Source organism: Sphingomonas sp. IC081 (genome assembly GCF_006874585.1).
Taxonomy (GTDB): domain Bacteria; phylum Pseudomonadota; class Alphaproteobacteria; order Sphingomonadales; family Sphingomonadaceae; genus Novosphingobium.
Window position 1 is genome coordinate 189818 of the sequence record NZ_CP029761.1, and the last position, 226533, is coordinate 416350.

The following is a 226533-nucleotide window of genomic DNA, read 5'->3' on the forward strand; positions in this document are numbered from 1 at the left end:
TGGCGAGCCTGCGGAATCGGGCGATCAGGCAGGGCTGGGAGCCGCTGCATAAACTTTTCCGGCAACCGGCAAGAGTTGCCTAGTCTCTTATCCTATAATGTTCGTGAGCGAGGCCAGGGGGGCCTCGCCGGGAATAAGAGGCGATCTTGAACGCGTTGCGCAACTTTATCGAGCAGATCGGCATGCGCCGTGCCCTGCTGATGGGCGGTGTCGCTCTCGCGATGCTCGGCGGCCTTGCCTGGGTGGGGCTGCGCAGCCCCGCCGCGGAGATGGGCTACCTCTACTCCGATCTCGATCCGGCCGCGGCCCAGTCGATCACCGAGAAGCTCAAGGCGCAGAACGTGCCGTTCCAGCTTTCGGCCGACGGCAGCGCGGTGATGGCCCCGGTCGACAAGCTGGCCGAGCTGCGCATGTCGCTGGCCGGTGAGCAGCTCGGCGGCAAGATCGGGTACGAAGTGCTCGACGCGGAAGAGCCTTTTGGCGTTTCCTCCTCGCGCGCGCGGCTCAACGAGACCCGTGCGATCGAGGGCGAGCTGTCCCGCTCGATCGAGACGCTGGAGAAAGTCAGCAAGGCGCGTGTCCATATCGTCATGCCCGAGCGGGCGATGTTCGAGACCCAGCCGCGCAAGGCCAGCGCCGCCGTCACCGTGAAGACCGCCGGGCGCCTGCCCGGCGAGACGGTCCAGGCGATCCGCTACCTGGTGTCCTCGGCGGTGCCCGACCTCAATCCGGAAGCGGTGTCGATCGTTGACCAGACCGGCGCGCTGCTGGCGCGGGCAGGGGACGCCGGTGCCGGTGGTTCGGGCGATCTCGAGGAACGCCAGTCGGCGATCGAGGCGCGCCTGCGCGACGAGATCGAGGCGATGATCGAGCCGATCGTCGGCCAGGGCAAGGTGCGCGCCGAAGTGGCCGCCGTGCTCGAACGCGACCAGGTGCGCGAGGAATCGGAAGTCTACGATCCCGACAAGCAGGTCGTGGCCCACCAGACCACGGTGGAATCCAGCGACCAGAACGACGAGAATGCCGCCGGTGCGCGCGGCGTCACGGTCGCCACCCAGCTTCCCGACAACACCACCAACGTCAACGGCAACGGCGGCGATAGCCGGCGTTCGGCCCGCAACGAGACCTCGGAAGATACCACCTACCAGAACAGCCGCACCCAGAAGGTCGCGGTGCGCAATCCCGGCCAGCTTTCGCGCCTGACCGTGGCGGTCATGGTCGACGGCGGTCCGCAGGGGCTGCCCGCCGCCCAGGTCCAGCGCCTCCAGCGCCTGGTCGAGAATGCGGTCGGCTTCGATGCCGGGCGCGGCGACAGCGTGGTGGTCGAGAACATGGCGTTCAACACCCCGGCCGATGTCGACGGCGTTGCGGGCGGATTGCCGTTCGGCCTCACCTGGGACCGCCTGTTCGACGTGCTCAAGATCGTGCTGGTCGGCGGCATTGCCCTCATCGCGCTGCGCATGCTCAAGCCCAAGCTCCTGCCGCCGGCGCAGCCGCCGCTGCTCGAAGGCGTGGTGGAGCAGCGCGATGCGATCGACGGCGAGATGCTCTCGCTGGGCGAGCGCGCCGCCGACGGCGACGAGGAGGCGATGCGCCGGCTGGAAGAACTGCGCGGCGCGCAGGGCGAGCCGCTGCTCGATCAGGAAATCGCGCTGGCCCAGGTCGATGGCCGCATCAAGCTGTCGGCCCTGCGCCGCATCGGTGATGCCATCTCCGCCAGCCCCGCCGAATCCGCTTCGGTGATCCGCCAATGGATGAACAGTTGAAAGGCCCTCTCATGAGCGACGACTTCGAGCCGCGGCAGCTTGCGCCCGCTTTCCTCAATGACGACGAGGCCGCAGACGGGCCGGTCGAGGCGATGGGCGGCTGGAACACCAAGCCCGGCACCCCGCCCACGCCCGACGATCTTCAGGCCGTGTTCGACGTTCCGGTCAAGGTCCAGGCCGTGCTGGGACGCTCGCGCATGGACATCGGCGAACTGCTGCGGCTGAAGCCGGGCATGGTGGTCGAGCTCGACCGCCGCGTCGGCGAGCCGGTCGACATCTTTGTCAACAACCGCCTGATCGCGCGCGGCGAAGTCGTGCTGATCGACAGCACGCTGGGTGTCACGCTCACCGAAATTGTGAGGCAGGAGGGATGAACCCCGGGCGCGCCCTCGAAACCGGCCCGGAGACGGACCTCGACAGCCTGCCGGAAACGCCGGTCGGCGACGGCGTCCGCGGCGAAGCGGACGGCGCCACCACGCGGCTCATGCTGGTCGGCGAACTCGGCCCGACGATGGGGCTGGCGGTGGAAATGGTGCGCGGATCGGCCGCGAGCATCTCGGTCGGCACTCCGGGCATGGCGATCCGCGAGAGCTGGCGCGGCGGCGGCGGCGACGTCACCGTGGTCGAGCTCGCGGTGGACATGGCCGAGGTGGTGGCGCGGCTGCGCGGGGAGCGCGCCGGCAAGCCGCCGTTCCGCCGCGCGGTCAGCGGGCTGGTCGGCCACAGTGTCGACCATGTCGAGCGCGAGCTGATCCTGCAGACGCTCGAACGCTGCTCCGGCAACCGCACCAGCGCGGCCTCGATGCTGGGCATTTCGGTGCGGACGATGCGCAACAAGCTGCGCACGTTCCTCGCCGACGGGCAGGCCTTGCCGCCTGCGCTCGTGCGGCACTGACCGCCGGCGAAATTCGCCGCCTGACAGGCGCCCGGGCCGGACCGCGGCCCGCGTTCCCCTCCTTTTCCCAAGCATGGTGATGCGATGAATGCCGTTGGCCGCTCCGGTCTTCCTGCCAAGCTCGAGCAATTCCTGAACCGCCTGGGGCCGAGCCGCGACCTGGCGCTGGCGATCGGCGTCACCGCGATCATCGCCATGCTCATCCTGCCGATGCCCGGCTGGATGCTCGACATGGGCCTGGCGCTCTCGATCACCGCCTCGGTGCTGATCCTGATGACGGCGCTGTTCATCGAGAAGCCGCTCCAGCTGTCGAGCTTCCCGACGATCCTGCTGATCGTGACGATGATGCGCCTCGGCCTGAACCTGGCCTCGACCCGCCTGATCCTCGGCCACGGGCATGAGGGCCACCATGCGGCGGGCGGGGTGATCGCGGCCTTCGGCGAGTTCCTGATGGGCGGCGAGACGGTGATCGGCCTCACCATCTTCGCGATCCTCATCGTCATCAACTTCGTGGTCATCACCAAGGGTGCGGGCCGCATCGCCGAAGTGGCGGCGCGCTTCAGCCTCGATGCCATGCCCGGCAAGCAGATGGCGATCGACGCCGACCTCAATGCCGGCACCATCACCGAAGCCCAGGCGCGCGACCGCCGCGCCGAGATCGAGGCCGAGAGCGGCTTCTACGGCGCGATGGACGGTGCCTCGAAGTTCGTGAAGGGCGATGCCGTCGCGGGCCTGCTGATCACCGGCATCAACGTGGTCGTCGGCCTCATCATCGGTGTCGCCATTCACGGCGTGCCGTTTGCCGAAGCCTTCAAGACCTACACGATCCTCACCGTCGGCGACGGCCTGGTCAGCCAGATCCCGGCGCTGATCGTCTCGACCGCGGCGGGCCTGCTGGTCTCCAAGGGCGGCGTCACCGGCAAGACCGGCGCGGCGCTGGGCGAGCAGCTGGGCCGTTATCCCAAGGCCTTCGGCATCGTCGCGGTGCTGATGGGGGCGCTGTCCCTGGTTCCCGGCCTGCCGTTCTTCCCCTTCGCTTCGCTCGCCGGCCTGTGCGGCTGGGCGGCCTGGACGATGACCAAGAAGGCCGAGGCCGAGACCATCCGCGAGAACATGGAAGCCGCCCAGGCCAAGCAGCGCGAGGCCGCCGCCGCCGAGGAACCCATCGCCCGCACGCTCGCCATCGACGCGCTGCGCATCGAGCTCGGTTACGGACTGCTGCCGCTGATCAACGATGCCACCGCCGAGCCGCGCCTCGACGACCAGGTCAAGGCGCTGCGCCGCCAGATGGCGACCGACTACGGCTTCGTGCTGCCCTCGGTGCGCATTCTCGACAACATGGCGCTGCAGCCCAACGAATACATCGTTTTCGTCAAGGAGACCGAGATCGCGCGCGGCGAACTGCGTATCGGCAAGCTCCTGCTGATCAACGCCTCGGGCCAGGAAACCGGCCTGCGCGGCGAGCCGACCAAGGAGCCGGTGTTCCAGCTTCCGGCGCTGTGGATCGACCGCGAGATGCGCGACGAGGCCGGGTTCCGGGGGCTCACCGTGGTCGACTGCGGCACCGTCGTCACCACCCACCTGACCGAGATCGTCAAGGACAACATCGCCGACCTGCTCTCCTATACCGAGACGCAGAAGCTGCTCAACGAGGTCCACAAGGATACCGAGAAGCTGATCGCCGACCTGATCCCGGCCAAGATCTCGATCTCGGGCGTGCAGCGCGTCCTGCAGAACCTGCTGTCCGAAGGCGTCTCGATCCGCGACGTGCCGACGACCCTCGAGGGCATTGCCGAGGCGACGGCGATGACCAACAACCTCACGCAAGTGACCGAGCATGTGCGTGCGCGCCTCGCCCGCCAGATTTCCGCCCAGCAGACCCTCGACGGCACGATCCCGATCGTCACGCTGGGCGGTGAATGGGACGAGGCCTTCAGCGAAGCGATCGTCGGCCAGGGCGACGAACGCCACCTCGCGATGGCGCCCTCGCACCTCCAGGCCTTCATCGCCGCCGTGCGCGAGGCCTACGACCGGTTTGCCGCACAGGGCGAGATTCCCTGCCTGCTGACCAGCCCGCCGCTGCGCCCCTTCGTGCGCTCGATCATCGAGCGGGTGCGACCGGCCACGGTGGTGCTCTCGCAGAACGAGATCCATCCCCGCGCGCGCCTGCGCACGCTCGGCACGATCGGCTGAACCGGCAGTTTGCGCAGGCTCCCGGGACCGGGAAGGCTGCAATCCCTCTATGATGAGATCTGGGCCGGACGATACCGGCAAGGGTAGCGACAGATGACGATTTCCATGAATGCGGTGTTTCCGATGACGGCTCCGGCTGCATCGACCGCCCCGGCGGCCGGTGCTCAGGCGATGACGCGCGCGGCGAACGGATCGTCCTCAGGGGCCGGATCGTCCGCAGGAACCGGATCGTCCGCAGGAACCGGATCGTCCGCAGGAACCGGATCGTCCGCAGGAACCGGCAAGGGCGGTGCCACGGGCGCGGCCGCAGCCAGGGGCTCGGGAACGACCGGCACTGCCGCAGGCGCTGCGAATGATGGTGCCCGGACGGCGGACGAAGGCTCCACCCCGGCGTTCGGGGCGCTGCTGGAGGAGGCCGCCGGCAATGCCGGGGCTGTGCCGGTCGATCCCGCAGCCGAGGCGCTGGCGCCGCCCGCCGAAGCCGATGCGACGGTAAGCGACCCGGCGACCTCGATCGCCGAAGCGACGTTTGCGGCCGCTTTCCCGGAGGCGGCCGCAACGGCGCAAGGCGCGCCCGTGGTCAAGCCGGCCGATCTCGCCGCGCACAAGCCGGTGAGCGGGCCGGGCGCCGCGCGTGACCAGACCGCGCTGCCGCAAGCCACGCCTGCGGGCGGACAGGACGGCGCGGGCCAGGCGGTTGCGGAGGCGGCCGGGGATGCCGCCAAGGGTTCGGGTAACGATGCACCCGGGGCCAGGGATAAGGACGGCGCCGACAGCGATGCCCGGCTGGCCGATGCCGCGCTTGCCGATGCGGCGCAGCAGGTGCTTGCGCAGACGCCGCAGACGCCGCCTGCCGGCCCCGCTGCACCGCCGGCAGCCGCGCAGGCCCTGCTGGCCGCCGCGTCGCAGGCCGCCGGTGGCGGCGCTGACGTTTCTGCCGACCTGGCCGCGGATGGGATCAAGGTCGATGCCGCCGCCACGCCCGCAGCCACGCCCGCATTGGCGGCGAGCGGCAAGGGGGCGGGGGTCAGCCACGCGGCCTTCTCGGCCGCCGCGTCCACGCAAGGCAAGGACGCGGGCGAAGCGCCGACGGCGCATGCCGCAGGCGAGACCCCGCGCGAGACAGGCCCCGCGCTGGCCGATGCGGGGTCCGCGCGCGGCGAGACGGTGACGCTCTCCAGCCCCGTGCTCACCCAGACTTTCGCACCGGTCGCCAGCCGCCCGGCGGCGCTGCCTTATCCGGCCAGCACGACGGCGAGCCCGCAGGGCGCTTCGGTCACCGTGCAGGAAGGCCAGTTCGGCACCGACATGGGCGTGCAGATCGCGCGCGCGCTCGATGCCGGCGGCAACGAACTGTTGATCAAGCTCGATCCGCGCCAAATGGGCCGTATCGACGTGCGCCTGTCGTTCGACCACGACGGCGTGCTGCGCGCGGTGATGTCGGCCGACAGTTCCACCGCGGCCGAGATGCTCCGCCGCGAAAGCACCGATCTCAACCGGGCGCTGGCCGATGCCGGCATCCGCGCGGACGGCCAGTCGCTGCGCTTCGATACGCGTGCGGGTGGCGGCCAGGATGGCGGCCAGAACGGCAACTCGCGCTGGCAGGGCGGACAAGGCGCGCAGGGGCAGGCTGCCTCCGGCTTCGCCGACAGTTTTGGCGGGGGCGACGACCCGGTCTACCGGTCGCTCAGGAGCAGCGGCCACGTCGATCTCATGGCATAGGACATCCATAGAACATGACCACAGTCTCCAGCACTTCGTCGTCATCGAGCGACAGCACCTCGGCGGCAACCACCAGCCTGCTTTCGGACTACAACCTGTTCCTGAAGCTGCTGACCACGCAGATGACCAACCAGGATCCGCTCAACCCGACGGACACCTCGGAATATACGCAGCAGCTCGTGCAGTATTCGCAGGTCGAGCAGCAGATCCAGCAGAACGGCACGCTGACCGACATCCTCTCGCAGCTGACCTCCTCGCAGATGGCGCAGTATTCGAGCTTCATCGGCAAGGATGCGCGCTTCGATTCCGCGGTGGCCGGCCTTGGCGACGATCCTGCCCACTGGACCTACTACGTGAACGGCACGCCGGCTTCGGTGACCGCCACGATTTCCGATGCCAATGGCAAGGTGGTCCAGACGGTGACGCTCGATCCCGAAGCGCAGGGCGAGTATCAATGGGACGGAACCCAGGCGGACGGCACCACGGCCGCCAGCGGCGCCTATACGCTGGCCGTCACCGCGACCGACGCGGCCGGCAATACGCTCGATACCACGATCAATTCGGTGGCCCGGGTTTCCGACGTGGTGACCGACGGCTCGACGATCATGCTCGGCGTCAACGGCATCCGCATGTCGGTGGACGGCCTCGTCGCGCTGGCCGCGACCAGCAGCGAGATCTGATTGCGGCGAGGGGCGTGATCGCCCGGGAAATGCCCCTGGAGGGTATGTTCCGGGCCGGTCTCGCCCCATCCGCCTGCCGCCGGTCTCGAAGCGGCCTGTGACCGGGCGCGATGCTCCTGCGCCAGGACGGCCGAGGCGGTGTCGGGGGTACCGGGATTTGCATCAGTCCGGCAAGGTTGGTCCGGTGGTGCCGCCATGCCGGTTCTGGCCAGTCAGGGGCGGGGCGGGCGGGTCCTGCCCCTGAGTGTGCTGATCCATGCGGCGCAGGAGCGCGCGCGGGGAGCGCCGCGAGCGGGCGCCCGTCCCGCCGGCAGTGGTCCTGTCGGCGAACCCTGCCGCGATCAGCGGCAGTCGTCGGCCAGCCGGTCCCGTGAATGGCGCGGGGCCTGCCAGGGCGGCATATCGCTGCACAGGTCCGCGTCGAGGCGGGTGCAGCCGGGCACCTGGTCGGGCAAGGCCAGAACCATCAGGCAATCCGCGATCGAGGGATCGTCGACGGGACCGATCATGTCGCTCACGTCGTCCTCGCAAATGCCGGGCAGGGTCCGGCACCGCGCTGCCGCGGCGCTCCAGAGTTGATGGGGCGAATCCACCCTCAGCTTTAATGAGAACCTATATTCAATTTGCGACATTGCATTGTTTTCAGTGTTTTCCGTGCGCCCCGAAGGAAAATTCTCTGTCATCAATCTCTCAAGAATTGTTCCTGTGACGTTTTTCGGTCGCGCATAGCCCGATCTTCGGCCTGCCCGGTGAGGGGCATCGGGATTTTCGGGAGTTCCTGGCGACTTGGGAGTATGCGACCTTTGACCCTCCAACCCATGGCTTTCGTATACTGTACGACCAACTAAGGGATTTCCCGTATGGGCATCCCTGAGTGCCAAAACCCCCGTAAAACTGCGAAAAATTAGATGGTTAACTTGGGGTATGGGGGTTTTCCCCATGACGGTTTTCAGGCCTGTCCAGGGCAGGGTCGACCCGACCAGAAACGGCCTGCCGGGCGATGCGAACCGAGCATGCGGTTGAGACGGCGCAGGGCGCGCAAGAGCGGGAGCGTTGCCGCTAAGTAGCGCAGCGATCGGGCCAAGGGGGGGCATGGCGGGCGACGGCGGGCGACGACCATGCGGGGGCGCCCACAGGCCGCGGCCATGCCTGTTCACCGCTGCGTGGGAAACACGAAAATTCTGATGAAATCCACCGGAGAGCGCTGCGCTCACGACAGGCTGCAAGGCAGCATCGTTTCGCACAATGCCGGATGGGATGATCCGGCGAGCGAAAATGGACCGAGCCGGAATCCAATTCTCGGTCTAAAATATTGTTTAAATGCAATATTATGGGGCAGCACGAGAGGCAATCCATCAATCGGTCCATCACCATCAAATTCAAAATGGGTTCAATTCCCAAAGCCGGAATCGATAAAGCGGATGCTAGGTCGAATCATCCGTTTTGTGACTACTAATCTGCAGAACCACGCGAACGTGCCTCGAGATAAAGGCAGCGTGACCATCCCCGCGAATAATCCAAATGAGCCGGTACACAGGTACAGCACAAGCCAAGGAAGTGGTTGCATGCAAACCGCGGACATACGCTTCAGGACCAGTAGCCACGCCATGGCAAACGCCATCAGGATATCGAACCAGATCTGGTTGCTCCAAACATTGCGGATATGCTCATGCAAAAAGCCGATCGGGCCCGCCGTTATCACCGCATAACCTGACCATGCGAGAAAGGCCGCAGCGAGCACTGCCGGCAACAAGTAGGCGTGCCGTAGAGGTTCCCTGGCGAAGGTTGAGCCAAATGTGAGTATGAGCATGGCGCCAAATGCAATCCATGGAAGCACCGCGTGAATCGCCATTCCGACTCCTGATGTCCAGTTCACCAATCGTCGACTACCGACCAATATATGTAGCATGTGCTACATGATCAAGTTAGCCATCGACCGCAATGAACAAGGCGAGCTTTTGCGAAGACCGGTTGCGGTGATAACCGGGGCCGACTGATTGATCGTGAACTGGCGAAATCACGCGTTGCGCAAGAGCGGATCGGTCTGCATGCGCAAAGCGATATGATCCGCCAGCGCGCGAACGCGCGCTGCGGTATAGCGCGAAGGCGGCATGACCATGCTGATCGGCATATCCAGCGGCGGGTGTTCGGATAACACCTCAACCAGGCGTCCTTTGACAAGATCCTCTTCGAACAGCCAACGTGCATTCACTGCGATGCCAAGGCCGCAGAGCGCCGCCGTGCGCAGCGCGTCGGAGCTGTCCGTGCGAAAGCTGCCTGCAACGCTCACCGGATCGGCTCCCTGAAACTGCCAGGAGTTGCCTGTGCTGAGCAGGGCAAACGTAAGGCAGCTATGGTCCTTGAGGTCCGCCGGAACCTTAGGGAGACCGGCCTTGGCGAGGTAGTCTGGCGAGGCGACAGCCACGCGCCGCGCGGTGCCGATCCTGCGCGAAAGGTTGCGACTATCGCCCACCTCGCCCACGCGGATGGCGAAATCAAGCCGGTCTGCAACGAGGTTGAGAGCGTGATCGGTCAGTTTCAGTTCGACTTGAAGGCCGGGATGAGCGAGCTGGAACTCTGCGATGTAGGCAATGATCCTAGCACGTGCGAGGGTCAGCGGCGCGGTGAGACGCACGACCCCGGACAGCGCCTCAGGGCTTCGCACTGCCGCCTCGGCCTCGTCGATTGCCGCAAGCGCCCGTTGTGCCGACTCGTAGAATGACAATCCTTCGAGAGTGAGAGCAAAGGAGCGCGTGGTCCGCTTGAGCAAGCTTACACCAAGATGCTTTTCAAGAGCCGTGACCTGCCGCGATACCGTCGATTGTGTCAGCCCGAGGACCGACGCTGCTTTGGAAAAACTCTCAAGGTCCGACACGGTGACGAAGGTTTTCATCCAGCCTGCAATTTCGCTCACCAGTATAGCCCTCCGGACCGGAGAATAGCGCGAAATGACGGGCCGTGAAGACAGACAGTGATCCACGGTGCGAATATCTCATATCCCCCGCTTCCACTTGCTATTCGTCGCTTTGCGCGTAATACTCTGGGCTGGCATATCGATGTGGACAACCTCGCGATGGAAATGCACCAGGTCCGCTATTTCCTGGCGGCCGCCCGCCTGCTCAACTTCACCCGTGCTGCGATAGAGTGCAATGTCTCGCAGCCTTCACTGACCAAGGCCATTCTCAAGCTTGAAGATGAGTTTGGCGGACCGTTGTTCCGGCGCGAACGGGCGCGCACGCACCTGACCGAACTTGGCAAGGCGATGCTGCCGCACCTGCAGCGAACGTTTGACGCGGCGCAGGCTGCCCGCCAGCTCGCCAAGGATATGGGCCGTGCCGAGGTCGCTCCGCTGTCGATCGGCATCAGCCATCTTGTGACCGACGACGGGCTGGTCGTGATCCTGCAGGACCTCAGCGAGCGGCTGAGCGGGATCGAAATCGAAATCGAGTCCGGACGCGAGGCCGATCTGGTCGAAGCAGCCATTGCCGGCAATCTCGACGTGGTGATCGTCTCGAAAAGCGCCTTGCAGCCGGAGCGTTTCGATCACTGGCCACTCTACACTGACGATTTCTGCATCGCCCTGACAGACAATCACCGCCTTGCCCGTGAAGCCTGCATCACCCCGGCGGATTTCGAAGCAGAGGCCTGGATCGACTATGCGGGCGATGGCTGTGCCGCTTTGGCAGACTTCGCCGCCCGCGAGGGCGCGTCCATCTCGGTCAAGCACCATGCCCGCAATCCCGCCATGGTCCGCCAGCTCGTCCTCGCCGGGCTGGGGTGCGGGTGGCTGCCACGCAGCATCCTGCCCGAGCCCCTCGTCGCGTCGGAATTCAGGATACCGGGCTGCGAAATTGAATTCGCCGCAGCCGCAGTCGTCGGCCGTCGTCGTTCCGTCGGCTCCGATGCCTTCCTGCGTTCGTGCCGCGCACGCGAATGGTCTGGCGCGCTCTCCCGCCAATCCTAGGTGGGACAAATAGCACGCGGGAATGGAACTCATTCCCACCGGTCCGATACCGTTCTTGCAACCGACGCGGTAAGCCTCTGACATGACAAACCACGCCCCCGCCCCACAAACCGTCTACGATGTGCTGATCGCAAACCTTGTTGCCGATCTGCGCGCAAGAGACGCCGGTGCCGCAGCACCGCGTGCCGGAGAGCCATTCCCCGACTTCATCCTGCCCAATGCGACGGGGGTGTTTTGCGAGCTGTCGCGTCTGCTCGCCGATGGCCCGGTCGTGCTGAGCTTCCTTCGCGGTCAGTGGTGCCCATTCTGCCAGGCAGAGCTTGTGGCCTGGAAACGCGCGCTGCCTGCACTCGAACGGGTCGGCGGTCGTCTGGTGTTTGTTGCCGCGTCGACCGGCGGGGCGGCCATGGCCATTCGAAACAGTGTTTCTCCACGGATCGAGGTGCTCTGTGATGTCGATCACGGCCTCACGCTGTCGCTGGGACTGGCCGTCTACCTCGGTCGGCAGTTCCTTGCGCAATATGAGCGGGATGGTCTCGAACTGGCCGCAATCTATGGTTCGCAAGCAGGCCTGTTGCCGATCCCGGCGACTTTCGCGCTTGACCGGCAGGGTATCGTCCTTGCCGCCCACATCGAGCCCGACTTCCGCAGCCGTGCGGTGCCAGAGGACATGATTGCGGCTATCGCTTCCGCCACGGCCGCCTGACAAGGATCGACGCAATGAACGAGCCGCAAGTTCGGACACCCTTGAGCGCCTTGCCAATCGATCATCTGACCATAAACGCCCGGTCATTCGATCAGGCCAGCGCGTTCTACGCCCTGCTGTTGCCCGAACTGGGATTCGAGCAGGCGAAACACGGCATCTGGCGCAATGGTGCGGGTCTTTATGTGCAGTTGCGCGAAGCCCGGCCCGATACGCGCGATTACGAGCGCTATGGCCCGGGCCTCAATCACGTGGGCTTTAGAGCGCCGAACCGGGCGTTCGTCGAGGAACTCGCCACGCGGCTCACTGAAGCCGGACTGGTCGTGCGCCTGCAGAGCTTCGCAGACGGAACCGTCGCCGCGTTCATCCCCGATCCTGACGGTTTGCGGGTAGAGGTCTCCTGGTATCCCGAAAGCGTGCCCCCGGTCGATTGACTGATGGCCGTAACCGCCCTCAACCGCTTCGGGCGCGCTGTGATCCCAGCAGCAGAACGCTTGCATCGCCGCGCGCGGCAAGGCTGGCAAGCAGGACATAGATCGACACGCCGATCATGCCGCCGGAAACCACGACCACCGCGCTCAGTACACCAAGCGCCGACAGACCATGACGCCACGCAATCCAGAATGCAGTCAACACAAGGAAGCCGGCAAGGTCGAGACCGAACTGGCCTTCCCACCCCAGACGGGCCACGGCCGCGCCAAAAGGCATGAGGAAATCGACACCATCACGGGCGATCACCGTTCCGGTGTAGGCCAACATCAGTACGAACCAAAAGACCAAAAACAGACGTAATGCTACCACGGCCTTGCTCCTTGCCAGAAATCCGGCGTAGCAGTGCGGTCGAGGTTCGCAGGGCCATTGGAACTTCGGCCGCACCACAAGGTGATTCTGTAGCAACCGCTACAAGGTAGCAGAACGTAGCGTACGCTACAAGAGGTGGGATGAGCGTCAAGGAGCAACAGCGCGAAAAGGTGGTAATGCTGCTCGCCGAGCATCTGCTCGCCACGGGCCTGTCGCAGACAAGCCTGCGCCAGCTTGCCCGCGCCGCCGGGGTCAGCGACCGAATGCTGCTCTACTACTTTCCCGACAAGTCGGCCGTCATCTCCGCAGCGATCGAGCGCGTGGCGGGAAGCCTCGCCAGCGCTCTGGCGGAGCTTGTACCCGAAGGCGAGACGCTGCCTGCGCCCAAGCTGCTGTCGCGGCTGGCCACGATGACGATGCGCGAGGATATGCGCCCGGTTTTTCGGGTCTGGGTTGAGATCGTCGCTGCCGCGCGCCGGGGAGAGCCCTATACGACGATTGCCGCCAGCATCATTGCGGTCTTCCGCGATTGGGTGGCGACACGGCTCGACCAGCCGGAGGGTGCAGAACGCGATGCAATCGCCATGGCTATCCTTGCTTTTGTTGACGGGCTCGCTCTGATCGAGATCTGCTGCGGCACCAGCGCGGCCGAGGGTGCAGCGAACGCGGTCAATCTCCTGCTCAAGGCATAAACGCTCGGACATGTAACGGCAGCACCCCTGCCGCCGACCCCCCGGTTGTGCGCATGGCGCTTCCAACATCAGCCGGAGACCTCGACAATGTCCGCTCGCCCTCATGTTATCATCATCGGCGGTGGCTTTGGCGGAATGGCGGCGGCCAAAGCGCTTGGTAATGCACCGGTGGATGTGACGGTCATCGACCGGCGCAACCATCACCTGTTCCAGCCGCTGCTCTATCAGGTGGCAACAGCTGGTCTGTCACCGGCCGATATTGCCGGATCGATCCGCTCGATCCTGCGCGACCAGCAGAACACGCGCGTGCTTCTGGACGAGGTCTGCCGGATCGACCGCGTGAAGCGCATGGTCCACATGCGCGGCAACTGTCCGCTGCAATATGACTGGCTGATCATCGCAACCGGCGCGCGCCACAGCTATTTCGGCAAGGACGAATGGACACCCTATGCTCCCGGCATCAAAACGATCGAGGATGCCACCTCGGTGCGCCGCCGGGTGCTGATCGCGCTGGAGAAAGCCGAGACCGAGATAGACAAGGCAACCCGCGATGCGCTGCGGACCTTCGTGGTCGTCGGCGGCGGACCGACCGGGGTCGAAATGGCTGGGGCGATTGCAGAACTGGCCCGCCAGTCGGTCAGCAAGGACTTCCGCCACATCACGCCGCACTGCTCGCGGGTCTGGCTGCTCCAGAAAGGCAACAGGCTCTTGCCCTCGTTCCCGGAGGAATTGTCCAGAAGCGCTCACAGCGCGCTTGAGAACCTTGGAGTGCAGGTACGGCTGCTAGGCAACGTCGAGCAGATCACGCCTGCAGGTGTCAGCGTGAGCGGGGCTTTCATCCCGGCGCAGACCGTGGTCTGGGCGGCGGGCGTGATGGCTTCGCCTGCTGCCGAATGGCTCGGCTGCAAACCTGATCGCAGCGGCAGGGTGGAAGTCGACGCCAGGCTGAACCCGCACGGATCGCACGACATCTTTGTGATCGGCGACACAGCGCATTGCATCGACGCTGCGGGCCGCGAGATTCCGGGCGTTGCCCCCGCCGCAAAGCAACAAGGGCATAATGCCGCACAGGCCATTCTTGCGCGCCTCGCGGGTCGTGAAGTCGAGCCGTTCCGCTATCGCGACTTTGGCCAGATGGCGACTATCGGCAGGGCGCGTGCGGTCTGCAGCATTGGCGGGGTCAGGCTTTCGGGCCATCTGGCCTGGCTGGTGTGGTGCGTCGCGCACATCTGGTACCTGAACGGCCTGCGCAACCGCATATCGGTTACGATCAACTGGATCTGGAGTTACCTGACATTCGAGCGCGGAGCGCGCCTGATCACCGGCGACATGGCCGCAAAGGCAGACTGAGTGCGCCGCCGCGCCCCACAAGTCACTGTTTTAATGATCTTTTACTCGGGCATTCCTGATAGGCATCGATATTATGCCTCTCTGGTACGTAGGCGAGAAACACAAGTCACAGCACTCTCCAATCCGGAACGAAGGGGTTGGAACGAGCCATGCATTATCAAGTCAACATCGAAGCTGTCGCCACAAGGACAAGCCTGCGCGATCCGGAAATCGTCCAGCGCAAGAAGCCGCGGTCCAGCGGGTTCGACTGGGACGGTGCCATGTCCCGAGCCCTCGCTGGTGATAAAGCTGCCTATCGCACCCTGCTCCATGAAACCGCGCGCTGGCTGCGCCGCTTCTACGCCTTCAAGTTGCCTGCCGACATGATCGACGATGTTGTGCAGGAAACGCTCATGGCAGTGCACACCAAGCGCGCCACCTTCACGCCGGGACGCCCTTATCTGCCATGGCTTGCCACCATCGCGCGTTATAAATGGGTGGACGTCATCCGCAGCACCAAGCGCCAGCAAGCCGACGAGCTTGGCGAGGTCCCCATGCCTAGCCACGAGACAGATGTGATCAGCGGGATCAGCATCATCGCGCTGCTCGGCCACCTTCGCGCAGGGCAGGCCGAAGTCATCCGCATGGTCAAGCTTGAGGGCCGATCGATCAAGGAGGCCGCCGATCTTTCAGGCCAGTCGGAATCGCTGGTCAAGGTCAATATCCATCGCGGCATTCTCGCCATGCGCGCCATGCTTGGCGGCGATCTCGCGTTCGCCTGAAGAACGTCAGGAAAGATCGGCGAGCAAGCCCTCTGCGATCCAGCGCCCGAGCACCGCACCTGCCTGCTCCACCGCGCCCTGCTCGCCCAGATCCCCGGCCAAAACACCGCAACACGCGGCAAACGTCATCCCCTCGCGGGATAGCTTCGCGATCCGTGCCTCGATAGCATCCGCCCGGCGCATTACAGTCTCGAAACCTTGCCGCCAGACGAAGACGGTGGCCCTCTCCACAAGCAATTCCGGTTGCGGCACATCATCGCCCGAAACCAGCGCCAGCCAGATCGCATCGGCATTGCTGCCGATCTCCAGCGTCAGCAAAGAGGGCACAAGCGTCAGTCGCGCTGCGTTCCAGTCAACCCCAGCCAGCGCCGCAGCATCGACCGGCTGCGCATCGCCGCCGACAAACGCCTGTGCCACGGCCCAGTCGATCTGCGCGAGATCGGCCACTTCGCCATCATGCGGATAGCGCAGCGCCAGAAAGGCTGCGAAGGAATCACCATAGGCATCAAGCGTCCAGCTGTGCGGCGGGTGATCGTCGATGTAGTTCGCGCAGGCAGAAGCGAACGCCTCGTCGCCCAGCCACGAGAATACCCGTTCGAAGCTGGCCTCAAGGCTGCCCATCAACGAGACGCGGTAATTGTTCTGATACACGGCCAGCCCGTCGCTACCGCCCAGCCGCGCGGCGGCGTCCTCGGTGCCATTGACCAGCCATGCCTTAAAGTCCTGCTGCAGGCGCTGCAGCGCGGGTGCCTGTGCGATCATGCCGCGACCTCAAGCGCAAGGCTCTGCGCTGCTATGGCGCGAGCGGTGTCGAGTTCGGCAAGGAGTTCGGCAAGTTCGGGGATGTTGTCGTCACGCTCGATCATCGTCGGCAGGGGGCCCGCACGGCGCATGGCGGTAGCATAGAGCGCCCAGACACATTCCGGCACCGGCTGGTCGTGCGTGTCGATCAGCAGCGTTTCGCCCACGGTGTGCCCCGCGAGATGCACCTGGCCCACCGCATGCCATGGTACGCCGTCGAGATAGGCGATCGGGTCGAAGCCGTGGTTGGCGGCGCTGACATGGATGTTGTTCACATCGAGCAGCAGACCACAACCAGTGCGCGCCACCATCGCGGACAGGAATTCCCACTCGTTCAGCACGCCGGGAAAGGCGATGTAACTCGAAGGGTTCTCGATCAGCATGGTCCGCCCAAGGGCGTCCTGCGCCCGCAGGATGTTCTCGCAGACCACGCCGAGCGCTTCCTCCGTCATCGGCAAGGGCAGAAGGTCATGCGAATTGAAATTGCCGGTGCGGGTCCAGCACAGATGGTCAGAAACGACTGCCGGCTCCATCCGGTCGACCAGCCTGCGCAGGCTGGCGAGGTAATCCGGCCGCACGCCATCAGCCGATCCGATCGACAGCGACACACCGTGCAGCGCCAGCGGATAATTGCGGCGCGCCTTCTCCAGCGTGTCGAGCGGCCGACCGCCGTCGACCATGAAGTTCTCCGAGATCACCTCGATGAAATCCACTTTCGCCGATCCATCGACATAAGAGGCATAGTGCTCCCGCCGCATGCCGAGACCGAAGCCTGAAAGAGGTGCGTTCATCTGGCGATCCATAGTTCCAAGCTGTTGGAAAATCGCGATGTCCGGGCACCGCCGTTTGGCGTTGGCGCCGCTGCAGCGCCCGGGCATCGGTTCGGTCTGGACTTACTTCGGTTCGGTCAGGCTGCCGCCCTTGGCCGCGCACTGCTTCTTGGTCAGCGCCTTGAAGCCCTGGCCCTTGCAGACGTTCTGCCCCTTGCACTGGTTGCTGGCGGTGGCGCAGTCCGACGTGCCCTTGCAGGTGTTGATACCATAGCAATGCACAACTTCGGCCTTGGCCTTGGCGGCAAGGGCAGGCGCGGGAAGAGCTGCAACGGCAGCGGCAACGAGAGCGGCGTTGGCGGCAAGCGCGAGGCTGGTCTTGATCGAGGTCATGGTCATATCTCCAGGTTGGCCGTGGTGGCACAGGCTTGTTCGTGGCCCCGCGTCCCGGCGTTACAGGTGCCAGAGATTTTTCGGGGAAGGGCGCCTCCAGCCAAAGATTGCGTCCATTGTAACTTCCAGCACCGCCCGCACGAAATGGATGCCGAGACCGCGCGGTTCGGCTGGAGAGCCGGTGCCAGGCGGTGTCGATGGAATTTCAGTGAACACCCGCAAACGTGAAAGGAATATGCCATGAAGCTCTCGAACGCAGCACTTGCTGCCACCCTCGCCGCCGGTCTGCTCACCGGCGCTGCCCACGCTGCAGACGGTAAGCCCGCAATGGAAAAGTGCTATGGTATCGCCAAGGCTGGCAAGAACGATTGCGCTGCAGGGCCCGGCACAAGCTGCGCCGGCACCTCGAAAGTGGATTATCAGGGCAACGCCTGGAAGTTGGTCAAAGCCGGCACCTGCGTGACCACCAAGACGCCCAAGGGCACCGGCTCCCTCACGCCGAAGCCCTGACGCGTTCCGGGACGGAGTTGCCCCCGCCTCCGTCCCGTTGACCGGTCAGGTCCTGTCGAACCGGAAGGATTGACGATGACCACGATCTCCGACCTTTATGGCCGACTGACGGCATTTGCCTCGCGCATCCTGCCCGAAAGCCTTCTGCTTCTTACAGCCCGATGGGGCATCGCCTCGGTGTTCTTCCTGTCGGCGCGCACCAAGGTGGAAGGCCTGCTGACCATTACGGACAGCACGTACTACCTGTTCGAAACCGACTACGCCCTGCCGCTCCTGCCGCCGAACCTCTCGGCGCATCTGGCAACTTATGGCGAGCACCTTTTCTCGATCATGCTGTTTCTTGGCCTTGGCTCGCGCTTTGCTGCGCTGGGTTTGCTGGGCATGACCACCGTGATCGAAGTGTTCGTCTATCCCGATGCCTGGTCAACGCATCTCAGTTGGGCCGGGCTTCTCCTCCCGATCATCGCCAAGGGCGCAGGCGCCCTCTCGCTCGACGCGCTGATTGCGCGCGGACGCACCGCAGCCTGATCCGGTAACTGTCAAAGCTTCGCGCGTACCGGCAATCGTCCTGCCGGTACGCGCGTTGTTTTTCACGCGCACGACCGCAGTCGCTTTTCGATCATCAAGCAGGCGGCAATCGTGAGCATCATCGCCGCCAGCGCAAGGACCGCGTAGGGCTGGAACCACGGCAAACCCTGAAGCACCAGCGCATCGTTCCCGCCCGGGATAAGCGAGCCGCCAATCCCCATCAACAGCCCGCCCGAAAAACAGCGGATTGCCCGCCCTCGCTCGAACGGCACGGGTGGCGCCTGTCTGTGACCGCCCAGAACCGAACCTGTGACCACAGCCAGAAACAGGATCAGACTGCCAAGGCTTTCCAGCATCCCGCTGCGCGCCATCGCGCCGAGCGCGTCGCTGTAAGCCCAAGGGCCGCGCACCATTGCTATCAGCAGATAGGCGAGGCCGATCGCGATCGAGGCATGGCGATAGTCCCACAGTGTGCCGATCCCGAGGCCTTCCTTGCGGACCCGCCGGACGGCTAGTGCCGACACCACCAGACTTGCAAACAGCAGTGCGCCCCCGATCATGCCGTGCGGCCATGCAGCCATGGCGAAATGTGGATTGCGCTGGATGTCCCAACCCCAGCGCACCAGCATCAGGTTGCCGGCGAAAAAACCGACTGGAGTCAGCAGGTAGTGCAGATCTCGCTTGCCCAGTCGCGCCACCGTGCCGAACACGCAGGCGTCGTTCAGCCAAGCGCCTAATCCAAGCAGCACACCTCCCAGCAGCACCAGACCATCGATATCGTGCGTGGGCAGCTCTCTTGGCGACCAGCCCGGCCCCATCATCAGCATTCCGAGCGGAAAGGCCCAGACAGCACATTCGGCAAGGGCGGCCAGGCGCGAAAAGCGACGCTCGTTTACCGCCTGCGCGACGCCCGCAACGGTACAGGTCCCACCATGATGATTGGCATAGCCGATAAAGACTGCGACGACGATCGTGAACAGAAACGAGCCGATGGATACCTCCCTCGAGAACGGCTTGTTCGGGGTTCGTCACCTGCAGCGCGAAGTTACAGATCAGGTTCGCAAAGTGCCGGACCCTACCACCGCAGCCAGCGCGCCAAGACCAGCCGCGTCACAAGCGCAACGGCTGCCATCACCAGAGGATACGTCACTCCGGCATAGAGCCAGTGCGTCGAGGGGCAGGAAATGCCGAAGGCAAGAAGCGCGGCGGCCCCGCCTGCAAGCCCTGTCGAGAAGGCCGCGCGTTGTGGCGATGTCACCGCGCCGTGGTTTCGCAGCCACCACATATGCGCCAGTATGCCCGGCAGCGCCAGAACCGAAGCGGACCGCGCACACCGCCAGAAGTCTCTGAATTCGGCCAATGCCTCGGCCGCATTGGCGGGGTCCCGGTCCCACAAAAGCATGGATAGCGCGGCAAGGCCCGGCAGGAGGGCAACCACTCCGATGCCCAGCCCGAGCGGAACCGGAGTCCACAGGCCGGGATAGGCTTCGCGTATTGCGCTCGCATAAAGCAGCATGGCGGCAAGGCAGAGCAAGGCCTCGCGCAGGATCAGTTGCGGCAGCGGATCGGCTGTCGAAACATCTGCACGCACGCCAAGGAACAGGCCGACAATGACGAACATTCCCGTCATGATTGCCAGTTGTACAAGTACAAGCGGCCAGATTCGCAGCCGCCTTACCGGCGCTGCATCCTCGCTTAACAGCGCAATCAGGTCATCATCGGGTGACAGCAGCGCCTCCAAGCATCCGTAAGCGGCAGCACCTTGAGGGCGACCTTCATCGTCTAGTTCGTTGCGAAGCGCCACTTCGTTGCAAACGCAATCACATATCCGCCTATGGCCACAGTGACGCCGTGACTGCAAAGAAAAACCGCACTTACAAAGCCGGAACCCCGGGCCGGACGATGCTGTCGAGTGCCGCAAGTACAGCGGCGGGTTCAAGGCGGTTGCGATAATCGCTATCGACGAAGGCCAACCGGACGACGCGGTCACTGGCGATGACGAAAGTTGCCGGGATCGGCAGGACCCAACCAGCGGTGCCATTGCGCTCGGGCAAGGCGTGACCGAGTTGCGCGTAGATCGGCCGCAGTTCCTCGGCCAGATCGAAGGCGATGCCCCAGTCGCGGGCCACTTGCAATCCGGTATCGCTTAGGACGGGAAAGGCGAGCGCATTGCGTTCTGCCGTCGAAAGACTTTCATCCGGCAGTTCGGGCGATATCGCCACCAGCCCGGCCCCGCGAGCCACAATTTGCGGCAGGATGGCCTGTAAAGCCCGAAGCTCCAGATTGCAGTACGGGCACCAGCCACCGCGATAAAAGCTGACGACGACCGGACCCGTCCGCAGCAGGTCACGCAGACCCACGCTGGCGCCCCGGGCGTCGTTCAGGATGAAATCGGGGGCCACCTGTCCTGCCGACAGGGCACGACCGGCAATGCCCGTCGCGGCCAGTTCCGCATCGGCGCGGGCCATGGCAGCGGCAATCTCGGGCGCAATCTTGCCGGCAAATTCCAGCCGGAACTGATCAAGTGCAGACTTGAGGCTATTCTTCATGGCGTGTCTCTTGCAGGGCAATGCGGGGTGCCGGAAGCGGCACCCCGTTGTCGAGAAAGTCAGGCAGCGAGCGCGGTATCGCGCACCGTACCGCCCAGCGGATCGCTCCAGCGCAGCGAGGAGTCCTGCATGAAATCCTCAAGCGGCGTATGCGTGAGATGGTTGGTGTAGTTCGAGATCACCTTTGTCGCGATGATCGTGACGACTTCGAGAACCTGTGCCCTGGTAAAGCCCGAGGCGATGAAGGCATCTACCGCACCGTCACCGGCAAACCCGCGCGATTGTGCCACCACTTCGGCAAAGCGGCGAAGCGCCTCCAACCGTTCATCGGCAATCGGGGCGCGATTGCGGATCGCCTGGATCACATCCTCGGGCACGCCTGCCTTGCGCGACAGGAAGGTGTGGCCCGCCGTGCAGTATTCGCAGCCGTGGAAGACGTTGATCGCCTGATAGACGATCTGCTGCTCGGCGGCGGTAAGGCTGGCCTTGGCCGCAACGAGGTTGAACAGCGTATCATAGGCCTCCAGAGCCAATGGGCTTTCGGCAAGCGTGCCCTGCAGCTTCGGAATGAAGCCCCAGCCCTGCTTGACAGCAGCCAGCAACGGCTTGGCAGCTTCGGGAGCGGTTTCGATCGTGTGTACACTGTAGTCGGTCATTGTCGTATCTCCTCTGGGTCGCAGTCACGCCTCTGGCGGCGTCGAAGAGAGAATGATAAATTCCCCGAACTTGCAGTAGAGGGCGCAGTTCGATAGCATTTGTTCCCAGAAGGAATGGATAGATGGATCGTCTTGTCGCGATGCGGCAGTTTGCCACGGTTGTCGAAACCGGCAGTTTTTCCGCTGCCGCACGCCGGCTCAACATGGGGCAACCAGCCGTTTCCAAAGCCGTTGCCAATCTTGAGGACTATCTTGGCGTTCGCTTGCTCACCCGCACCACCCGTGCCCAGCACCTGACCGAAGCAGGTCAACGCTATTATGAAAGGGCGCGCATGGTTCTCGACGATGCCGACGAGGCAGAGGCTGCAGCGCGCGAAGCCGCAACATCGATCGGCGGCCGCCTGCGCCTTGCCGCGCCGCCGACTTATGCCGCGCTCCACATCCTGCCGGGCCTCTCGGAATTCCTCGATGTCCACCCCGACCTGACGGTGGATCTTCTGCTCGATGACCGGTGGGTCGACCTGATCGAGGAAGGCGTCGATCTCGCGATTCGCCTCGGCAAGCCGAACGACAGCACTCTTGTGGCAAGGCGGCTGGGAACTTCGCAACGCATTCTCGTCGCCTCCTCCACCTATCTGGCAAAGGTGCAGGCCCCCGACACGCCCGAGGACCTGATGGCGCACAGGATCATCGCCTATAGCCGTTTCGACGGCCCTACAGCGTGGTCCTTCACCCGTGGCACCGCCAGCGTTTCGGTCGCCATCCAGCCAGTGGTGCGGGTAAGCGCTGGCGAAGGGATGCGCAGTTGTATCCTCGCAGGGCTGGGCGTAGGCCTCGGCTCCCGCTTGATGTTCGCTCCGGAACTGGCAAACGGCACCGTGAAGGCCGTGCTCTCCGACTGGGCGCTTTCTGCAGTCGAAGTGTGGGCCATGTTCCCGTCTGGCCGGAAATCGAGCCGCAAGGCCCGCGCGTTCATCGACTGGCTCGAATCGGTCATCGGCCCCGACGGAGAAGCGCGCCGGGCCGCGAGCTGAAGGCAGGCTCTCGGATGCACTATGTCCGTAATCGCGATGCCGGCGAATGGCACCGGGCACATCCGGCTGCAGTCATCTGCTATCGCAAAGCTAATGAACTATAGTCAGCCAGCAAGCGCTTTGGTCGGTCTTCAAGAAACATGCTCCGCGCGTTACTGCCTTCAGAAGTCCATCTGGCTCAAAATCGCTCCCTTAACGCACGGTAACAAAAGGATTCGGCGTTAGATTGACTGGAACATTTGCTGCGCCATTCCATGAAATAAACTCGGCTTTCATACTAATTTCAATAAAGTTAATTCAATTAATACCCAATATATCCAATAAAATGTTTGTCTATCTAGATCTTTAAAATATAAATTGATAATTGCGTCAAATTTTTTCACATTTTTGAAAAAATTTTGGAGAATTTTTATACTGAATTGGATCATTAAACATCCCGATCGTGATTTTTCTTCGGCCGCTTCTGTCACGAGACGATCTCAGCGGTCACCAAATTTAGCGACCCCGTCAAATCGATTCAGGCCGGTTCAATCGCGACCGCCGCTTCGCACCTTGACGATACAAGAGCGCAGATGCTGCTTGAATATGGATCGCTTAGACTGGTCCTACCTCTGCATCTGGGCACAGTGTAGAGCACACCCTACGCAGTGTACTGCTGTGCTCATGGGAAAAAATGCCGTAAAATCAGTTCGCGACATGTTGGGATTGCTTGGCAGTGGGTATGCCGCTGAAGGCCATCTGGTCCCCGCAAATAACCGGAATTCCGGGACTTTCGACCCCAGTTTTGATATGAGTGCAGGCCATATTGTCCCCACGCGGCGAAAGCCCGGGCGCCGGGCACTGCTGGATGGCAACTTTGCGCGGCGCACGCTGCCGCTGCGCGAGACCGAATACTGCATCTGGGATACCGAACTGGCTGGTTTCGGACTGCGCGTCAGGCCGACCGGCAAGTACTACTGGTTCGTTCGGTTACGCCATCGCGGAAAGCATCGCCGGATCACTCTGGGGCGGTCTGATGAACTCGCGGCAGACCTTGCACGGACACAGGCCCGCCGATTGCTGGCCGAAGTGGCGCTTGATGGTTTGCCCAAGCGGGCGGTGGTCAAGGCGACGCCAATCATGTCGGATTTCGTCGACACCTACTGGGACGATCTTTCGCGGGTCTGGAAAGCTTCGACCTCCAAGCGAAACTGGAACGCGTGGAAGACTGTCATCGCACCGACCTTCGGGACGATGCGGGTGGCTGACATTCTGCCCGCCGACATTCATCGCTGGCGCGACGACTGTGCGGGCACGCGGGAAGGGCTGTTCAATCGCGCCCTGCCGGTATTGGCATCGCTACTAAACTATGCCGAGGCGCTCCGCTTGCGGCGCAAAGGATCCAACCCCTGTCGGGGAATGCCACGCTACAAACGTCAACCGAAGGAGCGATACCTGACGCCAGCCGAGTATCGTAGGATTGGTGCGGCACTGCGTGAGCAGGAAGCAGCCTATCCCGCTCAGGTAGCAATCGTGCGGCTACTACTGTTTACCGGCGCGCGCGTCGGGGAGATACAGGATCTCCGCTGGGAATGGGTGCAGCCGCCGCGTCTCCTCTTGCCGGACAGCAAGACGGGAGCAAAGACGATCTGGCTCAACAGCCAGGCGCTCGAAGTGCTAGAAGGGATCAACCGCCGCGAGGACACCACGCTCGTCTTCCCAAACCGTGCCGGGACCGGGCCGCTCAATTTCGGCAATTGGTGGCTCCCATTCCGTGCGCACTGTGCCTTGCCCGATGTCCGGGTCCACGACCTGCGGCATAGCTTTGCATCGACCGCGATCATGGACAATGTTCCGCTCGCGACCATCGGCAGGCTGCTCGGGCATGTCCTGCCCGAAACGACTGCCAAGTACGCCCACCTTTCCGATGACGTGATCGGTGATGCCGCCAACCGCATCGCCGGATCGCTGGCGCGGGCGATAGGGTTGCGATCTTGACCGCCGCTAGTCTCAAGCGGATCGTCGAGGAGGCGCTTGCCGAGGTCGGCGCGAACGTCAACTTCCTGCTTGTGCCGAAGGGCAAGGCGCGGTCCACGACGTGGCTCGGGATTGAGCACGGCTTCGGCATCCGGCACTACCCGAGTGGCCGCAATGTCTACATCGTGCAGACGCGCATGGCGGGCAGGCTGCGGACTGTCACCATTGGCCCGGCCTCGGTTCTTACCCACCACCAGGCGCAAATGGTCGCGCGGCGCATCATCGCCTACGCGCAGGTCGGCCGCGATCCGGCAACCGACCGCAAACGAATCCGCTCCGCGCCCCGGTTCGACGATTTTCTGAATGAGTATTGGTCACGTTGGTCGCCGCAGTGGAAGGCATCGACGCTTGCGACCCATGACGGCTATCGCCGCCAGTATCTCGATGGTGCCTTCAAGGGCGTCTTCATTGACGAGCTGAACGAAGAGCATGTGACCAAGTGGTTCGCGGATCTCAACAACCGCACCAGCCCTGGCGCGGCAAACCGAACACTCGAGATCCTCAAGAACATGCTCAACAAGGCCGAGATCTGGGGATACCGGCTTGAAAACACCAATCCCTGCCGATCAGTAAGGCCGAACAAGCGCCGGCAGTGCGAGCGATTTCTATCTGCCGACGAACTCGCGCGATTCGGGGAAGTGCTCAATGAACTGCGCGCCAGTGACAATCTCACGATCCGATCGGGCTGTGCTGTCATCACGCTGCTGCTGCTGACCGGTTGCCGCTACCGAGAAATCCTATCTCTCAAGTGGCGTGACGTGAAAGGCAACCGCCTGCTGCTGCGCGATAGCAAGACTGGCCCGCGCACGGTTTGGCTCGGCTCGGCGGCGCGCGAGGTCATCGACGGTCTGCCTCGCCATCCGAAGATTCCGTGGCTGTTCTGGAACTACCAATACCGCAGGCCGATCTCCTGCATCCGGCATCTATGGGGGACGATCCTTGAGCGTACCAATCTTGGCAGACTGCGCATCCACGACCTGCGCCACACCTTCGCCAGCCATGCCGCGATGGGCAAGGAAACCTTGCCAATGATCGGGCGGCTGCTCGGCCATGCCAACCACCAGTCGACCGCGCGCTACGCCCATTTCGATGACGAGCACTTGCTGGACGCCGCGCAGCAGGTCGGCGATGCGGTTCAAAGCCTACTGGCTTGATGGCGATCGCAAAGTCCATGTTCGATCAAAAGGCGTTGGTGGGACTTTGCGATCGTTCAGTGGCCATGTCTTGTGATCTATTGGCCGACAACTCCTGCATCGACTTTAAACCGTCAGCTTGCTTAAGGGCAAGTCATTCTACCAAAAGGACCGAAGCCAGCGGGCTTATATCAGATAAATCACGTCGAGCACAGTATAACGGTAAACAGATTGATGGCCGCACTTCAATTGACATCTGGTGGCATCAATCTTGAAGCCGATGGCAGACAAGCAGCGTTGTGAAGGACGTCGCCATGTCGTTGCCCTAACCGCCCAGCGGGATTCGTCGGTTGGCATCGCTCGGAATCACCCGTATTGAATGCGCGGGTCGGTCGGCGGTGCATCCGTTCAATGGGGCCAGGGGAGATTCTGATGGAAATGCAGCAGGTTCGCTATTTCACTGCGGTGGCGCGAACGCTCAATTTTACGCGCGCCGCAGAAGAGTGCAACGTCACTCAACCCGCTCTGACGCGGGCCATCAAGCAGCTTGAGTTTGAATTGGGCGGCGATCTTATCCGGCGCGAAGGGCGCAACACGCATCTCACCGATCTTGGCAACAAGATGCTGCCGATATTGCGCCAATGTCATGAAGCGGCGCTGGCAGCGTCCGCTTTGGCAAAGGCTGTCAGCAAGGGCCAGATTTCCACTTTGACCATGGCGGTGGCGCGATCGCTCGACACCGCTCTGATCATGGGCCCTTTGCAGGAACTCTATCCGGTTTTTCCCGGCATCCAGATCAAATTGAAGCGCAGCAATGCGATGGAAATTGCGGCGATGCTGAAATCGGGCGACGTTGATATTGCCATCGGTGGCCCTCTGAATGAGACTTGGGATCGGCTTGAGGCATGGCCGATGTTCAATGAATCCTTCGAGCTGGTCGTTGGTTCCGGCCACGCTTTGGCCATGCTCAATTCTGTCGATCTTGATGTCGAACTGATCCGAGGAGAACAGTTTCTGCTGCTGAGCGGCGCCGATCTCACGGACTATGAACGGGAACGGCTCGGTACGGTTGGAATCAACCTGATCAATGCCCATGAGGTTGATTCAAGTCACGATATGGAGACCATGGTAGCCGCAGGCTTCGGCATCGCCGTTGCCCCCAACCATGCCTTGCGTTCGGCCCAGTTGCACAGGCTCAACTTGTCCGGCTTGGATGTGGAACGCACCGTCGCGGTCTATACGGTGGCTGGGCGGCCGAAATCGCGCGAAACCTCGGCCTTGCTCAATTTGCTACGGGGAAAGCACTGGGAGTAGCCATTACGGCTTCGGCTGCCATGCGAAGGTCTTCGATTTCAAGCCGGCGGCGGTAATCAGGATCGACATGGCGTGCCGTGATTAAGCCGTTTTGCGCCACCACAAAGACCGATGGGATTGGCATGATCCAGCCATCCTGATTCTGAAACTTGGGAATATCCAAACCCAATCCCGCGATCAGCGAAGCCATGGCGTCATCGACCCAGATCGCGAGATTGAGTGACAGGGCGTAGCCATTGCCAATGTCGGTCAGGAACGGAAAATTCCCGCCCGATTCCGTCTTCATCGCTCTGGTGTGGACTTGCGTTTCGGCCGATATCGCAACGATCTGAACCGGGGCGATTGCCTCTTCGATCCCAGACAAGCCGATTGCGTTGAGGCGGCAATAGGGGCACCAATGCCCGCGCAGAAAAGTGATCACCACCGGCGCCACCTCCAGCATCTGCTGAAGGCTGACCAAACGGCCCTGATCGTCAGGCAAGATGAAATCCGGCATCGGCTCACCAACCTGCGGCGCGCTGACACCTGCCTTGGCCTGCTCCAGGCGGTGAATGAAATCATCGACCTGCTGGCAGTAAGTCGGTGAAAGCTCCTCCATTCTTTCGGCGACGAAGCGAAGCTTCTCGCCAAGTGTGCCGTAGAGGTTGCGCGCTTCTTCAAAGGTGCTTTCGAGAGCGGCTGTCAGCGTTTCCGCCATGTGTGTTTCCCTGCCCGTGCCTGTTGCCATCGTATCTCTGGCTATACTGTTTGGGCAACGGTCTACAGCACCCGGCCAGAATCGAAAATGCCGCAAGGTTATGACTGTCATGTCGGAATGCGATTTCAGTTGCGGGGGCTGAACGGGCAAATGGCGGCGCGGGAACACATCCTCGCCCCAATTTCGCAACCGTAAAGGAGCCCTCCGTGAATAAAATGCTAACTTCGCTGTCCGCCATCATGATGATTGCACCGACCGCTGTTGCCGCGCAGGCCCCTGATCAGCCTGCTGCAACCACGATCGCGCCGACCGCAACCGCGCAAGGCGTTGTGCGGATCCGCAGCCTGTATGGCATCGACGAGACCGTGCGTCGGCTGAAGGCCGATATTGCAGACAAGGGCATCCGGTTTTTCACCGAGATTGACCAGTCACAGCTGGGCGCGGGCGCCGATATCACCATTCGCCCGTCGCGCTTGATCCTGTTTGGTAATCCGCCGCTCGGCGTGCAGTTCTTGTCGTCCAACCCCTACTCGGGTCTCGATTGGCCGGTGCGGATGCTGATCCTTGAAGAAGCCGATGGCAGCGTCAGCGTGGCCTGGACCGAGTTCGGCTACATCGCCAACCGCTTCGACATCAAGGACCGCGATGCGCAGTTTGCGATGGCCAATGCGGTTGCCATGTCGATCGCGTCGAGCGTCACCCGGTGACCATTCCGGTTGCCAGTGCGGCGTTTCTCCTGGCAGCCATATGCGCCGCGCTGATGGGCTTTGCCATCCAGCGCGGCGCAACCTGCATGGTCGCGGCGGTCAATGAAATTGTCCACGACCGAAAGCCGAACCGGTTGTTGGCGATGGCGGAAACCTCGCTGTGGGTCGCCGGCGGGCTGCTCACCGCGCGCGCGCTTGGCGTGCTCCCGCAGTTTCCGGGCGGTTTTGCATTGACCGGCTGGACGCTGCTGGGCGGCGCGTTGCTGGGCGTAGGCGCGCAGATCAACCGCGCCTGCGTGTTCGGTTCGGTCGCCCACATTGGTTCGGGCAATATTGCTTACCTCACCAGTCCATTTGGCTTTTATGTTGGAGCGGTGACATTTGCCCCGCTCTTCGCGGCGATGCGGCCGGAACCGATGGCAACGTTGGCACCTGCGTCGACCTTGCCGATGTGGCTGGCGCCGCTGTTTCTGGCCTATGCAGTGTGGCGACTGGTGACGATTTTTCGCGATCCGCGCCGGGAGGGTTTCCACTGGCGAACCGTCTGGCGGCCGCATGAAGCGACGATTTTCATCGGCATCAATTTCGTGATCCTCTTCGTGGTCGCGGGCGCCTGGGCTTACACCGATCTGTTCATTCAACTTGCGGCGGGCATGGCGCCGGCGGCGGTGGTGCAGAGCCTGCTGCTGCTCGCATTGCTGGTTGGCGCGTCGATCGGCGGCTGGACGGCCGGGGCGTTCAACTGGCGCTGGCCGAGCTGGCGTTTGATGCTGCGGTGCTTCCTCGGCGGCATGTTGATGGGGTGGGGCAGCTTGCTGATCCCTGGCAGCAATGACGGGTTGATCCTGGTCGGCCTGCCCTTGCTGTGGAGCTATGCGTGGGTTGCCGTGCTGGTGATGTGCGTGACGATCTGGGCGGCGATCCTCGCCGAACGCCGATTTTTGCGGCCGTGAAGGATCATTCAAGGCGCAGTTTTGGCCGAGCGCGGGCTGCGGCGACGCTGACGGCGGCGGCCTGGCGTATACCGCCATGGATGATCAGCGCGGCTGCCGACCGTCGCAGCCATGAGCGCGCATTTTTCCGGGCGATCAATCGAGGCTTCGGCCTTTCGGTCGAATGGCACGGCAGCATATCCGCGCAGGCAGGTACCCTGTTTGTGATGAACCACATCAGCTGGGCCGACATCCCGGTCATGCTCTCGCTGCTCGATGCCGATTTTGTCGCTCGCGCTGACCTGCGGAACTGGCCGGTCATCGGCAGGTTGGCTCAGCGCCTTGGCCCGGTGTTCGTCGAGCGGCAGCGCAAGGGCAGCACTCAGGGGCAAGTCGAGGCGATCCGCGAACGGCTGGCGTCGGGGCGATCGGTAATCCTGTGTGCCGAGGGCACAACCTCGGATGGCAGCGGAATTCTGCCGTTCCGTACCAGCCTGTTCGCGGCGGCCGATGCAGCCATCGCGGTCCAACCCGTCATCCTCGCCTATCTCGCCCGTGATGGGACTGCTCTAACGCCGCAGCGCCGACGCGAAGTGGCCTGGATCGGCGATGATGACCTGGTTTCGGGCGCAGCGCGTCTGTCGCGGCAGATGACGCTGGCGCGCGCCGTTTTCTTGCCGCCTGCCCCAATGGAAAACGACCGCAAGACTCTAGCCGCGCGCGTTCGCCAGCAGATGCTGGAAGCCTATGCCGCCGCGACAAACCGATCCCGATAGCGCTGCGCAATGGCGCTGGTGGGCATCACGATGAACACATCGGTGGTGTTGAATTCATGGTCGACGACTGCGCCATCGCCAACCATCGCGCCGACCCTGAGATAGGCCTTGATCAGCGGCGGCAGCTTGCGCATCACTTGGCGCGGATCGTAGGAGCCGTGCGGCAATTGGGCCATTTCGACAAAGCGATCCTCCAACGCCCGAACTCTCAGGGCGGGCGGCGCGAGATGATGGTGGTGCAGATAGGATAGCGTATCGGCGTGCTGTGCAGGGTCGGTGCCGTGAAAGCTGCCGCAACCGAACATCATGCTGATCTGGTTGTCTTCAAGGTATTGGGCGATCCCGCGCCACAGCAGCTGAATGGTTGCGGCGTTGCGATAGCCAGCTGCAACGCAAGACCGGCCCAGTTCCAGCAATTCACCCGCTCCGCCTGCAAGCGGGCTGAGGTCATATTCCCCCGCGCTGTAGAAGCCTGAGTGCCGCTGCGCGACACTTTGGCGCAGCAGGCGATAGGTGCCCACCACCCGGCAGGCCCCGGCGCTGGAGTCTTCCACCAGCAAGTGGTCACAAACCGCATCATAGGGATCAATGTCCAAGGCGCGGCTATGGGAAAGATTGGCACCCAGCTCGCTGCGAAAGACATCCCAGCGCAATTTCTGTGCCGCTTCGATATCGGCACAATCGCTCGCCAGGCGAACAGACAAACCGGATCGTGCCGGGCTCGGATCAAATCCGTGCGGCATTGAGTCTTGCTCAATCATCTGCGTGCGATCCTGCGCGCCCATCAGTCCATCCATTTTCCAAAAGCAGACTGGCACCTTGCATGAAATCTGCAAGGTGCCAGCAAGCCATTTTTATGCAGCGTCAAGACTATTTGTCTTACTGCATCGCGCTGCGGGTTTCCGCTTCATCATTGTGCACATCCGAAGAGTACAGCACCGCCACGGTCGTGCCGGTGTTCTTCCACCAGTGGGTCACACCATTGGTTTCGGTGGAAACCTCACCAGCGTTGTGCACGATCGGCACCTTGCAGGCCGAGCTGTATTCGGTGACCGAGCCGCTGGCGGTGAAGATCAGCGCCGGACGATCCTTGTGGCTGTGCATCGGCACCACGCCGCCCGGTTGAAGCACCAGCATCCGCAGACGCAGGCTGCGGCCCGCAACGCTGATCTCCGGGCCCAGATCGACAGTGCCGAGCACCGAGTCAGTCACGTCCGAAGGCATGGTCGCGGCACCCTTGAGCGGGTTGGCGCCTTCCTGGCCCAACGGGCACGAGCCAGCCAAAGCGGGAGTGGCCATGCCGGCCAAAGCAACCGCAGTCGCTACTGCAAGAATCTTCTTCATGGTTTTTCCTTCTGATAGAACAGGTTCGTCACCCAAATGAAGCAAGGGCAGCGATTATCTGTCCCCGGCGACGAGGCTACCAATTAGGACTGAAAGGGTGGGACAGCCATTCGCTTGTCGGCATGGCTTCGATGATCAAACGGCATTTCAGCCAACCGCCAACCATCGGCATATCCCGGTCATCGAACCACAAGGGAATATGTCCATGCAAGCCTCAGCAACGCCCCAAACCACCGCGCCGCTTCATGGCCGGGTTGCCATTGTCACCGGCTCGACCAGCGGGATCGGCCTCGGGATTGCCCGCGCCCTCGCCTCGGCAGGAGCGGACATTGTTCTCAACGGCCTTGGCAATCCGGAAGATATCGAAAGAACCCGCAGCGAACTTGCGCAATCTGCCAATGTCCAGGTTGCCTACAACGCAGCCAACCTGCTCGACGGGGGCGAGGCGGCACATCTGGTGACCAGCACGATCGCACAGTTCGGCAAGGCTGATATCCTCGTCAACAATGCGGGGATCCAGCATGTGAGCCCGATCGAAGATTTCCCGGTCGATAAGTGGAACGCCATTCAGGCGCTCAACCTGTCGGCCAGCTTCCACACCACCCGCGCCGCGTTTGGGGCAATGAAGGCGGCTGGATGGGGCCGGATCATCAACCTCGCTTCGGTCCACGGCCTGATCGCTTCCCCTTACAAGAGCGCCTACGTGGCCGCCAAGCACGGGGTGCTCGGCCTGACCAAGACCGTCGCCCTGGAAGGCGCGCAATTTGGCATCACCTGCAATGCGGTCTGCCCGGGCTACGTCTGGACGCCGCTGGTGGAAGCGCAGATCGACGATACCGCCAAGGCGCGCGGGATCAGCCGCGAAGATGTGATCAACAACGTCCTGCTCGCCGCCCAGCCGACCAAACAGTTCGTCACGGTTGAAGAATTGGGCGCGGTTGCGGTGTTCCTGTGCGGCGATGCTGCGCGCTCGATCACCGGCGTCGCCTTGCCGGTGGATGGCGGCTGGACTGGGCAATGACCACCGACAAGCGCCCCCATGTCGTGATCGTCGGGGCCGGCTTTGGCGGTCTTGCGGCGGCGCGTGGTCTGCGCAATGCCGATGTCGACATCACTTTGATCGACAAGCGCAACCACCATCTGTTCCAGCCCTTGCTGTATCAGGTTGCAACCGCCGGCCTTTCGCCAGCAGAGATCGCGGCCCCGATCCGCAGCATCGTTAAGGGCAGCAAGAACACCCGGGTGGTGCTGGATCGTGTTTATGGCATCGACGCCGAGCATACGCGGATCATCCTCGGTGATTGCGAGCCGATGTCGTATGACTGGCTGGTGATCGCGACCGGCGCGCGGCACAGCTATTTCGGCAAGGATGCCTGGGCGCCCTTTGCCCCCGGCATCAAGACGGTGGAAGATGCCACGGCAGTGCGGCGCAAGATCCTGCTGGCGATGGAGCGGGCCGAGATCGAGCAGGATCACGACAAGCGCCATGCCCTGCTGACCTTCGTGATTATCGGCGGTGGGCCGACCGGGGTCGAAATGGCGGGCGCGATCGCGGAGCTTGCCCGCCGTTCGGTGTCGAATGATTTCCGCACCATCACGCCGCATTGCTCGAGGGTGATCCTCGTCCAGAGCGGTGACAGGCTATTGCCCGGCTTCCCAGAGAGCCTGTCGGCCAAGGCCCAATTGTCGATCGAGCAACTGGGCGTGGAAGTCCGGCTCGGCCAGAAGGTTGAGGCCGTCGATGAAATGGGCGTGACGGTCGGCCAGGAATTCATCCCGGCCGGGACCGCGATCTGGGCCGCCGGGGTGCAGGCATCGCGCGCGGCGGAATGGCTTGATGTTCCGGGCGACAGGGCGGGCCGGGTGATCGTTGGCCCCGATTAGTTGGTGCCGGACCGGGACAATGTGTTTGTCATCGGTGACACGGCGGCCTGCACCGATGCCACGGGACGAATGCTGCCCGGTGTGGCGCCGGTCGCCAAGCAGCAGGGCGAACATGTCGCCAAGTGCATCAAGGCGCGCTTGAAAGGTCAGCCGCTCCAGCCGTTTACCTACCGCGATTACGGCAATCTGGCGACGATTGGCCGCAATCACGCAGTGGCAGATTTTGGCCGCGTCACAGTGTCAGGCCATGTCGCCTGGTTGTTGTGGTGTGTGGCCCACATCTGGTTCCTGTCGGGCTTTCGCAACCGCTTCGTGGTCGGTGCCAGCTGGTTCTGGAACTACCTGACATTTGCCCGCGGCGCGCGGCTCATCACCGGCGATGTCGCGCCTGATCTGCCCGCCACGCTGGTGCCCCGTCCGGCACTGCGACCGCTTAGCTTTTGAATTCGCGAAGGGATTAATCATGACGAAGAACTTGAAGAAAGAAATCGCCGGCCTCGGGCAGACCGTGCTCGTATTTCAGGGTGGCGGCGCGCTGGGAGCGTATCAGATCGGGGTCTATCAGGCGCTGCATGAAGCCGGGGTTGAACCCGACTGGGTGATCGGCACCTCGATTGGCGCGATCAATGCCGCCCTGATTGCCGGCAGCGCGCCCGCCGACCGACTGGACAAGCTGCGCGAGTTCTGGAGCCGGGTCGAGCATGGGCAGATGTTTGACGGGCCCTTCGCCAATCTGTTCAGCCCGCTGCGCACGATGAGCGCGGTGATGCAGGGCATTCCCGGCTTTTTCGCGCCCAATCCGCTGGCGTTCATGGGTCAGCGGATGCCGCTGGGGCCAGAGGCTGCCGGGTATTACTCGGTGCAGCCCCTGCGCGATACGCTGGCCGATCTGGTCGAATTCGATCTGATCAACTCAGGGCCAACCCGGCTGACCGTTGGCGCGGCGAATGTCCGCACCAGCGACATGCACTATTTTGACTCGCGCGACATGCCCATCGATATCCGCCACATTCTGGCATCAGGGGCATTGCCGCCCGCCTTCCCGGCCGTTCGCATCGACGGCGAGTTGTATTGGGATGGCGGCATCGTCTCGAACACGCCGGTCGAGGTCGTGTTTGATGACAACCCCCGACAAGACGCCCTCGTTTTCGCGGTCCACCTGTGGAACCCGCATGGCAGCGAACCCAAATCGATCTGGGAAGTCACCAACCGGCAGAAAGACATCCAGTATTCCAGCCGCGCCCACGCGCATATCAAGCGCCAGCGTCAGCTGCACAAGCTGCGGCATGTCGTTCAGGAGCTTGCGGGGTTGGTACCAGCCGGAACTATCCCCGCTGACGAGCTCTCCAAGCTGACCTGCTATGGCTGCTCAACCCGGATGCATGTGGTCCGCTTGCTTGCGCCGCAGCTCGACCATGAAGATCACACCAAGGATGTCGACTTTAGCCCGCGCGGCATTCGTGAACGGTGGGACGCCGGCTATGCCCACACCAGCGAGATGCTTGCCAAAGCACCCTGGCGTGACGCGAGCGATCCGCTGGAAGGGTTCATCCTCCACGAGTCCGTCGCTGGCGAAATGATGGACGTCCCGAGCGCCTGACGCGGGCGATCCGCTTCAGCCTCGGCAAAGCGGCCCCGTCGCAGAAACAATCAGCATTTCACCAAGCGGTGAAAGGCGCAGAGCCCCCTCTCTGCGTCATCACGAGAAGCACGTTCAATAACAGGAAAGGATGACCCGATGGCCAACACTACAAAAGCTACTACCCCGGCGGAACCAGCAGCCCAGCCCACGCCGGCCGCAATGCTGACGACATCGGCCCAGCAGGCGATGACCATGGCCCAAACCCGGTTTGAAGACGTCGCCGCCAAATCGCGCGAAGCGATGGAGATGGGCCTCAAGGCGGTCGATGTCGCGGCTGCAACGTCGCGCAGCAATGTCGATGCCCTGCTCGAATCCTCGCGCATGGCCTCTGGCGCGTTGGAAGCCATCGCCCGGGACGTGGCCGATTATGCCAAGCAGCGCGCTGACCGCACCACCGCCGCCGCACGGGCGTTGACCGAGGCCAAGTCGGTGCCCGAGCTGGTGCAAATGCAGGGCGATTTTGCCCGCGCGGAATTCGCTGCCGCGATTGGTGAGACCGCTCGCCTGTCTCAGGCGATGTTCGCCGCGATGGGCGGGATTTTCGCGCCATTGCAGCAGCAGGCGTTGGCCACCGCCAAGAGCATGGAGCCGTCGCAGGACGCGTAACGCGGGTCGGAGGGTCGTCGGGCGCGCCTTCTATGGGCGGCCTGCCCGACGACCCTTCTGCAAAGAATCAAAGTCAAGGGAGAAGAAACAATGGGGCGCGTGGCAATTGTTACGGGCGGAACCCGGGGAATCGGTGAGGCTGTGAGTGTCGCTCTGCGCGATGCAGGCTACCGGGTTGTGGCCAGCTATGTCGGCAATGTTGAACGCGCGAGGTCTTTTGCCGAGCGCACGGGGATCGCGATCTTTCAATGGGATGTTGCCGATCATGAGGCATGCGAGGCTTCTGCGGGTGCGATTGCCGCCTCCCATGGCCCGGTTGATGTTCTGATCAACAACGCCGGGATCACCCGCGATAGTTCGGTGCTGAAGATGTCGCGGCAGGATTTTGACGCGGTCGTCGACACCAACCTTGGCGGCAGCTTCAACATGGTCAAGGCGGTCTTGCCCGGTATGCGCGAACGCGGCTGGGGGCGGATCGTCAATATCGGATCGATCAATGGGCAGGCGGGCCAGTTTGGCCAGGTCAATTATTCAGCCGCGAAATCAGCATTGCATGGCTTCACCAAGGCCTTGGCGCAGGAGACGGCGCGCTATGGCGTCACCGTCAACACGGTCGCGCCAGGCTATATCGCCACCGACATGGTCGCGGCGGTTCCCGAGGAACAGCTCGCCAAGATCATCGCCAAGATCCCGGTTGGCCGCTTGGGCGAAGCGCATGAAATTGCGCGCATGGTGGACTTCCTGTGCGCGGAGGAAAGCGGCTTCATCACCGGATCGACCATCAGCATCAATGGCGGTCAGCACATGTATTGATCGGGGGCTGCACCGCCTTAGGCGAGGAAGCGCCGCAAGGCATCCATCGCCAAGCGGTGCAGCCCATCGGTGTGGAGATTGGAGGCCAGCGGATGCGAGCCGAAGCGCACCATGATCAGCCCGGTGTCCATGTCGATCAGAACCCTTTGGCCAAACACGCCGAGCGCGCTGATGCTCGAATGGGCGTCATGCGACACCCACCATTGGCTGCGATAGGAACCCGCCGAACGCGCGACATAGCTGGACGCGGCGAACAATTGGCGGTCACCGCCACCCACGATGCTGGCGCGGGCGGGGCTTGGGATCTGGTCGCCCTCAGCCACCATCAATGCGAGGCGCGCCATGTCGCGCGCGGTTGCATTGAGCCCGGAGGCGGCGATTTCGTCGCCCGCCAGATCAACGAGGATATGCCCGTCGTCGCAGCAACCGGCGGGATGCCACAGCCGCTGCGCAAACAGATTGGCCAGCCGCTGCCCACTCGCGCGCGCAATCACCCAGCCCAGCGCATCGGCCACCGGGGTGCGATAGGCAAAGCCGCAGCCGGGCGGATGGTCGCAATGCGTGAATTGCAGCAGCGCCGCGCGTGCGCCGAAATTGGCCTGCGCGGGCGACCAGTAACTGGCCGAATAGCGGTGCACCATGGCATCGGGATTGGCGTAATCCTCGTCGAACGCGGCGCCATCGGTCATGTCCAGCAGATCGCGGACGGATGCAGCGGCAAAGGCGGTTTGCGAGAATTCCCGCACATAAAGCGCGGCAGGTGCCGCGCTGTCGAGCGTGCCATCGGCGATCAGCATTTCCGCCAGCAGTCCGACAAAGGATTTGCTGACCGAGAAGCTGTGGTGCGGCGTCGCCGGGGTCATGCCGTTGTGGTAGGCTTCGTGGATGATCGCGCCTTGCTTCAGGATGATCATTGCGTCGCAATAGGTACGGCGTTCAAATTCGGCCCAGGTCATCGGCTGACCAGCCTCATCATCGAAGCATAGCTGGTCGAGCGGGGCGGCTTGAACGGTCAGCGCGCGCGGCGACGGGCTTGGCCGCAAGGCTCGCGACGGAACCAATTCCCGCGTATGCTGGAACCCCCACCGGGAGTAAGGATAGATCCGCCAATTGTCCCGCGTGACACGGCGCTCGGCGGGCAAGTCCTGTCCTTGGCCTATGCCCGCAGCGGGCCAATCGATCGGCGGGGGCAATGTCATCGCGTGATGGGATAGCGCGCAACCAGTGATTTTTCACGCTGCCATTGCTGCAAGAACGCCCGCCAGCTTTCGGGCCGGGCGCCGCGCTTGCGATTGGCTGCGCCGATGGCGAACAGCAGCGAGAACTGTCGGCACAGGGTCCACCACGCTTCGCCCAACCTCATGCGGCTATCCCAGATGTGGGTCATTTCTGCGCCTGCACCATTATATTCGATGATCGCGAAATCCTCACCGCGCTGGAACGCGGCGAAATCAGCAAAGCGCACGTCGAAGCGTCCGAAGTGAAAGCCGGGAATGGCATCGGCAATCCGATCAAACCGAGTCTCCATGGCCGGCGCAATATGGGCCGCGCCATTGCGAAAGATCGCGCCCTTCGAATGGCTTCCCGAAAACACCAGCCTCTGAACAGTGCCGGCAGGCAGCACATCGTCGAGCTGATGCCGGAACCGTGCCAGATAGAGTTGCGGCACCCGGCCTGCGCGCGGATCCCTCTCAATCAGTTCGCGCAAGGTGGAATGACCGTCACCCGTAACCTTGGGAAAATACTTCAGCGTTAGCGAGACGATGCGGCCACGGCTGGCACCGGGCTGGCGAACGTAAAACACACCCGCCTCGCCCTCCACATCGACCATGCGTTGCAGCAGGAATGTCTCGCCGCAGGGAAAGTCTTCGAGATAGCGGGCCAGATCGTTGGCTCCCCGGATCGGCTGCACCCCGGCCCCGCGGCAGCCAATGTCAGGCTTGGCCACCAACGGATATTCGAGTCCGGCGGCGGCCAGTTGTGCCGTGATCTGCGGCAGGGCGGCGTGGGGCTCCTCAGACGTGCGTGTGACTACCACATATCCGGGCAGATGCGCCCGCTCTGGCCCCGTCAGGCGCGCGAACAGCTCGCTTTTGCGTTCTCCGACCAACCCTCCCGCCGGAAACCCGACATTGGCGATGAGCGGCAGACGGATGCTGCGATATCGCACCATCAGCCCCACGATCCACAGCCACACCGGCGCATAAAACAGCCAGGCCGGCCAGAATTCGAAATGCGACAGGGGCGGGCCGCCGCCGAACGCGGGCATCGCCTGCAGGGCAGTGGGTTCGCTATCCTGAGGCATTTTCATGCTCCGACTCAAGGAAGCGCGTGTGTTGCTGTGAGCGGGCAATACTGTCGGCATGGATCGCAGCGAACAATTGGCGTTGGATATTGCTGCCGCCAACGCGATGAACGCGCCCTTCAACCTCGCTAAATGCTGCGACTGCAGCCGGATAATCTCCGCGCGCATGCAGCGCGATGCCTCGAGCCAGTCCGAATGTTTCGGATCGCTCGTGCAACGCCCGTTCGAGCCGTTGCGCTTCGGCAGAGTGGCCACTTTTTAGCAAGGCGATCAGATAGTGCAGATCGAGAAAGCCGTTGATCCGATCATCCACGCGGTCGCCGATGACATGGGCAATGTCTGACCACCGCGCGGCGGGAACGACGCCGCGCAGATCCAACCGCATCAGCAGCGAAATGGCATTGATCTGGTCTTGCGTGTGGCCCTTTCGCACGCCCCAAACGCGCTGATCATAAATGGCCAAAGCGAGGTCTGGATCGCCAAAGTCCAGCTCAATCAGTGCAAGGTGCCACCAGTTATGGGTCAGCATGAATGATGAGCATCGCTCCCAGCTGCCGGAATGATCCTGAAGAAACGACCGGGCTTCGCACGGTTGGCCAAGCGCAGCGAGGGCATGGGCGACAGCATGTTGTGCCCAGGGATCGCGGTCGGGATTGCGTGCGACCGCCTGCCGCGCGTAGCGAAGCGCCGTTTCAGCCTCTCCCGCCTGTTCCAGGGCAAAGGCAAGCAATCCGCCAGCATAGCCACTTGGCTTCGCGATCGCGTTGGTGAATTGCGCTGAGTGCACCATGCCGCGGACGTCGCCGATCGACAATTCGAGGATCTGGCAAAACTTGGCAGCGACGAGATCCTCCGGGGCTAAAATGAGCACCTCGCGCCAAGCAGCGACAGCGCTACGCTCATCGCCCTCCCACCAGTGGGCAATGGCTGCGAGGGTCATGGCTTCGCGCGGGTTGCACCGGCCCTTTAGTCGCTGCGCAGCCGCAAGGTGCGGTGCGGCCTGCGTCTGGCCTTCGCGGGTAAGCTGGGTGAGGAACAGCGCCGCCGCATAGGCGTAAGCCAGCGCGCATTCCGCATCTGCCTCGGTTGCATCGAAGATCACCCTCGCCCCGGCGCCGTGGCTCAGCAACTCTTCGGCAAATTGATGGATCGCAGCGGTTGCGGCTGCCGAAGAGGTGGTGATCGCAAGATTCAGGAATCCGTCATTCATCGCGTAGCGCCGATCATGTCAGTGCCGGGCCTCGGCGTGGGCCTGAAAACCAGCGCGGCGCCAGCAGCGCCGCTGCTGCCAGCACCACTCCGGCAGGCAGTGCTGCCGCCAAGAGATGCTGCGCCTCCGCCGCTCCGGCAAGCCAGGCGATTGCAAACAACCCGCCGGTCCAAAGCGGCGTGGTGAGCACGATAATGGCGGCCACAGGCGCAAAGGGCGCAGCGATCAACCCGCTGGCGGTGTAGATTGGTAATCGCGATCCGGGCAGGAACCGGGCCGCGAACACCAAGGCCAGCACCCGGCCCGCAATCCAGCTTTCTGCCCGCCGCACGTCAGGCCGGGCACGCAACTTTCGGCCAATGCCGGTGCCGGCGCCCCACCGGCCTGCGGCGTACAAGGCCAGGTCGCCCGTGGCTGTGCCCAGGATGACCGCTGCGACCGCAATGACCGGATCGGCCGGGGTCTGCGCAACCAGCACTCCGGCGGCAATCGTCGCCAGATCCTCTGCGATGAATGTCGCTGCGAACAGCCCAAGCCCCAGCAACCACGGCTGGTGCTGGGCCAAGGTCAACAGGTCGGCCAGCATCTTAGCCGCGCCCGCGCAGGCGCAGTGCCGTCTGGGCAATGGTGTCCCGGCTCAGCCACAATAGCAGCGCCGCCGCCACCCACACGCCGCAAGCCAGCGCGAACAATTCGCCGCCATCGTGGGTGCCATCGGTGTTGAGCACCGAAACGCCCAGCGGTGTGAAAAGGTGAAAGACAATCGCCCCCGAAATTACCCCCATTGCCATCAAGGCCCCAACGGGGCGCAAGACGCGCAACCGCAGGGACAGCCCCGCCAGCAGCAACGCCGAGGCAATCAATTCCCCCGTGCCGACCACATATTGCGAAAAAATGCCGGACGGCGCGAACAGGCCAGCGAACCCGAGCGAAGCCCCCCAAGCCTCCAGCGTGCCAAAGATATACTGCGTTTCCGGCGAATTGCTGAATTTGAAGAACAGCGACTGGATGAACACAAACGCGATATACAGCGTCAGGGCGATGGGCAGGTAGCGGCGTATCACAGCAGGTCCTTCGCGTTAGGGGCGATGCGCTGCCTTAGCCAGCGAGCGCGTGGAAGCTGAAATAGGCTTTGGTTATCGTATCAATGCCGGATGCGCTGTCTCGGGCGTCGGCTTTCGGCTAGGCGTGAAACTTCGAGGCCTTGTAATCTCCGATTAGAATCGACCAGATGTCTGCAGAGAAGGCCTTCTGGCGATACGTCGAAGTTGGTGACAAGAATCGCATCCCGGTACGACGGGATCGCTATTCAATGATGGCTATTTGGTCCCCAATCGCGAACAAAGGGGGTGTACTCAAACGAACTGTGCCGAAAACTTTCACCGTGGTCTGATCGCTCGGATGCCGCTCATTTGCGCGAAATCCCACCGGAATCAGAACCATAACTCGACAGTCGATGAGCCTGAAAAGCTGGATAAACAGACGCACTTTGAAACCGGCTTGACCGGCACACCCTACGCGACAAATCGCATCGGTTAAGCAACTGATATAAAATCATAATATGGCATTTATTCAACATGGCAGCTTCTCAGTCAATTCTGACTTGCCAAGCATGAAGCCTTCGACGGCAAATCAGTTGATCGAGAAAAAGGCGGATTTCCGACATTCGCAAGTCTCTTGACGTCCGAATTGAACATAAGTAGAACATTCGTGCCTTTCGCAGTGTGTTCCAGGCTCCACCACCATGGGGTCCAACATGACACGCAATGTTTCCATCCAAACCTACCTGCCCAAGCATGTTGCTGCCTGGGTTCAGGATGAGGCCAACCGTGCCAAGCAGAGCCGTAGCCAGTGGATCGGCGCGATCGTAACGGACCTGTTTCAGGGCCAGGAGTTCCGGGAGGAAGGCCGCAGGAACGTCGAGCATATCAACCGGCAGTTGACCTTCATTACCGTCGCGCTCGATGGCCTGCTTCTCGAACATCCGGACAAATCCCTTCGCGGCCGGGTCCACGAAGCACACCGGCGCAAGGTAACAGAGGCCGACCTGGAGCAGGGGCGATGATCCGGCGAGCAGGATCAATGTTGCGCGAGAGCGAGCAGCTCGCGCAGCCATTTGCCAAGCCCACTGTGACAGAAACCGCGCTCGAGCCAATCTCCGTCCGGATCGCGGATGCCATTCGGTTGACCGGTATCCGGCGATCCAAGCTCTATGAACTGATCGCTTCTGGTGATCTGGAGACGGTCAAAATCGGCCGGTGCACTCTGGTCCCGGTAGCGAGCCTGCGCGCTCTGATCGAGCGCGCGAGGCAAGGGCTGTTATGATGCGCTGTGGCCGAACTTGGGACGCAGGATGGTTGCGCCGTCGCGCAGCTGATCGATGTAGTCGGACCAGTGCTGCATCATGCGCACCCGCTCTTCCCAATACTGGCCACGGGCGTAAGCGCGGCGGATCGAGTTGCCGTCCGCGTGGGCAAGTTGGCGTTCGATGGCATCGGGGTTCCAGATGCCCATCTCGTTGAGCAAGGTGGCGGCCATGGCGCGAAAGCCGTGACCGGTCATCTGATCCTTGCTGAAACCCAACCGGCGTAATGCGGCGTTGATCGTGTTGTCCGACATAGGGCGGTCGAGCGCCCGCAGCGACGGAAACAGGAAAGCGCTGTAGCGGGCGTCGTGTTCGATTTCACCGATGATCGCCAAGGCCTGCCGTGAAAGCGGCACCGCGTGAGGGCGGCGCATTTTCATCTTGTGGTCGGGGATCGTCCAGACCGCCTTGTCGAAATCGAACTCGCTCCATTCCGCCCAGCGCAGCTCGCCAGGGCGGACGAACAGGTGGGGCAGCAGGCGCAGCGCGATCCGGGTCAGATCGTTGCCGTCGTAGTCCTCGACCGCACGAAGCAGTCCGCCTGCTTCCGTTGGGGTCGTGATCGCAGCGCGGTGAGTGGTGCGCGGGGTGACGAGCGCACCGCGCAGGTCCGAGCAGATGTCCCGCTCGGCCCGTGCCGTGGCGATGGCATAGCGGAACACTTGGCTGCACGTGCTGCGGATCCGATTAGCGGTGTCGTACCGCTTCGACGCCTCGACCTTCTTGAGAACAAGCAGCAATTCGTGGGCGGTGATTTCGGAAATCGGACGTTTACCCAAGGCCGGGTAGGTTTGCGCCAGCAACCAGCGGGCTTTCTTGAGGGTAATGGCGGCGAGACCTTCCTTCTCGATCTTCTCAAGCCATTCCTCCGCCACAGCCTGGAACGTGTTGGTGGCAGCGATCGATTTGGCGATCTTGTCCAGCTTGGCTTGTTCAAGCGGATCAAGCCCCTTGGCGAGCTTGCGGCGCGCTTCGAGCAGTAGCTCGCGCGCATCGCCCAGCAGAATCTCCGGCCAGCGCCCGAACGACAAGGTCCGTTGCTGTCCGCCGAAGCGGTAGTTCATTCGCCAGTATCGGATGCCGGTGGTTTTCACGAGAAGGTAAAGGCCATCGCGATCCGACAGCTTGTAATCCTTATCCTTGGGTCTCGCGTGCTTCACCGCGTTTGCGGTCAGGCCCGTCTTGCGTTTCGCACCGTCCGACATTGATGGACCTCCGAATCCATGTTCGGGGTCCGATCCATCATCCGTACCATCATTGTACCCGGATGCAGGTGGAACCGTCCGAACCGCTGCGGGAGATGATATCAGAAAAAATGCCGAAAAACAGCCGTTTGGTGGACGTTACCGGACGTCTTCAAACGGAGAAATGGAGGCCCGAGCCGGAATCGAACCGGCGTGCACGGATTTGCAGTCCGCTGCGTCACCACTCCGCCATCGGGCCATCCGGTGTGGAGGAGTGCGCCCCTAACAACGGAATCCGTCGGGCGCAACCGGGGATTCGCTTGTTCGGTGGATTTCCTTGCCGCTGTCCGCATCAATATCGCCCGCGGGAAGCGCACCAGCGGCTGCAATCGGCACTTCCGCCTGCCCCGAAGTTCGCGCTAGATGGTCATGAGGGGGCTGTTCCCTGCCTTCACGGAGCATCTTTTCATGATTCTCGGAGCGGTTCTTGCAGGTGGCCGGTCGAGCCGGTTCGGCAGCGACAAGGCGCTGGCCGAGCTCGACGGCCACAGCCTTCTGGCCCTGGCGGTGGATGCCCTGTCGGGGTGGTGCGAGCATGTCGTGGTGACCGGGCGGGAAACCGCCCCGGCGCCGACCCTGCCGGATTGGCCGCGCGCGGACATGGGGCCTCTGGGCGGGCTTGCCGCCGCCATGCGTCATGCGCAGGACGAGGGGTATGACCATGTCCTGAGTTGCAGTGTCGATGCCGCATTCCTGCCGGACGACTTGCTCGAACGATTGGGGCCGGCGCCCGCGTGTCTGGCCGCGCAGCCGGTGATCGGCATCTGGCCCACCTCCGCGACGGGGGTGCTCGAGGCCCTGCTGCATAGCGAGGACCGCCATTCGATGCGGCGCTTTGCCGATCTTGCCGGTGCACGTCTGGTCGAGGCGGGGATCGCTATCCCCAACGTCAATACACCGGATGACCTCGCGGCGCTGGCCCGCAAGGGGTGATCGCCCCGGCCCATGCGCCGCGACATGCCGGCGCATGGGGGATCCGCGGTCGGTGTGCTGCCGGTCTTACAGGTTCGCCAGGGCAGCGCTGCGCGGCGCGCTGCGCGTTTCGTTCACGCCTGCATCCGGGCGCGGCAATGTCAGGCGGTAGCCGCCGTTGGGCGAGGTTTCGATGATCCCGGCCAGCCCGACAAAGGCGAGCTTGCGGCGCAGGCGCGACATGTGGACGGCCACGCTGTTGGTTTCGGGCACAAAACCCATCCGCCAGACGTCGTAGATCAGCGTTTCCTTGCTGACCGTCTCGTCCAGCGAATCCGCCAGGCGCCAGATCAGCGCGAATTCGCGTGGGTTGAGGTTCAGCGGTTCGCCGTCGCCAAAGGCCTCGCGGGCCAGCAGGTCGAGGGTGAGGCGGCCGATCCGGCGGCGGCGCGGCAGGCACTGCGCGAACTGGGCCAGGCGATTGGCCCGGGCCTCCAGTTCGTCGATGTCCGTTGTTGCCGCGAGGACATCGCCAAAGCCGACATGCAGCAGCGCGGTGCGCTCCGAAGGGTCGCTGACCCCGGATACCAGCACGGTGCGCCGCACGTCCGGCCGCAGGGTTTCCAGCACGGGCAGCCATTGCCCGGTTTCCATGCCGCAGGCGTCGATCATGCCGATGCAGTCCGGCGATGGTTGGATCTCGGGCTCCAGGATCCAGCCGCATCGACGCAGGTCAAGCTGCGTCGGGATTGCCCTGTTCGCCAGCCAGCGAAAGCGTGGCGCGTGACATTCGCTCTTGCCCAGATAGGTCATTGGCCCCCCAATTCCGCTATGGCAGATGTAACCGATGAGCGCTTTTTGGGGGGAGAGGCGCTCCGGTAACAATACCTATTATTTTACAGTAGTACAAAATTGCAGGGCTGTTCGGGCAAAATCCGGACAATGGCAAGGCGCCTGTAACGGTGACTTGGCTTTTGCCCCCGGCTATCTGTTCCGATGCGAAGGCACCGTGTGTGTGAGGGGGGGGCGGCACGGTTCGCCGGGCGGGCGAACCGTGCCGGGTTCCATCAGGCAGCCGGCGTGTTGACGCCCATCGAGACGAGGTAGCGCTTGATGTTGCGCGCGGCCTGGCGCAGGCGCTGCTCGTTCTCGACCATGGCGATGCGCACGAAGCCTTCGCCGTCCTCGCCGTAGCCCACGCCCGGCGCCACCGCGACTTCGGCATGGGTGAGCAATTGCTTGGAGAATTCCAGGCTGCCCATTTCCTTCAATGCCGGCGGCAGCGGCGCCCAGGCGAACATCGAGGCCTTGGGGCTGGGGATGTCCCAGCCGGCGCGGCCGAACGCCTCGACCATGACGTCGCGGCGCTTCTGGTAGAGGTTGCGGTTCTTCTCGACGATGTCCTGCGGGCCGTTGAGCGCCGCGCAGGCCGCGGCCTGGATCGGCGTGAAGGCGCCGTAGTCGAGGTAGGACTTCACGCGCTTGAGCGCCGCGATCAGCTTGGGGTTGCCCACCGCGAAGCCGACGCGCCAGCCCGCCATCGAGAAAGTCTTCGACATCGAGGTGAATTCCACCGCCACGTCCTTGGCGCCGGGCACTTCGAGGATCGAGCGCGTGGGATTGCCGTCGAAATAGAGTTCCGAATAGGCAAGGTCGGAAAGGATCCAGACCTTGTTCTCCTTCGCCCAGGCGACCAGGCGCTCGTAGAAGGCGAGGTCCACCGTCTCGGCGGTCGGGTTCGAGGGATAGTTGACGATCAGGATCGAGGGGCGCGGCACCGTGAAGGCCATCGCGCGGTTCAGCGATTCCCAGTAGCGCTCGTCCGGCGTGGTCGGCACCGAGCGGATCGTCGCCCCGGCGATGATGAAGCCGAACGTGTGGATCGGGTAGCTGGGGTTGGGCGCGAGCACCACGTCGCCCGGCGCGGTGATCGCGGTGGCGAGGCTGGCGAGGCCTTCCTTCGACCCCATCGTCATCACCACTTCGGTCTCGGGATCGAGATCGACGTTGAAGCGGCGGCCGTAGTAGTTGGCCTGGGCACGGCGGATGCCGGGAATGCCCGAGGAGGCCGAATAGCCGTGCGCGTCTTCCTTCTGGGCGACTTCGCACAGCTTCTCGATCACGTGGGCAGGCGGCGGCAGGTCGGGGTTGCCCATGCCGAGGTCGATGATGTCCCTACCGGCCTGGCGTGCCGCATGACGCATCGCGTTGACTTCGGCGATAACGTAGGGCGGCAGGCGCTTGATGCGGTAGAACTCGTCTTCCATGACCTCTGAGAATCCATAAAACACACGGCGAGAAGTGCCGTGCCGGTCCCTGTAGGGGAATAAACCCTCCGCGCAAATGGTGCTTGCGCAATCGTGTGATGGGAATTCCGGGGATCGCGCAAGTTTTGGCCGGTTGGCGGCGGGCGATGCAGTGGATAGGAATGAGGCAGAGGGGATTCGCAGCGGGTCCCGCCGAGCCGGAGTTCGACCGCACATGGCGACCGACGCCACCGATCTGATGACCCGAATTTTCCAGGATCATGCCAGTCAGGTGACCGACCTTTTCGGCGGCCTCGTTCCCAAGGAGGGCTCTCCCGAGGCGGAGAGCGCGGTCCATTGGGCCGAGATCGCCGGGCGCATGCATTCGATCTGGACCGATTTCCAGGTCGAGCAGCTCGGCAAGGCCAGGGACGGGAAGGGCCATTGGTCCGATCCGGTCAAGTGGGTGGCGAGCGCCGAGGCCGTCGTGCGCCAGTTGCCGCTCGCCGATCCCGAAGTGCAGCAGCGGCTGTGGAACGAGGCGGCGCAACTCATCAACGGGGTGCTGGGCCAGTACGGCCTCGGCCCGGCGGCGACAGCCCCAGGCCAGGGGGCAGGCCAGGACGCTGGGCAGGGCGCGGGGGAAGGTGCCGCCGCCGAGCCGGTGCTGCCGCGTGCCGATCGCCGTTTTGCCGATCCCGAATGGCGCCGCCAGCCGTTCTTCGCGGTGATCCACCAGCTCTACCTCATGCTCAGCGAGCAGCTGGTCGGCCTGGCCGAGAAGGCCGAAGGACTGGAGCCCGCGCGCAAGGCACAGCTGCTCTTCGCCACCCGCGCGATCGTCGATGCGCTGAGCCCGGCGAATTTCCCGATGACCAATCCGGTGGCGCTGGAGGCCGCGCGCCGCTCGCAGGGCGAAAGCCTGATCCGCGGTTTCGAGAACCTGCTCGACGACATGCGCAAGGGCCAGCTCACCCATGTCCGCCCCGGTGCCTTTGTGCTGGGCGAGAACATCGCGGTGACACCGGGCAAGGTCGTGTTCGAGACGCCGCTCTACCAGCTGATCCAGTACACACCGACCACCGACAAGGTGCTCAAGACCCCGCTGCTGATCTTCCCGCCGTGGATCAACCGGTTCTACATCCTCGACCTCAACGCCAAGAAGAGCTTCGTGCGCTGGGCGGTGGAGCAGGGCGTGAGCGTGTTCATGGTCTCGTGGAAGTCCGCCGATGCGGCGATGGCCGATCTGGTCTGGGACGATTACATTGCCGCCCAGATCGAGGCGATCGACGCGGTGCGCGCGCGGCTTGGCGTGCCCTCGGTGCACACCATCGGTTACTGCGTCGCCGGGACCACGCTGGCCGCCACGCTGGCGGTGCTGGCGCGCAAGGGCGAGGCGGACAAGGTCGCCAGCGCCACCTTCTTTACCGCGCAAGTCGATTTCGAGGATGCGGGAGACTTGCGCAACTTTATCGATGACCAGCAGATCGAGGCGATCGGCAAGCTCTCGCCCGAAGGTTATCTCGACGGCCGCTATCTCGCCGCGACCTTCAACATCCTGCGCGGCAACGACCTGATCTGGAGCACGGTGGAGAAGAACTACCTGCTGGGCGAGGACTATCCGGCCTTCGACCTGCTCCACTGGAACGGCGACGTCACCAACCTGCCGGCCCGCTGGCACCGCAGCTACTTGCGCGATCTCTATCGCGACAACCGGCTGGTGGTGGCGGATTCGCTGCAGGCCGGCGGGGTGCCGATCGACCTCCACCGCATCACCACGCCCACCTATATCCAGGCCGGGCGCGAGGATCACATCGCGCCGGCGCGCAGCGTCTGGAAGCTGACGCACTATCTGGCGGGCCCCTCGACCTTTGTGCTGGCGGGGTCGGGGCACATTGCCGGCGTGGTCAATCCGCCGTCGGCGGGCAAGTACCAGTACTGGACCAACGACGCCGGTGCCGACACGCTGGAGGCTTTTGTCGAAGGGGCGCGCGAGCATCCCGGCAGCTGGTGGCCGCACTGGGCGGCGTGGTTGCAGGCGCGCGATCCCGTGCAAGTGGCGGCGCGCGGCAAGCGCCGTCCGGGCGGGCGCGGCGACAAGGTGATCGAGGACGCGCCCGGGCGCTACGTCACCCAGCGCTAAGCCGCCGCTGCGCGGTTCGCGCGCGGCGAATTGCGCGGCACCGGCCCGCTCCCCGACCCGCTCCCCGGCCCGGCCTGAATCCCGGCCAACGATTCGCCCTGCGCCGGGTGCGCCGTGTCGCAGCGGGCATCGGGCATGCGGTTGGCGGCGGGGCCTGTGCGCACGGTCGATGTGGCTGGTCGATGTGGCTGGTCGATGTGTGCTGGTCGATGTGGGCGGTCGCTGCGGTGCGGCGCCATCCTGCCGTGCCGCCGGCCGGCGGCGCTCGCTCCATTTTCGTTGCAGTCGCGGTATAAGAGCGGGATTCAAGGCGTTATGAGCGGCATGACCGGTTGCCTACGGGGAGGCGGTGATGGGCGGTCAAGGCCGGTCAAGGCCGGTCTTGCGATCATCCCGTCGCCTGGATCTCGGTCGGTAACCTTGTCCCGCCTCCAGCCAGATCGCTTATGCTGCACTGCAGCATGGGGTGATTGACTTCATCGTCCGGAAGCCATATTGTGCAATGCAACAAAACAAGATTTCGAATCGCAGGAATTCCAGACTTGCAGTGAACGCGGGCCGGCATGGCGCTTCGATCACGTGGATGTCGCGGCTGGCCCGTCAGGGTGAGCGGAACGATCCCCAAAGTGGTCCCCAGGCGACTGCGGCTCCGTCCAGACCCATTCGGTACGAGTTTTCGGCAAAAACGCAGGAACAGTCAGATGGCCGGGAAGGACGATGCAAAGGATGAGGCACTTGCCGAAAAGGCTTATGCAGCCGCGGCGGAACAAGTGCCTGACGTGAAGAAGGCAGAACCCGTGATGGATGCTTCCTCTACAGATTCCAAGGCCGCCACCGGGACGGCTGTACCGGCAGACAAGCCGGTCGAAGCGGCCAAGCCGGCTGCGGTCGCGGCCACTCCGGTTCCGCCTGCCGCCGCCACTCCCACGCCGGTTGTCGCGGCCGCGCCCAAGGAGGCATCCGCCCCCAAGGCTCCCGCAAAACCGGAAGCCAAGGCAAAGCCGGCGGGCAAGGCTAAGCCGATCGCCAAGGCAAAGCCGGCGGCGAAGGTAAAGGTCGCGGCCAAGCCGATCGTCAAGGGTCCCGCTGCCAAGGTTCCGGCACCGAAGCCCGCACCGAAGCCTGTCGCCGCAAAGGCGATCAAGCCTGCCGCCGCACCGAAGGCAGGCACGACCAGGATCATCGCCAAGCCGGCGGTTGCCGCGCCTCTCGCGGCAACGCCAACGGCCGCTGCTGCGGCCAGGCCGGCTCCGGCGAAGATAGCTCCGGCAAAGGCCGGGGCCACCAAGCCCGCACCGGCAAAGCCGGGCGTTTCAAGTTTCGCAGGACTGATCTCCAACTTCATGCTCGAGGATACGACAATGGACATGAGCGCTAATCTCTCTGCTTTCCAGGACGCGGTTGCCGACGCCCAGACCAAGGCCAAGGCCGCATTCGAAAAGGGCACCGGCGCGCTCGGCGAACTGGGTGACTTCACCAAGGGCAACCTCGAAGCCGTCGTCGAATCGGGCAAGATCCTTGCCGAAGGGCTGCAGGGCCTGGGTTCGGAACTGGTCAGCGAAGGCCGCACCTCGTTCGCCACCATGACCGGCGACATCAAGGAACTCGCCGCCGTCAAGTCGCCGACCGACTTCTTCAAGCTCCAGGGCGACATCGCCCGCAAGAACTTCGACAGCGCCGTCGCCTACAGCTCGAAGAACAGCGAAGCCATGCTCAAGCTGATGAGCGACGTGATGGCCCCGCTTTCGGGCCGCGTCAGCATCGCGATGGAAAAGGTCCGCCACGCGGCGGTCTGATCCGGCGTCCGGCCCGGTTGCCCTCGGGGTTGACCGGGCTGTGTCCGGAGCCGGCCTTCTGCCGAATTGGCCTGCACCTGCTGCCGGCCCGTCTCAAAGAGGGCCCGTTCCGGACCGCTCTCCCCATGTCGGTCCAGCGGCCGGATGGAATTCCGTCCGGTCGCCGCCTGAGGGTGGTCTGCGCTGCTGCAGTACCCGCCCGGATCGGTTTCCGGTAATTTGATTTCCGGTAATTTGATTTCCGGTAATGTCACTCCGGGGTAAGCTGAGGGAACTGTCGGTGCGTTTCAGGGCGGTCTCGGGGCGTTTCAGCGCCGGACTTTGCGACAAACCGCGATGCAGGCCTTGTTTCTCGGGTGGGCGATACGATATTCTCTCCCGATGATTTCCCCGATGTCCGATTCCTGCCTGAGCCATCCTGCGTCTTCGCGCGCCGCCATGACGCTCGCCGAAGCTGCGCATCTTGGGGGGCATATCGTTTCCGGGCCAGACGGCGAGAACGGTGACACCGACGGCAGCGAACATGTCGGCATTGCCACCAAGACCCGGGCAAAGCCGAAAAAACCAAGCCAGTTCAAGGTGTTGATGCTCAATGATGACTACACCCCGATGGAATTCGTGGTGATGGTCCTCAAGCGCTTTTTCCATATGGATCTGGAACAGGCGACGCGGGTGATGCTTCATGTCCACCAGAAGGGTGTGGGCGTCTGCGGCATCTTCCCTTACGAGATCGCCGAAACCAAGGTGAACCAGGTGATGGATTTCGCGCGGCAGAACCAGCACCCGCTGCAATGCACGCTCGAAAAGGCCTGAGCGACCGGCCGTAACGCGCCGGGGCGCCGTTTGCCTTAAATGGCAGGCAATTGCGGTCCGGGGACCGCACTTGGGTCCTTCACGCCGTGGTCAGACCCCGCCACTGCTCCCGGCAGCGCAGGCGACTTCGCCGATCACAGCGTCCAGCCTGCAAGGACCGGCGTCTGGGTCACCATGTCCCGCAGCGTCCGCCGGGTTATCCGGTGTTTCGGTGAAATGGCAGGCCAGCGCGCGGAACAGCACCGCAACCATGGCTGCGGCAGGCGACCATGCCGCCGCCTCGGCCTCAAGGGTGATTTCGTCGTCCCGGATCGTCAGGTGCGCGATTCTGTGTCCGTCCTCGGTGCTTTCGTGGGTGATGTCGGCGCCTTGGGGCATCAGGCGGGCGGCTGCGCCTGCGACGTCGCCGCGGCGGACCTGGGCCGTGACATCCAGCGCCAGAGCCGTCCAGCGCGCGGCGTCGATGTCCCGTCCTGCCTTGCCGAAGATCACCAGCGTCTCGAAGATCATGGCGTCGGCATCGTGCCTGCCTGCGGCTTCCGTGCGCCGGGCAAAACGCTCGAGGTCGCGGGCGAACTTGCGGCGTTGGGCTGCGGACATGCACGGAGCGCTTTCGTGCAGGAAGAAGCGGCGCGTATCGAAATGGGTCGGCAGCAGGTCGGTTCGAGGCGAGGGCATGGCGCGAGCAGTCTTGTCCTATCGGGGGGCTGGCGCTCTTCGCAGTCGGGGGCGGGCAGGCAATCGTGAAAAGGAGGCATGTAACGGTGAAACGGAGCGTATCCCGGGGACCGGACCAGCAGCCCGCCGGCGCTCCACCGGTCGCAATCCCGGGCCTTTTGGGCGCCCTGGAAGGCCTGCGCAGGGGCGTTCTTCGCATGGCCGTGGACAATTCGCTTTGCCCACCTGCGCCAAGCGTTTAAGGGCCTTTGAAGCACGGTATTACGACGAAGTCCCGGTGAACCCCACAGCGTGAAATTCCTAAACGCCATAGACCGCTACATCCTGCGCCTGGTGCTGATGCCGATGTTCGGCATCTTCCTGCTGGCAGCCTCGCTGCTGGTGCTCGACAAGATGTTGCGGCTTTTCGATTTTGTCGCGACGGAAGGCGGGCCGATCGGTGTCGTCTTCAAGATGCTCGCGAATCTCCTGCCGGAATATGCCAGCCTCGCGATCCCGCTGGGGCTGATGCTGGGCATCCTGCTGGCCTTCCGCAAGCTCGCGACGTCGAGCGAACTGGACGTCATGCGTGCGGTCGGCCTCAGCTACACGCGGCTGCTCAGGGTGCCTTATATCCTGACGATCCTGCTGGCGGGCCTGAACTTCGCCATCGTCGGCTATCTCCAGCCGCTTTCGCGCTACTACTACGAAGAGCTGAACTACGAACTGAAGTCGGGCGCTCTGGGCGCCTCGATCAAGGTGGGCGAGTTCACCACGCTCAAGGACCGCGTGGCCCTGCGCATCGACGAGAGCCGCGACGAGGGCCGCCGCCTGATCGGCATCTTCGCGCGCGTGGCCAACGACAAGGGCCAGGTGCTGTCGATCTCCGCGCGCGAAGGCCAGTTCCTCGCGCTCAAGGGCGCGCCTGACACGATCATCCTGCGCCTCGACAACGGGCAGATCATCCAGGACGTGCCGGGCAAGGACCCGCGCGTGCTGACCTTCACCCGCCATGACCTGCCGGTCGAGCTTCCGCAGATCGAGAAGTTCCGCAAGCGTGGCGGCCAGGACCGCGAGTACCTCCTGCCGGAACTGATGCACCTGGGCTGGAACAAGGGCGTGCCCGAGGAAGAGCGCGTCTCCAGCCAGGCCAACTTCAACTACCGCATGGTCGAGGTGATCATGATGCTGCTGCTGCCGCTGCTGGCGGTGGCGCTGGCGATCCCGCCCAAGCGTTCGACATCGGCGCTCGGCCTGTTCGTGTCGATCGTGCTGGTCGTGGCCTATCACAAGGTCAACCAATATGCCGCCGACGTTGCCGCGCTTGGCAAGATGAACCCGATTCTCGGCCTCTGGGGGCCGTTTGCCCTGTTCGCGGCATTGATCGTGTGGATGTACTGGCGGGTCGCCTACGTGCCCGGCGGGCAGCCGCTCGGCTGGCTTGAAAAGGGCTCGGAGATCGTCGTCAAGTGGCTCAAGTCGCTGCTCAAGCGGCGGCGCCATGGACCCGTATTGCCCGAAATCGCGTCCGAAGACGCGGCCTGACCTGGGATCGAGATGGAATTCTTCCCTTCACGCACATTGACCTGGTACCTCGCGCGGCTGTTTGTCGTGCGCATCTTTGCCGTGCTGCTGATGCTGGTACTGGTGCTCCAGGTGCTCGACCTGCTGGGCGAGAGCGGCGATATCCTGGCCTACAAGGGCAACGGCGAATCGCAGCTGCTGTATTACGTGACGCTGCGTATCCCGCAGCTGATCGCGCGGTTCCTGCCCTATTCGGTGCTGCTGGCCACGATCATCACCCTGGCCACGCTCAACCAGAACAGCGAGGTCATCTCGATGAAGGCGGCGGGGCTGTCGGCCCACCAGGTGCTGGCGCCGCTGTTGCTGTCGGCCTTGCTGATTTCCGTCGGCAGCCTGGCGTTCAACGAGCGGATCGTCACCCGCTCGACCGCGATGCTCAGTGCGTGGCAGGGCGCCAAGTATGGGCCGATTCCCAAGAACACCAGCGCCCGCGCCAACCTCTACCTTGCCGATGGCCGGGACCTGATGATGGCCTCCAGCATCGACGGCGACGGCAATGCCATGGTGCTGCACGGCGTGACGTTCTACAACCGTGACGACAACGGCATCATCACCCGCACGCTGCGCGCCGACAAGGCGACGTTTGCCAATCCCGGCTGGCGCTTCGAAAACCCCACCAGCTTCGATGTCGCCAAGACGACGACGAGCCGGGTCGCCACGGTGACCGTGGCCCCGGGGATCACCCCTGCCAAGATCATGCTCTCGAAGGTCGACGCGGATTCGCAGGACATCTTCGAACTCACCCGCTCGATCGAGGCGATGAAGGTTGCCGGACGCCGTACCAGCGAACTCGATGCGGCCTGGTGGCACAAGCTTTCGGGGCCGTTTTCATCGGTGCTGATGCCGCTCTTGGGCGCCGTCACGGCCTTCGGTCTGGCCCGCTCCGGCCAGTTGCTGATCCGCGCGGTGATCGGCATGGCGCTGGGCTTTGCCTACTTCGTGCTCGACAACGCGGCTCTGGCTATGGGCAACTTCGGCGGTTACCCGCCGCTTATCGCGGCCTGGGCGCCGTTCGTGCTGTTTGCCTTCATCGGCGAGACGGTGCTGATCCGCACCGAAGAGTAGGACAACGGGGAAGAGGGCGACGTGCTCCTCTCCTGACAAAAAAAGGCCTCGCATTTCGCGAGGCCTTTTTTTGTAAATCCGCTGATCAATGCGCCCGCATCGTGCTCCGCGCGAGTCGTTCCAGCAGCGGCATCAGCCCGGGGTAGTTCGCTTTGGCATAAGTCGTGCCCGCGCCGAACTGGCGGGCAAGACGGCGATGCGCCTCGGCCAGCGAATGGTAGGGCATCGAGGGCAGCAGGTGGTGCAGCGCGTGATAGCGCAGGCCGACCGGCGCCCAGAGTTCGGAGAACTTCGCCGGTGGCGGCACGTTCACCGAATCGAGGTACTGCGCGGTGACGGTCATCGCCTCGCCATCATTCTCCCACAAGTGCGCGACCAGAGTGCGGACCTGGTTGAGGAAGGCGGTGAGCGACATGACGCAGAGCGCGATCACCAGCGGGCGCCAGCCATAGGCATAGCTCGCGGCGAGCACGGCGATGGCCCAGACCGAGCAGCCCAGTTCCTGCCAGAACACCATCTGCGCGAACTTGCCTTCAGGCGCGCGGCGGTCGAAACGCGGGTTGATGGCGAGCGCCGAGGCACGGCCCCAGACCAGCTTGCGCAAGGGGGGGATCACCACGCCGAGCGGCGTCAGCACCGCCGAGCGGATCAGGAGCGCGGGCGGCAGCAGGATCGCGGTGAGCGCGAAGACCGGCAGGCTCCACGGCTTCATCAGTGCCAGCGGCAGGTATTCCGGGTCCTCGATGGTGCCGTAGCGGGTGCGGGTGTGGTGGATCGTGTGCACGCCCTCGTACATGAACGAGGGGATCAGCATCGGGATGCCGACGATCAGGTTCCACACGAAGCGGAAGCCGGGCAGGGCGTCGCGGTGGATGTGGGTCAGTTCGTGGATGAACAGCAGCGCGCGGTAGAGCGCCAGCGAAGCCAGCAGGCCCAGCGCGAGCGCTGCCCAGGGATTGCTCACCAGGATCGCGCCGGCCAGCGCGCCGTAGCCCACCAGGGCGGATGCCAGCATGTCCGGCCAGTAGATTTCGGGGCGCGCGGCGGCGATATCGCGCGTCAGCTCGACGGCGGCGCGCAGCATCTCCTTGTCGTCCGGGATCTGCGACGAGCGCAGGCGCTCTGGCGCCTCGGTGGGCGCGTTGGGAGACAGGTCGATGGCTTCCTGGGCAGTCATACGTTCAAAATCCAAAGTCATCGGGCAAAAAGCCGGCCCGTTACGGACTTTTGCGGCTGGCGGCGCCTTGCTCATGCTTGACAAGGTGCGGGCACCGGCCGCAGGTCGCGATCCTGATAGTCCCCATAATGCGGAACAAAGGCAGGATCGTGGCCAAAGCCGAACTAGTCATCACACCCGTTTCCAGCAAGGCCGACCGCGCTGCCTTTGTCGATTACGCTTATCGGCACAATGCGTCAGATCAAAATGGGGCGTCAGATCAAAATGGGCCGTCAGATCCAAACTGGGTCCCCAATCTGCGCTCGGAGGAAATTTCCAAGTTCACCCCCGGCAAGAACCCGTTCTGGGATCACGCGCGCGGCCAGCTGTTCCTGGCCAGGCGCGGCGGCGAGGTGGTCGGGCGCATTTCGGCGCATATCGATGAACTGGCGCTGAAACAGCCGGCGGAGCAGGGCATGGGCCCGGGCACCGGCAACTGGGGCGCGATCGAGGCCGAGGACGAGGAGGTGGCCAAGGCGCTCATCGCCCGGGCCGAGGACTGGCTGCGCGCCGAGGGCATGACCCGCGTGCTGGCGCCGATGAACCTCTCGGTCTGGGAAGAGCCGGGCCTGCAGGTCTTCGGGCATGACCATCCGCCGATGGTGATGATGGCGCACCACGATCCAGCCTATCAGCCGTGGATCGAGGGCGCCGGCTACGACCGGGTGAAGACGCTCTACACCTACGATCTCGACGTGACGAAGCCGTTCCCGCCGCTGGTCCAGCGCATCGTTTCCTCGGGCGAGAAGAATGCCAAGATCCGCATCCGCGAAGTCGATCCCAAGCGGTTCGACGAGGAAGCGGCGCTGATCTGCGACATCCTCAACGATGCCTGGTCGGACAACTGGGGCTTCGTGCCCTTCACCGAGAAGGAAATCGCCTATACCGGCAAGGCGCTCAAGCCGCTGGTCCATCCCGAACTGATCCGCGTCGCCGAATACGAGGGCGAGCCGGTGGCGTTCATGATGACCTGGCCCGATCTCAACCAGGCGCAGAAGCGCTTCAACGGCCCCAAGGGCAAGCCGGGCATCTTTGGCCTGATCAAGCTGCTGCTGTGGCTGCGCAAGCCCAACCCGGCCGACATGCGCGTGCCGCTGATGGGCGTGCGCAAGAAGCTGCAATCCTCGCGCCTTGCCAGCCAGCTGGCTTTCATGATGATCGAATACATCCGTCGTTCGGCCACCGCCAAGTTCGGTGCGCGCCGTGCGGAGATCGGCTGGGTGCTCGATGACAACCAGGGCATGGTCGCCATTGCCGGGGCCATCGACAGCAAAGTGAACCGCGAATACGCGATTTACGAAAAGGCGCTGTGATGGCCGCATGAACGGCTGCCTTTTCAGGCATGCCACAAGAAAGGGCCTGCTGCGCGCGCAGCAGGCCCTTTTCTTTTGCCTGGGCGCATGACGCCGCCTTTGCTGCGCATATCCATTTTCTTAATCGCAGCCTCCTAGGCTCAGGACCCATAAATCATGCCTGCGAGGCACTGGAATGGCGAACATATCGGGCCAAAGTGGCTGCCGGGCGGGCTGGTTGCCCGTCCAAAGCGGCTTTGGTTCGATATGGAAGCCATTCCGGTGTCCCGTAGGGATTTGATCAAAATGCCCCAGCGCAGCGTCAGGAAGCCTTGAAATATGGACATATTCCCAAGCCTTCCTTCCTCGCCCTGAGGCATTTTGATTCAAACCTCGCAGGCAGGATTAATGGGTCCTGAGCCTAGGGTTTGGCGATAGGGAAATAGGGGCGCGCAGATGAAGTACAGGTCCTGGCTGATCGTTCCGGGAAACAGCGAGAAGCGTCTGGCGCTGTCGCATGGCGTGGGGGCGGACGTGGTCGTGGTCGACCTTGCGGATACGGTTCCGGGCGAAGGGCGCGAGATCGGGCATCGCTCGGCGGCGCAGTGGCTCATGGCGGGCCGCCATGGCGCGGCAGGCGCACGTCATCAGGCGCGCTGGGTGCGGATCAACAGTTTCGAATCGGGGCTCTGGCGAGAGGATCTTGCCGCGGTGATGCCCGCGGCGCCCGAAGGCATCATCCTGCCGGCTGCAGCCGGGCCCGAGGCGGTGCGCGAGCTGGCCAGCGAAATCTACGGTCATGAGGAGCGCAACGGCATCGCGGCCAGCGCCACCCGCATCATGCCGGTGCTTGGTGCCAGCGCGCGGGCGGTGTTGCATGTGGGGCGTTATCTCGATTCCGCGCACCAGCGGCTGGACGGGCTGGCCTGGAGCGCCAGTGCGCTCGGCGTGGCACTGGGGGTCGCCCAGCGCCGCGACCGACAGGGTGGCTGGGGCGGTGTCGCGGCCCATGTCCGTGCGCAAGTGCTGCTGACTGCCCATGCCGGAGCGATGCGCGCGCTCGAGGCCCCGTTCGAGGACTTCGAGGACGAGGCCGGGTTGGAGCGTGCCGCGCTGCAGGCCCGCGCCGACGGTTTTTCAGGCATGTTTGCGGTGCATCCGGCGCAAGTCGCCGTCATCAACCGGGCATTCGCGCCGCGGCCGCAGGATCTCGGTGCTGCGCGCGAGATCGTTGCGGCCTTTGCCGCCAATCCGCATCTCGGCACGATGGCGGTGGGCGGCCGGATGGTCGACCGCGCGCACCTTGCACTTGCCCGTCACACGCTGGCGCAGGCGGATCTTGTCGTCGATGTCGGCGAGGAACTGCGCCGGGCGGCTATTCTCCGCCCGGCTTGACCGGAGCGGTGCTGTCCACCGCAGCCGCCGCCGCTTCGACATCTGCGGCGGCGGCGGCGGCCGCATCGGCGGTGCTGTCGCCGGTCGAGGCGCTGGCATCGCTTGCCGGCCGACGTGCCGACGAACCGCCTGCCTCCGGCGCCATGTGCGGACTTTGCGAACGCACCGTGTCGTACGCGGGCATGTCGTCGGTGACCGAGCGCTGCTGCAATTGCGCACCGGCAGCGGCCTTGTCGCTGGCCGCTTCCTGCTTGTTGCAGCCGGCCAGCGCGAGCGCTGCCAGAATGGCCGCGGAACGGAACATCAGGCTCATGCGGGCGTCTCCGGAGCGGGGGCGGCGGGCGGGCAGGGGCGGTCGAGCGCGGAGAGGAAGGCGTCGGCATGGGACAGCAATGCGGCGTCCCAGCGGTTGAAGTCGATGTCGTGGCCAAGCCGCTTCATGCTGGTGACGCCGAACTCGTCGATGCCGCAAGGCACGATGCCGGTGAAATGGGCAAGGTCGGGGTGAATGTTCACCGCGAAGCCGTGCATCGTCACCCACTTGCGGATGCGCACGCCGATGGCGCCGATCTTGGCCTCGCGCCCGTCGACGTCGCGGGTCCAGATGCCGATGCGGCCTTCGCTGCGGAAGCTCTCGACGCCGAAGTCCTTGAGTGTCTCGATCACCCAGCCTTCGAGGCCGTGGACAAAGCCGCGCGCATCGCGGGCGCGCTTGCGCAGGTCCAGCAGCACATAGGCAACCCGCTGTCCGGGGCCGTGGTAGGTGTAGCGGCCGCCGCGCCCGGCCTCGACCACTTCGAAGCGCGGGTCGAGCAGTTCGGTGCGGTCGGCGCTGGTGCCGGCGGTGTAGACGGGGGGATGTTCGAGCAGCCAGATCAGTTCACGCGCCTCGCCTGCCGCGATCGCGGCATTGCGGGCTGTCATTTCCTCGAGGGCGGCGCGATAGGGCACTTGTTCGGTGCTGACGCGCAGTTCGATATCACCGGCCAAAGTCGTGGGGAAAGTCATGTTCCGTTGCGTGGCGTCATTCCCTGCGGTTATCAAGCCACTTTGAGATGACCGCCCTATCCTGGCGGCGGCAGGAGCAGCAATGACGTTCGACAGCAACCGGGCCTGGAACGAGGCGAGCCGCGCGGTTTCCGCCAACAAGGAAGTGGTTCTGGCCATCGCGGGGGTCTTTTTCCTGTTGCCGCAGTTGATCTTCTCGATCTTTTTTCCGGCGCCGGAAATGGCGAGCGGCGGCACCGAGCAGCAGGTGCTGGATGCGGCGAGCGCCTATTACGCCTCGATTCTCCCGGTGATGATTCCCGTCGCCCTCTGCCAGGCGCTGGGCACTCTGGCGCTGCTCGGCGTGCTCGATACCGATCGCCGTCCGACCGTGGGCGAGGCGATCGGCAATGGCCTCAAGGCGCTGTTGCCTTACCTGCTGGCACAGCTGGTGATGGGTTTTGCATTGATGAGCATCGGCCTCGCCGTGGCGACGGTCTTCGCGGCGGCGGGCGGCAAGGTGGGCGTGATCATCGGCCTTGCCATCGGTTTTGTGCTGGTGGTGCCGATCGGTGTGCGGCTGTCGCTGGTGGCGCCGGTGATCGCGGTGGACAAGCTGCGCAATCCGATCGCCGCCCTGATCGTTTCCTGGCGGCTGACCAAGGGCAACACGGCGCGGATCTTCGGCTTCTATGCGCTCCTGTTCGTGGCGATGATGGTGCTGATGCTGGTTTCGGGCATCGTCACGCTGCCGATCGGCCTGCTGGCGCCCAAGGACATCGCGGTGCCGGTCGGCGCGGGCGTCCAGTCGCTCGTCGCGGCGCTGATGGCGGCCTATTTCGTGGCGGTGATCGGCCAGATCCACCGCCAGCTTTCCGGGGGATCGCCAGAGGCGCTGACCAACCCGTTCGAGTGACGGGCCGCGCTTCCGGGCATCAGGTGCTTCCACCTGATTGGGAAGCGCTCTTGCCTTCACCTGCATGCAAAAAGGCCGGCGTTCGGGAACGCCGGCCTTTTTTGTCTTGCCGATGGCGGGACTTTTCCAGTCCCAGGTTTCCAGTCCCAGGTTTCCAGTCCCAGGTTTTCAGTCCTCGTCCTTCCAGCCCCACCACATGAAGCAGGGGGGGACGTTGATCGGTTCGATCTTGTCGTCGATGCGCTTGAAGTGGCGGGCCATGAAGCTCTTGGCCTTGGGCGTGAACTGGTAGACCAGGAATGCGCCGCCCTTGCGGATCACGCGGTAGGTGGCCGCGGCGATGGCCGGGCCGACACCTTCGGGCAGGGTCGAGAAGGGCAGGCCCGAAAGCACGTAATCGGCCTTCTCATGGCCGTGCGCGCGCACGATCTCCTCGACGTCGGCCGCCGAGCCGAGCACCGGGATGAAGCGGCTGTCGGTGATCGTGCGGCGCAGGTAGTCGATGAAAAGCGGGTTCGTGTCGATCACGATCAGCTGGGCATCGCGGCTCATGCGGTCCAGCACCGGGCGGCAGAACGTGCCGACGCCGGGGCCATACTCGACAAAGAGCTTGGTGTTCGCCCAATCGACGGGCGCCAGCATGCGATTGATCACGAAGCGCGACGAGGGGACGATCGAGCCGACCATCACCGGGTTGCGCAGAAATCCTTCGATGAACACGCCCCACGGTCCGAGGCTGTGCTTGATCTTTCGCTTGATTCGCTGGGGGAGCGCCTCTCGGGCAAGCTCGGTACTGGTCATGCTGGCGAAAACTCTCGCGTTGTTGTCGTCCTGCGGAGGGCGAAGGCGTGGCAGATCGGGGTGGACATTGCAAGCAAGCCGGGTGGCTATGTTGCAGGGCGATTACAAAATCTCGTGGACCTTTTCCATGGGGCGGCAGAGGCGCACGCCCTTGTCGGTCTCGACCAGAGGGCGTTCGATCAGGTTTGGCTCTGCGGCCATCGCGGCAAGCACCGCGGCATCGTCGGCATCGGGAAGTCCGCGCTCCTGGGCATCGGTGCCGCGCAGGCGCAGGCCCTGCTGCGGGGTGAGGCCCGCGTCCTTGTAGAGCTGCGCCAGCTTTTCGGCGCTCGGCGGGGTCTTGAGGTATTCGATCACCGTCACGTCCACGCCGGGGGTCTCTTCCAGCACGGCGAGCGTCTTGCGCGAGGTGCCGCACTTGGGGTTGTGCCAGATCGTGGCTTTCATGGAAGCTGTCCTTCAGTGTTCGGATGAAGTCGGGTTCAGCGCCGGGACCGCGCGGGCGGCGTCCTCGGGCGCGATGCCGGGGGCAGGCGCGGCGCTGATGGTTTCCTCGCGCCGCATGACGCGGCCCGCGCGCTGCACGGCGGCGAGCAGGCGCGGGTGGACGCCGCAGCGGCAGAGATTGGGAATGGCGGCGCCGATCTCGGCCTCGCTCGGGTTGGCATTGCGTGCCAGCAGCGCGGCAGCGGCGATGACCACGCCCGGCGTGCAGAAGCCGCACTGGATCGCCTGTTCGGCCACCATGGCCTGCTGCACCGGATGCGAACGGTCCTGCGAGAGTCCCTCGATGGTGGTGACGAAGCGCCCCTCGCACTCGCCCAGGGTGACGAGGCAGGAGCGCAGCGCGGCGCCGTCGACCATGACCGTGCAGGCCCCGCAATCGCCGGTGCCGCAGCCGTACTTGGTGCCGGTGAGATTGGCGCCGTCACGCAAGCCCCAGAGCAGCGGTGTCTGCGGATCCATGCGGATCTCGACCGGGTGGTCGTTGAGGGTCAGGCGCGCCATCGGCATTCCTTAACCATCGCGGCGGCGCGTTTCCAGTCCGGGAGCCATCGATATCAGAGCATTACTTTCATGCCTGCCCAGATCGTGCGCGGCACGCCGAGGTCCATCGATCCGTCCTGGTTGCGGGTGACGATGGTCTGGTCGGTGAGGTTCTCGGCCCGCAGCACCAGCGAGACCGGGCCGGCCACCGGCACCTGCAGATAGGCATCGAACGTCGTGGCGGCGGGAAGCACGTATCGCTGCTGATCGTCCTCGAACTGGGCGCCGGTGCGGCGGACCGTGGCGGCGAAGCGCCAGCCTTCGCGCGGCATCCATGCCAGCGTCGCGGTGGCGGAAAGCCTGGGCACTTGCGCCGGGCGCATGCCGTCCAGCGCCAGTCCTTCGGCCTTCACCCTGGAATCGGTCCAGGCCAGCGAACCGTCGAGACTGACCGGGCCGAGATCGAGCGCGGCGCTCGCCTCGATGCCACGCGCGCGGATCGCATCGACGTTCTGACGCTGCTGGGTATTGGTGGCGACAGTGACGTTGGCGATGGCGTTCTTCAGCCGGTTGTCGAAAGCGGTGAGCGAGAGCGTCAGCGGTGTGATCGGCGTGACATCGATTCCGGCCTCATACCCGCGCAGGCGTTCGGGCTTGAGGTTCGGATTGGCGTTGGTCGTCACCGGAAAGACCACGTAGGGCCGGTATAGCTCGTTCAGCGTCGGCAGGCGCATGCCGGTATAGGCGGCGGCGCGCAGGCTGACCGCCTCGCCGGCCTTCCACACGATCCCGCCGCGCGCATTGCCCTCCCAGCCCGAGCGATCGGCATAAGTGCTGTCCTGCGTCACCGCGCCGCTGGTGGGCGAGACCGAGCGGTAGAAGCCATTGCCGATCGTCCAGCGATCGGCGCGGCCCCCGGCGGTGAGCACCAGGTTGCCGATGGTCCAGTCGTCCTGAAGGTAGAAGCCGAGGTCGGACTGGTCGCCGCCCGCGCGGCGCACGGCGGTCGCAAGGCCGGTCGCTGCCGAATAGGGCATTTCGAGGAGGTGCCCGGAGGCCAGCTTCACATCGGTGCCGAGGCGCAGCACGTGGTTGCCGCCCACGGGCGGGCGCAGTTCGGCCTTGCCGCCGATCGCCGTGGTCGGCGTGCGGTGCTGGTCGAGCGTCTTCTTGTAGCTGGTCGAACTGATGACCACGTTCGAGAAGTCCTGCGCTTGCACATAGCCCAGCACGTCGAACTGCCACTGGCCCCGGCCGACCACACGCAGCGAGGCCTGCTGGCCCTCGGACGTCGAATCCGCGCCCTTGAAGCGCAAGCTGCGCGAATCGTCGTAGGCCAGCACGGCGGCCTGCAACTCGACGTCGCCCGAGATCGGCGCCACGGCGCGCAGGCTTCCCGAAAGTGTCTCGTAGGCGGCGCGGGCGGAGGCGGCGACGCGCTGGTCCTTCGGCGTCGTCCAGAAGCCGTCGCCGCGGTCCCACTGGACGCTGGCGACCAGGAAGCCGCTGCCCAGCTTCGGCGCCGCGGTGAGCGAGGCCTGCGTCTCGCCCCGATCGTTCACCAGCGCCTCGCCTTGCAGCAGGCCGATCTGGTCGGGGCCGGCGCTGCTCATCTCGATGGTGCCCGCCACCGCGCCCGATCCGAATGCACCCGATCCGCCGCCGCGCGTCACCCGCACCGAGCCGATGCGTTCGGGGGGAATGGCGCTGTAGGGGATGTAGCCGAAGAACGGGTTGGCGACCGGCACGCCGTCGAGCAGCACCAGAGTGCGGCTGGCCGCATTGCCGCCCAGCGCGCGCAAGTTCGCGCCTTGCGCCGATGGGTTGGCCGAGCGGCTGTCCGAACGGCGGAACTGCGAGAAGCCGGCGACGGAAGACAGCACGTCCTCGATCCGGCCCGAGGCGCTGGAGGTGATCGTGTCGCGGCCGATGATCTCGACATCGTAGGCGGGCGTTGCCGGACCGTCGTCGAGGCCGTGGCCGGTGACGATGATGGGACTTGCCGGCTCGTCGGCCAGCGCGGGTGCGGCGAGGGAGACACTCGCCAGCAGGGCAATCTTCAGAGGCTTGCGCATGGAATCAGGCCGCCGCGATTTCCAGCACCAGCGGTTCGAGGCCGTCCACGCGGCCTTCCAGCCTGTCGCCGGGGGCAACGCGACCGACGCCGGCCGGAGTGCCGGTATAGATCAGGTCGCCGGGGGCGAGGTGATATAGGCGCGAAAGGTCGGCGATCAGTTCGGGGATCGACCAGATCATGTCGCTGAGCGGCGCGTCCTGTTTGGTTTCGCCGTTCTTGGTCAGGGTGATGCGCTGGGCAGCGAGCGCGCCGAACTCTGCGGCGCGGGTGATCGGGGCGATGACGGCGGCGTTCTCGAAGTCCTTGGCGGTGTCCCAGGGATAGCCCTTGGCCTTCGCGGCGTTCTGGAGGTCGCGGCGGGTGAGGTCGATCCCGCAGGCATAGCCATAGACGAGGCCCATCGCTTCATCGATGGAGACTTCGAAGCCTTCGGTGCCAATGGCGACGACCAGTTCCATCTCGTAGTGGCAATCCTGCGTGCCGGGCGGATAGGGTATCGTCGCCGGGGAATTGCAGATCGCGGCCGGCGCCTTGTTGAACCAGATCGGCGCCTCGCGGTCGACTGCGTTGCCCAGTTCGCGGGCATGGGCGGCATAGTTGCGGCCCACGCAGAACACGCGCCGCACCGGATAGCGCGCCGCCTCGCCGATCACGGCGACCGAAGGCGTGGCGGGCAGTTCGAAAAGCAGGCTCACGGGTGAAAATCTCCTGAGGTTTCGCGTTCGCATAGAGTGCCCGGATCGGTGCGAAAAGACGTTAGGAGTTATTTGAAAATCCGCCGCAGGCGGATTTTGGCGGCACCAGCCCACTCCCCCACCCGACCACCCACGAGTGTACCCTGATGGGTGGTCGGCCCCTTCAGCGAAAAGGTCCCCCGGACCTTTTCGTGCTCTTCGGGACGGGAGTGGGCTGGTGCCGCCCCGAAAATGCCCTTTCCGGGCATTTTCCAAAGAGCGCGTAGCGCCTTGCCGTTATGGCCCAAGCGCCTACAATCGCACCGTGACCGAGAAACAATACCTCTCCGGAAGGCTGCTGCTGGCCATGCCGGGCATGTTCGATCCCCGCTTCGACCGCACCGTCAGCGTGATGTGTGTGCATGACGAGAACGGCGCGCTGGGCATCGGCATCGGCCGGCTGCGCGAAGGTGTTCGCTTCCACGATATTCTTGAAGAGCTCGATATCGATCCCGGCGATACCCCCAATTGTCAGGTGCACGATGGCGGGCCGGTGGAGCCGGGGCGCGGCTTCATCCTCCATTCCACCGACTGGGGCGGCGCGGACACCTTGCAGGTCCAGCCGCTCTGCGCGCTGACCGCGTCGATGGACGTGCTGCGTGCCATCGCCGAAGGCCGCGGGCCGAGCCGCTGGCTGATGGCGCTGGGCTATGCCGGCTGGGGGGCGGGCCAGCTCGAGAGCGAGATGCGCCAGCACGGCTGGTATGCGGCCGACCCGCATCCCGAGATCCTGTTCGAAACCCCGGTCGATGCCCGCTGGGGCGCGACATGGCGGGCGGAAGGCATCGATCCCGCCTTGCTGGCGAGCGAGACCGGTCGGGCCTAGCTTCGCAGCGCGTGCAAGTCCTCCGGCCGATCCACGTCCAGCAAGATTGCCGGATCGTCCACCTCATCGAACACCACGTCCCGGCGGGCACGCAGCAGTCGGCCTGCGCCTTCATCGCCCCCCAGCCTGGCGATCTGCGGGAACAGCCGTGCGCGGAGCAGTGCGGGGTGTCCGGGCCTTTCCCGGTAACGGGGCAGGGCGGCGATGTTGTTCCCGATGATCGCCGCCAGCCTTGCCGCTTCCCCATGCGGCACCCGGGGCATGTCGCCGAGGAACACAAACACACCGTCTGCTCCGGCTGCCGCCGCGATCCCGGCTTTCAGGGACTGCGACAATGCCGCACTGTCGATCCGCAAGGCATCGACTGGCGGTTCGCCTGGCCATTCGCCGAGGTCGAGGCCGGGCCTTGCCACCACGATCACCCGGGAAACCGGCGCGGCCCGCGCTGCGCGGATCGCATGAAACAGCAGCGGTTCGCCGTCGAGCAGGGCAGAGAGCTTGTCGCTGCCGAACCGGCTGGAGTGCCCGGCCGCCAGCACCAGCGCGGTGTGGGTCATGCCCGCTCGGCCGCCGGGTTCATCGCCTGCATGATCTGTGCGAGGATGCCGGTGGCCACTTCGAAGGGTGATTTGCCAAGCCCGGTGACGCCGGGCGAGAGGTTGAGGCGGGCCAGCTCCGCCTCGCTTGCGCCGAGGGCGCGGAGGGCTGCCAGCCGCCCATCAGCCCGCGATCTTGCGCCGATCATGCCGACCCAGGCCGCCTGGCCGCGCAGGGCGGCAAGGCAGCCGCCGAGATCGTGTCCGTCCTCGTGGGTGGCGCCGAGATAGGCGGTCCAGCGGTCCATCCCGAGGTCGCTAACGGCCTGTTCCGGCGCGCTGCGCAAGTAGCGTGAGACCGCGAAGGGCGGCGGCGAATGGGGGCCGTCCGGACGCACCAGCACCGTCTCGAACCCGGTCATCGCGGCGATCAGGGCGGCGGCGAGTGCGCCCGGATCGCCGCCGGAGACGATCAGGCGGCGTGGTGGATCGTGGCGGCGGGCGAGCGTGAAAGGCGCTTCGCAGAAGGCGAGAAGGGGGCCGTCGTCGCGCGTCACGCGCCGGGTCAGCCCATCGCTGTGCCAGCGGCAGGGGCGGCGCTCTTCGGCATGGCGCAGCAGGTCGGCGGCGGCCGGGCAGTCGGCCGCCAGTCGCTCCACCATCACGTGGAGCGCGCCGCCGCAGCGCAGGCGCAGGTCGATCCACGGGCTGCCCTGCCCGTAGTGGAGCCAGCGCGGCTGGCCATCGGCGAGGACTTGCGCGGCGTGGTGCGCCACGTCGCCTTCGATGCAATCGCCCGAGAAATAGCCGCTGGCTTCCAATGTGCCATCGGAGCGGGCCGCGAACAGCATCTGGGCGCCGGGGCCGCGCGGGGCGCTGCCGGCCACGCGGTAGAGTGTTGCCAGCACGCCAGCGCGGCCACTGGCCCGCGCGGCGGCGAGGGGCGCGCGAATGTCGTCGATCCAGCCGAACAGCGGCCAGTCGGCATGCGCGATTTCGCCGGGCAAGCCCGCGCCCATCGCGCCAGCCTGCGCGCCAGCCGGCGTGTCAGCCTGCGTGTCAGCCTGCAAGGGCACCTGCCGTGACCGCCGAGCGGTCCCCGATCAGCGGGGCGATGACCAGCCGGTGGAGCAGGGGGGCGACGGCATCGGGTGCCATTTCCGGTGCATGGCCCAGCCACCAGGCCAGGAGGTCGAACGTGGCGCCGGTGCCGTGGACGACGCCGAGGTCGGCGGGAAGCCAGGTCACCGGGGTCTCGACCTGGCCCACCAGCCCGCGCGCCTGGCGGATGAACTCGTTGCGCACGATGGCCGCCGCGCCGCCGGCCAGCAGGGCCGACCACAAGGCGCGGTGCTGCTCGACATAGCGGCACAGCGCCAGCGTGGATTCGAAACTGTCGGCATCGCGCAGCACCGGGATCGTCATCGCCAGAAGATGGGCGATTTCATCCGAGGCGACGTCGCCGAGCAGGGCTTCCTTGGTCGGATAATGGCGGAAAAAGGTGGCATAACCGATCCCGGCATGGCCGGCGATCTCGCGGATGGTGATCTGGTCGAACGGGCGCTGCTCCAGCAGCGCGAGCATCGTCGCGTTCAGCGCCTTGCGCGAACGCACCTGCCGCGCGTCGGTGGGCGCGTCCTTCCTGAACCCGGTGAGTTTTCCGTCCATGCCGGTTTTCGTAACAGGACGCCGCCGCACTGTCTAACGCGCCAGTGATGCATGGGATTCATTGACGTCGTGACAAAAATGAAAGCGGGACGCGTTCTTGGCCCGCATTTCAGCATGTGCCTTGGGCTGGCGGTGAGAGACCGTTTGAAAATTCGCGAAACGCGAATTTTGCGGCACCGGCCCTCTCCCCCACCCTACCACCCACAGGATACTACCGTTGGGTGGTAGGGTGGGGGAGAGGGCCGGTGCCGCCCCAAAAATGCCCCTCGGGCATTTTTCAAACGGTCTCTGAGCCGGCGCTCTCAACCTTCGCCGATACGGTCCGCAAACAGCAGGCGCCCGCCCGAAAGGTGCATGAGGGCGTCGCCGAAGTCGGTCGGCGCCATCGCGAAGCAGCCTTCGCTGCGGCCGATCTTGCCCCATTTGGCGATCATCGAGGCATCGACGTACCAGGCCGGATGCATGACGATGGCCCGTTCGAGCGCGGCCGAATTGTCGGCGTCGAGGCCCTTGAGGCGGATCGAGGTCCCGTACTTGCCCTGATACCACTCGCAGGTGAGATAGGCCCCGCGCGAGGTGGCTTCCGAACCGTACATGTTCGAGAACGACTGCAGCCAGCCGCTGTGCGCCGGGTCCGAACCGCGACCGTGCGCAAGCAGGAACGAGCGTACCGTGCCGTTTTCGAGGTTGGCGAAATGCAGGCGCGGTCGGGACGAGGGCTGTGCGAAGTCGGCAATGCCGACAACGTCGGTGCGCCACAAGTGCGACTGCACGCGCTGCACCTGCCGGGCCGCCGCATCGAGGATGCGCCGTTCATAGGGCGTGCGGCTGTAAGGCGCCGCGCTGATGCCGCCCGACGAAGGCGTGCTAACGGAAGAAATTTCGGCTGCCAGCACCCGGGAGGGAAGCGCGAGGCTTGCCCCCGCCGCCAATCCGCCCATGAGGACAGCACGTCGACCCAACGTGTTTTCCATAGGCTTGAGACTAACCGATTTCGGTTAACAGCGCCAGAAGGCCTTACCCATTGGTTCCCGGAAGGCGGTCGGCTCGCCGCATGATGAAAACGGCTTGCCGCAATGCAGCAAGCCGTTGATCAAGTCTCTGATCCGCAACGCTGGTTACGGGCGGGTTGCGGGCCGGTTTCGGATCGCCATCGTTTCATGTCGTTCCGTGCTGCGCTCCCGTGCGCGGCAGAACCGGGGGGCGTCCCTCTCAGGCCACCGCCTTCAGCGGCTTTTTCTGGTGCTGGCGAATCCACGCCTCGACGACAGGGGCGATACGGCCGCGCCATTTGCTGCCGTTGAAGATGCCATAGTGCCCCACGCCTTCGGCCAGGAGGTACTTCTTGCGGTCCTCGGGCAGGTTGGCGGCGAGGTGCAGCGCCGCCTTGGTCTGGCCGAGGCCCGAGATGTCGTCCCGTTCGCCCTCGACGGCGAGGATGGCGGTGTCGCGGATCGCGCCAAGGTCGATGCGCTCGCCGCGATGGACGAACTCGCCATTGGGCAGCGAATGCTTCTGGAACACATGCTCCACGGTCTGGAGGTAGTATTCGGCGGTCATGTCGCAGACCGCGCGGTATTCGTCATAGAAGGCCTTGGTCGCCGCCGCGCTCTCGTCGTCGCCTTCGACGAGGTGCTTGAACATGCCGTAGTGGCTCATCATGTGGTTGCCGAGGTTCATCGCCATGAAGCCGGCCAGTTGCAGGAAGCCGGGATAGACCTTGCGGCCGCCGCCGGGATAGGTCAGCGGCACGGTGGTGACGACGTTCTGCTCGAACCAGGCGAGCGGCTGGTTCATGGCGACGTCGTTGACGCTGGTGGGCGCCTCGCGCGTGTCGATCGGGCCGCCCATCACGGTGAGCGTGGCCGGGCGGCAGGGGTTTTCCTGCTTGCCCATGATCGCGGTGGCGGCAAAGGCCGGCACCGAGGGCTGGCACACGGCAAGCATGTGGGTGCCGGGGCCGATGTGTTCGAGGAAGGCGATCAGGTAGTCGATATAGTCGTCAAGGTCGAAGCGGCCAGCGCTCTGCGGCACCATCTTGGCGTCGGCCCAGTCGGTGATGTAGACCTCGCAGGTCTCGACCATGCGCGCCACGGTGCCGCGCAGCAGGGTGGCGAAGTGGCCGCTCATCGGCGCGACGACCAGCAGCTTGGGCGCGTTCTTGGGCAGGCCCGGATGGTCGAAGCGCAGCAGGTTGCCGTAAGGGCGGTGCATGACGATGGCTTCGGTGACCGGGTAGGTCTTGCCGCCCAGGGTCACCTCCTCGATGTCGAATGCGGGCTTGCCGCGGGTCATCGTGGCATGGGCAAAGACGTCGAGCGCCGAGGCCATGACCGGGCCGAAGCCGAAGTGGCTGAACGGCATCGAGGGATTCGTCAGCAGCTCGGCGCCGACCGATGCCCAGGCGGCGGCGCCGCTCAGCATGGTGCGCTGCAGTTCGTAAGCGTTGTAAAGCAAGTGAATTTCTCCTGCGCGACATGCCCGCCCGGTCTCTGATTAGCTCTCTTGTGGACCGCATTTGTCGGGGTTTTATGGCATCCATGTGGGCCTGCCGGACCATTTGCGCAATGCGGCAATAGTCCAATGGCATCTTTCACGAGGGTGATCTTGTGCGATCACTGTAAGCGGAACATCCGTCGAGTCGCCTGCCTGCCGGGTCTTTTCCCGGAGCCTGCAAAGGGATAATGCGCAAGGCCATGCAAGCCGATGTGGAACAGAGCGAGGCGCAGGAAATCGGCGCCGCGATGAAGGATGGCCCGAGGCCGGCCAAGGGAGACGGGCGCAGGAGCCTGGGCGCGCTCGGCATGGTCTGGCGCGAACTGTTTCACTACCCCGGCCGCATGGCGATTGCCGGCGCGGCGCTGGTGACGACGGCGACCACGACCCTCGCGATTCCCTATGGTTTCCGCCAGATCGTCGACCAGGGCTTTTCGCAAGGGGCCGATCCTTCGGCGATCCGTTGGTGGTTCGTGATGCTGATGGGGGTGGTGACCGTGCTTTCCATCGCCACCGCGATCCGCTTCTATTCGGTCTCGTGGCTGGGCGAGCGGGTCGTTGCCGACATTCGCCTGCGCGTGCAGCGCCACCTTGTCACCCTCTCGCCCAGTTTCTTCGAGGAAAACAGTCCCAAGGAAATCGCCTCGCGCATGACGGCGGATACCGCGATCATCGAGACGGTGGTGGGGACGACGGTCTCGGTTGCGCTGCGCAACGCGATCATGGCGGTCGGCGGCGTTGCCTACCTGTTCATGCTGGCGCCGCACCTGACGCTGGGCCTTGTCATCGCCATTCCCGTGGTGATCCTGCCGATCGCCGCGTTCGGCCGCCGCCTGCGCGCGGTCGCCCGGTCGAGCCAGGACCGCGTCGCCGACATCGGCGCCATCACCGGCGAGGTCTTCGGCGCCCTCCGCGTGGTCCAGGCCTTCAACCAGGAAGGCCATGAAATGACGCGCTTTGCAGGCGCCGTGGAGCGCACCTTCGAGACCGGGCGCAACCGCATCGTCATCCGCGCGGCGATGACCGCGGTGATCATGTTCCTGATCTTCGGCGCGATCACCGTGATCCTCTGGCGCGGCGCCATCGGCGTGGCCGAGCACACCATTACCGGGGGCACCATTGCCGCTTTCGTGGTGACGGCGGGTATCGTCGCGGGCGCGTTCGGTTCGCTTACCGAAGTCTACGGCGACCTCGTGCGCGGGGCCGGGGCGGCTAGCCGTCTGGCCGAACTGCTGGGCGAGCGTCCGGCGATCACCGCGCCGGCCCGTCCGCTGGTCCTGCCGGAGCCGGCCCGCGGCAAGATCGCCTTCGAGCGCGTGACCTTCCGCTATCCCGCGCGGCCCGACACCGCCGCCCTCCACGATTTCAGCCTGACCGTGGAGCCGGGCGAGACGGTCGCCATCGTCGGGCCCTCCGGCGCGGGCAAGTCCACGCTGTTCCAGCTGGCCGAGCGGTTTTACGACCCGCAGAGCGGCGTGGTGAAGATCGACGGCGTGCCGCTGACTTCGGCCGATCCCTCCGAAGTGCGCCGCCGCATCGCGCTGGTGCCGCAGGAAGGCGTGCTCTTCGCTGCCTCCGCGCGCGACAACTTACGCTACGGCAACCCCGGGGCCGACGACGAGGCAATCTGGGAAGCCGCCCGCGCGGCGAATGCCGAGCAATTCCTGCGTGCGCTGCCCGAGGGGCTCGATACGTTCCTTGGCGAGGACGGTGCGCGCCTTTCGGGCGGCCAGCGCCAGCGCCTTGCCATTGCCCGCGCGCTGCTGCGCGAGGCGCCGATCCTGCTGCTGGACGAGGCGACCAGCGCGCTCGATGCCGAAAGCGAGCGGCTGGTGCAGGACGCGCTCGACCGCTTGATGGCGAGCCGCACCACGCTGGTGATCGCGCACCGCCTCGCCACCGTGCGGCAGGCGGACCGGATCATCGTGATGGACGGCGGCCGCATCGTCGAGCAGGGCAATCACGAGAGCCTGACGCGCTCCGGCGGCCTCTACGCGCGGCTGGCGGCGCTGCAGTTCGATATGGTGACCGGCCTGACGGGATAATTCGGGCCTCAACCGTTTTTCCGCAATCGACGAACGGCTGACCGGCGCCGACGAACTGCAACGAGGGGCTGGCGTTGCTCGCGCGGGCAATTATGTTGCGCTGCATGGCGGATCGTTCTGGTCCGTGCGTATTCCATGCGTGTTACATCTTTCGGAAAGGCTCGCTCATGCCTCGCACTCTCTTGAGGGCGCTCGCCACAACGGCGCTTGTTTCTGCAATCGGCGTCTCTGCAACGGTTCTCTCGGTTCCCGCGCTCGCGCAGCAGGCGGCACCCGCCGCTGCCGCCAGTAACCCGATGGAAGTCGATCCGGCCAAGGTCTCGTGGGGCGGCGCGGGCATCCAGACCCAGTGGCAGGACAAGAGCGTCAAGCCGGGCGACGACTTCGACCGTTTCGTCAGCGGCAAGTGGTCGGATGCGGTAGTGCTGCCCAGCGACCGCACCAACTGGGGCTCGTTCACGGCGCTGCGTGATCTTTCCGAACAGCGTCTGCATGGCATCATGAACGACCTGCTGGCCTCGAACCCGGCCCCGGGCAGCGATGCCGCGCGCGTCGCCGCTGCCTACGGCGCATTCATGGACGTCGACGCCATCAACAAGGCCGGCCTCGCCCCCGCGCAGCCGTTCCTGCAGCGCATCTATGCGGCGCAGTCGGCCAGTGACCTGATGAAGCTGTTCGCCTCGCCCGGCTATGCCTCGCCGCTCGGTGCCTATATCGCGCCCGACGCCAAGGCGAGCGACGTCAATGCCTTCCAGGTCGGCCTCGGCGGCCTGGGCCTGCCGGACCGCGATTATTACCTGAAGAACGACGCCCGTTCGCAGGAAATCCGCGGCAAGTACCTCGATTACCTGACCTTCCTGCTTGGCAAGGCGGGGTACACCGATCCCGCCGCTTCGGCCAAGGCCGTGCTTTCCCTCGAAACCCGTCTGGCGCAGGCCGACTGGGATCGCGGTGCCAGCCGCAACCCCGACCTTACCTACAACAAGCTCTCGCTGGCCGAGTTCGAGGGCCTTGCCGCCCCCGGCCTGATGAAGACCTTCGTCGACACCATGGGCGCCGGCAAGGCGACCTACGTGCTGGTCGACGAGATGCCGCCTTCGGCCGACGAACTCAAGGAAGCCCGCATCGACGCGGCGCAGGCCGCCGCATGGTTCGGCGGCGGTGTGCCCGAGGTCGCCAAGCTGATCGAGACGGTGCCGGTCGCCACCTGGCAGGCCTGGCTTGCCGCGCAGTTCCTGCGCAGCCATGCCGCCGTGCTGCCCACCGACATCGATGACGCCAACTTCGCCTTCTACGGCAAGGTCATGAGCGGCCAGCCCGAGCAGCGCGCCCGCTGGAAGCGCGGCATCGCGGCGGTGGAAGGCATGGCGGGTGAACTGCTCGGCAAGATCTATGCCGAGAAGTATTATCCGCCCGAAGCCAAGGCGGCGATGGAATCGCTTGTCGGCAATCTGCGCAAGGCGATGGCCGCGAACCTTTCGGACCTCTCGTGGATGGGCCCGGAAACCCGCAAGGCCGCCGTCGCCAAGCTGGATGCCTTCACGCCCAAGATCGGCATGCCCGCCACGTTCAAGGAATACGAGGGCCTGACCTTCTCGGCCACCGATCCGCTCGGCAACATGATGGCCGCCGAAACCTGGGCCAATGGCGACCAGATGCGCCGCCTTGGCCAGCCGGTGGACCGCGCCGAATGGTTCATGCTGCCCGAGACGATCAACGCCTACTACAACCCCTCGTTCAACGAGATCGTGTTCCCCGCCGCGATCCTGCAGCCGCCGTTCTTCAACGTCTCGGCGGACCCGGCGGTGAACTACGGCGCGATCGGCGCGGTGATCGGCCATGAAATGGGTCACGGCTTCGACGACCAGGGGGCCAAGTTCGACGGCCAGGGCAACCTGCGAGACTGGTGGACGGCGGCCGACAAGGCCAACTTCCAGAAGCTTCAGGACCGCCTCGAGGCCCAGTACAACAGCTTCTGCCCGTTCGACGAGGGCAAGACCTGCGTGAACGGCAAGCTGACCATGGGCGAGAACATCGGCGACCTCGGCGGCCTCAGCCTTGCCTACCGCGCCTACAAGCTCTCGCTGGGCGGCAAGGAAGCGCCGGTGATCGACGGGCTGACCGGCGACCAGCGTTTCTTCATGGCCTGGGCGCAGGTCTGGCGCAGCAAGTACCGCGAGGAAGCGGTGCGCCAGCAGCTCAAGACCGACCCGCATTCGCCCGCGCACTATCGCATCAACGGCCTCGTCCGTAACTTCGACGAGTGGTACAAGGCCTTCGACGTGAAGCCGGGTGACAAGCTCTATCAGGCGCCTGCCGAGCGCGTGCGTATCTGGTGAGGCAGAACCGACAAGGCGGTTCCGACAAGATCGGCCGTTGAACCGGTTTGAATGAGATGAAGTGGCTCGGCCGGGCGATAATCCGAGCCGGGCCGCTTTGGTTCTTGAGTAAGCGTATAGCGCCAAACCCCGCAAATGAAGGTCTCGCCTTTGGGCTGGCATGGGATTGGGGCGGGGATATCGCTGTATTTGAGGGGGAAATCACGATGTTGTCGATTGTGCTGCCGCTCCTGTTCGAACAAGCTCTAACGGACCTGCAAAAGGTCGTTCTAGAGGCACCAGCCGAGGAAATGGCTCGTTCGCGAGATGGCATCGAAGTCATCAGGCTGGTGATTGCCCCGGATGGTTCCTTGGCGGGATGCTATCCGCAAATCGTGGGCCGGGGACCGATTGAAGATCGCAGGAGTTGTCGAAAACTGTCGAAATTGACGTTTGCTCCATCCCCGGATCAGGCGGCACACAAAGTCTATGGAGAGACTTTTGCCATTGTCACGTGGCAGGCCATACTCCGAGGTCAAGCATCTCCGCGAGTGTATCCCAAGCTGGGGCCAGAGCTGTATCTGCCGCTGGCACGCCTCCCCGACGGTCTGGCGAACCCGGCAGTCAGACTAGGACTGTTGGTCGAGGCCGACGGCAAGGTCGAGCATTGCGAAGTCAAAAAGAGCAGTGGCAGTGCGTCGCTGGACAAGGCTGCTTGCGGTGCCGTTATCCAAGACGGCGTGGAGCCCCTGAAGATCGCGAGTGGAGAAACGGTGCGGGGTGTCCGGATCGTTGATGTCGGTTTCAAAGTGCTTTCCAATCAGGACAAAGCCGCTGAAGGCCCGGAAAACGCAGCAAGCCAGAAGCACTAGGCCGTAAACTCATAAACGGCACCATCGAGGCGTCCAAATGGCGAACATATCGGGCCGAAGCGGGTGCCGGACGGGCTGGTTGCCCGTCCAAGGCCGGTTCGGTTCGAGATGGAAGCCATTTGGACGTCCCTGCGGGATTTACCTTGCGGTGAGCTCCGCTTGATCAAAATGGCCCAGCGCTGCGTCAGGAAGCCTAGAAATATCGACATATTCCGTCGCCTTCCTTCCTCACGCTGAACCATTTTGCTTCAAACCTCGATGGTGCCGTTTATGAGTTTACGGCCTAGAGCAGTGGCCTTCGACGGTGCAGGATCGAAAATCGTTTCCGGCCGCAAAATCAGGGTAGGGCGCTTCTTTCCTACAGGGCAGCGGCGGGTCTAGCTTGCCGGGATGAGCGCGTCCGAACGGTCTTTGTCGATACCCTTGATTGGCCAACTTTTACGGCGGCAAGGTGACACCTTCGCCAGTTGGCGGCAGTTCCTGCCCAGGACCGTGTCAACTGTGTCAACCTGTCAGTCTCCGGCCACATTTCGCCAAAATACGCCGAGCCGCGTTTTTCCAGCGATTATAGAGGCTCGCTTGCACCGCTTCGGGTTGACTTGTTTCGCAGGTGCGGCATGACCTTGCGCCGATGGACCTGACTCTTACCGCAATCCTCCTCGGCATCGTCGAGGGCCTCACCGAGTTTCTGCCGGTCTCCTCGACCGGCCATCTCATCCTTGCCACCGAGCTGTTCGGCTACGACGCCTCGCAATGGGCGACGTTCAACATCGTCATCCAACTGGGCGCGATCCTGGCGGTGATCGTGCAGTTCTGGCGCACTTTCTGGGCCGTGGGCGCGGGGCTGCTGAAGCTGGACCCGGTCTCGATCCGCTTCGTGCGCAACGTGCTGCTGGCCTTCCTGCCCTCGGCCGTGCTGGGGCTCCTGCTCAAGCACTACATCGAGGGGCTGCTCGGCCAGCCGAGCGTGGTGGCCTGGGCGCTGATCATTGGCGGCATCGCCATCCTCGGCATCGAGAAGGTGGCAAAGCAGGGACCGCTGACCGGCGTGGCCCAGTTGCCGGTGGCGAAGTGCCTCGGCGTCGGCGTGGCGCAGTGCCTGGCCATGGTCCCGGGCGTGAGCCGCTCGGGCGCGACGATCATGGGCGCGCTGGCGATGGGCGTCGAGCGCCGCACCGCGGCCGAGTTCAGCTTTTTCCTCGCGGTGCCGACGATGATCGGCGCCACCACGCTGGAACTGCTGGGCGCGCGTCACGAACTGATGGCGGGTACCGGCCCGGTCGGCTGGGGCGAGATCGGCGTCGGCTTCGTGGTCTCGTTCGTGGTGGCGCTGGTCGTCATCAAGGCCTTCATGGCCTATGTCAGCCGTTCCGGCTTTGCGCCATTTGCCTGGTATCGTATCGTTGCCGGCGCATTGGCGCTGTTCCTTCTTTCGCAGGTCTGACAAAAGGCTGACCGAATATGGCCGAGGACAAGAACGACAGGAAACTCGGCCGCAAGGACTACGAAAAGCTGCTCGAACCGATGCTCGAGGAACTGGTCGGCATGGCCCGCTGGGCTGCGTCGACCGGGCAGCGGATCGTCGTCCTGTTCGAAGGGCGTGACACCGCAGGCAAGGGCGGGGCGATCAAGGCCGTCGGCGGCCAGCTCAATCCGCGTCAGTGCCGCACCGTGGCCCTCTCCGCACCGAGCGAGCGCGAGCAGGGCCAGTGGTATTTCCAGCGCTACATCGAGCACTTGCCCACGCGCGGCGAGATCGTGCTGTTCGACCGCAGCTGGTACAACCGCGCCGGGGTGGAAAAGGTCATGGGCTTTGCCACCGCGTCCGAAGTGAAGCGCTTTCTCCAGCAGGTGCCGGTGTTCGAGCGCATGCTCGTCGACGACGGCATCCTGCTCTACAAGTACTGGCTGTCCTGTGATCAGGAGCGCCAGGAGGAACGCCTGCGCGAGCGGCTCGACGATCCCCTCAAGCGCTGGAAGCTCTCGCCGATCGATGTCGCCGCGCGCGAGAAGTACGAGGACTATACCAAGGCGCGGGAAGTCATGCTCAAGGCGACGCACAAGAAGCATGCGCCGTGGACGGTCGTGGATTTCAACGATCAGCGAATCGGGCGCCTCACGCTCGTACGCGATCTGCTGGACCGGTTGCCCGACACCAAGGTGGATCCGCAGCCGATTCGCATGGCAAGGCTCGATCATGCCCCTTATGGCGAGAAATTCGGCGTTCTGAAGCCGATCAAGCCCTTCGATACGGAGTGATCGGGGCTCTCGCGCTTGACTTTCGGCCCTCGCTATCGCATGGGCCGCAACCTTGAAGGGCGGCGCTCGATTGCCGCCCTGAAATTTTTCAACGGAACATGCCGGCCTGCCAGGGCGGCTGAAACGAGAGATACAGGAAACCGCCATGGCGAAGCCCGCAACCGTCAAGATCCGTCTTGTCTCGACCGCCGACACCGGCTTCTTCTACGTCACCAAGAAGAACCCGCGCAACACGACCGAGAAGATGACCTTCCGCAAGTACGACCCGGTCGTGCGCAAGCACGTTGATTTCAAGGAAGCCAAGATCAAGTAATCGCTTGGGTTCCGGTGCGAATCGGAACCAAGTGCTTCAGGTGCGGTTCAAGGCTGTGAACCCAATGGGAGGCTTATGACCCGCACCTTCAAGATCTTTCGCTCTTGCGTAGGCGCGGCTGCCCCGATTTTGCTCGGGACTGCCGCGTTTTCCGTTCCTGCCCTCCTTCCGGCAACGCCTGCCCTTGCGGCATCGCCTGCCGAGCAGCAGCAATTGGCGGCCGCCGTGGCCGCCTTGCGCGGGATCTCCACGCTCAAGGCCGACTTCCTGCAGACCGACCGCAATGGCGGTTCCGTCTCCGGCCAGCTGACGCTCGCCCGCCCCGGGCGCATTCGCTTCCAGTACGAGAAGAGCGCGCGCATGCTCATTGTCGGTGACGGCAAGGCGCTGACGATGGTCGACTATGCAGTCAACCAGGTGCAGCGCTGGCCGATCGGCAATAGCCCGCTGGGGGCCTTGCTCGATCCCAAGCGCGACGTCGCGCAGTTCGGCAAGATCCGTCCTACCGGCAATCCCAATGTCATCTCGGTGGAAGTGCGCGTTCCCTCGCATCCCGAGTACGGCGTGATCACGCTGATCTTCACCCGCAAGGCGTCGGCGCCGGGCGGCCTGGAGCTGACTTATTGGGTGGCGCTCGATTCGCAGAATCAGCGCACCACCATCACGCTGTCGAATCACCGCTACGGCGTTCCGGTCAGCGACAACGACTTCCGGTTCAACGATCCGAGGCCGCGTAACCGTCGCTGAGGGGAAACGCTTGGTCGCGATTTACCCCAGGTCTGCGACAAAATGCGACCGAATCCTTCAGTCCGTTCACTTGGCAGCAAGCCAGGAGCACCTAGATAGGAATGGTCAGAACGGTTCGAGGCGGGTTTCCCCCCTGTTGCCCACGCCTCTCACAAGAGCCCTTCTGATTTAGCGTGACGAACGCTTACAGGAACCCTCGGTCCTCTGCCCCCGGACCGAGGGTTTTTGTTTTTTCGGGTCGCCTTTTCCGCTCTGCGGGGCTGCGCCCAGAAGAATTGGGCGCTACCGCTCTGCGCTTCCGGTACTCACGGCCATATAGGCCGCTCCGCTCCGGTTCTCGATCGGCAGCATTCTCGCTCCCGCCGGACGAAAAATTCGACCCGAAAAACGCGGACGTTGCTCGGGGAGTTCGCGTTCAAAAACCACCGTCACCCCCGCGAAGGCGGTGGCCCCGCTTCCTTTTTCTTCGCCCAACCGCACCAGCGCCCACGTGCACCTCTGGCAATTCGCGGGTGGTATCCCTAATGCCGGAGCCATGAAGATTGCCACCTGGAACATCAATTCGGTCCGCCTGCGTCTCGATCAGGTCGAGCGTTTCCTCACTGAACAGTCCCCCGACATCCTGTGCCTTCAGGAGATCAAGGTTGCCGAGCATCTCTTCCCGCACGAGATGTTCGAACGCCTCGGCTTTACGCACCGCGCGATTCATGGCCAGAAGGGCTATCACGGCGTCGCCACCGTCTCGAAAGTGCCCTTTACCGAATTCAGCCGCCATGACTGGCAGGACAATGGCGAGGCCCGCCATGTCGGCGTGGAGCTGCAGGGGGCCGGGCAGGGGCTGATCCTCGAGAACGTCTACATCCCTGCGGGCGGCGACATTGCCGACCGAGAGGTCAATCCCAAGTTTGGCCAGAAGCTCGACTTTCTTGAACGCATGACGCGCTGGGCGGACAAGATCGACCGCCCCACGCTGATCGTCGGCGATTTCAACATCGCCCCGCTTCCCTCCGACGTCTACGATCACAAGGCACTGCTCAAGGTCGTCAGCCATACGCCGATCGAGGTCGAGACGCTGGGGCGTTTCCAGGACGCGCATGGCTGGGTCGATCTCGGCCGCCAGTTCATTCCCGCGCCGGAGCGCAATTACTCCTGGTGGTCCTATCGCAGCTATTGGCGCCAGAAGGACCAGGGCCGCCGCCTCGACCACATGTGGGCCTCGCCCGACCTTGCGAAGCAGGCGCGGGCGCATTGCTTTGTCGAGGAAACCCGCCGCTGGGACCAGCCGAGCGACCACGTGCCGCTGATCAGCGAGTTCGAACTCTGAGCGGGCAGGGCTCCTCCCGCCGCGTGGCGCTGGCGCTCGATGCGCTGCGCCATGGCTGGCCGATCCGGATTGGCGAGCATTCGGCACTGTTGCCCGCCGAGACCGGCTTTGCGCCGGGTGTCACGGCACCGCGGATGCTGATCTCCGCCGCGCGGGCGGTGACGCTCAAGCTGGCCAACCAGCGCGAGGCGGCCGTGCCGGAAGCGCCGGTGCTGATTCGCGCGGCCGAGCCTTTCGATCTTGCCGCCGCACGCGCGATTGCCGATCCCGCGCTCGATCTGGTCCATCCGATGAAGGGCCCTTTCGCGGCCGAACACATCGATGACGCAGAGGCTGCGCGCACGGCCATGGAGCTGGCGCGGCTGGCCGGTATCCTGCCTGCCTTCCTTGTCGCGCCGGATGCGGCGGGCGAGGCACAGGCGGTCACGCCGGAGGATCTGGCCGCATGGAAGGACGTCTCCAATCTCGTCATTGCCTCGCGTGCGCGGCTGCCGGTTGCGGCGGCGGAGGATGCGGAGATCGTCGCCTTTCGCGCGCTCGACGATCTGCGCGAACATGTCGCGCTGGTCATCGGCACGCAGGATGGCGACCGCGCGCCGCTGGTGCGGCTCCATTCGGAATGCCTGACCGGGGATATCCTGGGCAGCCTCAAGTGCGATTGCGGTCCGCAGCTCGACGCGGCGCTGAGGGCGATGGCCGGGGAGGCGGCGGCCGGCGGTTGGGGGGTTCTGCTCTATCTGCGGCAGGAAGGGCGCGGCATCGGCCTCGTCAACAAGCTGCGCGCCTATCAATTGCAGGATCAGGGCTTCGACACGGTCGATGCCAACAACCGTCTCGGCCTGCCGACCGAGGCGCGCGATTTTCCCGTGGCCGCGCGCATGCTGGACCTGTTGGGCGTTCACGCGATCCGGCTGATGACCAACAATCCGGCCAAGGTCGCCGCGCTCGAGGGCGTGGGGGTGACCGTGGCCGAACGCGTGCCGCACAAGCTGCCGGCCAACCCACACAATGCCCGCTATCTCGATACCAAGCGGGACCGCACGGGGCATATCCTCTAGGGCATGGCTTTGGGCCCGTCGCGCAAGCGGGCCGCGCAAGAGGGGGCGGGGCGCGGAGGGTATCCCGGCCGCGCCCCGGGTCTTGTCACTGTGCGGTCACGAACAGGATGGCGCCGACCACGGCTGCCACCGCGCCCACGAACAGCGCCACGTTGACCAGGTCTTTCGCCTTGAAGCGATCATGGTGTTCTTCGCGGTAGCTGCGGAACTGGGCGGCGATGTCGGCGTCGCCGGCGAGCAGGCCAAGGTCGAGCGCGGTGGCCTTGCACGTGAACAGCTGGTGGAGCTCGGTCAGTTCGGCCTCGTCGAGTGCGGGATAGGTCTTCAGCAGCGCCGCGATGCGATCGCGGGCGGCAACATTGGTATCGGACATGGAAATCGTTTCCTGAATCGGCGTTTCTTGCAGGCGCACGCGTGCGCGCCCGGCGAGAGGCGGATCAGGCGAAAGGCGGTGCGGTGCTGTCCGGCAGCCGCGCGGGATGGACGCGCGGGGGCGGTCCTCGGGCTTCCGGGCGGAGGCGCGGGGCTCTGGCCGGGGCCAGCGATGCGAGCCGGGGCATGGCCGGTGCGATCGCGGGGGAGGGCGGCGGTGAGGGGAGCGGCAGGGCCTGTGCGGTCGCAGCGTCCGTGCGGCGCTGCGCGGCAAGGGCAAGGTCGATGGTCGCGGCGCTGAAGGCCGAACCTTGCTGGCGTTCAAGCGGCGCGCGAATCGGCTCTCCCGCCTGCAGCGCGATGGCCGCCAGCAGGAGCATCGCCCAGAGGCGGAAGCGCAGGAAAGTGGAAAGCACCGTTCCCATGGGGTGCAGCTAGGCGCTCGGGGACGCGCGTGCAAGCGGTGGGGGGCGGTTGGGGGCGATACGGGCGGGGTTCAGGAAAGTCGAAGGGCGCAAGGGACCGGCCTCTGCGCCCTTCGACTTTCAGCAGGCTGACCTCAGAGGGTAAGGGCGACGCGGCCGTCGATGCGGCCATGACGCAGGTCGTCGAGCACTTCGTTGACCTCTTCGAGCGGCCGTGCGGCGACCTTGGCCTTGACCTTGCCTTGTGCGGCAAAGGCGATGGCCTCGTCGAGATCGTAGCGGGTACCGACGATCGAGCCGCGAATGGTGATACGCTTGAGCACGACGTCGAAGATCGGGGTCGGGAAGTCGCCCGGGGGCAGGCCGATCAGGCTGACGGTCGCGCGGCGGCGGGCGCAGGCGATGGCTTGCGAGAAGGCAGCGCGCGAGACGGCGGTGACGATCACGCCATGCGCGCCGCCGCCGGTTTCCTTCTGGACCTTGGCGACCAGATCGGGATCGGTGGCGTCGAAGGCGAGTTCGGCGCCGAGTTCACGGGCGAGCTTGAGCTTCGATTCGCCGATGTCGATGCCGATCACGTTGAGGCCCATGGCCTTGGCATATTGCACCGCGACGTGGCCGAGGCCGCCCACGCCCGAGCAGACCACCCACTGTCCGGGGCGCGCCTCGGTCTCCTTGAGGCCCTTGTAGACGGTGACGCCGGCGCAGAGGATCGGTGCCATCGACACGAAGTCAACGTCGGCAGGCAGGCGGCCGACGAAGGGGGCGGCGGCGATCACGTATTCGGCATAACCGCCGTTGACCGAGTAGCCGGTGTTGGCCTGCTTTTCGCAGAGCGTTTCCCAGCCGGTCTCGCAATATTCGCATTCGCGGCAGGCATGGTGCAGCCAGGGCACGCCCACGGCATCGCCTTCCTTGAGATCGGTAACGCCAGCACCGAGCGCGACGACGTGGCCCACGCCTTCATGGCCCGGGATCAGCGGCAGCGGTGCCTTGACCGGCCAGTCGCCGTCGATGGCGTGAAGGTCAGTATGGCAGACACCGCTGGCGACAACCTTCACCAGCACTTCGCCAGGACCGGGGGTCGGGATCGGCACTTGCTCGATGGTGAGGGGGGCGCCGTATTCACGGGCAACGGCTGCGCGCATGGTCTGCATCGGATCTCTCCTTGCTGCGTTCCGCGAGTGGGGGACTCGCGGACTTCTTATGGATAGGCCGGACACGCCGCGTCTTGTTGAAAACGCAGCAAAAGATCGCGTCCGCACGGGGGTGACACCGCGCCGGGAAGTCTAGGTCAGGCGCGAAAATCAAGGCAACCGTACGGTCGCTCCAGATGCGCACTATGGGGCCCGGGGTGTTTCAACCTTGCGACAGTTTCTGCCATGGCTGCAGTGCGGGCAGCCGCGGCGTCATCGCTTTTCGTAACGGACCAGCCCGGGGCCGAGGGCATTGGCGCCCAGTTTCACCGGATCGCCGGACCAGTCGGCGACGAAGGCGCTCTTGCGGTCGATTCCGGGGGCAAAGCGTGCGTCGTTCGCCTCCACCAGCAGGCCCTGCGAGGTGTGGTTGCGGTGTTCGGCAGCGACGGCGATGAAGGCGGAGTAGTTCTCCTTGTCGCGCCCTTGCACGAACCAGTTGCCGACGATCCGCCCGGTCGCGCCGTCGGCCAGGTCGATCATGTAGTTGGTGCCGCGCCCGGCCGAATCGTCGAAGCTGCAATCGGCAACCGCGATCCCGGAGGCGCGGCTCTTGAGGTAGTGTCCGCCGGTGCCCGCCTCGAAACGGGTGCGGGTGACGGTGAGCGTGCCGTAATTGCCGACGTAGATCGAATGCGCGCAGCCTGAACCCTCGCAGGTGCCGAGGCGGCTGAACGTGGACTTGTCGATGATGATCGTGCCCAGCGAATCGTCGCCGGTCAGCAGGCCCTGCTCGCTGTCGCGGAACCAGGACTGCGTGACGGTGAGATTGCCGTGTTCGAGGCGGATGCCCGCGCCGTTCTTGTCGCCGACGTGGATGTTGGCAAAGACCATGCCGTCCACGTGGGCACTGCGCCCGCGCAGCACCAGCGCGGCCTTGTCCTCGCAGGTGACACCGTCGAGGATCGACTGTCCCGGCACTACCGCCTGGTAGGTCACGTCTCCCTTGCTTTGCACCGCGCAGTCGGCAAATCGCATCGAGGCGAAGCGGATGGTGCCATGCGCGTCACCGATGGCGTCCACCGCGTCCTGCAGGCGGCTGTAGCTGCGCCCGGTCTCGACCACGGTGTAGGGCGCTGTGGCCGAGGGACCGGACGAGGCGGGCGGCACGGCCTCTGCCTGCAGCAGTGCGGCCGGAAGGGCCGCAGAGGCGATGACGACGACGGCGATTCGGGCGAGGCGGTTCATGGCGCCGAGACTAGCGGCCCTGGCAGACGATCACGCAAGCCACTTTCGTAACATTCCTGGCCACCGTCTCTTTGCGGGACAGGACAGTTTACGGCCTGGGCGGCGTGGACAAATTCCTCGGGGGCACATGGGGGCTACCCCGAAGGGGCCGGACCAAAACCCGCCACTTCGGCGTCGGTTCGGCTTGAACTATCGACATAGTCCTGCGCCTCATCTCCTTGAATTGACGGGTTTTGCCTCCGGTCGTGACCTCGAGGAATTTGTCCACGCCGCCTAGAACGAGCGCCGCAGCGAAATTCCGGCCGAAGTCGTATTGCCGGCGATCGCGCCGATGCTGCGCGTGGCGTAGAGGTCGATGCCCAGGCTATCGGTTATCCGCATGTTGGCGGTGACGCCGACTTCCCACCAGCCGTCGGCGGTGTGGCGCGCCGGCAGGAGGCCGGTGCGTGCCGCATAGGCGACGTCGTGATAGTCGCGCACGACGACTTCGGACAGGGCATTGCTGGTCCAGGCACGTGCGACCGAAAGGCCGACGTACTGATTGGCGTTCTGGCCGAAGGCGTGATCGACGCGCAAGGTCGCCGCCGAACTCCAGGTCGGCTCGTCGGTCTCCAGATCGACCAGGCCGGTGCCGTCCGGCGCAGGGTGCAGCAACCGGCCGTGGGCGTAGGATACCGTTGCTGTCGGGGTTGCGAACCAGCGTGTGGCGAGTGGGATCACCTTTCCGAAATCGCCGCCGACAGAATAGTAGCGGCTGCCCGAGGCGCCGGTGCTGTCGCGGGGGACGCTGCCATTGTCGCTGGTGATGCGCCCGTAATCCTGATGGCCATAGCTGATCCAGCCGTCGACGACCCAGTTGTCGAAATTGCCGCCGGCGCCGATCGTGCCGACAAGATAGTCCGAGGGCAACGCGGTGTTCGCCTGAAGGAGCGTGCCGTGATAGCGCATCAGTGCACCGCGCAGGTAGCCACGGCCGATCTGGCGCGTCAGCGCCAGCGATTGCCAGGATCCGTCGGAGCCCTGGTCGCGGTTGCTGGCTCCGGCGGCGAGCGCGAAACTCCACGGCTTGGAATTGCCAGGAGGGACGGTGTCTCCGTCTTGGGCACCCGTGCCGGCAGCGCTGGCCGGGGCGTTTGCCTCGGTCGCTGATGCTGAGGTGACGTCGGCCGCGGGTTCGGATGGCAGCGCGGCTGGAACGCTCGTTTCCTGGGCAGAGACCGCGCCGGGCGCACACACCGTAATAATTCCCGCCAGCAGCGGGCGGCACACCAGTCTGGCGAACATCAGGCTACGGCTTTCAGGCTCGGATCGTAGGCGGCAGGCACCGCGACACGCACGATGAACCCGTCGCCGGAATGGGCGAAGCTAACGTCGCCGCCGTGCGCGCGGGCGATCGAACGGCACACGGCCAGGCCGAGGCCGGAGCCCTTCTGGCCCGATTTACGCGCCGAATCGGTCCGATAGAACGGTTCGAAGGCGCGGTCGTATTCCTCTTCGGGGATACCGGGGCCGGTATCGACGATCTCGGCTACGGCCTCGCCGTCATTCAGGCTCACGCGCACGCGGGCGCGCTCACCGTACTTGATCGCGTTCTCGAGCAGGTTGTCGAGCAGGCGGCGGATGCCGACCGGATCGACGTCGACCGGGATATGGGTATTGTGTTCGATGGTGACGTCCCCGCCGACCAGCTGTGCATCGGCGACGCTGCTTGAGATCAGCTCGGCAAAGTCGGTGCGTTCGCGCGCGCCCGGTGTCGAGGCATCGCGGATGAAGCCGATGACCTGGCTAATCATCGCTTCCATCTCGGTCACTTCCTTGAGCAGCCCGTCGCGCTGCTCATCCGGCACGTCCTCGATGCGGAAGCGCAGCCGCGTGAGCGGGGTGCGCAAGTCGTGGCTGATCGCACCGACCATGGCGGTACGGTCGTCCACGAAGGCGCGCAGGCGATTGCGCATCTGGTTGAAGGCATTGGCGGCGCGGCCGATTTCGGCAGGGCCCGACAGCGGCAGGATTGTTGCCGAAGGGTCACGTCCGAGCAGTTCCGCAGCGCGCGCGAAATCGCGCAGCGGCAGGACGATGCGACGGGCGAACAGCCATGCGAGCGGGCTGACGATGGCGAGGCTGAGTGCGAACCACAGCATCACGCGCTTCTGCCAGGCATTGGGGAACGGCTCGGCACGGGGGGCGACCGCGACCCATTGGCCATTGGGGCGACGCAGCGCGGCCACGAAGTCGCCCTCGATGAAGGGGGGCGAGGTGAGGTCGAACAGGGTGCCGGCGGCATGGCGGAACGGGATCGGCTGCGGCGTCCCGGGCACCGCGGGGACTGGCTGCCCGGTGCCGGGCGTTGTCGGCGCCTGTAGGGTTTCGCTGGCAGATGGCGAGGGGGCCGCCAGCGGGATCACCGGGACGGTCATGCGCGGCGGGTCGCTGAGTGCGCGAGCTGTGGCTGTTGCCGTCGCTGCCGGCGCGGAGCTCGCCTGTGTGGTCCGGGGCAGATCGCCGATGCCGGGAAGCACTGGCACCTGGCCGCCGATGCGGCCAATGCCGCCGGTACCGGTACCGCCAATGCCGTGATTGCCGAGGCCGCCAAAACCGCCGGGGCGGACGCCCTCCTGACCGATGCCCTGGCCTTGCCCATTTCCGGGGAAGTTGCCGACAGGAGTGCCGCCACTGCCGGAACTACCGCCATTGGTTCCGCCAGGCACGCCCGGGCTCCCACCGGGAGAGCCGGCCTGTGTTCCGCCAGCCTGTGACCCGCCAGCCTGGCTGGGCGCGGGTAGGCCGGACGGCCTTTCGCCGCCGATCTGCCCGCCCCCGATCTGTCCGCCCCCGATCTGTCCGCCGGGGACATGGTTGCCCGGGAGCCTGCCGCTCGGCAGGCGCCCGCCGGGCAACTGGGCGCCGGGCATTTGACCGCCGGGGCGACCGCCGGGGAACTGGCCTCCGGGGAAATGCCCCCCGGGCATGCCGGCCGGGCCGGGCATGCCGCCGGCCGGCGGGCCGCCCGGGATCGATTGGGCGTCGGCCTTGCCCACCAGCATCGTCGACAGGGCCGAAGGTGCGGCCGGATTGTCACGGATGGCCAGCGGCGAGCGGGACTTGGCAGGGACGGCGACTCCGCCCACCGGAAGCTGTGTGTAGAAGGCGAGAACCACGTCTTCACTGCGCCGGTCGAGCCGGTTCGCCAGTGCCTCGCGCGAGGATTCGGATACCAGCCAGCCCTGTCCGCTGACGTCCGGCGGGCCGATCATCGTCTTGCGCTCGAGGCGATCGAGCACCTCGCCATCGGCGTCGCTGCCGCGCAAGGCGCGGGCAACATCGTCGATGTTCCAGCGCGCGGTCGGGCTGGGCGGAAGGATCACCGTCAGCCCGAGCGTCACCAGTTGCGCGCCGATCAGCGCACAGACGAGAATGGCGATCATCTGGATCGCCAGTGGAAGGCCGATTCGGTTGGTGAGGCGTGGCAGCGTCATGATCGCGGCCTTGCCACGGATTGGCTGCGAATTCGAGCCGAAGCCATGTCATCGCGGGCTGGCGATGCAAGTTGCGGAGCGGGCTCGAAAGAGAGGGACACGTCCCTTTCGAACCCGCTCCGCGTCTCCGCCCAGCGGCATGAAGCCGCGTGGCGGAGACGGTCACCCCGGGTCCATTCCAGCAATCGTGTCCCCTGATCCGAGGCTGGAAGGCAATACTGTTCGCTCCGGTCCGATCGGCAGGCGTGCGGACCAAGGCTGGTTTGCGGAGGCGCGTAGCACTGTGATGTTACATTTCGCGGACCGTCCACCGTGCTTCCCCCATGCAGCAATGAAGATGAACCGAGCGTGTGCGATGTGGCTCGGAAAAATCCGGGACCACCGACGGGCAGGGCGGGTGCGACTACGTGACCTGCGGCGTCGGTGGCCCCGGCACCGTCCGGCGCCTTGGCGGTAGCGTGACGGACGGCGTTGCCGGTTGCCCAAAAGGCAGGCTGGTGGCGTTCGGGCGCGGCGGGGGATGCCGGTAACCCGAGGCCGCCTGCCCCGTGGGTCGAGACCTGGCGAACTGGATAGTTCATGGGAGGCTAGGTCGCCGCTGGAGTTTGCTCGGCGATTTCGCTGTGGTTGCAGTCATGTTGCAGGATGTTGCAATTTGCCGATCCGGCTGAAATGCGACTGGAACACGGGGTTTCTATTGGGGTGCAATGATCCTAGAACAACCCTCGATGGACCTGCAGACCCGCATTCTCATCGTTGATGACGATGAAGGCATTCGTTCGCTGATCGGCGAGTTTCTCGGCAAGCATGGATATGCAACCGAAACGGCGGCCGATCCCGAAGCCATGCGCGCCTTGCTGGCGCAGGAGCGCTTTGACCTGATCGTGCTCGACGTGATGATGCCGCGCGAGGATGGCCTGACCGCCTTGCGCCAGCTCGGGCCTGATGCGCCGCCTGTTATCATGCTTTCGGCGGTGGGCAGCGATGTGGATCGTATTGTCGGGCTCGAGATGGGCGCGGACGACTACCTTGCCAAGCCCTGCAACCCCAGGGAGCTTCTGGCGCGCATTCGCACCGTGCTGCGCCGCCGTGCCCCGGTTCAGGGGGCGTCGGCGCCCGTGCTCACGATCGTGTCCGACCGCAGCGAATTTGTCCCGGTCGCCGAAGACGTGAATTCCGGAGAAGTCCTGCGGTTCGCCGGCTGGCGCATGGATCTGGGCCTGCGCCTGCTGTTTGATCCGACCGGCAAGCTCATTTCCCTTTCCGATGGCGAATTCCGCCTGCTTCGCGCGTTTGCCGAGCATCCGCGCCGGGTTCTGACCCGTGATCAATTGCTCGACTGGTCGCGCGGCGAGGACAGCGAGCTTTACGACCGGGCGATCGATGTCCAGCTCTCGCGCCTGCGCCGCAAGCTCGCCGATGGCGACGGCGGCGGCGACATCATTCGTACCGTGCGCAACGAAGGGTATCTGTTCGTCCCTTCCGTGATTCCTGCTGTCGTGCCCGGAGGGAATGCGCAGTAGACCGAAATATTTGGTTATACTGTTGAAATTCTTGTGAAATCTTGCCGCAAAGGCCGGCTTCCAGTCCTGCTCCCGAGTGTCCCGTGGCCCGACCCAATCCGGTCGGGGCGGTGCGAACGCGAGGGAGATTGTCTTGGTGCATCACGGAGAGGGGCCGGAAGGCCGGGAGCAGGGCGTTGACGATCATGACCGCGGGCTGGTTCACGATCTCGGCGTAATTCGCGAAAGGCTGATGGGGCGGCGGCGCGCGCTGGCGTTCCTGGCCAGTGCCGGTACGGCAGTGACGGTGGCGGCCTGCGGCGGCGACGATTCATCGGGTTCGAGCTCCGGTTCTTCGAGTTCCACTTCGTCGACCACGTCGACATCCTCGTCCTCAGGCTCCACCACCGGCAGTTCGACGACCAGCACTTCGTCGACCTCTGGCGATACCTCGTCCTCCTGTGTCGCCGACGCTTCCGAAACCAATGGACCCTATCCGGCCGACGGCACCAACTCTTCGAGCGGCTCGACCTCGAACGTCCTGACGGTCAGCGGTGTCGAGCGCTCTGACATCCGCTCCAGCTTCATCAATTCGACCACGACGGCCACCGGCGTCCAGCTCGACATCACGCTGCAGCTGGTCGACGTCAACAACGGCTGTTCGGCCATCGCAGGGGCGGCCATCTACATCTGGCACTGCGATGCCTATGGCCGCTATTCGCTCTATTCAAGCGGCATAACCACCGAAAGCTACCTTCGCGGGGTGCAGGTCACCGACAGCGAGGGCAAGGTCACGTTCACGACGATCTACCCCGGGTGCTATTCGGGCCGCTGGCCGCACATTCACTTCGAGATCTTCACAGATGGTCTTGCCAGCACCAGCACCGGCCGGACTGCGAGCCTGATCTCGCAGCTGGCGATGCCGGCTGCGGTCAACACCGCGATCTATTCGGGCGACACGCGCTACACCTCGAGCATCGCCAACTACAACGCGATCTCGCTCTCGTCCGATAACGTGTTCGGCGACAACACCTCGGCGCAGTTGGCCCAGATGACCCCGAGCCTCACCGGTAGCGTATCGGCCGGATACACCGGCAGTGCGCTGATCGGCATCGCCACCTGACCGGCCCCCGGCATTCGATTTTCTCCAAGAAAGAGTGCGATTAACATTATGAATTCGCTTCATTCATCGACCAGCCTGGGGGCGCTGGTGCTGGCTCTCGTCGCCAGCCCGACCCTTGCCGCCACCACTGTCAAGACCGACACGACCACGGCGCAAGTGACCTCTACCGCAGGCGACGTCACCGTCACCGACGCCGGCACGATCACGCTGTCCAGCGGTAATGCCATCACCGTCGACAGCAACAATGCCGTCGACGTCGAAGGCGGGCTCGCGCTGGGTGGCGCGGACGGTGCGACCGGCATCGCCGTCAATGCCGGCACCACCTCGACCGTGACGGTGGGCGAGGATGCGACCATCGCCGTCAAGGAAGACTTCGTTCCGGACGACGACAACAGCGACGGTTACGCGGACGGCGCCATTGCATCGGCAAGCAACCGTTACGGCATTCATGTGCTTTCGGGGGCGACCACCAGCGGCTCCATCAGCAATGCCGGCGTGATCACGGTCGAAGGGTTGAACTCGGGCGGCATCGTGGTCGATTCGGACTATGTCGGCAACATCACCAATACCGGGACCATCAAGGTGCTCGGTGACAATTCGGTCGGCATCTCGACGCAGGCGGTCGACGGCGACATAACCCTCGACGGTACCGTCACCGTGGTGGGGGCAGGGGCGCAGGACCTGGTCGTCAATGGCGATGTTTCGGGCTCGGTGATCATCGAGGGCGCCGTTTCCCAGGCCACGTCCTTCACCGATGACGACGGCGACACCCTCGTGCTTTCCCGCGCCGCGCTGCGAACGGGCGCGGCAGCGGTGGAGATCAACGGCAACGTGGATGGCGGCATCTACGTGACGGCGCCCGATCCCGACGATGATGACGATGACACCGGCACCGGTTCGATCACGTCCTACGGAACTTCGCCGGCGATCCAGATCGGCGGAACCAGCGATATCACGATCGGCGGGGTTTCCAGCAATTCGGGCACGTATTCGCTGGCGATCGACGGGACCGTAAGCGCCAATTCGTACTATTCCAAGACGAATGCCTACGGGGTGGTGATCGGCGGCCAGGGGGGCAACGTCACTTTCACCGACGGCATCGGCGTGACCGGTACCCTGAGCGCCACCACCTACGATTCGGAAGCCACCGCGCTGCTCATCAACGAGGGCAGTTCGGTCACCAGCCTGTACAACTCGGGCACGATTGCGGCGGTAATCTCCTCCCCGGGCGAAGGTGTCGCGACCGCGATCCGCGACTTGTCCGGCACGCTGACGACGATCAACAACACCGGCTACATTTCGGCCACCGGTTCGAGCACCGACACGCTGACCGCGATCGACCTGTCAGCCAACACCACCGGCGTAACGGTCAACCAGTACCTCAACGACGACGACGCCGAGACCAGTGCGGAGTATCTCGAGGACAACGACACCGATACCGACCCGACGGTCTACGCCAGCATCAAGGGCAACATTCTCCTGGGCTCGGGCAACGATACGCTGAGCGCGTCGACCGGCACCATCATCGGCGACACCTACTTCGGTGCAGGCGACGATACTTTCTCGCTCTCGGGCAACGCGGCCTATACCGGCGACCTCTACTTCGGCACCGGAACAGCGACGGCTTCGCTCGCGGGGACGTCCACGTTCACCGGCAACATGGACTTTGCCGGCGAGACCGGCACGCTGACGCTTTCGGATTCGTCGGTCTATTCGGGCACCTTCTCGGATGCCGACAACCTTGCCGTGACCGTCAACAGCGGCGCCAAGCTGACGGCCAACGATACTGATACCAGCAGCTTCGGTACGCTGACGGTGGCGTCCGGCGGATCGCTCGGCGTCTATGTGGAGGACGGCAAGAGCTCGCTCTTCACCGTGACCAATGCCACGCTGGAAGATGGCGCCAAGGTCACCGCGACGGTGTCCGATCTCGGCACCGCCGAGGGAACCTACACGGTCCTCACCGCCGACAACCTCAACGTGGAAGGCTCGCTCGATTCGACCGACACCGACCTGCCGTTCATCTACAACGGCGATGTCACGAGCGATGCCAACAACATCTACCTGACCATCGAGCGCAAGACGACCGACGAACTCGGCCTGACCAAGAGCGAGGCGTCAGGCTGGAACGCCATCTACCAGACGGCCCAGAACGACGACGAGATCACCGAGAGCCTGTTGCAGGTCGAGGATTCGGCGACTCTGCAGAAGCAGGTTTCGGCGCTGCTGCCCGACCATGCGGGTGGCATCTTCGATGCGGTCACCACTGCCGACCGTCTTGTCGCACGCCACCTTTCCGACGAGACGACGATGTTCGATATCTCAGACGTCGGCGGCTGGCTGGAGCCGCTCTACTGGCGCAACAGCAAGGATGCGGGCAGCACCGCTGGCTACAAGAGCAGCGGCTGGGGCATCTCGGCCGGGTTCGAGCGGCACCTCGATATCGGTTACGTGGGCGTGTCCTATGCCTGGCTTCAGGGCAATGTGAAGGACAACGGCGGCAGCGGAAATCTCGATGTCGGCCAGCACGACTTTGGCGTGTTCTGGCGCACCGCCTCGGGCCCGCTGATGGCCTGGGCCCGTCTGGGGGCCTCGCGCATCTCGATCGATTCGACGCGCACCTATACTGGCACCATCGACGATACCGATTTCACGTATGATGCCGATGGCAAGTGGAACGGCTGGCTGCTCTCCGGCCTCGCCGGGGCTTCGTACAAGTTCCAGATGTCGCGCCGCCTGTTCCTCAAGCCCAAGCTGGAACTGGAGCAGTACTGGCTGAAGGAAAACGGCTACAGCGAAACCGCCGACAGCGATGCCATGGCGCTGACCGTCGCGAGCCGGACCAGCAAGGAGACCACTGTCACGCCGACGCTGACCGCCTCGTACTCGCTGGGTTCGATCTCGCCCGACTGGCACCCGCTGACCTTCCAGTTCGAGGCTGGACGCCGCGAGATCCTGGCCGGCAACCTCGGCAGCACGACCGCCTATTTCAACGGCGGCGACAGCTACGATGCGGGCGAGAGCTTCACGATCACGCCGGAAAGCCTCAAGGGCGCGTGGATCGGTGAAGCCGCGGTGCTGGCGGGCGGCTACGACTTCACGTGGAAGATCGCGGCCCGGACCGAACAGTCGAGCACCAACACGTCCTATTCGCTGCGCGCCTCGCTCAGTGTCGCGTTCTGATGAATTCCAAGCTGCCGTGATGCTGACGGGCTTTGTTGCGCAAATGCCCAAGGGATTCCGTTTGTGAATCCATGAGGTTACGGAGCGACGATGAGCAAACCACTCCGCGCCCGTTACCGCACGACAAACTGGAAGTCCTACAACGCAGCGTTGGCGCAGAGAGGTTCGCTTCAGGTCTGGTTTGATCCTGGGATGCAGTGGCTGTCCGCGCCGACCGGCAAGCGCGGGCGGCAGCCTATGTTCTCGGATGCCGCGATCCAGGCCTGCCTAACGCTGAAGGGCGTGTTCAAGCTTCCCTTGCGCCAGACCACAGGCATGGTCGCCAGCCTTCTCAATATGGCAGGGCTTGATTGGCCAGTGCCGGATTTCAGCACTTTGAGTCGGAGGCAGAAGACCCTGCTTGTCGAGATCCCCTGTCAGCCCAGTTCCGCGCCGTTGCACCTGTTGATCGACAGCACGGGCATCAAGGCGGTGGGTGACGGGGAATGGTGCAGACGCAAGCATGGTCCTTCCAAACGCCGCCAGTGGCGAAAGGTCCACCTGGGCGTGGACGCCGGGTCGTTGGAAATCCGCGCCATCGAAGTGACCGGGAGCCGGGTTGGCGATGCGCCCATGCTTCCCGAACTGCTGGAGCAGATACCACCCGGCCAAGCGATCGCGACCGTCAGCGCCGATGGCGCTTTTGACACAAGGGCCTGTCACGAAGCCATTGCCGCGCGCAATGCCTGTGCGATCATCCCCGCCCGCGGCAATGCAAAAGCCTGGCCCGAAAATACGCCGGGCCTTGCCGCCCGAAATGAAATCGTTCGCTCAAGCCGGCGGTTCGGCAGGGCAATCTGGAAGCGATGGAGCGGCTATCATCAGCGCAGTCTGGTTGAAACGAAGATGCATTGCTTCAAGCTGCTGGGGGAACGCATCATGGCTCGAGACTTCGATCGTCAGGTCGCCGAAATGCAAATCCGCGCCGCCATCCTCAACCACTTCACCGCACTCGGAAGGCCCCAAACTCAGCGTGTCGCGTGATCGATGCCTTCAAAGGATGACTGCTGACCTGCGATAGATTTGTACAACAAAGCCATGCTGACGCATCAGCAGCTTGGTACGGTCAGGCGCCGCGCGGGCTTAACCAGCCTGCGATGAGTCAAGCTCCACGCAGCTTGGTATAGATCCCTCTGGCGGCATGGCGCCGCCGGAGGGTGCGATGCAACGAAAACAAAAGCGCGTGGTCGGACTTGGGTCCGGCCACGCGCTTTTGTTCATTCGCTCAGGCGGGCCGTTTCAGGCCGGCTCTGCGCGAATCTCGCTCAACTTGCGTTCCCAGGCGAGGGCATGCTCGACGATGGTTGGCAGGTCGGCGTAGCGCGGCTGCCAGGGCAGGGTGGCCTTGATCCGGCTGTTGTCCGAGATCAGTGCATCGGGATCGCCGGCGCGGCGCCCTTCGATGCGGCGCTCGATCTGGAGGTTGGTGACGCGGTCCACCGCGTCGAGCACGTCAAGCACGGAGAAGCCGCGGCCGTAGCCGCAATTCATCGTCAGTGACCGGGTGGGCTCGGCGATCAGGGCCTCAAGCGCCAGCACGTGCGCGGCGGCAAGGTCGGAGACATGGATGTAGTCACGCACGCCGGTTCCGTCGGGCGTGTCGAAATCGGTGCCGAACACCGAGACATGGCTGCGCTTGCCCAGCGCGGCCTCGACGGCGACCTTGATGAGATGCGTGGCGCCGGCGGTGGACTGGCCGGTGCGCGCCTGCGGATCGGCGCCGGCCACATTGAAGTAGCGCAGTGCGCAGAAGTTGAGCGGATGGGCGCGGGAGACATCGCCCAGCATGATTTCGGTCATCAGCTTGGACATGCCGTAGGGATTGATCGGAAGCTTGGGACTGTCCTCTTGCACCGGCGAGACTTCGGGTATGCCGTAGGTTGCCGCGGTCGAACTGAAGATGAAATGCGGCACCCCGGCCTTGACTGCCGCTTCGATCAGGCTGCGGCTCTTGGCCGTATTGTTGTAATAATATTTCAGCGGGTTATCGACCGATTCCGGGACAACGACCGAGCCCGCGAAATGCATGATCGCCTGGATTCCCTGTTCCGCGAATATGCGTGCAAGCAACGCGCTGTCCTCGATATCGCCTTCATAGAGCGCGACACCTTCGGGCACGGCGAAGCGGAAGCCGGTGACCAGATTGTCGATGACGGTGACCGGCCAGCCGGCGTCCTTGAGTGCGAGCACCGCGTGGCTGCCGATATAGCCGGCGCCACCGGTGACGAGGACGGGAAGCTTGCTGCTCATATTTCTCCGTTCGTTCCTGTCGGCATCTTGCGGCCGATGTCCGCGCGCCGGTTTCCACGAGTACCGATCATTGCCGTATGGCAACGTGCTGCGCCGCGTCAAATACTTCAAGCCTGCGCCAATAGCCATGAATTCGTAATGTTTATTCACGACTGGCGGCTTCTATTTCTGCCGTCGCATGCCGCAATCGCGTATCGAAGTCGCATGGCCTTGCTGCCCCGAGGCGCTTGGCGCAAAAGCGATCGGCCTGCGACTGAACCTGACCGGAGTATTCGAGTTTGTCCCACTATCCGACGATCGTGACCGGCGCTGCGGGTTTTATCGGGGCGGCGGTCGCCGATGCCCTGATGGTGCGGGGAATCCCGGTGATCGGCATCGATTCGATGAACGATTACTATGCGGTCTCGCTCAAGGAAGCGCGGCGCGACCGGTTGCACGCCCGTCACGGTAACCTGTTTACGTTCCTCCGGCTCGATTTTGCCGACATGGACCCGCTGGCGAGGGCGCTTGAGCCGCATCGCTTCGACCGGATCGTCCATCTCGGCGCGCAGGCGGGCGTGCGCTACTCGCTGGAAAACCCGCAGGCCTACGTGGCCTCCAACCTGGCCGGCCACGTCAACATGCTGGAGATCGCCCGCGCCCGAAAGGTCGAGCACATGGTCTATGCCAGTTCGAGTTCGGTCTACGGTGGCAACGAAAGGCTGCCCTTTGCGGTCGAGGACCGGGTCGATCATCCGGTTTCGCTCTATGCGGCCACCAAGAAGGCCGATGAACTGATGAGCGAGACATATGCTCACCTGTTCCGTATCCCCTTGACGGGGCTTCGCTTCTTTACGGTCTACGGCCCCTGGGGGCGTCCCGACATGGCGCTTTGGAAGTTTACCGAGCGCATGCTGTCCGCACGTCCGATCGAGGTCTTCAACAACGGCGAGATGTATCGGGACTTCACCTATATCGATGACATCGTGGCCGGGGTTTTGGCGTGTCTCGACCGGCCTCCCGTCGATGACGGAGCGCCCAAGGCTGGCGGCAGCGTCAAGCCGCATGCGCTTTACAACATCGGCAACAACCGCAGCGAGCATCTGATGCGGCTGATCGAAGTGCTGGAGGAGGCCTGCGGCGTGAAGGCCGTGCTTGATCTGCTGCCGATGCAGCCGGGCGACGTTCATGCCACGTTTGCGGACATTGCCGCGCTCACGCACGACACTGGCTATGCGCCGTCCACGCCCATCGAAATCGGAGTGCCGCGGTTCGTGGAATGGTATCGCGATTACGCGGGCATCTGAAGGACAAGCGCCTGCTGGCACAATGGGGCGCCGCCCGGGTAGGGGAGGCGGAACCGTTGATCCGAATGCATCGGATCAACGGTCTCACGTCTTCGGATCAATGGCCTCAGGACTGTGGCCTTTCGCGCTGTCCGAAGCAGAAGGTGATCGCACCTGGATTTAGTTGCGGCTGATGACCGCAAAGGCGTTGAACACTGGCGCGGCCTTCAGGAAGTCCTGCCACAGGCCCTTGATGACGGAGTTGCCGATCATCACGACGTCGCCATCCAGAATGACGGGATCGGGCGCGACGCCGGTGCGGATGTCCTTGAGGTTGAAGCGTGCGGCCATGCGCTGGCCGTTGATCGTGCGGAAAATCACCACTTCGTCGAGCTTGGCCGTGACCAGCGGACTTTCTGCTCGCGCGATCGCCGAAAGCAATGTGGCATTCTTCGACAGTTCATAGACGCCGGGCTTGTTGACCTCGCCTTCCACCGAGACGTAGCGCAGTGCCAGTTCATCGACCGAAACGGCGACTTGCGGATCGCGCATGTACTTGCGGCGCAGTCGCTCGGTGATGTCGTTGGCGACTTCGGGCGCGCTTCGCCCGGCTGCCTTGATTTCCCCGGCCACGGGCACGTGGATGAAGCCGGCATCATCGACCAGGGCCTTTTCGACCGAAAGATCGGGTTCGCCGACAACTCGCACTTGCAGGGTATCGGCCGGCACGATGCTGTAAGTGCTCGGTTGGCTGACCGTTGGGGGAATGACCTCGTAGGCTGCCGCGCCCCGGGGGAGGTTCGGATTGTGCGTTGTTGACGTGCAGCCTGACATGAATGTGCCGGCGAGCAGCACGGCGAGGCCGAGGGACTTAGGTGAACTGTGCACTTTCGGGTGTCTCCATGACCGTAAGCGGATTTTCGGAACCGGGCAGCCACGGTGTGCCCGGTTGATAAAGCTGTGAGGGAGCGTCCAATTCGGCTTCCGAACTTGTCGGATACCCTGACTAGACATCTTGCCGAGGGCTGCCAAGCTGTCAGCGCCCGTTACCGGCGACCTGTCCGACAAGTCCGACGGTCGGAGGACAGGGGCCGTTCAGGGCATACTCGCGCATCAATTTTACTCGTGATTTCGGCGATCGATGACTGGGGGATCGGAACAGGCGCAGCCAGTCCTGGGCATTGTAGCGCAACCAGAATTCGACCCCGCGGGCGGGGTCGTAGCCCGCGCAGCGGGCCAGTCCGGCGCCGAGCAGGTCGGCACGATCTTCCATGCGGCGGCGGTCGTTCAGTCCCCTTGCGTCACCATCCTGATTGACGACGTGTCCCAATTCATGCCCGGCAACGAGGGCCAATTCGTCGTCGTTTTGCGAAAATTCGATCAGGCTACTGGAAATGGCAACATTTTTGCTGTCGCTGAAGGCATCTATGCCCTTGTTTGTCTTTATCAGGAAGCGGGCGCTGCAGATCGGGATGGGGTGCACGGTCGCTTCGCGTTCCTGACCGCCGCGGCGCAGGCGCAGATGAATTGCGCGACCGGGCGGTGTCGCCCCGAGACGTTCTTCCAGGGCGTCGGAAAACAAAGATGGATTCTGCGTATCCGCGAAAAGCGAATCTGTGGACACGCCGTCGATGGCTAGCAGATCGTCACCGACGCGCAGGCCGGCCAGATCAGCCGGACTGCCGCTCGCGATGGCGGCAATCTGCGGTGAATCGCTCATTCCGAGCAACTGCGCGACGGCGACTTGATCGCTTTTTTGATAAGCGCCGATATGGTCGAGAGTGAGGCCGATTCCCGACATTGTTGAGTGACATAGCGGGGCTGCCGCAAGGTCGAGGCGAAAGCCGATATCGGCGATTCGAGCCATCTGCTCGCGCAACGTGGCGGGCCACGGATGGACCTCGGCGGCTTCGGTGACCGGTGCGACGAAGAGCGCCAAGAATGCGACCAAACTCGCAGGGATCTTGAATAATGTCGGTATTATATTGCGTTGCATTGTGCGCTGCGGTATAGGAATAAGTGCTATTAGTCTATAGTACGTAACGTCATGGAGGTTTCATGAAGCTCAAGAATGTCATGCCGGTGGTGGCTGCTGCCGGTCTCCTTTTCGCTCCGATCGCCGCGCAGGCCGGCACTGCTGCTTCGGCTGCGCTGCCCAAGGCTGCAAGCCTTTCGGGGGCTGGCGTGCGTAGCTCGGCTCCGGTTCAGGCCAAGCAGAAGGCTGCTCCGGGCGTGTTCATTCTCGGTGCGGTTGCTCTGGGTCTCGCGGGCTGGGGTATCGTGGAAGCGGCCAAGAGCGACAACAAGTCGAACGGCGCTTGATCGCTTCGGCTTTCTGAAAGGTCCTGCCCCCGTTTATTCGAGGGCAGGGCTTTTTACATGACGCCTTGGAATTTGCTCTTGAGCAAACTAGGTGTTTTGTTGCTCTGTGCATGGGGTGGTCTGGCCTGGATCTTCCTTCGCTAGGGCCCTGTTTCCTTCTTTCGCGTGCTGATGAGATATCAGGTCGGAACCGTCATGGTTGCGATTCCGACCTGATCTCCCTGATCTGCCGATTTTTCTAACTTTCGAGGTGAAGCTCTGTCTGGGTCACCAATTGTTAGTGGGAGGCAAAACCGTCCTGCTGTCGGGCACGTTCCGGGCTTGGCGGGGGCGTTGTCGCAAGCGCAGGGGCGCCGCGTGACGCAGGCCATGGCGCTTGTCCTGGTAGGCGTCATCTTTGGCGGCGGCGGCGGCGGTGCGGGCCTTTACAATCTCCTCGTCCAGCTTGCGGCCATCGCATTGATCGCGGTGAATGCATCGGCTTTTGTCGATTTTCTGCGCCGTTCGCCGCGGTATTTTGTGGTGCTGGTGGTCGCGACCTTGCTTCTGCCGTTGTTGCAGATCGTACCGCTGCCGCCGTCGATCTGGCGGGCGCTGCCTGGGCGCGAGATGGTGGAGCAGTCGCTGACGCTGATCGGACGCCAGGATGAATGGTTCCCGTTCTCGCTCGATATGCGCCGGACGGCCGTGGCGTTCCTGGCGATGCTGCCGCCGCTGGCGGTTCTCATACTCGCGCGTGAGTCCTCGGCGCAGCACCGCCGCCAGTTTCTAGTATTGATCGCTATGGCTGGTGCGCTCAGTGTGCTGATCGGATTGCCACAACTGGCTACGGGGAACCGGATGTTCGTTTTCTTTGCGGAGGCTTACGGTTCGCAGGACTTGCAGGGCACGTTTGCAAACCATAATACCGCCGCCTTGTTCCTTGACATCGCTCTGGTGGCTCTGATTTGCGCGATGCCGGAGGTCAGGATGCGGCCGAGCCTTGTGCTTTCGGCTGGGGGTTGCGGCTTGTTGCTTCTGATCGGTCTGTTTCTCACTCGTTCGCGATCGGGTATGCTGATCGGGGTGGTGCCATTCGTTTGCCTGTTGGTGCGGATTTATTTTGTCATGGCGCATGGCGTCGGCCGAAAGCGCTTCGGGATGGCCATGCTGTTGAGTTGTCTAGGTTTAGGCTGTGTAGTGTGGGGGGGCGCGCAAGTCGATCGTGTCCAGCAGAGCTTTGCGCGTTTCGAGAACCTCAACGACGAGCGTCCAGCGATTTGGAGCGATACGCGGTCGGCAATCCGTCGCTATTGGCCCGTTGGTAGTGGGGTGGGGACCTTTGATGAGGTTTTTCAGGTTGACGAATCGCTGGAAAATCTTGCGCCTCATCGTGCTGGGCGTGCCCATAATGATTATCTGGAACTGACGTTGGAATCGGGGGTCTTCGGTATCGCGCTGCTGATTGGATGGTTGGCGGTAATCGTTTTGGCGATGTTGCGGGCCGTTAGCAGTCGTGGCATCATCGATTTGGCACCAGGGGCTGTTTTCGTGATGCTCTTTATGCAGTCGGTTCTGGATTATCCGCTTCGCAGTCAGGCGATCCTGTGCGTGGCTGGATTGATGTTGGCCATGATCATCCGCCCTGTCAATTCTGGGCCGACGACGGTTCGTTCGGGGCGGCGCACAGAAGCTGTTGGGTCCTTGTGAGAAGAATGTAGTTAAGGTCGGCTGGCTGGCCTTAAATTTTGACGTGTCGGATTGGCGATAGCGGAGCCAAGATAGTGGTCGCTTGTCGATGCAGCAGGTCATTGAGCTTGAAAGAATGGCGGGGTTGAATTTGAAAGACTTACAATCTGCTGAGGGCTCGCAAGAAGGTGATTTCGCCGGTTGGGGTGCTGATACCAGCCTCGAAGTGATTCTCAAGAAAGTCATCGCGATAGTTCGGCGAAATGTACTCCTGATCGCCGCAACGGTGGCGAGCGTTGTCGTATTCGGCGCTATCGTGACGATGCTGATTACTCCGAAGTATGATTCTCAGGCCCAGGTCCTCGTCGAAGATCAGGCCGATCAGATCATCGAGGGTAGTGATCTGCAGAGGGCCGGTGCCGCCTGGGATACCGATCGTTTCCTGCAGACTCAGTTGGGAATCTTGCAAAGCCGTTCGCTCGCCCGCAGCGTGGTGGAAGCCGGGCGCTTCCATGAGGATGCGGCTTTCTATTCCGCGATGGGCGTTGATATGCCCTCGGACGACGATCTGGCCCGCGAAGGTTTCGCGAAGAAAGCTTACGGCAATGCGCGCAAGGACGTGGCGATTGACGCGCTGACGGAAGCGCTTTCGGTCAAGCTACCGATGAACAGCCGTATCATCGCAATCACCATCAAGAGCCGCAGCCCCGAATATGCGGCGAATCTCGCCAACATGTTTGCCGAACGCTACATAGACGGCAACTTGCGTCAGAAGTATGAGAGCAGCGCTTATGCGCGCAAGTTCCTGGCCGATCAGCTTGAGCAAGCGCGCACCAAAGTGACGCAATCCGAGCATGATCTCAATCGTTACGCCCGTGCCGCTGGCCTGATCCGCGTATCGAACCAGGGGGACAGCTCGAAACCGGAAGCCGAGCTTTCGGTGACCGGAAGCACGCTCGTCCAACTCAACGACGCGGCTTCGCGCGCGACGGCGGATCGGATTGCGGCTCAGGATCGCTGGCAGGCGATCTCGAAGGCTGCGCCGCTCTCGATCAGCGAAGTGAACAGCAACCAGGCGGTTCAGGCGCTGGTGGGCGAGAAGGCGCGCGTTGAGGCTGAACTGGCCGACGCTCGTTCGCGTTATGTCGATGACGCTCCGCAGGTGAAAGCGAAGAAGGCGCAGCTTGCCGAGTTCGACCGACGCATCGGGGTGATTGCGGAATCGATCAAGCGTTCGTCTTATCTCGATTACCAGTCCGCCAGCGAGCGCGAACAATCGCTTATGGCCAAGGTCGATTCGCTGCGTAACGAAGCGTTGAACGAGCAGGACCGCGGGGTCCAGTACTCGGTGCTCAAGCGCATCGCCGATACCAATCGGGCGCTCTATGATACGCTTCTATCGCGCTACAATCAGATCAATGCCATCGCAGGTGCGGCGGTCAACAACATTACGCTTGTTGATCGCGCCGAGGTGCCGACCGAGCCCTCGTCCCCCAAGCTGATCCTTAACATCGCTCTTTCGTTTATCGTGGGGTTGCTGGTAGCTGCCGCTGCTGTGCTGTTGCGCGAGGTCTTCGATGGATCAATCCGCTCGCCGGAAGACGTTGAGGTGAAGGTCGGGCTGCCGTTACTCGGCCTCATCCCGCTGGAACCCAAGCGCGACGTGAACGATGCGCTGGAGGATCGTAGGTCGGGCGTAGGCGAGGCTTACAGCACGCTGGTCACCAATCTGCGCTATTCCACTGCCAACGGTTTGCCAGAATTGCTGATGGTGACCAGTTCGCGCGAAGGTGAAGGTAAATCGACCGCTTCGCGTACTATCGCACGCGATTTGGCCCGCCTCGGCAAGCGCGTCCTGCTGGTAGACGCCGACCTTCGTCGTCCTACCCTGCACGGCTATCTGGCTGAGCGAAACAAGCGTGGATTGGCCGACTATCTCACCAACCAGAAGACTTTCGACGAAATCGTCGCTCCCACGGACGTGGAGAATCTCAATTACGTGACTGCACTGCCGATGCCGCCAGATCCAGCGCTGCTGCTTGGCGGCGAGGGCGTGAATCGCTTCGTTGCGGACGCGCGTGCGCGCTACGACCTAGTGATCATCGACAGCCCGCCGTTGCTGGGCTTGTCGGATGCGGCGCTGCTTGCTAACCATGCAGACGGCGTGCTCTTCGTGATCGACGCCTCGGTGTTCCACCGCGGCGCGCTCAAGTCGGCGTTGCGCCGCCTCAAGCTTGTCAATGCGAAGATCCTGGGTGTCGTGCTCAACCGTTTCGATCCCAAGAACTCGGGCGATAACTACAGTTATTACGATAGCTACTACACTTATGGCCAGGCTGAGGACTAAGAGGCACGTCGCGTGCGTATGACAGTTATTGGCAAGTTGGTTTGGTTCTCGCTGTGGGTGACCGTTGCAATTGCAGCGGTGGGGGGCGAAATGGATCGCGAGGCTAGGTACAATGAGCCGCTAGCGGTGTACGTCCCTCCTCTGTTTCGCGGGTTTGCGCTCGAAGTCCTGGCGCGTAGAGACTTTGCGCGAGGAGACAATGCTGCTGGCCTGCAACTGGCGCGCGAGATGGTGGCTCGCCGTCCGATACCGGCCGAAGGGATGGCGATGATCGCGCAGGGTGAACTGGCGGCCGGTCGTGAGCGGTCCGCGCTTGCTGCTGTAATGGTGGCGGCTGAGCGCGGCTGGCGTGACAGTTTCACTCAGGCACTCCTCGTCCAGTTGGCCGTCCAAGGCGGCGACTGGGACATCGCGGCGCAGCGCCTCCTAGCGCTCTGGCGGAAGGGCGGGCACAACGACGAGCTTCGTGCTTTGAGTGGCGCGGTGTTGTCGCGCAAGGAAGGACTAAGGGCCTTCAATGCGCAATTGCGCGCCGAGGCAAGCTGGAGCAATGGGTTGCTGCTTTGGTCGGCGCGCACCCTTGATGCTTCGTCGGTAAGGAGTCTGGCACATACGCTGCGGCGCCAGCGTGCTCGGCTCGACTGTTCATTGCTGTCTGATGGTGCAAATAGCGCGATCCGCAGTGGCCGTGGAGAGGCTGTTGACGCGTTGTGGCAAGCAGCGTGCGGTGGTAGTACTTCGAATGGTGTAGCAACTCAGGGGGTTGGAAAACTCTGGTTTACGCCTACTGACGAACTTGTAGGTCCCTTTGGTTGGAGTTACCCCGTTGGGCTAGGTGTCGTCCAAGAAGTTTCTCGTGCAGGCGGCGAGACCGCCTTGCATTTCTCTAATTCTGAAATAATCCGTCAGCCGATTGCAAGGCGGATGTTGCTGTTACCATCCGGGGAGCACTTCGTTAGGGCGGAGGGTGACGCGGTGAAATCATCGATAGGTCTCGGCCTCACTGTTATGATAATGTGTTTTGATCTTGAAGGAAATTACAAGAAAATAGGAAAATTTACTCTCACAAAAGAGGGGCGGATGTTTAGTATATCGGCTGCGTGTGTTAGTCAAATGCTTGAAATTGAGGCGGGGTCCGGTAGTGGCGAGCTGGATTTTATAGTAATTAATTAATTTTTTGGGAGGGCGTGGGAAGATTTTATTCAGAGTTTGAGCTCGATTTTGTACGATTATGCGGCGAAGCCTAGGCTCAGGATCTGTAATTGCGGAGCTAGGCGGTGTGATCCCTCGAGGGTTTCATGGATCTGTCCGCACTGGCCGAGCCGTAGCTTGGTCGTGCTGTATCGGGTCTCACAGAGGCGAACGTTGCATTGACTCGAAGCGGGCTTGGTGGCCCATCCGGTAACCTTCGCAGATCGTTCGTCCCTGCGTTCCCTCTCGGGACACCGCCCCCGGATCAGCTTTGACGCTTCACCCCTGGCAAACAGATTCTATCCTACTTCACGCTTGGAACAAAGTGCCGTCGCGCAGCATGGCATGCATGATGACCGCAAGGCGACGGGCAAGTGCGACACGGGCCTTCTTAGTGTCTGACTCAGAAGTTCATCAACCGTAGCAATATCTTGCAGTTCTGCGAGTGAGCATGCGGATGGAGGCAATTGTTGCCCATGCGGTGGACGATGCGATGGTGGTTTCCCAGTCCTTGGCGAGGCGGCGGCATCGGCCAAGCCATGCAAAGGTGCGTTCGACGACCCATCGCCGCGGGAGAAGCTCGAAGCCCTTTGCCTTGTCCGATCGCTTGATGATCTCGATCGTCCAGTTTCCCGATCCGACGAGGGCTGCACGGAGCTTGTCGCCTGCATAGCCTCCATCGGCAAAGACATGGCGTAACCACGGGAAGCGTTTGCGCACGGCCTTGAGCACATCGACGGCACCGTCGCGGTCCTGGATGTCGGCGGTGTGGACGAGGATGAAGATGAGAAAGTCGCAGGTGTCCGTCAGGATGTGGCGCTTGCGGCCCTTGATCTTCTTGCCCGCGTCATAGCCGCAAGGACCGCCACTCTCGGTGGTTTTCACAGATTGGCTGTCGATCATACCGGCGCTCGGCGAGGCTTCGCGCCCTTCAATCTCGCGCAGGTTCATCACCAGCACCGTGTTCATCGCCTCGAGCAGACCGGTGTTGCGCCAAGCGTAGAAATAGCGCTGCACCGTCGAGACTGGCGGAAAGCATTTGGGCAGAAGCCTCCAGGCACAGCCACTTGCCGCGATGTAAAGCAAGGCATTCACCACCTCGCGCATGTCCGTCGTGCGACGTCGACCTCCGCGCTTGGCTGGCGGGATAAACGGCGCTGCCAATTCCCACTCCCGGTCCGTCATATCACTGGAATAGCGCAATCCCTTCCGGCTATGCTCCTGCCGGGCAATACCAGTCCATGCCATTGATCACTCCATCTCTCGCAGGACGGCGTGAATCACAACATGCTGGTATTGCTCAACAACTTTCGGGGCGGGCTCTTAGATCGGGAGATCGTCCGGTTATATAGAACCGACCCTGCTCGATCAGTCGCGCAGACTTGGAAGCTGCGCTTCGCCAGGTCGATCGACAGCATGTGTGCATTCGCCATATGCTCCTCCTTCGGGCGCCGCCATGGCGCCATTGAGCATCATACAATGCCCGGTGAAGGGAGGCATCCACCGCATCACTTCACTACTTCCAATATCTGATCGAGAACGGTACGATCTCCACCGACATGGCCGATTTCCTAGCGCAGCGGAGGGTTGTAAATGAATGACAACGAACCGACGAGCAACGCGGAAGCGGCGCTGATGCGCTTTCGTCTGGAGCACTTCCCAGACCGTGCTGCGGCGCAGTGGACGATCGTGCGACAGCATGTTCATTTGCAGGCAAGGCGGGCGTTTCGAAGGATCCTGATCGCGGGGTATGTTTCGCATGTGCGGTGGTTCAAGCCGCTGACGCTGGCGGTGGTGACGGTTGCTGCATGGGCATGGGTGTCCGGAGCATTGCCGGAAAACATGACGCTTGAACTGGCAGCCGTAGTCGTGGGGCTGCCCACGCTGCTGCTGGGTAGCGTTACAGTCGCAGAGGCAAAATTTGGGCGACTAGTTTATCATGGAGACTCCCCGCAGATTACCGCAAGTTGGCGCTTTGCACTCAGCCCTGCCTTTAAACGGAAATATCGCGAGAGCTATCGCCGCATCCAGGATCAGCGTCGGACCGGACTGGGTTAAGGATCACAACGACAATGCCCGCCCGCGATTACAAAATAAGGATAAACGGCCGGAATAGAAGCTTAAAATTATCCATAACGCAAAAAATCGAATAGCTCCATAATAAATTTTTAATGTATTAATAATTTCTGTGAGTATTGAAGATGAAGATCGCCGTTTTCGGTCTCGGCTATGTCGGGCTATCCAATGCAGTCCTGCTAGCCCAAAACAATGAAGTTGTTGCTGTCGACATTTCGGCAGACCGTGTTAACGCACTCAATGCACGCAAATCGCCGATTGTCGATGCTGAACTTGAGGTGTTCCTCGCGAACAAGCCACTTAACCTCACGGCGACAATGGATGCAAATACAGCATTGAAAGGGGCTGATTACGTAATAATCGCCACCCCAACAAACTACGATGTCGCGACTGACAAATTTGATACTTCTTCGGTCGAGGCGGTAATCAAACTATCTGTATCCATTAATCCAAATGCGACAATCATCGTAAAGTCGACGATCCCAGTAGGCTTCGTGAGAGACGCCCAGCAGCGCCTAGAAGCCCCTCAGGTCGTATTTAGCCCTGAGTTTCTCCGCGAGGGCCGGGCGCTTTACGACAATCTGCATCCGTCGAGGATTATTGTCGGGGAACGATCTGAGCGAGCACGGATTTTCGCTGATCTTCTGCTTCAGGGCGCGGAAAAGAAGGATGTCGAAATTCTTTTCACCGATCCCGGTGAAGCTGAAGCTATCAAACTTTTTGCGAATACGTACCTCGCAATGCGCGTGGCGTTCTTCAATGAGTTGGACAGCTATGCGATTGCCGGCGGAATGGACACACGCCAGATCATCGACGGCATCGGCTTGGATCCCCGCATCGGGAACCATTACAATAATCCCAGCTTTGGATACGGCGGCTATTGCCTTCCTAAAGACACGAAGCAGCTCTTGGCGAATTACTCAAATGTTCCCCAAAATTTGATTCGAGCCATCGTAGATGCAAACCGAACTCGAAAAGATTTTTTGGCCGATCTTATCGTTTCCAAGCAGCCCAAAAGGGTGGGCGTATTTCGCCTTGTTATGAAAGCAGGGTCAGACAACTTTCGGCAATCTTCGATACAAGGCATCATGAAGCGCTTAAAAGCCAAAGGAATTGAAGTTCTTGTTTACGAACCCACCATGACCGAAAGCGAGTTCTTCGGCTCTAAGGTGACCCACAATTTGGAAGCTTTCAAAGCAGACTGCGATGTAATAATCGCTAACAGAATGACGCCATCCCTGAAAGATGCTCAAAATAGAGTATTTACACGAGATTTATTTGGGTCCGATTAGCTCGATTTTGTACGATTATGCGGCGAAGCATAGCGCCTGGGCCATACGGGTTATGAGACTTGTGCGCGGGTGAGTGTCTGACTCAGAAGTTCATCAACCGTAGCAATATCTTGCAGTTCTGCGAGTGAGCATGCGGATGGAGGCAATTGTTGCCCATGCGGTGGACGATGCGATGGTGGTTTCCCAGTCCTTGGCGAGGCGGCGGCATCGGCCAAGCCATGCAAAGGTGCGTTCGACGACCCATCGCCGCGGGAGAAGCTCGAAGCCCTTTGCCTTGTCCGATCGCTTGATGATCTCGATCGTCCAGTTTCCCGATCCGACGAGGGCTGCACGGAGCTTGTCGCCTGCATAGCCTCCATCGGCAAAGACATGGCGTAACCACGGGAAGCGTTTGCGCACGGCCTTGAGCACATCGACGGCACCGTCGCGGTCCTGGATGTCGGCGGTGTGGACGAGGATGAAGATGAGAAAGCCGCAGGTGTCCGTCAGGATGTGGCGCTTGCGGCCCTTGATCTTCTTGCCCGCGTCATAGCCGCAAGGACCGCCACTCTCGGTGGTTTTCACAGATTGGCTGTCGATCATACCGGCGCTCGGCGAGGCTTCGCGCCCTTCAATCTCGCGCAGGTTCATCACCAGCACCGTGTTCATCGCCTCGAGCAGACCGGTGTTGCGCCAAGCGTAGAAATAGCGCTGCACCGTCGAGACTGGCGGAAAGCATTTGGGCAGAAGCCTCCAGGCACAGCCACTTGCCGCGATGTAAAGCAAGGCATTCACCACCTCGCGCATGTCCGTCGTGCGACGTCGACCTCCGCGCTTGGCTGGCGGGATAAACGGCGCTGCCAATTCCCACTCCCGGTCCGTCATATCACTGGAATAGCGCAATCCCTTCCGTTAGCGATGCGAGAACCCCACGTTGACGCTGCTGGTTATCGGATTTCGATGTTTCGGGCGCCGCCGATGCTGACGTGAAGCATCTCGACCAGCTCTGGAACGACCTTCCAGGATTGAGCCATGATCTCGCCGGCCTGGCCGCGTAGTGCATTCTGGCGTTGATCCTCAGGCATCATGGTCGTGCAATGGCCGAGGATGGCGGTCAGTGGGTGGCCGATTTCCGGACTGGATATGTGCGGCTTCCAGTCGTCGATGCTGAGCCGCATGCCGAGGTAGAAGCCATTGGCGAAGTCCTCCAGGAGAACTTCGCCGGCGTCCGTGCGCATGTAGATGGGAGCATAGCGCTTCGGGCCACCGGACAGGGTCGCACCAATCTGGCTATACCGCTGGAAGATCGTGTTGCGCACGGCCTCCTCGATACTGCCATCCGGCGCCCAGGCGATGCCGTCTCCGACTATAGGACGTAGCCAGTCTTCGGGAGGAATGAACTGGGGCGAGACGACAAGCGCGGCGAGATAGCCGTCGATCATTGATACTCCCGGCATCGGATGCTCGCGAGTGGCCAGCCATTCCTCAAGCTTGTCATGGGTGAGGACGCGCGCTTTTCTGGGCTTCTTTGGGCGCTTGAAGCGACTGGTGCTGCTCATGCGGCCAGTCGCATAGCGGTCGGTTCAGCGGCGCGCCAGTTCCATGCCAGGAGTTGGTCGAGACCATTGTTGAGGACTTCGCCCGAGACCATCCGGGCCAGCACATCGCTCAGCCAGGTGTAGGGATCGAGCCCGTTCAGTTTTGCTGTCTGAAGCAGGGAAGCGAGCACCGCCCAGGTATGGGCACCACCTTCGTTGCCGGCGAACAGGCTATTGCGGCGTCCGATTGCAATCGGGCGCATCTGCCTCTCGATCATGTTGTTATCGACCTCGACGCGGCCATCTTCGAGGAACAGGTTGAGGCCGCGCCAATGGCCTTGAGCATAGCGGATGTGCCCTGCCAGATCCGAGACCTGCGAGACGCGCGGCAGGGTATCGTCGAGCAGCGCCTTGAGCTCCTCCATGATCGGCCTGGACTTCTCCTGCCGAGTGAGCAGCCGGTGCTCGGCACTGGTGCCGCGGATTTCCGCCTCGATCCGATAGATACGACTGAGCAGAGTGATGACCTGCGCGGTGATCGGCGACCGGGTGCTTTTATGCAGATCCACGAAGCGTCGCCGCAGATGCGCGAGGCAGAACGCGAGGCGGATCTCTCCGGACAACCCGTCCGGGCTCTCGAAGGCCTTATAGGCACGATAGCCATCGACCTGGAGCACGCCCTGATAGCGGCCAAGCTGCTCGGATATCGTGCGATGGCTTCGGGAACGGGCATGGACATAGCACACCGCCGGTGGTGCCGGGCCATTCCAGGGGCGATCATCGGTTCCATGGGCCCAGAACTGGTCGATGCGGACTTTGCCGTTGCCGCCTCCAATCACGGGCATCCGGGTTTCGTCGACGTGGATGCGGGGGTGACTGTGGATTGCCCGCAGTTGCAGATCGTAAAGGCCTTCGAGCCACCAGGCCGCGCATTTCAGCCAGCGCGTCAGCGTCGATCGATCAATCTGCAGGCCATGCCCTGCCAGCATCTGGGCCTGGCGATAAACTGGAAGATACCATGCGAAGCGCTGTGTCACGATCCAGGCGATCAGCGAGGTTGTCGCCATCCCGCCTTCGATCATCCTGCGTGGCGCCGGCGCCTGGACGATGCTGCTCTCGCAGGTCCGGCAAGCGTACTTGGGGCGGACGGTGGCGATCACGCGCAAGATGGCTGGCACGATGTCGAGCGCCTCGCTCACGTCCTCGCCGATCTTGTGCATGCTGCCCTGACAGCAGGCGCACTGCGTGCTTTCAGGTTCGATGACGTGCATGATCCGGGGCAGATGTTTGGGCAGAGCGCCGATGTTGCGCCTGGCACGAGGCCTTGCCCCCTTGGCCATCGGATCGTCGTTGGCTGCTGGCGCCATGTGAACGGCGCTCAGGTCCCCCAGATCGAGGCTGCCTTGCCCGTCGAGAACGATACGCGCCTTTTCGGAGCGCGAGCCGAACAGCATGGTCTTGTAGGTCTTCAACAACCTGGAGGCCGCCTCGAGTTCGGCCTCCAGTTCCGCCACCCGGCGGGTCATCGCATCAAGTGCGTCAGCCTGATTTTCCGTGGGGCGGGTCACCCGATTTTGTTAGCACACAATTGCGCCAAAACCGAGAAAAACCGCCACTTCTCACCCCGCCACCTCGGGCTTTCTTATCGGGTTTTCCTCAAGGCGACGCCAGTCCATTCCCCCCAGCAGCAGCGTCATCTGCGCCGCGGTCAGCTTGATCACCCCGCCTGTCACGGGGGGCCAGAAGAACTTCCCAGCCTCCAGCCACTTTGTCACCATAATGGTGCCGGAACCGTCAAAGTGCAGGAGCTTCAAACGGTCCATCCGCTTCGATCGGAACACGAAGACATCATTGGAATAGGGATCTCGGCCCAACTCATTGGCCACCAGCGAGGCGAGCCTGTTGATACCGGCCCTGAAGTCGATCGGACCCGACACCAGCACGACCTTCAGATCGCTGCGCCCGCCGATCATCGCTGACGCAGCGCCTCGCACACAACCCTCAGGACGCCCGCGTCCACCGCGCCGCGCACCACGACGTGAGCGCCGTCGAACCCAATCTCGAGGCTGCCATCTGGAGCCCGCGTGCCATCGTCGACTTCCAGCGGCACAAACGAGATCGGCTCCATCGCCGCCCGGTCGCGCACCGTTCGCCGCCAGTAATGGAGCAAGCCCGGGCTCATGCCATGGCGCCGCGCCACCGCGCTGATGTTGGCGCCCGGCTCAAAGCTTTCTGCGGTGATCCGCGCCTTCTCGTGTGCATCCCACCGTCGGTTGCGCTTCTGCGGGCCGAGGATTGTCGCTTCGCCTACATCCGACTTCGCACTATGCGGCACACCGTTCCAATCCGTATTCGCACACTGTGCCGCACTGTTTAAATCGCCGTTCAAACCGCTGATGTCATCGTCGAGCATCTTGCCATCTCCGCTGCCATTTCAAAGGCAGGGTCATTGGCTCAGCAATCAGCGCCGTCTACGTGGGGCGCTCGCATCGCTAACTCCCTTCCGGCTATGCTCCTGCCGGGCAATACCAGTCCATGCCTGCGGATTCCGATGATCCCGGCCGCCTGTTCCAATCTGATCCCGGCCATCATTCCGATTTGATCCCGGCCGGGCAGAAGCCAGATCGTTTCGCCTGATGGCATTAGGGGTTGGCGGTGGTCAAGCGGCGGTTTGGGTCGCGGGCCGGCGCATGGATTCACCCTCGAGTTCGAGCCGGTGTGCGTTGTGCACGAGGCGGTCCAGGATGGCGTCGGCGTAGGTCGGATCGTTTATGGTCTGATGCCAGCGGGCCACTGGGAGCTGGCTGGTGACGAGCGTGGAGCGTTGACCGTAGCGGTCCTCGAGGATTTCGAGGAGATGGTGCCGGGCGTTGCCGTCGAGCGGCTGAAGCCCCCAGTCGTCCAGGATCAGCAGGTCGACCCGGGCAAGGCTCTTCATGCGGGCGGCGATACGGCCGTCTCCCTTGGCCAGCGTCAGTTCGTCGATCAGCCGCGGCAGCCGGGTGTAGAGAACCGAACGGTTATCGCGGCAGGCCTTGTGGCCGATCGCACAGGCCAACCAACTTTTCCCGATGCCAGTCGGGCCGATGATGGCCAAGTTCTCGTGCCTGGATATCCATTCGCCGGCGAGCAGCGTTTCGAAGAGCCGCCGATCAAGGCTGCGGCGCGTTCGATAATCAACATCCTCGGGCACGGCGCGGTGCCGTAGCTTGGCATGTCGCAGGCGCAGAGCGAGGCGTCTGTCATTTCGGTATGTGGCCTCATGGTCGAGCAGCAGCGCCAGCCATTCGGCATGGCTGAGGCTCGCCGCGTCATCGTTGCCTTCCATCTCGGCAAAGGCCTTGGCCATGCCGGTGAGGCCGAGTTGGCCCAGAAGGTCCAGAGTGGGATGCTTCAGCATTCTTGCTCCTTCAGTTGTAATAGCTCGAGCCGCGGATGTTGGAGTGGATGATCGGCTCTTGCTCGGGGGATTGGGGAACGGGCACCTGGTCGAGGCCCTTCTCGAGGATCGATTTGACCGACGGATAATTGCGCGCCTGGATCTCCAGCGCGCGTAGCGCCGCGGCCTCAAGCCGCTGGGCACCGAAGCGCCTCTCAAGCCCGATGATGCCCAGACAGGAGCGGTAGCCCTGCTCGGGATGAGGCTTTGCCTCGATGACCTTTTCGACCAGCAGGGACAGCATCGGCCCAATCCGGCTTGCCTCTTCGCGGATCTTCGCCGGCGTCCATTCGCCGTAGCGCCGATGGCTGGAGGGCATGTGCTCGGGGACTGTGGTGTGCCGGCCATTCCCACTGCCGCGCATGTGCACGGCGATGCGTTCGCCTCCCAAGAAGATTTCAACCGTGCTGGCTGTGAAGCGGGCTTCGACCTCGCGGCGCGCGAAGCGGTGCGGGACGGAGTAATGATGTCGCTCGATCGCGATATGATAATCGAGCCCGACGCGACAGCGGCGCCATTCGGCATGAACCCACGGCTCTGCCGGCAGCGGTTTGAGAGCCCGATCCAAAAGTTGTTGAGCAATACCAGCATGTTATGATTCACGCCGTCCTTGCGAGAGATGGAGTGATCAATGGCATGGACTGGCATTGCTCGAGAGGAGCATAGCCGCAAGGGACTGCGTTATCCAAGCGACATGACGGATAAGGAGTGGGCGCTGGTGGCCCCGTTCATTCCCCCGGCAAAGCAAGGCGGTCGGCGGCGCAGCACGAATATGCGCGAAGTGGCCAACGCGCTGCTCTATCTGGCTTCGGCCGGGTGTGCCTGGCGCCTGCTGCCCAAGTGCTTTCCACCGGTCTCGACGGTTCGGCGCTATTTCTACGCCTGGCGTAACGCGGGATTGTTCGAGGTGATGAACACGCTGCTGGTCATGAACCTGCGAGAGATCGAGGGGCGCGAAGCCTCTCCCAGTGCGGGCATCATCGATAGCCAGAGCGTGAAAACGACCGAAAGCGGCGGCCCGAGTGGATATGACGCGGGCAAAAAAGTCAAAGGCCGCAAGCGTCATATCCTGACCGACACCTCCGGTTTTCTGATCTCCATCCTCGTGCACACCGCCGATATTCAGGATCGTGATGGCGCCGTCGACGTGCTCAAAGGCATATGGACACCTCGAAGAACCGCCTGATTTCGGCATGATGGCGGCGTGAAGGCTCACGAGGGAAGTATGAGCCTCGGTTTCGGGGTCTGATCTGCTGATTTTCGTCGGGGAGGCGCCTTCACAGGCCATCTTTGGCGTCACGCGGGCGCAATTCGCCCCTCGAGCCAGGCCAGGCGCTGGAAGTTATAGGCAAGGTTGGTCATGCCGATCTTGATGCGGGCACGAGCAATACCGATGGTGCGCACCACCAGACCCATGCGGTGCTTTTGCCCGGCAAAGACATGCTCGACGGCGGAGCGGACCGCCGACCGCTTGGCATTGGCGCGTGCAATACGCTCAGGCATCGCTCGGCGGTGCGGCTTGCGCTGGTGGATGTGGCTGGTGAACATGCCCTTGGCGAGAAAGGCTTCGTTCTTCTTGGAGCGGTAGGCCGTATCGGCCCATACCCCCGAGGCCGTGTTGTCCGGACTGATCAGCGCCGGCAGCCTTGCGCCATCGTGGGCATTGGCGGCGCTGGCATCCCAGGTGCGGATCAGGCCATGCGCCCGGTCGATGCCGATATGGTTCTTGTAGCCGAACATCGGGATGGCCAGATCGACCGGCTTGAAGGCCTTGGGGTCCGCGCCTTCTTTGACCTTGGCCTTGGTGTACTTGACGCTCCAGCGGGCATCGCGATCCTTCTGCCGGATCTTCGCAGGGTTATCCTGCCAGCGCTCGGGGATCCGGCCCTCCTTGATGGCCGCCTTTTCCTCCTCGGTGTTCCGCTGCTTCGGGGCTGGCACCACGGTGGCGTCGATGATCTGCCCGCCCATGGCGAGGTAGCCTCGGTCGGTCAGCGCGGCATCGAAGCGGGCAAATAGCCTGTCGATCGCCTTGGCCTTCACCAGACGCTCCCGGAACAGCCACACCGTCGTCGCATCGGGCACCGTGCCGTCGAGCCCGAGCCCCAGAAAGCGCTGGAATGAGAGGCGGTCCTTGATCTGGAACTCGGTCGCTTCGTCCGATAGCGAGTACAGCGCCTGCAGCACCAGGATCTTGAACATGAGCACCGGGTCGAAGGCTGGGCGGCCACCCTTGCCGCGAGGACTACGACGCAGCGCAGCGACCAGCGGGCCGCGGAAAACCTCGAAATCCACAACCGCCGCCAGACGCTCCAGCGGATCGCCCGCCGCGCTCAACGCCTCATATCGGTTCGAAAGATCGAAGAAACCCGGCTGACCTGCCATCATCGCCTCCGCTATCGCGTAAAGGCAGTGAATCACTTCAGGCCGTCAGGCGCCACGAGTTTTTCGAGGTGTCCATATGCCAGCGCTTCCCCTGGCTGCGCCATATCTTCGCCGATGGTGGCTACGCCGGAGACAAGCTCAGGAGAGCACTCGCCAAAGTCGGGAATTGGGTAATCGAGATCATCAAGCGTTCCGACAAGGCCGAGGGCTTCGAAGTCCTCCCGCGCCGCTGGGTCGTCGAGCGCACGTTCGCCTGGCTGGGGCGGTGCCGCCGCCTCGCAAAGGACTGGGAGGCGACCATCGCCTCGTCTACCGCCTGGGCCACGATCGCTTCTATCCGCATGCTCATCCGCAGAACCGCAAGGTATTGCTACGCTTGAGACACTTTTGAATCGGGCTCTTAGGCTGAACAGCATTTGGCCACGGATAAGTGGATCGTCTGCGGGTTGTCGTTTTCATATGCCGGCGGTGGGCCTCATTCCAGTCGGGCTACGCCCTTCGCAGAACAGAATCATCTTGCACTACGGGCGGCAACCACAGAAGTGTCCAACAGTCTGCATCCTTGGCGCGGCGAGCAAAGGCCCGAACCTGCGCTGCACTGAAATCATCGCGAAGACTGACTGGCGCGGCCATCGCAAAACTCCAACCGTTTGCGATGGTGAATCACGTCAGCGCCAATCCCGACACCCTCCTGGAGTGAACCCCACAAGCTGGACCACGAGAACCTGAAAAACTGATACGCTGAATGGGCCTTGTTTGGAGAAGGCTCATGTCATCACGAGGACCCTACAGGCGGCATTCGACGCCGTTCAAGCTTCAGCTCTGCCAGGATATCCGAGCGGGAGTGATCGGCCGAAGGGATGCGCAGCGGAAATACGCTATCTCCGCCAACCTCATCCAGCTGTGGCTGACGCAATTCGATCGGGGCGAACTCACCAACGAGGAAGCTGAGGCGAGCGTGATCGCCGAATATGAGACCAAGATCGCCGCGCTCGAGCGCAAGGTCGGGCAACTGACAATGGAACTGGACCTTGTCAAAAAAAAACGCCACGCCCGCCGACCGGGACCGACAGCGGGAGATCCTTCATCGTCACCGGCCCCGAGGCTGCTCAATCAGACGGGGGTGCAATGCCATGAACCTGCCGCGCAGCACCTTCTACTATCACTCGGTATCGTCGGAGATTAGAGGCTGTTATGAACCAGCGGCGATGACGGCGGCCTGCTTCATCATGATGCATGCGAATGCAACGACATGTAGCCCGGCGAGTGCTTGGGCGTATCGCTCATAGTCTTTGACGAGGCGGCGGAAGCGGGTTGCCCATGCGAATGATCGCTCGACGACCCAGCGGCGCGGCAGGAGGACGAAGCCGCGCTTTACCTCTGGCAGTTTGATGACTTCGAGCGTGATGCCATGGGCCGCTGCGGCATTGGCTGCCCGCGCGCCGGTATAGCCTTGATCGACATAGGCGATGTCGACTGTGTCGCCAGTGACGGCCTGCATGGTGCGTGCAAGCCGCTCGACTTTACCGCGATCCTCGGCACTGGCCGGTGTCACATGCAGCGCGAGCAGATGGCCCAGCGTATCGACCGCCATGTGGAGCTTGGATCCCTTCTTGCGCTTGCCGCCGTCATAGCCGGCGCGCTCGCCGCTCTCGGGCGTGGAACGCAGCGTCCGGCTGTCGATGATGGCGGCGCTGGGGTCGGCGGTGCGACCTGCCGCCAGACGCAGAACGGCACGCAGATCATCCACCAATGCCTCAAAGCATCCCGCCGCCAGCCAACGCTGCGTCTGCTGATACACCGCAGCCCAAGGCGGCAGATCGTTCGGCATCCAGCGCCATGGCGCACCCGTCTTCACAATATAGCGCAGGCCGTTGAATACCTCGCGCAGGCTGTGCTCCCGTTGCCCCGCATCCTCGCGCTGGAGCGTCAGATACGGCACGATCAGCGACCATTCTTCATCAGATACATCAGACGGATAAGGCTTGCGGGAAGTCTCCATACAAGCCTTTGAATCCATTCAGACTCTCAAGTCCATAACAGCCTCTAGCCCAGTTTATTCATGAGGCTTCGGGATCTGGTTGGATCGGCGGCGTTTCACCGCGTCAGGATCGATGGGCTTTTCGAGGTTGATGGACGGGGGCTCTGGGTTGGGCGGCGTGGCCGCGCCGACTATGTTGGCGCGGGCCTGAAGGCGGCTGCAATGGTTTGGAACGTGCTGGCATCCGGGCATCCTGATGCGAAGGCGACGCGGATACGCGTGGCGGTCTCGATGACACGGGCGGCGACCTTGATGATCCGCAGTCGCAGGGTCGTGAACTCGGCGGTGGCCAGCGACGCGGCTTTCGGGATGGCCTGTCGGATGTGCCACATGAGCCAGTAGGCAGCGGTGTGAAGGATCAGGCGCATCTGATTGGCGTTGGCCGAGCGGCATGAGATGCGATCGCTGGAGAGCTGGGACTTGTGCATCTTGATGAGGTTTTCGGCCTGACCGCGAGCGCAGTAGAGCGTATCGTAGATGTGCTCGGCCGAGCCACCTGTCAGCGAGGTGACGACGTAGCGGATGTCCATGCCCAGCGTGCTGGCCTCGATCCGGGCGACAACGCGGCGCTGGCATTTCCAGCTCTTCGCGCTGTAACGCGTTTCGGCATAGTGGCGCAGGACCACCCGGTCTTGCTCGGCGCGCTTGACCGCGCAGGCATCGGCGGCCGTGACGATATTCGGATCAGCGCGTAGGGCGGCATTGGTGGGAAGCCCGAAGACATAGTCTAGACCGTGCGCCTCGCAGAAGGCCATGACCTCGGACCTGCCATAGTGCCCATCGCCGCGGATGGTGATGTGGGTGTCGGGCCAGTGCCGGCGGATATGGCGGACCAAGCGACGGATGTGTCCGGCTGCCTCCGCGCCCGACGGCGTCTTGCCGGTGCGCAACAGCATGGCGACCGGCCGACTCGTGGCAGTATCGTAGACGTGGATCGGCAGGAAGCAGCGTTTACCGTGATGACCATTCCAGAACGACAGCTGCTGATAGCCATGAACGACATCGCAGGTATCATCGACATCCAGCATCACCGCTTGGGGCGGCTTGGGATAGCTGGCGCAGTAGATGCCGATCATGGCCTGCATCATGCGCGCCAGCTCGCGTGTGGACGGCGCATTCTCCCACCGGCTCATCGTCGGTTGGCTGGCAAGACCTGGGCCCGATCCTGGCAGCTTGCCGAGCGCCAGGCGAAAACCGGGATCATCGCGCAGAGCATCAAGGTCGTCGGCATCCTCGTAGCCGCAGCAGATCGCGAGGATGCGCGCCCGCAGGATGTCATCGATTTGGTGGATCACCCGCGAGCGATCGCGCGGATCAGCAATGCAGGCGGCGAGCCGCGCACAAAGTCCCATCTCGCGTTCGGCCTGCGCCAGTAGCAGAACGCCTCCATCCGACGTGATCCGACCACCGTCGAAGGCCGCTGTGACTTTCTTGCGGACGAGCGCTGGAAACGAAATCAGCGGCGCGCTATCGTCACCCTCGGCGGGTGTGGCTTGTGGCATTTTTTGCCTCGTTGCAGGTTTGGTCTAAGCACCCAATTTCCTGCAGCAAAGCAATGGCTTACGCTACTCCCGCCAACCTGGTCTCCCGACCTCATGAATAAGAGTGGCTAGACCGACCGATGCTGAAGTCATCGCCTTGATCGAAGACATTCAGGATGAATTTCCTCGCTACGGCTACCGGCGTGTCATGCACGAGCTTCGGCGTCGCGGGCTGCTCGTGAACCACAAGAAAGTGGCGCGGATTATGCGCTTGGGCGGATTGGGGATTAGGCCGCGGCGACGCTTCGTACGCACGACCGACAGCCGGCATGATCAGCCGATCCATCCGAACCTCTACCAGAACTGCATCCCGGATCAGCCCGACCAGGTCTGGGTCGCCGATTTTACGTATATCCGTGTCGCCCAAGGCTTCTGCTATCTGGCCATCATCCTGGACGCCTGTAGTCGCAAGGTCGTCGGATATGCACTGTCGCGGCGCCTCGACACGCCGCTTGCACTGGCCGCTCTGCACTCCGCCGTAACCAGCAGAAAACCACCGCCGGGATGCATTCATCATACGGACAGAGGCTGCCAATACGCATCCTAGCTCTACCGCGATGCTCTGGGCGCTGCCGGTTTGCGCGGATCCATGAGTAGCGTGGGCAATCCTTACCATAATGCTCAAGCCGAAAGCTTTATGAAGACGCTGAAAGTTGAGGAGGTTTACATCGCCGGCTACGAGACCTTTGCCGATGTCGCTGAGCGGTTGCCGGTCTTCATCGAACGGGTCTACAATACCAAGCGACTGCACTCGGCGCTCGGATACCGGCCGCCCGAGGAATTCGAAGCGCTAATCGCCCAGAAAGCGGCTTAGTTCGATGGATGTCTCGTGGTCCAGCTTGTGGGGTTCACTCCATTCGTGAGTCAGATTCCACAGGTTTTGGTATTACGAGACCTGTGCGCGGGTGGGCGTAGACATGGGCGTTAATAGCTCATTCTATGGGTTTTCCAAAGGAGGGAAGCAGCGGATGGCGCGTCGTTCGATTGGTCAGGAACGGTTCTGCTTTGCAGGGCGTGAGCGCGCGGCATCATCGCTCGACGCGCTTATCTCGCTGATTGATTGGAGCTCGGTAGCAGTACTCCTTGATCCGCTCTACCCGGCCACCAAGGGCGAACCCGCCTGGCCGCCGCTGGCGATGTTCAAGGCGCTGCTGCTGTCGATCTGGTACGACCTGTCCGATGTGAAGCTGGCCGAAGCGCTCGACGATCGAGCCTCCTTTCGTCGGTTCTGCGGATTTTCCGCGAATGAAGCGACGCCCGAGCGTACCGCCTTCGTCAGATTTCGCAGGCTGCTGGTTGCGCACCAGCTTGACCGGACGCTGTTTGAAGCCGTGACCATGCAGCTCAAATCAAAGGCGGTAACGGTCAAGACCGGGACACTGGTCGATGCCACCATCATTGCCTCCGCCAGTGAGGACGATGATGACGCGCGCTGGGTAAAGCACAAGGGAAAGCGGGCCATTCATGGCTTCAAGGCTCACGTTGGAGCCGATGCCGATACAGCGTTGGTCGAGGAAGTCGCGGTCACATCCGCCAATATCAATGACGGCAAGGCAGGCCCTGGGGCATTACCCGACAATCCCGGCGAGGTGTTTGCCGACAGCGCCTATCGCGGCAATCACTTTCGCGATGCCGTGCGCGCTAAGGGCGGCATACCCCGGATCGTCGCCACCGGCATGTGGGGCCGCGACGAAGCCGAAACGCTGCGCAAGCTCCATGAATGGAACCAACCGATCCATCGTGTTCGCGGTCGGATCGAGAAGATCTTCGGAACATGGAAGCGCTGCTACGGCCTGCGCCGAATGCGATGGCGAGGTCTCGCCAAAGCCGCCGTCCAGGTCCACCTCACCGCCATCGCCTACAACCTCAAGCGCACAATGAATATTCTCGCGGTCCCGGCGTGAAAATTGCCCCGTCCCGGCCAGGACGGAGGCCAGACAGGCCAATCGCCAGAGAACCGATGCATTTCAGATGCGCTACGTCCACCCGCGCACAGGTCTCATTACGCGTCAGGTTGCGGCTTCGTCCTGCGGAATTGAAGCGGTCTGTGCGGGAATGGGGAGGGGAAGAGCAGATGATTCCCCGCTGTCCACACGGCCGAACAGGGCCTCGACGAACTCTTCTCTCCAGCGGCGGACATCCTGTTCGCGCACCGAGGCGAACAGCCTGGCATGGCGTTCCTTGCGCTCTGCCAGTGGCATCTCCAGCGCCTGCTTGATAGTTTCGCTGACATGTTCGATAGAGTGCGGATTGACGAGCAAGGCGTCCTTGAGCTGGTGCGCGGCCCCGGCGAACTGTGAGAGGATCAACACGCCCGGATCTTCGGGATCCTGCGCGGCGATATACTCCTTGGCCACAAGATTCATGCCGTCGCGCAAGGGGGTAACGAGGCCGATGGCGGCAGCGCGATAAAACCCGGCGAGTTCATCGCGGGGGAACCCCTGGTTGACGTAGCGGATCGGCACAAAAGCCACGTCGGCATGGGCGCCGTTGATGTGGCCAGTTTTTCGCTCCAGGTCCTCGCGGATCATCTGGTAGCTGGTGACGTCCTCGCGGGAGGGCGGGGCGATCTGGAGTAGTACGGCCCTTGCCGCCTGATCGGGATTGTCAGCTAGGAAGCGGGCAAAGGCTTCGAAACGCTCGCCCAGTCCCTTGGAATAGTCGAGCCGGTCGACCCCGATCAGGATCTTGCGGCCGCGCACACTTTCCTTGAGGCGGTCGTGGGCCTGCCGGGCCTCGTCGCTGGCGGCAGCCGTGACAAATTCCTCGAAGTCGATGCCGATCGGGAAGGCGCGGGCGATCACCTTGCGGCCCTCGTAGTCGATCGAATTGTCGGGATTGACGGTGAGGCCCATTTCCTTCTGCACGTAGTGAAGGAAGCTCTCCAGCCATTCGGGGGTCTGGAAGCCGATCACGTCGAATTCGAGCATCGAGGCGACCAGCCGTTCGTGGAACGGCAGCGAAACCAGCAGGCGGGTCGGCGGCCAGGGGGTGTGCAGGAACAGCCCCATGCGGTTCTTCACGCCCTTCTGCCGTAATAGCGAGCCGAGCGGCAGCAGATGGTAGTCGTGAACCCAGACGAGGTCTTCGTTCTCGATCAGCGGCAGCACCGAATCGGCAAAGCGCTCGTTGACCCGCTCGTAGCCTTCACCGAAATTGCGGTCATATTCGGTCAGGTCGATGCGGTAGTGGAACAGCGGCCAGAGCGTGCGGTTGGCATAGCCGTTGTAGTATTCCTCGATATCCTGCGGCTCGAGGTCGATGGTTGCGGTAGTCACCCCGTTGTTGCGCTGCATGTCGAGGTGTCCGGTGAACTCCTCGGTTTCCTGGCCGGACCAGCCGAACCAGATGCCGCCATGTTCGCGCAGCGCCGAATTGAGCGCCACGGCGAGCCCTCCTTGTGCACCGGCGGCACCTGCCGCCTTGGGCACCGAGACCCGGTTCGAGATGACGATCAATCTAGCCATTCAAATTCCCCTGTCGCGCGCCTCCCGGCGCGCATTTGCAGGACCGGTTGTCCTTCGGGAACGCCTGGATGCTTTCCCGAAGGGCCCTTCATCTCCAGTCCCGCCACGACCGGGACAGTTGCCCGGCACAGTTGATGATACCCACCAGCGAATAGGTCTGCGGAAAGTTCCCCCACAGTTCGCCGGTCTCGAAATCCATGTCCTCCGACAGCAGGCCCGATCGGGTGCGATGGGCCAGCATGGCCTGGAACAATCGGCGCGCTTCCTCGTCCTGCCCGGAACGGTGCAGGGCTTCGATCAGCCAGAAGGTGCAGATGTTGAAGGCCGTCTCGGGCAGGCCGAAATCGTCCTCGCTATCGTAGCGCAGCATGTGTTCGCCGCGTCTCAGTGCCTTCTGTACGGCGGCCAGGGTCGCCTTGAAGCGTGGATCGTCGGCGGCGACATAGCGCAATTCGACCATCTGCAGCAGGCTCGCGTCGAGTTGCTCGCCGCCGAAGGTGGCGGCGTAGTGGCCGCCGGCGCCGTGATCCTCGAATTCCGGCGCTTCGACCTCGTGCCAGGCCTCGGTGTCGATGTGCTTGCGCACCGTGTCCGCACGTTCGCGCCAGAGTTCGGCGCGCTCGTGCAGGCCCAAGTGGTCGGCGGCATTGGCAAGCCGGTCGCAGGCCGCCCAACTCATGACGCTGGAATAAGTATGGACTGCCGTGCGCGTACGCAGTTCCCACAGGCCGGCATCGGGCTGGTCGTGCATCTGCCAGGCCAGTTCGCCGACCTGCTCGAGCCCGGCAAAATCCTCGGCCGAGGCCATGCGCAGCAGGCGCTGGTCGGAAAAGGCCTGGATCGCGGGCAGGGCGATCTGGCCGTAGCAATCGTTCTGCACCTGGTAGTAGGCGGCATTGCCCACGCGAACCGGGCCCATGCCGCGGTAGCCCGGCAGGTCGGGTGCTTCCCACTCGATGATCTCGCGGGCGCCGCTGACGGCATAGAGCGGCTGGATCGCGCCGCCTTCCGCATCGTCGACGATGTTGCGCAAATAGGCGAGGTACTTCTCCAGTACGTCCAGCGCGCCGAGGTGATTGAGTGCCTGAACGGTGTAGTAGGCGTCGCGGATCCAGCAGTAGCGATAGTCCCAGTTGCGCTGGCTGCCCGGCGCCTCGGGAATTGAGGTGGTGAGCGCGGCGACGATGGCGCCGGTTTCCTCGTGCTGGCACAGCTTCAGGGTGATCGCGGCGCGGATTACCGCGTCCTGCCAGTCGAGCGGCGTGGCAAGGCCGCGCACCCACAATCGCCAGTAATTGCCGGTGTGGTTGAGCATCGTCTCGAGCTGGCGCTCGACCTCGCCGTCGAAGGGCTCGTCCGGGCCGAGGAAGAAATGCAGGGCGGATTCGAGCCGGAAGAAACGCTCGTCGAGGATGTAGCCGACCGGGGCATTGGTCGTCAGGCGCAGGGTATTGCGCTCGACTAGGTAGCGGATGTGATTGGAGCCGCGCGTGATCGGTGCCAGCTGCGAGCCGTAACCGCTCATCGGCGTCAGCACGCAGCGGATGCGCGGCGTTCCCGATACCGGTCGCACGATCCGGGCGAAGGCAACGGGGCGATAGGTTCGGCCAAGCCTTTCGTAGCGCGGGCAGAAATCGTAGACGTCGACCGCCCCGCCGGTCGCGTCCTCCAGCCGGGTGACGAGGATCGGGGTGTTGCGCAGGTAGCCCTGGTGCACGGCCACCTGGTTTTCGAGTTCGAACCGCCAGGTGCCGCCGTCCTGCCCCTCGGGACCGCGCATCAGCGCGCAGAACGTGGGGTCGCCGTCGACGCGGGGGACGCAGCCCCAGACAAGCGCGCCGGCTTCGTCGATGAGGCCGGAGACCTGACAGTTGCCGATGGGCCAGAGTTCGAGCGTGCTCATGCCGGAGGTGTCTCCTTGGTCAGGACGGATGCGAGCCAGTGGTGGACGGAGGCGACGCCATCAAGGCGCCAGTGTGCGGCGGTCGGCCGCATCGGGCCAACCAGCACGCCGCTGCCACCGCACCGGGTGATCGCGCTGAAGGCGTCCTCGTCGGTCACGTCGTCGCCGAAAAACAGGGCTTGCGATCCCGCGAAGGGGGCGGCCTGCATGAAGCGGGTGACGGCGCTGCCCTTGTCGGAGCCCGGCATGGCAAGCTCGATGACGCGCTTGCCGTGCTTCAGCCTGAGGTTCAGGTCCGCGCTGATCTCGCCGGCCAGGGCAAGAAGGCGGTCGCGAGCCTCGGGGTGATGGCGGTAATGAACGGCGATCGAGTAGGGCTTGGGCTCAACCAGCAGCCCGCCGTTGTCTTGCGCGAAGGCCTCCAGGCGCTGGACTGCGGAAGCGGGCAGCGGGTCGGCAAGTGCCAGAGTGGCTTCGCCCGCAGGCCTGAATTCGCCGCCATGGGAGCCGGCCACCGAGACACTCAACGGGCCGAGCAGGGCTTCGAGGGCGGCGATCGAGCGCCCGGTGACGATGGCCAGCCTGCCGCCGAGCCGCGCGGCGATGGTGGCCAGCACGGCAGGCAGGTCGGGCTGGACGATGACGGCATCGGGGTGGTCGGCGATGTCGACGAGGGTTCCGTCGAAATCGAGAAACAGGGCAGGTGGAGGCGTCGTGCTTGCGCCTTGCTCGCCGGGCGCAAGGCGCAAGGGGGGCGGGGGCGGGAGATCGCGCAGGTTTGCGCCATGTTCCGCCGGAGGGATGGGGTCTCTCGGGCCGGTCATTGCGTTTACTCTGTCACGTTGCAGCGGCGAAGGCCACCCTTTGCCGGGAGGATGTGAGGCGGAGCATGGGAAAGGCAGTGCATTCGCAAGCAACGCGTTGAACAGGAATATGTTCCGTTCACATCTGCGTGCGGCGAGTGGAGGCCGTGATGCCAATTCGCGATTGCAACATGAAGTCGAACGGCTATCAACGGTGCTGCTTCACAGTATCCATTTAATCGAGTTTCTGACATTTCATGCCTCAGATAGTCCCGGTCATTCTCTGTGGCGGCAGTGGCACGCGGCTCTGGCCGCGCAGCCGTGCGGCCATGCCCAAGCCGTTCCTGCCGCTGGTTGGTGATACCACGCTGTTCGAGGCGAGCCTTGCGCGCTGCCCGGCGGACCTTGGTTTTTCGGCGCCGGTGGTGGTGACGGGGACCAGGCATCTCGATCACGTCGAGGCGCAGCTTTCGGGTGCCCCCGGCGCCACGGTGATCGTCGAGCCGGCCGCGCGCAACACGGCCGCCGCCATTGCGCTGGCTGCCTGCCGCCTGCCGGACGATGCGGTGATGCTGGTCTGCCCGAGCGACCACCACATCGGCCGCCCCGACGTTTTTGCCGAGGCCGCCGGCGCTGCCGCGGCGCTGGCGAGCGAGGGCTGGCTGGTGTCCTTCGGCATCGAGGCGACTGCGCCGGAAACCGGCTTCGGCTATCTCAAGCGCGGCGAGGCCATCGCCGGCACGCCCGGCTATCGCACCGCCCAGTTCGTCGAGAAGCCGGACCTTGAGCGGGCGAAGGGCTTCCTGGCCGATGGCGGTTATGCCTGGAACGGCGGCATCTTTGCCTTCCGTGTGGGCGACTTCATGGCCGAGCTTTCTGCCCATCGCCCCGAAATTGCCGCCAAGGTGCGCGAGGCGGTCGAGAAGGGGGTGGCCGACGGCCATCGCTTCCACCCCGATGCGGCGACTTTTGCCGCAGTGCCGAGCGATTCGGTGGACTATGCGGTGATGGAAAACACCAGCCGCGCGGCGATGGTGCCGGCCGACATGGACTGGTCCGACATCGGCAACTGGCAGGCGCTGCACGATGCGCTCGAACGCGACGAGAGCGGCAATTCGGTGCGCGGCAGCGGCGAGGCGGAACTGGTCGATTGCCGTAACGTGCTGGTCGACAGCGACGGGCCGCGCGTCTCGGTGATCGGGCTCGACAACGTCATTGTCGTGGTGGACGGCAACGAGGTGCTGGTCACCACGGCCGAAGGCGTGCAGAAGGTCGGAAAGCTGAACGGGGCCGTAAATCAGTAAGGCGCTGTCTTGTCCCCGGATTGCCATGTTTCCAGTCCAGTTTCGGATCGGAATCGGCCTTGGGGGATTTCCAATTCGCGCGGTCGATGGCAGGGGCGCGCACCAAGTTGCACCTACTCGCAGGGAATTGCCGGAATGAAGAAACTCGTTGCCTTCGATCTCGACGGTACGCTGGCCAAGAGCAAGCAGCCGCTTACCGATGAGATGGCCGAGGCGATGGCCCGGCTGCTCACGGTGGCCGATGTCGCGGTGATCTCGGGAGGGGACTGGCCACAGTTCGACAAGCAGGTGGCCAGCCGCCTGCCCGCCCATGCCGATCTCTCGCGCCTGTGGCTGATGCCGACCAGCGGTGCCAAGCTCTACCTGCACGGTGAAGGCGGCTGGAACGCGGTCTATGCCGAACTGTTCAGCGATGCGCAGAAGCGCGAGATTCTGGACGCCTTTGACGCCGCGCTCGCGGCGACCGGTTTCACGCCCGAGGAGACCTGGGGCGAGCGGATCGAGGATCGCGGCAGCCAGATCACGTTTTCGGCACTGGGCCAGGAAGCCCCGCTCGAGGCCAAGGAAGTCTGGGATCCGGACTTTGCCAAGCGCAAGGTGATCCAGGCCGACCTGATGAAGCGGTTGCCCGGCGTTTCGGTCAATCTCGGCGGCGCGACCTCGGTCGATGTCACCCAGCCGGGGGTCGACAAGGCCTGGGGCCTGCAGCGCCTGTCCGAGCGCGGCAATTTCGCGCACGCAGAGATGCTGTTCATCGGTGACGCCATCTTCCCGGGCGGCAACGACTATCCGGCCAAGGCCATGGGGCTCGACACGATCTGCGTGCGCGATCCCGCTGATACGCTCAACGTGATCGACGCTATCGTCGTGTGCCAGAAGTGATCGAGGGAAAGGGGCCGGGAAACCGGCCCCTTTCGTTTCAGGCGACCTTGGCCGCGTAGATCAGGCGGCCCGAGCCGAGATGATCGAAGGCGCGGTTAAGCAGGCTGTCGCCCACCGCGAGGCAGCCCTGGCTGCGGCCGAGCTTGCCGTGCACCGCGATCATCGAGGGCTCGGCGTACCAGGCGCCGTGAATGACGATGGCGCGGTCGAGCGCGTTGTTGTTGGTCGCGTCCAGTCCGATCAGGCGCTGCGATCGGCCGTGGCGCCCGAAGTAGTAGTCCGAGGTCAGGTAGGCACCTTCGCTGGTGGCGTTGGAACCAGGACTGTTCGAGAAGCGTTGAAGCCATCCGGTGTGATTCGGATCCGAGCCGCTGCCGTGGGCGACATGCAGCGTCGAAGTCGTCCCGCCGACAAGGTCGACAAGATGGAGGCGCGGGTCCGATGACGAGGCCGAGAAGTCGACAATGCCGATTCGGTCCCGCATGACCCGGCCGCCGTGCTTGTCGAGCGCGGCCATGGCCGCGTCGAACAGCGCAGGGGCAACGCCCGCGCGGACGGCGGGCATGGCCGGCAGCACGGCGGATCCGCCGGCAATCGCGCCGGGCAGCGGAGCTCGCGGCAGATCGGGCAGCACGCCGCCCACGCCGAAGGCGGAGGAGGAAATCGCGCTGGCCGCAGTGGTGGAACTCGCCGCGAACGCCGTCGCGGCAACGATGAAGTTACGTCGGCTGAAATTCATATCCTCGCCCCATTAGGACAAATCAGTCGACAAGGTCTTGGGGAGAATCGCATGAATCGTCACAACGTGCTGAATTCGCGTTCATCGCCACGAAAGCTTTGCGCATGACAGCTAACCGAACCGGCGCTCCGACCAGTGAAGAATACCGCAAGGCGGTCTCCGCGATCCTTCGGCAGCTGCAAAAGAGCCTGAGTTTCAATGACCGGCAACTGGCCGAGCAGCTGGGTTGCTCCGCCGGCACGATCCGTAACGCCAAGACCGAGGCCACCAGCCTCGACCCGTTGCTGCTGCTGACGATCGAGCGCCAGTTCGGCCCCGGTGCGATCGATCGCTGTCTCCATTTGGCACAGTCGCGCGCGGTCGGCCTGCCCGAGCGCATGACCGGGGTGGATCCGATTTTGGCGCTTGTCGAAGCGCTGCACCGGCTGGTCGAGGCTCAGGCGGTGGACAGCGAGGGCGGCAAGCGGATCACCCGGCACGAACTGAGCAAGATCCTGCCGGAACTGAGGCAGGGCCGGGCGGCGCTCGATGCCTTGATCTCCCGCGCCGACAGCAAGTGAGCATGAGGGGCGACAGCATCGCGCGGTTCGCCTAAAGTGCTGCCCTCTCATGGGATTTTGGCGCGGGGTCGATGTCTGCCTTTTACCTGACGTGGATTGCGGTTCTGCTCGCGGGTTTCGGTTCCCGCGATCAGGCGACCGTGGCGGGGCTGGTCCGGCGGCAGGGGCCGAGGCCCGGCGTCCTGCTGGTCGCGCTGGCCTGCGCGGTGGTGACCGCCGGGCTGGCAGGCTGGGCGGCAAGCCTGCTGCTGGCTACGCTGCCGCCGCCGCCGCGGGCGATCTTTGCCGGCCTGGCGTTGGCGCTGGCCGGCGGGGAACTCCTGCTGCTGGTGCCCCGGCGCAGCCCGAGGGAGCCGACCAATTCGCTCGGCGCACTGATGCTTGTGCTTTTTGCGCAGGAACTGACCGACGCCGCGCGGTTTCTGATCCTGGGGCTCGGCGTCGGGCTGGCCGGCCCCGCTGCCGCTGCGGCGGGCGGCGTGCTGGGCGGCGGGGTACTTGCCGGGCTGGCCTGGGGCGCGCCGCAAGTGCTGGAATGGCGCATGGTGCGCTGGGCCCGCCGCGTGTTCGGCGGAGGGCTGTTGCTTGCCGCGATCCTACTGTTACTTCGGGAATTCTCACTTGTGTGATCGAAAATTCGCACGTGAACCGGACTTCAATTCAAGCGTTCACCTATCTAGAAACTTCCACGACGGACCAATCGAGGGAAACAAGGCATGACTTCCAAGGACAATTCGAAAGCCGCGTTGATCGACAGCCTCAATGGGCTGCTGGCCGATACTTTTGCGCTCTACGTGAAGACCAAGAATTTCCATTGGCACGTCCGGGGGCCGCAGTTCCACGATCTGCACTTGCTGTTCGATGCGCAGGCCACCGAGATCTTCGGTCTGACCGACCTGATCGCCGAGCGCGTGCGCAAGCTGGGCGGCAAGACGCTGACCTCTATCGGTTCGATCGGCGCCAAGACCACGATCAAGGATGAGGATGACACCTCGCTGGACGCGGCGGCCATGGTCAAGGCCCTGTTCGAGGACAACACCGCCTATGTCGCCACGCTGAAGGCGACCAAGGAACTGGCGGGCGAAGCGGGCGACAATGCCACTGACGGCATCATCGACGACTGGACCGACCAGGCCGAACAGCGCGCCTGGTTCCTGCGCGAAATCATCGCCTGATCCATTGCTTGAGACTGGCAACGGGCATGGGGGGAGTGCTATTGCTCCCTCCATGCCCAAGCTAGAAATCATCGAAAACGCCGACAATGCGGCGATCGCCCAGTGGTTCGCCGAGCGTCTGAAGGCCGCACTCGCCACCAGCGCGGACGATATCGCGATCACCGTTCCCGGTGGTTCGACCCCGTTTCCGATCTTCGATATCCTCGCGCAGGAGGAGCTGCCCTGGCACCGCATCGCGGTATGGCCGGGCGACGATCGCATCGTCGAGGAAGATCACCCCGCCAGCAACGTCGGCAAGATGCGGGCCCGGCTCGAACCGGTGGGCGCGCGTATCGTCCCGCTCACCGAGGATGCCCGTCCTCCTCATTTCGCGATCGCCTGGCTGGGCATGGGCGGTGATGGCCATATCGCCTCGCTGTTTCCGAACACCAACCCGCAGCCCGGCGATCCCCATCCGGTGCGGCGTCTCACTCCCGATCCGCTGCCGCCCGAGGCGCCGTTCGACCGTCTCAGCCTGACCATTCCGGCGCTGACCGACAGCGACGAGATCGTTTTCGTGATCCGCGGCGATGACAAGCGCGCGATCTTCGAGGCGGCGGTGAAGGGTGAGCATGATCTTCCCGTCGCCCGCCTGCTGGCCGCGGCGCGGCACAAGGTCACCTGCTTCTGCTGAGCCTGTTGCCGGCACGGTGGCATCGCGCACTGTACCGCCTTGCCCACCGGGTCAGGGTCACGGTCTGGCGGTTCCGGCGCTCGCGGCTCGAAGGCGTCCAAGTGCTGGCACTCGATGGGCAGGACCGGGTGCTGCTGCTGCGCCATTCCTACGGGTCGGGCAAGTGGATGGCGCCGGGCGGCGGCCTCAACCGGGGTGAGGACCCGCTTGCGGCGGGCCTGCGCGAATTTGCCGAAGAGACCGGCTGCGAACTGACGCAGGCGCGCCTGCTGCAATTCGTCGAGGAAGATCTCCACGGTGCCTGCAACCGCGTGAACATCGTTGCCGGGCGATTTTCGGGGCAGCCCAGGGCCGACGGGCGGGAGATCGTCGAGGTCGGAGTGTTTCCGCTGGACGGCTTGCCCGAATGGATGCCGCAGGGGCGCGCCGGGAAGATTGCCGAGTGGGCGGGATGGTTCCTCGCGCTTTGACCTTGCGGCTGGAGGATCGCCTATAGCAGCGAAAGCTGGCCGTCCTTCGGCTGGCTTTGCTCATCCTCGCCGCGTTCGAGAGCGGAGAGTGTCAGGCCCATCAGCCGGATCGGCTGCGGCAGGGGCTGGAGATCGTTGAGCAGGGCATGCCCGATCGCCGAGAATTCGGCCTTGCCGGTCACGAAATGGTGCAGCGAGCGGGCGCGGGTGATCGTCGTGAAATCCGCATAGCGCAGTTTCAGGGTAACGGTGCGACCGCGCGCGCCGGAGCGGTCGATGCGTCCCCAGACGATCTCGACGATCTCGTCCATCGTCGTGCGCAGGGCATCGGTCCCGGCAATGTCGTCGAAGAAGGTGCGCTCGCCGCCGACCGACTTGCGCGGACGGTCGGCGCGTACTTGCCTGAGGTCGACGCCGCGTGCCGCGCGGAACAGATACTCGGCGAAGCTGCCGAAGTGGGAGCGCAGGAAAGCAAGGTCTTTCGCTGCAAGGTCGGCGCCGGTCTCGATGCCGAGGCGCGCCATCTTTTCCGCGCCGCGCGGGCCGACGCCGTGGAAGCGGCGCACCGGCAGTCCGGCCACGAACCGGGTGCCCTCTCCGGGGCGGATCACGCAGAGGCCATCGGGCTTGTTCTGGTCGCTGGCGAGCTTGGCGAGAAACTTGTTGTAGGACACCCCGGCACTGGCGGTGAGGGCGGTTTCGGCCTTGATCCGGTTGCGGATCTGCTCGGCGATGCGGGTGGCGGAGCCAATGCCCTTGAGGTCGGCGGTAACGTCGAGATACGCCTCGTCCAGCGAGAGCGGTTCGACGTGAGGGGTGTAATCGAGAAAGATGGCGCGGATCTGGTCGCTGACTTGCCGGTAGACGTCGAACCGGGGTTTACGGAAGATCAGGTCTGGGCAGAGCCGGGCCGCCGTTACCGAGGGCATGGCAGACCGCACCCCGAAGCGCCGTGCCTCGTAGCTGGCCGCCGCGACGACACCGCGCTTGGAGGAACCTCCGACCGCGACCGGCTTTCCGCGCAGCGAGGGATCGTCGCGCTGCTCGACGCTGGCGAAGAAGGCGTCCATGTCGATGTGGATCACCTTGCGCAGGCCGTCGGCTTCGTCCTCGCGGTTATGATCGGCCGATGACATGGGCGGGCTTATAGCGAGGCGCGCGGCAGGCTCCACATGCGAAAACGCCCGCCGGGAGACCGGCGGGCGTTTCGTCGAGCGCAGATGGCCGCGATCAGCGCAGGCGCACAGGCACGAAAGCCGGCGACTGGCCGCGCGGCTGGACGCGCAGCAGGATCGCAGGCCGATTGTCGGCCTTGGCCGCCTTGATCACGTTTTCAAGATCCGCCTTGGTCGTAACCGGCTGGTTATTGGCCGAGAGGATGATGAAGCCGCGGGCAAAGCCCTTCTGGCCGGCATCCGAGCTGGGATCGACCGAGACGATGACCAGGCCCTTGGTGCCTTCCGCAGCGCCCAGCTGCCGGGCGATCTGCGGGGTGAGGGTGGTCACGGAGAGGCCGGTGGCCTTCTCGATCACGCCCTGGGTCTGCTGGGCCGGCGGGTTGTTGTAGGCGTCGGTATCGGAATCGCCGTCGCCGCTGCTGTCGAAGCTCTGGGCGAGATCGTCCTCGGTCGGGCGCTGGTCGACCGTCGCGGTCACCGTCATGCGGCGGCCATTGCGGATCAGTTCGACCGGGATCTTCGTGCCCGGCGCGGTATTGGCGACGAGGTAGGAGAGGCTCTGGTCGCGCGTCACTTCCTTGCCGCCGACCTTCACCACCACGTCGCCGGCCTGGATGCCGGCCTTGGCGGCGGCGCCTTCCGGTACCACGCTCTGGATGAACTCGCCCTTGTTGTGTTCAAGGCCCATTGAATCGGCGAGATCCTCGTTGAGCGCCTGGATCTGCACACCGAGGTAGCCGCGCTGGATCTTCTCGCCCTTGATGAGCTTGTCGACGATGGGCGAGGCGATCTCGGCGGGAATCGCGAAGCCGATGCCGACGCTGCCGCCGGTCGGCGAGAAGATCGCGTTGTTGATACCGATCACCTGCCCGTTCATGTCGAACATCGGGCCGCCGGAGTTGCCGCGGTTGATCGAGGCATCGGTCTGGAGATAGCGGTCGTAGGCGCCGCCGGCGCCGGTGTTGCGGTAGACCGCCGAGACGATGCCCGCGGTGACCGTGCCGCCAAGGCCGAAGGGGTTGCCGATGGCGACCACCCAGTCACCCACGCGCGCCTTCGAACTGTCGCCGAACTTGACGAAGGGGAGCGGTTTGGGGGCGGTGATCTTGAGCACCGCGAGGTCCGAGGCGGCGTCCTTGCCCACCAGCTTGGCGGGCATCTCGGTGCCGTCGGGCATGATGACGGTGATCGATTCGACCTCGGCCTTGCCCTCTGCGGTGATCACGTGGTTGTTGGTGACGATGTAGCCGTCGGCCGAGACGATGAAGCCCGAGCCGAGCGACTGGGCCTCGCGGGTCTGCGGAGCGGAACTGCCGCCGCCGCCGAACAGGCCTTCGAACGGCGTTCCGGCAAAGGGATTGGTGCCGCCGCTGCCTTGTACCTGGACGCGCTGGCGGGTCGAGATGTTGACCACCGCGGGGGCCAGTTGCGCCGTCAGGTCGGCAAAGCTGGCCGGAGCGCCCGCGCGGGGCACCACGTGGGCCATCTGGCTGGCTTCGTTCTGGGCAACTTGCGCCCCGGCGGGATAGCCGGTGAGCAGAGTGGCGGTCGCGCCTCCGAGCAGGAGCGCTGTGGTCAGTCCATAAGCGTATCGCACGGGCTTCACGTCCTTTGATTCCTCCGTCCTGACAGTGCAGGGTCACAACCTGTCGTCGCCTGCCCGATTGACGCTGGATCAGCTTAACCGGGTTTGAATGGTGGTACTTGTGCCGGGCCGGGGCCTTGCGGCGATGCCCCGATCATGGCTTGGCAATGGATCGATCGGGAGCGCTTATGGTTCCCGGAAATGCTGAAGATAGGCGTTGTCAGGCGAAAGCAGAAGCGTCTTGCCCGTGTCGCCCTTGGCAAAGGACACGGAATAGCTCTGCATCGCGCGGTAGAAGTCGTAGAACTTGGGGTCCTTGCCGAAAGCATCGGCGTAGATGCGGGCGGCCTGGGCCTGGGCATCGGCGCTGATGATCTGCGCGTCCTTCTGGCCCTGCGCCTTGATCGTCTTGGCTTCTTCCTCGCGCGCGGCCTGCATGCGGGTGAAGGCGCTTTCCAGCGCGCTTTCGGGAAGATCGGCGCGCTTGATCCGCACGTCCACGACTTGCGCACCGTACTGCCGGGCCTCGCGGTCGAGGCCGTCGCGGATATGGGCCATGGCCTCGCCGCGCTCCGCCGTCAGCAGCGACTGGAACGTGCGCTTGCCGAGTTCCTGGCGCAGCACCGAGGAGAGGATCGACTGGAGCTGGTCGGTCACGCCCTGCGCGGTTCGCGCGGTCTGCACCACCTTGATCGGATCGACGATGCGGAAACGGGCGAAGGCATCGACATTGAGGCGCAGCTTGTCGGTCGAGAGGACTTGCTCCTGCTCCATGTCCACAGAAAGCAGTCGCTTGTCGATGTGGATCGCGCGCTCGTAGAGCGGGATCCGCCAGTGGATGCCGGCATCGGTGGAACCATAGGGCGCGCCGGGAACATAGGCGTTGTAGACCCGCTCGGGGCTGCCCGAACGCAGGATCACCACCTGCTCGGTTTCCGGCACGACGATCACGCTGGAAAGGCCCACGACGGCCGCGGTGCCCAGGGCTACCCAGGCAGGCATGTACTTGCGCAAGATATCGCTCATCACTGGCCTCCCTGGGTGCTGGCCTGAGTAGCCGCCTGAGTGCTGGACGAGGGCGAGGCGGTCACCGTGATGTCTCCGGAGGACTGCTCGGCCCGGCGCTTGAGGTCGGGCAAGGGGAGGTACGTGTTCATGTTCTTCGGTTCGGCGACGACGGTGTCGTTCTGCGAGATCACGCGTTCCATCGTCTCGTAATACATGCGCCGCTTGGTGACTTCGGGCGCGAGCTTGTATTCCTCGTAGACCTTGTCGAACTGGGCGGCATCGCCTTGCGCGCGGGCGAGCACCTGCTGGGCGCCCGCGCGTGCATTCGAACGGTCACGATCGGCGTCCTGCCGGGCGACGTTGACATTGTCGAAGGCGGCGCGGGTCTTTGATGGCGGATCGGCCTTCTTGATTTCGACGCCCTGGATGGCGACACCGACGCGGTAGGCATCGAGAATGCGCTGGGTGCGTTCGCGCACGTCCTGTTCCACCCGCGCGCGCCCGGCGCCGGAAAGCGCATCGTTGAGCGAGATCTGCCCGATCGAGGCACGCATCGCGGCTTCGGCGACTTCGCGCACCGTGCCCTTGGGGTCGGTGAGGCGGTAGGAATAGTCTGTCAGGTTCTTGATGTTCCAGCGCACCTGATAGCTGAGGTCGACCAGGTTCTGGTCGCCGGTCAGCATCAGCTTCTCGCCGTCGCCATCGGGAATGGTGTCGACCGAGAAGGTGCCGACATCGGTCACTTCGACCTGCTCGATCGGCCAGGGCAAGGTGAGCGAGAAACCGTCATCGATCACGCGCGAGAAATGGCCGAGGCGGGTGACGATGCCCTTTTCCGACGGGCCGAGCACGTGCACGCAGGATGCCCCGAGCATCGCCACGACCGCCACCGCGATGCCGATGGGCAGCCACGAGCGACCGTCGGCGCGGCGCGGCAGGTTGGGGAAGCCGCCGGGGCCGTTGCCCGGGCCGCCGCCCCGGCGCGGGTCGCGGGCACGGAAGATGTCCTCGATGCCGGCCGCGCGGCGCGGCGGTGTGCCGCTGCTGGGCAGCCAGGGATTGCGGGGACCACGCGGTTCGCCGGGCGTTTCCTTGCCAGAAGACGGCTCGCGGTCCGGGGCGGGACGATCGGGCTTGTCGGTGCCGTCGCCGGATGCTTCTTCGGGCCGGGACCCGTTCTCTTCGCCGTCATCATTGCCGTCGCCGTTGCCGCCGTCCGAACCCCAGGGGCTCTTGCGGCCGGTCATCGCCAGAATGTCCATCGTCCGTGCTTCACCTGAAGGGGCGTCGTGTGCTGGGCCGGAGCCGGCGCGAGAGATTGCGTCACCGAATGCTGTCATGCGGCTATCTATAGGAACCCTTTTTCGTCAAAAACAGTGCCTCTCTTGCCCTTTTTCCTCGACTGCGCCACCTGAGCGGACATTACGCCAGCCAAGGGCCGCCTGTTTGCGGCCGGATCAATCCTGCAAGGACCTCATGAACAGCCTCGATGCCGACCGCCTCAAGTCCCTCTTGCCCGCGGCGTTGGCGGATCGGGTGCGGTCCCTGCGCCTGTCCGAAGGACGGGTCACGCTGGTGGTCGATGCAACCGGCCTCGAGGTGCAGGAGCGTCCGGCGCTGGAGGCACAGCTGCGCGCCGCGCTGACGGGAGCGGACGGCGTTGCGCAAGTCCACGTGGCGATCATGGCGGACAAGGTGCAGCCGGTTATCCTCGCGGTGGGATCGGGCAAGGGCGGGGTCGGCAAGTCCACGCTGTCTGCGAACCTCGCGGTTGCGCTGGCACGGCTTGGGCGCAAGGTCGGACTGGTCGATGCCGATATTTCCGGGCCGTCGCAGGCGCGCCTGCTGGGTACCGAGGGGCAGCGCCCGGTCGCCCACGAAAACCGGCTGGTGCCGGTGGCAAGCCGCTGGGGGGTGCCGATGCTGTCGATGGCGCAACTGACCGAGCCTGGGGCCGCGATCGCCTGGCGTGGATCGATGGTGGCGGGTGCGGTCACGCAGTTCCTCGAGGCGCACTGGGACAATGCCGAGATCATCGTTGTCGACCTGCCGCCCGGCACCGGCGACGTGCAACTGACGATGCTGCAGAAGTTCAAGCCGACCGGAGCGGTGATCGTTTCGACCCCGCAAGACCTTGCGCTGATGGACGCGGCGCGCGCGGTGAGCCTGTTCGAGAAGGGCGGCGTGCCGGTGGTCGGCGTGATCGAGAACATGGCCGGCTATGCTTGCCCGCACTGCGGCGAAGTCAGCGATCCCTTCGGGGTCGGCGGCGCCGAGGCGGCGGCCGGCACGATGGGCCTCGATTTCCTTGGGCGCATCCCGCTCGACATCGCGATCCGGCGCGAAAGCGATGCCGGGAACCCGATTGCCGCCGGGGATGGTCCGCAGACGCAGGCCTTCCTGGCGCTGGCTACCCGCGTCAACGACTGGCTGGTCCAGCGTCCGTTGCAGCCCGGCTTGCAGGCGGCGCTTTGATGAAGCTGTCCCGTCGCGGCGTGCTGATCGGCGGGCTCGCGGGCGGCGGGCTGGCAGTCGGTTTCTTGCTGCGACCACGGCGTTTCCCTTTGCCGCTCGAGCCTGACCGCGACGAATATGCCTTTGGGGCCTGGATCAAGATCGCGGCCGACGGGGTGGTGAGCGTGGCGGTGCCGCAAGTCGAGATGGGGCAGGGCGTGACCACGCTGTTGCCGCAGATCGTGGCCTGGGAGCTCGGCGCGGACTGGCGGCAGGTCGCGGTCGAGCCGGCGCCGGTCAGCGCGCATTATGCGAACACCGTGCTGGCGGCAAAGTGGGCGCCGTTCTGGGCGCCGCAGTGGCTGCCGGGCGTGCCGAGGCTAGCGGAACAGCCGGATGGCTATCTGGCGCGGCGCTGGGCGCAGGACCACCGCTTCAACGTGACCGCCGATGGCACCGCGCAGGCTGCCTACGAGGCGCCGCTGCGCGCGGCGGCGGCATCGGCGCGGGCCTTGCTGGCGCAGGCTGCAGCGGCGCGCTGGGGCGTCGCGGCGGAAGCTTGCGAGGTGTCGCAAGGGCTGGTCCATCATGCGGGCAAGGTGCTGTCGTTCGGCGCATTGGCGGCCGAGGCGGCGGCGTTTTCACCGCCCGACCCGCCGCCGCTGCGGCCCGACTTCCCGGCCGAGAAGCCCGGCGAATTTCCGCCGGGTGCACCGCTGCGCTATCCTCGCCTCGATCTGCCTTCGAAAGTGGACGGTTCCTGGGTCTTTGCCGGAGACGTGCGCCTGCCCGACATGCTGCGCGCCTCGATCCGCCACGCTCCGCTGGTTGGCGGCACGGGGGCGATGGCGGAAGTCTCGGATGTGGGCGAGGCTGCAGCGAGGTCGCTTCGCGGCTTCCGGCGGTTCGTCAAGGGCAAGGGCTGGATCGCCGCGCTTGCCGATGACTGGTGGAGCGCGGAAACCGCTCTGGTGCGCGCGCAGCCGCGTTACCGGGTGATCGGCGCGCTCGACAGCGATGCGATCGACAATGCCCTCGACGGCGCGATGCGCAGCGGCGAGGCCGAGCGCATCCATCTGGCCGGTGACAGCGAGGCGGTAGACGGCTTGCTGCCGGTGCAGATCCGCTATGAAGTGGCACCCGCCACCCACGCCATGATCGAGACCGCCAGCGCCACCGCGCGCTACGCCGATGGCCGGCTGGAACTGTGGATCGGCACCCAGGCGCCTGAGGCGGCACGGGCGGCGGCGGCACAGGCCGTCGGCATCGGCAGCGGCGATGTCGTGCTCTACCCGATGGCGCTGGGCGGCAGTTTCGACCGGCGGCTGGAATGTCTCCATGCGGCCCAAGTGGCTGTGCTGGCGAAGGAGGCGGAGAGACCCGTTCAGCTCACCTGGCCGCGCGGCGAGGAATTTCGTGCCGCTTTCCCGCGCACGCCTGCGGTTGCCGTCATGGCCGCGCGTCCCGATGCCGAAGGCGGAATCGCGGCCTGGCGCGCGCGGGTCGCGGTCCCGGCCAGCGCGTGCGAATTCGGCCGCCGCATGTTCGCGGGGGACAGGCCGGGGGAGGCGATCGCCGCGGTTGCCGGCATGGCTGATCCCCAGGCGCTTGAAGGGGCGGTGCCGCCTTACGCGATCCCGGCCGTCGCGGTCGACCACGCGCCCGCTGCCATCGACCTGCCTACCACCCGCATGCGTGGCAATGCCCATGGCTATACGGCATTTTTCAACGAGAGTTTTGTCGACGAACTGGCCCACCGCGCGGGCCGCGAACCGCTGTCCTATCGTATGGCGATGCTGGGGCAGGACACCCGCCTGGCGGAGTGCCTTCAGCGCGTGGCCACACTGTCCGAATGGGGCGGCGGCAGCGACAACAGCGGGCAGGGCATTGCCTGCCATGGCATCGGCGAGGGGCGCATAGCGCTTGTCGCCAGCGCCCGGCGGGACGAGAACGGCGTGCGGGTCGACCGGCTCAGCGCGGTTGTCGACATCGGCCGGATCGTCAATCTCGACATCGCCCGCCAACAGATCGAGGGCGGTCTGGTTTTCGGGATCGGTCTCGCGCTCGGTTGTGCGCCGCGCTACGTGGGCGGGCGGCCCGACAGCGATCGGCTCGGCGAGATGGCGCTGCCGGTGCTTGCCGATTGCCCGCGGATCGAGGTGGATTTCATCGAAAGCGATGCGGATCCCGCCGATCCAGGCGAACTGGGCGTGGCGGTTGTCGCACCGGCCATCGCCAATGCCCTCTATTCGGCGACGGGCCTGCGTTTCCGCCGCCTCCCCCTGTTTGCCGAGGAACTGTGATGCGTCCTGCCGACCACCCTGATGCCCGCACCGGACGGATCGGCGTAATGCTGGTCAATCTGGGTACGCCCGATGCGCCGACCGCGCCCGCAGTGCGCCGTTACCTGGCCGAATTCCTGTCCGACCCGCGCGTGGTGGAGATCCCGGCGCTGGTGTGGAAGCCGATCCTCCACGGTGTGATCCTGCGCACGCGTCCGGCCAAGTCCGCCCATGCCTATGGCCAGGTCTGGACCGAAGCGGGCTCGCCGCTCGCCGCGATCACCGCCGCGCAGGCGCGGGGCCTGCAGGAGCGTCTGGATGGACGCGCCATGGTCGACTGGGCGATGCGCTACGGCAATCCCTCGATCCCGGAGCGCCTTCAGGCGATGAAGGACGCCGGGTGTGACCGCATCCTCGTTGCGCCGCTCTATCCGCAGTATTCGGGGGCGACGACCGCCTCGGTGTCGGACAAGGTGGGCGAGGCGATGGCGCGGATGCGTTGGCAACCCGCGTTGCGCAGCCTGCCGCCCTATTACGATGATCCCGCACACATCGACGCGCTAGAAGCCGATCTGGCGCGGCAGGTCGAGTCGCTGGCCTTTGTGCCTGAAGTGCTGCTGCTTTCGTTCCACGGCATGCCGCAGCGCACGCTCGATCTTGGTGATCCCTACCATTGCCACTGCCGCAAGACCGCTCGCCTGCTGGCCGGGCGCCTCGCGTCGCGCTTTGCAGACTTGCGTGTCGAAACTGCGTTCCAGTCGCGGTTCGGGCGTGCCAGGTGGCTGGAACCGGCCACCGAGAGCGTGCTGGAATCCGAGGCGAAAGCCGGCACCCGGAGCCTTGCGATTGCTGCGCCGGGCTTTTCGGCAGACTGCGTGGAGACCCTGGAGGAACTGGCGATCCGCGGACGAGAAGTGTTCGAGGCGGCCGGCGGCAAGGACTTCGCGGTACTGTCCTGCCTCAACGATACGGTTGTCGGCATCGACATGCTGGAAACCCTGGTGCGGCGGGAACTGTCGGGCTGGTGACGCGGCCGGGAAGACGTGACTCCGGTAAAGCGCCCCGGATGACAAGGTTTTAACCCGGCAATTCTTGACTCGAAGGCGTCCTGTTCTAGTCCTGTTCCCTTACGTGGTAACACGGAAGGCACGCGCATGGATGATACGGATTTCACCCTCGGCGGTCCTGTCACGGACGATTTTGCCTATGGCGGCGGCAGCGCTTCCGGCCAAGGTTCCGGTCTTTCGGTTTCGATCTTTGCCGACCGCGCCCATGTGCGCGCCGGGATGCGGGAGGATGCCGGGGCAGCGGGCTTGCGGGTCACGGCCACGTCGCTGGCGGAACTGCTGGAACAGGGCGAGCGTCCGCTCGGCGATGTTGTCCTGCTGGATTGCCCGCAGGTCGATGGCGCGGCGCTGGCAGCCCTGTCGCGGCTGGACATGCGGGCACCGCAACTGGGAGCGCGGCTGATCGTCTCGACCAGTGTCGAGGCGCTGGATGACGTGTTTGCCTGCATGGACCATTCCAACCCGTTGCTGCTGGTCGATCCCAGCCGGGCCGAGCGGGTGGTTGCCTTGGGGCGGGTGCTGGCAACGATGTCGCAGGGACGCGTGCGCGAGCTTTCCGACGACGACCGGCTGATGATCCTGCGGCTGACCGAGCAGGTCGGCGAGATTGCCGGGCGGATCGATCGGCTGGCGCCCTCTGGCGGCGGGGGGGACGGTGCTTTGGAGCCGGCAATTCCGCTGGCGCGCGAAGCACCCCCACGCTGTGCGGCGGCGCAGTTGCCCGATGCCCGGCTTGTTCGCAAGATCCTGCGCCAGCGTCAACTGCGCGCGCGTTTCATCGAGGGCGACCTGTTTGCCGATCCGGCCTGGGACATGCTGCTCGATCTTGCTGCCGCGCAAGGGGAAGGCAAGCAGGTCTCGGTGACCTCACTGTGCATCGCGGCTGCGGTGCCGCCGACGACGGCGCTGCGCTGGATCGGGCAGATGGTCGACGGTGGCCTGTTCCGCCGTGTGCTGGATGACAACGACAGACGCCGGGCCTTTATCGAACTGACCGACAAGGCCGTCGAGGGGCTTGGTCGCTATTTCGGGGAAATCGGTCTGGCGGCCCCGGCGCCGGTCTGAACAACCGCGAAGTACCGGGCTGCAAATTGGCAGGCCCGGCATTCGCGGTCAGTTGCGGGTCTTCTGGCGGATCAAGCGCAGATACGTATCGGCCACTGCCTGGTTGATGCGGTCCCAGCTGAATTCCAGTGCGCGGCTCTCGCCGGCAAGGCCGTGGGCCTCGCGCATGTCCTGGTTCTCGACATAGCCCTTGATCGCTTCGGCGAACTGGTGGATCGCGCCGGGAGGCACGAGGCGGCCGGACTCGCGGTCGTTGACGAGGCTCTGGCTGCCGGTGGCGGCCGCGGCGATTACCGGCAGGCGGCAGGCCATGGCTTCCAGTGTCACGTTGCCGAACGTCTCGGTGACCGAGGGGTTGAACAGCATGTCCATGCTGGCCACGGCGCGGGCCAGGTCGGCGCCTTGCTGGAAGCCGACAAAGACCGCCTGCGGCAGGCGTGCCTCGAACCATTCGCGGGCGGGGCCTTCACCGACCACCAGCACGCGGTGGGCGATGCCGCGCTGGGTTAGTTCGTCGAGCGTGTCGGAAAAGACGTCGAGGCCCTTTTCCATGACCAGGCGGCCCAGGAAGCCGATGGTCACTTCATGGTCGTCGATGCCATGCGCGCGGCGCCAGGCGAGGTCACGGCGGCCGGGGTGGAAGATTTCGCGATCCACTCCGCGCGACCAGATCGACACGTCGTAGTTCATGCGCTGTTCGCGCAGCAACTGGGCCATCGATTCCGAGGGAGCTACCAGCGCATCGCAGCGGCGGTAGAAGCGGCGCAGGATCGCCTCGATCAGCGGTTCGCCCCAGGCCATGTTGTAGTAACGAAGGTATGTCTCGAAGCGCGTGTGCACCGAAGCGAGCACCGGCAGGTTGCGCTTGCGCGCCCAGGTGACCGCCTGATGGCCGACCGGATCGGGCGAGGAGACATGCACCACATGCGGCGCAAATGCCTTGAGATCGCGGCGCGCCTTGCCCGAGATCGAGAGCGGGATGCGGTATTCCGAACGGGTCGGGATCGGCACCGCGCGAATGCCGACAAGATCGCCGGTCGGCTCGAAGGCGGGCTTGTCGACGACCGGGGCATAGACGCGCACTTGCGCCCCCTGGCGGAGCAGGTAGCCCACGAGACGGTTCAGGGCCTGGTTGGCGCCGTCGCGCACATAATTGTAGTTGCCCGAAAAGAGGGCGATCCGAAGGTCGGCGATATCCATGATGGGCAGCCCCATAGCCTCCCGGGCGGGGATTGGCGAGTGCGGATCATGGAAGGCCATGTGCGGGAAGCAGTGCGCGGCGGCATTTTCCATGAAATGCCGCCGCGCATCCTTTCACTCGAAATTCTTGACGCGGTTATGACGTCCGGGGGCGATCAGCGGCGCCAGTCGTGATGGCGGTCCCGATCATGCCGGTCCCGGTCGCGGCGGTCCCAGTCGCGGCGGTCCCGGTCGTGACGACCCCAGTCGCGCCGATCATCACGGCCCCAGCCGCGGCGGTCGTCGCGCCAGTCGCGGTTGCCCCAGGCATGGCCGCGGCTCCAGCGGTCGCGGTAATACGGCGCGTAATAGCGGTCGTAGTAGCGATCCTGGTAGTAGCGGTTGGGGTAGCCTTCGTAGTAATAATAGTAACCCGGGCGGCCGCGCACGGTCACGTAACGGCGGGAATCGTAATAGCCGCGGTCGTAATAGTGGCGATCGCCGTGATCGGCGAGAGCAGCGCCGAGCGCGAGGCCGATGACGCCGGCACCGATGGCGATGGCCGCATCGTCGCCCCGGTCGTGGTAACCGTCACGGGCCATGGCGGGGGCCGAGGCCGTCAAGGCGCTGGCCGCAAGGGCTGCGGCGAGGCCGAATTTCCTGATCCTGATATGCATCGAATTGAACTCCCTTTCCGGGGCTTTGTTGTACAAATCTATCGCAGGTCAGCAGTCATCCTTTGAAGGCATCGATCACGCGACACGCTGAGTTTGGGGCCTTCCGAGTGCGGTGAAGTGGTTGAGGATGGCGGCGCGGATTTGCATTTCGGCGACCTGACGATCGAAGTCTCGAGCCATGATGCGTTCCCCCAGCAGCTTGAAGCAATGCATCTTCGTTTCAACCAGACTGCGCTGATGATAGCCGCTCCATCGCTTCCAGATTGCCCTGCCGAACCGCCGGCTTGAGCGAACGATTTCATTTCGGGCGGCAAGGCCCGGCGTATTTTCGGGCCAGGCTTTTGCATTGCCGCGGGCGGGGATGATCGCACAGGCATTGCGCGCGGCAATGGCTTCGTGACAGGCCCTTGTGTCAAAAGCGCCATCGGCGCTGACGGTCGCGATCGCTTGGCCGGGTGGTATCTGCTCCAGCAGTTCGGGAAGCATGGGCGCATCGCCAACCCGGCTCCCGGTCACTTCGATGGCGCGGATTTCCAACGACCCGGCGTCCACGCCCAGGTGGACCTTTCGCCACTGGCGGCGTTTGGAAGGACCATGCTTGCGTCTGCACCATTCCCCGTCACCCACCGCCTTGATGCCCGTGCTGTCGATCAACAGGTGCAACGGCGCGGAACTGGGCTGACAGGGGATCTCGACAAGCAGGGTCTTCTGCCTCCGACTCAAAGTGCTGAAATCCGGCACTGGCCAATCAAGCCCTGCCATATTGAGAAGGCTGGCGACCATGCCTGTGGTCTGGCGCAAGGGAAGCTTGAACACGCCCTTCAGCGTTAGGCAGGCCTGGATCGCGGCATCCGAGAACATAGGCTGCCGCCCGCGCTTGCCGGTCGGCGCGGACAGCCACTGCATCCCAGGATCAAACCAGACCTGAAGCGAACCTCTCTGCGCCAACGCTGCGTTGTAGGACTTCCAGTTTGTCGTGCGGTAACGGGCGCGGAGTGGTTTGCTCATCGTCGCTCCGTAACCTCATGGATTCACAAACGGAATCCCTTGGGCATTTGCGCAACAAAGCCCCTTTCCGGGCCAACCAGGTAACGGCGGTTCCAGCGGGCACGTGCCACATTTCTGCAATGTTGCCACTGAACAGGCCGTGAACTTCCGGTTGGTCTTGCGAAAGCTGGGCGCTTGGCGGGCCGTGCCGGGGACAGCCGCTGCGCACAAAAAAAGACGCCCGGCCAGGAGGAGGGGCCGGGCGTCTCGTCGCAGCCGGGGAGGGGGACCCGGCTGCTCGGTGGTCTTTATCGATCAGTAGCCGCGGCGAAAGTCGTCCCGGTCGCGGTCGTAGCCGCGGCGGTAGTCGCCGTGGTCGCCGCCGCGTCCGTCGTGGCCGCCCCAATTCTGGCCTCGGCCGTCATTGCGGTGGTAGCGAGCATATTCGTCGCGGCTGTGGCGGCGGCCATCGCGGTCCCAGTACCAGCCGTCGCGGAATTCCCATCCGCTGGTCCAGGCTCGGCCATATCCGGTGTCATAGCCGTAATCGGCATAGTCGCGGTGGTGGTCGTTGCTCGAGGCGAGGATCGCGCCGAGCGCGAGGCCGACGACGCCGGCACCGATGGCAACCGCTGCGGTGTTGTCGCCGCCGCGGCGATAGTCCTGAGCCATGGCCGGGGTCGCAGCGGCAAGTGCCGTCGCCGCGAGCGCACCGGAAAGGCCGATCTTGCGCATGATGGACATGGTTCGAAACTCCTTGTCAGGAGAACCGAGGCCCGCGTCCTGCGGTGCCTTACGTCTCCTGCGTTGAGCTCCTTCTAGGTGAGCCTGGCTGAACGGAATTGGAGCAGCTTTGGCAGAATTCGTTCAGGTTGGTATTTGATTGTATGAACTGAATTCAGGCGAGCACGCCGCGTCCGCGCAGGCGGACCGTATAGAAGAACAGCAGGAGCGCGGCGATCCAGATCGCCAGCCGCAGCGCCAGTTCGGCGGCATTCGCCGTCATGGGCATCGGCGACAGCAAGAGGTAGGCCTGGTTCGCGGCCAGCCCCAGCAGCGACAGGGCAAAGGCATGGGCGGTCCAGCGCAAGCGCATGACCAGCAGCAAGGCGCCCAGCAGGCCGGCGCCGGCTCCGAGCGCCCAACTGGCGAGGGTCCAGGCCGGGGCGGCGTCGAGCCAGTCGATTACGGCAGGCGGGACCTTGGCCATCCAGGCGGGATCGCGCGTGACGGTCATCGCATAGTCGAGGCAGCCAAAGCCGTTCCACAGGATCGCCAGCAGGCCGACCGGCCAGAGATGGAAGGGCGTGCGTGCCGCTGCAGTTCCGTGTCATGGTGCCGTCTTCCTTCCCTGTGCGAGCCGGGAGGCAGCCTAGGGGTATCGCGCAGGCGGTGCAATTGCGCGGGATAGTCGCTAGATAGCCCCCATGGCCGACCTTTTTGCCGATGATCTTCCGCCCTCCAGCCGCCCCGACATGCCGGGAGAGGATGCCCCGCTGGCCGACCGCTTGCGCCCGCGCACCTTGGCCGACGTGGTGGGGCAGGAGCACCTGACCGGTCCCGAAGGGCCGATCGGGCGCATGGTGGCGGCGGGCCGGCTGTCCTCGATGATCCTCTGGGGGCCGCCGGGAACCGGCAAGACCAGCACGGCGCGGCTCCTGGCCGACGCGGTGGGCATGCGCTTTGCGGCGGTGTCGGCGGTGTTTTCGGGCGTCGCCGATCTCAAGAAGGCCTTTGCCGAGGCCGACGTGGCCGCGCGCGCCGGGCAGCGCACGCTGCTGTTCGTGGACGAGATCCACCGTTTCAACCGTGCCCAGCAGGACGGTTTCCTGCCGTTCGTCGAGCGCGGCACGGTGACGCTGATCGGTGCGACGACCGAGAACCCCAGCTTTGCGCTCAACGCGGCCTTGCTGAGCCGGGCACAAGTGCTGATCCTCCACCGGCTCGGGCCGGAGGCGCTGGAAAGCCTGCTGGACAAGGCGGAAGCGCTCGAGGGGCCGCTGCCGCTTGACGGCGACGCGCGGGCGGCGCTGGTCGCCTCGGCCGACGGCGACGGGCGGTTCCTGCTCAATCAGGCGGAAACGCTTTATGCGGCGCGGATCGGCGAGCCGCTCGATCCCCGCGGGCTGGGGGCCTTTCTCCAGCGCCGCGTGGCGGTCTACGACAAGGACCGCGACGGCCACTACAACCTGATTTCCGCGCTGCACAAGTCGGTACGCGGGTCGGATCCCCAGGCCGCCCTCTATTATCTGGCGCGCATGCTGACGGCGGGCGAGGAGCCGCTTTATCTGCTCCGCCGCCTGACCCGCATGGCGAGCGAGGATATCGGACTTGCCGATCCGCAGGCGCTGCTTCAGTGCATCGCCGCCAAGCAGACCTACGAGTTCCTTGGCAGTCCCGAGGGGGAAGGGGCGATCGTGCAGGCCTGCCTCTATCTTGCCACCGCGCCCAAATCGAACGCGGCCTACATGGCGCAGAAGGCGGCGTGGCAGAGCGCGCGGGAAACCGGATCGCTGCCGCCGCCCGCCAACATCCTCAACGCACCGACCAAGCTGATGAAGGACATCGGCTACGGCAAGGACTATGCCTACGACCACGATGCCCCGGACGGCTTCTCGGGCGACAACTACTGGCCGGAAGGCATGGCGCCGCAGACCTTCTACGAACCGGTCGAGCGCGGGTTCGAGCGGGACCTGCGCAAACGTATCGAGTGGTGGGACCGCAAGCGCGCAGAGCGCCGCGCAGAGTGATGGCTCCGCGCTTTCGCCATTTCATGGCGATCGACTGGTCCGGCGCCCTTGGCCTGCGCCAGAAGGGTATCGCGGTTGCGCTCTGCGGGATCGAGGGCGCGCCGCAACTGCTGCGGCCCAAGGGCTTGTGCCACCGGGAGCCGGGCCCCTGGTCGCGCGAGGAGGTGCTTGACCTGCTGCGCGATGACTTGCCGCAAGACACGCTGGTCGGGCTCGACCTCGGCATTTCACTGCCTTTCGCCGATGCCGGGGCGTTTTTTCCCGGCTGGGCGCGGAGCCCGCCCGATGCCCGTGCGCTTTGGGCCCTGATCGATGGGATCTGCGCTGGAGACGAGCATCTTTCCGCCTCCAGCTTTGTCGATCACTGCGAACTCAGCGCCTATTTCCGCCGTCATGGCGGGCGCGAGGGTGCGCGGTTCCATTTGCCCCGAGCCTCGCACCGCAAGGGGCGCATGCGGGTGACCGAAGAGGCGCAGGCGCGTGCGGGCTGCAAGCCCTATTCCAATTTCAACCTTGTCGGTGCGGCGCAAGTGGGCAAGTCGAGTCTCACCGGAATGCGCATGCTGCACCGGTTGGGCGCGGCACTGTCGGTCTGGCCGATAGACCCTTTGCCGGAGAGCGGATCGGTGGTGACCGAGATCTACACGACGCTTGCCGCCGTGGCCGCCGGGCGCTCTGCTGGGCGGGCGAAGATGTCCGATCACGCGGCGCTCAATGCAGGGCTCGCGGTGCTGGGATCGCCGCCTGTCTCGGGCGAGGGACCGATCGACGACCACAGCGCCGATGCCTTGCTCACCTCGGCCTGGCTGCGCACCGCCGCGCCGCGTGCGGACTTGTGGAAACCCGCTGAATTGACGGCCGAACTTGCCCGCACCGAGGGCTGGACCTTCGGCGCAGTCTGACGCACAACCCGTGCCCATGGGGCTTTGCCGTCGGGGGCGACCGATGCGGCCCGCACACCATGGACAGGGATCGCACGAAGACATGAAACACAAGCTGCTGGCCGGGATGGCCTGTCTCGCACTGGCCCTTGGCGCAGGCGCTGCTCCCGCACAGGCACCGGTAACCGCCGCGATGGGGAGCCCGGCAACGCCGTGGAAGGCCTATGTCGGCAAGACGCTGGATGCCTGGATGGCGCAGGACCCGTCCTTCGCGATCTATCAGGGCGCCCACCAGTTCGACGGCCGCCTGCCCGACTGGAGTGCTGCCGGCCTCAAGGCCCGGGCCGATTTCCTGCGCGGCGTGATCGCGGACGCGGGCAAGTTCACCGACCTTTCCGCCGCCGACCGGTTCGAGCGTGACTATCTGGTGCAGGTGGCCAAGGGGCAGCTGTTCTGGCTGGTCGATGCCGACAAGCCGCATACCAATCCGGGCTACTACATCGAGAATGGCCTCGATCCCAACGTCTATGTCAGCCGTGACTATGCCGACAAGCCGACGCGGATGAAGGCGATGATCGCCTTTTTCAAGGCGGTGCCCAGGGCCGCCACGCAGATCCGCGGCAATCTCAAGACCGCGATGCCCGCCAGCTTCATCAAGCTGGGCACGGCCGGGTTTGCGGGTTTTGCCGAGTATTACCGGGGTGATGCCCGCGCGGCCTTTGCCGATGTGAAGGATGCAAGGCTCCAGGCCGAATTCAAGGCGAGTTCGGAAGCCGCCGCCACTGCCATGCAGGGGCTGGCCGATTGGCTGGCCAAGGCGACGCCGACGCAGGACTTCGCCATGGGCGCGGATCGTTTCTCGCGCATGTTGGCCGCGACCGAGGCGGTAGACGCGCCGCTGGACGAACTCGAAGCCGTTGGCCGCGCCGATCTCAAGCGCAACCAGGATCTGCTGAAGGCGGCCTGCGCCGACTATGCACCGGGCAAGGACATCCAGGGCTGCTTCGACAAGATGCGGGCCGACAAGCCGAAGGGCGGTCCGGTGCTGGCCGCGCGCAAGCAGATCCCCGATCTCACCGCTTTCGTGCGCCAGCATGACATCGTGACGATTCCCGGCATCGAACAGGCGAAAGTCGAGGAAAGCCCGCCCTACAACCGGCAGAACTCGGCCTATATCGATCCGGCGGGGCCGCTCGATAAGGGCATCGCCTCGGTCTATTACATCTCGCCGCCGGACCCCTCGTGGTCGCAGCAGATGCAGCAGGACTACATCCCGGGCAAGAACGACCTGCTGTTCACGTCCGTGCACGAAGTGATGCCGGGGCACTTCCTGCAGTTCCTCCATTCGAATCGCTCGCCTTCTTGGGTGGGCCGCCTGTTCGTCGGCTATGCCTTCGCCGAGGGCTGGGCGCACTATGCCGAGGAAATGATGTGGGATACCGGCCTCGGGAATGGCGATGCCGGGGTCCACGTCGGCCAGCTGTCCAACGCACTGCTGCGCAATTGCCGTTATCTCTCGGCGATCGGCCTGCATGCGCGCGGCATGACGCAGGAGCAGTCGAAGCGCATGTTCATGACCGAATGCTACCAGGACGAGGGCACGGCCGAGCAGCAGGCTGCGCGCGGCACTTACGATCCGGCCTATCTCAACTACACGCTGGGCAAGCTGATGATCCGCAAGCTGCGCGACGACTGGACCGCCACGCGCGGCGGCCGCGCCGGCTGGAAGGCGTTCCACGACGAATTCCTGAGCTACGGCGGCCCGCCGATCCCGCTGGTTCGCCAGGTGATGATGAAGGAAGACGCGCCGCACGCGGTGTTCTGATTAAAATGCTGGACCGGCGCCCCTGCCTCGCTGTAAGGGCGCCGGACTTGCTTTCGCGAGGGCCGGCTTAGCTCAGTTGGTAGAGCACCTGATTTGTAATCAGGGGGCCACGGGTTCGAATCCTGTAGCCGGCACCATTTGACCCTCCCAAGGCATCCCAAAACCTCGACAAAACGGCAGATTTCTGCCACTTTTGGGCATCGTTGGTCTCGAAGTGTATCAGGAAATTCCAGGGCATCCTGAACGAAATGGTGCCACAAGGTGCCATGGTAGCCTCCTCGGGAGGAACCGAACAGGTGGCCCTTTGGAACCGCAACTCCGCGCTTCGATTTGTCGAGGAGAAACGCGCGTGGCGCTTACCGATGTTCAGGTCCGTCAACTGCAGCCTGCTGGGAAGATTTATCAGTGCTCGGATAGCCGGGGGCTGTATCTGGAAATTCACCCGAACGGATCGAAGCTCTGGCGCTTCAAATATCGCTTTGCCGGAAAGCAGAAGCGTCTTGCCCTGGGGCGCTACCCCGACGTTGGCCTTGCCGGTGCGCGCAGGAAGCTGGAAGATGCGCGCGCGCTTCTCGAAGCCGGCGAAGATCCACTGGCGGCGCGCAAGGTCAACAAGCTGGTGGCTGCCTACAAGGCTGCCAACACCTTTGACGACATCGCCAAGGAATTCATCGACAAGATGGTGGCGGAGGAGCGGGCCGAAGCCACGACCGTGAAGGCAAACTGGCTCCTGTCGCATATGAAGCCAATCGCCTCGCGGCCGATTGCAGAAATCAAACCGCTTGAGCTGCTCGCCGTGTTCAAGGCGATTGAAGCCAAGGGCAAGCGCGAAACGGCGCAGCGTTGTCGATCCTTCGCCAGTCGCGTTTTTCGCTATGCCGTCGCGACCGGGCGGGGGGAGAACGATCCGACCTTCATTCTGAAGGGGGCTCTCTTGACTCCCAAAGTCAGGCATCACGCGGCACTTCTCGAACCCGATCAGGTGGGCAAGCTGCTTCGCGACATCGACGGCTATAGCGGCGGTATTCTGACCCGTCTCGCCATGCAGATAGCTCCGCATGTGATGGCGCGTCCTGGCGAGTTGCGCAAAGCGAACTGGTCCGAATTCAATCTCGAGACCGCAGTCTGGACGATCCCGGCCGAGCGCATGAAGATGCGCCGTTCCCATCAAGTGCCGCTATCGCGGCAGGTGATCGCTTACTTGCTTCAGCTCTATGAGCTGACGGGGCCAGAGGGTTATGCCTTTCCCGCGCGCCATACTTCGCGCAAGACCATGAGCGAAAACACGCTCAATGCAGCCTTTCGGCGGATGGGGTACGGCACTCGCGAGGTTACCGCTCATGGGTTGAGAACGACCGCGTCAACCTTGCTGAATGAAAGCGGGCACTGGAGTCCTGACGCCATCGAGCGTTCCCTGGCCCACATGGATGCCAATGCCATTCGCGGCATCTACAATCGTGGGCGTTATTGGGAGGAGCGCACTACCATGCATCAATGGTGGAGCGATCATCTGGATGGTTTGCGGGAAAAGGCTCTGATCGCGAAGCCTGCTTTGGATTCGAATTGTCGATCCAACTTGGAGGCTAACGCAAGAAAGTGGGCGTCTCAGACCTGAAGGCCTGACCGCGCTCTACCTCCGCTTTCGCTCCGGCCGAGCCACCTTCGGCGTCTCGTCGGCATAGCCGTAACGATCGCATGACGCGTTCCGTCCCGCCTTGAGCGGGCCGGGCGTGACGCTATCCGCGTCCCGTCAGCGGTCTCCGCGCCGATGGCGCGTCGGCGTGTGCCTCGGCTCCAGGGTGACGGGGGGCGTCACGGACCCTTAGCCCCGCCATGGCGAGCCGCAACCTGGGCGGAGCCCAGGTCCTCCACCCTGTTCCGGCTGTGGAGCGGCGTGCAAAATTGACCCCCTTAGCGGGGTGATCGGCGTCTAAAATTGACCCCCTTCATCTCATTGTGAGAAGCGCCGCCGTTTCGGTTCCGGACGGCGGGTACAGGGATGTTGGTTGTGGAGACGATTACGAGGATCCGTCGGGAGCACCGGGACGGTAAGCCGATCAAGGCGATAGCGCGGGATTTGCGGCTGTCGCGCAACACGGTGCGCAAGGCGATCCGGGCGCCGAACGCGGATGCCAGTTACGAGCGCAAGGAACAGCATCGGCCGCAGACCGGCCCTTTCAGCACTCGCCTGGAAGAACTGCTTGAAGAGAACGAAGGGCTGCCCCGGCGTGACCGGCTTCGCATGACGCGGATCCATGATCTGCTTCAGCGCGAAGGGTTTGGCGGCTCTTATGACGCTGTGCGGCGCTATGCTGCACGCTGGAAGCGTGAGCGTCGCGTTGACGCCGGCGATATGACCAAGGCGTTCATCCCGTTGATGTACCGGCCCGGCGAGGCTTACCAGTTCGACTGGAGCCATGAGGACGTCGAGATCGCCGGCAAGCCAATGCGCGTGAAGGTCGCGCATATGCGGTTTTGCTGGTCACGGGCACCATTTGTCCGTGCCTATCCTCGCGAGACGCAAGAGATGGTGTTCGACGCACATGCCCGCGCCTTTGCCTTCTTCGGTGGGATTCCGACGCGCGGCATCTACGACAATATGAAGACGGCGGTGACGACGGTGTTCACCGGCAAGGAACGCCTGTTCAACCGGCGGTTTCTGATCATGACGGACCACTATCGCGTTGAGCCGGTGGCCTGTAGTCCTGCCGCAGGGTGGGAGAAGGGTCAGGTCGAGAAGGCTTTGTTGCATAACAAGGTGATGGATTCCCTTGAGGAATCGGATGTCATAGATGGGCCGGATGCCCAGACCGACCCCGCCGAAGTATCGCACGACCAATTGGCCCGAATATAATGCAGCGCTCCGGCGGCGAGGCTCGCTGGATGTGTGGTTCGACCCAGGGATGGACTGGTTTGCGGCGCCCGATGGTCGGCCTGGTCGGCCGCTGCGGTTTTCGGACCGGGCGATCGAGTTCTGCCTGACGCTGAAAGGGTTGTTCCAACTCCCGCTGCGGCAGGTGACGGGTCTGGTCGAGAGCCTGCTAAGGATGGCGGGTCTGGACTGGCCGGCACCGGATTATACGACGCTGTGCCGGCGCCAGAAGAGTTTGTCGGTTGATCTGGGCGCGCGCGCCAGCGCGGGAGGCCTGCACCTGCTGGTCGACAGCACCGGGATCAAGATGATCGGTGAGGGGGAATGGAAAGCGAGGAAACACGGCGTTTCTTACCGCCGCCAGTGGCGCAAGGTGCACATCGGCATCGACGCGGAAACCTTCGATATCCGAGCGATCGAGGTCACAAGCAATGCCGTCGGCGATGGCCAGACGCTGCCCGATCTGTTGGCGCAGATCCCCGAGGATGAGACCATTGTCACCGTCGGCGGCGACGGTGCCTATGACACCAGAGGTTGCCACGCGGCCATCGATGCGCGCGGTGCCGACCCGGTCATCCCGGTTCGCCGCAACGGCAAGGCATGGACCGAGGACGGCCCCGGCGTCGAGGCCCGCAACGAGACGTTGCGCGCGATGAAACGCCTGGGCAGGGCAATTTGGAAGAAATGGAGCGGCTACCATCGACGCAGCCTGGTCGAGACCAAGATGCACTGCTTCAAGTTGCTCGGTCCGCGCGTCGCCGCGCGCACCTTTGAGCGTCAGATAACCGAGCTCAAAGTCCGTGCTGCAATCCTCAATCGCTTCTCGCAAATCGGAACGCCCAACACCGTACGGGTCGCATAATAATTACAAGTAATCATAATTTTACGCCTGTCACGCGTTATGCAACAAAGCCCTACCTTTGTATGATTCGTAAAAGTCATATTCTTTCGCATTGCAATATCATAACGGGAATTGTTATTTATCGATTATTCCCGGTTTCGCATGCGATATGGGTGCGGTGCAGAATAGCCGGTCGATGATATTAACCTATGGAGGTGATGTTATGGCTATTCTTCCTCAAACGATCCGATGCATGCTGAACCGCCATGTTCCGGCTCGCCGTAAGGCGGAGTGGAATGGCGTGCATTTTCATGGATCTTGCAAGAGGTGCGGGGCTCCGATCAGGCGGGAAGCCCCGTCGAAATGGCGAAAGTTCTGGGATGCGTAACTGCCGAGCTTGATTGGGCGGGCGGCTTTATCTGTGGGTCAGGCCGAATTTGAGCGCTTGAACCACGATTCCGGAGTGCGATCGACCGCCAGCGGGCCCTCCCATGTCCGCGAGCCGGGCAGTGCCCATTGAATCTTCGGAGCGGGAGATCCTCATTATGGGGCCTGTTCGGGCTGGGTCATTGTAGCGTCCTGGCCTCGCTTTTTAGCCCGCCTTATTCACCAAAAGTGTCCTGAAGGGTTGGCGGGAGTGGCGTAAGCCTCTGATCTGAATTAGGAACTGGGTGTCTAAGCCGAACCTGCCGCAGGGCAGAAAATGCCACGGGCCACACCCGCCATGAACGATGATATCGCAAGCTCATTTGGATTCCCAGCAGTCGGCCGCAAGAAAATCACAGCTGCGTTCGACGGTGGCCGGCTTACCTCGGATGGCGGTGTTCTACTGCTTGCACAGGCCGAGCGCGCGATGGGGATTTGCCAGCGCCTGGCGGCTTGTATTGCCGATCCGCGCGATCCAGCGCGGGTGATCCATCGCCTGGATGACATTCTGCGTGCCCGTGTGTTCGCGATTGCGTGCGGCTATGAGGATGCCGATGATCTCGATGCTCTGCGCGACGATCCAGGCTTCCGCCTGGCGCTCGGCAAGCTGCCGGAATCGGGCGCGGGGCTGGCCAGCCAACCGACGATGAGCCGGTGGGAAAATGCACCGACTACGCGCGAACTGGCCAGCATGATGGCCGCGATGATCGACATCTACTGCGCCAGCTATCCCGCCCCTCCGACAGCGGTCACGCTGGATATCGACGACACGTGCGACGTCGTGCATGGCTATCAACAGCTCTCGTTCTGGAACGGGCATCATGGGGAGCGCTGCTTCCTACCGATCCATATCTACGACACCGCGACCGGCAGGCCGGTGGCCATGCTGCTGCGCACAGGCAAGACGCCTTCTGGAAAGGAGGCGGCGGGGCACATCCGACGCCTGGTGCGTCACCTGCGCCGTAATTGGCCCGATACCCACATCACTATCCGCGGCGACGGGCACTATGGTCGACCCGAGGTCATGGCCTACTGCGATGCGGCCCGCGTCGATTACGTGTTCGGCCTGCCCACCAATTCAGCGCTGCGCGCCGATCCCGCCATTGTTGCGGTCGCCGATGCCTGCGCGGTCAAGCGCGCCCAGCGTCAGTGTCCCGTCCTGCGCAACTATGCCGAGACCCGCTATGGGGCAAAGACCTGGAAGTGCCAGCGTCGCGTCGTTGCACGGATCGAGGCCAGCACGCTGGGCATGGACATCCGCTATGTCGTCACCTCGTTGGCAACAGGATCGGCCGAGCACATCTACGACACGCTCTACTGCGCGCGTGGTCAGGCCGAGAACCTGATCAAGCGCCACAAGTCCCAGCTCGCCAGCGACCGAACCTCGTGCCGCTCGGCCAATGCCAATCAGATGCGCCTGATACTGCACACTGCCGCATACTGGCTGCTATGGCGCATCCAGCAGGCGATGCCCAGGACCGCTGCTCTGGCAAGCGCGGAGTTTACCACCTTGCGCCTGCGGCTGCTCAAGGTCGCTGCGCGCGTCGTAGAAAGTGCTAGCCGCATCCGCATTGCCTTCGCTTCCGCCTGTCCGGATGCCGACCTGTTCCGCGCCCTCGTTCTCCGGCTGAAGCCTGCGCCGACGTAGCCCATGCGGCAGCGCCGCAGAACTCCGAGCCCAGCCCTTCAACCCGAAAAGCCCATCAATCCGAATGCGGTGAAACAAACGCCAGCGATGCCGGTCGTCCGCGCAATACAGCCAGCCGCAGCAAATGCCCAGAGCGGGCCCGAAACCGAGCGTCGTGAATAAGAGAGGTTAGGCTGTCCGCTGCAGCCAGCACGATGCCGAGCGCTGTTACGGCGATCTCGCGATGCACCGGAATGAACGTATCGGTACTTTTGCCGAGCTCCTCCTCCAGATAGTCAGCTACCGCATTCGCGATGAGGAGGGCGTTGGGCTTGTCGTAAGTCATCGGTGTTCCTGTGCTGGGGGCTGTGTGCCAGCGTACAAGCTGCGCATGCACTGACAACCCAGAGCAGCGGACGGCACCCTCGGCAACGACGATCCGGGTGTATTTGGGGTAGACCTCGGCTGCGAAGTTCGTGCCAGCCGAGGGCGCGGCCGAAAACAGCTTGGCGACCGCATCGGCCGGCGCCGTCATCCGGTGGAGGTTGCACATGCCAGCATGATGGCCCTGCGGCGGACGGAGTCAATCGGACTCGATCTCAACGTTTGTTCGCTATATGTTCCGACTATGGGGTGATGATTCGGTGTGGCGATGCGATGGTCAAACGATGGCCTGATGACGCCGACGTGCATCTTCGAAGCCGCCACGTTGCACAGGTCGGTGCTGGTGGTCTGCCGGTGTGGGCAGAGCTCGCGGTTCGAGGCGCATTGCCTCTGGTGGCACTTCGAGCGGCGGCGCTGGAACGATCAGTTCGGCCCGGCGCGGGAACGCTTCTGGTGCCGGGTCTGCCGGTCGCCGCGAGGCGTAAAGGTGCGGCCGGTGACGCTTGAGCCGGTGCCATGGGCCGAGGGCGACTTCGAACTGCCATGGCCGCCGGAGCATTCGTGGAAGGCGGCAGTCAGGCGAGTGAGATGATGGAGACGACGATGGATAGGGACAATGCCCGGGTGCTTGCTGACCTGCGCCGCGAGGTCGGGCAGATCTGCGACGGCAAGGGCGACTGGCAAGACATAACCCAGTTCAAGGGCTGCCGCGGCTATGCGGCCGCGCCGCAGGACACCCGGTTGCGGGATATGGGCAAGGTCGAGAGCCCGGCCGAACGCGGCCCGTTTGGTCGCTGGCGTGTGCGCCAGTCGGGCACAGGCCTACTCGGTCGCTTGGTCAAAGCAGCCAAGGTGGATCCGAAATTCCCGCTGGAGGGCGACCCGGAGGCGGTGCGGACGCGGCTGCGGGAGTGCGGAGCCGATGGCAACATGTTCGCCGCAGTCGACGAGGCGGAGTTGGATTGGGCCAGCTATTGAGGCCTCCTTACGACAGGTTGAAGCCTTCCAAGTACCACTTCGTCGAGACGATTGAGATCGTGGCGGCGGCGCAGTTCAACAGAAACCGCCCTTTGCTCACGGGGGCGTCGTTACTGCTGCATAAGACCTCAACTAGGGTGGCGATCAGGATGAAGATCAAGATCTGCCACCGAGTTTCAACCTGCTGGATTGTTGCCCTCCCAATCGCGCCGAAAACTGCGAATAACGCTGAAAGGGCAATGATGCGGGGAGTTGAAACTGATTGTTGCATCGCAGCAGTGTATAGGTGGATAGTCTTCCGGACAATCGTGACTACCGCCCCGCCTCCACGCTCCGCAGGTGTCGCGCAGCGCAGTCGCCGTACATCGCGATCATCGTGTTTTCCCAGACTGCCCGCTCCGGATCAGTGAGCGGCACCGGCGGTTTCGGAAGCGGCGGGAGGGCTGGCGCAAGTTGGCCTGAAGCTCGGGCGTTGGCGGCGTCGACTGCGTTGTCGAGCATGCTGCGAGCAGCATCAGGCACGGCGCAGTCAGCAGGCACAGGCCGATCCTTGCAGATCTCGCGGATCGTGCTTTCGCGCACGAAGGATTGAGCGGCAGCAATGGGCTTCTCCTGTTCGTAGGCGGTGGCGGCGCGGTCGACGGTGGCGCGGGCCGCATTGAGTTCCTTTGCGGCCGTCTCCACGGCTGCCAGCGCCTTGCTGTCGTCGCGCCAGTCGTTGACGGTCCATCCGCCCCATGCACTGAGCAAGGCGGTGACACCGGCGCCCGCGAGGCACAAGCCGATCGGGATCGGGTTCAGCGTCATTTCAGCTTCCCTTGCTCATAAAAACTGCGGAGCAACGACAGGTGCGATGTCCATCTTCCCTACAATGATATAGCGGCCTCGGCACTCTCTTGATTGGACAGTCGATGAAAGACGTTGCGAATTCGAAGCTTGGAATGATTCTGCTTGTGTCCGGAGCGTTATGGGTTTGCATCGGATTGGGCTTAGTCGCGACTTTCACAAGCGGAGGGGCATTGTCTAACTAGACACCCGCACCAGCTTTCCGATTCCCGATGCAGTCGCCCTGAGGTGGTGCCGGTTTTCTGGACAGGGTGTTAAGCTACTCCCGACCTGATGGATTGGTACGGGAATGAAGACGACGAGGAAGCGCTACAGCGCCGATTTTAAGGCCAAGGTCGCGCTGGAAGCGATCCGGGGCGATCTGACGCTGGCGGAGCTGGCAGCCAAGCATGGTGTGCACCACACGATGATCGCGTCGTGGAAGCGGGAGGCCATCGACGGCATGGCAGGCACGTTCTCCGGGGCTGGCGAGGTGGCCAAGGCCGTCAGCGAGAGCGAGGTGGAAAAGCTGCATGCCAAGATCGGGCAACTGGTCGTCGAGCGGGATTTTTTAGCGAAAGCCTTCGGTCGATGAGCGTGGACCGGAGGCGGGCGATGGTCGAATCTGCTCACCACTGCCTGTCGATCACGGCGCAGTGCCGCCTGCTGCGCATCAGCCGCTCCTCGTATTACTACGCCCCGGTGCCGGAAACGGACGAGACGCTGGCGCTGATGACGGTGATCGACGCGACGTTCCTGGACTGCCCGTGGTGCGGCAGCCGCCAGATGGCGCGGCACCTGCGGCGTGCCGGGCACGAGGTCGGTCGCCGTCGGGTGCGTCGCCTGATGGCGAAGATGGGGCTGACGCCGATCTACCAGCGGCCCCGCACGAGCGATCCGCACCCGCAGCACCGGGTCTATCCGTATCTACTGCGCAAGCTGGCGATCGAACGGCCCAATCACGTGTGGTGCGCCGACGTGACGTACAGTGCGCCTCGTCCCGGATGGTCCGGGAGGCGTATGTTGGAATGCAAAAGAGAAAGGAGGAATTGAACGAATGCCCTGCCCTCTGCTGTGAGGGGGCATGAGCCCAAGCGGCGGTGACCTGCTGTCAACTGGCAGGGTGACGTAGCCCGCAGGTAAAGGGGATTGAGGCGAAGCCGCTACGCCAAGATAGTCCCCGAGGCTGTAGCGCTGGAAGGTTGAGGAACACGAACCGGTTAATCCGCATCCGAGGGCTGAAATGTCGCCTTCGCCTACACGGCTTAACAGGCGGAATGCTGATGATGGCGCCGGAGGCGTATGTCGGCGGCATCCGAATGCGGTCGTACATGTAGATCGCCCGCATGGAGCCATGGAGAGAACGCAGCCAGGTCATGGCATCGGCATCGACTTGCGGGACGCAAGGAAAAGGACTGCGACCGGCAGCCTCCCCAGCGCGTGAAAGTCCAGCATATGAACGAGGGAAGGCATGATGGAATGCCAAGGGAGTTGGCCCCGATGTCCACCATGCTGGCGGAGTCCCCGTAGTAGTCCGCGACAGGGAAAGCCTGTCACATGGCGAAGGAGGACAGTTCAATCAGCTTGAAGTGCAAACTACCTGACCAAACGAGGTGAAGACCTTTGATAATCAGTGAAATGCAGCACAAGCTCGCGACATGGGCCGAGAGCGATCCGAACCGCCGGTTCGATCGTCTCCTCCGGCTCATCGCCGACAGGGCGTGGCTTGCCGAAGCCGCCCGGATTACATTGGCATCGAGCGGTGCCAAGACTCCGGGCATAGACGGAATGGACAAGCAACGGATGCAGGATGGATTGGCAGAACATCTGGCCAGCCTGCGAACGGACTTGCTGACGGGGAATTACGTCCCGCAGCCGGTCAGGCGAATCTATATCCCGAAAGCCAATGGCAAGAAACGCCCGCTGGGTATCCCGACCCTGAAAGACCGCATCATCCAACGTGCGATGCTGATGGCGATGGAGCCGATCTGGGAGAGCGACTTCCATCGCCTTTCCTATGGCTTCCGGCCGGAACGCAGCGTGCATCATGCTGTCCGGACAGTGAAGATACAGTTGCAGGATAGTGGTGCCGGGACGCGGGGCCGCTGGATCATCGAAGGTGATCTGGCGAGCTACTTCGACACGGTACACCATCGGCTTCTACTTCGCTGTGTCCGGCGGCGTATCCGGGATGATCGGTTCTCCATCTTGGCCAACAGCACCATGCTGAAAGGCCGGATACGTTTTCGCAGACTGCTCAGATCGTCAGACACAAACCGCTTGCCGGCGGGGCGAGCCATACGTTTCCGCCTACGGCCGAGACATGGCCGCGAACCGTGGTGCTGTCGATCATGTGCTGCCAGTCGTCGGTCAGGCCGAGATCGACCAGAGTTTGCAGCATGGCATCCCAGACGCCTTGCTCGGCCCAGCGCCGGAACCGGACGTAGACCGAGTTCCATTTCCCATAACGCTCATGCATGTCGCGCCAGGGGCATCCAACTCGCAGGACGTGCAGCATTCCATTGAGATAGCGCCGGTTATCTCCGGCCGGGCGAGCATGCCTGCCACGCTCGGGTGGGAGCAGTGGCCCGATCAATTCCCATTCTGCGTCGCTCAGGTCGCCGCGATCCATGCCTGCCCTTCCAAAAGGCAGGCTTGAATCAGAACTTCACCGGGATGGGAATCCCTTTTGTCAACGCGACCTAACACCTAACCAGGAATTCAGTCAATCGGACGCACTGGGACGCCTGAGGTTGGCTTGGGACGACAAAAAATTTTGTCGCAGGGGGCGCAAGGCATTTGGCTGTGTCCCAAGCCGTCCCATTGCAGGCATTGCATACGCAACGTCGCCATCATCGGCGCGCGAATCGCACGATTTGCCGGCGGCCCTGTCGCTGTTCGACGGAACCGCAGCACGGTTGCTGCGGACGCCAGATCAGGATCGCATTGCGCGCTGCCGGGGCCGGGCATGGCCGGTCACTTGGCGGACGTGTTCGACCAGCGCGGAAACCAGCGGGCGAACCTGATCGGGAGTGAAGCCGCCGTCGGCGAGCAGATTGCCGTCGCCGGGGCGGTTGCGGTTCCACTTCCAATAAGGCGAGAGCACCTGCAGTAGCCGCGCCGTCTCGGGGCAATCGTACCCGAAGCCGGTGACATTGGCGTAGGTAAGCGACCTGTCGACGTGGAGGCTGATGTGGCGTGCGCACCAGTTATCCGGAAAGCCCACATCGAGCAGGTGCGAGGACAGCGCCAACTGCGCGACAATCCCCGACGTGTAGAGGAAATAGTGCCAGTGGAACGGCGCGTCAGGGGCGAGCCCGCACATGAAGCCTTCCGCGCGTTTGACCCGTTCGCGGCTAAGGCTGCGTCCCTGTTGGGTACGCAGCAATCGCACCGGTTCGGCGCCGTAGATTTTCCAGAGCGCAGCGAGTGCGGAATTGTCATTGGGCAAGGAGTTCAGCGCCGCAGAGACAGCGGCGATCTGATCGGGTGAAGCTACAGGAACTTGAACGTCCATTGGCACCTCCGGGTCCGCACCAAGGCGGGTTGGCGGAAGGCTCGGAACAACTTGCGGACCAGTCCCGAACTCCCGCACGCTAACGCGCGGGAGCCGCCGGAGCTGGTAACATGCTGACCGCATGCGCCGCCGTCTTTAACCCGAAGGTTTGGACATGCACAACGGCACCCCGGAAAACTGAGTTTTCCGAGTTTGCTTTGGTCAGCGGGATTACCAGTCCCGGCGCTGCCCTTTGCGCAGCGCCTTGACAGTATAACAGACCAGAATCCTGACGCCAAGGATGCGAAATTAATTCGGCGTCCCATTTGTTCGGGTCTTGATGAAAAGCCGGTGGTGACGGTTTGGTTGGCGTCGCTACAGCTAGCGCTGGAGCATTCAGGGGCTCATCGGCCCCGGATTTCTTTCCGGGAACGCGAGATATGCTTATCGGACACGGCGGGCATCCTTTGAGGCAATAACTGTTGCCGCCAGCGGATATGGTTCGCAACGCAAGCGAAGGATTTGCTGGTTCGGCCTCATCGCGGAAGCGGTGGCGGTGCAAAGCACCGCGAACCAAAGTCGTATTGCCGTCCAATATTTTCGTGCTGCCGAAAAGGATGCCGTCATAGCACAAGCGATCAAGCGACACGTTGGAGATTCACGGATTGCTCACGCCGATGTAGGGACAAGAATTGTGTCCACGTTAGGAAGTGCGCTGCCGGATCGGATTTTTCGGTTCACATTCAGCGAGAGGATGGGTGCAGTCACTTCGCCAACTCTGCAAGCAGCGCAAAACTCGCCAGCCAGTGCTCGCCCATGTAGTCGCCCTCAATGTGTTCCAGCCCGGCGGCGAGGTGGGCTTCGGCGGCTTCACCGGCGATCTGTGCCAGTGCCGGGGTGGCCGAGGCGATTTCGCGCCAGGCCCAGCCGCGGCTCAGGTTGAGTCCGTCGAGATGGGCGATCTTGCCGTCGCTGCGGTCGCTGACATGGGCCGGGGTGAACAGCGAGGCCGGGCGGCGTTGGGCAAGGTTGGGCAGGAACTGCGCGAACCAGTCGGTGAAGGCGTCTTCACCCAGTGCGCGGCGCATCAGCAATGCTTCGCTGAGCGCCGAGGACAGGAATTCGTCGCCGCCGGGCTCCCAGGCCTGGCAGTCCGCATCGCCGGCGAACCAGGTTGCGGCCTTGGTGCGGATCTGGTCGGCCAGCGCAGGGTCGAACGTGTCGGCCCATTCCAGCGACAGCGCGAGCGCAAAGGCGCTGTTGAAGTGCGTGCCGGTACGGATCGGGTAGGTGAGGATCGTCAGGTAGTGGGCGAGCCGTGCTGCAAAGGCGCGGGCCAGCGGTTCGAGCCGCACTGCCCAGGGCTTGTCCGCATGACGACCTGCCTCGAGGTGCAGGTAGAGCAGCCAGGCCCAGCCGTAGGGGCGCTCGAAGCCGCCGGAAAGCGGGCGGTCGAGATAGGCCAGTTCGGCGGTGAGCTTGTCCTCGGTGAAAGTCTCGTCGGCACGGGCGATGGCCTGAGCGGCTTCGGGCAGGTCCGGGTGCAGGCGCGCGAGCGTGAGGATGGTCCACCAGCCGTGTACGCAGGAATGCCAGTCGTAGCTGCCGTGGAAGGCCGGATGCAGCACGCGCGGTGGCAGCACGTCGGCATCCGAGGACATCGTGTGGTCGAGCTTGTGCGGATATTCGCGGCCGACATGGCCCAGCGCGATGCGGATGAACCGGGCGGCGGTTTCAGGGGATGGGGTCACAGCAGGAATCCGGCGATGTAGAGGATGGCGATGTTGCAGGCGAGCAGGGGCAGGGCCGTGCCGACCTGGCGGCGGATCACCGCATGCTCGTCCTTCAGTTCGAGCAGGGCGGCGGGAACCATGTTGAAGTTGGCGGCCATCGGCGTCAGCAGCGTGCCGCAGAAACCCGCCAGCATGCCGACCGCGCCGACAACCGCCGGATCGCCGCCGTGGAGGCGGATGAGGATCGGCACGCCGACCGCGCTCGCCATCACCGGGAAGGCGGCAAAGGCATTGCCCATGACCACCGTGAACAGCGCCATGCCGAGCGCAAAGACGACAACCGCGAGGAATACGTTGCCGCTCGGCAGGATGCTCTGGGTAATGGCGCCGACCGCGGTGCCGACCCCGGCGGCGGTGAAGACGACGCCCAGTGCGGCAAGCATCTGCGGAAGCAGCGCGGCCCAGCCGATCGAGTCCATCAGGCGCCGGCCTTCCTCGACCGGCGCGGTGAGCGGCGGGCGCTGCCACAGCATCGTGACGCCCAGCGCGATCACGACGCCCAGCACCAGCAGGGCCAGCGTGATCCAGCGTGGATCGACCAGGCCGAGGCGCTCCAGCCCCGCGTAATTGAACAGCAGGGTGCCGCAGAACGCGGTCACCGGGACGATGAGGGCGGGCAGGAACAGGCGCGAGCCGAGCCGGGCGGCGCTGGCCTCGCGCTCGGCATTGCCGGTGGTGCGGGGGCTGCCGTGCCCGAGGCTGCGGGTTCCGGCGATGGCCACCAGTGCAAGGACCAGCAAGCCGTTGCCGAAGTCGCCGAGACGGTCGCCCAGCAGCAGGCTCGCCGCGATGAGCCCCCAGAACGCGCCGTTGCCCCAGCGCCGGGGGTTGGCGCGGTCCCGCAGGCTGGCAAGGGCAAAGGCGGCAAAGACGATGCCGGCCAGCGCGTAGATCGTGCCGATGCCGATCATGCCTCGGTGTCCCGGGCAGCGGGGGCGGCGCGCAGGCGGCGGTCGAAGCGGTGCAGGCGGAAGGCGTGGATGGCAAAGGCGCAGATCGCGGTCGGGATCGCCCAGAGCGAGAGATGGATGGGCGCAATGTCGATGCCCTGGCTCTTGAGCACGCCCTGGATCAGCAGGATCGAGCCGATCGCGATGAACACGTCCTCTCCGAAGAACACGCCGACATTGTCGGTGGCGGCCGCCATGGACTTGACCTCCTCGATGTCGTCTTCGGTAACCTCCGGGGCCTGCTTGCGCGCGGCCGCCTCGGCCATCGGGGCGACCAGCGGTCGTACGGTCTGCGCCGGGCCGGCGATCGAGGTCAGGCCGAGTGCCGCGAGGATCTGCCGGAACGCGAGATAGGATATGAGCAGCCGTCCCACGGTGGCGCCGCGCATGCCCTCGATCAGCGTGCGCGCGCGCTGCTGCAGGCCGAAGCGTTCGAGCAGGCCGATCACCGGCAGCACCACGTAGACGACGGTGACGAAGCGGTTGTCGTTGAAGCCCTTGCCGAGCAGCGCGATCACCTGGACGAGGCTCATGTGGCCCAGCAGGCCGGTAACCACGGCGGCAGCGGCCACGACAGCCAATGGATTGAATCGCAAAGCAAATCCTGCGATCACAACAAGAATTCCGGCCAGTGGCCCGTATTCGATCATCTGCCTGTCTGTTCCGGTTCCGATTGCGCCCGGACGAGAGGTCTAACGGCAAAGCGCAAACATGGAAGCATGGGGAAGATATTTTCGCGCAGGCCGGCGTCCATCGCGCAGCGCCGGCTCCCTATAATGAACTGCCGAAGGAACCCGTGGGGACGGGTCGTGTTTCCCATGGGCCCGGGCTGCGGCCAAGCCGGAGTGTCTAAGGCAGTTCCACTAGACCCGCGCAAACGTGTGGCTAGGCAAGACAATGGCAAGATTACACTATGACTGAAGTCCCCTCCGGTTCGCAATTCTCGTCAGGCGGCGTCCAGGGTGCCGATCGCGGGCGTCGGGCCCGAAGCCGGTTACGCGTGCGCCTGCCCATTCGGGTGGTGACACGCACGCAGACCAAGGTGGGCATCCTTGCCGACCTGTCGCTGAGCGGCGCGAAGATCGCCACCGATGCATTGCTCAAGGTCGGGGGGGAAGTCCTGCTCGAATGGGGCAAGTTCGAGGCTTTCGGCGAAGTCGTGTGGACCCGCGGGCAATATTGCGGCGTGGCCTTCTTCGATCCGATTTCCGAGGGCATCCTGCTCGGCACACGCGCGCTGGACGATAATGCGCACCTGCCGCGCGATACCGACTTGCTGCGCCAGGCAGCGCGCAACTGGGTGCAGGGCGGCTCCAGCCTTTAATCATCAGGTTTCTTCAGACGTACAACAAAAAACCCCGCCGGATTGCGCCGGCGGGGTTTTTGTTTCGGGATCAGGCGTCCTTCTTGCGGTTCGCCTTCTTGCGCTCGTGCGGATCGAGGATCGCCTTGCGCAGACGGACCGACTGCGGGGTCACTTCGACCATTTCGTCGTCGTCGATGTAGGCGATCGCCTGTTCCAGCGTCATGACCTTGGGGGGCGTGAGGCGGATGGCGTCGTCCTTGCCGGTCGAACGGAAGTTCGTCAGCTGCTTCGACTTCATCGGGTTCACTTCGAGATCGTCGGGCTTGGCGTTCTCGCCGATGATCATGCCCTCGTAGATCTTTTCCTGCGGCTTCACGAACAGGATGCCGCGATCTTCGAGGCTGTTCAGCGCGTAGCCGACGGCTTCACCGGTGCCGTTCGAGATCAGCACGCCGTTGAGGCGGCCTTCGATCGGGCCCTTGTGGCTGTCGTACTTCTCGAACAGGCGGTTCATGATGCCGGTGCCGCGGGTGTCCGAGAGGAACTCGCCGTGGTAGCCGATCAGGCCGCGCGAGGGGGCCGAGAAGGTGATGCGGGTCTTGCCGGCGCCCGAAGGACGCATGTCGGTAAGCTCGGCCTTGCGGCGCTGCATCTTCTCGACGACGGTGCCCGAGAATTCGTCGTCCACGTCGATCACGACGGTTTCGTAAGGCTCGGTGCGGCCACCGTTCTCGTCGGTGCCGAACAGCACGCGCGGACGGCTGATGCCCAGTTCGAAGCCTTCGCGGCGCATCGTCTCGATCACGACGCCCAGCTGCAGTTCGCCGCGACCGGCAACTTCGAAGCTGTCCTTGTCGGCCGATTCGGTGACGCGGATGGCGACGTTGGTTTCCGCTTCGCGCATCAGGCGGTCGCGGATCATGCGGCTGGTCACCTTGTCGCCTTCACGGCCGGCGAGCGGCGAATCGTTGACCGCGAATCGCATCGCCAGGGTCGGCGGATCGATCGGCTGGGCCTTGATCGGCACGCTCACTTCGGGGGCGGCGATGGTGTTGGCGACGGTGGCCTTTTCGAGACCGGCCAGCGCGATGATGTCACCGGCGCGGGCTTCGTCGACCGGCACGCGGTCGAGGCCGCGGAAGGTCAGCACCTTGGAGGCGCGGCCCACTTCGATCACCTTGCCGTCGGCGTCGATGGCGCGGATCGGGTCGTTGACCTTGAGCGTGCCCGACTGGACGCGGCCGGTGAGGACGCGGCCCATGAAGTTGTCGCGGTCCAGCAGGGTGGCGAGGAACGAGAACGGCGCGTCGACGTCGAGGTTCGGCGCGGGGACGTGCTCGACGATCTTTTCGAACAGGGGGGTCAGCGTGCCTTCGCGCGCGTCCGGATCGTAGCTGGCGTAGCCGTTGCGGCCCGAGGCGTAGAGGGTCGGGAAGTCGAGCTGCTCGTCGTTGGCGTCGAGGCTGACGAAGAGGTCGAACACTTCGTCCAGCACTTCGGCGTGGCGGCCGTCGGGACGGTCGATCTTGTTGACGACGACGATCGGCTTGAGGCCGAGGCCGAGCGCCTTGCCGGTGACGAACTTGGTCTGCGGCATCGCGCCTTCCGACGAGTCGACCAGCAGGATCACGCCGTCGACCATCGAGAGGATGCGTTCCACTTCGGCGCCGAAGTCGGCGTGGCCGGGCGTGTCGACGATGTTGATGCGGTAGCCGTTCCACTCGATCGAGGTCGGCTTCGCAAGGATGGTGATCCCGCGTTCCTTTTCGAGGTCGTTCGAGTCCATGGCGCGTTCTTCGACGCGCTGGTTGTCACGGAAGGTGCCGGACTGGCGGAAAAGCTGGTCGACGAGGGTGGTCTTGCCGTGGTCGACGTGCGCAATGATTGCGATATTGCGCAAGGGAAGCGGGGCGGACATGCGTTGCCTATCGGTTCGAGGAGTTGGCCAGCAGCGCCTGCTGCGCCGCAAAATTGGCGCGCCCTTAACCGAAATGGTCTGTTTCGGCAAGCGGGGCGCGACGCGCCGACATGTGACATTCCCGTCACGCTGGCCGGAAAGTCTCCGAATCCGACTTTCGAGTGATTGTAAGCCTTGGGCAAACCGATAGAGTGGCGGCAACGAAAGAATAAGGCGGATCGGAACAGTGACAAGTTCCGGGCGTCGGTTGAGAGGAAGGCTGGGGTTCCCGCCAGAAGATCGGTCCGAAGATGTCGGACAGGTTCTGGCGGATCTTCTTCAGGCTTGCAAACATCAGGAGGAACCAGCCGTGTCCCACGACACGGCGGCGCGTTACCGGCATAAGTCCGGAACGTGAAAGCGGTTCGTGCGCTGCGGGGAGGAGACGCGCGGATTGCAGACTGACAAGGGGCGCGCAGCAATGTGCGCCCCATTTTGCTTGCCGCCACGATCCTGATGGGCAAGTATATCTTCCTGAATTTCAAGGGGGAATACATGCTTCAGAATATGATCCTGCCGTTCCGGCGCTTTGCCGATTTCAAGGGCAGGTCGGCGCGCGGCGAGTATTGGGCGTTCGCGCTTCTCAACTTTCTCGTGATGATGGTGCTGGGCGCGGTGTTCCTGGCCTTCGCATTCTCGTTTAATCTCTTCCAGGACATCGAGAACGGCGCCGGCCCTTCGGCCTTGTTCACCGCCAGCATGATCGTGCCGATGTCGATTCTGGGCATCTACTGGCTGGCGATCATCGTTCCGTCGCTGGCGGTGACGGTGCGTCGTTTCCATGACCGGGACATGAGCGGCTGGTGGTATCTGGGGTTCTTTCTCGCAGGCTTAATCCCGATGGTCGGCTGGATCGCCAGCATCGCCTCGCTGGTCATCATGTGCCTGCCAGGCACGCCCGGTCCCAACCGTTTCGGTGACGATCCCCTCGATCCCACCGGCGCCGACGTCTTTGCCTGAGGGCGCAAGCGAGGCGAAATAAAGGGAAGGCCCCGGGGTGGACTGATCCTCTCGGGGCCTTTTTTGTGGCCTATAGTTCCCTCAGCGCTCTTGCCGGTTTGGCCCGCAGCAGCGGCAGCGAACCGGCGAGGGCGAATGTCAGCACGAGGACAAGCCCGGCGCCCAGTACCGCCAGGATACGGGGCCAGTCGGGCAGCCAGTCGAATTCGAACAGCTTGACGATCACTGCCCAGGCCATAGCGCTGCCCAGAACCAGCGCGACCGTGGCCAGTACCAGCGACAGCAGACCATATTCGACCAGCTGGATCGTCAGCAGCTGGCCCCGGCTGGCGCCGAGCACGCGCAGGATCACGTTGTCGTACGTGCGGCTGGCCCGCGCGGCGGCGATGGCACCCAGCAGTACCGCCAGGCCTGCCAGCACCGCCACCGAGGCGGCGGCTAGGATCGCCACGCTCATCTGGTCGAGCAGGTCGCGCGCCTGGCCCAGCACGGTGCCGGTCTCGATCACCGAACTCGACGGGAACATACGGGCGAGGCGCGGCAGCAACCGGGCGCCGTCGTGGCCCGGCGGCGCCTGGATGGTCGCGGCCAGCTTGTGCGGGGCATCGGCCAGCGTGTTGGGGGAGAACACCAGTACGAAGTTCAGCCCCATCGTGTCCCAGTCGATCCGGCGCAGCGCCGCCACTTTCGCGGTGCGTTCCACGCCGAGCAGGCTGACGGTCACATAGTCACCCACCTTGAGGCCAACCGACTGGGCGAATTTCTCGTCCAGCGAGACCAGCGGCTCGCCGCGCCAGATCGGCGGCCACCATTGGCCGGAGGTTACGGTGCTGCCTTCGGGAAGGTAGGCCGAATAGGTCAGGCCGCGTTCGCCCTTAAGCGCCCAGGCCTCGTCCGGGATGTCCTTCATGTCGGCGACGCGCGTCATGTGGTCCTTGGGGCCGAAGGCGAGGATGCGGCCGCGCAAGTTGGGGACAATGTGGGCCGTGGCGCCCGGAATCTCGCGCTCGACCAGATCGTGGAAGGCCTGGGCGCCGTCCTGCGGGATATCGAGCACGAAGTAGTCGGGCGCGCGGTCGGGCACGCTCTTGCGGATATTGGCGTCGAGGCTGGTCTGCACGCCCGCGATCAGCACGAACGCTGAAAGCCCGAAACCCAGCGCCGTCACCAGCGCGCCGGTCTGCGCGCCGGGGCGATGGAGATTGGCGAGCCCCGCACGCAGCAGTGGGTCGCGCGGACGCGGCAGGCGCGCGGCCAGATGCCGGATGCCGCTGCCGAGCAGGGCCAGCAGGCCGAGCATGACCGAAGCGCCGCCCAGGAAGCCCGCCGTCACCAGCGGCTGTGCGGCATTGAGCATGGCCAGCGCGGCGATCGCGGCAAGGCCGAGTCCCACCGGCAGCGCCCATGCCATTCTTCGCGCCGCCAGCGGCGAGACGCGGGCGCGCATCAGCGCCATCGCCGGAAAACTGCGCGCGCGGGCCAGCGGCGGGGCGGCGAAGACCAACGCGACCAGCAGGCCATAGGCTGCCGCAGTCAGCAGGGCGAAGGGGGAGAATGTGAAACCCGCCTCCACCGGCAGCAAGGTGCCCAGCGCATGGGCGAGCAGCGGCGTCACCGCCACCCCCACGACGAGGCCGGCCAGGCTTCCCGCCAGCGCCGCCGCGCCGACCTGGAGGAGGTAGACACGGGCGATGTCACGGCTAGTCGCGCCCAGCACCTTGAGGGTGGCGATGCTGCTGCGCCGCGCTTCGAGGTAGGAGGACACGCCGCCGCCGATGCCGATCCCGGCAATCGCCAGCGCGGCAAGCCCCACCAGCGAGAGGAACTGGCCCATCCGGCTGACAAAGCGCTGCGTGGAAGGCGAGGCGGCCTTGCGGGTACGGGTTTCGAAAGCGGCATCGCCGAACTGATGCTTGAGTGTATCCACGACCGCGTCGGGATCGCGCGCGGGATCGGCGAACTTCACACGCACCGCGCTGCGATACATCGCGCCGGTGGCAGTCAACCCGGCGCGGTCGGGCAGGGACAGCGCCGTGATCGCGGTGTCGCCGAAGGAAAAGCCCTCGGAGAGCGTTTCGGGATCGCTGGCGATGATCCCGCCGACCTTCTGGGGCACTTCGGCCACCGTCACGGTGTCACCCGGCTTCACTTCGAGCCGCGCCGCGGTGCCCTCGGCCAGCCAGATCGTCCCCTCTGGCGGAGCGCCGACCTTGCGGCCGTCCTGCAGCGTCAGGCGGCCATAGAGCGGCCAGCCGGCATCCACCGATTTCAGCGCCACGGGCGCGGTAAGGTCTCCCTTGCGGACGATGGCCTGCAGGCGGTAGCCCCGCGAAACCGTGCCGTAGGAGGCAAGCGCCTTCATCTCCGCGTCGGACAGCGTGCGCTGCCATGTCCGCAGCTCAACGTCACCGCCCAGCACCTGCCGCCCGCGCGCGACCAGTTCGTGCTCGATCGATCCGGTGAGGCTGCCGATCGCCGCCAGCGCGCTGACGCCGAGGAACAGGCAGACCAGCAGCAGTCGCAGGCCCTTGAACCGTGCCGACAGGTCACGCCGGGCCAGCGTCCACGCGGTCCGCCAGGAGATCGTGCGTTCAGTCAGCAAGCGTGTCGCTCGCGATCCGGCCATCGGCCAGCGTCACCACGCGCTCGCAGCGGTGCGCGAGGCTTTTGTCGTGGGTGATGATCAGCAGGGTTGCCCCGGCTTCGGCGCGGCGGGCGAAGAGCAGGTCGACGATGGTATGGCCGGTCGCCGCATCGAGGTTGCCGGTCGGCTCGTCCGCGAAAACCAGCGAGGGGCGCGGCGCAAGCGCGCGGGCAATCGCCACGCGCTGCTGCTCGCCGCCCGAAAGCTGCGCCGGGTAATGGTGGAGGCGGTGGCCAAGCCCGACGGCGGCGAGTTCCGCCTCCGCCCGCTCACGCGCGCCGTCGATCCCGGCGAGTTCCAGCGGCGTCATCACGTTTTCCAGCGCGGTCATCGTCGGCAGCAAGTGGAAGGCCTGAAGCACCACGCCGATCCGGCCGCGCCGCGAACGGGCAAGAGCATCCTCGTCCATCGCCGAAAAGTCCTGTCCCGCGACATGCAGCGCGCCGGAGGAGGCTCGCTCAAGCCCGGACAGCACCGACATCAGCGAGGACTTGCCCGAACCCGACGGCCCCAGCAGTGCCAGCGTCTGCCCCTGCGGCACCGCAAGGTCGATGCCTTTCAGGATTTCCACCGCACTGTCGCCGCTTCCTAACGTAAGCCGCAAGTCTTGCGCATGGACGGAGAGGGTGGCGGAGGGGGGCTGGGCAGGATCGGTCACGTACCCCATATGGGTGTGCAGCTTGCCGTTCCACAAGTCATTTCACCGGAGAAACCCTTGCGCGCCAAAGCGATCGTCCTTCTCGGGGCTGTGTCCATCCTGCCTCTCGCCCTGAGTGCCTGTGACAAGGGGAGGGCGCCTGCCTCCGAGCAGAGCACCAGCGCGCTTGACGCACCGCCATCGATTCCGGTGATGGGGCCGGAGCGGCCGATCCTGGCCTTCGGGGATTCGCTGCTGGCGGGCTATGGGCTGGAGGATGGCGAAAGCTACCCCGCGCGGCTGGAAAATGCCCTGCGGGCACGCGGGATCAACGCGCGGATCACCAACGCCGGTGTCTCGGGAGATACCACGGCGGCCGGGCTGGAGCGGCTGGACTTCACGCTCAAGAGCCAGCCGGTGAAGCCTGAACTGGCGATCATCAGCCTTGGCGGCAACGACATGCTGCGCTCGCTGCCGCCGGAACAGACGCGCCGGAACCTTGAGGCGATCCTGAAGCGGCTCAAGGACGAGGGCATCCGCGCCGTGCTGCTGGGGATGATGGCCGCGCCCAATCTGGGCAAGGACTATGCCGCGCAGTTCAATCCGATCTACCCGCAGCTTGCCCAGAAATACGGCGCCGTGCTGGTGCCGTTCTTTCTCCAGCCGGTGATCGACAAGCCGGACCTGCTGCAGAAGGACCACGTCCATCCCACCGCCATCGGGGTGGAGGAAATCGTCACGGCAACCGTCGACGACGTCGCGGATGCATTGCCTAAGAAGTCAGGGCCGAAGAAAACCGGTACAGGCCGTTAATCCAATCGTCGCACCGCACCGCCGCGGACTTCCCATATCGCCGCTTCGTCCGCGATGGCCTCGAACGGGGCCAGTTCGGTGCCGGTCAGCCAGACTTGCGCCGATCCGGCGCGGAGGCGATCGAACAGCGCTTCGCGGCGCAGCGGGTCGAGGTGGGCGGCCACTTCGTCGAGCAGCAGCAGGCGCGGGCGTTGCTGCGTGCCGCCCTCCAGCAATTGCGAGTGCGCCAGCGTGATCGCGATCAGCATGGCTTTCTGCTCGCCGGTCGAGCATTCGGCGGCGGCCTGACCCTTGCCCGCCCCCTTGCCCGCCATCGTTACGAGCACTTCGTCGCGATGCGGGCCGGTTAGCGTACGCTGGGCGGCGCGTTCGCGGGGGCGGCCATCGCGCAAGGCGCGGGCGAGAGCTTCGGCCTCGATCGGTCCACCCGCCTGATAGGCCAGCGAGGGGCGTGCGAAAGGGGAGTCCGGCAGCGCGGCCAGTGTCCTTTCCAGCCGCTCCACCAGTTCGGCGCGGGCAGCGGCGACCATGGCGCCGGCTTCGGAAAGCTGGCTCTCGATCGCGTCCAGCCAGCGCGGATCGGGGGCATATTCGCCCGAGAGCAGGCGGTTGCGTTCGCGCAGGGCGTTTTCGAGGCGGGTGGCGTGGCTGGCGTGGTCGGGGCGCATGGCCATGACCATCCGGTCAAGGAAGCGCCGCCGTGCCCCGGCGCCCTCGACAAAAAGGCGGTCCATCGCCGGGGTCAGCCAGCCGATCGAGAGCCATTCGGCCAGCCGCACTGCAGGAGCCTCGGCGCCGTTGACCTGCACCAGGCGCCGTCCGGGCCGCTCCGCCGTAACGCCGGTGCCGAGGCGAACGGGTTCGTTGCCGGGCACCATCAGCGACGCGCTGACCGCGAAGCCGCCGTCGAACTGCTGGCCCGGCACGTCGGCCAGCGCGGCGCGCCGCAGGCCCCGTCCCGGCGACAGCAGCGAGATCGCCTCCAGCACATTCGTCTTGCCCGCGCCGTTTTCGCCCACCAGCAGGTTGAACTGCGCCGTGCCGTCCACCGCGGTTTCGCGGTGGTTGCGGAAGCGGGACAGGAGGATGCGGTCGAGCATGGCTGCGGCGGACCTACCGGGGCCGACCGGTCATGCCAAGCCGTGTGGCCGGCTTATTCGCTGGTTGTAGCCGCGGCCTTGCGCGCCTTGGCGAAGGGGGAGAAGTCGACATTGCTGTCGTAGACGTCGACGCCCTCGCGCTTCTTGAGCCAGCCGACCACGACGTAAGTCACCGGGGTCAGTACCACTTCCCAGCCGGTCTTGATCGCCCACTGGGTGATCGCAAGGAAAGCGATGGAATGCGGCGTGAAGCCCGCGACGCCGAGGAAGGCGAGGGGGTAGAACAGCGCGCTGTCCACGCCTTCGCCCAGCACGGTGGAGCCGATGGTGCGTGTCCACAAGTGCTTGCCCTGGGTCATGATCTTCATGCGGGCAAGGACAAAGGAATTGACAAACTCACCCGCCCAGAACGCGCAGACCGAGGCGAAGACGATGCGCGGCGTCTGGCCGAAGATCGAGTAATAGGCGGCCTGGTTCGGTGCCGTCACCTGCTTGCCCTCGACGGTGTAGGTGGCCGAAGCAAGCGCCCATTCGGCATTGGCGGGGATGTTCACCACCACCACGCTCATCAGCACCATGAACAGCAGCGCGAAGAAGCCCGCCCAGATGCAGCGGCGGGCATTGGCATAGCCGTAGACTTCGGTCAGCACGTCGCCGATGATGTAGGACACCGGGAAGAACAGCACGCCCGCGCCGAACGTGATCGGCCCGAACACGGGGAAGGTGACTTCCGCCTGCTTGGCGGCGCCGATCAGGTTGGAGAGCAGCAGGATCACCACGAAGGCGACCATCACGTAGTCGAAATAGCGGAAATGGCGCCGGGCGCCGGCCATGCCGTCGATACGGGAGAGGTGTTCTTCGCTCATCGCTGCCATGCGTAACCCGCCGGCAACGTTCGGCAAAGCACAAGTTGATGGGGATCGATCGGATGTGCGGTTTGCGTGAGCGCAGAACCGCGCTATGGGGAGCCCCGCAGACTTAGCGCGCGCCCGTAGCTCAGCTGGATAGAGCACGAGCCTTCTAAGCTTGGGGTCGCAGGTTCGAACCCTGCCGGGCGCGCCAACTTCTCCTCCATCATCACCGCTAACGGCCTGTGCGAACGCGGTTGCCGCACGGCTGCCGGCTTGCGGGCGGTGGGAAGGCGAGGAGGCCAGCGTTGCAATGGGCGTCGATCCGTATACGATATATACAACTACGGAGTGGCGGCGCGCGGTTCGGGATGCGCCGTCCGATCAGGCGGGGAACGTGCCTCCAATGCGCAAATTCATGCAGGGCTGTGCTGTCGGCAGTCTCATTATCGCTCTGACGGCCCCGGCCCATGGGCAAACCACGCCTGAAACCGGCCCAGCGGAATGGGAGCAGCCCGAAGTCATCCGTCAGGGCGCGGAGCCCATGCACACGACGTTCGACGGCTTTGAAACCCGCGCCGGGGCGCTTTCGCGCGATGTTTCGAAGTCGCGCTACCATCTCTCGCTCGATGGCGACTGGAAGTTCCACCTCTCGCCCAGTCCGGAGGCGCGCCCGGTCGATTTCTACAAGCCCGGCTTCGATGTAAGCGGGTGGGGGACGATGAAAGTCCCCGGCATTCTCCAGGCCGAAGGGCACGGCCGCCCGGTCTTTGTCGGCAGCGGTTACCCGTTTCCGCGCAACCAGCCGTGGATCGCGCATGACCTCAACGAAGTCGGCTCTTACCGCCGCGAGTTCACCGTCCCGGCAAACTGGTCGGGCCGCAAGCTGCTGCTGACGGTCGGCGCGGCGGGCGCGGCCTATTACATCTGGGTTAACGGGCAGCGTGTCGGCTATTCGGAGGATTCCAAGCTTCCCGCCGAGTTCGACGTGACGCGCCATGTCCATGCGGGCACGAATACCGTCGCCATCGAACTCTACCGCTTTGCCGATGGCAGCTATCTGGAAGATCAGGATTTCTGGCGCGTCAACGGTATCGAGCGCAGCGTCACGCTCTACGCGGCGCCTGCCACCCATATCCGCGACCTCACCGTCGATGCGGGGCTGGAGAACGACTACCGCGACGGCAAGCTGGACCTCAAGGTCGACCTTGCCGGCCAGCCTGCGGCCATGCGTGTACGGGCAACCGTGCTGGACGGCCAGCGCGAGGTCCTGAAGCGCGAAGGCTCTGCGAACGGCGGCACGGTATCGCTGGCGGGTACGCTTGCCGCCGTGCGCTCGTGGTCGGCAGAAGACCCGCAGCTCTATACGCTGCTGGTCGAACTGCTGGACGCGAACGGCAAGCTGGTGGAGGCGACCAGCCGCCGCATCGGCTTCCGCACCGTCGAGATCGCCGGCGGCGAAGTGCGCGTGAACGGAAAGCGGGTGATGATCCGCGGCGTCAACCGCCACGAGCACGATCCCCATACCTTCCACGTCGTTTCCGAAGCGACGATGCGCCGCGACGTCGAGTTGATGAAGGCGGCCAACGTCAATGCCGTGCGCACATCGCACTATCCCAACGATCCGCGCTTCTATGACCTTGCCGACGAATACGGCCTCTATGTCATGGACGAGGCCAATATCGAGAGCCACGGCTATCTCAGCCTCTCGCAGGAACATGGCAACGATCCCAAGTACTTGCTGGCCACCGATCCCACGTGGCAGGCCGCGCACCTCGACCGGGTGGAGCGCATGGTCCAGCGCGATCGCAATCACCCCTCGATCATCTTCTGGTCGCTCGGCAACGAAAGCGGTGTCGGCCCCAATTTCGAGGCGGCGGGCAAGTGGGTGCGGGCCAACGATCCCACGCGGCTGATCAACTTCCTCGGCTGGAGCATGAGCAACTGGCGCCACCCGACCAACAGCTACGTCGATATCTTCGCGCCGATGTACGACGACGTGCCCAAGATGATCGATTACGCCAAGGATCCGGCCTTCACCCAGCCGCTGATCCTGTGCGAATACGCGCATTCGATGGGTAACAGCCTGGGCGATCTTCAGGGCTATTGGGACACCATGCGCGCCTATCCCAAGCTGCAGGGCGGCTTCATCTGGGACTGGGTGGACCAGACCATGGAGCTGAAGGACAAAGAGGGCCGCTCCTACTGGGGGCAGGGGCTCGACTACGATCCCGATCCCAGGGCGCCGGGCGTCCACGGCGACGACAGCCCGGTGGGCGACGGGGTGATCCAGTCCGACCGCACGCCCGATCCCGAATACTACGAACTGGCCAAGGTCCAGGCGCCGATCGCCTTTACGCACGACGCCAGCGGCTACCGCGTGGTCAACCGCCACGACCATATCGACCTCTCGCGCTTCACGCTCGACTGGACGGTGATGGAGGACGGCAGAGAAGCCTCTAGAGGTACCCTGACGACCCCTAACGTGCCTTCAGGCGCCTCGGCGCCGCTGACGGTGCCGATCCCGGCGGCGAAGAACCCCTCGGCCGAACGCATCCTGGTCCTGCGTGCCCGCGCCAGGGCCGGAGCGGTGCCGACACAGCCTGCCGGCCATGTCGTCGGCTGGGAGCAGTTCGCACTTTCCGCCCCCGCCGTGGTGCCGGTCGCGGCCGGTACCGTCGCGCCCGCCGAGACCGCCTCGACCCTTCGCCTTGCCGCGGGCGATGCGGTGCTGGAGATCGACAAGGCCACCGGCCTCGTCACCCGCTACGAACGCGGCGGCACCTTGCTGCTGACCGGCGGCGCGCCCAACTTCTGGCGCGCGCCCACCGATAACGATGTGGGCTCCGGCGTGCCCAGGAGCCATGCCATGTGGCAGTACTTCTCCGAGCACCGCCGTGTCGAGCGCATCGAGCGGGACGGCAATGCCATCGTTGTCCACCACGACATGGGCGTCGGCTCGGTGAAGACCGAGACGCGCTGGACGATGGCCGCCGACGGATCGGTGGGCGTCACCGTCCATTTCGAACCCTTGCGCGATACCTTGCCCGATCCGCTGCGCGTCGGCCTCGCGTTCGAGACACCCGCCATGCTCGACCAGGTTCGCTGGTTCGGGCGCGGGCCGCAGGAGACCTATGCCGATCGCAAGACCGGCGGGCTGATCGCGCAGTGGCAGGGCACCGTGGCCGAGCAGTTCCACGACTACGCACGCCCGCAGGAATCCGGCAACAAGACCGATGTGCGCTGGATCGAACTGACCGGCGCCAGGACGGGCGCGAAAGCTGGCCTGCGCGTTACCGGCGCGCAGCCGCTTTCGGTCAATGCGCTGGCGTTCCCTTATGCCGATCTGGCGATGAAGCCGCCCTCGCAGGCGCATAGCTCGGACATTCGCCCGCACGGCAACGGCACGCTGCTGATCGATGCGGCGCAGGCGGGCGTGGGCGGCGATACCGGCTGGAACCTCGATGGCCGGGCCCACATGCCCTACCGCATCGCGCTCAGGCCGCTGACTTATGCCTTCACCATCGGCGCGGCGCGGTGAGACCAAGTCCGGCCGGGCATCGTCCCGGCCGGACTTGGTACCTTCAGAACGTGACGGTGAAGGCGCCGACCACGCGGGCTTTTGACAGCCTGCCGAGCTTGTCGAGGTCGGTGTCGTAATAACGCAGGTCGACCGAGGCGCCGGGCAGGACCTGATAGCTCAGGCCCGCATTCCAGGTCGTGTAGTCGCTCAGGTGGTCGATCTGCTGGCGCGCGGCGGCTGCCGAGATCGAGAGCTTGTCCATCACCGGCGCGGAGGCGCCCAGTTCGACATAGGTGGCGTTCTCGCCGGTCCCGAAATAGTCCCAGGTGTGATACCCCGCGAGGCTGACCGAGGCCGGGCCGACCTTGCCCGACAGCGCCGCCTTCACCTCGAAGGTGTCGATGTCGACCGGCGCATCGACATAGCCGTAGCGCACGAAGCCGACATCGAGCGCCACCCCGCCGCCCAGCCTGGCGACATAGCCGCCCCACATGTCCCATTCCTGCTTGATGCCGGCAAAGCGCACGTTCTCGGTCTCGGCGCCGAGATAGAAGCCCTTGTAGCCGAGGTTGACGACGGCAAACACCGCCGGGTCGTTGTCCGACTGGCTGACGCCGCGCCAGACGTAGTCGGTCGTGCCCTTGAGCGTGACGCTGACCGAGAGATCGGATGCCGGCTTGGTCGTGGCGCTTTGGGGCGTGGCGCTTTGGGGAGCGGGGGTTTGCGCGGCACCGTCGGTGCCGGCTGCGGCATCCTGCGCCGAGGCGCCCGGAGCGCAGGCAAGACTGGAGAGGGCCGCGGCAAGGCACGCCGCGGCAATCTGGCGGTTCGTCATGTTCGGATAGTCCTTCCCTGTGGCGTGAAGCTCTTAGAGTCTCTTTGAAAAATGCCCGAAAGGGCATTTTGAGGGCGGCACCAGCCCGCTCCCGTCCCGAAGTTCACGAAAAGGTCCGGGGGACCTTTTCGCTGAGGGGGCCGACCACCCACAGAATACTGCCGATGGGTGGTCGGGTGGGGGAGTGGGCTGGTGCCGCGAAATTCGCTTTTCGCGAATTTCCAAACGGGCTCTTACGGCCGCACGCCTTGTCGTGTCGAAAATGCGCGGTTACGGAAAATGCCCGACGCGGGCGCTTGGGAGAGAGCGCATGGCGCGCCCGCGCCGGGCTGGTGCGACCCCGCAGGGTAACGCGGTATTCAAGGCCGCTGCCCGCTTTCGGGGCAGCGGCAAGGCGATCAGAAGAAGCCGAGCTTCTTGGGATTGTAGGACACCAGCAGGTTCTTGGTCTGCTGGTAGTGGTCGAGCATCATCTTGTGCGTCTCGCGGCCGATGCCGGACTGCTTGTAGCCGCCGAAGGCCGCATGGGCGGGATAGGCGTGGTAGCAGTTGGTCCACACGCGCCCGGCCTGGATGGCGCGGCCGAAGCGGTAGGAGGTGTTGATGTCGCGGCTCCACACGCCGGCGCCGAGGCCGAACATCGTGTCGTTGGCGATCTCCAGCGCCTCTTCCTGCGTCCTGAAGGTGGTGGTGGAGACGACCGGGCCGAAGATCTCCTCCTGGAAGATCCGCATCTTGTTGTGGCCCTTGAACACGGTGGGCTGCACGTAGAAGCCGCCAGACAGGTCGCCGCCGAGCTGGGCGGCACCGCCGCCGATCAGCACCTCGGCGCCTTCCTCGCGGCCGATGTCGAGGTAGCGCAGGATCTTCTGCTGCTGTTCCTGCGAGGCCTGGGCGCCGATCATGGTCTCCATGTCGAGCGGGCTGCCCTGCTTGATCGCCGCCACACGCTTCAGCGCCTTTTCCATGAACCGGTCGTAGATCGATTCCTGGATCAGCGCGCGGCTGGGGCAGGTGCAGACTTCGCCCTGGTTGAGCGCGAACATCACGAAGCCCTCGATCGCCTTGTCGAAGAAGTCGTCATCCTGCGCGCAGACGTCCTCGAAGAAGATGTTCGGGCTCTTGCCGCCCAGTTCCAGCGTCACCGGGATCAGGTTCTCGCTGGCGTACTGCATGATCAGGCGGCCGGTCGAGGTCTCGCCGGTGAAGGCGATCTTGGCGATGCGCTTGGAGCTGGCGAGCGGCTTGCCCGCCTCGATGCCGAAACCGTTGACGATGTTGAGCACGCCCGGCGGCAGGATGTCGGCCACCAGTTCGGCCAGCACCAGGATCGAGGCCGGGGTCTGCTCGGCGGGCTTGAGCACCACGCAGTTGCCGGCGGCAAGGGCGGGGGCCAGCTTCCACGCGGCCATCAGGATCGGGAAGTTCCAGGGGATGATCTGGCCGACGACCCCCAGCGGCTCGTGGATGTGATAGGCCATGGTGTCATGGTCGATCTCGCCGATCGAGCCTTCCTGCGAGCGGATGCAGCCCGCGAAGTAGCGGAAGTGGTCGATCGCGAGGGGAATGTCGGCGAGCGTGGTCTCGCGGATCGGCTTGCCGTTGTCCCAGGTCTCGGCGGCGGCCAGCTTGGCCAGGTTCTGTTCCAGGCGATCGGCGACGCGCAGCAGGATCAGCGAGCGGTCGGCGGGCGAAGTGCGCCCCCAGGCGTCCTTGGCGGCATGGGCGGCGTCGAGCGCCAGTTCGATGTCGTCGGCATCCGAGCGCGCGACGCGGCAGACCGGCAGGCCGGTGATCGGGCTGACATTGTCGAAATAGCGGCCGGCGACGGGGGCGACCCACTTGCCGCCGATGAAGTTGTCGTAGCTGGCGGCGAAGGGTGACACCAGCACCGAGGGCCGTTCGGAGACGTTCGTGTCGGACATGGTCTTGATCCTCTCTATGTGGTCCGGGCGGGTTACCCGTCCTTGGCTTGAAGAGTGTCAGTTTCCGGGGCGTCCAGACAGGGGGGCGTCGCAAGCCGCCGGGCCGGGTGTATCGCGGGTGAGACGGTCGCGCGGCTTGCCGTTACAATCGCGAAACACGCTGCCGGAACCGGCGCCGGGGCCCGGAAATCCGCCATTTCGCGGCGGCCGGGCATGGCTGTCGTACCAGCAGGATGGGCGGCCTGTGCTGCCGGGGGCGGGAGATTGATCGGGGGATTGGCCCGGGATTGGGAGGGTGATTGACCGGGAGAGGCATCGCCGTCGCTGCCCGCCGCTGCGCCGGTTATTGCCCCGGCGCGATGCCCACGCGCTCCATGCGGCGGTACATGGTGGCGCGGCCGATCCCGAGGTCGCGGGCGGCGCGGGTGACGTTGCCGCCCGAACGCGCCAGCGCCTGGCGCAGGATCGCGCGCTCGCTGTCGTCGAAACTGCTGGACGAATCGCCCATCACGTCGGCCAGCGGGCGCGGGCGGTCGAACGGGTTGGTGCCGAGCCGCAGGCTGAGGCGCGCGGCGCGGGTGGCGCCGATCACCAGGTCGTCGCGGTCGACCGCCAGCAGCGAGATCCCGCGTCCGCGCGGCACGCTGCCCTGGCGGTCGGGGCTGTAGACGATGCGGGCGTCGGCATAGCGCATGCAGAAGTAGTCGCGCTCGATCTGGCGGGCCGCGTCCTGTACCAGCGCGGCGATCATCGTCGCCATTGCCTCGCCGTGGTCGGCCCGCGCGCTCGAGACGTCGAGCGCGGCGACCAGCCGTCCCTCGGGATCGAAGACCGGGGCGTCCATGCAGCTGACGCCGATGTTGCGGCTGGCGAAATGCTCGCCGCGCAGGATCGTCACCGGGCGCTGCTCGACAAGGCAGGTGCCGATGCCGTTGGTGCCCTCGGCCGCCTCGCCCCACTGGCCGCCGGGGGCCAGGCCGATCGAATCGAACAGGGCCACGTCGCTGGCGCCGGTGCGCGCCTCGATCACCACGCCGTCGATGTTGGAGAGGATGACGCAGCATCCCGTGCGGCCGACGCTGCCGAACAGCTGGTCGAGCGCGGGGGTGGCCGCGGCGATCAGTTCACCGCTGTTTTCGCGCAGGGCGGTGAGCGAGGTGCCGCCGATTCGCTCGCCCTTGCGCGAGGCGGCGGGGTCGAGACCGTGATGCAGCGCGGAGCGGCACCAGGATGCGGCCACGGCGGACACCGCCGCGGCATTGCCCTGCTGCACGGTGTGCATGACCTGATCGCTGTGATTCAGCTTGTCGCTGGCCATTCTCAGTCGTCCTTCTCCGCCGTCATGACCCGCCGCTTCACAGAGCCGCAAGGTATCGATTCAGGCGCGGTGATCCTGCTATCGATTGCAGTCCGGACGCAATTCCGGGCGAGTCCGGATAGAGGCGGGAATGTCCCATTCATGAGACGTTCGTTCCAGTAAAAAGTGGGCGACGGGATGGCCTTTTGCGCCGGGCCGCGCGGCAGAATATGCCGTTTCGAAGTGCATTCGTTTGCGATCAATTTGACGCTGGGCGCACATAATCTTGAGTGGGCAAAATTGACCTCACACCGCGTTGACACGCGAAAAATTTCAAATACGGTCGAGCAACAGAAACGAAATAATATTACAAAATAATATTTCCAGGGGTCGATGTCCGAAGGAAACACGCAGGACCAACTTTATGAGGGGGCTGGTCAATGTTCTTCGGGAATTCGCGTGCCTATATCGGCGTTGATTACGCATTGATGAAATCGTTTTTGGTGCTTTTCAAATAGACATAGAAAAATTTCAGGGAACGTGGTCGCATCTTAGTGTGTCCATGAGGCGGAGCCTTGCTCCGGGCGACCTGCTGCGGCCGTGATGCCGACAGGAGGAGCGTCATCCTGCATGACCAGGACCTCGCCATGAGGTGATCGCCGTCTCGGCGTGCCCGATGGGATGTCGCCATGGCGCGATCGTCCGGGCCGCCTGCGGGGATACCGTTTCCCGATCGAACAGATTTCGCGGCGTTTTCGCCCGAGCACGTACTGGCCGCCCGCAGGGGCCGGGCCCGGCGCTGCTTGCGTGCACGCCCTTTCCGGACAGCCCAGGTGCTGTTGGCCGGCTGCCGGGTGCGTTTCGGCGGCTGCGGGAAAGTGCGCCCGTCATCGGGGAGGAGGCGACCGCGAGACACAGGGAGAGGCCGTAACCGTGGACATGAACCAGGCAAGGGGGCCTAGATGAAGTACAGGGTATCCGTATCGGCATCGGCGCTGGCAGCGGCGCTTATCATGGGGTCCGCCCCGGCACTGGCGGACGAGCCGGTCGAGGGAGAGGCGAGCGAAGCGGCAGACACCGCCACCGGCGCGATCATCGTCACCGGCACACGCACGATCGGCATGAAGGCTACCGAAAGCCCGGCGCCGATCCAGATCATGACCAGCGAGGCGCTGGGGCGGACCGGCCAGCCGGACCTGGTCCAGAGCCTCGCGCAGAACCTTCCCTCGATCCAGGCGCAGGCCTTCGGCAGCGATCTCCAGGCGCACAACCTGCAGATGAAGCTGCGCGGCCTGTCGCCCAACCACACCCTGATCCTGATCAACGGCAAGCGCCGCCACGGCACGGCCAACGTCTCGATCGCCGGCGGTCCCTACGGGGGCAGCGCGGCGCCGGACATGAGCTTCATCCCGACCGATGCGATCGGCCATATCGAAGTGCTCCAGGACGGTGCTGCCGCGCAGTACGGCACCGACGCCATCGCCGGCGTCATCAACATCATCCTCAAGGATTCCGACCACGGCGGCATGCTCAGCGGCACGGCCGGCCAGTACATGGACCAGGGCGGCGATACCTACAGCGTCTCGGGCAATGTCGGCTTCGCGCCGATCGAGAATTCGCACGTCAATGTGACCGTGCAGAAAAAGAAGAAGGGCTTCAGCTTCCGCGGCGACGTCGACCCGCGCGTCTACGGCAGCAATTCGGTGGCGACCGGCAACCTCACCAAGTATCCCGACCTCGTCAACGCGTCCAACTACCCCTACGTCAACCGCATCGCCGGCGATCCCGAGATCGAACAGACCACCGCGATGTACGATGCAGGCTGGGAATCGGGCGATTTCGAGGTCTACAGCTTCGGCAGCTACGGCCACAAATACGCCCGCGCCTACGAGAACTACCGCACCCCCGGCATCGTCGTCTCGGCCGCCGGCGTGCCGCTGTTCCCGACCGGCTTCGCCCCGCTCGAAGCGGTGCGCGAGACGGACTATTCGTTCACCGGCGGCGTCAAGGGCATGTTCGGGGACCTCGGTTTCGACCTCGCCTCGACTTATGGCGACGATGTGGTCAAGGTCTATGTCGAGAATTCGGCCAACGCCACGCTCTACAGGGACACCGGCTTCACCCCGACCGAGTTCCACAACGGCGACTTCAAGGCCTCGCAGTGGAGCAACACGCTCGACCTGACCTACCCGCTCGACATCGGTCTGGCCGAGCCGGTGAACATCGCCGGCGGCCTCGAATGGCGGCGCGAGACTTACGGCATCGTCGCGGGCGATCCGGCTTCCTACTACGGTTCGGGCGCGCAGTCGTTCTTCGGCTATGGTCCCAACAATGCGGGCAATTACCACCGCACCAACTTCTCCCAATACCTCGACATTTCCCTGAAGCCCACGCCCGAGTGGCTGGTCGACGGGGCCGTGCGTCACGAGCACTACAGCGACTTCGGCGATACCACCGTGTTCAAGCTGACCTCGCGCTACGACATTTCCGACATGTTCGCGGTGCGCGGCACGGTTTCGACCGGCTTCCGTGCGCCGACCCTGGCGGAAGGTTTCTATTCGGGCATCAACGTGGCGCCGAACGGCGTGGCGGGCGTGCTTCCGGCCAACTCGGCGGCGGCCGCCTCGCTCGGCTTCGGCGGTCTCAAGCCTGAAAAGTCGACCAACTTCAGCGCCGGCGTGGTCTTCACGCCCAGCTCGCGGGTCAGCGTCACCATCGATGCCTACTGGATCGAGATCCGCGACCGCATCATGATTTCCAGCTCGTTCTACGGCTTCAACGGCCAGTATTGCCCCCAGGGCTACTCGGGCTCGAATGCCAGCAGCTGCGTGCCCTACACGGCCGACAACTACAATCTCTACAACCAGCAGGCGGTCTACGACGCGGTTTCCACGGCGCTTGGCGGCGAGATCCCGAGCTACGTGCTGACCGACGTCAACGGCAACCGCAACACCAGCGGCACCGTGGCCGTGCAGACCTTCGTCAACGGCGCCGACATGCGCACCCGCGGCGTGGACTTCATGGCCTCCTACGACATGCCGACCGGCATCGGCATGGTGAACTGGACCCTCTCGGCCAACTACAACGAGAACAAGGTCAAGAAGATCGCCAGCCTGCCCGATGCGCTCTACACCAGCACCGTCAATCCCGCGCGCTCGGCGCTGATCAGCAGCTACAGCGTCGCCACGCTGGAGCACAGCACCCCCAAGGTCCGCGCGACGCTGGGGGCGTACTGGGAATCGAGCCTGTTCTCGGTGAACCTGCGCGAAAGCTACTATTCGAAGGTCTATGCGCTGGAAACCGCGCCGGGCGGCAGCCCGATCGCGGGGCAGGACCTGAAGGTGCCGGTCAAGTCGGCGTTCATCACCGACCTCGAACTGGGCCTGAAGGCGACCGAGAGCATCAAGCTCTCGATCGGCGCGAACAACCTGTTCAACAAGTATCCGACCAAGCGCTCCTACGAAAATATCCGTGCCGCGCAATTGGCTTCCGGGTCAAGTTCTTATGCGTCCAACGTATATCCCACCATTTCGCCCTACGGTATCAATGGTGGATACTACTATGGCCGCGTCACCGTGAAATTCTGATCGATACCATCTGAAGGGTGCTGCGTCCGCCCCCGGATGCAGCACCCATCTATTTCGAGTTTTCAGGGAGTTGCGCTTGTGATGCTATCTGAAATGGGCTGGCTGATCCCCGCGGTCGGACTGCTGGTGGCCGGCCTTGTCGCCGGGTTCGCCGGCGGCGTGTTCGGGATCGGCGGCGGCTTCATTGTAGTCCCCGCACTTTTGCTGATGCTGCCGCTGCTGGGCGGCGACCATGCACAATACGCGCATGTCGCCATCGGCACTTCGGCGGCGACCATCATCGTCACCTCGATCCGCTCGGTCATGAGCCATGCCAAGCGCGGATCGGTCGATTTCGAGATCCTCAAGTCCTGGGCGCCCTGGGTGATCCTGGGCGACGGTGTCGGCGTGCTGCTGGCCAGCCATGTCGACGGCAAGGTGCTCACCATGGTCTTCGCCTCGGGCGTGCTGCTGATGAGCCTCAATTTCCTGGTCCCGCGCGTGGGCGACAAGGTGATCACCGACCAGATGCCCTCCGGCATGCTGCGGGTCGGCATTGCCGGCGGCCTCGGCACGTTTTCCTCGCTGCTGGGCATCGGCGGCGGCACCATCGCGATCATGGTGATGACGCTGTGCGGCCGCTCGATCCACAAGGCGGTGGGCACGGCGTCCGGCGTGGGTACGCTGATCGCCATTCCCAGCGCCATCGGCTTTGCCATCATCGGCCTGCACGACAAGGGCCTGCCCTGGGGCTCGCTCGGCTTCGTCAACGTGCCGGCGACGCTCGCCATCGCCTCGATGTCGGTCCTGACCGCGCCGCTCGGCGTGGCCGCCGCGCACTGGCTGGAGCCGCGCATGCTGAAGCGGATCTTCGGCGTCTACCTGATCGTGATCTCCATGGTCATGTTCCACAATGCTCTGAAAATCTGACGGAAAAACCACCTGTTTCGCGAAGGAGTTTGAAAGATGCAGCTTGAGCAAGACATGCTGGCCGAGCGTATCGGCGGTGAAGAGGTAACGCAGGACCTGCTGGCGCGCGGTTATTCGCGCCGCAACCTGGGCAGGATCGCGGCGCTGCTGGGCGGCGGCATGGCGGCGATGCAGGTCATGCCGGCCAGCGCGCAGCAGGCGGCCAAGGCGGTGGCGGGCGCGGTGCGCATCGGCGCCAACGAGTGCTGGACCGGTCCGTTCCCGGCCGGCGCGCAGGCGGCCATGGCGATCGTCTCGCAGGGCAACCGCTACGAGCCCAACGACGACCACGCCAAGCTTTTTGCGGCGGTCGCCCAGGTCGAGGGCATTCCGGTCGACCACGTGGTCGCCTGGCCGGGGTCGAGCGACCCGCTCAGCCGCACCGCGATCACCTTCGCCTCGCCCTCGCGCGGGATCGTGACCGCCGACCCGACCTACGAATCGATCTGGCGCACCGGTGCCTGGATCGGCGCCAAGGTCACCAAGGTGCCGCTCACCTCGGATTACCGCCATGACGTCAAGGCCATGCTGGCCGCCGATCCGAACGCCGGGCTCTACTACATCTGCTCGCCCAACAACCCGACCGGCACGCTGACGCCGATTGCCGACATCGTCTGGCTGGCCGAGAACAAGCCCAAGGACGCGGTGCTGCTGGTGGACGAGGCGTACATCCACTTCGCCGGCACCGAAAACGCCGCCAAGCTCGCCGCCTCGCGCGACGATGTGCTGGTGATGCGCACGTTCTCCAAGCTGTTCGGCATGGCGGGCATGCGCCTTGGCCTGACGCTCGGGTCCAAGGCGCTGCACGAGAAGATGATGCGCTATGACGGCGGGCAGGTCACCTCAATGCTGCCGATGACGGCCGTGGCCTGCGGCACCGCCTCGCTGACGCTGGCCGACCAGATCAAGGCCCGCCGCGACCAGATGATCGCCGCGCGCGAGGCCAGCATCGCCCATGTCGAGAAGCGCGGTCTCAAGGTGCTGCCGGGCAGCCATGCGAACATGTTCATGGTCGACTGGGGCGGCAAGCCGCCCAAGGCGATGATGGAGGCGCTGCTGGCGCAAGGCGTGCAGATCGGCCGTTCGTGGAGCGCCTATCCGACGATGTCGCGCGTGACGGTGGGTTCTGCGGAAGAAATGCAGAAGTTCCGCCTCGCGCTCGACAAGGTGCTGATGGCCTGATCGCCGGCATCGCCCCTGCCGCGCCGGTTCATGGGGGCATGGACCGGATGGCGGCAGGGCGTTCGCCCGTCAGGTTGGACCCGGTACGCTCCGCAAGGGGAGGGGCGTGCCGGGTCCGTTTTTTTTGGGGGCGGGGCGGACTTTCCGGATACGCTCCGTAGCTGATCTCTCAGCCTGAGCGGGGTGGGATAAAACGCGGAATGACAGGGTGCGCCCCATTTTGGTCATAGTGCGCCTCTCGGTTCTTTCCCGATAGCGGACACGGTTTGCGGGCTGTAAGAAGATCAAATGGGCACGATGACAGTCGGCAGTCAAACAGTGGGATACCAATGGGCAAGTGATATTGCCTTCGACGGTATCCGTCTGGAAATCCTATCAGTTGACAGCGATGTGGTGTTCGATGTGAGCATACCCGACAACGGCCCAATGACGGTCAACACCTTCGGCAAGGAAGTGGCGGTCGACCTTATCAAGGTCGCAATCGAGACGGCCGAACGGCGGCAACAGCCTTCGCTGCCTTCAAAGCGAAAGGGCCGCTAACCACCCAAAGCCGCCCCCGCCACCCGCTCAGGCTGAGCTTGTCGAAGCCCCCGAGACGGGGCGCAAGGCTTCCATCCTTCGACAGGCTCAGGATGAGCGGGGTGGGTGGGGCGACCTCTGGCTCCCCCAACATTCCTGCCGTTTCGCAGGCAAAGAACGGTAGTCGATAACTGCTATCTCGCGTGGCCGAAGGCCCTTTCGCCGTCCTCAACAATGAGAGCGCAACGTGAAGAGCAGGGCGCAAGGTGGACGCTCCGAGGGTCCGGGGGATCATCCCCCGGAAACTGCCCTTTTCTTCTGAACCGTTCTGCCTCAGCCCGGCAGGCTTCCCGTCTGGCGCAGCGCCTCACCCAGTGCGAGGGCGGCGGCGGTGGCGAGGTTCAGGGAGCGGACTTCGGCGCGCAGCGGGATGCGCACCCGCTCGTCGCAGATGTCGGAGACCGATTGCGGCACGCCCGCGCTTTCCTTGCCGAACAGCAGGATGTCGTCGGCTCTATATTCGAACGCATAGGCCGACCGGGTGGTCTTGGTGGTGAACAGCACCAGCCTGCTGGAACCCACGGTGGCGCGGAAGGCTTCGAAGTCGGCGTGGCGGGTGATGGCGACGTGGTCGATATAGTCCATCGCGGTGCGGCGCACGCGCTTGTCGTCCCATTCGAAGCCCATCGGCTCGATCAGGTCCACGGTCGCGCCAAGGCAGGCGCCGAGGCGCATGACGGCGCCGACGTTTCCGGCGATTTCGGGTTCGAACAGGGCAATACGCATGGCCGCTGCTTGGCGGCGTCGGGCGTGGCTTGCAAGTCTGCTTGCGCGAAATCCTGCCCCGTTTCCGCTTGCCAAGGTCCAGTAATGCCCTTTTATATGATTAAAGAGATAGAGCGTTTTCTAACCAGGTGGAATCACCTGGTGACTCGGAAAACGCGACAAACAAACGATAAGTAGAGCGGCCTTCGGTTCGGAACGAACGGATCACGCTCTGAAATAGTGAGGATGCCGCGACTGTCATGCCCGTAGACCCGCAGGAAAACCGCGACGCGCTGGGGCGCAATCTTACGTATGGGCTGCTCGACCGTCTGGGCTCGCAGATCGTCGGCGGCACCTGGACGGGGCGTTCGTTTCCCACCGAAATGGAGCTGTCGCAGCAGCACGGGGTGAGCCGCTCGGTCACCCGCGAGGCGGTGAAGATGCTCACTGCCAAGGGCCTCGTTACCGCGCGGCCCCGGCAGGGCACCTCGATCCTGCCGGTCAGCCAGTGGAACCTGTTCGATACCGACGTGCTGCGCTGGATGCTGGAGCGGCGCTTTTCCATCGACCTGCTCAGGCAGTTCAGCCAGCTGCGCGTCGCCATCGAACCTGCCGCAGCGGCGCTGGCGGCCCAGGCGGCCAGCGAGGAGGGGCGGGCGCTGATCGAGGCGGGCTTCGCGCGCATGCAGGCCGCCGAGGCCGGGCAGGACGATGTACTGGAGGCGGACGTCGCCTTCCATGTCGCCATTCTCAAGGCCTCGGGCAATCCGTTCTTCGGGCAGTTCCGCGACGTGGTTTCCACCGCGCTCAAGACCTCTATCCACTACACCAACCGCATCGTCGGGCGCAGCGCCGACCTCGATGCGCACGAGGGGGTGATGCGCGCGATCCTGGCCCGCGACCCGCACCTGGCCCGCGCGCGGATGGAAAAGATCATCGTCGATGTCCTCGGCGCCATCCACCACAACGAAAGCGCGGGCTGATGGGTGGGCAGGGCGGTTGACCGTCCTGAACATATATATCATACAAATAAGCGAAGAGTGGGGAGCCTGAACTGCATGGGCCCGGTCACGCGCGTGATCGGGCGGGCTCCCGACTGTGCCGAGAACAGCTGCCTCAGCGACACGTAAGAGAGCCCCTGAAAGACATGACCGACACCCCCCAAATCGTCCGGCCCCGGATTCTGACGACCGACCGCCGCAAGGCCATGGCGCTTGGCGCAGCCGGTCTGGCGGCGACGACGCTGCCGCAGATTGCGTGCGCGCGAACGGAAGCGGTCGCCGCTGCCGCTGCGGCCGGTCCGCGCCGTACCTGGCTGCTCGACCGGGGCTGGCGTTTCCACATGGGCCATGCGGCCGACATGGCCAAGGATTTCGACTGGGGCATCAACCAGCGCACGTATGCCAAGCCCGGCGTTGTCACCTCTCCGGCAGCCGTCGCCGATTTCGACGAGAGCGGCTGGTCGCCCGTCTCGGTGCCGCACGACTGGGCGGTGGACCTGCCTTTTGCGCCGCCCGCCGCGCCCGCGCCGGAAGACAAGGCCGATGCCGTTGCCGCGCATGGCTTCAAGGCGATCGGCCGCGCCTTCCCGGAAAACAGCGTGGGCTGGTATCGCCTGCGTCTGCCTGTCGGTGCGGCAGACAAGGGCCGCGCGGTCTGGCTTGAGTTCGACGGCGTGTTCCGCGCCTGCAAGGTCTTCGTCAACGGCTTCGAGGCGGGCGGCAGCGAGAGCGGCTATGCGCCGTTCAAGGTCGATATCGCCGATTTCCTCGACTACGAGGGCGGGCCGAACCAGCTGGCCCTGCGCGTCGATGCCTCGCTGGGCGAGGGGTGGTTCTACGAAGGCGCGGGCATCTATCGCAACGTTCACCTCGTCAGCGCCGATGCCGCCCACGTGCCGCAGTGGGGCACCTGCGTGCGCAGCGAGATCGACGCGGAAGGTGCCCGGGTTTCGCTGGCGACGACGCTTGCCAACCAGTCCGAGGGCACGCTGGCGGTAACGCTGCGCCAGACGGTCCGCGACGGTGCAGGCCGCGAGGTCGCGCGCGCGGCGGAGCGGCAGGTGGAACTGGCGCCGCTCGGCCGGACCGAGACCGCGCAGGAGACCCATATCGCCGCGCCGCAGCTGTGGTCGCCCGCAAGCCCGGTGCTCTACACGCTCATCACCGAAGTTCTGCGTGACGGCGCGGTGACGGACCGCACCGAGACGCCCTTCGGCATTCGCACCGTCACCTTCGATGCGGTGAAGGGCTTCACCATCAACGGCCAGAACGTGAAGCTGATGGGCGTGTGCAACCATCAGGACCACGCCGGGGTCGGCAGTGCGATCCCCGATGCGCTGCACGCATGGCGGGTCGACCGCTCGATCGAGATGGGCGTCAATTCCTGGCGCAGCGCGCACAATCCGGCGGCGCAGGCGCTGCTCGACATCTGCGACCGCAAGGGCATGATGATGATCGCGGAAACGCGGCTCAACACCACCAACCCGGAAGCGATGGACGAGCTGGAGCGGATGATCCTCTCCTCGCGCAACCACCCCAGCGTGATCCTGTGGTCGGTGGGTAACGAGGAAGGCCATCAGGGCAGCGAGCGTGGCCGCCGCATCTCGGCCGAACTGGTCGCGCGCTGCAAGGCGCTCGATCCCACGCGCCTCACCACCCAGGCGATGGATCAGGGCTGGGACGGCGGCGCCGCCGAGGCGGTGGACGTCGTCGGCTTCAACTACCGCACTGACAAGATCCCGGCCTGGCACCAGCGCCACCCGAACAAGCCGGTGATCGGCACCGAGACGGGCAGCACCGTTTCCACCCGCGGCGCCTACGAGAACGACGCCGCGCGCCATGTGGTCAAGGCCTACGACACCGAGCACCCCTGGTGGGCCTCCACCGCCGAGGAATGGTGGACCATCGTTGCCAACGCGCCCTATATCGCCGGCGGCTTCATCTGGACCGGCTTCGACTACCGCGGCGAGCCCACGCCCTATCCGGCGTTCCCCAGCGTTGCGAGCTACTTCGGGGCGATGGACAGCTGCGGCTTCGCCAAGGACAACTACTATTATTACCGCGCCTGGTGGCGGCCGGACCAGCCGCTGGTGCACTTGCTGCCGCACTGGAACTGGGCGGGCCGCGAAGGCCAGCCGATCCCGGTCTGGGCGCACGGCAACTGCGAGGAGATCGAACTCCTGCTCAATGGCAAGAGCCTTGGCCGCAAGACCATGCCGCGTAACGGCCACCTCGAATGGCAGGTGGCTTACGCCCCCGGCAAGCTGGAGGCGCGCGGCTACAACGGCGGCAAGCTCGCCGCGCAGGACATGCGGGTGACGGCAGGCGCTCCGGCCCGGCTGCGCGTGACGGCCGACCGCAAGCGCTATACCGCCGCGATTGCCGATGCGGCGATGCTGCGGATCGAGGTGCTCGACAAGGCGGGCAATGTGGTGCCGACCGCCGACAGTGCGCTGACGTTCGCGGTGTCCGGCCCGGGCACAATCATCGGCCTCGGCAATGGCAATCCGACCTCGACCGAGCCGGACAAGGGCTCGACGCGCAAGGCGTTCAACGGGCTCGCGCAGGCCATCGTGCAGGGCACCGGCGATAGCGGGGCGGTGCGCGTTACCGTCTCGGGCGCGGGGCTGGCCAGCGCGGCCATCGACCTCAGCTTCCATTCCTGAAGGACATGCATTCCATGAAAGCCATCCGCGCCGCGCTTGCGGCTGCCACCCTGTTGTCGGCTGCTCAGGCCCCTGCGGCTGAAAAGGCGGCCGACAAGCTCTACCTCGGCGCCGACCTGTCGTTCGCCAACGAGATGGAGGACTGCGGCGCGGTCTTCCGCGAGAAGGGCAAGCCGGTCGATCCCTTCGTGCTGCTGAAGCAGAAGGGCGGCAACATCATGCGCGTGCGCATCTGGAACGACCCGGAGTGGACGCACTATTCGAACTACGAGGACGTGCTCAAGACCGTGCGCCGCGCCCATGCGGCGGGCCTCGAAGTGCTGCTGGACTTCCACTATTCGGACGACTGGGCTGACGGCGACAAGCAGATCGTCCCCAAGGCCTGGGCGGGCATGACCACCGAGCAGCAAATCGCCGCGGTGCATGACTACACGCGCGAGGTGCTGGCCAGGCTCGATGCGGCGGGCCAGCTGCCCGAACTGGTGCAGGTCGGCAACGAGACCAATCCCGAGGTCATGGGCGGGGTCAAGGCCAGGGCGATCGACTGGAAGCGCAATGCCAGCCTGCTGAACGCGGGTGTTGCCGCCGTGCGCGAGACATCGAAGGCCACCGGCAAGCCGATCAAGGTCATGCTTCACATCGCCCAGCCCGAGAACGTGCTGCCCTGGTTCGACGATGCCACGGCGGCGGGCGTGCTCGATTACGACATCATCGGCATCAGCTATTATTCGAAGTGGTCGACCTACAACCTGTCGGGCCTCGCCAAGGTGATTGCGGCCGCGCACCAGCGCTACGGCGCCGATGTCATGGTGGTGGAGACCGCCTATCCCTTCACCGAGGAAAGCGCCGATGCCTCGACCAACCTGCTGGGCACGGATTCGCTGATCCCCGGCTATCCGGCGACCCCCAAGGGCCAGCTCAAGTATCTTGAGGACCTGACGCAGACGGTGGTGGATGCGGGCGGCAACGGTGTCGTCTACTGGGCGCCGGACTGGGTCTCGACCCAGTGCAAGACCCGCTGGGGCACCGGCTCCAACTGGGAAAACGCCGCCTGGTTCGACCTCAAGCGCCACGAAGTGCTGCCGGCGATGGACTTCCTGTCGAAGTCGTACGCCAAGACGGCAAAGTAACCAGCCTTCAGGGAGTTAGCCGGGAAGGCCGCCGGGAAGGGGGCAGGCTGATACACGCAAAAACGGGAAGGGTGTCCCGGGGGACAACCCTTCCCGTTCCTGTTGCCTTCCCGTCTCGGTGGCGGGTCGGAAGTGTTTAGAAGCGGTAGCCGATGCCGACCACGCCGGCGTCACGGCCGCCGAAGTTCGATTCGTATTCAGTGCGCTGGTATTCGGCCGAGATGTAGGTCTTCGGCGTCACCGAGTATTCCAGACCGCCGCCGTAGCGCACGCCTTCCAGCGAGTAGTTGCCGCCGGCCACCGGCTCGAAGCGGGTGTTGGTGTAGCCGACCTTGGCGAAGGCGAGGACCTTCGGGGTGACCACGTAACCGGCGCGCACCGAGGCGGTGAGATCGCGGCTGACGTCGGTCGCGGCGCTGTCGGTGGTGGCGTCGCCGAGGGTCACTTCGGGGCCGATGGTGATGCGGGGGGCAACGCCGATGTCGTAGCCGGCGTTGACGCCGTACGAGAAGCCTTCATCGCCCTGGATCTTGTCGAAACCCATGGTGATTCCGGCGCGCGGGCCCGTGAAAGGCTCGCCGTCCTGCGCAAAGGCGGGGACCGAAGCCGAAGCAGCGAGAGCGGCGGCAGCCGAAAGAACGATGTACTTCATAAGATTCCTCATAATTCCATTATAAATATAGATCCAAAGGGCGGCGTTCATCGGCCAGTAAATCGAGTATTACTCGACCTGCGGTGCTTTGCTTGGTTCGTTTCTGCCATGTTGCTCGGGCATTTCGGGGGGTGATATGTTTGTCGAGCAACCCCTTGGGATGAATTTGCTATGGTCGTTCAAGGGTGTACTCAAAATTAATGGGCCGTAATGTCGGCGTTCACAAATGTGACAGCTTCGTCATGGCGCCGGCCGGTTCGTGGCGATTTTGGGGCAGCGGCCGGGCGGGCGGGGTGCTGCGCAGGCCCTTGTCCGCCCTGCCGGAAGGGCCTGGAATCGCCGTTTCATCGGGTTTTCAGCAGGCCTGCTGCCGCTTGAGCCCAGGATGCGCGGGCTGCGCGTGATGGGGCGCCGCAAGGTGATGATTTTGCGCCACAAGGTTACACTTTTGCACAAACCGGCGGCGCTTTTGCCAAGGCAGCAGGCGCGAAAAAAGGGGCGCCGGGAGGAGTTGGCGCCCCTTTTCGAGGTTACGGCCCGTATGGGCGGGCCGGTTATAGGTCCGCGATGGAGGCGCGGCCCGATCTGGAAGATCAGTACTTGAAGGTGATGTCCGCCAGATAGCTGCGGCCATACTTCTCGTAGCGGGCGATCTGGTCGGGGTCGTTGTTCCAGTAGAAGCGGGCGACCTGGTTGGTCAGGTTGTTCGCCTGGAAGCGGACCGAGATGCTCTTGTTGATCGCATAGGACACGCTGGCGCCCAGCGTCGTCTCGGATTCGAGGCGGGTCAGCTGCGAGGCATCCCAGCCGTAGATCACGGTGAACGGGCTGTGGTGCTTGAGCGCGACGCGGGCGTCGATGCCGTGGCCCGAATACCAGAGATCGAACTCGCCGGTGAACTTGGTGAGGCCCACCGCCGGGAACGGATTGCTGGCCGGCGCCAGCTCCTTCATGTTCGAATCGACGTAGCTGGCATTGGCGTAGAGGCCGAAGTTGTCGATCCCGAGGAAGTAGAACGGCGTCTGGATCGTGCCTTCGACACCGGCGACATGGCCGCCCTTGCCGTTGCCCGGCGAGGTGACGGTGTAGGTCTCGCCGCCGATGACCTGCTGCGTCTGGGTATAGCCGACGTTGCTCGACACGTCCTTGTAGTAGCCGGCGACGGCGATCATCGCATCCTTGTGGAAGTACCACTCGAGGCTGAGGTCGCCCTGCGTCGCCATCAGCGGCTTCAGGTAGGGGTTGCCGCCCGAGGCGGTGTTGGTCGGCGGATAGTTGCTGAGCGCGAGGCTGGCGCGCAGCTCGTCGAGCGGCGGACGCGAGATCACGCGGGCGGCGCCGGCACGCAGCTTGAGCGTGTCGGTCAGGTCGAAGTTGAGGTTGAGGCTGGGCAGCGCGCGGAAGTACTTGCTGTTGTCGTTGACCGGCGAATACTCGGTCACGTTCTGCGTGCCGTCCCAGTAGGTGCGGCCCGAGAAGGCGTTCGAGTGGGTCGCCACGTTGACGAAGCGCACGCCGAGGTTGCCGGTGAAGAAGGACCCCGCGAAGTCCGACATCAGGTAGCCTTCGAAGTTGTCCTCCTTGACGCGCCAGTACTTCGACTTGTCCTGCACGGGCGTGCCGATGGTGAGGTACTCGGCGGCCAGCGTCTTGTAGTTGCCCCAGACGAGCGTGGGCACGTCGAAGCCGTGGACGTCGAAGGCGGTGAGGTACGAGGAATCGATCGTGCCGCTGCCCGAGACCGAGGCGCTGTAGGCATCGTAGCTCTTCACGCGGTTCGAATAGCGCAGGCCCGCGCCGAAGCCGGTGAAGAAGCCGCTGTCGAGATGGCGGTAGATGTCGACCTGACCGGCGCCGAGGTCGTCCTTGAGGCGCTGCGGGCCGTCATACTGGCCGCCCGAGACGACCTGGTTCGAAAGGTCGGCGGTGTTCGCGCTGACCGAGACGCTGGGCACCTGGTTACGGCCGGTGGCGAACGTCGTGCTTTCGGGCCACATGTCGACGTAGAGCGCGCCCCACGAATTGTCGCGGCGTGCGCGCGAGTACGAGGCGTCGAACTTCACGGTCCAGTCGCCGTCGTCGTACTTGGCGTTGAGGCCGGTGACGAAGAGGTTCTTGTCCTCGGTGTACTTGGCGATCGCGTTGGTGACCGACGAGTAGTTGTTCAGCGTCGCGCCGGTGATCGTGTTGCCCGAGAGGGTGTAGCTGCCGTCCTGGTAGATGTCGCCGGGGGCGCCGATGGTGCCGCCCCAGTCGCCCCAGCCGTTCGAGCGGCCGTACCACTGCTGCGCCTGGTTCTCGTCGATCTTCACCTTGGAGTAGAGAACGTCGAGGTTGATGTCCCAGTCGGTGGTCGGCTTCCACTGGATCGCGCCGGTGGTGGACCAGCGGGTTTCCTTGAGAGCCTTGATCTCGGTCTGCGCGCCCCAGGGGGCGTTGACCGGCTCGCCGTTCAGCGTGGGGGCCGAGGCGCCGTTGACGTCGTAGGTGTTGTAGCCCCAGCCCTGGAACGAGTTGTAGCCGTTCTTCTGGCGCTGGAAGGTGCCGCCCACGACAACCGCGAGATTGTCGGTCAGGTGGCCGATGTACTGGGCGCTGCCGCGCGAACCCCAGCCGGAATAGCCCGGAATGTCCTTGCCGCCGTCGTTGTAGAGCGCGCCGGCGCGCACGGTGAGGGCAGGGCCCTGGTAATCGAGCGGGCGCACGGTGCGGATGTCGATGGTGGCCGCGACGCCGCCCGAGATCACGTTGGCGGCCTGCGACTTGTAGACGGTCACGCCCGAGACGATTTCGGAGGGGTAGATTTCCCAGCGGACGTTGCGGTCGGGCTCGGACGAGGCGACCTCGCGGCCGTTGATGAGGCCGAGCACGAGGCGGGGGCCGAGGCCGCGAACGGCCGCCTGACTGGCGTTGCCGCGATCGCGCGTGGCGGTGACGCCGGGCAGGCGGGCCAGCGAATCGGCGATGGTGACGTCGGGCAGGGCACCGATGTCCTTCGCGCTGATCTGCTCGGTGACGACGGTCTGCGCGCGCTTGGCGTTGAGCGCGTCCCGCAGCGAGGCGCGCAGGCCGGTGACAACGATGGCGTCGTTTTCGGCGGTGCTCTGGTCGGCTGCTGCAGTGTCGGTCGATTGTGCAAATGCCGGCTGCGAAAGCGCCTGCACGCCAAGTGCGATGGCGAGCGCGCTGGACGCACGGAATGCGGTGCGAAGCTTCAGGTCCACGTATCCCTCCCAATAAGCAGATGTCTTATTTATCGGACAATTATATTTGTCGGACATGAAAGTCAACGCGCAGCCATCGGAAGCGCCGGGAATCGCGGTAAATGGCGGATTGCCGAGGGTGTCGGGAAGGGCGCTGTTTTAAGGTAGCGCTATCAGTCTGCCGGGGCCTTGATTCGCAGCGCAGCGACAGCCGCGACGAGCAGCGTTGCGGCGGCAAAGGCCATCGTCCAGATCGGCTCGTGCGGGAAAAAAGCCTTCATGATCGAGCCCATCACGGTTGCCACCAGCAGCTGCGGAAGCACCACAAAGACGTTGAAAAGACCCATGTAAATGCCGAGTTTCGCTTGCGGCAGGCTGCTCGCGAGGATGGCGTAGGGCATGGCGAGAATAGACGCCCAGGCAATGCCGATGCCGATCTCGGCCAGCACCAGCAGGTGGGGGTCGCGCAGCACCAGGAACAGGGCAAAGCCGAGGGCGCCGAAGGTCAGGCACAGGGCATGGGTGCGGGCCTTGCCGATGCGCCGGGCGAGCCATGGCAGCAGGGCCAGTGCGGCCACGGCGGCGACGCCGTTATAGACGGAGAAAAGCACGCCCACCCAGTTGCCCGCCTGCTGATAGGCGGCGCTTGCCGGATCGGCCGAGCCGAAGTGGTACTGCGCGACCACCGGGGTCGTGTTGATCCACATGATGAAAAGCGCGGACCAACTGAAGAACTGCACGAAGGCGAGGCGCTTCATGATCGGCGGCATGCCGGCAAAATCGCCGACGATCCCGGCCAGCATCGAGGCGCTGCGGCCCGCGCGGGCGAGCAGGATCGCGGCGATCACCGCAAGCCCGTAGCCCGCGAGCAATCCGCCGAGCAGGTAGACTTCCTTTTCCAGATGCCACGCCCAGACCCCCAGCGCCACCGCTGCACCGGCGGCGATCCAGGCGAGGCCGCCAAGCGGGCTGCGCGCGGCAAGCGCCTCGGCGGTGGGGGCGTGGAAGGGGTCCTCGCCGTCGAAAGCGGCGAGTTCGTGCGGGGCATATTCGCGGGTGCTCAGCACCGTCCACAGCACGGCGGCAAGCAGCGCGGCGCCGCCCGCCCAGAAGCTGAAGCGCACGGTATCGGGAATGCCGCCGGGGGCGGCGACGTTGCTGACGCCGAGATGGTCGAGGACATAGGGAAACAGCGAGCCGACCACCGCGCCCACACCGATGAAGGCGGTCTGCACGGCGTAACCTGCGGTGTGCTGGTCTTTCCGCAGCATGTCGCCGACAAAGGCGCGGAACGGCTCCATCGAGACGTTGAGGCTGGCGTCCAGCATCCACAGCAGCAGCGCCGCCATGAGGAGGCCAGAGCTTTCCGGCATGACCAGCAGCGCCAGCGTCGCCAGCAGCGCGCCGCCGAGGAAATAGGGGCGCCGCCGTCCGAGCCGCCCGAGCCACGTTCTGTCGGACAAATGGCCGACCACCGGCTGCACCAGCAGGCCGGTCAGCGGGGCGGCGATCCACAGCGCGGGAAGATCGTCGATCGCGGAGCCGAGCGACTGGAACACGCGGCTCATGTTGGCGTTCTGGAGCGCAAAACCGATCTGGATGCCAAAGAAGCCGAAGCTGATGTTCCACAGGCCCGCCCAGCCTTGCCGCGGCTTTTCAGCCCTGATCGCGCCCGAAACCGCCTGATCCATCACGTCCTTTTCCCTGGTTCCGCAAGGCATCGCGGCCCGGCGTTTGTGTGACGCCGGGCCTCGCATGGGGCGCGCGCTTGGGCAAGATGCATACGAATGCCATGGCGCGGTGGAGCACGCTTCGGTCGTGGCCGGCGCGTCTTTCGTGACGGCCAGCTTCATGGTCCGTCCGGTTGGCGGACCGTCAGGATCCGGCGGGCGCCATGCCCAGATAGGCGACCCGTTCGCCGCGCCGGGCCGCGTCGATGGCCGAGTTCATCTGCGGTTCGGCGCCGGCAACGGCCTCGCGGCGGCAATTCCGGATCGCGGGTTCGGGGTCGTAGGCGAGTTGCGGTTCGGCGGTGTAGATGCGCCGGCACATCTTGGCGCTGCCCATGCGGACCCGGTGAACCATCACGGCCTGGTCGCCGCTCTGGTCGAGACGGAGATCGGAAATGTCGATGCGGGCGCGATAGGGCGGTTCGCGCAGGGTTCCCTCGAAGCTCAGCCAGGCCGGAAGGCTGCCATAGGGGCCGCGGACGACGGTCGTGAGTGTTTCTTCCGAAGCCGGCGCTGCGCCGGGCATCAGCACCGCCAGTGCTGCCGAGCATGCAAGCAATCTGAAAGCCATTGCGGTTCTCCTCATCTCTCGCATGGAAGCAAGGATGACGCGACCGACCGTCTTCCAGAGACCTGTCTGGAAGAACGTGAATGAAATCATGTCGTTCTGAAAGGGTTTTGGATTCCGAATCGCGCCGGAACTTCCATTGCTTGGCGATAGCATTGCGGGGTAATTATGACAATATTGGTAAAATTGACATGGAGTTTTATTTGTATAAATTACATTATTTTTGGCAAAAATTTCTCAATTGAATCGTAATTGGTATTTTGTGATTTCCGAATATGTCGATTTCTGGAAGTCGTGTCCTCAAGGTATTGAAGTATCGGCATCATTCTTGGCCGGCGTGCGGTGTCGGTCTGGAAAGGCGTGGGGGAGAGGGAGGGGGGAGAGGGAGGGGGAGAGGGAGGGGGGAGAGCTTCAGCGGGCAGGCAGGGTGCTCGCGCGCGCGATCAGGCGCGAAGGCAGGGTGGGGGCGGGCAGGGGGGTGTCCTCGATCTGCGCGACCAGTGTCTCGACCAGCCGCTCGCCCGCGCCCTTGAGGTCCTGCATCACCGTCGTCAGCGGCGGATTGGTCATGCTGGCGGCGGGCAGGTCGTCGAAGCCCATCACCGCGACGTCGCCCGGAATCGTGCGACCGGCTGCGGCCAGCGCCCGCATCGCGCCGATGGCGATGAGGTCGCTGGCGGCAAATACCGCGTCGAACCCGGCGCCGCTGTCGAGGATGTCCTGCATGGCGCGCTGGCCGAGTTCCTCGTGGCTGATCGCATCGCGCTGGAGCATGGGATCGCAGGCAAGACCGGCCTCGGCCATGGCGGTGCACAGGCCGCGGTAGCGGTCGGCGAATTCGGGGTAGTGCTCGTCCGCCTGGCCGAGAAAGGCGATGCGCCGGCGGCCGAGGCCGATCAGGTGCTCGCCCGCCAGCTTGCCCGCGCCGAAATTGTCCGAGCCCACCGTCGCGCCGATAGTGCGATCGTCCACCGAGCCCCAGCGCACGAAGTGCGTGCCTTGCCTGACCAGCTGTTCGAGGCGGCTTTCGTAAAGCGTGTAGTCGCCGTAGCCCAGCAGGATCAGCCCGTCGGCGCGGTGGCTGTCCTGATAGCGCACGTGCCAGTCGTCCTCCATCTTCTGGAACGAGATGAGCAGGTCCAGCCCGCGATTCGCGCATTGCCGGGTGATCGATGCCAGCATGGCGAGGAAGAAGGGGTTGATCTTCGAATCGTCGGGCGTCTGCTCCTCGAAGAACAGCAGCGCGATGGTGTTGGCACGCTGCGAGCGCAGCGACGAGGCGTTCTTGTCGACCGAGTAGTTCAGCTCCCGGGCGATCGCCTCGATGCGGGCGCGGGTGGCGGCGCTGACCGACTTCGATCCGCGCAGCGCGCGGCTCACCGTGGGCTGCGAGACCCCGGCGCGATAGGCGATGTCGAAGCTCGTCGGCCTGTTGCTCGGCTTGCGTCCCATCTGTCTTCCCCTTCCGTAAATGCCTGGAATTCCGGCCGCTTGCGCCTGTTCATGAGGGTGGCGGAACGGCAACGCCGCGTGGCCTACCGGCACTTGCGTATACGTATGCCATATTATGCATTCACCTGTCCCGTCCTAAGCAGGGGGAGAGCGGAAGCGTCGCGGTGGACAACCACCGGGCCTTCCACGGCGCTTGGGGATGCACATTTGCCCCGATCCGCCGGTCACTTTGGAGGAGGACACAGATGTTGCTTCACGACCCTATCTCGCGCCCGAAGACCGTGTCTTCGTTGGCTTTCCTTGCTGGCCCGAAGACCGTGTCTTCGTTGGCCCTCGCCATCGCCCTGGTTTCCATGCCGCACGTCGCAGCTGCGCAGGAAGCGGGAACGGTTACCTCCGACGCCGAGACCCAGTCGATCGTCGTCACCGGTTTTCGTGCCAGCCTTGAATCGGCGGTCAACAAGAAGAAGGGCGCCGAGCAGATCGTCGAATCGGTCTCGGCCGAAGACATCGGCAAGCTGCCCGACGCCTCGATCGCCGAATCCATCGCCCGCCTGCCGGGCCTGACCTCGCAGCGCGTCAACGGCCGCTCCAACGCGATCTCGATCCGCGGTTTCGCGCCGGACTTCTCGACCACGCTGCTGAACGGGCGCGAGCAGACCTCGACCGGCGACAACCGCGCGGTCGAGTACGATCAGTATCCCTCCGAGGTGATCAACGCGGTCAACGTCTACAAGACGCCGATGGCGAGCCTGGTCGGCCAGGGCCTGTCGGGCACCGTCGACATGCGCACGATCCGCCCGCTCGATGCCGGCAAGCGCATCGTCACCGTGGGCGCGCGCGGCGTCTATGCCGACCTCGGCAAGCTCAACAAGGGCTCGGACGACAAGGGTTACCGCATCAACGGCATGTACGTCGACCAGTTCGCGAACGACACGCTCGGCGTGGCGCTGGGCGCCAGCTACAACAGCGAGCCCTACCAGGTGCAGGAGTTCAACGCCTGGGGCTATGCCGACACGGCCGACGGCAACAAGGTGATCGGCGGCTCGAAGTCGTACAACACCTCGAGCAAGCTCAAGCGTCTCGGCCTCAACGGCACCCTGCAGTGGCGCCCGAGCCCCAACTTCACCTCGACCCTCGATGCCTTCTATTCGAACTTCAAGGACAACCAGATCAAGCGCGGCATCGAACTGCCGCTCTACTGGTCCTCGGCCACGCTCGATCCCGGCTACACGGTCGAGGACGGGCTGGTCAGCGCGGGCAGCTTCTCCGACGTCAAGGGCGTGCTGCGCAACGACGTGTTCCAGCGCCACGCCAAGCTCTATTCGTTCGGCTGGAACAACACCTGGAAGGGTGACAATGGCTGGAGCGCGATGGTCGATGCCAGCTATTCGAAGACCGACCGCAACGAACTGAACGTCGAGAGCTATTCGGGCACCGGCCGCGCCGGTACCGGCGCCACCGACACGATCGGCTTCACCAGCGCCGCCAAGGGCACCACCTTCACCCACGACATCGATTATGGCGACTGGAGCCAGATCCTGCTGACCAGCCCGCAGGGCTGGGGCGGCACCCAGATCGGCACCGACGGCACCGCGATCTACGGCGGGCAGGACGGCTACTACAACAACCGCAAGATCAAGGACGAGCTCTGGCAGTTTCGCAGCGAGGTGACGAAGGAGCTGGAATCCTCGTTCTTCAGCTCGATCCAGGCGGGCATGAACTACACCAACCATTCCAAGACGCTGACGCCGGAGGAATATTTCCTCGGCCTTGCCGCCAATACCGACGGCACCGTCAGCGTGGAAGTGCCCGAGCAGTACCGGCTCGGCACCACCAACCTCAAGTACCTCGGGCTGGGCAATGTCATCAGCTACAACCCGCTCGCGCTGATCCGCGACGGCATCTACAACCTCGTGCCGAACCCCACCGGCGACGTCGTCTCGAAGGGCTATGCGATCCGCGAGAAGCTTATGACGGCCTATCTCCAGGCCAACATCCGCTCGCAGATCGGCGCTTCGGAACTGACCGGCAACATCGGCGTGCAGGCGATCTGGACCGACCAGAACTCGACCGGCGGCAGCGCCGCGCCGAACATCGATCCGGCAACCGGGCTGCAGGTGGTCAATGCCAATGGCTCGCCCGCCTATATCTACGCGGTGCGCCGTTCGAGCACGGACTATCTCGACGTGCTGCCCAGCCTCAACCTCTCGCTGCGCATGCCCAGCGACTTCGTGGTGCGCTTTGCCGCCGCGCGCGAGATCATCCGCCCGCGTCTCGACGACATGCGCGCCTCGCTGGAATATGGCTACACCTTCACCAATGGCGTGGCGCAGGTGACCGGCTCCTCGGGCAACCCGGACCTGCGTCCCTGGCGCGCCAACGCGCTCGACCTGACCTTCGAGAAGTATTTCGCCGCCAAGGGCTACATCGCCGCGCAGTTCTTCTTCAAGGACCTCAAGAGCTACGTCTACAACCAGGACGTGGTGATCGACAGCTCGACGCTGGCGCTGCCCGATCCGGGCGCGGGCTACACGATCTCGCCGACGGCGGTGATCAACATCCCGGTCAACGGGCAGGGCGGCAAGCTCTACGGCGTGGAAGTGGCGGGCACGATCCCGTTCGACGCCTTCACCTCGGCGCTTGAAGGCTTCGGCGTGACCGGATCGGTGGCCTATACCCAGTCGAAGATCCACCCGACGCCGGGCGAACCGGCCTCGGCACTGCCGGGCTATTCGAAGTGGGTCGCCAACGGGACCGCCTTCTTCGAGAAGTGGGGCTTCAACGCCCGCGCCTCGGTGCGTTATCGTTCGACCTTCATCGGTGAAGTCTCGGGCTTCGCGGCCAACCGCGTGCGCCGCCGTGCCCAGCCGGAAACGATCGTCGATGCGCAGATCGGCTATGACTTCCAGCCGGGCAGTTCGCTCGAAGGGCTCTCGCTCTACATTCAGGGCCAGAACCTCACCAATGCGCCGTTCGTGACCACCAATCCGGGCGATAACCGCCAGATCATCGACTACCAGCGCTACGGCGCGCGGTATCTGGCGGGCTTCACGTACAAGTTCTGAGCCCATCCGGGCTCGGGCAAGTTCTGAGCCCATCCGGGCTCGGGCAAGTTCTGAGCCCATCCGGGCTCGGGCAAGTTCTGAGGCCAGTTATCGGTGCCGTGCGGAGAACCTCCTCCTCTCCGGCGGCATCGCAATGGGCGGAACCGGGAAGTCCTTCTCCCTCCCTTCCCGGTTCCGCTTCCCCCGAACGGGTTTCGGGGCGACGATGACGAAAACGTCGGGACGAAAAACATCGGAGAGTGCCTGAGATGAACCGCCTGCTTCCTTCTCTCCTGACCCTGGCCGCATCGCTTGCCGCCCCATCCGCGATGGCTGGACCGCTGGAAGACCTGCGCGCGCGCACGCCGGAGCAGGAAGTGATCTACTTCGTCCTGCCCGACCGCTTCGAGAACGGCGACCCGTCGAACGATGCGGGCGGAATGAAGGGCGACAGGCTCACCACCGGCTTCGATCCCGCCGACAAGGCGTTCTACCACGGCGGCGACCTCAAGGGGCTGACCGCGCGGCTGGGCTATATCCAGAACCTTGGCGCGACGGCGATCTGGGTGGGGCCGATCTTCAGGAACAAGCCGGTGCAGGGGCCGAGAGGCAATGAAAGCGCGGGCTATCACGGCTACTGGATCACCGACTTCACCCATGTCGATCCGCACTTCGGCACGGATGCGGACTTCAAGGCGCTGGTCGATGCTGCCCATGCGCGGGGGATGAAGGTCTACATGGACATCATCGTCAACCACACGGCGGACGTGATCCAGTACAAGGAGGGCAGGGCCGAGGGCTATCCCTACCGCTCGAAGGCGGACTACCCGTTCTCGCGCAAAGGTGGCGTGGCCGGAGCGCCGATCAATCCCGGTTTTGCCGGTGACGGCGATGCCGGCGCGGCGAACTGGGCGAAGATGACCGATCCCTCCTTCGCCTATACGCCCTACGTGCCGAGGGGCGAGGAGCGGGTGAAAGTGCCCGCCTGGCTCAACGACCCGATCTATTACCACAACCGCGGCAATACCGACTGGAAGGGCGAAAGCGCGCAGTACGGCGACTTTGTCGGGCTGGACGACCTTGCCACCGAGAACCCGCGCGTGGTCGAGGGCATGATCGCGATCTACGGCGACTGGATCGACAGGTACGGCGTCGACGGTTTCCGCATCGATACCGCCAAGCATGTGAACCCGCAGTTCTGGCGCGCGTTTGTCCCCGCCATGAAGGCGCGGGCGGCGGCCAAGGGTATCCCGAACTTCCACGTGTTCGGCGAAGTGATGACCGGCGACTACGACCCGGCGCTGCTGGCGAGCTGGACGCGCAATGCGGGCCTTCCCGGCGTGCTCGACTTCGCCTTCATGCACGCGGTGCTGAAGGCGGCGGGCGGCGGCAGCAGCGAGGAACTGGCGCGCCTGCCCGAGGATGATGGGCTCTACGAGGGCGGCGCCAGGGCGGCGATGCAATTGCCGACGTTCCTGGGCAATCACGACGCCGGGCGCGCGGCGATGTTCCTGAAGGCCGCGAACCCGGCGATGGGCGCGGACGAACTGCTCAGGCGCGACGAACTGGCCCATGCCATGCTGCTCACCCTGCGCGGCGTGCCGACGATCTATTACGGCGACGAGCAGGGCTTTACAGGGGCGGGCGGCGACCAGCTTTCGCGGCAGGACATGTTCGCCAGCAAAGTGGCGATCTACAACGGCGAGGCGCTGGTCGGCTCGGCCAGGACCACGGCCACCGAAAGCTTCGATCCCGCCCATCCGCTCTATCGCCTGATCGCGCAGCTTGCCGCCTTGCGCGTGAAGACGCCCGCCTTGACCGGCGGCCGTTCGGTCACCCGCGCGGCATCGGAGAAGCCCGGCCTTGTCGCCGTCTCCCGCTTCGATCCCAAGACCGGGCGCGAGGTGCTGCTGGCCTTCAACACCTCGGCTGCGCCGGTTTCAGCAGCTGTCGCCGTCGATCCGGCCTCGCTCGCGTTCGAGACGCTGGCGGGCACGGCCTGCGCCGCCACGGCCAGCGCGCCCGGCTCGGTGCGCGTCGACCTGCCGCCGCTCGGCTTTGCGGTCTGCGCGGCCAAACCCTGATCCACTCCCCCCGGAAACGACCATGACCCAGACAGCCCCGTGGTGGCGCGGCGCCGCCATCTACCAGATCTATCCCCGCAGCTTCGCGGACGCCAATGGCGACGGCATCGGCGACTTGCCCGGCATCGCCGCCCGGCTCGACCATGTCGCCAGCCTCGGCGTGGAGGCGGTGTGGATCTCGCCCTTCTATGCCTCGCCGATGGCCGATTTCGGCTACGACATCTCCGATTACTGCGCTGTCGATCCGATCTTCGGCACGCTGGCCGATTTCGACGCAGTGATCGCGCGGGCCCGCGAACTGGGGCTGAAGATCATCGTCGATCAGGTCTATGCCCATACCTCCGACAAGCACGCCTGGTTCGTGGAGAGCCGCTCCAGCCGCGATAACCCGCGCGCGGACTGGTACGTCTGGGCCGATCCCAAGGCGGACGGCACTCCGCCCAACAACTGGCAGTCGATCTTCGGCGGCCCCGCATGGCGCTGGGATGCGCGGCGCGGGCAGTATTACATGCACAACTTCCTGGCCGAGCAGCCGCAGCTCAATTGCCACAACCCGGAGGTGCAGGACGCGCTGCTGGGCGTGGCGAAGTTCTGGCTGGACCGGGGCGTTTCGGGCTTCCGCATCGACGCGCTCAACCACGCGATGCACGACCCGCTGCTGCGCGACAATCCGCCCGCGCCGCAGGACGGCAAGCTGCGCACGCGGCCCTACGATTTCCAGATCCAGCGCTACAACCAGTCGCACCCGGATCTCCTGGCCTTCATCGAGCGGCTGCAGGCGCTGATCGCCTCTTATCCCGATACTTATTCGCTGGCCGAAGTCGGCGGGCTCAATGCCGGGGTGGAGATGAAGGCCTTCACTGAGGGCCCGGCGCGGCTGAACAGCGCCTATGGCTTCGACTTCCTCTATGCCGAGAGCCTGACCCCCGCGCGCGTCGCCGCCACGCAGGAATTCTGGGCTGATGAACCGGGCCCAAATACGGACGGCGGCTGGCCGAGCTGGGCTTTCGAGAACCACGACGCCCCCCGCGCCGTCTCGCGCTGGTGTGCACCGGAGCACCGCGACGCCTTTGCGCGGATGAAGGCGATGCTGCTGCTGTCGCTCAGGGGCAACCCGATCGTCTATCAGGGCGAGGAACTCGGTCTGGAGCAGGACGAGGTGCCGTTCGAACTGCTTCAGGACCCCGAGGCCATCGCCAACTGGCCGCTCACCCTCTCGCGCGACGGCGTGCGCACGCCGCTGCCGTGGCAGGCGCAGGACGAGCATGGCGGCTTCACCAGCGGCCATCCGTGGCTGCCGCTTTCCGAAGCGAACCTGGCCCGCGCCATCGACCGGCAGGAGGGTGACCCCGCCTCGCTGCTGCACCTGACGCGGCATCTCGTACACTTGCGCCGCGACGATGCGGCGCTGCGGCGGGGCACGTGCGAGGTGCTGCTGGCCGACGAGACGCGGCTTGTGCTGCGCCGCGCGGCGGAGGGGCGTTCGGTGCTGGCCGTGTTCAACATCGGCGAGCGCGATGCGGCCTGGCCGCAGGATGTGCCGATAACGGGCAAAGTGCTCGCCGCCGTCAACGAGGCGGCGCCAGGGATGCTCCCCGCATGGGCCGCGATCTGGATCGAGGAATGACCTTGCCCGGAACGGTCGGCGATCGGGATCGGGCCATGACTACCCACCATCGTCGCCCCCGCGCAGGCGGGGGCCCCGCTTCCTTCTGCGACCTCCCGTTTGGCCGCAAGGAAAGCGGGATCCCCGCCTTCGCGGGGATGACGGGATTTTTTGGGTGCGGGCGGCTGGTTGGACGCATCGCATCGGCCGCCGCCGCATCAGTACAAGTTTCAAAAGGAGTACGGGCATGAAGCCTTTCCGCCTGCTGGCCCCCGCCAGCTTCCTCGCCGCAGCTCTGGCACCGCTTGCCGTGCATGCGCAGGAGGCGCACCCCAGCGTCACCGCCGCCTCGCCCGATGGCTCCATCGTGCTTACCGTCAGCACCGACAACGACAGCCGCCCCACCTGGTCGCTGTCGCGCAAGGGCAAGTTGCTGATCGCGCCGAGCAAGCTGGGCTTCGTGCTGACCGACGGGGTCAACATGGTGCGCGGCTTCGCCATCTCCGGCAGCGAGACCGGCAGTGAGGACGATACCTGGCAGCAGCCCTGGGGTGAGCGCCGCTATGTGCGCGATCACTATAACGAGGTGACCGTCCACTTCCGCCAGTCCGCCGCGCAAGGCAGCCGGTTGATGGACGTGCATTTCCGCCTGTTCGATAACGGCGTGGGTTTCCGCTACGAACTGCCCGAGCAGCCGGCGATGAAGACGATGAAGATCGCCGACGAGACCACTGAGTTCGCCATCGTGCCCAAGGGCGAGGTATGGTGGATCCCTGGCGGCGAGTGGAACCGCTACGAGCAGGTCTACCAGAAGACCGCGATCGACGCCGTTTCCACCGCGCATACGCCGATCACCATGAAGCTGGAGGACGGCACTCACTTGTCGTTCCACGAAGCGGCGTTGGTCGATTATGCCGGGTACTGGTTCAAGCGGGCCGATGGACAGACCTTCCGCACCACGCTCTCGCCCTCGTCACGCGGTGCGCGGGTGGTGCGCGATCTGCCGTTCAACACGCCCTGGCGCACGATCCGCATTGCCGGCAATGCGGCCGGCCTTGTCGAGAACGATCTGGAACTCAACCTCAACGAACCCAACAAGCTGGGCGATGTCAGCTGGGTCAGGCCGATGCGCTATATCGGCATCTGGTGGGGCATGATCCGCGGCGACTGGATCTGGGCGACCGGCCCCCAGCACGGCGCCACCACCGCGCGCGCCAAGCAGTATATCGACTATGCCGCGCGCCATAATTTCGGCGGCGTGCTGATCGAGGGCTGGAACAAGGGCTGGGACGGCGACTGGTTCGGTCACGGCGATTTCAGCTTCACCGAGGCGACGCCGGACTTCGACATCAAGGCGGTGACCGACTATGCCCGGAAGAAAGGCGTGGTGCTGATCGGCCACCACGAGACCGGCGGCAACATCGCCATCTATGAAAAGCAGATGGACGCGGGCTTCGCGCTCTACGAGAAGCTGGGCGTCACTTTGGTCAAGACCGGCTACGTGGCGGATGGTGGCGGCATCATTGCCGATACCTGGCATTACGGCGAAAAGCCGGGCGAAACGCATATGGAATGGCATGATGGCCAGCGTCAGGTGAACCACCATCTGGACGTGGTGAAGCTGGCCGCGCAGCACCACATCGCCATCGACGCGCATGAACCGGTCAAGGACACCGGCCTGCGCCGTACTTATCCCAACTGGGTCAGCCGCGAAGGCGCGCGGGGCATGGAGTACAACGCCTGGGGTGCCTTCGCCAATGGGCCGGACCATGAGCCGACGCTGGTCTATACGCGGATGCTTTCCGGCCCGATGGACTTCACGCCGGGCGTGCTGAGCCTTGAAGGCGCGCATCACGATCCGCTGGCCTCCACGCTCGCCAAGCAGCTCGGGCTCTATCTCGCGATCTATTCGCCGATCCAGATGGCGGCGGACTTCGTGGAGAACCTCGACAAGTATCCGCGCGAGATGGAGTTCATCAGCCATGTCCCCACCGACTGGGCCGAAAGCCACCTGATCGCCGGTGAAGTGGGCGACTATGCGATCTTTGCGCGCAAGGACCGCAACAGCCCCGAATGGTTCGTCGGCGGCGTCAACGACGCGGCGGCCCGCACTGTCACGCTCTCGTTCGACTTCCTTGAACCCGGCAAGACCTACAAGGCGACGATCTGGAAGGACGGGGAGGGCGCGACCTATCTCACCGAGGCCCGCCACAAGATCGCCTACGAAACGCGCAGCGTGAAGAAGGGCGACACCTACACGCTCTGGCTGGCCCCGGGCGGCGGCGCGGCGATGCGGCTGGTGCCGGGGAAGTAGACGGGCCCGGCGCCCGCAGATCAACGCGGTGGGGGGGCGGTGCTGCCCAGAAGATGCTCGTTCGGGCGTTTTCTGGGCAGAATCTCGGAGGCGCGGGCAGCGGCGCGGGAATTTTCCATGCGGATCGCCGCGATCTTGACGGATAGGGGCGATTGCAGGCGGGGGCTTTTGCCGCGCGCCGGTTGTGCTTAGACAGGCGGGCATGAACCGTCTTCTCGCCCGCCTGAACATCGATCCCTATCTGCTGCTGCTGGTCTCGACCGTGGGGCTTGCCTCGATCTTCCCGGCGCGCGGCGCCTGGGCGGGGATCGCCGGAGGCGCGGCGGATGCGGGCATCGCGCTGCTGTTCTTCCTCCACGGCGCCAAGCTCTCGCGCGAGGCGATCATCGACGGCGCCAAGGCATGGAAGCTGCACCTGACGGTCGCCTGCCTGACCTTTGTGCTGTTCCCCATTGTCGGCCTCGGCGTCAGCGCCATTCCGGGGCTGGAACCCTCGCTGGCGATGGGCCTGCTGTTCCTGACCCTGCTGCCCTCGACCGTGCAGTCCTCCATCGCCTTTACCGCGATAGCCGGGGGCAACGTGGCGGCGGCGGTGTGCAGCGCCTCGTTCTCCAACCTGGCGGGCATCTTCATCACCCCGGTGCTGACGGCGCTGTTCATCACCGGCAAGACCCAGGGCTTCTCGACCGATCCGATCATCACCATCGCCGTCCAGTTGCTGCTGCCGTTCATCGCCGGACACTTGCTGCGCCCGTGGATCGGCGGTTTCGTCAGCCGTCACAAGAAACTGCTGGGCTACACCGACCGGGGCTCGATCCTGCTGGTGGTCTATACCGCCTTTGGCGCCGCGGTGCTGGAAGGGCTGTGGCACAAGGTGACGCTGGCCGAGCTGGGCCTGATCGCGGCGCTGTCGCTGGGTATCCTGGCGGTCATCATGGTGGCGGGCAATGTCATGGGGCGCCTGCTCGGCTTCAACCACGAGGACCGCATCGTCATCCTGTTCTGCGGCTCGAAAAAGAGCCTCGCCACCGGGGTGCCGCTGGCAGGCGTGCTGTTCGCGCCGGCGCAAGTGGGCGCGATCATCCTGCCGCTGATGTTCTTCCACCAGATCCAGCTGATGGTCTGCGCGGTGCTGGCCCGCCGGCTGGCCGCGCAGGCCGAGGCGCAAGCGGCGGCCCCCGCCCGTGCGGAACTTGCCAAAGCGCCTTGATCCTGGCTCTGAAAGTAAGCTTGAAGTAATGTTGGGGCGGGAATTTTGCTTTTTCGCCAATGTATTGTGCGGTGTTCTGAGTAAATTCCAGGGTCTTTTCTTGCGATTAACAAAATGTAAACCCTGTCTCGGTACAATGCCGTTATGGCCCGCTCTTCATCCCCCAGGCAGGCATCGCGCCGTGCTGTTTCGCTGACTGCGCAGTGCCGCACGCAAAGCGGCCTGCGCGATCGCGGCGAAATTTCCGACATTTCCGCCAGCGGTTGCTGCGTGCGGGTATCGGGGCTCTATTTCCGCGTTGGTGCCCGCGTGGTCATCCGCCCGCAAGGGCTGGAAGGGCTGACCGGCGTGGTGCGCTGGGTCGAGGGTGATTATGCCGGGGTTGAGTTCGACCGCGAGATCTACCAGCCGGTGGTCGACCATCTGGTCCGGCTCCACGGGGTGACCACGGTCGTGCCGGGCTGAGAGTCCGTGTGAAAATTCGCCAAACGCGGATTTTGCAGCACCGGCCCGCTCGCACCTTTCCCAGACGGAATCCAGGCCGCTTCGCCGCGGCGGTATTTGCGCGCGGCCGGGGCGAAGTGTCTCGCCCGCCGGGCCGCAGTGCCTAGGCTGCTTTCCCAGACAAAACATCCGGCCACGGACCGGCGAGTCGGGAGAGAGACATGGCACCTGATGCCGATGCGGCCGTTCACGAGGCCCCGAACCATCCGCTGGCACGGCGGATGGGCGTCATTGCGGGCATTTCGCATAACCTGGTGATCGGCACGATCATGGGCGCGTTCAGCATCATGCTGGCCCCGGCCGAGCAGAGGCTGGGCGTCAGCGCGGAAGCCGCCGCCGCCGGTATCCCGCTGGTGCTGGTCGGCTCCTCGCTGCTGGCGCCGTTCGTCGGCGTGCTGGTCGCGCGGTTCTCGCTGCGCCTGCTGATGCTGCTGGGCGCGCTGCTGGGCGCGGCGGGTTTTGCCATGCTGGCGCTGACCCACAGCTATGCGCTCTATCTGGCCGCCTATGCGCTGCTGCTGGGCCCGGCGATGATCCTTGCCGGCTCGATCGCCCCGGCCACGCTGGTGACGCGCTGGTTCGCCCGCAACCGGGGGCTGGCGCTGGGGCTTGTCCATCTGCCGGTCGTCATCGCGATCACGCCCTGGCTGGTGGAGCGGGGCCTGCGCGTGTTCACGCCGACGACGATCTATCTCGGCATCGCTGCCGCCATTGCCGGGATCCTGGTGCCGGCCAGCCTGCTGGCGATCGACCATCCTCCCGGCGGCGAGAGCAAGGCACCGGTCGCGGCGGGCAAGCGCACGTCGGACGGCTCGCTGAGCGTCGCCCAACTGCTGTCGCGCCCGCGCTTCTGGGCACTGTGCCTGGCGGCCGTCGCCAGCATGGCCAGTTCGGTCATGCTCGGCTCACTGCTGGTGCCGATGGGCCAGTCCTGGGGCTTTTCCCGCGGGGAATCGGCGTTGCTGCAATCGGGCATGTCGCTGGTCGGCATCGCCGGTTCGGTGCTGTTCGGCTGGGTGGCGGACCGGCTGGGCGGGGGACGTGCGCTGGCGCTCATCGGCTGCAATTGCGCGGTGCTCTGGTCCGTGCTGCTGCTGCACCCGCCTTTTGCGCTGACCGGCGTGGTCATCGGCCTGATCGGCCTGCACGGGGCAGGGGCGATCCCGGGGCTGGGACGCGGGCTTTCCGATGCCTTCGGGCAAGCCAGCTACAGCCGTGGTTTTGGCCTCAACACGCTGATCGGCCTGCCGTTCATCGCGGTTTCGGTGATCGGTTCGGCCAAGGTCTTCTCGCTGACACGGAGCTACGACGGCGCGATCATGGCGATGGCGGGCTTTTTTGTCGTGGCCATGCTGCTGGGCCTGTATGCGGCCGGAGGGCGCCTGGCGCGCCCTGATACGGCGGCCGCAGCGCCCGCCTAGCCGCGCTGCGCGGTTGCTCTGGGCTGTCCGTCCACCGGATAGCCGAGGTCGGCCGGGATCGTCAGCCATTCGGCGCCGTCGCGGATCTCGATGCGCGGATGGATGCGGCGGACCGGGTGGCGGGCGATGTCTTCCAGCGCCTCCTCGTGGCTGGCAAAGCGGGCGAGGCGTTCGAGATTGCGGCGGGTCGGGAAGATCACCGAGATCTCGCCGCGATCCGCCATTGCGAGGGCCTCGGCGGCGCTGGTCCAGAACAGGCGGGTGTTCTCGGTGGCATCCACCTCGATCTCGACGGCGCCGGTGCCAAGGTCGATCACGAAGAAGCGGGTGTCGAACGCGCCTTCCCATGGCGGGCACCAATGCGCGTAGAGCGCCAGTCGCTGGGGGGCGAGATGCCAGCCGAAGTGCTTGAGCACCGGCGCCAGGCTGCCCTGTTCCAGCAGCATCGCCCGTGCCCCGGCAGCCTCGGCGGCGGAAACCGGCGTTGTCGTGGCGACCATCAGGCCGGTCTCTTCCAGCGTCTCGCGAATGGCGGCGATGCGGGCGGCGGCGATTTCCTCGGCCTCGCCGGGCAGGATCATGCGGGCCAGTTCGCGGTCGGCCGCGTCCACCCGGCCGCCCGGGAACACCGCCGCGCCGCCCGCGAAACGCATTTCCTTGGCGCGCTGGACCATCAGCAATTCCGGCGGGCCAGCGGCGGCGGCCCGGAAAATCACCAGGGTGGCGGCGGGAATGACCCTCGGGCCATCGGCGGGCATCGGCTGGTCGCTCGGGGGCTGGTCGCTCGGGCGCGCGCTCTGGGGCGCGCTCAGGGGCGAACTCGGGTGTGGGCCGCTTGTGGACGAAGCGTTCGGCGGTGTCGTGGTCATCGCCCGATCATGGCGGGGCCGGGCGGGGTGGCAAGCCGAATTGTCGGCAAAGGCGGCAAACCGGCAATTCGTCGCCGGGGCGGCAGGCCGGACCGGCGCCGGATCGCCGCCGGATCGCAGCGCATCGGCGCCAATTGTCGGTTCTCTTTACAATCATTGACGATTCGTTGCCTTGCGAATCATACGAATGGCGGAATTCCGGGATATTTGGAATTTGGCACGACTTGTGCTTATATAGCTGCGTACCCCGAGTATGTCTCGACTGAGACGGGGCCGAAAGTCTCCCGGCCCCGTCTCCCCGAGCTGCCTCCCCCGAAACCACCGGAATTCCTGCTCTCGCAGCGCGGCGAGGCGATGCCGTGCGCGTGCAAGGAGGCTTGCGGCGCGCATGCAAAAACGCCCGGAGGTTTCCCTCCGGGCGTCTTGCGTTTTGTCGTGGCCGGTTCTCAGCCCTGGGTGGCGAGACCCGCGTCGATGAAGAGCTGCGACAGCTCGCCGGCCTCGAACATCTCCGTCATGATGTCGCTGCCGCCGACGAATTCGCCCTTCACGTAAAGCTGCGGGATCGTCGGCCAGTCCGAGAAGGACTTGATGCCCTGGCGGATTTCCATGTCCTGCAGCACGTCGACGCTCTCGTAAGGGGCGCCGAGGCGCTCGAGAATGGCGACCGCGCGGCTGGAGAAACCGCACTGCGGGAACAGCGGCGTGCCCTTCATGAACAGGACGATGTCGTTATTGTTTACAATCTCGCCGATGCGGGCGTTGACGTCGGACATTTTTCGAAACCTTCAGAAACGGACCGACGTCAGTTGGGAACGGCGGTGGTAAGTTGCAAGGCGTGGAGCACGCCGCCCATGCGGCCGCCCAGTGCTTCGTAGACCATCTTGTGCTGCGCGACGCGCGGTTTTCCGGCAAAGGCGGCACTGGTCACGCGGGCGGCGTAATGGTCGCCGTCGCCGGCAAGATCGGTGATCTCGACCTGGGCGTCGGGCAGGGCCTCACGGATGAGAGCCTCGATCTCGGGGGCGGACATGGCCATCGTCGGAGATCCTCAGCCCAGGAAAGCGCGGCGGGCTTCGACCTGCTTGGCCTCGAGCGCGCTGCGCACTTCGGCTTCGCTGGTGTCCACGCCGGCGGCGGTGATGTCGCCGATAAGCTTGCGGATCACGTCCTCGTCGCCGGCTTCCTCGAAGTCGGCCTGGACCACGGCTTTTGCATAAGCTTCGGTTTCGGCGTGGGAAAGTCCCATGCGCTCGGCCGCCCATTCGCCCAGGAGGCGGTTGCGGCGGGCCTGGATGCGGAACTGGATATCGGCGTCATGCACGAACTTGGCCTCCTCAGCCCGTTCACGATCCTGGAAAGTCGTCATCTTGCACCCTCTGTCAATACAAGTGTCCATACACTGGGCCGCACGGATTAGCACGTGCCGATAGGGCGGGGATTGATCCTGTTCAATCCCGTTTCACAGAATGAATCGCAAAAGCATGGCAGGGCTGCTCCCGAAAACGATAGCGGCCCGCGCTCCGGTGGGAGGGCGGGCCGCTATCCGATTGCCGGGCGCTGCGGGCAGAAACCCGTCAGGCCGCGGTTGCGGGCGTCCTGGCGAGGAACGGCAGGTCCGTCTTGGCCTTGGCCTCGTAGACCGAGATCGCATCGCCCTGCGCCATGGTCAGGCCGATCTCGTCGAGCCCTTCGAGCAGGCAGTGCTTGCGGAAGGCATCGATCTCGAAGGTCCAGCGGTCCTGGAACGGCGTCGTCACCGACTGGGTTTCGAGGTCGACGTCGATCGGATGCTCGCGCGCGACTTCCATCAGGCGGTCGATCGCGTCCTGCGACAGCGCCACGGTGAGGATGCCGTTCTTGAAGGCATTGCCCGAGAAGATGTCCGAGAAGCTCGGCGCGATCACGCAGGAGACGCCCATGTCGAGCAGCGCCCAGGCGGCGTGCTCGCGGCTCGATCCGCAGCCGAAGTTGTCACCCGCGATCAGGATCGGGGCGCCCGCATATTCGGGATCGGTGAAGACGTTGCCGGGCTCCTTCTTGACCGCCTCGAAGGCGCCCTTGCCAAGGCCTTCGCGGGTGATCGTCTTGAGCCAGTGGGCGGGGATGACAACGTCGGTATCGACGTTCTTGCGGCCGAACGGGATGGCCCGCCCGGCGACGTGGGAAATCGCGTCCATCAATCGGTCTCGGTGGCTTTTTCGGGGTGCAGCGCCTTTTCGTTGCTGCGGGCCTTGCGGCGCTTCACGAAGAGCAGGGCCGCGGCAATGGCGGCCGAACCGATGGCGGCACCGGCAGCGATGGCGGCCTTGCCGGCCAGATCCTTGGTTTCTTCGGTCATCTCGTGATCATCCCATCAGTTCGCGGACGTCGGTGAGCTTGCCGGTCACCGCGGCGGCGGCGGCCATGGCGGGGCTCATCAGGTGGGTGCGGCTGCCAGGGCCCTGGCGGCCGGTGAAGTTGCGGTTGCTGGTGGAGGCGCAGCGCTCGCCCGCGGGAACCTTGTCGGGGTTCATCGCGAGGCAGGCCGAGCAGCCCGGCTCGCGCCATTCGAGGCCGGCGTCGATGATGATCTTGTCGAGCCCTTCGGCTTCCGCCTGCGCCTTCACGAGGCCCGAACCGGGGACAACGATCGCCCACTTGACGTTGTCGGCCTTGTGGCGGCCCTTGAGCACTTCGGCCGCGGCGCGGATGTCCTCGATGCGGCTGTTGGTGCACGAGCCGATGAAGACGTTCTGCACTTCCACGTCGGTCAGCTTCGTACCCGGCGTCAGGCCCATGTAGTCGAGGCTGACCTTGACCGCCTCGCGCTTGGAGGCATCGGCGAAGTCTTCCGGCGCCGGCACGCTGCCGCCGATGGCCGAGGTATCCTCGGGGCTGGTGCCCCAGGTGACGGTAGGCTGGATGTCCTCGGCGCGGATCTTGACGGACTTGTCGTAGGTCGCGCCTTCATCGGTGGCGAGGCTCCGCCACCAGGCCAGGGCCTTGTCCCAGTCCTCGCCCACGGGGGCGTAGGGGCGGCCCTTGACGTAGGCGAAAGTCGTCTCGTCCGGCGCGATCAGGCCGGCGCGGGCGCCGCCCTCGATGGCCATGTTGCACACGGTCAGGCGGCCTTCGACGGTCATTTCCTCGAAGACATTGCCGCAGAACTCGATCACGTGGCCGGTGCCGCCGGCCGTGCCGATCACGCCGATGACGTGGAGGACAACGTCCTTGGAGGTGACGCCGGCGCCGAGCTTGCCCTCGACGCGCACTTCCATGGTTTTCGAGCGCTTGAGCAGCAGGGTCTGCGTGGCGAGCACGTGCTCCACCTCGCTGGTGCCGATGCCGAAGGCGAGGGCGCCGAGGCCGCCGTGGCAGGCCGTGTGGCTGTCACCGCAGACGATCGTGGCGCCGGGCAGCGAGAAGCCCTGTTCGGGGCCGACGACGTGGACGATGCCCTGTTCGGCATCGGTCGAATCGATGTAGCGGATGCCGAATTCGGGCGCGTTCTTCTGCAGCGCGGCCAGCTGCTGGGCACCTTCGGGGTCGGAGATCGGCAGGATATGGCCTGCCGCATCCTTGCGGGCGGTGGTGGGCAGGTTGTGGTCCGGCACCGCAAGCGTAAGGTCGGGGCGGCGCACCGGGCGTCCGGCGACACGAAGGCTTTCGAAGGCCTGCGGGCTGGTGACCTCGTGGACGAGGTGCCGGTCGATGTAGATGAGGCTGGTGCCGTCATCGCGCGTGTCGATGACGTGGGCGTCCCAGATCTTCTGGTAGAGGGTGCGCGGCTGTTTGGTCATGATGGATGCGCGATTAGGCGCGCCTGTCCCGCAATTCAAGGGGGATCGGCGCGCCTTTTCGCGCAACTTTATTTGCAGGGCGGTCTAGGGGAGCCTTTATCGGCGGGCCCCATTACCCCCTGTGGCCGTTGCGATCGCCGCGTTCGCCGCGCAGGGCGACGTGGACCTTGTCGATCCGGCGCTCGAGCGTCTGCATCTCGCGGGCATTGAGGCCGCCGCGGGCATAGGCGGTGTGGAGACGCTGGATGTCGGCGGCTTCACGGCGCAGGCTTGCGGCCTCGCGCTGGCTGATGGTGCGGCGGGTGGCGGCGCGGTCGATCCGCGCCCTGAGGCCCGAGATGTCGGCGCGGATCGCCGCTTCGCGCTTGGGGGTGACATGGGCGGCCTGCTGGCGCGGCGCGTCATAGCGCGGGGCGGCCTCGGCAATGCCCGGTGCGACGGCCGAGAAGGCCAGGGTGGCGACCAGGGCGGGGGCGATCAGGCGGGCAATCTTGCGCATCGAATTTTCCTTTCATCTTCGTGTCTTGGTTCGTGAGTTCAGTTTTAGGAGCGCGAAGATGAACGGGAGGCGACCAATCGGTCACAGTCCTGTCGGCATTTGTAACTTAGTGTCGCAAGGGCGCTGCGTTATGAAACACTTGCGACCCGAGGGAGAGGGTGCCTGAAAACAGAAGGAATGCAGGCGCGGACGTGTTTCGCCACCGAGCCGACACGGCCGCCTCTGCATTCCTGATTCTCCCGACTTTCCGACAATTCGAGAGCGCTTGCCGGGCTTGATTGCTGTTCATGCAACTTGAGGTGCGCAAGACGCAACCATTGCCGGCCCGGAAGGGGAGTTGCATGCGCTGCGTGCAATCTTGTTGCGTTTCGTGCAACTGGTGGTTCCACCTAGTCATTTGCGGTTCGGCGCGGTCTGACGCAAAAGGAACTCGCCTTTCAGGCATCCTCTCCCAAAGACTTTCAAGGGCTGGTCCTCACGGACCGGCCTTTTTTTTGTCCTGCGACCTGCCTTGTCCTGTGACCGGCAGGGGCTGGCCGGGCAAAGTCGCGGCGAAAGGGCAATCGGTTCCTGACAAACCGGGGGGGCGGCGCTAGGCTGGCCGCATGTCCTCCATTCCCGCCTTGCTGCTTCCGGTTCTTGTTGTCCTGGCCACGGTGGCCGCGATGGAAGGGATCGCCTGGGCCAGCCACAAGTATGTGATGCACGGCTTCGGCTGGGCCTGGCACCGCGACCATCATGAGCCGCACACAGGCGTGCTGGAGAAGAACGACCTCTATGCCCTGTTCGGTGCGGGGATCAGCATCGCCCTGTTCGTGCTGGGTTCGCCGATGATCCTGGGCGCGCGGGCCTGGGCGCCGGGGACGTGGATGGGCATCGGTGTGCTGATCTACGGCGTCATCTATAGCCTGATCCACGACGGACTGGTGCACCAGCGCTATTTCAAATGGGTGCCGCGCCGCGGCTATGCGCGGCGACTCGTGCAGGCGCACCGCTTGCACCATGCGACGCTTGGCAAGGAGGGCGGGGTGAGCTTCGGTTTCCTGGTCGCGCGCGATCCGGCGGCCTTGCGGCGGGACTTGCGCCGGCAGCGGCTGTCCGGCATCGCGGTGCTGCGCGAGGCGGTGGACAGCGACGCCGGCCGCGGATTCGAGGAGGCCGGAGAGCCCTGATCGGGCGTTTCCGTTCGTCGCTCCTAATGCACGCTTTGCCGCGCATGCTTCAACCGTCCATATAGGCCACTTTGCATCGGGAGTACGTATTTTTCCGTGCCACCGGAACGCTTAGGCGTGTGATCCCCAACCGTTCCTTTCCCGGCACGTGTCTTTGGGAGTGTTGCCCCATGAGAAAGGACATCCTGAAAGTGCTGGTGGCCGGCGGCCTGATGGCGGGAAGCCTGGCAATGGGCGGTTGCTCGTCGAGTGGGGACGCGATTCCCGCGCCTGCTCCGCCGCCGCCGGCAAGGCCGCCGCTGCCGCCGGGGGCGATCCCCGGAACGATGGCGGCCGATCGGGACGGCGACGGCATGGTCGACGGCTACTACACGTCCGACGGTGTCTACCACCCGACTTGCGTGCCGCCGCCGTCCGGCAGTCGGGGCGAGCGCGGCTGAGGGACGCCCTCGCGGGTGTTCGCCCACTGCGACGACCTTGCGACGACCTTGCGATGACCTGCCGTCCGCTTCTCCTTGGCGCCGGCGCGACTGCGCTGGTTCTCGCCGCAACGCCGCTGCCCAGTGTATCGGCGCTGGCATCGGCGGGCGCGGCGGCGCCCGGCACGCCTGCCGGCAAGCTCTCCGGTGCGCCTCCGGACGCCGCTTCCGGCGCGCCGGGGGGCGCAGGGGAGCTTGCCCTCCAGGCGGCGATCCGGGCCGAGGCGGGCGGAAAGCTCGGCCGGTTCTACGCGGCGCGCGGGTATCGTCCGCTCTGGCTGGAGAACGGGCAGAGCGGCAGGCCTGCCGCGCTCCTGCTGGAGGAGCTTGGCGAGGCCGATCTCGATGGGCTCAGGCCCGGCCGTTACGATCCCGAGGCCCTGCGCGGCGCCTTGGCCGCCGCGCAGGGCGGCGATCCGCGCGCGCAGGCCCGCGCCGAACTGGCGCTGTCGCGCGTCTTTGTGCGTTATGTCCACGAGATGCGCGAGACGCGCGATGTCGGCATGACCTTTGTGGGGCCGGGTCTCGAACCGCCCAGGCTGGACGACGAGGCGGTGCTGCGCGCGGCGACGGCGCAGGACCTTGCCGCCCATCTGCAGACCATGGCCTGGATGAGCCCCCATTACCTGCGCCTGCGCGATCTGCTGCGCACCGCGCTGGCGCGGGGCGAGAGCGAGGAGGTGCTCGCGGTCATCCGCCTCAACATCGAGCGGGCGCGGGTGCTGCCGCCCGCCTCGGTGCGCCATATCGTCGTCGACGCGGCCAGCGCGCGCCTCTGGTACTATCAGGACGGCAGGCTGGCCGGATCGATGAAAGTGGTGGTGGGCGCGGGCCGGACGCAGACGCCGATGCTGGCGGGCTACGTCGGCTGGGCGGTGTTCAATCCCTACTGGAACGTGCCCGACTACCTCACCCGTGACAGCATCGCCCGCAAGGTGCTGGCCGGGCGCTCGCTGGCCTCGATGCGCATGGAGGCCTTGTCGGACTGGGGCGACAATCCCCGGCGCATCGATCCCGCCACGATCGACTGGCGCGCGGTGGCGGCGGGCAAGCGGGACTTGCGCGTGCGCGAATTGCCGGGCCCGGCCAATGCGATGGGCAAGGTCAAGTTCGTGTTCCCGAACGGGGAGGGCATCTACCTTCACGATACCCCCAACCGCGACTTGCTGCTGAAGGAAAACCGCCACTTCTCCAACGGCTGCGTCCGGCTCGGCAATGCCGACGAACTGGGACGGTGGCTGATGGGGGCGGCCTACCGGCTTCCCGCCCCCGGCAGCGCGCCGGAGCAGCTGGTGGCCTTGCCGGTGCCGGTGCCGGTCTATCTCACCTACCTGACGGCCGGGGCCTCGGTGGAGGGTGCCAGGAAAAACGGGGCCTCCAGGGACGGGGTAGTGCTGCTGGACGATGTCTATGGCCGCGACGCCCGGCACCGGCAGGTGGCGGCGCGCTGACTTTCGGCCCCGGCCTGCAATCCGCTACTCCGCCCGCGTCCAGATCCATGGGCCGATCACGGCCAGCACGCCCGCCGGAATCAGTACCCATGGCCAGCCCAGAGTGAACCATGTGAACGGGACCGAGGCGCTCATGGCCAGCAGCGCCGAGACCTTGCCCTTGCGGCTGATGGCGCGCCGGTCGCGCCATGCGCGCAAGTGATGGCCGTGGGTGGGATGATTGTAGAGCCGTTCCGCCCATTCCGGGTGGCTCTTGCCGAAGCACCAGGCGGCCAGCAGGTAGAACACTACCGTCGGCATGACCGGCAGGAAGATGCCGATCGTGCCCAGCGCCACGAAGAACAGCCCCGCCGCCATCCATGCGTGGCGGCTGACGTGCCTCATGCGGTGCCTGCACCTTGCGCATAGCGCGCCGCCGTCTCGCGGATCAGCGCGATCATGTTGGGCACGCCCTGGGTGCGGTTGGAGGAGAGCTGGTTCCTGAGGTCGAACGGTTCGAGCGCGGCGGCGATGTCGGTCGCGGCCACTTCGGCGGCGGGACGGTCCTGCACGGCGGAGATCACCAGCGAGACGATGCCCTTGGTGATCGCGGCGTTGCTGTCCGCCAGGAAGTGCAGCGTGCCGTCGTCCTGCGCCATCGGATAGACCCAGACGCTGGCCGAGCAGCCGCGCACTTTGGTCGCGTCGGTCTTCAGGGCGTCGGGCATGGGATCGAGTTCGGAACCGAGGCCGATCAGGAGGCGATAGCGTTCATCGCCTTCGGAAAACTCGTATTCTTCGCGGATGTCGTCGAGGCTGCGCATGACCTGCCATTTAAGCGCGGCGCGGGGGAGGGCAAGGGGAAGTTGCCTCTGGCTTCCGTTCCTGTCAGGGAATTGCCCATGAGTGCACATCCCTTTTTCTCCATGCACGAACACGGCTTCGTGCGCGTCGCCACTTCCACGCCCAAGGTCCGCACCGCCGATGTCGCCTTCAACCGCGACGCCGTGCTGGCAGAGGCGCAGCGCGCGCATGAGGCGCATGTGGACCTCTTGGTCTTCCCCGAACTGTGCCTCTCGTCCTACGCGATCGACGACCTGCACTTGCAGGCGGCGATGATCGAGGCGGTGGAAGCGGCCGTGGCGGAAATCGTCCACGCCAGCGCCGATCTCTCGCCCGTGCTGCTGGTCGGCGCGGCGCTGCCGCACAAGGGGAGGCTCTACAACTGCGCGCTCGCCATCGCGCATGGGCGGCTGCTGGGCGTGGTGCCCAAGTCCTACCTGCCCAACTACCGCGAGTTCTACGAGAAGCGCTGGTTTGCCAGCGGCAAGACGCTGAAGGGCCGGACCATCCGCGTGAACGGGCAGGAGGTGCCCTTCGGCGTCGATCTGGTCTTCGCCTCCGACGTGCTGCCCAACTTCCGCTTCTTCATCGAGATCTGCGAGGATATCTGGGCGGCCACCCCGCCCAGCTCGCACGGCGCGCTCGCCGGGGCGACGATCCTGTGCAACCTCTCGGCCTCCAACATCGTCATCGGCAAGTCGGACGAACGACACTTGCTCTGCCGCTCGCAGTCCGCCCGCGCCACGGCGGCCTACATCTATTCCGCCGCCGGACACGGCGAGAGCACGACCGACCTTGCCTGGGACGGGCAGGGCATCGTCTACGAACTGGGCGACCTGCTGGCGGAGAGCGAGCGCTTCTCGCTGGAGGCGGAACTGTGCATCGCCGACGTCGATGTGGACCGCATCGTCATGGACCGGATGCGCGTGCCCACGTTCAACGACGCGGCCGAAGTGGCGGGCAATCCCGACGAGACGTTCCGCACCGTGCGCTTCCGCCATGCCCCGGCGGGCGGCGACATCGGGTTGATCCGTCCGGTCTCGCGCTTCCCCTTCGTGCCCTCGCGCGCCGACAAGCTCGATGCCGACTGCTACGAGGCGTTCAACATCCAGGTGGACGGCCTGATGCGCCGGATCGAGGCCACGGGCGCGAAGTCGATGGTGATCGGCATCTCGGGCGGGCTCGATTCGACCCACGCGCTGATCGTCGCCGCCCGCGCCTGCGACCGGCTGGGCCTGCCGCGCAGCTTCATTCGCGGCTACACGATGCCCGGTTTCGCCACCAGCGACGGCACCAAGTCCAACGCCTGGACGCTGATGAACGCTGTCGGCATCACCGCCGAGGAGATCGACATCCGCCCTGCGGCGACGACGATGCTGCAGGACATCGGCCATGCCTTCTCGAACGGAGAGCCCGTCTATGACGTGACCTTCGAGAACGTGCAGGCGGGCCTGCGCACCGATTACCTGTTCCGCCTGGCCAACCAGCACGACGGCTTCGTGATCGGCACCGGCGACTTGTCCGAGCTGGCGCTTGGCTGGTGCACATACGGCGTCGGCGACCAGATGAGCCACTACACGGTCAATGCGGGCGTGCCCAAGACGCTGATCCAGTACCTGATCCGCTGGTGCGCGACGACCGGCCAGTTCGGCGCGGAAACCGAAGAAGTGCTGCTCGCCATCCTCGGCACCGAGATCTCGCCCGAACTCGTGCCGGCTGGCGCCGACGGCGCGATCCAGAGCACCGAGGCGAAGATCGGGCCTTACGAACTCAACGACTTCTTCCTCCACCACGTTATGCGCTTCGGGCAGAAGCCGTCGAAAGTGGCGTTCCTGGCGCTCCATGCCTGGCACGATACCGCCTTGGGTACCTGGCCGGCGGGTTTCCCGGAAGATCGCAAGAACGAGTATGACCTCGCCGCGATCCGTTCCTGGCTGGAGAAGTTCCTTCGGCGCTTCTTCGCCTTCAGCCAGTTCAAGCGCTCGGCGGTGCCCAACGGGCCGAAGGTGTCCTCCGGCGGCGCGCTGAGCCCGCGCGGTGACTGGCGCGCACCCTCCGACGCCAGCGCGGCGGTGTGGCTGGCCGAACTGGAAACGCGGGTGCCGCTGCGCTGAACAACCGATGGCCGCGTTTTCGTTTAACAGAATGTAAGGCGCGGCCATTCGTGCCGCTCGGCGCAAGCGGCTGAATAATGCTTATAATAGGGCCTCAACATTATTTGAGGTCTAAGATGATTGCCGCTCTTTCCGATGACCAGATTGCATCGCTCAACGGCATGGATATCGAGATTCGCGGCGACACCCAGTTCCTGTTTTCCCATCATGACACCAGCGAGACGATCATCGAAAGCCCGGCGCGGCTCGATTACGGCGTCTTCAAGTTCGGTTTTATGGGTGCGTTCAGCTATATCGGCATCAACGGGTCAAGCACCTTCATGATGCACATCGAATCCATCGGCCGGTTCTGTTCGATTGCTGCCAACGTGATTTGCGGTCAGTCGGAACATCCTACCGATTTCGTGTCCGCCAGCCCGATCTTCGTCGGTTTCCCGATGAAGGGACGCGCGATCGAGACCTTCAAGGCCAATAACCGGCACGGCATGGCGATTGCCGGACGCAAGCTGGCAACGGCGCTGGGCGAACGGGCGAACAAGGTCCGTATCGGCAACGATGTGTGGATTGGTGAAGGCGCCTTCATTCGGTGTGGGGTGACGATCGGTGACGGCGCGATCGTTGCGGCGCGTGCGGTGGTGACGAAGGACGTCCCGCCCTACGCGGTTGTCGGCGGCTCGCCCGCGCGGATCATCCGCTATCGCTTCGAGCCGGAAGTCATTGCCGAACTGCTGCGCCTGCAATGGTGGAACTATGGGCTGACGGCGCTGGAAGGGGCGGATTTCACCGACATCGCCAATGTCATCGCGGTGGCCGACCGCCGCATTGCTTCGGGAGAGGCGCGTCTCCACAACGGGACGCTGGCGGTGATCGGTCAGGACCGGAATCTCTCGTTCTGCCGTTACGATGCGGGTGTGCAGGGGCTGGTTCCCGTCGCCGTGTGAACCGGGTCGGGCATCGGGTTTGGTGAACGCACGCGGACTATGGCTATCCAGTTCACCTTCGCTTAAGCGTCGCGGGCGGATCGCCGGGAGCCCGGCAGCACGCCCTCATACCCTCCTGGATTCGATTCGATGATCCCGACGCCGCCGTCCTGGCGCCTGCAAGATAGTCCCGTGGCCGCTGCGCACG

General features: G+C 64.5%; 207 protein-coding genes, 3 tRNA genes and 5 pseudogenes (1 of these 215 running past the window's edge). 113 read left to right on the plus strand and 102 right to left on the minus strand.

The window, feature by feature from the left end:
• The 7 genes from DM450_RS01005 to DM450_RS01035 all read left to right on the plus strand — a co-directional run.
• Nucleotides 1-52: the 3' portion of a hypothetical protein gene (locus DM450_RS01005; protein WP_221889443.1), read on the plus strand. It extends 704 nt beyond the left edge of the window; the window shows 52 of its 756 coding nt (coding positions 705-756); the start codon falls outside the window, past its left edge; its stop codon occupies nt 50-52.
• A 94-nt stretch (nt 53-146) separates the two neighbouring features.
• Entirely contained in the window at nt 147-1766 is a 1620-nt protein-coding gene (gene fliF, locus DM450_RS01010; RefSeq protein ID WP_142632210.1) for a flagellar basal-body MS-ring/collar protein FliF, read from the plus strand.
• A gap of 11 nt (nt 1767-1777) precedes the next feature.
• Nucleotides 1778-2140 carry a flagellar motor switch protein FliN gene (fliN, locus tag DM450_RS01015; protein WP_142632211.1) on the plus strand — a complete coding sequence of 121 codons (363 nt, stop codon included), beginning with the start codon at nt 1778-1780 and terminating at the stop codon, nt 2138-2140.
• Nucleotides 2137-2661, plus strand: a complete 525-nt coding sequence (locus tag DM450_RS26440) for a helix-turn-helix domain-containing protein (RefSeq protein ID WP_142632212.1) — start codon at nt 2137-2139, stop codon at nt 2659-2661. Before fliN ends, DM450_RS26440 begins: the two co-directional genes overlap by 4 nt.
• A gap of 84 nt (nt 2662-2745) precedes the next feature.
• On the plus strand, nt 2746-4854 hold the full coding sequence (flhA, locus tag DM450_RS01025; RefSeq protein ID WP_142632213.1) for a flagellar biosynthesis protein FlhA: 2109 nt from the start codon (nt 2746-2748) through the stop codon (nt 4852-4854).
• 93 nt (nt 4855-4947) lie between these two features.
• On the plus strand, nt 4948-6576 hold the full coding sequence (locus DM450_RS01030; protein ID WP_142632214.1) for a flagellar hook-length control protein FliK: 1629 nt from the start codon (nt 4948-4950) through the stop codon (nt 6574-6576).
• Nucleotides 6577-6590: 14 nt separating this feature from the next.
• A complete protein-coding gene (locus DM450_RS01035; protein ID WP_142632215.1) occupies nt 6591-7256 on the plus strand; it encodes a flagellar hook assembly protein FlgD in 666 nt (221 codons plus the stop codon).
• A 341-nt stretch (nt 7257-7597) separates the two neighbouring features.
• On the opposite strand, the gene DM450_RS25660 is transcribed toward DM450_RS01035, so the two are convergent.
• The 3 genes from DM450_RS25660 to DM450_RS01045 all read right to left on the minus strand — a co-directional run bounded on the left by DM450_RS25660 (nt 7598) and on the right by DM450_RS01045 (nt 10170).
• A complete protein-coding gene (locus DM450_RS25660) occupies nt 7598-7774 on the minus strand; it encodes a hypothetical protein (RefSeq protein WP_185928666.1) in 177 nt (58 codons plus the stop codon).
• Nucleotides 7775-8646: 872 nt separating this feature from the next.
• The gene (locus DM450_RS01040) at nt 8647-9108 is read right to left on the minus strand and encodes a hypothetical protein (RefSeq protein ID WP_142632216.1); all 462 of its coding nucleotides are present in this window, start codon (nt 9106-9108) and stop codon (nt 8647-8649) included.
• Nucleotides 9109-9273: 165 nt separating this feature from the next.
• A complete protein-coding gene (locus DM450_RS01045) occupies nt 9274-10170 on the minus strand; it encodes a LysR family transcriptional regulator (RefSeq protein WP_142632217.1) in 897 nt (298 codons plus the stop codon).
• 57 nt (nt 10171-10227) lie between these two features.
• Between DM450_RS01045 and DM450_RS01050 the strand changes: the two genes are divergently transcribed.
• The 3 genes from DM450_RS01050 (at nt 10228) to DM450_RS01060 (ending at nt 12357) form a co-directional block, all read left to right on the plus strand.
• Nucleotides 10228-11220, plus strand: a complete 993-nt coding sequence (locus DM450_RS01050) for a LysR family transcriptional regulator (protein WP_142632218.1) — start codon at nt 10228-10230, stop codon at nt 11218-11220.
• 82 nt (nt 11221-11302) lie between these two features.
• Nucleotides 11303-11926, plus strand: a complete 624-nt coding sequence (locus tag DM450_RS01055) for a peroxiredoxin-like family protein (protein WP_142632219.1) — start codon at nt 11303-11305, stop codon at nt 11924-11926.
• Between the two features lie 14 nt (nt 11927-11940).
• Nucleotides 11941-12357: a VOC family protein gene (locus tag DM450_RS01060; RefSeq protein WP_142632220.1), complete on the plus strand. Its 417-nt coding sequence runs from the start codon at nt 11941-11943 to the stop codon at nt 12355-12357.
• 19 nt (nt 12358-12376) lie between these two features.
• Here DM450_RS01060 and DM450_RS01065 read toward each other — a convergent pair whose 3' ends face one another.
• Nucleotides 12377-12724, minus strand: a complete 348-nt coding sequence (locus DM450_RS01065) for a hypothetical protein (protein ID WP_142632221.1) — start codon at nt 12722-12724, stop codon at nt 12377-12379.
• A 140-nt stretch (nt 12725-12864) separates the two neighbouring features.
• Here DM450_RS01065 and DM450_RS01070 point away from each other — a divergent pair, with 140 nt between their 5' ends.
• From DM450_RS01070 to DM450_RS01080, 3 genes are all read left to right on the plus strand, one after another.
• A complete protein-coding gene (locus DM450_RS01070; protein WP_142632222.1) occupies nt 12865-13416 on the plus strand; it encodes a TetR/AcrR family transcriptional regulator in 552 nt (183 codons plus the stop codon).
• A gap of 87 nt (nt 13417-13503) precedes the next feature.
• A complete protein-coding gene (locus tag DM450_RS01075; protein ID WP_142632223.1) occupies nt 13504-14766 on the plus strand; it encodes an NAD(P)/FAD-dependent oxidoreductase in 1263 nt (420 codons plus the stop codon).
• Between the two features lie 149 nt (nt 14767-14915).
• A complete protein-coding gene (locus tag DM450_RS01080) occupies nt 14916-15527 on the plus strand; it encodes a sigma-70 family RNA polymerase sigma factor (protein WP_260610042.1) in 612 nt (203 codons plus the stop codon).
• 6 nt (nt 15528-15533) lie between these two features.
• On the opposite strand, the gene DM450_RS01085 is transcribed toward DM450_RS01080, so the two are convergent.
• From DM450_RS01085 to DM450_RS01095, 3 genes are all read right to left on the minus strand, one after another.
• Entirely contained in the window at nt 15534-16289 is a 756-nt protein-coding gene (locus tag DM450_RS01085) for a DNA-binding domain-containing protein (RefSeq protein ID WP_142632224.1), read from the minus strand.
• The gene (locus DM450_RS01090; RefSeq protein WP_142632225.1) at nt 16286-17119 is read right to left on the minus strand and encodes a DUF692 domain-containing protein; all 834 of its coding nucleotides are present in this window, start codon (nt 17117-17119) and stop codon (nt 16286-16288) included. The genes DM450_RS01085 and DM450_RS01090 overlap by 4 nt, the downstream gene beginning before the upstream one ends.
• Nucleotides 17120-17221: 102 nt before the next feature.
• Nucleotides 17222-17491, minus strand: coding sequence for a hypothetical protein (locus DM450_RS01095; protein WP_142632226.1), 270 nt, complete (start codon nt 17489-17491; stop codon nt 17222-17224).
• A gap of 240 nt (nt 17492-17731) precedes the next feature.
• Between DM450_RS01095 and DM450_RS01100 the strand changes: the two genes are divergently transcribed.
• Nucleotides 17732-18001, plus strand: coding sequence for a DUF2282 domain-containing protein (locus DM450_RS01100; RefSeq protein WP_142632227.1), 270 nt, complete (start codon nt 17732-17734; stop codon nt 17999-18001).
• A 75-nt stretch (nt 18002-18076) separates the two neighbouring features.
• Complete coding sequence (locus tag DM450_RS01105; RefSeq protein ID WP_142632228.1) at nt 18077-18529, plus strand: DoxX family protein; 453 nt, start codon at nt 18077-18079, stop codon at nt 18527-18529.
• A gap of 62 nt (nt 18530-18591) precedes the next feature.
• On the opposite strand, the gene DM450_RS01110 is transcribed toward DM450_RS01105, so the two are convergent.
• From DM450_RS01110 to DM450_RS01125, 4 genes are all read right to left on the minus strand, one after another.
• Nucleotides 18592-19521 carry a YeeE/YedE thiosulfate transporter family protein gene (locus DM450_RS01110; RefSeq protein WP_142632229.1) on the minus strand — a complete coding sequence of 310 codons (930 nt, stop codon included), beginning with the start codon at nt 19519-19521 and terminating at the stop codon, nt 18592-18594.
• 83 nt (nt 19522-19604) lie between these two features.
• Nucleotides 19605-20270: an NrsF family protein gene (locus tag DM450_RS01115; RefSeq protein WP_185928667.1), complete on the minus strand. Its 666-nt coding sequence runs from the start codon at nt 20268-20270 to the stop codon at nt 19605-19607.
• Between the two features lie 133 nt (nt 20271-20403).
• Nucleotides 20404-21078: a peroxiredoxin-like family protein gene (locus tag DM450_RS01120; protein WP_142632231.1), complete on the minus strand. Its 675-nt coding sequence runs from the start codon at nt 21076-21078 to the stop codon at nt 20404-20406.
• Nucleotides 21079-21137: 59 nt separating this feature from the next.
• Complete coding sequence (locus DM450_RS01125; protein WP_142632232.1) at nt 21138-21734, minus strand: carboxymuconolactone decarboxylase family protein; 597 nt, start codon at nt 21732-21734, stop codon at nt 21138-21140.
• Nucleotides 21735-21856: 122 nt separating this feature from the next.
• On the opposite strand from DM450_RS01125, the gene DM450_RS01130 reads away from it, so the two are divergent.
• From DM450_RS01130 to DM450_RS01145, 4 genes are all read left to right on the plus strand, one after another.
• Entirely contained in the window at nt 21857-22768 is a 912-nt protein-coding gene (locus DM450_RS01130; RefSeq protein ID WP_142632233.1) for a LysR family transcriptional regulator, read from the plus strand.
• Nucleotides 22769-23464: 696 nt separating this feature from the next.
• Complete coding sequence (locus DM450_RS01135; RefSeq protein ID WP_260610045.1) at nt 23465-24745, plus strand: site-specific integrase; 1281 nt, start codon at nt 23465-23467, stop codon at nt 24743-24745.
• Complete coding sequence (locus tag DM450_RS01140; protein WP_142632234.1) at nt 24742-25938, plus strand: tyrosine-type recombinase/integrase; 1197 nt, start codon at nt 24742-24744, stop codon at nt 25936-25938. Before DM450_RS01135 ends, DM450_RS01140 begins: the two co-directional genes overlap by 4 nt.
• A 411-nt stretch (nt 25939-26349) precedes the next feature.
• The gene (locus tag DM450_RS01145; RefSeq protein ID WP_185928668.1) at nt 26350-27231 is read left to right on the plus strand and encodes a LysR family transcriptional regulator; all 882 of its coding nucleotides are present in this window, start codon (nt 26350-26352) and stop codon (nt 27229-27231) included.
• Here DM450_RS01145 and DM450_RS01150 read toward each other — a convergent pair.
• Nucleotides 27200-27928: a peroxiredoxin-like family protein gene (locus DM450_RS01150; protein ID WP_185928669.1), complete on the minus strand. Its 729-nt coding sequence runs from the start codon at nt 27926-27928 to the stop codon at nt 27200-27202. The genes DM450_RS01145 and DM450_RS01150 overlap by 32 nt on opposite strands.
• Nucleotides 27929-28143: 215 nt before the next feature.
• Here DM450_RS01150 and DM450_RS01155 point away from each other — a divergent pair, with 215 nt between their 5' ends.
• The gene (locus DM450_RS01155) at nt 28144-28635 is read left to right on the plus strand and encodes a DUF302 domain-containing protein (protein WP_260610364.1); all 492 of its coding nucleotides are present in this window, start codon (nt 28144-28146) and stop codon (nt 28633-28635) included.
• The gene (locus DM450_RS01160; RefSeq protein ID WP_142632238.1) at nt 28632-29588 is read left to right on the plus strand and encodes a YeeE/YedE thiosulfate transporter family protein; all 957 of its coding nucleotides are present in this window, start codon (nt 28632-28634) and stop codon (nt 29586-29588) included. Before DM450_RS01155 ends, DM450_RS01160 begins: the two co-directional genes overlap by 4 nt.
• Nucleotides 29589-29592: 4 nt before the next feature.
• On the opposite strand, the gene DM450_RS26045 is transcribed toward DM450_RS01160, so the two are convergent.
• The gene (locus DM450_RS26045) at nt 29593-29829 is read right to left on the minus strand and encodes a hypothetical protein (RefSeq protein WP_221889486.1); all 237 of its coding nucleotides are present in this window, start codon (nt 29827-29829) and stop codon (nt 29593-29595) included.
• On the opposite strand from DM450_RS26045, the gene DM450_RS01165 reads away from it, so the two are divergent.
• Nucleotides 29795-30343: a 1-acyl-sn-glycerol-3-phosphate acyltransferase gene (locus tag DM450_RS01165; RefSeq protein ID WP_221889444.1), complete on the plus strand. Its 549-nt coding sequence runs from the start codon at nt 29795-29797 to the stop codon at nt 30341-30343. The two genes, DM450_RS26045 and DM450_RS01165, sit on opposite strands and share 35 nt — an antisense overlap.
• Here DM450_RS01165 and DM450_RS01170 read toward each other — a convergent pair.
• Both DM450_RS01170 and DM450_RS01175 read right to left on the minus strand, forming a co-directional pair.
• Nucleotides 30313-31128: a GNAT family N-acetyltransferase gene (locus DM450_RS01170; RefSeq protein WP_260610047.1), complete on the minus strand. Its 816-nt coding sequence runs from the start codon at nt 31126-31128 to the stop codon at nt 30313-30315. The two genes, DM450_RS01165 and DM450_RS01170, sit on opposite strands and share 31 nt — an antisense overlap.
• A gap of 94 nt (nt 31129-31222) precedes the next feature.
• The gene (locus DM450_RS01175; protein ID WP_142632240.1) at nt 31223-31687 is read right to left on the minus strand and encodes a cupin domain-containing protein; all 465 of its coding nucleotides are present in this window, start codon (nt 31685-31687) and stop codon (nt 31223-31225) included.
• A gap of 205 nt (nt 31688-31892) precedes the next feature.
• Here DM450_RS01175 and DM450_RS01180 point away from each other — a divergent pair, with 205 nt between their 5' ends.
• From DM450_RS01180 to phbB, 6 genes are all read left to right on the plus strand, one after another.
• Entirely contained in the window at nt 31893-32708 is an 816-nt protein-coding gene (locus tag DM450_RS01180) for a 3-hydroxybutyrate dehydrogenase (protein ID WP_221889462.1), read from the plus strand.
• Nucleotides 32705-33571, plus strand: a complete 867-nt coding sequence (locus DM450_RS01185; protein ID WP_260610049.1) for an NAD(P)/FAD-dependent oxidoreductase — start codon at nt 32705-32707, stop codon at nt 33569-33571. The genes DM450_RS01180 and DM450_RS01185 overlap by 4 nt, the downstream gene beginning before the upstream one ends.
• 21 nt (nt 33572-33592) lie before the next feature.
• Nucleotides 33593-34015 (plus strand): NAD(P)/FAD-dependent oxidoreductase, encoded by a 423-nt coding sequence (locus tag DM450_RS26080; RefSeq protein WP_260610050.1) that lies wholly within the window; start codon nt 33593-33595, stop codon nt 34013-34015.
• A 19-nt stretch (nt 34016-34034) separates the two neighbouring features.
• Nucleotides 34035-35171, plus strand: a complete 1137-nt coding sequence (locus DM450_RS01190) for a patatin-like phospholipase family protein (protein ID WP_142632241.1) — start codon at nt 34035-34037, stop codon at nt 35169-35171.
• 138 nt (nt 35172-35309) lie between these two features.
• Entirely contained in the window at nt 35310-35819 is a 510-nt protein-coding gene (locus DM450_RS01195) for a phasin family protein (RefSeq protein WP_142632242.1), read from the plus strand.
• A gap of 90 nt (nt 35820-35909) precedes the next feature.
• Entirely contained in the window at nt 35910-36632 is a 723-nt protein-coding gene (gene phbB, locus DM450_RS01200) for an acetoacetyl-CoA reductase (protein ID WP_142632243.1), read from the plus strand.
• Nucleotides 36633-36649: 17 nt separating this feature from the next.
• On the opposite strand, the gene DM450_RS01205 is transcribed toward phbB, so the two are convergent.
• The 5 genes from DM450_RS01205 to DM450_RS01225 form a co-directional block, all read right to left on the minus strand.
• A complete protein-coding gene (locus DM450_RS01205; protein ID WP_185928670.1) occupies nt 36650-37588 on the minus strand; it encodes a serine hydrolase in 939 nt (312 codons plus the stop codon).
• 239 nt (nt 37589-37827) lie between these two features.
• Entirely contained in the window at nt 37828-38943 is a 1116-nt protein-coding gene (locus tag DM450_RS01210; RefSeq protein WP_142632245.1) for a D-alanine--D-alanine ligase, read from the minus strand.
• Entirely contained in the window at nt 38924-40147 is a 1224-nt protein-coding gene (locus DM450_RS01215) for a hypothetical protein (protein ID WP_142632246.1), read from the minus strand. Before DM450_RS01215 ends, DM450_RS01210 begins: the two co-directional genes overlap by 20 nt.
• A 13-nt stretch (nt 40148-40160) precedes the next feature.
• Entirely contained in the window at nt 40161-40733 is a 573-nt protein-coding gene (locus DM450_RS01220; protein WP_142632247.1) for a DedA family protein, read from the minus strand.
• Between the two features lies 1 nt (nt 40734).
• Complete coding sequence (locus DM450_RS01225) at nt 40735-41211, minus strand: hypothetical protein (RefSeq protein ID WP_142632248.1); 477 nt, start codon at nt 41209-41211, stop codon at nt 40735-40737.
• Between the two features lie 692 nt (nt 41212-41903).
• Here DM450_RS01225 and DM450_RS01230 point away from each other — a divergent pair.
• Nucleotides 41904-42212: a hypothetical protein gene (locus DM450_RS01230; protein WP_142632249.1), complete on the plus strand. Its 309-nt coding sequence runs from the start codon at nt 41904-41906 to the stop codon at nt 42210-42212.
• A 17-nt stretch (nt 42213-42229) separates the two neighbouring features.
• Nucleotides 42230-42472 (plus strand): helix-turn-helix domain-containing protein, encoded by a 243-nt coding sequence (locus DM450_RS01235; RefSeq protein ID WP_142632250.1) that lies wholly within the window; start codon nt 42230-42232, stop codon nt 42470-42472.
• On the opposite strand, the gene DM450_RS01240 is transcribed toward DM450_RS01235, so the two are convergent.
• Both DM450_RS01240 and DM450_RS01245 read right to left on the minus strand, forming a co-directional pair.
• Nucleotides 42467-43717, minus strand: coding sequence for a tyrosine-type recombinase/integrase (locus DM450_RS01240; protein WP_142632251.1), 1251 nt, complete (start codon nt 43715-43717; stop codon nt 42467-42469). The two genes, DM450_RS01235 and DM450_RS01240, sit on opposite strands and share 6 nt — an antisense overlap.
• Before the next feature lie 164 nt (nt 43718-43881).
• A tRNA-Cys gene (locus DM450_RS01245) sits at nt 43882-43955 on the minus strand.
• Between the two features lie 209 nt (nt 43956-44164).
• Between DM450_RS01245 and DM450_RS01250 the strand changes: the two genes are divergently transcribed.
• On the plus strand, nt 44165-44689 hold the full coding sequence (locus DM450_RS01250) for a molybdenum cofactor guanylyltransferase (RefSeq protein WP_142632252.1): 525 nt from the start codon (nt 44165-44167) through the stop codon (nt 44687-44689).
• A 66-nt stretch (nt 44690-44755) separates the two neighbouring features.
• Here DM450_RS01250 and DM450_RS01255 read toward each other — a convergent pair whose 3' ends face one another.
• Complete coding sequence (locus tag DM450_RS01255; protein WP_142632253.1) at nt 44756-45481, minus strand: winged helix-turn-helix domain-containing protein; 726 nt, start codon at nt 45479-45481, stop codon at nt 44756-44758.
• 254 nt (nt 45482-45735) lie between these two features.
• Nucleotides 45736-46935: an LL-diaminopimelate aminotransferase gene (locus DM450_RS01260; protein WP_142632254.1), complete on the minus strand. Its 1200-nt coding sequence runs from the start codon at nt 46933-46935 to the stop codon at nt 45736-45738.
• 214 nt (nt 46936-47149) lie between these two features.
• Between DM450_RS01260 and DM450_RS01265 the strand changes: the two genes are divergently transcribed.
• From DM450_RS01265 to clpS, 3 genes are all read left to right on the plus strand, one after another.
• Nucleotides 47150-49057 carry a PHA/PHB synthase family protein gene (locus DM450_RS01265; protein WP_142632255.1) on the plus strand — a complete coding sequence of 636 codons (1908 nt, stop codon included), beginning with the start codon at nt 47150-47152 and terminating at the stop codon, nt 49055-49057.
• Between the two features lie 701 nt (nt 49058-49758).
• On the plus strand, nt 49759-50853 hold the full coding sequence (locus tag DM450_RS01270; protein ID WP_142632256.1) for a phasin family protein: 1095 nt from the start codon (nt 49759-49761) through the stop codon (nt 50851-50853).
• A gap of 393 nt (nt 50854-51246) precedes the next feature.
• Nucleotides 51247-51666 (plus strand): ATP-dependent Clp protease adapter ClpS, encoded by a 420-nt coding sequence (gene clpS / locus DM450_RS01275; RefSeq protein ID WP_409529348.1) that lies wholly within the window; start codon nt 51247-51249, stop codon nt 51664-51666.
• 90 nt (nt 51667-51756) lie between these two features.
• Here clpS and DM450_RS01280 read toward each other — a convergent pair whose 3' ends face one another.
• Nucleotides 51757-52344: a hypothetical protein gene (locus tag DM450_RS01280; RefSeq protein WP_142632257.1), complete on the minus strand. Its 588-nt coding sequence runs from the start codon at nt 52342-52344 to the stop codon at nt 51757-51759.
• A gap of 291 nt (nt 52345-52635) precedes the next feature.
• Here DM450_RS01280 and lptF point away from each other — a divergent pair, with 291 nt between their 5' ends.
• Both lptF and lptG read left to right on the plus strand, forming a co-directional pair.
• Entirely contained in the window at nt 52636-53868 is a 1233-nt protein-coding gene (lptF, locus tag DM450_RS01285) for an LPS export ABC transporter permease LptF (RefSeq protein WP_142632258.1), read from the plus strand.
• 6 nt (nt 53869-53874) lie between these two features.
• Nucleotides 53875-54972 carry an LPS export ABC transporter permease LptG gene (gene lptG, locus DM450_RS01290; RefSeq protein WP_142632259.1) on the plus strand — a complete coding sequence of 366 codons (1098 nt, stop codon included), beginning with the start codon at nt 53875-53877 and terminating at the stop codon, nt 54970-54972.
• Nucleotides 54973-55057: 85 nt separating this feature from the next.
• Here the strand turns inward: lptG and DM450_RS01295 are convergent, their stop codons facing one another.
• Nucleotides 55058-56149 carry a fatty acid desaturase family protein gene (locus DM450_RS01295; RefSeq protein ID WP_142632260.1) on the minus strand — a complete coding sequence of 364 codons (1092 nt, stop codon included), beginning with the start codon at nt 56147-56149 and terminating at the stop codon, nt 55058-55060.
• 149 nt (nt 56150-56298) lie between these two features.
• Between DM450_RS01295 and DM450_RS01300 the strand changes: the two genes are divergently transcribed.
• Nucleotides 56299-57501 (plus strand): GNAT family N-acetyltransferase, encoded by a 1203-nt coding sequence (locus DM450_RS01300; RefSeq protein ID WP_142632261.1) that lies wholly within the window; start codon nt 56299-56301, stop codon nt 57499-57501.
• 435 nt (nt 57502-57936) lie between these two features.
• A complete protein-coding gene (locus DM450_RS01310) occupies nt 57937-58875 on the plus strand; it encodes a CoA ester lyase (protein ID WP_142632262.1) in 939 nt (312 codons plus the stop codon).
• Here the strand turns inward: DM450_RS01310 and DM450_RS01315 are convergent.
• Both DM450_RS01315 and lipB read right to left on the minus strand, forming a co-directional pair.
• Nucleotides 58856-59188, minus strand: a complete 333-nt coding sequence (locus tag DM450_RS01315; RefSeq protein WP_142632263.1) for a hypothetical protein — start codon at nt 59186-59188, stop codon at nt 58856-58858. The two genes, DM450_RS01310 and DM450_RS01315, sit on opposite strands and share 20 nt — an antisense overlap.
• Nucleotides 59185-59883, minus strand: a complete 699-nt coding sequence (lipB, locus tag DM450_RS01320) for a lipoyl(octanoyl) transferase LipB (RefSeq protein ID WP_142632264.1) — start codon at nt 59881-59883, stop codon at nt 59185-59187. The genes DM450_RS01315 and lipB overlap by 4 nt, the downstream gene beginning before the upstream one ends.
• Before the next feature lie 82 nt (nt 59884-59965).
• On the opposite strand from lipB, the gene DM450_RS01325 reads away from it, so the two are divergent.
• Nucleotides 59966-60778 (plus strand): hypothetical protein, encoded by an 813-nt coding sequence (locus tag DM450_RS01325; protein WP_142632265.1) that lies wholly within the window; start codon nt 59966-59968, stop codon nt 60776-60778.
• A gap of 168 nt (nt 60779-60946) precedes the next feature.
• Here the strand turns inward: DM450_RS01325 and DM450_RS01330 are convergent, their stop codons facing one another.
• From DM450_RS01330 to DM450_RS01350, 5 genes are all read right to left on the minus strand, one after another.
• Nucleotides 60947-61579 (minus strand): class I SAM-dependent methyltransferase, encoded by a 633-nt coding sequence (locus tag DM450_RS01330; protein ID WP_142632266.1) that lies wholly within the window; start codon nt 61577-61579, stop codon nt 60947-60949.
• Between the two features lie 102 nt (nt 61580-61681).
• Nucleotides 61682-62026: an ArsC/Spx/MgsR family protein gene (locus DM450_RS01335; RefSeq protein ID WP_142632267.1), complete on the minus strand. Its 345-nt coding sequence runs from the start codon at nt 62024-62026 to the stop codon at nt 61682-61684.
• A 12-nt stretch (nt 62027-62038) separates the two neighbouring features.
• Nucleotides 62039-62587 (minus strand): (2Fe-2S)-binding protein, encoded by a 549-nt coding sequence (locus DM450_RS01340; RefSeq protein ID WP_142632268.1) that lies wholly within the window; start codon nt 62585-62587, stop codon nt 62039-62041.
• 53 nt (nt 62588-62640) lie between these two features.
• Nucleotides 62641-64641 (minus strand): TonB-dependent receptor plug domain-containing protein, encoded by a 2001-nt coding sequence (locus DM450_RS01345; RefSeq protein WP_142632269.1) that lies wholly within the window; start codon nt 64639-64641, stop codon nt 62641-62643.
• 4 nt (nt 64642-64645) lie between these two features.
• Nucleotides 64646-65338 carry a fumarylacetoacetate hydrolase family protein gene (locus DM450_RS01350; protein WP_221889445.1) on the minus strand — a complete coding sequence of 231 codons (693 nt, stop codon included), beginning with the start codon at nt 65336-65338 and terminating at the stop codon, nt 64646-64648.
• 304 nt (nt 65339-65642) lie between these two features.
• Here DM450_RS01350 and DM450_RS01355 point away from each other — a divergent pair, with 304 nt between their 5' ends.
• A complete protein-coding gene (locus DM450_RS01355) occupies nt 65643-66203 on the plus strand; it encodes a YqgE/AlgH family protein (RefSeq protein ID WP_142632271.1) in 561 nt (186 codons plus the stop codon).
• Here the strand turns inward: DM450_RS01355 and DM450_RS01360 are convergent.
• The 5 genes from DM450_RS01360 to DM450_RS01380 form a co-directional block, all read right to left on the minus strand.
• Nucleotides 66200-66760: an NTP transferase domain-containing protein gene (locus tag DM450_RS01360; RefSeq protein WP_142632272.1), complete on the minus strand. Its 561-nt coding sequence runs from the start codon at nt 66758-66760 to the stop codon at nt 66200-66202. The genes DM450_RS01355 and DM450_RS01360 overlap by 4 nt on opposite strands.
• Nucleotides 66757-67809: an XdhC family protein gene (locus DM450_RS01365; protein ID WP_260610054.1), complete on the minus strand. Its 1053-nt coding sequence runs from the start codon at nt 67807-67809 to the stop codon at nt 66757-66759. The genes DM450_RS01360 and DM450_RS01365 overlap by 4 nt, the downstream gene beginning before the upstream one ends.
• Complete coding sequence (locus DM450_RS01370) at nt 67799-68407, minus strand: TetR/AcrR family transcriptional regulator (RefSeq protein WP_142632273.1); 609 nt, start codon at nt 68405-68407, stop codon at nt 67799-67801. Before DM450_RS01370 ends, DM450_RS01365 begins: the two co-directional genes overlap by 11 nt.
• A gap of 302 nt (nt 68408-68709) precedes the next feature.
• Complete coding sequence (locus tag DM450_RS01375; protein WP_242526249.1) at nt 68710-69369, minus strand: murein L,D-transpeptidase catalytic domain-containing protein; 660 nt, start codon at nt 69367-69369, stop codon at nt 68710-68712.
• A gap of 250 nt (nt 69370-69619) precedes the next feature.
• A complete protein-coding gene (locus tag DM450_RS01380; RefSeq protein ID WP_142632275.1) occupies nt 69620-70864 on the minus strand; it encodes a polyhydroxyalkanoate depolymerase in 1245 nt (414 codons plus the stop codon).
• Nucleotides 70865-71151: 287 nt separating this feature from the next.
• On the opposite strand from DM450_RS01380, the gene DM450_RS01385 reads away from it, so the two are divergent.
• The 9 genes from DM450_RS01385 to ribA all read left to right on the plus strand — a co-directional run bounded on the left by DM450_RS01385 (nt 71152) and on the right by ribA (nt 81839).
• Nucleotides 71152-72948, plus strand: a complete 1797-nt coding sequence (locus DM450_RS01385; RefSeq protein ID WP_142637366.1) for an ABC transporter transmembrane domain-containing protein — start codon at nt 71152-71154, stop codon at nt 72946-72948.
• A 167-nt stretch (nt 72949-73115) separates the two neighbouring features.
• Nucleotides 73116-75287 carry a M13 family metallopeptidase gene (locus DM450_RS01390; protein ID WP_142632276.1) on the plus strand — a complete coding sequence of 724 codons (2172 nt, stop codon included), beginning with the start codon at nt 73116-73118 and terminating at the stop codon, nt 75285-75287.
• Nucleotides 75288-75493: 206 nt separating this feature from the next.
• Nucleotides 75494-76138, plus strand: coding sequence for an energy transducer TonB (locus DM450_RS01395; RefSeq protein ID WP_185928671.1), 645 nt, complete (start codon nt 75494-75496; stop codon nt 76136-76138).
• A 631-nt stretch (nt 76139-76769) separates the two neighbouring features.
• Nucleotides 76770-77582: an undecaprenyl-diphosphate phosphatase gene (locus DM450_RS01400; RefSeq protein WP_142632278.1), complete on the plus strand. Its 813-nt coding sequence runs from the start codon at nt 76770-76772 to the stop codon at nt 77580-77582.
• 17 nt (nt 77583-77599) lie between these two features.
• Complete coding sequence (gene ppk2, locus DM450_RS01405) at nt 77600-78397, plus strand: polyphosphate kinase 2 (protein WP_142632279.1); 798 nt, start codon at nt 77600-77602, stop codon at nt 78395-78397.
• Nucleotides 78398-78542: 145 nt separating this feature from the next.
• A complete protein-coding gene (gene rpmG, locus DM450_RS01410) occupies nt 78543-78710 on the plus strand; it encodes a 50S ribosomal protein L33 (RefSeq protein ID WP_021232219.1) in 168 nt (55 codons plus the stop codon).
• Between the two features lie 75 nt (nt 78711-78785).
• Nucleotides 78786-79457: a LolA family protein gene (locus DM450_RS01415; protein WP_142632280.1), complete on the plus strand. Its 672-nt coding sequence runs from the start codon at nt 78786-78788 to the stop codon at nt 79455-79457.
• Nucleotides 79458-79992: 535 nt separating this feature from the next.
• A complete protein-coding gene (gene xth, locus DM450_RS01420) occupies nt 79993-80781 on the plus strand; it encodes an exodeoxyribonuclease III (RefSeq protein ID WP_142632281.1) in 789 nt (262 codons plus the stop codon).
• Nucleotides 80782-80804: 23 nt separating this feature from the next.
• Entirely contained in the window at nt 80805-81839 is a 1035-nt protein-coding gene (ribA, locus tag DM450_RS01425) for a GTP cyclohydrolase II (protein WP_242526248.1), read from the plus strand.
• Nucleotides 81840-81924: 85 nt separating this feature from the next.
• Here the strand turns inward: ribA and DM450_RS01430 are convergent, their stop codons facing one another.
• The 6 genes from DM450_RS01430 to DM450_RS01455 form a co-directional block, all read right to left on the minus strand.
• A complete protein-coding gene (locus tag DM450_RS01430) occupies nt 81925-82212 on the minus strand; it encodes a hypothetical protein (RefSeq protein WP_142632282.1) in 288 nt (95 codons plus the stop codon).
• Nucleotides 82213-82276: 64 nt separating this feature from the next.
• Nucleotides 82277-82636 (minus strand): hypothetical protein, encoded by a 360-nt coding sequence (locus DM450_RS01435; RefSeq protein WP_142632283.1) that lies wholly within the window; start codon nt 82634-82636, stop codon nt 82277-82279.
• Nucleotides 82637-82770: 134 nt separating this feature from the next.
• Nucleotides 82771-83793 (minus strand): zinc-dependent alcohol dehydrogenase, encoded by a 1023-nt coding sequence (locus DM450_RS01440; RefSeq protein ID WP_142632284.1) that lies wholly within the window; start codon nt 83791-83793, stop codon nt 82771-82773.
• Nucleotides 83794-84045: 252 nt separating this feature from the next.
• The gene (locus tag DM450_RS01445; RefSeq protein WP_142632285.1) at nt 84046-85020 is read right to left on the minus strand and encodes a right-handed parallel beta-helix repeat-containing protein; all 975 of its coding nucleotides are present in this window, start codon (nt 85018-85020) and stop codon (nt 84046-84048) included.
• A 273-nt stretch (nt 85021-85293) separates the two neighbouring features.
• Nucleotides 85294-86304, minus strand: coding sequence for an autotransporter domain-containing protein (locus DM450_RS01450; RefSeq protein ID WP_185928672.1), 1011 nt, complete (start codon nt 86302-86304; stop codon nt 85294-85296).
• The gene (locus DM450_RS01455) at nt 86304-88496 is read right to left on the minus strand and encodes an ATP-binding protein (protein WP_142632286.1); all 2193 of its coding nucleotides are present in this window, start codon (nt 88494-88496) and stop codon (nt 86304-86306) included. Before DM450_RS01455 ends, DM450_RS01450 begins: the two co-directional genes overlap by 1 nt.
• Before the next feature lie 728 nt (nt 88497-89224).
• Here DM450_RS01455 and DM450_RS01460 point away from each other — a divergent pair.
• The 4 genes from DM450_RS01460 to DM450_RS01475 all read left to right on the plus strand — a co-directional run bounded on the left by DM450_RS01460 (nt 89225) and on the right by DM450_RS01475 (nt 95327).
• Nucleotides 89225-90019, plus strand: a complete 795-nt coding sequence (locus DM450_RS01460; protein WP_142632287.1) for a response regulator — start codon at nt 89225-89227, stop codon at nt 90017-90019.
• A 136-nt stretch (nt 90020-90155) separates the two neighbouring features.
• A complete protein-coding gene (locus DM450_RS01465; protein ID WP_312846175.1) occupies nt 90156-91121 on the plus strand; it encodes an intradiol ring-cleavage dioxygenase in 966 nt (321 codons plus the stop codon).
• A 48-nt stretch (nt 91122-91169) separates the two neighbouring features.
• Nucleotides 91170-94304, plus strand: coding sequence for an autotransporter domain-containing protein (locus DM450_RS01470; RefSeq protein ID WP_142632288.1), 3135 nt, complete (start codon nt 91170-91172; stop codon nt 94302-94304).
• A gap of 90 nt (nt 94305-94394) precedes the next feature.
• Nucleotides 94395-95327 (plus strand): IS5 family transposase, encoded by a 933-nt coding sequence (locus tag DM450_RS01475; RefSeq protein ID WP_142632289.1) that lies wholly within the window; start codon nt 94395-94397, stop codon nt 95325-95327.
• A gap of 255 nt (nt 95328-95582) precedes the next feature.
• Here DM450_RS01475 and galE read toward each other — a convergent pair whose 3' ends face one another.
• Nucleotides 95583-96593, minus strand: coding sequence for a UDP-glucose 4-epimerase GalE (gene galE, locus DM450_RS01480; RefSeq protein ID WP_142632290.1), 1011 nt, complete (start codon nt 96591-96593; stop codon nt 95583-95585).
• Nucleotides 96594-96871: 278 nt separating this feature from the next.
• On the opposite strand from galE, the gene DM450_RS01485 reads away from it, so the two are divergent.
• Complete coding sequence (locus tag DM450_RS01485; RefSeq protein WP_142632291.1) at nt 96872-97879, plus strand: NAD-dependent epimerase/dehydratase family protein; 1008 nt, start codon at nt 96872-96874, stop codon at nt 97877-97879.
• A 159-nt stretch (nt 97880-98038) separates the two neighbouring features.
• On the opposite strand, the gene DM450_RS01490 is transcribed toward DM450_RS01485, so the two are convergent.
• Nucleotides 98039-98746, minus strand: a complete 708-nt coding sequence (locus DM450_RS01490) for a polysaccharide biosynthesis/export family protein (RefSeq protein WP_185928673.1) — start codon at nt 98744-98746, stop codon at nt 98039-98041.
• Between the two features lie 148 nt (nt 98747-98894).
• A complete protein-coding gene (locus DM450_RS01495; RefSeq protein ID WP_185928674.1) occupies nt 98895-99797 on the minus strand; it encodes a M48 family metallopeptidase in 903 nt (300 codons plus the stop codon).
• 119 nt (nt 99798-99916) lie between these two features.
• Here DM450_RS01495 and DM450_RS01500 point away from each other — a divergent pair, with 119 nt between their 5' ends.
• The 4 genes from DM450_RS01500 to DM450_RS01515 all read left to right on the plus strand — a co-directional run bounded on the left by DM450_RS01500 (nt 99917) and on the right by DM450_RS01515 (nt 105368).
• The gene (locus DM450_RS01500; protein WP_142632294.1) at nt 99917-100180 is read left to right on the plus strand and encodes a hypothetical protein; all 264 of its coding nucleotides are present in this window, start codon (nt 99917-99919) and stop codon (nt 100178-100180) included.
• 357 nt (nt 100181-100537) lie between these two features.
• On the plus strand, nt 100538-101869 hold the full coding sequence (locus DM450_RS01505; protein ID WP_142632295.1) for an O-antigen ligase family protein: 1332 nt from the start codon (nt 100538-100540) through the stop codon (nt 101867-101869).
• An 88-nt stretch (nt 101870-101957) separates the two neighbouring features.
• Entirely contained in the window at nt 101958-104195 is a 2238-nt protein-coding gene (locus DM450_RS01510; RefSeq protein WP_142632296.1) for a GumC family protein, read from the plus strand.
• 12 nt (nt 104196-104207) lie between these two features.
• Nucleotides 104208-105368 (plus strand): tetratricopeptide repeat protein, encoded by a 1161-nt coding sequence (locus DM450_RS01515; protein ID WP_142632297.1) that lies wholly within the window; start codon nt 104208-104210, stop codon nt 105366-105368.
• Between the two features lie 432 nt (nt 105369-105800).
• Here DM450_RS01515 and DM450_RS01520 read toward each other — a convergent pair whose 3' ends face one another.
• Entirely contained in the window at nt 105801-106634 is an 834-nt protein-coding gene (locus tag DM450_RS01520; protein ID WP_142632298.1) for an IS5 family transposase, read from the minus strand.
• Nucleotides 106635-106979: 345 nt separating this feature from the next.
• Here DM450_RS01520 and DM450_RS01530 point away from each other — a divergent pair, with 345 nt between their 5' ends.
• A complete protein-coding gene (locus DM450_RS01530) occupies nt 106980-107444 on the plus strand; it encodes a hypothetical protein (protein ID WP_142632299.1) in 465 nt (154 codons plus the stop codon).
• Nucleotides 107445-107587: 143 nt separating this feature from the next.
• Nucleotides 107588-108754, plus strand: coding sequence for a nucleotide sugar dehydrogenase (locus DM450_RS01535; protein ID WP_142632300.1), 1167 nt, complete (start codon nt 107588-107590; stop codon nt 108752-108754).
• 93 nt (nt 108755-108847) lie between these two features.
• On the opposite strand, the gene DM450_RS01540 is transcribed toward DM450_RS01535, so the two are convergent.
• The 7 genes from DM450_RS01540 to DM450_RS01565 all read right to left on the minus strand — a co-directional run bounded on the left by DM450_RS01540 (nt 108848) and on the right by DM450_RS01565 (nt 114278).
• Nucleotides 108848-109618 carry an IS5 family transposase gene (locus DM450_RS01540; protein ID WP_260610366.1) on the minus strand — a complete coding sequence of 257 codons (771 nt, stop codon included), beginning with the start codon at nt 109616-109618 and terminating at the stop codon, nt 108848-108850.
• Between the two features lie 62 nt (nt 109619-109680).
• Nucleotides 109681-110292 (minus strand): UPF0149 family protein, encoded by a 612-nt coding sequence (locus DM450_RS01545; RefSeq protein ID WP_142632302.1) that lies wholly within the window; start codon nt 110290-110292, stop codon nt 109681-109683.
• Nucleotides 110289-111797 (minus strand): IS66 family transposase, encoded by a 1509-nt coding sequence (gene tnpC, locus DM450_RS01550; protein WP_185928750.1) that lies wholly within the window; start codon nt 111795-111797, stop codon nt 110289-110291. Before tnpC ends, DM450_RS01545 begins: the two co-directional genes overlap by 4 nt.
• 93 nt (nt 111798-111890) lie before the next feature.
• Nucleotides 111891-112244: an IS66 family insertion sequence element accessory protein TnpB gene (gene tnpB, locus DM450_RS25665; protein WP_185928675.1), complete on the minus strand. Its 354-nt coding sequence runs from the start codon at nt 112242-112244 to the stop codon at nt 111891-111893.
• Nucleotides 112241-112684: an IS66-like element accessory protein TnpA gene (gene tnpA, locus DM450_RS01555; RefSeq protein WP_142632303.1), complete on the minus strand. Its 444-nt coding sequence runs from the start codon at nt 112682-112684 to the stop codon at nt 112241-112243. The genes tnpB and tnpA overlap by 4 nt, the downstream gene beginning before the upstream one ends.
• A gap of 246 nt (nt 112685-112930) precedes the next feature.
• A complete protein-coding gene (gene istB / locus DM450_RS01560; RefSeq protein WP_142632304.1) occupies nt 112931-113671 on the minus strand; it encodes an IS21-like element helper ATPase IstB in 741 nt (246 codons plus the stop codon).
• Between the two features lie 10 nt (nt 113672-113681).
• Entirely contained in the window at nt 113682-114278 is a 597-nt protein-coding gene (locus DM450_RS01565) for a Mu transposase domain-containing protein (RefSeq protein ID WP_221889446.1), read from the minus strand.
• Nucleotides 114279-114341: 63 nt separating this feature from the next.
• Between DM450_RS01565 and DM450_RS01570 the strand changes: the two are divergent.
• Nucleotides 114342-114872, plus strand: a pseudogene (locus DM450_RS01570) (IS5 family transposase); the annotation flags it as partial.
• Between the two features lie 134 nt (nt 114873-115006).
• Here the strand turns inward: DM450_RS01570 and DM450_RS01575 are convergent.
• Complete coding sequence (locus DM450_RS01575) at nt 115007-116095, minus strand: IS5 family transposase (protein WP_142632305.1); 1089 nt, start codon at nt 116093-116095, stop codon at nt 115007-115009.
• A gap of 71 nt (nt 116096-116166) precedes the next feature.
• Here DM450_RS01575 and DM450_RS01580 point away from each other — a divergent pair.
• Together DM450_RS01580 and DM450_RS01585 are read left to right on the plus strand one after the other, a co-directional pair.
• Nucleotides 116167-116475, plus strand: a pseudogene (locus DM450_RS01580) (transposase); the annotation flags it as partial.
• A 464-nt stretch (nt 116476-116939) separates the two neighbouring features.
• Entirely contained in the window at nt 116940-117281 is a 342-nt protein-coding gene (locus DM450_RS01585) for a hypothetical protein (RefSeq protein WP_221889447.1), read from the plus strand.
• Nucleotides 117282-117287: 6 nt separating this feature from the next.
• Here the strand turns inward: DM450_RS01585 and DM450_RS01590 are convergent, their stop codons facing one another.
• Together DM450_RS01590 and DM450_RS01595 are read right to left on the minus strand one after the other, a co-directional pair.
• Nucleotides 117288-118097 (minus strand): IS5 family transposase, encoded by an 810-nt coding sequence (locus DM450_RS01590; protein WP_142632306.1) that lies wholly within the window; start codon nt 118095-118097, stop codon nt 117288-117290.
• Nucleotides 118098-118267: 170 nt separating this feature from the next.
• Nucleotides 118268-119638 carry an IS1380 family transposase gene (locus tag DM450_RS01595; RefSeq protein WP_142632307.1) on the minus strand — a complete coding sequence of 457 codons (1371 nt, stop codon included), beginning with the start codon at nt 119636-119638 and terminating at the stop codon, nt 118268-118270.
• Nucleotides 119639-119741: 103 nt separating this feature from the next.
• Between DM450_RS01595 and DM450_RS01600 the strand changes: the two genes are divergently transcribed.
• The 3 genes from DM450_RS01600 (at nt 119742) to DM450_RS01610 (ending at nt 121581) form a co-directional block, all read left to right on the plus strand.
• A complete protein-coding gene (locus tag DM450_RS01600) occupies nt 119742-120224 on the plus strand; it encodes an IS3 family transposase (RefSeq protein WP_260610061.1) in 483 nt (160 codons plus the stop codon).
• A gap of 30 nt (nt 120225-120254) precedes the next feature.
• The gene (locus tag DM450_RS01605) at nt 120255-120491 is read left to right on the plus strand and encodes an integrase core domain-containing protein (protein ID WP_409529349.1); all 237 of its coding nucleotides are present in this window, start codon (nt 120255-120257) and stop codon (nt 120489-120491) included.
• Nucleotides 120492-120645: 154 nt separating this feature from the next.
• Entirely contained in the window at nt 120646-121581 is a 936-nt protein-coding gene (locus DM450_RS01610) for an IS5 family transposase (protein ID WP_142632310.1), read from the plus strand.
• A 105-nt stretch (nt 121582-121686) separates the two neighbouring features.
• On the opposite strand, the gene otsA is transcribed toward DM450_RS01610, so the two are convergent.
• The 3 genes from otsA to otsB all read right to left on the minus strand — a co-directional run bounded on the left by otsA (nt 121687) and on the right by otsB (nt 125871).
• Complete coding sequence (gene otsA, locus DM450_RS01615; protein ID WP_142632311.1) at nt 121687-123144, minus strand: alpha,alpha-trehalose-phosphate synthase (UDP-forming); 1458 nt, start codon at nt 123142-123144, stop codon at nt 121687-121689.
• An 88-nt stretch (nt 123145-123232) separates the two neighbouring features.
• A complete protein-coding gene (locus tag DM450_RS01620) occupies nt 123233-125047 on the minus strand; it encodes a glycoside hydrolase family 15 protein (RefSeq protein WP_142632312.1) in 1815 nt (604 codons plus the stop codon).
• Nucleotides 125044-125871 carry a trehalose-phosphatase gene (gene otsB / locus DM450_RS01625; RefSeq protein ID WP_142632313.1) on the minus strand — a complete coding sequence of 276 codons (828 nt, stop codon included), beginning with the start codon at nt 125869-125871 and terminating at the stop codon, nt 125044-125046. The genes DM450_RS01620 and otsB overlap by 4 nt, the downstream gene beginning before the upstream one ends.
• Nucleotides 125872-126107: 236 nt before the next feature.
• Between otsB and DM450_RS01630 the strand changes: the two genes are divergently transcribed.
• Nucleotides 126108-127154 carry a mannose-1-phosphate guanylyltransferase gene (locus DM450_RS01630; RefSeq protein ID WP_142632314.1) on the plus strand — a complete coding sequence of 349 codons (1047 nt, stop codon included), beginning with the start codon at nt 126108-126110 and terminating at the stop codon, nt 127152-127154.
• A 135-nt stretch (nt 127155-127289) separates the two neighbouring features.
• Complete coding sequence (locus DM450_RS01635) at nt 127290-128036, plus strand: HAD-IIB family hydrolase (protein WP_142632315.1); 747 nt, start codon at nt 127290-127292, stop codon at nt 128034-128036.
• A gap of 37 nt (nt 128037-128073) precedes the next feature.
• On the opposite strand, the gene DM450_RS01640 is transcribed toward DM450_RS01635, so the two are convergent.
• Nucleotides 128074-128775 carry a murein L,D-transpeptidase catalytic domain family protein gene (locus DM450_RS01640; protein WP_142632316.1) on the minus strand — a complete coding sequence of 234 codons (702 nt, stop codon included), beginning with the start codon at nt 128773-128775 and terminating at the stop codon, nt 128074-128076.
• Between the two features lie 104 nt (nt 128776-128879).
• Between DM450_RS01640 and DM450_RS01645 the strand changes: the two genes are divergently transcribed.
• The 5 genes from DM450_RS01645 to DM450_RS01665 all read left to right on the plus strand — a co-directional run bounded on the left by DM450_RS01645 (nt 128880) and on the right by DM450_RS01665 (nt 131653).
• Entirely contained in the window at nt 128880-129335 is a 456-nt protein-coding gene (locus DM450_RS01645) for an XRE family transcriptional regulator (protein ID WP_142632317.1), read from the plus strand.
• A gap of 71 nt (nt 129336-129406) precedes the next feature.
• Entirely contained in the window at nt 129407-129964 is a 558-nt protein-coding gene (locus DM450_RS01650; protein ID WP_142632318.1) for a hypothetical protein, read from the plus strand.
• Between the two features lie 87 nt (nt 129965-130051).
• Nucleotides 130052-130510: a Dps family protein gene (locus tag DM450_RS01655; protein ID WP_142632319.1), complete on the plus strand. Its 459-nt coding sequence runs from the start codon at nt 130052-130054 to the stop codon at nt 130508-130510.
• A 52-nt stretch (nt 130511-130562) separates the two neighbouring features.
• The gene (locus DM450_RS01660; RefSeq protein WP_142632320.1) at nt 130563-131183 is read left to right on the plus strand and encodes a 6-phosphogluconolactonase; all 621 of its coding nucleotides are present in this window, start codon (nt 130563-130565) and stop codon (nt 131181-131183) included.
• A gap of 101 nt (nt 131184-131284) precedes the next feature.
• On the plus strand, nt 131285-131653 hold the full coding sequence (locus DM450_RS01665; RefSeq protein WP_242526241.1) for an NUDIX domain-containing protein: 369 nt from the start codon (nt 131285-131287) through the stop codon (nt 131651-131653).
• A gap of 20 nt (nt 131654-131673) precedes the next feature.
• On the opposite strand, the gene dinB is transcribed toward DM450_RS01665, so the two are convergent.
• The 4 genes from dinB to hflK form a co-directional block, all read right to left on the minus strand.
• Nucleotides 131674-132789, minus strand: coding sequence for a DNA polymerase IV (dinB, locus tag DM450_RS01670; RefSeq protein ID WP_142632322.1), 1116 nt, complete (start codon nt 132787-132789; stop codon nt 131674-131676).
• Nucleotides 132790-132883: 94 nt separating this feature from the next.
• Complete coding sequence (locus tag DM450_RS01675; RefSeq protein ID WP_185928751.1) at nt 132884-134428, minus strand: Do family serine endopeptidase; 1545 nt, start codon at nt 134426-134428, stop codon at nt 132884-132886.
• Between the two features lie 174 nt (nt 134429-134602).
• Nucleotides 134603-135442 (minus strand): protease modulator HflC, encoded by an 840-nt coding sequence (hflC, locus tag DM450_RS01680; RefSeq protein WP_142632323.1) that lies wholly within the window; start codon nt 135440-135442, stop codon nt 134603-134605.
• On the minus strand, nt 135442-136686 hold the full coding sequence (gene hflK, locus DM450_RS01685) for a protease modulator HflK (protein ID WP_260610065.1): 1245 nt from the start codon (nt 136684-136686) through the stop codon (nt 135442-135444). Before hflK ends, hflC begins: the two co-directional genes overlap by 1 nt.
• A 214-nt stretch (nt 136687-136900) precedes the next feature.
• On the opposite strand from hflK, the gene DM450_RS01690 reads away from it, so the two are divergent.
• From DM450_RS01690 to DM450_RS01705, 4 genes are all read left to right on the plus strand, one after another.
• Nucleotides 136901-137899 (plus strand): Mrp/NBP35 family ATP-binding protein, encoded by a 999-nt coding sequence (locus tag DM450_RS01690; RefSeq protein ID WP_142632324.1) that lies wholly within the window; start codon nt 136901-136903, stop codon nt 137897-137899.
• Complete coding sequence (locus tag DM450_RS01695) at nt 137899-140181, plus strand: xanthine dehydrogenase family protein molybdopterin-binding subunit (protein ID WP_142632325.1); 2283 nt, start codon at nt 137899-137901, stop codon at nt 140179-140181. Before DM450_RS01690 ends, DM450_RS01695 begins: the two co-directional genes overlap by 1 nt.
• Nucleotides 140181-141188, plus strand: a complete 1008-nt coding sequence (gene hemH, locus DM450_RS01700; protein WP_142632326.1) for a ferrochelatase — start codon at nt 140181-140183, stop codon at nt 141186-141188. Before DM450_RS01695 ends, hemH begins: the two co-directional genes overlap by 1 nt.
• Before the next feature lie 126 nt (nt 141189-141314).
• A complete protein-coding gene (locus DM450_RS01705; RefSeq protein WP_142632327.1) occupies nt 141315-142292 on the plus strand; it encodes a MarR family transcriptional regulator in 978 nt (325 codons plus the stop codon).
• Nucleotides 142293-142340: 48 nt separating this feature from the next.
• Here the strand turns inward: DM450_RS01705 and DM450_RS01710 are convergent, their stop codons facing one another.
• The 5 genes from DM450_RS01710 to DM450_RS01730 form a co-directional block, all read right to left on the minus strand.
• The gene (locus tag DM450_RS01710; RefSeq protein ID WP_142637379.1) at nt 142341-143492 is read right to left on the minus strand and encodes a glycosyltransferase family 4 protein; all 1152 of its coding nucleotides are present in this window, start codon (nt 143490-143492) and stop codon (nt 142341-142343) included.
• A 155-nt stretch (nt 143493-143647) separates the two neighbouring features.
• Nucleotides 143648-144148, minus strand: coding sequence for a hypothetical protein (locus DM450_RS01715; protein WP_142632328.1), 501 nt, complete (start codon nt 144146-144148; stop codon nt 143648-143650).
• A gap of 75 nt (nt 144149-144223) precedes the next feature.
• Nucleotides 144224-145156: an IS5 family transposase gene (locus DM450_RS01720; RefSeq protein WP_142632289.1), complete on the minus strand. Its 933-nt coding sequence runs from the start codon at nt 145154-145156 to the stop codon at nt 144224-144226.
• Between the two features lie 294 nt (nt 145157-145450).
• Nucleotides 145451-145879 (minus strand): hypothetical protein, encoded by a 429-nt coding sequence (locus tag DM450_RS01725; RefSeq protein ID WP_142632329.1) that lies wholly within the window; start codon nt 145877-145879, stop codon nt 145451-145453.
• A 154-nt stretch (nt 145880-146033) separates the two neighbouring features.
• Nucleotides 146034-146372 carry a hypothetical protein gene (locus DM450_RS01730; protein ID WP_185928677.1) on the minus strand — a complete coding sequence of 113 codons (339 nt, stop codon included), beginning with the start codon at nt 146370-146372 and terminating at the stop codon, nt 146034-146036.
• 190 nt (nt 146373-146562) lie between these two features.
• Between DM450_RS01730 and DM450_RS01735 the strand changes: the two genes are divergently transcribed.
• The 8 genes and pseudogenes from DM450_RS01735 to DM450_RS01770 all read left to right on the plus strand — a co-directional run bounded on the left by DM450_RS01735 (nt 146563) and on the right by DM450_RS01770 (nt 156378).
• Complete coding sequence (locus DM450_RS01735) at nt 146563-147885, plus strand: replication-associated recombination protein A (protein WP_142632330.1); 1323 nt, start codon at nt 146563-146565, stop codon at nt 147883-147885.
• Nucleotides 147885-148787 (plus strand): hypothetical protein, encoded by a 903-nt coding sequence (locus tag DM450_RS01740; protein WP_185928678.1) that lies wholly within the window; start codon nt 147885-147887, stop codon nt 148785-148787. The genes DM450_RS01735 and DM450_RS01740 overlap by 1 nt, the downstream gene beginning before the upstream one ends.
• Before the next feature lie 82 nt (nt 148788-148869).
• On the plus strand, nt 148870-150591 hold the full coding sequence (locus DM450_RS01745) for a DUF885 domain-containing protein (RefSeq protein WP_142632332.1): 1722 nt from the start codon (nt 148870-148872) through the stop codon (nt 150589-150591).
• A gap of 61 nt (nt 150592-150652) precedes the next feature.
• Nucleotides 150653-150728 (plus strand) — tRNA-Thr (locus DM450_RS01750).
• Between the two features lie 212 nt (nt 150729-150940).
• The gene (locus DM450_RS01755; protein ID WP_142632333.1) at nt 150941-152206 is read left to right on the plus strand and encodes a tyrosine-type recombinase/integrase; all 1266 of its coding nucleotides are present in this window, start codon (nt 150941-150943) and stop codon (nt 152204-152206) included.
• 384 nt (nt 152207-152590) lie between these two features.
• Nucleotides 152591-153367, plus strand: a pseudogene (gene istA, locus DM450_RS01760) (IS21 family transposase); the annotation flags it as partial.
• A gap of 25 nt (nt 153368-153392) precedes the next feature.
• Nucleotides 153393-154325 carry an IS5 family transposase gene (locus DM450_RS01765; RefSeq protein WP_142637381.1) on the plus strand — a complete coding sequence of 311 codons (933 nt, stop codon included), beginning with the start codon at nt 153393-153395 and terminating at the stop codon, nt 154323-154325.
• A gap of 703 nt (nt 154326-155028) precedes the next feature.
• Nucleotides 155029-156378 carry an IS1380-like element ISSp1 family transposase gene (locus DM450_RS01770; protein WP_013039775.1) on the plus strand — a complete coding sequence of 450 codons (1350 nt, stop codon included), beginning with the start codon at nt 155029-155031 and terminating at the stop codon, nt 156376-156378.
• Nucleotides 156379-156433: 55 nt separating this feature from the next.
• Here the strand turns inward: DM450_RS01770 and DM450_RS25670 are convergent, their stop codons facing one another.
• Nucleotides 156434-156892: a hypothetical protein gene (locus DM450_RS25670; RefSeq protein WP_185928679.1), complete on the minus strand. Its 459-nt coding sequence runs from the start codon at nt 156890-156892 to the stop codon at nt 156434-156436.
• A 117-nt stretch (nt 156893-157009) separates the two neighbouring features.
• Between DM450_RS25670 and DM450_RS01780 the strand changes: the two genes are divergently transcribed.
• Both DM450_RS01780 and DM450_RS26085 read left to right on the plus strand, forming a co-directional pair.
• Nucleotides 157010-157333, plus strand: coding sequence for a hypothetical protein (locus DM450_RS01780; protein WP_221889448.1), 324 nt, complete (start codon nt 157010-157012; stop codon nt 157331-157333).
• Nucleotides 157330-157719, plus strand: coding sequence for a hypothetical protein (locus tag DM450_RS26085; RefSeq protein ID WP_260610069.1), 390 nt, complete (start codon nt 157330-157332; stop codon nt 157717-157719). The genes DM450_RS01780 and DM450_RS26085 overlap by 4 nt, the downstream gene beginning before the upstream one ends.
• Nucleotides 157720-158031: 312 nt before the next feature.
• On the opposite strand, the gene DM450_RS01790 is transcribed toward DM450_RS26085, so the two are convergent.
• Nucleotides 158032-158526, minus strand: coding sequence for a hypothetical protein (locus DM450_RS01790; protein WP_185928680.1), 495 nt, complete (start codon nt 158524-158526; stop codon nt 158032-158034).
• A gap of 328 nt (nt 158527-158854) precedes the next feature.
• On the opposite strand from DM450_RS01790, the pseudogene DM450_RS01795 reads away from it, so the two are divergent.
• Together DM450_RS01795 and DM450_RS26445 are read left to right on the plus strand one after the other, a co-directional pair.
• A pseudogene (locus DM450_RS01795) lies at nt 158855-159570 on the plus strand (IS3 family transposase); the annotation flags it as partial.
• Between the two features lie 597 nt (nt 159571-160167).
• Nucleotides 160168-160785: pseudogene (locus DM450_RS26445) on the plus strand (reverse transcriptase domain-containing protein); the annotation flags it as partial.
• Between the two features lie 16 nt (nt 160786-160801).
• Here DM450_RS26445 and DM450_RS01805 read toward each other — a convergent pair.
• The 5 genes from DM450_RS01805 to DM450_RS01825 form a co-directional block, all read right to left on the minus strand.
• The gene (locus DM450_RS01805; RefSeq protein WP_260610070.1) at nt 160802-161176 is read right to left on the minus strand and encodes an IS5 family transposase; all 375 of its coding nucleotides are present in this window, start codon (nt 161174-161176) and stop codon (nt 160802-160804) included.
• A 303-nt stretch (nt 161177-161479) separates the two neighbouring features.
• Nucleotides 161480-162061 carry a hypothetical protein gene (locus DM450_RS01810; protein ID WP_142632335.1) on the minus strand — a complete coding sequence of 194 codons (582 nt, stop codon included), beginning with the start codon at nt 162059-162061 and terminating at the stop codon, nt 161480-161482.
• A 743-nt stretch (nt 162062-162804) separates the two neighbouring features.
• Nucleotides 162805-163800, minus strand: coding sequence for a DUF2891 domain-containing protein (locus DM450_RS01815; RefSeq protein ID WP_142637385.1), 996 nt, complete (start codon nt 163798-163800; stop codon nt 162805-162807).
• Nucleotides 163788-164744 (minus strand): DUF979 domain-containing protein, encoded by a 957-nt coding sequence (locus DM450_RS01820; RefSeq protein ID WP_142632336.1) that lies wholly within the window; start codon nt 164742-164744, stop codon nt 163788-163790. The genes DM450_RS01815 and DM450_RS01820 overlap by 13 nt, the downstream gene beginning before the upstream one ends.
• Entirely contained in the window at nt 164741-165433 is a 693-nt protein-coding gene (locus tag DM450_RS01825) for a DUF969 domain-containing protein (RefSeq protein WP_142632337.1), read from the minus strand. The genes DM450_RS01820 and DM450_RS01825 overlap by 4 nt, the downstream gene beginning before the upstream one ends.
• 263 nt (nt 165434-165696) lie before the next feature.
• Here DM450_RS01825 and DM450_RS01830 point away from each other — a divergent pair, with 263 nt between their 5' ends.
• A complete protein-coding gene (locus tag DM450_RS01830) occupies nt 165697-166107 on the plus strand; it encodes a PilZ domain-containing protein (protein ID WP_142632338.1) in 411 nt (136 codons plus the stop codon).
• A gap of 70 nt (nt 166108-166177) precedes the next feature.
• Here the strand turns inward: DM450_RS01830 and typA are convergent, their stop codons facing one another.
• Nucleotides 166178-168007: a translational GTPase TypA gene (gene typA, locus DM450_RS01835; protein ID WP_142632339.1), complete on the minus strand. Its 1830-nt coding sequence runs from the start codon at nt 168005-168007 to the stop codon at nt 166178-166180.
• Between the two features lie 462 nt (nt 168008-168469).
• Here typA and DM450_RS01840 point away from each other — a divergent pair, with 462 nt between their 5' ends.
• Nucleotides 168470-169006 (plus strand): DUF805 domain-containing protein, encoded by a 537-nt coding sequence (locus tag DM450_RS01840; RefSeq protein WP_312846158.1) that lies wholly within the window; start codon nt 168470-168472, stop codon nt 169004-169006.
• Nucleotides 169007-169076: 70 nt separating this feature from the next.
• On the opposite strand, the gene DM450_RS01845 is transcribed toward DM450_RS01840, so the two are convergent.
• Both DM450_RS01845 and DM450_RS01850 read right to left on the minus strand, forming a co-directional pair.
• Nucleotides 169077-171605 carry an ABC transporter permease gene (locus DM450_RS01845; protein ID WP_260610369.1) on the minus strand — a complete coding sequence of 843 codons (2529 nt, stop codon included), beginning with the start codon at nt 171603-171605 and terminating at the stop codon, nt 169077-169079.
• The gene (locus DM450_RS01850; RefSeq protein WP_142632341.1) at nt 171598-172317 is read right to left on the minus strand and encodes an ABC transporter ATP-binding protein; all 720 of its coding nucleotides are present in this window, start codon (nt 172315-172317) and stop codon (nt 171598-171600) included. Before DM450_RS01850 ends, DM450_RS01845 begins: the two co-directional genes overlap by 8 nt.
• Before the next feature lie 48 nt (nt 172318-172365).
• On the opposite strand from DM450_RS01850, the gene DM450_RS01855 reads away from it, so the two are divergent.
• On the plus strand, nt 172366-173100 hold the full coding sequence (locus tag DM450_RS01855) for an arylesterase (protein WP_260610071.1): 735 nt from the start codon (nt 172366-172368) through the stop codon (nt 173098-173100).
• On the opposite strand, the gene recF is transcribed toward DM450_RS01855, so the two are convergent.
• Together recF and DM450_RS01865 are read right to left on the minus strand one after the other, a co-directional pair.
• A complete protein-coding gene (recF, locus tag DM450_RS01860; protein WP_142632343.1) occupies nt 173097-174200 on the minus strand; it encodes a DNA replication/repair protein RecF in 1104 nt (367 codons plus the stop codon). The two genes, DM450_RS01855 and recF, sit on opposite strands and share 4 nt — an antisense overlap.
• A gap of 53 nt (nt 174201-174253) precedes the next feature.
• A complete protein-coding gene (locus DM450_RS01865) occupies nt 174254-175066 on the minus strand; it encodes a queuosine precursor transporter (RefSeq protein WP_185928681.1) in 813 nt (270 codons plus the stop codon).
• Between the two features lie 119 nt (nt 175067-175185).
• Here DM450_RS01865 and DM450_RS01870 point away from each other — a divergent pair.
• Nucleotides 175186-175262: transfer RNA gene (locus DM450_RS01870), tRNA-Arg, on the plus strand.
• 330 nt (nt 175263-175592) lie between these two features.
• On the plus strand, nt 175593-178589 hold the full coding sequence (locus DM450_RS01875) for a glycoside hydrolase family 2 TIM barrel-domain containing protein (protein ID WP_260610073.1): 2997 nt from the start codon (nt 175593-175595) through the stop codon (nt 178587-178589).
• Nucleotides 178590-178632: 43 nt separating this feature from the next.
• On the opposite strand, the gene DM450_RS01880 is transcribed toward DM450_RS01875, so the two are convergent.
• The 3 genes from DM450_RS01880 to DM450_RS01890 form a co-directional block, all read right to left on the minus strand.
• Nucleotides 178633-179406 (minus strand): TorF family putative porin, encoded by a 774-nt coding sequence (locus DM450_RS01880; protein WP_142632345.1) that lies wholly within the window; start codon nt 179404-179406, stop codon nt 178633-178635.
• A 398-nt stretch (nt 179407-179804) separates the two neighbouring features.
• Nucleotides 179805-181331, minus strand: a complete 1527-nt coding sequence (gene adh, locus DM450_RS01885; RefSeq protein ID WP_142632346.1) for an aldehyde dehydrogenase — start codon at nt 181329-181331, stop codon at nt 179805-179807.
• A gap of 343 nt (nt 181332-181674) precedes the next feature.
• Complete coding sequence (locus tag DM450_RS01890; RefSeq protein WP_142632347.1) at nt 181675-182649, minus strand: helix-turn-helix domain-containing protein; 975 nt, start codon at nt 182647-182649, stop codon at nt 181675-181677.
• A gap of 941 nt (nt 182650-183590) precedes the next feature.
• Between DM450_RS01890 and DM450_RS01895 the strand changes: the two genes are divergently transcribed.
• The 4 genes from DM450_RS01895 to DM450_RS01910 all read left to right on the plus strand — a co-directional run bounded on the left by DM450_RS01895 (nt 183591) and on the right by DM450_RS01910 (nt 188885).
• Nucleotides 183591-186215, plus strand: coding sequence for a TonB-dependent receptor plug domain-containing protein (locus DM450_RS01895; protein ID WP_142632348.1), 2625 nt, complete (start codon nt 183591-183593; stop codon nt 186213-186215).
• Nucleotides 186216-186296: 81 nt separating this feature from the next.
• Nucleotides 186297-187124 (plus strand): sulfite exporter TauE/SafE family protein, encoded by an 828-nt coding sequence (locus tag DM450_RS01900; RefSeq protein ID WP_142637391.1) that lies wholly within the window; start codon nt 186297-186299, stop codon nt 187122-187124.
• A 36-nt stretch (nt 187125-187160) separates the two neighbouring features.
• Complete coding sequence (locus tag DM450_RS01905; RefSeq protein ID WP_142632349.1) at nt 187161-188345, plus strand: pyridoxal phosphate-dependent aminotransferase; 1185 nt, start codon at nt 187161-187163, stop codon at nt 188343-188345.
• A 288-nt stretch (nt 188346-188633) separates the two neighbouring features.
• Complete coding sequence (locus DM450_RS01910) at nt 188634-188885, plus strand: hypothetical protein (protein ID WP_142632350.1); 252 nt, start codon at nt 188634-188636, stop codon at nt 188883-188885.
• A gap of 312 nt (nt 188886-189197) precedes the next feature.
• Here the strand turns inward: DM450_RS01910 and DM450_RS01915 are convergent, their stop codons facing one another.
• Nucleotides 189198-189650, minus strand: a complete 453-nt coding sequence (locus DM450_RS01915; protein ID WP_142632351.1) for a tRNA (cytidine(34)-2'-O)-methyltransferase — start codon at nt 189648-189650, stop codon at nt 189198-189200.
• 239 nt (nt 189651-189889) lie between these two features.
• On the opposite strand from DM450_RS01915, the gene DM450_RS01920 reads away from it, so the two are divergent.
• From DM450_RS01920 to DM450_RS01930, 3 genes are all read left to right on the plus strand, one after another.
• On the plus strand, nt 189890-190612 hold the full coding sequence (locus tag DM450_RS01920) for a FadR/GntR family transcriptional regulator (protein WP_142632352.1): 723 nt from the start codon (nt 189890-189892) through the stop codon (nt 190610-190612).
• Nucleotides 190613-190776: 164 nt separating this feature from the next.
• Nucleotides 190777-193296, plus strand: a complete 2520-nt coding sequence (galA, locus tag DM450_RS01925) for a beta-galactosidase GalA (protein ID WP_142632353.1) — start codon at nt 190777-190779, stop codon at nt 193294-193296.
• A 14-nt stretch (nt 193297-193310) separates the two neighbouring features.
• Nucleotides 193311-194426 (plus strand): arabinogalactan endo-beta-1,4-galactanase, encoded by a 1116-nt coding sequence (locus DM450_RS01930; RefSeq protein WP_142632354.1) that lies wholly within the window; start codon nt 193311-193313, stop codon nt 194424-194426.
• Nucleotides 194427-194562: 136 nt separating this feature from the next.
• Here the strand turns inward: DM450_RS01930 and DM450_RS01935 are convergent, their stop codons facing one another.
• The 5 genes from DM450_RS01935 to DM450_RS01955 form a co-directional block, all read right to left on the minus strand.
• Nucleotides 194563-195078 (minus strand): porin family protein, encoded by a 516-nt coding sequence (locus DM450_RS01935; RefSeq protein ID WP_142632355.1) that lies wholly within the window; start codon nt 195076-195078, stop codon nt 194563-194565.
• A gap of 593 nt (nt 195079-195671) precedes the next feature.
• The gene (locus DM450_RS01940; RefSeq protein WP_185928682.1) at nt 195672-198302 is read right to left on the minus strand and encodes a TonB-dependent receptor; all 2631 of its coding nucleotides are present in this window, start codon (nt 198300-198302) and stop codon (nt 195672-195674) included.
• 152 nt (nt 198303-198454) lie between these two features.
• A complete protein-coding gene (locus tag DM450_RS01945; RefSeq protein ID WP_142632357.1) occupies nt 198455-199972 on the minus strand; it encodes an MFS transporter in 1518 nt (505 codons plus the stop codon).
• Between the two features lie 184 nt (nt 199973-200156).
• The gene (locus tag DM450_RS01950; protein ID WP_142632358.1) at nt 200157-200582 is read right to left on the minus strand and encodes a hypothetical protein; all 426 of its coding nucleotides are present in this window, start codon (nt 200580-200582) and stop codon (nt 200157-200159) included.
• 408 nt (nt 200583-200990) lie between these two features.
• Nucleotides 200991-202031, minus strand: a complete 1041-nt coding sequence (locus DM450_RS01955) for a LacI family DNA-binding transcriptional regulator (RefSeq protein WP_142632359.1) — start codon at nt 202029-202031, stop codon at nt 200991-200993.
• Between the two features lie 326 nt (nt 202032-202357).
• Here DM450_RS01955 and DM450_RS01960 point away from each other — a divergent pair, with 326 nt between their 5' ends.
• The 7 genes from DM450_RS01960 to DM450_RS01990 all read left to right on the plus strand — a co-directional run bounded on the left by DM450_RS01960 (nt 202358) and on the right by DM450_RS01990 (nt 214217).
• Nucleotides 202358-205099, plus strand: coding sequence for a TonB-dependent receptor (locus tag DM450_RS01960; protein ID WP_142637393.1), 2742 nt, complete (start codon nt 202358-202360; stop codon nt 205097-205099).
• Nucleotides 205100-205347: 248 nt separating this feature from the next.
• Nucleotides 205348-207162 (plus strand): alpha-amylase family glycosyl hydrolase, encoded by a 1815-nt coding sequence (locus DM450_RS01965; RefSeq protein ID WP_142632360.1) that lies wholly within the window; start codon nt 205348-205350, stop codon nt 207160-207162.
• A 22-nt stretch (nt 207163-207184) separates the two neighbouring features.
• The gene (locus DM450_RS01970) at nt 207185-208789 is read left to right on the plus strand and encodes an alpha-amylase family glycosyl hydrolase (protein ID WP_142632361.1); all 1605 of its coding nucleotides are present in this window, start codon (nt 207185-207187) and stop codon (nt 208787-208789) included.
• A gap of 226 nt (nt 208790-209015) precedes the next feature.
• Entirely contained in the window at nt 209016-211082 is a 2067-nt protein-coding gene (locus DM450_RS01975) for a glycoside hydrolase family 97 protein (RefSeq protein WP_142632362.1), read from the plus strand.
• A 202-nt stretch (nt 211083-211284) separates the two neighbouring features.
• Nucleotides 211285-212292: a bile acid:sodium symporter family protein gene (locus DM450_RS01980; RefSeq protein WP_142632363.1), complete on the plus strand. Its 1008-nt coding sequence runs from the start codon at nt 211285-211287 to the stop codon at nt 212290-212292.
• A 144-nt stretch (nt 212293-212436) separates the two neighbouring features.
• Nucleotides 212437-212757 carry a PilZ domain-containing protein gene (locus tag DM450_RS01985; protein ID WP_142632364.1) on the plus strand — a complete coding sequence of 107 codons (321 nt, stop codon included), beginning with the start codon at nt 212437-212439 and terminating at the stop codon, nt 212755-212757.
• 200 nt (nt 212758-212957) lie between these two features.
• Nucleotides 212958-214217, plus strand: coding sequence for an MFS transporter (locus DM450_RS01990; protein ID WP_142632365.1), 1260 nt, complete (start codon nt 212958-212960; stop codon nt 214215-214217).
• Here the strand turns inward: DM450_RS01990 and DM450_RS01995 are convergent.
• The 8 genes from DM450_RS01995 to DM450_RS02025 form a co-directional block, all read right to left on the minus strand.
• Nucleotides 214214-214975 carry an NUDIX domain-containing protein gene (locus tag DM450_RS01995; protein WP_142637395.1) on the minus strand — a complete coding sequence of 254 codons (762 nt, stop codon included), beginning with the start codon at nt 214973-214975 and terminating at the stop codon, nt 214214-214216. The two genes, DM450_RS01990 and DM450_RS01995, sit on opposite strands and share 4 nt — an antisense overlap.
• 557 nt (nt 214976-215532) lie before the next feature.
• Nucleotides 215533-215862: a Grx4 family monothiol glutaredoxin gene (gene grxD, locus DM450_RS02000; protein WP_142632366.1), complete on the minus strand. Its 330-nt coding sequence runs from the start codon at nt 215860-215862 to the stop codon at nt 215533-215535.
• A gap of 29 nt (nt 215863-215891) precedes the next feature.
• On the minus strand, nt 215892-216125 hold the full coding sequence (locus DM450_RS02005; protein ID WP_142632367.1) for a BolA/IbaG family iron-sulfur metabolism protein: 234 nt from the start codon (nt 216123-216125) through the stop codon (nt 215892-215894).
• 12 nt (nt 216126-216137) lie between these two features.
• A complete protein-coding gene (locus DM450_RS02010; protein WP_142632368.1) occupies nt 216138-216455 on the minus strand; it encodes a DUF1476 domain-containing protein in 318 nt (105 codons plus the stop codon).
• Between the two features lie 208 nt (nt 216456-216663).
• Complete coding sequence (gene leuD / locus DM450_RS02015; protein ID WP_142632369.1) at nt 216664-217266, minus strand: 3-isopropylmalate dehydratase small subunit; 603 nt, start codon at nt 217264-217266, stop codon at nt 216664-216666.
• A complete protein-coding gene (locus tag DM450_RS25675; protein WP_185928683.1) occupies nt 217266-217427 on the minus strand; it encodes a hypothetical protein in 162 nt (53 codons plus the stop codon). Before DM450_RS25675 ends, leuD begins: the two co-directional genes overlap by 1 nt.
• Before the next feature lie 7 nt (nt 217428-217434).
• Entirely contained in the window at nt 217435-218868 is a 1434-nt protein-coding gene (gene leuC / locus DM450_RS02020; RefSeq protein WP_142632370.1) for a 3-isopropylmalate dehydratase large subunit, read from the minus strand.
• Nucleotides 218869-218980: 112 nt separating this feature from the next.
• On the minus strand, nt 218981-219367 hold the full coding sequence (locus tag DM450_RS02025) for a hypothetical protein (RefSeq protein ID WP_142632371.1): 387 nt from the start codon (nt 219365-219367) through the stop codon (nt 218981-218983).
• Nucleotides 219368-219972: 605 nt separating this feature from the next.
• Here DM450_RS02025 and DM450_RS02030 point away from each other — a divergent pair.
• The 3 genes from DM450_RS02030 (at nt 219973) to DM450_RS02040 (ending at nt 222469) form a co-directional block, all read left to right on the plus strand.
• Nucleotides 219973-220539, plus strand: a complete 567-nt coding sequence (locus DM450_RS02030; RefSeq protein ID WP_142632372.1) for a sterol desaturase family protein — start codon at nt 219973-219975, stop codon at nt 220537-220539.
• 170 nt (nt 220540-220709) lie between these two features.
• Complete coding sequence (locus DM450_RS02035) at nt 220710-220979, plus strand: hypothetical protein (protein ID WP_142632373.1); 270 nt, start codon at nt 220710-220712, stop codon at nt 220977-220979.
• 53 nt (nt 220980-221032) lie between these two features.
• Nucleotides 221033-222469: a L,D-transpeptidase family protein gene (locus DM450_RS02040; protein ID WP_142632374.1), complete on the plus strand. Its 1437-nt coding sequence runs from the start codon at nt 221033-221035 to the stop codon at nt 222467-222469.
• 24 nt (nt 222470-222493) lie between these two features.
• Here the strand turns inward: DM450_RS02040 and DM450_RS02045 are convergent, their stop codons facing one another.
• Both DM450_RS02045 and DM450_RS02050 read right to left on the minus strand, forming a co-directional pair.
• Entirely contained in the window at nt 222494-222853 is a 360-nt protein-coding gene (locus DM450_RS02045) for a YbaN family protein (RefSeq protein ID WP_142632375.1), read from the minus strand.
• A complete protein-coding gene (locus DM450_RS02050) occupies nt 222850-223272 on the minus strand; it encodes a SufE family protein (RefSeq protein WP_142632376.1) in 423 nt (140 codons plus the stop codon). The genes DM450_RS02045 and DM450_RS02050 overlap by 4 nt, the downstream gene beginning before the upstream one ends.
• 78 nt (nt 223273-223350) lie before the next feature.
• Here DM450_RS02050 and DM450_RS02055 point away from each other — a divergent pair, with 78 nt between their 5' ends.
• Entirely contained in the window at nt 223351-225405 is a 2055-nt protein-coding gene (locus DM450_RS02055; protein ID WP_142632377.1) for an NAD(+) synthase, read from the plus strand.
• 116 nt (nt 225406-225521) lie between these two features.
• Nucleotides 225522-226346 carry a CatB-related O-acetyltransferase gene (locus tag DM450_RS26450; RefSeq protein WP_312846159.1) on the plus strand — a complete coding sequence of 275 codons (825 nt, stop codon included), beginning with the start codon at nt 225522-225524 and terminating at the stop codon, nt 226344-226346.
• Nucleotides 226347-226533: the final 187 nt, after the last annotated feature.

What these genes read in the sequence shown, in the direction of transcription:
- DM450_RS01575 (WP_142632305.1), bottom strand. Translation starts at nt 116,095, where the DNA reads ATGGCAGGTCAGCCGGGTTTCTTCGATCTTTCGAACCGATATGAGGCG.
- DM450_RS01535 (WP_142632300.1), top strand. Translation starts at nt 107,588, where the DNA reads ATGAAGATCGCCGTTTTCGGTCTCGGCTATGTCGGGCTATCCAATGCA.
- DM450_RS02040 (WP_142632374.1), top strand. Translation starts at nt 221,033, where the DNA reads ATGACCTGCCGTCCGCTTCTCCTTGGCGCCGGCGCGACTGCGCTGGTT.
- leuC (WP_142632370.1), bottom strand. Translation starts at nt 218,868, where the DNA reads ATGACCAAACAGCCGCGCACCCTCTACCAGAAGATCTGGGACGCCCAC.
- DM450_RS01090 (WP_142632225.1), bottom strand. Translation starts at nt 17,119, where the DNA reads ATGAACGCACCTCTTTCAGGCTTCGGTCTCGGCATGCGGCGGGAGCAC.
- DM450_RS01520 (WP_142632298.1), bottom strand. Translation starts at nt 106,634, where the DNA reads ATGGCATGGACTGGTATTGCCCGGCAGGAGCATAGCCGGAAGGGATTG.
- DM450_RS01220 (WP_142632247.1), bottom strand. Translation starts at nt 40,733, where the DNA reads ATGCTGGCCGACCTGTTGACCTTGGCCCAGCACCAGCCGTGGTTGCTG.
- DM450_RS01610 (WP_142632310.1), top strand. Translation starts at nt 120,646, where the DNA reads ATGGCGCGTCGTTCGATTGGTCAGGAACGGTTCTGCTTTGCAGGGCGT.
- DM450_RS01150 (WP_185928669.1), bottom strand. Translation starts at nt 27,928, where the DNA reads ATGGCGGAAACGCTGACAGCCGCTCTCGAAAGCACCTTTGAAGAAGCG.
- DM450_RS01060 (WP_142632220.1), top strand. Translation starts at nt 11,941, where the DNA reads ATGAACGAGCCGCAAGTTCGGACACCCTTGAGCGCCTTGCCAATCGAT.
- phbB (WP_142632243.1), top strand. Translation starts at nt 35,910, where the DNA reads ATGGGGCGCGTGGCAATTGTTACGGGCGGAACCCGGGGAATCGGTGAG.
- hflK (WP_260610065.1), bottom strand. Translation starts at nt 136,686, where the DNA reads ATGGACATTCTGGCGATGACCGGCCGCAAGAGCCCCTGGGGTTCGGAC.
- DM450_RS01825 (WP_142632337.1), bottom strand. Translation starts at nt 165,433, where the DNA reads ATGATCGAATACGGGCCACTGGCCGGAATTCTTGTTGTGATCGCAGGA.
- DM450_RS02050 (WP_142632376.1), bottom strand. Translation starts at nt 223,272, where the DNA reads ATGCGCAGCCTCGACGACATCCGCGAAGAATACGAGTTTTCCGAAGGC.
- DM450_RS01360 (WP_142632272.1), bottom strand. Translation starts at nt 66,760, where the DNA reads ATGACCCACACCGCGCTGGTGCTGGCGGCCGGGCACTCCAGCCGGTTC.
- DM450_RS01660 (WP_142632320.1), top strand. Translation starts at nt 130,563, where the DNA reads ATGCCCAAGCTAGAAATCATCGAAAACGCCGACAATGCGGCGATCGCC.
- DM450_RS02025 (WP_142632371.1), bottom strand. Translation starts at nt 219,367, where the DNA reads ATGCGCAAGATTGCCCGCCTGATCGCCCCCGCCCTGGTCGCCACCCTG.
- DM450_RS01705 (WP_142632327.1), top strand. Translation starts at nt 141,315, where the DNA reads ATGGATGATACGGATTTCACCCTCGGCGGTCCTGTCACGGACGATTTT.
- DM450_RS01780 (WP_221889448.1), top strand. Translation starts at nt 157,010, where the DNA reads ATGCGATGGTCAAACGATGGCCTGATGACGCCGACGTGCATCTTCGAA.
- DM450_RS01635 (WP_142632315.1), top strand. Translation starts at nt 127,290, where the DNA reads ATGAAGAAACTCGTTGCCTTCGATCTCGACGGTACGCTGGCCAAGAGC.
- DM450_RS01540 (WP_260610366.1), bottom strand. Translation starts at nt 109,618, where the DNA reads ATGACGGACCGGGAGTGGGAATTGGCAGCGCCGTTTATCCCGCCAGCC.
- DM450_RS01235 (WP_142632250.1), top strand. Translation starts at nt 42,230, where the DNA reads ATGTTGCGCGAGAGCGAGCAGCTCGCGCAGCCATTTGCCAAGCCCACT.
- DM450_RS01265 (WP_142632255.1), top strand. Translation starts at nt 47,150, where the DNA reads ATGGCGACCGACGCCACCGATCTGATGACCCGAATTTTCCAGGATCAT.
- DM450_RS01190 (WP_142632241.1), top strand. Translation starts at nt 34,035, where the DNA reads ATGACGAAGAACTTGAAGAAAGAAATCGCCGGCCTCGGGCAGACCGTG.
- DM450_RS01240 (WP_142632251.1), bottom strand. Translation starts at nt 43,717, where the DNA reads ATGTCGGACGGTGCGAAACGCAAGACGGGCCTGACCGCAAACGCGGTG.
- tnpA (WP_142632303.1), bottom strand. Translation starts at nt 112,684, where the DNA reads ATGCTCGACGATGACATCAGCGGTTTGAACGGCGATTTAAACAGTGCG.
- DM450_RS01900 (WP_142637391.1), top strand. Translation starts at nt 186,297, where the DNA reads ATGCTATCTGAAATGGGCTGGCTGATCCCCGCGGTCGGACTGCTGGTG.
- DM450_RS01230 (WP_142632249.1), top strand. Translation starts at nt 41,904, where the DNA reads ATGACACGCAATGTTTCCATCCAAACCTACCTGCCCAAGCATGTTGCT.
- tnpC (WP_185928750.1), bottom strand. Translation starts at nt 111,797, where the DNA reads ATGACCCGCCGGGTGGCGGAACTGGAGGCCGAACTCGAGGCGGCCTCC.
- rpmG (WP_021232219.1), top strand. Translation starts at nt 78,543, where the DNA reads ATGGCGAAGCCCGCAACCGTCAAGATCCGTCTTGTCTCGACCGCCGAC.
- istB (WP_142632304.1), bottom strand. Translation starts at nt 113,671, where the DNA reads ATGCTGAAGCATCCCACTCTGGACCTTCTGGGCCAACTCGGCCTCACC.
- DM450_RS01500 (WP_142632294.1), top strand. Translation starts at nt 99,917, where the DNA reads ATGAAGCTCAAGAATGTCATGCCGGTGGTGGCTGCTGCCGGTCTCCTT.
- lipB (WP_142632264.1), bottom strand. Translation starts at nt 59,883, where the DNA reads ATGACTTTCCCCACGACTTTGGCCGGTGATATCGAACTGCGCGTCAGC.
- DM450_RS01995 (WP_142637395.1), bottom strand. Translation starts at nt 214,975, where the DNA reads ATGCCCGCCGATGGCCCGAGGGTCATTCCCGCCGCCACCCTGGTGATT.
- DM450_RS01250 (WP_142632252.1), top strand. Translation starts at nt 44,165, where the DNA reads ATGATTCTCGGAGCGGTTCTTGCAGGTGGCCGGTCGAGCCGGTTCGGC.
- DM450_RS01640 (WP_142632316.1), bottom strand. Translation starts at nt 128,775, where the DNA reads ATGAATTTCAGCCGACGTAACTTCATCGTTGCCGCGACGGCGTTCGCG.
- ppk2 (WP_142632279.1), top strand. Translation starts at nt 77,600, where the DNA reads ATGGCCGAGGACAAGAACGACAGGAAACTCGGCCGCAAGGACTACGAA.
- DM450_RS01325 (WP_142632265.1), top strand. Translation starts at nt 59,966, where the DNA reads ATGACGTTCGACAGCAACCGGGCCTGGAACGAGGCGAGCCGCGCGGTT.
- DM450_RS01270 (WP_142632256.1), top strand. Translation starts at nt 49,759, where the DNA reads ATGGCCGGGAAGGACGATGCAAAGGATGAGGCACTTGCCGAAAAGGCT.
- DM450_RS01910 (WP_142632350.1), top strand. Translation starts at nt 188,634, where the DNA reads ATGGGCACGATGACAGTCGGCAGTCAAACAGTGGGATACCAATGGGCA.
- DM450_RS01455 (WP_142632286.1), bottom strand. Translation starts at nt 88,496, where the DNA reads ATGACGCTGCCACGCCTCACCAACCGAATCGGCCTTCCACTGGCGATC.
- dinB (WP_142632322.1), bottom strand. Translation starts at nt 132,789, where the DNA reads ATGTCATCGGCCGATCATAACCGCGAGGACGAAGCCGACGGCCTGCGC.
- DM450_RS01085 (WP_142632224.1), bottom strand. Translation starts at nt 16,289, where the DNA reads ATGATCGCACAGGCACCCGCGCTGCAGCGCCTGCAGCAGGACTTTAAG.
- DM450_RS01460 (WP_142632287.1), top strand. Translation starts at nt 89,225, where the DNA reads ATGGACCTGCAGACCCGCATTCTCATCGTTGATGACGATGAAGGCATT.
- DM450_RS01185 (WP_260610049.1), top strand. Translation starts at nt 32,705, where the DNA reads ATGACCACCGACAAGCGCCCCCATGTCGTGATCGTCGGGGCCGGCTTT.
- DM450_RS01850 (WP_142632341.1), bottom strand. Translation starts at nt 172,317, where the DNA reads ATGGGGTACGTGACCGATCCTGCCCAGCCCCCCTCCGCCACCCTCTCC.
- DM450_RS01810 (WP_142632335.1), bottom strand. Translation starts at nt 162,061, where the DNA reads ATGGACGTTCAAGTTCCTGTAGCTTCACCCGATCAGATCGCCGCTGTC.
- DM450_RS26045 (WP_221889486.1), bottom strand. Translation starts at nt 29,829, where the DNA reads ATGACCGGGATGTCGGCCCAGCTGATGTGGTTCATCACAAACAGGGTA.
- DM450_RS01310 (WP_142632262.1), top strand. Translation starts at nt 57,937, where the DNA reads ATGAAGTACAGGTCCTGGCTGATCGTTCCGGGAAACAGCGAGAAGCGT.
- DM450_RS01895 (WP_142632348.1), top strand. Translation starts at nt 183,591, where the DNA reads ATGAAGTACAGGGTATCCGTATCGGCATCGGCGCTGGCAGCGGCGCTT.
- DM450_RS01040 (WP_142632216.1), bottom strand. Translation starts at nt 9,108, where the DNA reads ATGGCGATTCACGCGGTGCTTCCATGGATTGCATTTGGCGCCATGCTC.
- recF (WP_142632343.1), bottom strand. Translation starts at nt 174,200, where the DNA reads ATGCTCGACCGCATCCTCCTGTCCCGCTTCCGCAACCACCGCGAAACC.
- DM450_RS01440 (WP_142632284.1), bottom strand. Translation starts at nt 83,793, where the DNA reads ATGCAGACCATGCGCGCAGCCGTTGCCCGTGAATACGGCGCCCCCCTC.
- DM450_RS01510 (WP_142632296.1), top strand. Translation starts at nt 101,958, where the DNA reads ATGCAGCAGGTCATTGAGCTTGAAAGAATGGCGGGGTTGAATTTGAAA.
- DM450_RS01335 (WP_142632267.1), bottom strand. Translation starts at nt 62,026, where the DNA reads ATGAAAGCCACGATCTGGCACAACCCCAAGTGCGGCACCTCGCGCAAG.
- DM450_RS01475 (WP_142632289.1), top strand. Translation starts at nt 94,395, where the DNA reads ATGAGCAAACCACTCCGCGCCCGTTACCGCACGACAAACTGGAAGTCC.
- DM450_RS01205 (WP_185928670.1), bottom strand. Translation starts at nt 37,588, where the DNA reads ATGACCTGGGCCGAATTTGAACGCCGTACCTATTGCGACGCAATGATC.
- DM450_RS01260 (WP_142632254.1), bottom strand. Translation starts at nt 46,935, where the DNA reads ATGGAAGACGAGTTCTACCGCATCAAGCGCCTGCCGCCCTACGTTATC.
- DM450_RS02045 (WP_142632375.1), bottom strand. Translation starts at nt 222,853, where the DNA reads ATGAGGCACGTCAGCCGCCACGCATGGATGGCGGCGGGGCTGTTCTTC.
- DM450_RS01415 (WP_142632280.1), top strand. Translation starts at nt 78,786, where the DNA reads ATGACCCGCACCTTCAAGATCTTTCGCTCTTGCGTAGGCGCGGCTGCC.
- tnpB (WP_185928675.1), bottom strand. Translation starts at nt 112,244, where the DNA reads ATGATCGGCGGGCGCAGCGATCTGAAGGTCGTGCTGGTGTCGGGTCCG.
- DM450_RS01195 (WP_142632242.1), top strand. Translation starts at nt 35,310, where the DNA reads ATGGCCAACACTACAAAAGCTACTACCCCGGCGGAACCAGCAGCCCAG.
- DM450_RS01620 (WP_142632312.1), bottom strand. Translation starts at nt 125,047, where the DNA reads ATGAGCACGCTCGAACTCTGGCCCATCGGCAACTGTCAGGTCTCCGGC.
- DM450_RS01330 (WP_142632266.1), bottom strand. Translation starts at nt 61,579, where the DNA reads ATGACCAGTACCGAGCTTGCCCGAGAGGCGCTCCCCCAGCGAATCAAG.
- DM450_RS01690 (WP_142632324.1), top strand. Translation starts at nt 136,901, where the DNA reads ATGAACAGCCTCGATGCCGACCGCCTCAAGTCCCTCTTGCCCGCGGCG.
- DM450_RS01080 (WP_260610042.1), top strand. Translation starts at nt 14,916, where the DNA reads ATGCATTATCAAGTCAACATCGAAGCTGTCGCCACAAGGACAAGCCTG.
- DM450_RS01720 (WP_142632289.1), bottom strand. Translation starts at nt 145,156, where the DNA reads ATGAGCAAACCACTCCGCGCCCGTTACCGCACGACAAACTGGAAGTCC.
- DM450_RS02035 (WP_142632373.1), top strand. Translation starts at nt 220,710, where the DNA reads ATGAGAAAGGACATCCTGAAAGTGCTGGTGGCCGGCGGCCTGATGGCG.
- DM450_RS25675 (WP_185928683.1), bottom strand. Translation starts at nt 217,427, where the DNA reads ATGACCGAAGAAACCAAGGATCTGGCCGGCAAGGCCGCCATCGCTGCC.
- DM450_RS01830 (WP_142632338.1), top strand. Translation starts at nt 165,697, where the DNA reads ATGACTGAAGTCCCCTCCGGTTCGCAATTCTCGTCAGGCGGCGTCCAG.
- DM450_RS01770 (WP_013039775.1), top strand. Translation starts at nt 155,029, where the DNA reads ATGAACGATGATATCGCAAGCTCATTTGGATTCCCAGCAGTCGGCCGC.
- DM450_RS01255 (WP_142632253.1), bottom strand. Translation starts at nt 45,481, where the DNA reads ATGACCTATCTGGGCAAGAGCGAATGTCACGCGCCACGCTTTCGCTGG.
- DM450_RS01120 (WP_142632231.1), bottom strand. Translation starts at nt 21,078, where the DNA reads ATGAAGAATAGCCTCAAGTCTGCACTTGATCAGTTCCGGCTGGAATTT.
- DM450_RS01890 (WP_142632347.1), bottom strand. Translation starts at nt 182,649, where the DNA reads ATGGCCAGCGACAAGCTGAATCACAGCGATCAGGTCATGCACACCGTG.
- DM450_RS01215 (WP_142632246.1), bottom strand. Translation starts at nt 40,147, where the DNA reads ATGAATGACGGATTCCTGAATCTTGCGATCACCACCTCTTCGGCAGCC.
- DM450_RS01990 (WP_142632365.1), top strand. Translation starts at nt 212,958, where the DNA reads ATGGCACCTGATGCCGATGCGGCCGTTCACGAGGCCCCGAACCATCCG.
- DM450_RS01345 (WP_142632269.1), bottom strand. Translation starts at nt 64,641, where the DNA reads ATGCGCAAGCCTCTGAAGATTGCCCTGCTGGCGAGTGTCTCCCTCGCC.
- DM450_RS01695 (WP_142632325.1), top strand. Translation starts at nt 137,899, where the DNA reads ATGAAGCTGTCCCGTCGCGGCGTGCTGATCGGCGGGCTCGCGGGCGGC.
- DM450_RS01530 (WP_142632299.1), top strand. Translation starts at nt 106,980, where the DNA reads ATGAATGACAACGAACCGACGAGCAACGCGGAAGCGGCGCTGATGCGC.
- DM450_RS01955 (WP_142632359.1), bottom strand. Translation starts at nt 202,031, where the DNA reads ATGGGACGCAAGCCGAGCAACAGGCCGACGAGCTTCGACATCGCCTAT.
- DM450_RS01970 (WP_142632361.1), top strand. Translation starts at nt 207,185, where the DNA reads ATGACCCAGACAGCCCCGTGGTGGCGCGGCGCCGCCATCTACCAGATC.
- DM450_RS01880 (WP_142632345.1), bottom strand. Translation starts at nt 179,406, where the DNA reads ATGACGAACCGCCAGATTGCCGCGGCGTGCCTTGCCGCGGCCCTCTCC.
- DM450_RS01125 (WP_142632232.1), bottom strand. Translation starts at nt 21,734, where the DNA reads ATGACCGACTACAGTGTACACACGATCGAAACCGCTCCCGAAGCTGCC.
- DM450_RS01965 (WP_142632360.1), top strand. Translation starts at nt 205,348, where the DNA reads ATGAACCGCCTGCTTCCTTCTCTCCTGACCCTGGCCGCATCGCTTGCC.
- DM450_RS01650 (WP_142632318.1), top strand. Translation starts at nt 129,407, where the DNA reads ATGTCTGCCTTTTACCTGACGTGGATTGCGGTTCTGCTCGCGGGTTTC.
- DM450_RS01155 (WP_260610364.1), top strand. Translation starts at nt 28,144, where the DNA reads ATGCTAACTTCGCTGTCCGCCATCATGATGATTGCACCGACCGCTGTT.
- DM450_RS01105 (WP_142632228.1), top strand. Translation starts at nt 18,077, where the DNA reads ATGACCACGATCTCCGACCTTTATGGCCGACTGACGGCATTTGCCTCG.
- DM450_RS01075 (WP_142632223.1), top strand. Translation starts at nt 13,504, where the DNA reads ATGTCCGCTCGCCCTCATGTTATCATCATCGGCGGTGGCTTTGGCGGA.
- DM450_RS01400 (WP_142632278.1), top strand. Translation starts at nt 76,770, where the DNA reads ATGGACCTGACTCTTACCGCAATCCTCCTCGGCATCGTCGAGGGCCTC.
- DM450_RS01095 (WP_142632226.1), bottom strand. Translation starts at nt 17,491, where the DNA reads ATGACCTCGATCAAGACCAGCCTCGCGCTTGCCGCCAACGCCGCTCTC.
- clpS (WP_409529348.1), top strand. Translation starts at nt 51,247, where the DNA reads ATGTCCGATTCCTGCCTGAGCCATCCTGCGTCTTCGCGCGCCGCCATG.
- DM450_RS26085 (WP_260610069.1), top strand. Translation starts at nt 157,330, where the DNA reads ATGATGGAGACGACGATGGATAGGGACAATGCCCGGGTGCTTGCTGAC.
- DM450_RS01745 (WP_142632332.1), top strand. Translation starts at nt 148,870, where the DNA reads ATGAAACACAAGCTGCTGGCCGGGATGGCCTGTCTCGCACTGGCCCTT.
- DM450_RS01180 (WP_221889462.1), top strand. Translation starts at nt 31,893, where the DNA reads ATGCAAGCCTCAGCAACGCCCCAAACCACCGCGCCGCTTCATGGCCGG.
- DM450_RS01935 (WP_142632355.1), bottom strand. Translation starts at nt 195,078, where the DNA reads ATGAAGTACATCGTTCTTTCGGCTGCCGCCGCTCTCGCTGCTTCGGCT.
- typA (WP_142632339.1), bottom strand. Translation starts at nt 168,007, where the DNA reads ATGTCCGCCCCGCTTCCCTTGCGCAATATCGCAATCATTGCGCACGTC.
- DM450_RS01980 (WP_142632363.1), top strand. Translation starts at nt 211,285, where the DNA reads ATGAACCGTCTTCTCGCCCGCCTGAACATCGATCCCTATCTGCTGCTG.
- DM450_RS02030 (WP_142632372.1), top strand. Translation starts at nt 219,973, where the DNA reads ATGTCCTCCATTCCCGCCTTGCTGCTTCCGGTTCTTGTTGTCCTGGCC.
- DM450_RS01470 (WP_142632288.1), top strand. Translation starts at nt 91,170, where the DNA reads ATGAATTCGCTTCATTCATCGACCAGCCTGGGGGCGCTGGTGCTGGCT.
- DM450_RS02055 (WP_142632377.1), top strand. Translation starts at nt 223,351, where the DNA reads ATGAGTGCACATCCCTTTTTCTCCATGCACGAACACGGCTTCGTGCGC.
- otsA (WP_142632311.1), bottom strand. Translation starts at nt 123,144, where the DNA reads ATGGCTAGATTGATCGTCATCTCGAACCGGGTCTCGGTGCCCAAGGCG.
- DM450_RS01645 (WP_142632317.1), top strand. Translation starts at nt 128,880, where the DNA reads ATGACAGCTAACCGAACCGGCGCTCCGACCAGTGAAGAATACCGCAAG.
- DM450_RS01710 (WP_142637379.1), bottom strand. Translation starts at nt 143,492, where the DNA reads ATGGATATCGCCGACCTTCGGATCGCCCTCTTTTCGGGCAACTACAAT.
- flhA (WP_142632213.1), top strand. Translation starts at nt 2,746, where the DNA reads ATGAATGCCGTTGGCCGCTCCGGTCTTCCTGCCAAGCTCGAGCAATTC.
- grxD (WP_142632366.1), bottom strand. Translation starts at nt 215,862, where the DNA reads ATGTCCGACGTCAACGCCCGCATCGGCGAGATTGTAAACAATAACGAC.
- DM450_RS01435 (WP_142632283.1), bottom strand. Translation starts at nt 82,636, where the DNA reads ATGGGAACGGTGCTTTCCACTTTCCTGCGCTTCCGCCTCTGGGCGATG.
- DM450_RS01030 (WP_142632214.1), top strand. Translation starts at nt 4,948, where the DNA reads ATGACGATTTCCATGAATGCGGTGTTTCCGATGACGGCTCCGGCTGCA.
- DM450_RS01035 (WP_142632215.1), top strand. Translation starts at nt 6,591, where the DNA reads ATGACCACAGTCTCCAGCACTTCGTCGTCATCGAGCGACAGCACCTCG.
- DM450_RS01905 (WP_142632349.1), top strand. Translation starts at nt 187,161, where the DNA reads ATGCAGCTTGAGCAAGACATGCTGGCCGAGCGTATCGGCGGTGAAGAG.
- DM450_RS01590 (WP_142632306.1), bottom strand. Translation starts at nt 118,097, where the DNA reads ATGGAGACTTCCCGCAAGCCTTATCCGTCTGATGTATCTGATGAAGAA.
- DM450_RS01385 (WP_142637366.1), top strand. Translation starts at nt 71,152, where the DNA reads ATGAAGGATGGCCCGAGGCCGGCCAAGGGAGACGGGCGCAGGAGCCTG.
- DM450_RS01175 (WP_142632240.1), bottom strand. Translation starts at nt 31,687, where the DNA reads ATGAAGAAGATTCTTGCAGTAGCGACTGCGGTTGCTTTGGCCGGCATG.
- DM450_RS01630 (WP_142632314.1), top strand. Translation starts at nt 126,108, where the DNA reads ATGCCTCAGATAGTCCCGGTCATTCTCTGTGGCGGCAGTGGCACGCGG.
- DM450_RS01145 (WP_185928668.1), top strand. Translation starts at nt 26,350, where the DNA reads ATGGAAATGCAGCAGGTTCGCTATTTCACTGCGGTGGCGCGAACGCTC.
- DM450_RS01295 (WP_142632260.1), bottom strand. Translation starts at nt 56,149, where the DNA reads ATGACTGCCCAGGAAGCCATCGACCTGTCTCCCAACGCGCCCACCGAG.
- DM450_RS01370 (WP_142632273.1), bottom strand. Translation starts at nt 68,407, where the DNA reads ATGGACGGAAAACTCACCGGGTTCAGGAAGGACGCGCCCACCGACGCG.
- DM450_RS01445 (WP_142632285.1), bottom strand. Translation starts at nt 85,020, where the DNA reads ATGAACCGCCTCGCCCGAATCGCCGTCGTCGTCATCGCCTCTGCGGCC.
- DM450_RS01715 (WP_142632328.1), bottom strand. Translation starts at nt 144,148, where the DNA reads ATGCATATCAGGATCAGGAAATTCGGCCTCGCCGCAGCCCTTGCGGCC.
- DM450_RS02005 (WP_142632367.1), bottom strand. Translation starts at nt 216,125, where the DNA reads ATGGCCATGTCCGCCCCCGAGATCGAGGCTCTCATCCGTGAGGCCCTG.
- DM450_RS01395 (WP_185928671.1), top strand. Translation starts at nt 75,494, where the DNA reads ATGTTGTCGATTGTGCTGCCGCTCCTGTTCGAACAAGCTCTAACGGAC.
- hemH (WP_142632326.1), top strand. Translation starts at nt 140,181, where the DNA reads ATGCGTCCTGCCGACCACCCTGATGCCCGCACCGGACGGATCGGCGTA.
- DM450_RS02010 (WP_142632368.1), bottom strand. Translation starts at nt 216,455, where the DNA reads ATGACGACTTTCCAGGATCGTGAACGGGCTGAGGAGGCCAAGTTCGTG.
- DM450_RS01130 (WP_142632233.1), top strand. Translation starts at nt 21,857, where the DNA reads ATGGATCGTCTTGTCGCGATGCGGCAGTTTGCCACGGTTGTCGAAACC.
- DM450_RS01765 (WP_142637381.1), top strand. Translation starts at nt 153,393, where the DNA reads ATGCCCAGACCGACCCCGCCGAAGTATCGCACGACCAATTGGCCCGAA.
- DM450_RS01730 (WP_185928677.1), bottom strand. Translation starts at nt 146,372, where the DNA reads ATGACCGTCACGCGCGATCCCGCCTGGATGGCCAAGGTCCCGCCTGCC.
- leuD (WP_142632369.1), bottom strand. Translation starts at nt 217,266, where the DNA reads ATGGACGCGATTTCCCACGTCGCCGGGCGGGCCATCCCGTTCGGCCGC.
- galA (WP_142632353.1), top strand. Translation starts at nt 190,777, where the DNA reads ATGACCGACACCCCCCAAATCGTCCGGCCCCGGATTCTGACGACCGAC.
- DM450_RS01210 (WP_142632245.1), bottom strand. Translation starts at nt 38,943, where the DNA reads ATGAAAATGCCTCAGGATAGCGAACCCACTGCCCTGCAGGCGATGCCC.
- galE (WP_142632290.1), bottom strand. Translation starts at nt 96,593, where the DNA reads ATGAGCAGCAAGCTTCCCGTCCTCGTCACCGGTGGCGCCGGCTATATC.
- DM450_RS26440 (WP_142632212.1), top strand. Translation starts at nt 2,137, where the DNA reads ATGAACCCCGGGCGCGCCCTCGAAACCGGCCCGGAGACGGACCTCGAC.
- DM450_RS01315 (WP_142632263.1), bottom strand. Translation starts at nt 59,188, where the DNA reads ATGAGCCTGATGTTCCGTTCCGCGGCCATTCTGGCAGCGCTCGCGCTG.
- DM450_RS01165 (WP_221889444.1), top strand. Translation starts at nt 29,795, where the DNA reads ATGAACCACATCAGCTGGGCCGACATCCCGGTCATGCTCTCGCTGCTC.
- DM450_RS01070 (WP_142632222.1), top strand. Translation starts at nt 12,865, where the DNA reads ATGAGCGTCAAGGAGCAACAGCGCGAAAAGGTGGTAATGCTGCTCGCC.
- DM450_RS01740 (WP_185928678.1), top strand. Translation starts at nt 147,885, where the DNA reads ATGGCTCCGCGCTTTCGCCATTTCATGGCGATCGACTGGTCCGGCGCC.
- DM450_RS01930 (WP_142632354.1), top strand. Translation starts at nt 193,311, where the DNA reads ATGAAAGCCATCCGCGCCGCGCTTGCGGCTGCCACCCTGTTGTCGGCT.
- xth (WP_142632281.1), top strand. Translation starts at nt 79,993, where the DNA reads ATGAAGATTGCCACCTGGAACATCAATTCGGTCCGCCTGCGTCTCGAT.
- DM450_RS26450 (WP_312846159.1), top strand. Translation starts at nt 225,522, where the DNA reads ATGATTGCCGCTCTTTCCGATGACCAGATTGCATCGCTCAACGGCATG.
- DM450_RS01790 (WP_185928680.1), bottom strand. Translation starts at nt 158,526, where the DNA reads ATGACGCTGAACCCGATCCCGATCGGCTTGTGCCTCGCGGGCGCCGGT.
- DM450_RS01135 (WP_260610045.1), top strand. Translation starts at nt 23,465, where the DNA reads ATGTTGGGATTGCTTGGCAGTGGGTATGCCGCTGAAGGCCATCTGGTC.
- DM450_RS01950 (WP_142632358.1), bottom strand. Translation starts at nt 200,582, where the DNA reads ATGGCTTTCAGATTGCTTGCATGCTCGGCAGCACTGGCGGTGCTGATG.
- otsB (WP_142632313.1), bottom strand. Translation starts at nt 125,871, where the DNA reads ATGACCGGCCCGAGAGACCCCATCCCTCCGGCGGAACATGGCGCAAAC.
- DM450_RS01655 (WP_142632319.1), top strand. Translation starts at nt 130,052, where the DNA reads ATGACTTCCAAGGACAATTCGAAAGCCGCGTTGATCGACAGCCTCAAT.
- adh (WP_142632346.1), bottom strand. Translation starts at nt 181,331, where the DNA reads ATGTCCGACACGAACGTCTCCGAACGGCCCTCGGTGCTGGTGTCACCC.
- DM450_RS25670 (WP_185928679.1), bottom strand. Translation starts at nt 156,892, where the DNA reads ATGACGGCGCCGGCCGATGCGGTCGCCAAGCTGTTTTCGGCCGCGCCC.
- DM450_RS01595 (WP_142632307.1), bottom strand. Translation starts at nt 119,638, where the DNA reads ATGCCACAAGCCACACCCGCCGAGGGTGACGATAGCGCGCCGCTGATT.
- DM450_RS01390 (WP_142632276.1), top strand. Translation starts at nt 73,116, where the DNA reads ATGCCTCGCACTCTCTTGAGGGCGCTCGCCACAACGGCGCTTGTTTCT.
- DM450_RS01735 (WP_142632330.1), top strand. Translation starts at nt 146,563, where the DNA reads ATGGCCGACCTTTTTGCCGATGATCTTCCGCCCTCCAGCCGCCCCGAC.
- DM450_RS01920 (WP_142632352.1), top strand. Translation starts at nt 189,890, where the DNA reads ATGCCCGTAGACCCGCAGGAAAACCGCGACGCGCTGGGGCGCAATCTT.
- fliN (WP_142632211.1), top strand. Translation starts at nt 1,778, where the DNA reads ATGAGCGACGACTTCGAGCCGCGGCAGCTTGCGCCCGCTTTCCTCAAT.
- DM450_RS01340 (WP_142632268.1), bottom strand. Translation starts at nt 62,587, where the DNA reads ATGGCGCGCCTGACCCTCAACGACCACCCGGTCGAGATCCGCATGGAT.
- DM450_RS01055 (WP_142632219.1), top strand. Translation starts at nt 11,303, where the DNA reads ATGACAAACCACGCCCCCGCCCCACAAACCGTCTACGATGTGCTGATC.
- DM450_RS01820 (WP_142632336.1), bottom strand. Translation starts at nt 164,744, where the DNA reads ATGATCGGCATCGGCACGATCTACGCGCTGGCCGGCATCGTCTTTGCC.
- DM450_RS01915 (WP_142632351.1), bottom strand. Translation starts at nt 189,650, where the DNA reads ATGCGTATTGCCCTGTTCGAACCCGAAATCGCCGGAAACGTCGGCGCC.
- DM450_RS01170 (WP_260610047.1), bottom strand. Translation starts at nt 31,128, where the DNA reads ATGGGCGCGCAGGATCGCACGCAGATGATTGAGCAAGACTCAATGCCG.
- DM450_RS01805 (WP_260610070.1), bottom strand. Translation starts at nt 161,176, where the DNA reads ATGGATCGCGGCGACCTGAGCGACGCAGAATGGGAATTGATCGGGCCA.
- DM450_RS01865 (WP_185928681.1), bottom strand. Translation starts at nt 175,066, where the DNA reads ATGAGCGAAGAACACCTCTCCCGTATCGACGGCATGGCCGGCGCCCGG.
- DM450_RS01430 (WP_142632282.1), bottom strand. Translation starts at nt 82,212, where the DNA reads ATGTCCGATACCAATGTTGCCGCCCGCGATCGCATCGCGGCGCTGCTG.
- DM450_RS01725 (WP_142632329.1), bottom strand. Translation starts at nt 145,879, where the DNA reads ATGTCCATCATGCGCAAGATCGGCCTTTCCGGTGCGCTCGCGGCGACG.
- DM450_RS01875 (WP_260610073.1), top strand. Translation starts at nt 175,593, where the DNA reads ATGCACACGACGTTCGACGGCTTTGAAACCCGCGCCGGGGCGCTTTCG.
- DM450_RS01545 (WP_142632302.1), bottom strand. Translation starts at nt 110,292, where the DNA reads ATGAGCAGCACCAGTCGCTTCAAGCGCCCAAAGAAGCCCAGAAAAGCG.
- DM450_RS01450 (WP_185928672.1), bottom strand. Translation starts at nt 86,304, where the DNA reads ATGTTCGCCAGACTGGTGTGCCGCCCGCTGCTGGCGGGAATTATTACG.
- DM450_RS01975 (WP_142632362.1), top strand. Translation starts at nt 209,016, where the DNA reads ATGAAGCCTTTCCGCCTGCTGGCCCCCGCCAGCTTCCTCGCCGCAGCT.
- hflC (WP_142632323.1), bottom strand. Translation starts at nt 135,442, where the DNA reads ATGAGCGATATCTTGCGCAAGTACATGCCTGCCTGGGTAGCCCTGGGC.
- DM450_RS01945 (WP_142632357.1), bottom strand. Translation starts at nt 199,972, where the DNA reads ATGGATCAGGCGGTTTCGGGCGCGATCAGGGCTGAAAAGCCGCGGCAA.
- DM450_RS01280 (WP_142632257.1), bottom strand. Translation starts at nt 52,344, where the DNA reads ATGCCCTCGCCTCGAACCGACCTGCTGCCGACCCATTTCGATACGCGC.
- DM450_RS01100 (WP_142632227.1), top strand. Translation starts at nt 17,732, where the DNA reads ATGAAGCTCTCGAACGCAGCACTTGCTGCCACCCTCGCCGCCGGTCTG.
- DM450_RS01985 (WP_142632364.1), top strand. Translation starts at nt 212,437, where the DNA reads ATGGCCCGCTCTTCATCCCCCAGGCAGGCATCGCGCCGTGCTGTTTCG.